At 41.4% G+C, this 194,765-nt stretch carries 201 protein-coding genes, 1 tRNA gene, 1 other RNA gene, 1 pseudogene and 1 riboswitch (2 of these 205 cut by a window edge); of the genes and pseudogenes, 165 read left to right on the top strand and 39 right to left on the bottom strand.

Going from position 1 to position 194,765, the window contains the following annotated elements; translation table 11 throughout:
• The 4 genes from IGI82_RS10095 to IGI82_RS10080 all read left to right on the top strand — a co-directional run.
• Positions 1 to 356, top strand: the 3' end of a protein-coding gene (locus tag IGI82_RS10095; protein WP_005226241.1) for a hypothetical protein. 556 nt of this gene lie to the left of the window's left edge; only the last 356 of its 912 coding nucleotides appear in the window; the start codon falls outside the window, past its left edge; the stop codon is at positions 354 to 356.
• Positions 328 to 1,389 (top strand): hypothetical protein, encoded by a 1,062-nt coding sequence (locus IGI82_RS10090; RefSeq protein WP_060793107.1) that lies wholly within the window; start codon positions 328 to 330, stop codon positions 1,387 to 1,389. The genes IGI82_RS10095 and IGI82_RS10090 overlap by 29 nt, the downstream gene beginning before the upstream one ends.
• Before the next feature lie 71 nt (positions 1,390 to 1,460).
• Entirely contained in the window at positions 1,461 to 2,468 is a 1,008-nt protein-coding gene (locus IGI82_RS10085; RefSeq protein WP_034695642.1) for a zinc-binding alcohol dehydrogenase family protein, read from the top strand.
• A complete protein-coding gene (locus IGI82_RS10080; RefSeq protein ID WP_438842152.1) occupies positions 2,469 to 3,182 on the top strand; it encodes a methyltransferase domain-containing protein in 714 nt (237 codons plus the stop codon).
• Positions 3,183 to 3,314: 132 nt separating this feature from the next.
• Here the strand turns inward: IGI82_RS10080 and IGI82_RS10075 are convergent, their stop codons facing one another.
• The gene (locus IGI82_RS10075) at positions 3,315 to 4,418 is read right to left on the bottom strand and encodes an SLC13 family permease (protein WP_087627567.1); all 1,104 of its coding nucleotides are present in this window, start codon (positions 4,416 to 4,418) and stop codon (positions 3,315 to 3,317) included.
• Between the two features lie 162 nt (positions 4,419 to 4,580).
• Between IGI82_RS10075 and IGI82_RS10070 the strand changes: the two genes are divergently transcribed.
• From IGI82_RS10070 to dat, 20 genes are all read left to right on the top strand, one after another.
• Entirely contained in the window at positions 4,581 to 6,050 is a 1,470-nt protein-coding gene (locus tag IGI82_RS10070) for a helix-turn-helix domain-containing protein (protein ID WP_010748448.1), read from the top strand.
• On the top strand, positions 6,047 to 7,411 hold the full coding sequence (locus IGI82_RS10065; RefSeq protein WP_438842151.1) for an FAD-dependent oxidoreductase: 1,365 nt from the start codon (positions 6,047 to 6,049) through the stop codon (positions 7,409 to 7,411). The genes IGI82_RS10070 and IGI82_RS10065 overlap by 4 nt, the downstream gene beginning before the upstream one ends.
• Before the next feature lie 639 nt (positions 7,412 to 8,050).
• The gene (locus tag IGI82_RS10060; protein WP_074933634.1) at positions 8,051 to 9,001 is read left to right on the top strand and encodes an ABC transporter permease; all 951 of its coding nucleotides are present in this window, start codon (positions 8,051 to 8,053) and stop codon (positions 8,999 to 9,001) included.
• Positions 8,998 to 9,942 (top strand): iron chelate uptake ABC transporter family permease subunit, encoded by a 945-nt coding sequence (locus IGI82_RS10055; RefSeq protein WP_005236195.1) that lies wholly within the window; start codon positions 8,998 to 9,000, stop codon positions 9,940 to 9,942. Before IGI82_RS10060 ends, IGI82_RS10055 begins: the two co-directional genes overlap by 4 nt.
• Positions 9,939 to 10,697, top strand: a complete 759-nt coding sequence (locus tag IGI82_RS10050; protein ID WP_438842150.1) for an iron ABC transporter ATP-binding protein — start codon at positions 9,939 to 9,941, stop codon at positions 10,695 to 10,697. The genes IGI82_RS10055 and IGI82_RS10050 overlap by 4 nt, the downstream gene beginning before the upstream one ends.
• A gap of 24 nt (positions 10,698 to 10,721) precedes the next feature.
• Positions 10,722 to 11,693: a siderophore ABC transporter substrate-binding protein gene (locus IGI82_RS10045; RefSeq protein ID WP_010748446.1), complete on the top strand. Its 972-nt coding sequence runs from the start codon at positions 10,722 to 10,724 to the stop codon at positions 11,691 to 11,693.
• 189 nt (positions 11,694 to 11,882) lie between these two features.
• Positions 11,883 to 12,215, top strand: coding sequence for a PadR family transcriptional regulator (locus IGI82_RS10040; RefSeq protein ID WP_005226229.1), 333 nt, complete (start codon positions 11,883 to 11,885; stop codon positions 12,213 to 12,215).
• Positions 12,212 to 13,171 carry a permease prefix domain 1-containing protein gene (locus tag IGI82_RS10035; RefSeq protein ID WP_005226228.1) on the top strand — a complete coding sequence of 320 codons (960 nt, stop codon included), beginning with the start codon at positions 12,212 to 12,214 and terminating at the stop codon, positions 13,169 to 13,171. The genes IGI82_RS10040 and IGI82_RS10035 overlap by 4 nt, the downstream gene beginning before the upstream one ends.
• A 152-nt stretch (positions 13,172 to 13,323) precedes the next feature.
• Positions 13,324 to 13,527, top strand: a complete 204-nt coding sequence (locus IGI82_RS10030) for a hypothetical protein (RefSeq protein ID WP_010748444.1) — start codon at positions 13,324 to 13,326, stop codon at positions 13,525 to 13,527.
• A gap of 306 nt (positions 13,528 to 13,833) precedes the next feature.
• On the top strand, positions 13,834 to 14,397 hold the full coding sequence (ahpC, locus tag IGI82_RS10025) for an alkyl hydroperoxide reductase subunit C (protein WP_005226227.1): 564 nt from the start codon (positions 13,834 to 13,836) through the stop codon (positions 14,395 to 14,397).
• A 9-nt stretch (positions 14,398 to 14,406) separates the two neighbouring features.
• Complete coding sequence (gene ahpF / locus IGI82_RS10020) at positions 14,407 to 15,936, top strand: alkyl hydroperoxide reductase subunit F (RefSeq protein ID WP_438842149.1); 1,530 nt, start codon at positions 14,407 to 14,409, stop codon at positions 15,934 to 15,936.
• Positions 15,937 to 16,284: 348 nt separating this feature from the next.
• The gene (locus IGI82_RS10015; protein ID WP_438842148.1) at positions 16,285 to 18,180 is read left to right on the top strand and encodes an endonuclease MutS2; all 1,896 of its coding nucleotides are present in this window, start codon (positions 16,285 to 16,287) and stop codon (positions 18,178 to 18,180) included.
• Between the two features lie 287 nt (positions 18,181 to 18,467).
• Positions 18,468 to 18,643, top strand: a riboswitch (M-box (ykoK) riboswitch).
• Positions 18,644 to 18,769: 126 nt separating this feature from the next.
• On the top strand, positions 18,770 to 19,924 hold the full coding sequence (locus IGI82_RS10010; protein WP_034868647.1) for an FtsW/RodA/SpoVE family cell cycle protein: 1,155 nt from the start codon (positions 18,770 to 18,772) through the stop codon (positions 19,922 to 19,924).
• Entirely contained in the window at positions 19,902 to 21,095 is a 1,194-nt protein-coding gene (locus tag IGI82_RS10005) for an FtsW/RodA/SpoVE family cell cycle protein (protein ID WP_015509795.1), read from the top strand. Before IGI82_RS10010 ends, IGI82_RS10005 begins: the two co-directional genes overlap by 23 nt.
• Positions 21,092 to 21,745 (top strand): phosphatase PAP2 family protein, encoded by a 654-nt coding sequence (locus tag IGI82_RS10000; RefSeq protein WP_438842147.1) that lies wholly within the window; start codon positions 21,092 to 21,094, stop codon positions 21,743 to 21,745. Before IGI82_RS10005 ends, IGI82_RS10000 begins: the two co-directional genes overlap by 4 nt.
• A gap of 1 nt (position 21,746) precedes the next feature.
• Positions 21,747 to 22,670, top strand: coding sequence for an LCP family glycopolymer transferase (locus IGI82_RS09995; RefSeq protein WP_010748438.1), 924 nt, complete (start codon positions 21,747 to 21,749; stop codon positions 22,668 to 22,670).
• Between the two features lie 212 nt (positions 22,671 to 22,882).
• The gene (locus IGI82_RS09990) at positions 22,883 to 23,299 is read left to right on the top strand and encodes a GNAT family N-acetyltransferase (RefSeq protein WP_087627558.1); all 417 of its coding nucleotides are present in this window, start codon (positions 22,883 to 22,885) and stop codon (positions 23,297 to 23,299) included.
• A gap of 76 nt (positions 23,300 to 23,375) precedes the next feature.
• Positions 23,376 to 23,804, top strand: a complete 429-nt coding sequence (locus tag IGI82_RS09985) for a hypothetical protein (RefSeq protein WP_438842146.1) — start codon at positions 23,376 to 23,378, stop codon at positions 23,802 to 23,804.
• A 162-nt stretch (positions 23,805 to 23,966) separates the two neighbouring features.
• Positions 23,967 to 25,067 carry an AI-2E family transporter gene (locus tag IGI82_RS09980; protein WP_010748435.1) on the top strand — a complete coding sequence of 367 codons (1,101 nt, stop codon included), beginning with the start codon at positions 23,967 to 23,969 and terminating at the stop codon, positions 25,065 to 25,067.
• 121 nt (positions 25,068 to 25,188) lie between these two features.
• Positions 25,189 to 26,046 (top strand): D-amino-acid transaminase, encoded by an 858-nt coding sequence (gene dat / locus IGI82_RS09975; protein WP_438842145.1) that lies wholly within the window; start codon positions 25,189 to 25,191, stop codon positions 26,044 to 26,046.
• Positions 26,047 to 26,142: 96 nt separating this feature from the next.
• Here dat and IGI82_RS09970 read toward each other — a convergent pair whose 3' ends face one another.
• Both IGI82_RS09970 and IGI82_RS09965 read right to left on the bottom strand, forming a co-directional pair.
• Positions 26,143 to 26,316 (bottom strand): hypothetical protein, encoded by a 174-nt coding sequence (locus tag IGI82_RS09970; protein ID WP_005226215.1) that lies wholly within the window; start codon positions 26,314 to 26,316, stop codon positions 26,143 to 26,145.
• A complete protein-coding gene (locus IGI82_RS09965) occupies positions 26,316 to 26,981 on the bottom strand; it encodes an NAD(P)H-dependent oxidoreductase (protein WP_438842144.1) in 666 nt (221 codons plus the stop codon). The genes IGI82_RS09970 and IGI82_RS09965 overlap by 1 nt, the downstream gene beginning before the upstream one ends.
• A gap of 165 nt (positions 26,982 to 27,146) precedes the next feature.
• On the opposite strand from IGI82_RS09965, the gene IGI82_RS09960 reads away from it, so the two are divergent.
• The 4 genes from IGI82_RS09960 to IGI82_RS09945 all read left to right on the top strand — a co-directional run bounded on the left by IGI82_RS09960 (position 27,147) and on the right by IGI82_RS09945 (position 31,143).
• Positions 27,147 to 27,329, top strand: a complete 183-nt coding sequence (locus IGI82_RS09960; protein ID WP_087627554.1) for a hypothetical protein — start codon at positions 27,147 to 27,149, stop codon at positions 27,327 to 27,329.
• A 171-nt stretch (positions 27,330 to 27,500) separates the two neighbouring features.
• Positions 27,501 to 28,286 (top strand): MurR/RpiR family transcriptional regulator, encoded by a 786-nt coding sequence (locus IGI82_RS09955; RefSeq protein ID WP_087627553.1) that lies wholly within the window; start codon positions 27,501 to 27,503, stop codon positions 28,284 to 28,286.
• A gap of 103 nt (positions 28,287 to 28,389) precedes the next feature.
• Positions 28,390 to 29,952 carry a maltose/glucose-specific PTS transporter subunit IIBC gene (gene malX / locus IGI82_RS09950; protein ID WP_438842143.1) on the top strand — a complete coding sequence of 521 codons (1,563 nt, stop codon included), beginning with the start codon at positions 28,390 to 28,392 and terminating at the stop codon, positions 29,950 to 29,952.
• A gap of 30 nt (positions 29,953 to 29,982) precedes the next feature.
• Positions 29,983 to 31,143, top strand: a complete 1,161-nt coding sequence (locus IGI82_RS09945) for a MalY/PatB family protein (protein WP_167821905.1) — start codon at positions 29,983 to 29,985, stop codon at positions 31,141 to 31,143.
• Between the two features lie 59 nt (positions 31,144 to 31,202).
• On the opposite strand, the gene IGI82_RS09940 is transcribed toward IGI82_RS09945, so the two are convergent.
• Both IGI82_RS09940 and IGI82_RS09935 read right to left on the bottom strand, forming a co-directional pair.
• Positions 31,203 to 31,373, bottom strand: a complete 171-nt coding sequence (locus IGI82_RS09940; protein ID WP_010748430.1) for a hypothetical protein — start codon at positions 31,371 to 31,373, stop codon at positions 31,203 to 31,205.
• Positions 31,374 to 31,558: 185 nt separating this feature from the next.
• Entirely contained in the window at positions 31,559 to 32,959 is a 1,401-nt protein-coding gene (locus IGI82_RS09935; RefSeq protein ID WP_438842142.1) for a C69 family dipeptidase, read from the bottom strand.
• Positions 32,960 to 33,124: 165 nt separating this feature from the next.
• On the opposite strand from IGI82_RS09935, the gene IGI82_RS09930 reads away from it, so the two are divergent.
• The 3 genes from IGI82_RS09930 to IGI82_RS09920 all read left to right on the top strand — a co-directional run bounded on the left by IGI82_RS09930 (position 33,125) and on the right by IGI82_RS09920 (position 34,613).
• Positions 33,125 to 33,544, top strand: a complete 420-nt coding sequence (locus IGI82_RS09930) for a DUF4430 domain-containing protein (protein WP_005226209.1) — start codon at positions 33,125 to 33,127, stop codon at positions 33,542 to 33,544.
• Positions 33,528 to 34,073, top strand: coding sequence for a metal ABC transporter permease (locus tag IGI82_RS09925; RefSeq protein WP_015509784.1), 546 nt, complete (start codon positions 33,528 to 33,530; stop codon positions 34,071 to 34,073). Before IGI82_RS09930 ends, IGI82_RS09925 begins: the two co-directional genes overlap by 17 nt.
• Before the next feature lie 168 nt (positions 34,074 to 34,241).
• A complete protein-coding gene (locus IGI82_RS09920; protein ID WP_375819725.1) occupies positions 34,242 to 34,613 on the top strand; it encodes a hypothetical protein in 372 nt (123 codons plus the stop codon).
• An 89-nt stretch (positions 34,614 to 34,702) separates the two neighbouring features.
• Here the strand turns inward: IGI82_RS09920 and IGI82_RS09915 are convergent, their stop codons facing one another.
• A complete protein-coding gene (locus tag IGI82_RS09915; protein ID WP_005226206.1) occupies positions 34,703 to 34,975 on the bottom strand; it encodes a hypothetical protein in 273 nt (90 codons plus the stop codon).
• A gap of 135 nt (positions 34,976 to 35,110) precedes the next feature.
• On the opposite strand from IGI82_RS09915, the gene IGI82_RS09910 reads away from it, so the two are divergent.
• Positions 35,111 to 35,308: a hypothetical protein gene (locus IGI82_RS09910; protein ID WP_015509783.1), complete on the top strand. Its 198-nt coding sequence runs from the start codon at positions 35,111 to 35,113 to the stop codon at positions 35,306 to 35,308.
• Between the two features lie 36 nt (positions 35,309 to 35,344).
• On the opposite strand, the gene IGI82_RS09905 is transcribed toward IGI82_RS09910, so the two are convergent.
• Genes IGI82_RS09905 through rsxC form a run of 3 tightly spaced genes read right to left on the bottom strand, consistent with a single transcriptional unit; the run spans position 35,345 to position 38,342 of the window.
• Positions 35,345 to 35,917: a hypothetical protein gene (locus tag IGI82_RS09905; RefSeq protein ID WP_015509782.1), complete on the bottom strand. Its 573-nt coding sequence runs from the start codon at positions 35,915 to 35,917 to the stop codon at positions 35,345 to 35,347.
• A 24-nt stretch (positions 35,918 to 35,941) separates the two neighbouring features.
• Positions 35,942 to 37,012, bottom strand: a complete 1,071-nt coding sequence (locus IGI82_RS09900; RefSeq protein WP_015509781.1) for an RnfABCDGE type electron transport complex subunit D — start codon at positions 37,010 to 37,012, stop codon at positions 35,942 to 35,944.
• The gene (gene rsxC, locus IGI82_RS09895) at positions 37,005 to 38,342 is read right to left on the bottom strand and encodes an electron transport complex subunit RsxC (protein ID WP_375819727.1); all 1,338 of its coding nucleotides are present in this window, start codon (positions 38,340 to 38,342) and stop codon (positions 37,005 to 37,007) included. Before rsxC ends, IGI82_RS09900 begins: the two co-directional genes overlap by 8 nt.
• A gap of 185 nt (positions 38,343 to 38,527) precedes the next feature.
• Here rsxC and IGI82_RS09890 point away from each other — a divergent pair, with 185 nt between their 5' ends.
• A complete protein-coding gene (locus tag IGI82_RS09890; RefSeq protein WP_438842141.1) occupies positions 38,528 to 40,462 on the top strand; it encodes a heavy metal translocating P-type ATPase in 1,935 nt (644 codons plus the stop codon).
• A 31-nt stretch (positions 40,463 to 40,493) separates the two neighbouring features.
• Here IGI82_RS09890 and IGI82_RS09885 read toward each other — a convergent pair whose 3' ends face one another.
• On the bottom strand, positions 40,494 to 40,937 hold the full coding sequence (locus tag IGI82_RS09885) for a hypothetical protein (RefSeq protein WP_005226200.1): 444 nt from the start codon (positions 40,935 to 40,937) through the stop codon (positions 40,494 to 40,496).
• A 120-nt stretch (positions 40,938 to 41,057) separates the two neighbouring features.
• Positions 41,058 to 41,585: an HdeD family acid-resistance protein gene (locus IGI82_RS09880; RefSeq protein ID WP_005226199.1), complete on the bottom strand. Its 528-nt coding sequence runs from the start codon at positions 41,583 to 41,585 to the stop codon at positions 41,058 to 41,060.
• A 136-nt stretch (positions 41,586 to 41,721) separates the two neighbouring features.
• Between IGI82_RS09880 and IGI82_RS09875 the strand changes: the two genes are divergently transcribed.
• The gene (locus IGI82_RS09875; protein ID WP_284591750.1) at positions 41,722 to 42,216 is read left to right on the top strand and encodes a hypothetical protein; all 495 of its coding nucleotides are present in this window, start codon (positions 41,722 to 41,724) and stop codon (positions 42,214 to 42,216) included.
• Positions 42,217 to 42,278: 62 nt separating this feature from the next.
• On the opposite strand, the gene IGI82_RS09870 is transcribed toward IGI82_RS09875, so the two are convergent.
• On the bottom strand, positions 42,279 to 42,875 hold the full coding sequence (locus IGI82_RS09870; RefSeq protein ID WP_005226197.1) for a nitroreductase family protein: 597 nt from the start codon (positions 42,873 to 42,875) through the stop codon (positions 42,279 to 42,281).
• 112 nt (positions 42,876 to 42,987) lie between these two features.
• Entirely contained in the window at positions 42,988 to 44,439 is a 1,452-nt protein-coding gene (locus IGI82_RS09865; RefSeq protein WP_438842140.1) for an NAD-dependent succinate-semialdehyde dehydrogenase, read from the bottom strand.
• Between the two features lie 214 nt (positions 44,440 to 44,653).
• Between IGI82_RS09865 and lepB (IGI82_RS09860) the strand changes: the two genes are divergently transcribed.
• The 6 genes from lepB (IGI82_RS09860) to pheT all read left to right on the top strand — a co-directional run bounded on the left by lepB (IGI82_RS09860) (position 44,654) and on the right by pheT (position 56,819).
• A complete protein-coding gene (lepB, locus tag IGI82_RS09860) occupies positions 44,654 to 45,202 on the top strand; it encodes a signal peptidase I (protein WP_438842139.1) in 549 nt (182 codons plus the stop codon).
• 120 nt (positions 45,203 to 45,322) lie between these two features.
• Entirely contained in the window at positions 45,323 to 48,940 is a 3,618-nt protein-coding gene (locus IGI82_RS09855; protein ID WP_438842138.1) for a PD-(D/E)XK nuclease family protein, read from the top strand.
• Positions 48,933 to 52,610, top strand: coding sequence for a helicase-exonuclease AddAB subunit AddA (gene addA, locus IGI82_RS09850; protein WP_438842137.1), 3,678 nt, complete (start codon positions 48,933 to 48,935; stop codon positions 52,608 to 52,610). Before IGI82_RS09855 ends, addA begins: the two co-directional genes overlap by 8 nt.
• Before the next feature lie 67 nt (positions 52,611 to 52,677).
• Positions 52,678 to 52,998: a winged helix-turn-helix transcriptional regulator gene (locus IGI82_RS09845; protein WP_005226192.1), complete on the top strand. Its 321-nt coding sequence runs from the start codon at positions 52,678 to 52,680 to the stop codon at positions 52,996 to 52,998.
• Positions 52,999 to 53,351: 353 nt separating this feature from the next.
• Positions 53,352 to 54,398, top strand: a complete 1,047-nt coding sequence (pheS, locus tag IGI82_RS09840) for a phenylalanine--tRNA ligase subunit alpha (protein ID WP_005226191.1) — start codon at positions 53,352 to 53,354, stop codon at positions 54,396 to 54,398.
• A complete protein-coding gene (pheT, locus tag IGI82_RS09835; protein ID WP_438842136.1) occupies positions 54,399 to 56,819 on the top strand; it encodes a phenylalanine--tRNA ligase subunit beta in 2,421 nt (806 codons plus the stop codon). It begins immediately after the preceding gene.
• A 401-nt stretch (positions 56,820 to 57,220) separates the two neighbouring features.
• On the opposite strand, the gene trpS is transcribed toward pheT, so the two are convergent.
• Positions 57,221 to 58,228 (bottom strand): tryptophan--tRNA ligase, encoded by a 1,008-nt coding sequence (gene trpS / locus IGI82_RS09830; RefSeq protein WP_438842135.1) that lies wholly within the window; start codon positions 58,226 to 58,228, stop codon positions 57,221 to 57,223.
• A gap of 267 nt (positions 58,229 to 58,495) precedes the next feature.
• Here trpS and IGI82_RS09825 point away from each other — a divergent pair, with 267 nt between their 5' ends.
• From IGI82_RS09825 to cbpB, 8 genes are all read left to right on the top strand, one after another.
• Positions 58,496 to 59,233, top strand: coding sequence for an amino acid ABC transporter ATP-binding protein (locus IGI82_RS09825; RefSeq protein WP_008381909.1), 738 nt, complete (start codon positions 58,496 to 58,498; stop codon positions 59,231 to 59,233).
• Positions 59,234 to 59,251: 18 nt separating this feature from the next.
• Positions 59,252 to 60,061: a transporter substrate-binding domain-containing protein gene (locus tag IGI82_RS09820; protein WP_438842134.1), complete on the top strand. Its 810-nt coding sequence runs from the start codon at positions 59,252 to 59,254 to the stop codon at positions 60,059 to 60,061.
• An 11-nt stretch (positions 60,062 to 60,072) separates the two neighbouring features.
• Positions 60,073 to 60,720: an amino acid ABC transporter permease gene (locus tag IGI82_RS09815; protein WP_005226186.1), complete on the top strand. Its 648-nt coding sequence runs from the start codon at positions 60,073 to 60,075 to the stop codon at positions 60,718 to 60,720.
• 17 nt (positions 60,721 to 60,737) lie between these two features.
• A complete protein-coding gene (locus IGI82_RS09810) occupies positions 60,738 to 61,394 on the top strand; it encodes an amino acid ABC transporter permease (RefSeq protein ID WP_005236107.1) in 657 nt (218 codons plus the stop codon).
• A gap of 231 nt (positions 61,395 to 61,625) precedes the next feature.
• Positions 61,626 to 62,441, top strand: a complete 816-nt coding sequence (racE, locus tag IGI82_RS09805) for a glutamate racemase (RefSeq protein ID WP_438842133.1) — start codon at positions 61,626 to 61,628, stop codon at positions 62,439 to 62,441.
• Positions 62,442 to 63,794: a ribonuclease PH gene (gene rph / locus IGI82_RS09800; protein WP_087664159.1), complete on the top strand. Its 1,353-nt coding sequence runs from the start codon at positions 62,442 to 62,444 to the stop codon at positions 63,792 to 63,794.
• Positions 63,791 to 64,303, top strand: a complete 513-nt coding sequence (locus tag IGI82_RS09795; protein WP_005236103.1) for a metallophosphoesterase — start codon at positions 63,791 to 63,793, stop codon at positions 64,301 to 64,303. The genes rph and IGI82_RS09795 overlap by 4 nt, the downstream gene beginning before the upstream one ends.
• 109 nt (positions 64,304 to 64,412) lie before the next feature.
• Entirely contained in the window at positions 64,413 to 64,916 is a 504-nt protein-coding gene (gene cbpB / locus IGI82_RS09790) for a cyclic-di-AMP-binding protein CbpB (protein ID WP_005226181.1), read from the top strand.
• 34 nt (positions 64,917 to 64,950) lie between these two features.
• Here cbpB and IGI82_RS09785 read toward each other — a convergent pair whose 3' ends face one another.
• Entirely contained in the window at positions 64,951 to 65,868 is a 918-nt protein-coding gene (locus IGI82_RS09785) for a mechanosensitive ion channel family protein (protein WP_015509767.1), read from the bottom strand.
• Between the two features lie 147 nt (positions 65,869 to 66,015).
• On the bottom strand, positions 66,016 to 66,771 hold the full coding sequence (gene fabI, locus IGI82_RS09780; protein WP_005226179.1) for an enoyl-ACP reductase FabI: 756 nt from the start codon (positions 66,769 to 66,771) through the stop codon (positions 66,016 to 66,018).
• Positions 66,772 to 66,977: 206 nt separating this feature from the next.
• Here fabI and fabZ point away from each other — a divergent pair, with 206 nt between their 5' ends.
• Positions 66,978 to 67,418, top strand: a complete 441-nt coding sequence (gene fabZ / locus IGI82_RS09775) for a 3-hydroxyacyl-ACP dehydratase FabZ (RefSeq protein WP_005226178.1) — start codon at positions 66,978 to 66,980, stop codon at positions 67,416 to 67,418.
• Between the two features lie 128 nt (positions 67,419 to 67,546).
• On the opposite strand, the gene IGI82_RS09770 is transcribed toward fabZ, so the two are convergent.
• From IGI82_RS09770 to IGI82_RS09755, 4 genes are all read right to left on the bottom strand, one after another.
• Positions 67,547 to 68,785 carry a tyrosine-type recombinase/integrase gene (locus tag IGI82_RS09770; RefSeq protein ID WP_438842132.1) on the bottom strand — a complete coding sequence of 413 codons (1,239 nt, stop codon included), beginning with the start codon at positions 68,783 to 68,785 and terminating at the stop codon, positions 67,547 to 67,549.
• A 399-nt stretch (positions 68,786 to 69,184) separates the two neighbouring features.
• Positions 69,185 to 70,537: an LPXTG cell wall anchor domain-containing protein gene (locus IGI82_RS09765; RefSeq protein WP_438842131.1), complete on the bottom strand. Its 1,353-nt coding sequence runs from the start codon at positions 70,535 to 70,537 to the stop codon at positions 69,185 to 69,187.
• Positions 70,538 to 70,704: 167 nt separating this feature from the next.
• Positions 70,705 to 71,457: an ImmA/IrrE family metallo-endopeptidase gene (locus tag IGI82_RS09760; protein WP_438842130.1), complete on the bottom strand. Its 753-nt coding sequence runs from the start codon at positions 71,455 to 71,457 to the stop codon at positions 70,705 to 70,707.
• Positions 71,458 to 71,469: 12 nt separating this feature from the next.
• On the bottom strand, positions 71,470 to 71,826 hold the full coding sequence (locus IGI82_RS09755) for a helix-turn-helix domain-containing protein (RefSeq protein ID WP_016612134.1): 357 nt from the start codon (positions 71,824 to 71,826) through the stop codon (positions 71,470 to 71,472).
• 273 nt (positions 71,827 to 72,099) lie between these two features.
• Between IGI82_RS09755 and IGI82_RS09750 the strand changes: the two genes are divergently transcribed.
• The 3 genes from IGI82_RS09750 to IGI82_RS09740 are packed head-to-tail and all read left to right on the top strand — an operon-like array spanning position 72,100 to position 72,799.
• Positions 72,100 to 72,303: an XRE family transcriptional regulator gene (locus tag IGI82_RS09750; RefSeq protein ID WP_225869283.1), complete on the top strand. Its 204-nt coding sequence runs from the start codon at positions 72,100 to 72,102 to the stop codon at positions 72,301 to 72,303.
• Positions 72,304 to 72,325: 22 nt separating this feature from the next.
• Positions 72,326 to 72,574: a helix-turn-helix domain-containing protein gene (locus IGI82_RS09745; protein WP_231588508.1), complete on the top strand. Its 249-nt coding sequence runs from the start codon at positions 72,326 to 72,328 to the stop codon at positions 72,572 to 72,574.
• A gap of 18 nt (positions 72,575 to 72,592) precedes the next feature.
• Complete coding sequence (locus IGI82_RS09740) at positions 72,593 to 72,799, top strand: hypothetical protein (RefSeq protein ID WP_231588507.1); 207 nt, start codon at positions 72,593 to 72,595, stop codon at positions 72,797 to 72,799.
• 48 nt (positions 72,800 to 72,847) lie between these two features.
• Here the strand turns inward: IGI82_RS09740 and IGI82_RS09735 are convergent, their stop codons facing one another.
• Positions 72,848 to 73,483 (bottom strand): hypothetical protein, encoded by a 636-nt coding sequence (locus IGI82_RS09735; RefSeq protein WP_438842129.1) that lies wholly within the window; start codon positions 73,481 to 73,483, stop codon positions 72,848 to 72,850.
• Positions 73,484 to 73,587: 104 nt separating this feature from the next.
• Here IGI82_RS09735 and IGI82_RS09730 point away from each other — a divergent pair, with 104 nt between their 5' ends.
• The 16 genes from IGI82_RS09730 (at position 73,588) to IGI82_RS09655 (ending at position 82,203) form a co-directional block, all read left to right on the top strand.
• The gene (locus IGI82_RS09730; RefSeq protein ID WP_438842128.1) at positions 73,588 to 74,322 is read left to right on the top strand and encodes a phage antirepressor KilAC domain-containing protein; all 735 of its coding nucleotides are present in this window, start codon (positions 73,588 to 73,590) and stop codon (positions 74,320 to 74,322) included.
• Positions 74,319 to 74,513, top strand: a complete 195-nt coding sequence (locus IGI82_RS09725) for a hypothetical protein (protein WP_156237271.1) — start codon at positions 74,319 to 74,321, stop codon at positions 74,511 to 74,513. Before IGI82_RS09730 ends, IGI82_RS09725 begins: the two co-directional genes overlap by 4 nt.
• 2 nt (positions 74,514 to 74,515) lie before the next feature.
• Positions 74,516 to 74,668, top strand: a complete 153-nt coding sequence (locus IGI82_RS09720) for a hypothetical protein (protein ID WP_164888630.1) — start codon at positions 74,516 to 74,518, stop codon at positions 74,666 to 74,668.
• A gap of 143 nt (positions 74,669 to 74,811) precedes the next feature.
• On the top strand, positions 74,812 to 75,105 hold the full coding sequence (locus IGI82_RS09715) for a 50S ribosomal protein L29 (RefSeq protein ID WP_128432855.1): 294 nt from the start codon (positions 74,812 to 74,814) through the stop codon (positions 75,103 to 75,105).
• A gap of 12 nt (positions 75,106 to 75,117) precedes the next feature.
• Complete coding sequence (locus IGI82_RS09710) at positions 75,118 to 75,357, top strand: hypothetical protein (protein WP_218193436.1); 240 nt, start codon at positions 75,118 to 75,120, stop codon at positions 75,355 to 75,357.
• A gap of 4 nt (positions 75,358 to 75,361) precedes the next feature.
• The gene (locus IGI82_RS09705; protein ID WP_086372889.1) at positions 75,362 to 76,201 is read left to right on the top strand and encodes an HNH endonuclease signature motif containing protein; all 840 of its coding nucleotides are present in this window, start codon (positions 75,362 to 75,364) and stop codon (positions 76,199 to 76,201) included.
• Between the two features lie 27 nt (positions 76,202 to 76,228).
• Positions 76,229 to 76,561 carry a hypothetical protein gene (locus tag IGI82_RS09700; RefSeq protein WP_438842127.1) on the top strand — a complete coding sequence of 111 codons (333 nt, stop codon included), beginning with the start codon at positions 76,229 to 76,231 and terminating at the stop codon, positions 76,559 to 76,561.
• On the top strand, positions 76,558 to 76,746 hold the full coding sequence (locus IGI82_RS09695) for a hypothetical protein (RefSeq protein ID WP_086372891.1): 189 nt from the start codon (positions 76,558 to 76,560) through the stop codon (positions 76,744 to 76,746). Before IGI82_RS09700 ends, IGI82_RS09695 begins: the two co-directional genes overlap by 4 nt.
• Positions 76,743 to 77,432 carry an ERF family protein gene (locus tag IGI82_RS09690; RefSeq protein ID WP_438842126.1) on the top strand — a complete coding sequence of 230 codons (690 nt, stop codon included), beginning with the start codon at positions 76,743 to 76,745 and terminating at the stop codon, positions 77,430 to 77,432. Before IGI82_RS09695 ends, IGI82_RS09690 begins: the two co-directional genes overlap by 4 nt.
• A gap of 3 nt (positions 77,433 to 77,435) precedes the next feature.
• Positions 77,436 to 78,350, top strand: coding sequence for a DUF1351 domain-containing protein (locus tag IGI82_RS09685; RefSeq protein WP_438842125.1), 915 nt, complete (start codon positions 77,436 to 77,438; stop codon positions 78,348 to 78,350).
• Positions 78,350 to 79,060, top strand: a complete 711-nt coding sequence (locus IGI82_RS09680; protein ID WP_086372894.1) for a putative HNHc nuclease — start codon at positions 78,350 to 78,352, stop codon at positions 79,058 to 79,060. Before IGI82_RS09685 ends, IGI82_RS09680 begins: the two co-directional genes overlap by 1 nt.
• Positions 79,061 to 79,065: 5 nt before the next feature.
• Positions 79,066 to 79,671, top strand: a complete 606-nt coding sequence (locus tag IGI82_RS09675; protein ID WP_438842124.1) for a hypothetical protein — start codon at positions 79,066 to 79,068, stop codon at positions 79,669 to 79,671.
• A gap of 13 nt (positions 79,672 to 79,684) precedes the next feature.
• The gene (locus IGI82_RS09670) at positions 79,685 to 80,512 is read left to right on the top strand and encodes a helix-turn-helix domain-containing protein (protein WP_128432863.1); all 828 of its coding nucleotides are present in this window, start codon (positions 79,685 to 79,687) and stop codon (positions 80,510 to 80,512) included.
• Positions 80,513 to 81,039: 527 nt separating this feature from the next.
• Entirely contained in the window at positions 81,040 to 81,363 is a 324-nt protein-coding gene (locus tag IGI82_RS09665) for a hypothetical protein (RefSeq protein ID WP_086372898.1), read from the top strand.
• Between the two features lie 109 nt (positions 81,364 to 81,472).
• Positions 81,473 to 81,616, top strand: a complete 144-nt coding sequence (locus IGI82_RS09660) for a hypothetical protein (protein WP_164888631.1) — start codon at positions 81,473 to 81,475, stop codon at positions 81,614 to 81,616.
• Positions 81,613 to 82,203 (top strand): phage integrase N-terminal SAM-like domain-containing protein, encoded by a 591-nt coding sequence (locus IGI82_RS09655; protein WP_438842123.1) that lies wholly within the window; start codon positions 81,613 to 81,615, stop codon positions 82,201 to 82,203. The genes IGI82_RS09660 and IGI82_RS09655 overlap by 4 nt, the downstream gene beginning before the upstream one ends.
• A gap of 14 nt (positions 82,204 to 82,217) precedes the next feature.
• Here the strand turns inward: IGI82_RS09655 and IGI82_RS09650 are convergent, their stop codons facing one another.
• The 3 genes from IGI82_RS09650 to IGI82_RS09640 all read right to left on the bottom strand — a co-directional run bounded on the left by IGI82_RS09650 (position 82,218) and on the right by IGI82_RS09640 (position 83,772).
• The gene (locus IGI82_RS09650) at positions 82,218 to 82,631 is read right to left on the bottom strand and encodes a GNAT family N-acetyltransferase (RefSeq protein WP_438842122.1); all 414 of its coding nucleotides are present in this window, start codon (positions 82,629 to 82,631) and stop codon (positions 82,218 to 82,220) included.
• Positions 82,632 to 83,039: 408 nt separating this feature from the next.
• On the bottom strand, positions 83,040 to 83,348 hold the full coding sequence (locus IGI82_RS09645; RefSeq protein ID WP_086372900.1) for a hypothetical protein: 309 nt from the start codon (positions 83,346 to 83,348) through the stop codon (positions 83,040 to 83,042).
• Positions 83,349 to 83,505: 157 nt separating this feature from the next.
• Positions 83,506 to 83,772, bottom strand: a complete 267-nt coding sequence (locus IGI82_RS09640; protein ID WP_128432864.1) for a hypothetical protein — start codon at positions 83,770 to 83,772, stop codon at positions 83,506 to 83,508.
• Positions 83,773 to 83,816: 44 nt separating this feature from the next.
• Here IGI82_RS09640 and IGI82_RS09635 point away from each other — a divergent pair, with 44 nt between their 5' ends.
• The 9 genes from IGI82_RS09635 (at position 83,817) to IGI82_RS09595 (ending at position 93,126) form a co-directional block, all read left to right on the top strand.
• Positions 83,817 to 84,044 carry a hypothetical protein gene (locus IGI82_RS09635; protein ID WP_438842121.1) on the top strand — a complete coding sequence of 76 codons (228 nt, stop codon included), beginning with the start codon at positions 83,817 to 83,819 and terminating at the stop codon, positions 84,042 to 84,044.
• 629 nt (positions 84,045 to 84,673) lie between these two features.
• Positions 84,674 to 85,090, top strand: a complete 417-nt coding sequence (locus IGI82_RS09630; RefSeq protein ID WP_438842120.1) for an ArpU family phage packaging/lysis transcriptional regulator — start codon at positions 84,674 to 84,676, stop codon at positions 85,088 to 85,090.
• A 425-nt stretch (positions 85,091 to 85,515) separates the two neighbouring features.
• Positions 85,516 to 85,588, top strand: a tRNA-Ile gene (locus IGI82_RS09625).
• A gap of 990 nt (positions 85,589 to 86,578) precedes the next feature.
• Positions 86,579 to 87,853, top strand: a complete 1,275-nt coding sequence (locus tag IGI82_RS09620) for a site-specific DNA-methyltransferase (RefSeq protein WP_128432866.1) — start codon at positions 86,579 to 86,581, stop codon at positions 87,851 to 87,853.
• 135 nt (positions 87,854 to 87,988) lie between these two features.
• Entirely contained in the window at positions 87,989 to 88,195 is a 207-nt protein-coding gene (locus tag IGI82_RS09615; RefSeq protein ID WP_128432867.1) for a hypothetical protein, read from the top strand.
• A 46-nt stretch (positions 88,196 to 88,241) separates the two neighbouring features.
• Positions 88,242 to 89,150: a phage terminase small subunit gene (gene terS, locus IGI82_RS09610; protein ID WP_438842119.1), complete on the top strand. Its 909-nt coding sequence runs from the start codon at positions 88,242 to 88,244 to the stop codon at positions 89,148 to 89,150.
• Positions 89,125 to 90,420 carry a PBSX family phage terminase large subunit gene (locus IGI82_RS09605; RefSeq protein WP_438842118.1) on the top strand — a complete coding sequence of 432 codons (1,296 nt, stop codon included), beginning with the start codon at positions 89,125 to 89,127 and terminating at the stop codon, positions 90,418 to 90,420. Before terS ends, IGI82_RS09605 begins: the two co-directional genes overlap by 26 nt.
• A 14-nt stretch (positions 90,421 to 90,434) precedes the next feature.
• Positions 90,435 to 91,973, top strand: a complete 1,539-nt coding sequence (locus tag IGI82_RS09600; protein WP_438842117.1) for a phage portal protein — start codon at positions 90,435 to 90,437, stop codon at positions 91,971 to 91,973.
• A 4-nt stretch (positions 91,974 to 91,977) separates the two neighbouring features.
• Positions 91,978 to 93,126, top strand: a complete 1,149-nt coding sequence (locus IGI82_RS09595; protein ID WP_438842116.1) for a phage minor capsid protein — start codon at positions 91,978 to 91,980, stop codon at positions 93,124 to 93,126.
• Between the two features lie 34 nt (positions 93,127 to 93,160).
• Here the strand turns inward: IGI82_RS09595 and IGI82_RS09590 are convergent, their stop codons facing one another.
• On the bottom strand, positions 93,161 to 93,454 hold the full coding sequence (locus IGI82_RS09590; protein WP_438842115.1) for a hypothetical protein: 294 nt from the start codon (positions 93,452 to 93,454) through the stop codon (positions 93,161 to 93,163).
• A gap of 209 nt (positions 93,455 to 93,663) precedes the next feature.
• Between IGI82_RS09590 and IGI82_RS09585 the strand changes: the two genes are divergently transcribed.
• From IGI82_RS09585 to IGI82_RS09465, 25 genes and pseudogenes are all read left to right on the top strand, one after another.
• Positions 93,664 to 94,242 (top strand): capsid assembly scaffolding protein Gp46 family protein, encoded by a 579-nt coding sequence (locus tag IGI82_RS09585; protein ID WP_438842114.1) that lies wholly within the window; start codon positions 93,664 to 93,666, stop codon positions 94,240 to 94,242.
• A gap of 13 nt (positions 94,243 to 94,255) precedes the next feature.
• Positions 94,256 to 95,140 carry a hypothetical protein gene (locus tag IGI82_RS09580; protein ID WP_016612277.1) on the top strand — a complete coding sequence of 295 codons (885 nt, stop codon included), beginning with the start codon at positions 94,256 to 94,258 and terminating at the stop codon, positions 95,138 to 95,140.
• 35 nt (positions 95,141 to 95,175) lie between these two features.
• Positions 95,176 to 95,280 carry a HeH/LEM domain-containing protein gene (locus IGI82_RS09575; RefSeq protein ID WP_016610906.1) on the top strand — a complete coding sequence of 35 codons (105 nt, stop codon included), beginning with the start codon at positions 95,176 to 95,178 and terminating at the stop codon, positions 95,278 to 95,280.
• A gap of 29 nt (positions 95,281 to 95,309) precedes the next feature.
• Positions 95,310 to 95,768 carry a hypothetical protein gene (locus IGI82_RS09570; protein ID WP_271811781.1) on the top strand — a complete coding sequence of 153 codons (459 nt, stop codon included), beginning with the start codon at positions 95,310 to 95,312 and terminating at the stop codon, positions 95,766 to 95,768.
• Positions 95,765 to 96,100: a putative minor capsid protein gene (locus IGI82_RS09565; RefSeq protein WP_128432877.1), complete on the top strand. Its 336-nt coding sequence runs from the start codon at positions 95,765 to 95,767 to the stop codon at positions 96,098 to 96,100. Before IGI82_RS09570 ends, IGI82_RS09565 begins: the two co-directional genes overlap by 4 nt.
• Complete coding sequence (locus IGI82_RS09560) at positions 96,100 to 96,465, top strand: minor capsid protein (RefSeq protein ID WP_156237203.1); 366 nt, start codon at positions 96,100 to 96,102, stop codon at positions 96,463 to 96,465. The genes IGI82_RS09565 and IGI82_RS09560 overlap by 1 nt, the downstream gene beginning before the upstream one ends.
• The gene (locus IGI82_RS09555) at positions 96,465 to 96,863 is read left to right on the top strand and encodes a phage tail terminator protein (protein ID WP_061054127.1); all 399 of its coding nucleotides are present in this window, start codon (positions 96,465 to 96,467) and stop codon (positions 96,861 to 96,863) included. Before IGI82_RS09560 ends, IGI82_RS09555 begins: the two co-directional genes overlap by 1 nt.
• Complete coding sequence (locus IGI82_RS09550) at positions 96,864 to 97,382, top strand: phage tail tube protein (RefSeq protein WP_438842113.1); 519 nt, start codon at positions 96,864 to 96,866, stop codon at positions 97,380 to 97,382. It abuts the gene before it with no gap.
• Positions 97,383 to 97,436: 54 nt separating this feature from the next.
• The gene (locus IGI82_RS09545; RefSeq protein ID WP_438842112.1) at positions 97,437 to 97,817 is read left to right on the top strand and encodes a hypothetical protein; all 381 of its coding nucleotides are present in this window, start codon (positions 97,437 to 97,439) and stop codon (positions 97,815 to 97,817) included.
• Positions 97,818 to 97,821: 4 nt separating this feature from the next.
• Positions 97,822 to 98,403 carry a Gp15 family bacteriophage protein gene (locus tag IGI82_RS09540; protein ID WP_128432884.1) on the top strand — a complete coding sequence of 194 codons (582 nt, stop codon included), beginning with the start codon at positions 97,822 to 97,824 and terminating at the stop codon, positions 98,401 to 98,403.
• Positions 98,390 to 103,048: a tape measure protein gene (locus tag IGI82_RS09535; RefSeq protein WP_438842111.1), complete on the top strand. Its 4,659-nt coding sequence runs from the start codon at positions 98,390 to 98,392 to the stop codon at positions 103,046 to 103,048. The genes IGI82_RS09540 and IGI82_RS09535 overlap by 14 nt, the downstream gene beginning before the upstream one ends.
• The gene (locus IGI82_RS09530) at positions 103,045 to 103,800 is read left to right on the top strand and encodes a phage tail protein (RefSeq protein ID WP_438842110.1); all 756 of its coding nucleotides are present in this window, start codon (positions 103,045 to 103,047) and stop codon (positions 103,798 to 103,800) included. Before IGI82_RS09535 ends, IGI82_RS09530 begins: the two co-directional genes overlap by 4 nt.
• Complete coding sequence (locus tag IGI82_RS09525) at positions 103,797 to 106,982, top strand: phage tail spike protein (protein WP_438842109.1); 3,186 nt, start codon at positions 103,797 to 103,799, stop codon at positions 106,980 to 106,982. Before IGI82_RS09530 ends, IGI82_RS09525 begins: the two co-directional genes overlap by 4 nt.
• A complete protein-coding gene (locus IGI82_RS09520) occupies positions 106,979 to 107,419 on the top strand; it encodes a DUF1617 family protein (RefSeq protein ID WP_438842108.1) in 441 nt (146 codons plus the stop codon). The genes IGI82_RS09525 and IGI82_RS09520 overlap by 4 nt, the downstream gene beginning before the upstream one ends.
• On the top strand, positions 107,406 to 107,627 hold the full coding sequence (locus tag IGI82_RS09515) for a hypothetical protein (protein ID WP_438842107.1): 222 nt from the start codon (positions 107,406 to 107,408) through the stop codon (positions 107,625 to 107,627). The genes IGI82_RS09520 and IGI82_RS09515 overlap by 14 nt, the downstream gene beginning before the upstream one ends.
• A 13-nt stretch (positions 107,628 to 107,640) precedes the next feature.
• Complete coding sequence (locus IGI82_RS09510; protein ID WP_438842106.1) at positions 107,641 to 109,062, top strand: hypothetical protein; 1,422 nt, start codon at positions 107,641 to 107,643, stop codon at positions 109,060 to 109,062.
• Positions 109,063 to 109,067: 5 nt separating this feature from the next.
• Positions 109,068 to 109,382: a hypothetical protein gene (locus IGI82_RS09505; RefSeq protein WP_438842105.1), complete on the top strand. Its 315-nt coding sequence runs from the start codon at positions 109,068 to 109,070 to the stop codon at positions 109,380 to 109,382.
• Complete coding sequence (locus IGI82_RS09500) at positions 109,375 to 109,512, top strand: XkdX family protein (RefSeq protein ID WP_200126477.1); 138 nt, start codon at positions 109,375 to 109,377, stop codon at positions 109,510 to 109,512. Before IGI82_RS09505 ends, IGI82_RS09500 begins: the two co-directional genes overlap by 8 nt.
• 79 nt (positions 109,513 to 109,591) lie before the next feature.
• Positions 109,592 to 110,038 carry a phage holin family protein gene (locus IGI82_RS09495; RefSeq protein ID WP_325837556.1) on the top strand — a complete coding sequence of 149 codons (447 nt, stop codon included), beginning with the start codon at positions 109,592 to 109,594 and terminating at the stop codon, positions 110,036 to 110,038.
• Between the two features lie 34 nt (positions 110,039 to 110,072).
• On the top strand, positions 110,073 to 110,957 hold the full coding sequence (locus tag IGI82_RS09490) for a peptidoglycan recognition protein family protein (RefSeq protein ID WP_325837557.1): 885 nt from the start codon (positions 110,073 to 110,075) through the stop codon (positions 110,955 to 110,957).
• Between the two features lie 256 nt (positions 110,958 to 111,213).
• A pseudogene (locus IGI82_RS09485) lies at positions 111,214 to 112,005 on the top strand (ParA family protein); the annotation flags it as partial.
• A complete protein-coding gene (locus IGI82_RS09480) occupies positions 111,998 to 112,393 on the top strand; it encodes a hypothetical protein (RefSeq protein ID WP_438842104.1) in 396 nt (131 codons plus the stop codon). The pseudogene IGI82_RS09485 and the gene IGI82_RS09480, both read left to right, overlap by 8 nt.
• A gap of 189 nt (positions 112,394 to 112,582) precedes the next feature.
• The gene (locus IGI82_RS09475; protein WP_438842103.1) at positions 112,583 to 113,158 is read left to right on the top strand and encodes a hypothetical protein; all 576 of its coding nucleotides are present in this window, start codon (positions 112,583 to 112,585) and stop codon (positions 113,156 to 113,158) included.
• A 153-nt stretch (positions 113,159 to 113,311) separates the two neighbouring features.
• Complete coding sequence (locus tag IGI82_RS09470; protein WP_325837561.1) at positions 113,312 to 113,935, top strand: hypothetical protein; 624 nt, start codon at positions 113,312 to 113,314, stop codon at positions 113,933 to 113,935.
• Positions 113,936 to 114,147: 212 nt separating this feature from the next.
• A complete protein-coding gene (locus IGI82_RS09465) occupies positions 114,148 to 114,720 on the top strand; it encodes a hypothetical protein (protein ID WP_438842102.1) in 573 nt (190 codons plus the stop codon).
• 236 nt (positions 114,721 to 114,956) lie between these two features.
• Here IGI82_RS09465 and IGI82_RS09460 read toward each other — a convergent pair whose 3' ends face one another.
• Entirely contained in the window at positions 114,957 to 115,481 is a 525-nt protein-coding gene (locus IGI82_RS09460; protein ID WP_144809223.1) for a DUF308 domain-containing protein, read from the bottom strand.
• A gap of 170 nt (positions 115,482 to 115,651) precedes the next feature.
• Between IGI82_RS09460 and IGI82_RS09455 the strand changes: the two genes are divergently transcribed.
• The gene (locus IGI82_RS09455; RefSeq protein ID WP_156237188.1) at positions 115,652 to 116,089 is read left to right on the top strand and encodes a GNAT family N-acetyltransferase; all 438 of its coding nucleotides are present in this window, start codon (positions 115,652 to 115,654) and stop codon (positions 116,087 to 116,089) included.
• 590 nt (positions 116,090 to 116,679) lie between these two features.
• Positions 116,680 to 116,829 (top strand): hypothetical protein, encoded by a 150-nt coding sequence (locus IGI82_RS09450; RefSeq protein ID WP_176462030.1) that lies wholly within the window; start codon positions 116,680 to 116,682, stop codon positions 116,827 to 116,829.
• A 1,665-nt stretch (positions 116,830 to 118,494) separates the two neighbouring features.
• Here the strand turns inward: IGI82_RS09450 and IGI82_RS09445 are convergent.
• The 3 genes from IGI82_RS09445 to IGI82_RS09435 all read right to left on the bottom strand — a co-directional run bounded on the left by IGI82_RS09445 (position 118,495) and on the right by IGI82_RS09435 (position 120,698).
• Positions 118,495 to 118,683, bottom strand: a complete 189-nt coding sequence (locus IGI82_RS09445; protein ID WP_231588417.1) for a hypothetical protein — start codon at positions 118,681 to 118,683, stop codon at positions 118,495 to 118,497.
• A 618-nt stretch (positions 118,684 to 119,301) separates the two neighbouring features.
• A complete protein-coding gene (locus IGI82_RS09440) occupies positions 119,302 to 119,655 on the bottom strand; it encodes a hypothetical protein (protein ID WP_156236221.1) in 354 nt (117 codons plus the stop codon).
• Positions 119,656 to 119,948: 293 nt separating this feature from the next.
• A complete protein-coding gene (locus IGI82_RS09435) occupies positions 119,949 to 120,698 on the bottom strand; it encodes a peptidylprolyl isomerase (RefSeq protein ID WP_010748413.1) in 750 nt (249 codons plus the stop codon).
• 182 nt (positions 120,699 to 120,880) lie between these two features.
• On the opposite strand from IGI82_RS09435, the gene IGI82_RS09430 reads away from it, so the two are divergent.
• Positions 120,881 to 121,972: a DUF871 domain-containing protein gene (locus tag IGI82_RS09430; protein WP_060791964.1), complete on the top strand. Its 1,092-nt coding sequence runs from the start codon at positions 120,881 to 120,883 to the stop codon at positions 121,970 to 121,972.
• A gap of 178 nt (positions 121,973 to 122,150) precedes the next feature.
• The gene (locus tag IGI82_RS09425) at positions 122,151 to 123,101 is read left to right on the top strand and encodes an alpha/beta hydrolase (protein WP_087627541.1); all 951 of its coding nucleotides are present in this window, start codon (positions 122,151 to 122,153) and stop codon (positions 123,099 to 123,101) included.
• A 50-nt stretch (positions 123,102 to 123,151) separates the two neighbouring features.
• Here the strand turns inward: IGI82_RS09425 and gap are convergent, their stop codons facing one another.
• Positions 123,152 to 124,162 (bottom strand): type I glyceraldehyde-3-phosphate dehydrogenase, encoded by a 1,011-nt coding sequence (gap, locus tag IGI82_RS09420; protein WP_438842101.1) that lies wholly within the window; start codon positions 124,160 to 124,162, stop codon positions 123,152 to 123,154.
• A 248-nt stretch (positions 124,163 to 124,410) separates the two neighbouring features.
• On the opposite strand from gap, the gene obgE reads away from it, so the two are divergent.
• From obgE to IGI82_RS09385, 7 genes are all read left to right on the top strand, one after another.
• Positions 124,411 to 125,724 (top strand): GTPase ObgE, encoded by a 1,314-nt coding sequence (gene obgE / locus IGI82_RS09415; protein ID WP_005226173.1) that lies wholly within the window; start codon positions 124,411 to 124,413, stop codon positions 125,722 to 125,724.
• 180 nt (positions 125,725 to 125,904) lie between these two features.
• Entirely contained in the window at positions 125,905 to 126,480 is a 576-nt protein-coding gene (locus tag IGI82_RS09410; RefSeq protein ID WP_438842100.1) for a DUF1269 domain-containing protein, read from the top strand.
• 72 nt (positions 126,481 to 126,552) lie between these two features.
• Positions 126,553 to 127,509 carry a ribonuclease Z gene (rnz, locus tag IGI82_RS09405; RefSeq protein ID WP_438842099.1) on the top strand — a complete coding sequence of 319 codons (957 nt, stop codon included), beginning with the start codon at positions 126,553 to 126,555 and terminating at the stop codon, positions 127,507 to 127,509.
• Entirely contained in the window at positions 127,493 to 128,281 is a 789-nt protein-coding gene (locus tag IGI82_RS09400; protein ID WP_015509761.1) for an SDR family NAD(P)-dependent oxidoreductase, read from the top strand. Before rnz ends, IGI82_RS09400 begins: the two co-directional genes overlap by 17 nt.
• Positions 128,282 to 128,293: 12 nt before the next feature.
• Complete coding sequence (locus IGI82_RS09395; protein ID WP_005226169.1) at positions 128,294 to 128,731, top strand: lipopolysaccharide assembly protein LapA domain-containing protein; 438 nt, start codon at positions 128,294 to 128,296, stop codon at positions 128,729 to 128,731.
• A 148-nt stretch (positions 128,732 to 128,879) separates the two neighbouring features.
• On the top strand, positions 128,880 to 131,180 hold the full coding sequence (gene recJ, locus IGI82_RS09390) for a single-stranded-DNA-specific exonuclease RecJ (RefSeq protein WP_438842098.1): 2,301 nt from the start codon (positions 128,880 to 128,882) through the stop codon (positions 131,178 to 131,180).
• 11 nt (positions 131,181 to 131,191) lie between these two features.
• Positions 131,192 to 131,704 carry an adenine phosphoribosyltransferase gene (locus IGI82_RS09385; RefSeq protein WP_005226167.1) on the top strand — a complete coding sequence of 171 codons (513 nt, stop codon included), beginning with the start codon at positions 131,192 to 131,194 and terminating at the stop codon, positions 131,702 to 131,704.
• A 76-nt stretch (positions 131,705 to 131,780) separates the two neighbouring features.
• Here the strand turns inward: IGI82_RS09385 and IGI82_RS09380 are convergent, their stop codons facing one another.
• On the bottom strand, positions 131,781 to 131,993 hold the full coding sequence (locus tag IGI82_RS09380) for a hypothetical protein (RefSeq protein ID WP_005236082.1): 213 nt from the start codon (positions 131,991 to 131,993) through the stop codon (positions 131,781 to 131,783).
• A 128-nt stretch (positions 131,994 to 132,121) separates the two neighbouring features.
• Positions 132,122 to 132,742: a transcriptional repressor LexA gene (gene lexA / locus IGI82_RS09375; protein ID WP_005226165.1), complete on the bottom strand. Its 621-nt coding sequence runs from the start codon at positions 132,740 to 132,742 to the stop codon at positions 132,122 to 132,124.
• 136 nt (positions 132,743 to 132,878) lie between these two features.
• Between lexA and IGI82_RS09370 the strand changes: the two genes are divergently transcribed.
• From IGI82_RS09370 to IGI82_RS09290, 17 genes are all read left to right on the top strand, one after another.
• Positions 132,879 to 133,118: a DUF896 family protein gene (locus tag IGI82_RS09370; RefSeq protein ID WP_005226164.1), complete on the top strand. Its 240-nt coding sequence runs from the start codon at positions 132,879 to 132,881 to the stop codon at positions 133,116 to 133,118.
• Between the two features lie 100 nt (positions 133,119 to 133,218).
• Complete coding sequence (tkt, locus tag IGI82_RS09365; RefSeq protein WP_087627539.1) at positions 133,219 to 135,216, top strand: transketolase; 1,998 nt, start codon at positions 133,219 to 133,221, stop codon at positions 135,214 to 135,216.
• A 375-nt stretch (positions 135,217 to 135,591) separates the two neighbouring features.
• Positions 135,592 to 136,470 carry a glucosaminidase domain-containing protein gene (locus IGI82_RS09360; protein WP_016609285.1) on the top strand — a complete coding sequence of 293 codons (879 nt, stop codon included), beginning with the start codon at positions 135,592 to 135,594 and terminating at the stop codon, positions 136,468 to 136,470.
• A 198-nt stretch (positions 136,471 to 136,668) separates the two neighbouring features.
• Complete coding sequence (gene cysK / locus IGI82_RS09355; protein ID WP_005226159.1) at positions 136,669 to 137,598, top strand: cysteine synthase A; 930 nt, start codon at positions 136,669 to 136,671, stop codon at positions 137,596 to 137,598.
• A 168-nt stretch (positions 137,599 to 137,766) separates the two neighbouring features.
• The gene (locus IGI82_RS09350) at positions 137,767 to 138,207 is read left to right on the top strand and encodes a Fur family transcriptional regulator (RefSeq protein WP_005226158.1); all 441 of its coding nucleotides are present in this window, start codon (positions 137,767 to 137,769) and stop codon (positions 138,205 to 138,207) included.
• Complete coding sequence (locus tag IGI82_RS09345; RefSeq protein ID WP_015509753.1) at positions 138,204 to 138,590, top strand: RidA family protein; 387 nt, start codon at positions 138,204 to 138,206, stop codon at positions 138,588 to 138,590. The genes IGI82_RS09350 and IGI82_RS09345 overlap by 4 nt, the downstream gene beginning before the upstream one ends.
• A 111-nt stretch (positions 138,591 to 138,701) precedes the next feature.
• Complete coding sequence (locus IGI82_RS09340) at positions 138,702 to 139,403, top strand: DnaD domain protein (RefSeq protein WP_010748401.1); 702 nt, start codon at positions 138,702 to 138,704, stop codon at positions 139,401 to 139,403.
• A 24-nt stretch (positions 139,404 to 139,427) separates the two neighbouring features.
• Positions 139,428 to 140,084 carry an endonuclease III gene (nth, locus tag IGI82_RS09335; RefSeq protein WP_005226155.1) on the top strand — a complete coding sequence of 219 codons (657 nt, stop codon included), beginning with the start codon at positions 139,428 to 139,430 and terminating at the stop codon, positions 140,082 to 140,084.
• Between the two features lie 600 nt (positions 140,085 to 140,684).
• A complete protein-coding gene (locus tag IGI82_RS09330) occupies positions 140,685 to 141,059 on the top strand; it encodes an LPXTG cell wall anchor domain-containing protein (RefSeq protein WP_005226154.1) in 375 nt (124 codons plus the stop codon).
• Positions 141,060 to 141,073: 14 nt separating this feature from the next.
• Positions 141,074 to 141,877: a WxL domain-containing protein gene (locus tag IGI82_RS09325; protein WP_015509752.1), complete on the top strand. Its 804-nt coding sequence runs from the start codon at positions 141,074 to 141,076 to the stop codon at positions 141,875 to 141,877.
• 41 nt (positions 141,878 to 141,918) lie between these two features.
• The gene (locus IGI82_RS09320) at positions 141,919 to 142,731 is read left to right on the top strand and encodes a WxL domain-containing protein (RefSeq protein ID WP_005226152.1); all 813 of its coding nucleotides are present in this window, start codon (positions 141,919 to 141,921) and stop codon (positions 142,729 to 142,731) included.
• A 13-nt stretch (positions 142,732 to 142,744) separates the two neighbouring features.
• Entirely contained in the window at positions 142,745 to 143,872 is a 1,128-nt protein-coding gene (locus IGI82_RS09315) for a DUF916 and DUF3324 domain-containing protein (protein ID WP_015509751.1), read from the top strand.
• Position 143,873: 1 nt separating this feature from the next.
• Positions 143,874 to 146,927, top strand: coding sequence for a pectate lyase-like adhesive domain-containing protein (locus tag IGI82_RS09310; protein ID WP_438842097.1), 3,054 nt, complete (start codon positions 143,874 to 143,876; stop codon positions 146,925 to 146,927).
• 259 nt (positions 146,928 to 147,186) lie between these two features.
• Positions 147,187 to 149,238 carry a glucosaminidase domain-containing protein gene (locus IGI82_RS09305; RefSeq protein ID WP_438842096.1) on the top strand — a complete coding sequence of 684 codons (2,052 nt, stop codon included), beginning with the start codon at positions 147,187 to 147,189 and terminating at the stop codon, positions 149,236 to 149,238.
• 18 nt (positions 149,239 to 149,256) lie between these two features.
• Positions 149,257 to 149,736, top strand: a complete 480-nt coding sequence (gene lepB / locus IGI82_RS09300) for a signal peptidase I (RefSeq protein ID WP_015509748.1) — start codon at positions 149,257 to 149,259, stop codon at positions 149,734 to 149,736.
• Positions 149,737 to 149,857: 121 nt separating this feature from the next.
• Positions 149,858 to 150,709, top strand: coding sequence for a hypothetical protein (locus IGI82_RS09295; protein WP_438842095.1), 852 nt, complete (start codon positions 149,858 to 149,860; stop codon positions 150,707 to 150,709).
• Between the two features lie 2 nt (positions 150,710 to 150,711).
• Entirely contained in the window at positions 150,712 to 151,908 is a 1,197-nt protein-coding gene (locus IGI82_RS09290) for a hypothetical protein (protein WP_438842094.1), read from the top strand.
• A 77-nt stretch (positions 151,909 to 151,985) separates the two neighbouring features.
• Here the strand turns inward: IGI82_RS09290 and IGI82_RS09285 are convergent, their stop codons facing one another.
• Together IGI82_RS09285 and recU are read right to left on the bottom strand one after the other, a co-directional pair.
• Positions 151,986 to 154,307 carry a PBP1A family penicillin-binding protein gene (locus IGI82_RS09285; protein ID WP_375806509.1) on the bottom strand — a complete coding sequence of 774 codons (2,322 nt, stop codon included), beginning with the start codon at positions 154,305 to 154,307 and terminating at the stop codon, positions 151,986 to 151,988.
• 1 nt (position 154,308) lies between these two features.
• On the bottom strand, positions 154,309 to 154,935 hold the full coding sequence (gene recU, locus IGI82_RS09280; RefSeq protein ID WP_015509744.1) for a Holliday junction resolvase RecU: 627 nt from the start codon (positions 154,933 to 154,935) through the stop codon (positions 154,309 to 154,311).
• 70 nt (positions 154,936 to 155,005) lie between these two features.
• Between recU and IGI82_RS09275 the strand changes: the two genes are divergently transcribed.
• The 8 genes from IGI82_RS09275 to IGI82_RS09240 all read left to right on the top strand — a co-directional run bounded on the left by IGI82_RS09275 (position 155,006) and on the right by IGI82_RS09240 (position 160,664).
• Positions 155,006 to 155,551 (top strand): DUF1273 domain-containing protein, encoded by a 546-nt coding sequence (locus IGI82_RS09275; RefSeq protein ID WP_005226143.1) that lies wholly within the window; start codon positions 155,006 to 155,008, stop codon positions 155,549 to 155,551.
• 71 nt (positions 155,552 to 155,622) lie between these two features.
• Positions 155,623 to 156,033 (top strand): cell division regulator GpsB, encoded by a 411-nt coding sequence (gpsB, locus tag IGI82_RS09270; protein WP_005226142.1) that lies wholly within the window; start codon positions 155,623 to 155,625, stop codon positions 156,031 to 156,033.
• Positions 156,034 to 156,057: 24 nt separating this feature from the next.
• An RNA gene (gene rnpB / locus IGI82_RS09265) (RNase P RNA component class B) lies at positions 156,058 to 156,423 on the top strand.
• Positions 156,424 to 156,489: 66 nt separating this feature from the next.
• Positions 156,490 to 157,653 carry a THUMP domain-containing class I SAM-dependent RNA methyltransferase gene (locus tag IGI82_RS09260; protein ID WP_438842093.1) on the top strand — a complete coding sequence of 388 codons (1,164 nt, stop codon included), beginning with the start codon at positions 156,490 to 156,492 and terminating at the stop codon, positions 157,651 to 157,653.
• On the top strand, positions 157,650 to 159,164 hold the full coding sequence (locus tag IGI82_RS09255) for a carboxypeptidase M32 (protein ID WP_086316111.1): 1,515 nt from the start codon (positions 157,650 to 157,652) through the stop codon (positions 159,162 to 159,164). Before IGI82_RS09260 ends, IGI82_RS09255 begins: the two co-directional genes overlap by 4 nt.
• 146 nt (positions 159,165 to 159,310) lie before the next feature.
• Positions 159,311 to 159,970, top strand: a complete 660-nt coding sequence (locus tag IGI82_RS09250; protein WP_005226139.1) for an HD domain-containing protein — start codon at positions 159,311 to 159,313, stop codon at positions 159,968 to 159,970.
• A gap of 83 nt (positions 159,971 to 160,053) precedes the next feature.
• A complete protein-coding gene (locus IGI82_RS09245) occupies positions 160,054 to 160,434 on the top strand; it encodes a hypothetical protein (RefSeq protein ID WP_438842092.1) in 381 nt (126 codons plus the stop codon).
• Positions 160,431 to 160,664, top strand: a complete 234-nt coding sequence (locus IGI82_RS09240; protein ID WP_010748385.1) for a hypothetical protein — start codon at positions 160,431 to 160,433, stop codon at positions 160,662 to 160,664. The genes IGI82_RS09245 and IGI82_RS09240 overlap by 4 nt, the downstream gene beginning before the upstream one ends.
• A 156-nt stretch (positions 160,665 to 160,820) precedes the next feature.
• Here IGI82_RS09240 and IGI82_RS09235 read toward each other — a convergent pair whose 3' ends face one another.
• On the bottom strand, positions 160,821 to 161,147 hold the full coding sequence (locus IGI82_RS09235) for a hypothetical protein (RefSeq protein ID WP_005226136.1): 327 nt from the start codon (positions 161,145 to 161,147) through the stop codon (positions 160,821 to 160,823).
• 93 nt (positions 161,148 to 161,240) lie between these two features.
• Here IGI82_RS09235 and IGI82_RS09230 point away from each other — a divergent pair, with 93 nt between their 5' ends.
• Together IGI82_RS09230 and IGI82_RS09225 are read left to right on the top strand one after the other, a co-directional pair.
• Positions 161,241 to 162,404, top strand: coding sequence for a VanZ family protein (locus tag IGI82_RS09230; protein WP_438842091.1), 1,164 nt, complete (start codon positions 161,241 to 161,243; stop codon positions 162,402 to 162,404).
• 58 nt (positions 162,405 to 162,462) lie between these two features.
• Positions 162,463 to 163,809 carry a DEAD/DEAH box helicase gene (locus IGI82_RS09225; protein ID WP_005226134.1) on the top strand — a complete coding sequence of 449 codons (1,347 nt, stop codon included), beginning with the start codon at positions 162,463 to 162,465 and terminating at the stop codon, positions 163,807 to 163,809.
• 31 nt (positions 163,810 to 163,840) lie between these two features.
• On the opposite strand, the gene IGI82_RS09220 is transcribed toward IGI82_RS09225, so the two are convergent.
• Entirely contained in the window at positions 163,841 to 164,284 is a 444-nt protein-coding gene (locus tag IGI82_RS09220) for a GNAT family N-acetyltransferase (protein WP_086316112.1), read from the bottom strand.
• Between the two features lie 70 nt (positions 164,285 to 164,354).
• On the opposite strand from IGI82_RS09220, the gene IGI82_RS09215 reads away from it, so the two are divergent.
• The 4 genes from IGI82_RS09215 (at position 164,355) to cls (ending at position 171,314) form a co-directional block, all read left to right on the top strand.
• A complete protein-coding gene (locus IGI82_RS09215) occupies positions 164,355 to 165,407 on the top strand; it encodes a DUF7278 family profilin-like fold-containing protein (RefSeq protein ID WP_086316113.1) in 1,053 nt (350 codons plus the stop codon).
• Positions 165,408 to 165,758: 351 nt separating this feature from the next.
• A complete protein-coding gene (gene alaS / locus IGI82_RS09210) occupies positions 165,759 to 168,401 on the top strand; it encodes an alanine--tRNA ligase (RefSeq protein WP_087627533.1) in 2,643 nt (880 codons plus the stop codon).
• 279 nt (positions 168,402 to 168,680) lie between these two features.
• Positions 168,681 to 169,823, top strand: coding sequence for a cation diffusion facilitator family transporter (locus IGI82_RS09205; protein ID WP_060791946.1), 1,143 nt, complete (start codon positions 168,681 to 168,683; stop codon positions 169,821 to 169,823).
• Between the two features lie 24 nt (positions 169,824 to 169,847).
• Entirely contained in the window at positions 169,848 to 171,314 is a 1,467-nt protein-coding gene (gene cls / locus IGI82_RS09200; protein ID WP_015509734.1) for a cardiolipin synthase, read from the top strand.
• Here cls and IGI82_RS09195 read toward each other — a convergent pair.
• Complete coding sequence (locus tag IGI82_RS09195; RefSeq protein WP_005226128.1) at positions 171,294 to 171,710, bottom strand: ribonuclease HI family protein; 417 nt, start codon at positions 171,708 to 171,710, stop codon at positions 171,294 to 171,296. The two genes, cls and IGI82_RS09195, sit on opposite strands and share 21 nt — an antisense overlap.
• Before the next feature lie 65 nt (positions 171,711 to 171,775).
• On the opposite strand from IGI82_RS09195, the gene IGI82_RS09190 reads away from it, so the two are divergent.
• The 19 genes from IGI82_RS09190 to IGI82_RS09100 all read left to right on the top strand — a co-directional run bounded on the left by IGI82_RS09190 (position 171,776) and on the right by IGI82_RS09100 (position 191,038).
• Positions 171,776 to 172,186, top strand: coding sequence for an EbsA family protein (locus IGI82_RS09190; RefSeq protein WP_015509732.1), 411 nt, complete (start codon positions 171,776 to 171,778; stop codon positions 172,184 to 172,186).
• A 209-nt stretch (positions 172,187 to 172,395) separates the two neighbouring features.
• The gene (locus IGI82_RS09185) at positions 172,396 to 174,066 is read left to right on the top strand and encodes a formate--tetrahydrofolate ligase (RefSeq protein ID WP_015509731.1); all 1,671 of its coding nucleotides are present in this window, start codon (positions 172,396 to 172,398) and stop codon (positions 174,064 to 174,066) included.
• A gap of 228 nt (positions 174,067 to 174,294) precedes the next feature.
• Positions 174,295 to 174,702 (top strand): hypothetical protein, encoded by a 408-nt coding sequence (locus IGI82_RS09180; RefSeq protein WP_015509730.1) that lies wholly within the window; start codon positions 174,295 to 174,297, stop codon positions 174,700 to 174,702.
• Positions 174,695 to 175,402 (top strand): CBS domain-containing protein, encoded by a 708-nt coding sequence (locus tag IGI82_RS09175; protein ID WP_005226123.1) that lies wholly within the window; start codon positions 174,695 to 174,697, stop codon positions 175,400 to 175,402. The genes IGI82_RS09180 and IGI82_RS09175 overlap by 8 nt, the downstream gene beginning before the upstream one ends.
• Positions 175,399 to 175,884, top strand: a complete 486-nt coding sequence (gene lspA / locus IGI82_RS09170) for a signal peptidase II (RefSeq protein ID WP_015509729.1) — start codon at positions 175,399 to 175,401, stop codon at positions 175,882 to 175,884. Before IGI82_RS09175 ends, lspA begins: the two co-directional genes overlap by 4 nt.
• Positions 175,868 to 176,776, top strand: coding sequence for an RluA family pseudouridine synthase (locus tag IGI82_RS09165; protein ID WP_438842090.1), 909 nt, complete (start codon positions 175,868 to 175,870; stop codon positions 176,774 to 176,776). The genes lspA and IGI82_RS09165 overlap by 17 nt, the downstream gene beginning before the upstream one ends.
• 243 nt (positions 176,777 to 177,019) lie before the next feature.
• Complete coding sequence (pyrR, locus tag IGI82_RS09160) at positions 177,020 to 177,556, top strand: bifunctional pyr operon transcriptional regulator/uracil phosphoribosyltransferase PyrR (RefSeq protein WP_005235992.1); 537 nt, start codon at positions 177,020 to 177,022, stop codon at positions 177,554 to 177,556.
• A gap of 19 nt (positions 177,557 to 177,575) precedes the next feature.
• A complete protein-coding gene (locus IGI82_RS09155; protein WP_005235990.1) occupies positions 177,576 to 178,856 on the top strand; it encodes a solute carrier family 23 protein in 1,281 nt (426 codons plus the stop codon).
• A 47-nt stretch (positions 178,857 to 178,903) separates the two neighbouring features.
• Positions 178,904 to 179,830, top strand: a complete 927-nt coding sequence (locus IGI82_RS09150) for an aspartate carbamoyltransferase catalytic subunit (protein WP_005235988.1) — start codon at positions 178,904 to 178,906, stop codon at positions 179,828 to 179,830.
• 36 nt (positions 179,831 to 179,866) lie between these two features.
• Positions 179,867 to 181,150, top strand: a complete 1,284-nt coding sequence (locus IGI82_RS09145; protein WP_438842089.1) for a dihydroorotase — start codon at positions 179,867 to 179,869, stop codon at positions 181,148 to 181,150.
• A 1-nt stretch (position 181,151) separates the two neighbouring features.
• Complete coding sequence (locus IGI82_RS09140; RefSeq protein WP_438842088.1) at positions 181,152 to 182,231, top strand: carbamoyl phosphate synthase small subunit; 1,080 nt, start codon at positions 181,152 to 181,154, stop codon at positions 182,229 to 182,231.
• A 1-nt stretch (position 182,232) separates the two neighbouring features.
• A complete protein-coding gene (carB, locus tag IGI82_RS09135) occupies positions 182,233 to 185,418 on the top strand; it encodes a carbamoyl-phosphate synthase large subunit (protein ID WP_221693087.1) in 3,186 nt (1,061 codons plus the stop codon).
• A 21-nt stretch (positions 185,419 to 185,439) separates the two neighbouring features.
• The gene (locus IGI82_RS09130; protein WP_438842087.1) at positions 185,440 to 186,216 is read left to right on the top strand and encodes a dihydroorotate dehydrogenase electron transfer subunit; all 777 of its coding nucleotides are present in this window, start codon (positions 185,440 to 185,442) and stop codon (positions 186,214 to 186,216) included.
• Complete coding sequence (locus tag IGI82_RS09125) at positions 186,216 to 187,139, top strand: dihydroorotate dehydrogenase (RefSeq protein ID WP_438842086.1); 924 nt, start codon at positions 186,216 to 186,218, stop codon at positions 187,137 to 187,139. The genes IGI82_RS09130 and IGI82_RS09125 overlap by 1 nt, the downstream gene beginning before the upstream one ends.
• Entirely contained in the window at positions 187,139 to 187,858 is a 720-nt protein-coding gene (pyrF, locus tag IGI82_RS09120; RefSeq protein ID WP_087627526.1) for an orotidine-5'-phosphate decarboxylase, read from the top strand. The genes IGI82_RS09125 and pyrF overlap by 1 nt, the downstream gene beginning before the upstream one ends.
• Positions 187,855 to 188,490, top strand: coding sequence for an orotate phosphoribosyltransferase (gene pyrE / locus IGI82_RS09115; RefSeq protein ID WP_438842085.1), 636 nt, complete (start codon positions 187,855 to 187,857; stop codon positions 188,488 to 188,490). The genes pyrF and pyrE overlap by 4 nt, the downstream gene beginning before the upstream one ends.
• 157 nt (positions 188,491 to 188,647) lie before the next feature.
• Positions 188,648 to 189,325 carry a carbonic anhydrase family protein gene (locus tag IGI82_RS09110; RefSeq protein WP_017144366.1) on the top strand — a complete coding sequence of 226 codons (678 nt, stop codon included), beginning with the start codon at positions 188,648 to 188,650 and terminating at the stop codon, positions 189,323 to 189,325.
• Positions 189,326 to 189,632: 307 nt separating this feature from the next.
• The gene (locus IGI82_RS09105; protein WP_438842084.1) at positions 189,633 to 190,535 is read left to right on the top strand and encodes a helix-turn-helix domain-containing protein; all 903 of its coding nucleotides are present in this window, start codon (positions 189,633 to 189,635) and stop codon (positions 190,533 to 190,535) included.
• A gap of 14 nt (positions 190,536 to 190,549) precedes the next feature.
• Complete coding sequence (locus tag IGI82_RS09100) at positions 190,550 to 191,038, top strand: pyridoxamine 5'-phosphate oxidase family protein (RefSeq protein ID WP_060791939.1); 489 nt, start codon at positions 190,550 to 190,552, stop codon at positions 191,036 to 191,038.
• 251 nt (positions 191,039 to 191,289) lie between these two features.
• Here IGI82_RS09100 and efbA read toward each other — a convergent pair whose 3' ends face one another.
• Together efbA and IGI82_RS09090 are read right to left on the bottom strand one after the other, a co-directional pair.
• Positions 191,290 to 192,990 (bottom strand): fibronectin-binding protein EfbA, encoded by a 1,701-nt coding sequence (efbA, locus tag IGI82_RS09095; protein ID WP_438842083.1) that lies wholly within the window; start codon positions 192,988 to 192,990, stop codon positions 191,290 to 191,292.
• Positions 192,991 to 193,098: 108 nt separating this feature from the next.
• The gene (locus IGI82_RS09090) at positions 193,099 to 193,497 is read right to left on the bottom strand and encodes a DUF1622 domain-containing protein (RefSeq protein WP_016609320.1); all 399 of its coding nucleotides are present in this window, start codon (positions 193,495 to 193,497) and stop codon (positions 193,099 to 193,101) included.
• A gap of 126 nt (positions 193,498 to 193,623) precedes the next feature.
• Here IGI82_RS09090 and IGI82_RS09085 point away from each other — a divergent pair, with 126 nt between their 5' ends.
• Together IGI82_RS09085 and trpX are read left to right on the top strand one after the other, a co-directional pair.
• Positions 193,624 to 194,202 carry a hypothetical protein gene (locus IGI82_RS09085; protein WP_010748364.1) on the top strand — a complete coding sequence of 193 codons (579 nt, stop codon included), beginning with the start codon at positions 193,624 to 193,626 and terminating at the stop codon, positions 194,200 to 194,202.
• Between the two features lie 373 nt (positions 194,203 to 194,575).
• Positions 194,576 to 194,765, top strand: partial view of a tryptophan ABC transporter substrate-binding protein gene (gene trpX, locus IGI82_RS09080; RefSeq protein WP_438842082.1) — the beginning only. 863 nt of this gene lie beyond the right edge of the window; 190 of the gene's 1,053 nt are visible here — the first part of the coding sequence; the start codon lies at positions 194,576 to 194,578; its stop codon lies off the right edge, out of view.

Below are 194,765 nucleotides of genomic sequence, written 5' to 3'. Positions count from 1 at the left end.
ATAAGCTTACGGCATCTGTAAATGAATTGAGTGAGTCAAAGGGCTTTTTCAATCGGACAAAAATCGATGAAGAACTAGAGCAGTTGACTTCTGAGCGAAAAGCATTAGAAGCCAAACGTCGGGAATGGGAAAGATATTCAAATAATGACGAAGAGGTTTTTGCTGAAAAAGAGCGTCTGCAACAGCAATACCAAACATTGCGCTTAAAGAAAGCAATCGTGGAAAAAGAATTCCGTCAAATTGATACCTTTTTTGGATCATTTGATGAATTTACGGCAAAAATAATGGCTTTCTTAGCTCACTATACTGGAAAGGAGCTGACTGAAGTTGACGAAAGAAACGCAGACGAATCCTGAGGAATCACAGCTGCTGGAGCAGGAACCGACTCTAGAGGTCCAAACAGAAGGGGCTAATGAAGTCGAGGAAAACGTATCAACAAATGCGACGGACTTAGTGAATGACGGTCCTTTAGTAGAAGATAGTGGAAATGTAGTGGATGATTCTTTTGATTCAGCAAAAGAAGAAACTGACTACGAAGATGATTATTATGCTGTAAAAGCGCAAGATCACCAACGAATCGAATCGCTTATTGAGCAAGCCGAAAACGAACTAGCTGATTTAAAATTGAGAAAATCAATTATGGAAGCTGATTTTTCTGGATTGCTTGCTCATTACCGCCAGTTGATTTTAACAGATCAAGATATTTCGGTGATCGCCAAAAAGACATTGCTTGAATACTATGCCTATGAATTCTTGAAACCATTAAAAACGATTCATTTAACTGCTACTGATAACTATGACACATGGAAGACAAAGCATTTCAATGTCCGTTTTCGTTTAACAGAAACAAAGGAGCTCGAGTTTAGTTTCAAACTTAATCCAGTCAATTCTACGTATCAATCTAATTATTTGCCATTGTTGACTATCAATTCAAACTCCCAGTCGGTGGTTGTCAATGATGAACAGATTTTGCATTTAATCAGTCAATGGCATGCGGAGAATATTTTCTCGGTCAATCAGCTTTCGCTCTTTAATTATGATGTCAACTTGGTATTGGCGCATTTAAAAGAATTAGGCTTTACGGTTTCACCAAGCTTGATCGACAATACCCAAACATTGGCTGTCGATATGGAGACGGACTTTGCTGTTGCAGCAGAAGTTCTCGATCAAATTTTCATTATTACAATGGAGAATCAGCAATATGATTTTATCACAGAAAACAAAGGCGAAATTCTTGTTTTACTTGATAAAAATCAACGATTGACGATCCATTTGTATACAGAGTCCACTTTACTAACGATTGATTCAGATCAATGGAAGCGATCCTTATTAGATTTCTTCACAAGCTATCCATTTTTGGTTCCGCTTGTCGTGGAAGGTGAAGAATAAATGTTCTAAATTCATTAAAAGTGCTAGAATGGTTTTTATAACTATTCAGCACTTTTTTTGGAAGGAGCAGTATGATGAAAAACAAAGCACTAGGTTTTTATGAAGGACGATCTTTAGATGAGTCAAATGTATTTATTGAAAAGGAAATTCCGATACCCAATTGCCAAGCAAATGATTTATTGGTGGAAGTACAGGCAGTTTCGGTCAATCCAATCGATACAAAAAGACGGCAGATGACTGCTTTAAGTGAAGCGTTCCAGATCCAAGGGTATGACGCCGTTGGGATCGTTAAAGAAATCGGCTCAGCAGTTAATGGCTTTGCCGTTGGTGATCGGGTGTTTTATGCTGGAACCACACAACGACCTGGTGCGAATCAAAGGTTCCAAACAGTTGATTCTCGGATCGCAGCAAAGGCACCAGCCGGCTTTTCTGATGGCGATCTTGCAGCTATGCCATTAACGAGTATTACAGCGTGGGAATTGCTTTTTGAAAAATTTGGGTACGTGCCTGAAGAAAACGCGAATGAAGGATCGATTTTATTGGTCAATGCCAGCGGTGGTGTTGGCTCAATTGCGGCGCAACTAGCAAAATGGGCAGGATTGACAGTCTATGGCACTGCGAGTCCTAAGAACGATCAGTGGCTTAAAAACAATCAAGTGGATCAAGTACTTAATCATCGCTTGCCGTTAGCTGAACAAATCACTGAGCCTTTTTCAGCCGTTGCAATTTTTTATGACGCCTCGGCCTATTTGCCACAATTAACGAAAGCAATCTTGCCGTTTGGCAAAGTCGGAATGATCGTGAATACGAAAGAAGCGCTAGATTTAAATCCATATAAAAACCTCGGCATCGATTTTTATTGGGAGTATATGTTCGCAAAAACAGATGCTCAGTTGATGATTGAAACACAAGGGAGCATTTTGCAACGGATCGCCTCGTTACTCGCTGACAAAAAGATCCATACGACTGCGGTCCAAACGTTTGATGGAGGAATTACCATCGAGACCTTAAAGCTCGCTACAAAAGCGGTTGAGCAAGGAACAAAAGGAAAGACAGTGATCACTGGAGGCGTCCGCTAGATGGAAGAAGAGGAAGCGATGCTGTTTTGGGAGGAATTTGCCCAAGAATATGCACAGATTCAAAGAGAATCCCAATTGAAAATTGCCGAAGAGGTAGCAGCTTTTTTGGTGGAGCAGAAAGTGTTCCCGATATCGGCCTTCGTTGACTTTGCTGCGGGGACTGGCCGCTACATTTCAGCATTTTATCCTTATGTAGATGAGTATTACGCAATTGATTTTTCAAAAGAAATGTTAAAAATCATTGAAGAAACGACGGAAGATCCGATGAACAAGCTCCATCTGGTTCAGCAGAGCCAAAAAGACTTTTTATCTGCAGACCAGCACTGGCCCTGTATTTTTATGGCAATGAATCCAGCAGTCAGAGACAAAGAAGCATTGCTTCAGTTTCAAAAAAAGGCCCATCAATTGATTATTCTAAGAATGATCGCAGAAGAAGAAAACGTGTTTCAGCCTTATGAAAAAAATCTTTCAGCGAAGAATGACCTGAACTTAAACACTTGGTACAAGAAGTGGTTTTCAGAAGAAGCGATCGATTGGCAGAGTCGGCAATTCGAGTATATTTTGAAGGAAGAGATCGATCAAGAAATATTTCATCTTTATTTTGAGGAGGAGTATTCATTGGAACAACGGCAACAAATGGTTCAACATGTCTTTGGTGAGGCATTGACTGTCGAAAGCCAAACGAAAATCACCTTTGAGCTTCTCTTAGCCTAAGTAAAATCACACAATGGGTATCGAAAAAACGAGATTCTGACATAAGATCAAGAAACAGGTACAGGAGCTAGGCTTCTTTTGGCTGCTGACTGGAAACATCTTATGCTGGAATCTCGTTTTACAGTGAATTTGCTACAATAGAAGGTATACGATGCTGCCTAATAACAGTAAAAAAATGATGTTGACGATAAAAAACAGCTTTTGAAACGTTCTCGCTTCTTTTGGTCTGGCTTGTTTCAATAATTTGTACCCAATCAAATTCGCCAAAGAAGCAATCAATGTACCCAAACCACCAACATTGACGCCCAAAAGAACGGCTTTTTCTAAATCGGTAAAAGGAGCAATCAAAATTGCTGCTGGAACGTTAGATATTCCTTGGGAGAGTAAAATACTACCTAAAAAAGCGCGATGCGTTTCTTGAAAATACGGTCGAATGTGATCGGTGACCAGAGATAGGTCTTGAATATTCCCGACGATCAAGAAGAAGCAGAGAAAGGTAAGTAGTAATCGATAATCAACTTTTGCAAATAATCGTTTATTACTAAACCAAACCACGGCTGCGACGACAAGCACGGCGATTGAAATAGGGAGAACACTAAAAATACCAAGAATCATAAGAACAAATAATCCTGAATTAAGCAGCGCTGGCTTTTTTTCAAAGGGTTCTTCTTGCAGGGCGATTTCCAATGGAGTCTTTGGGATGAGCTGGATCGAAACAAGGAGTAATAGTAATGAAAGTCCCACAAAGGTGCCAGTAGTCCACATGAATTGTGGCAGCGAAATCTGATAGTAAGAAAATAAAAATAGATTTTGCGGATTTCCAAATGGAAACAGGCTGCTTCCTAAATTGGCTGCTACGATCAAATAGACAGCGCCTAATAAGACACTGGTGTGCTGTTGTTCTTTCCTCGTTAAGAGTAAATAGATGGGCAATAAAGTTAAGATAGCCACGTCATTTGTTAAAAACATCGAACTGAAGAAGCTTAGCAAGACGCTTGCGCGGATCAAGTCACGCAGATTGCGACTTTTTTCCACTAATTTTTGTCCAAATGCTCGTAAAAGACCAGCTTCTTCTAACCCATTGATTACTAACATTAATCCAAACAGTGATAAAATCACTTTAAAGTCAATAAACGACCAACGGAAGGTGCCGAAAAAACACGCAATAAGTGCTAGTAGCAGGGAAATCGAAAATAATCGATCCGTTCGAAAAAATGCTAACATTCGTTTTCCCATAGTTCACCACCTTTCTTCTCAAGAATTTTACCATTCCTATGCTTTAGGAACAATAAATAACGCTTTTTCCATCGAACTCAAAGTCATTCAGGCAATTTTTATAGTTGACAAACGACTCATTAATTGGGAAATTAGTATGTGAAAGGTGAAGGAGGTTCAAGAATGAATGTGATGCAGCTGCTTGAAAAAAATCAGCAGGTACATTTTCAAATTTTGGCTGTTTTTTTTCAGAATGGCTCAGAAGTCTCTTATAAAAAACTTGCAAAAACGTTATCCATTTCCGCGCCCACTTTGCAAAAAGAACTTCAAAATCTTCATCAAAATTTAGCTGCTTTCCATGAAGACGCAGCTTTGATCTATTCAGAAAATGATCAAGTGCAATTGGTATTGCCTCTTGATTTTTCCCTGAAGCAATTTTTTTATGCGTATCTTTCAGAAGCAATCGATTTTCAGATATTGTCGTATTTGTTTTTTCATCGAGATGAGTCAACGACGAAAATGATGTTAGAACTGATGTTGAGTGAAGCTTCATTGTTTCGTCGATTCAAAGCGATCAATCAGTTATTGAAAGAATTCGACATCCAATTAAAAAATAAAAAATTGATTGGGGATGAAAAACAGATTCGCTTTTTCTATTATCAGTTTTTTTCACAAAGTTATCCCAATGAAGAATTGATCGCTCGCTTGAATGCACCAGCCATCAACAATTTGATTCGAGTCATTGAAAAACAGTTGCAGACAACGTTTAGTCAAGCAGAGCGTTGGAAAGTCGGGCTTTGGTTAGGCATTATGGAAGCCCGTTTTGATTATCGCGGCTCGCAACAGCATGAAGCCTCGTATCCATTGTTGAAGTCATTGGAAAATGAAGCGATGTTCCAGCTTTTGCGGAATATATTAGGGCGCTATCTCAGTCGTTTTGCCGTATCCTGGAGCGATTATGAAACGGTATATTTCTATTTATTTTTATTAGCTGAAGGCTTGATTCGCCCTTCACTGGATGACTCCTTGCAAAAATCACTTTTCTTCCAAGAGATCGATGCGTTAAATGGGGAGCTGCTGCAGGCCATTGGTGATAGTGAAAGAAAGACTACAGAAACTTCTACGGAATTACGCGTCTTCTTGACGAGTGTGACGATCCAAGCGTTGTATATTCATGGCGGCATTATTGCCTTTGCTGAATTTCAGCCGCAAAGTGTTGCGAATGAGAGCTTGATCGAAGTGGCACAGCAAGCAATCGAACAGTTGGAGAAAAACGTAAACCAGTCCTTTTCTCTTGAGAAAAAGCAGCATTTGACCAATGAATTGCTTTTGATCCGTCAATGGATTCAAGTAAAACAGGAAAAAGCATTTACGGTAGGGATTTTACTGACTCAATCACGATTACGCAGTGGCTTTTTACGGCGCTTTTTGATCAAAGAATTGGCTGGCTATCCGAATATTCACTTCGATGGGACGAAGGAGAAGGACTATGATCTATTGATCGTTGATCATTCTGAGATCTCGGAAGGCTATCGTTATAAAAAACGATTGATTTTAACAGGTGGTGCAACCCCATTTGAAGAAGAGCGGCTTCATCAAATCGTGGATGAAATACGAAATGAGAACCTTGAAAGCGAGTTGGAAAAGATATGAGAATAGTGATTATTGGAGGCTCTCATGCAGGAATTGCTGCTGCCCGTCATTTAAAAAAAGTTGACCCAAAAGTCGATGTGATAATTATAGAAAAATCAAGCGTTCTTGGTTATGTTGCCAGCAGTTTGAATTTAGTACTGGAAGGTTACATTCAGCGTTTGGAAGATTCCAAAACGGCAACTGCCAGTGAACTTCTTTCAGAAGGAATCAATGTGATGCTAAACAGTGAAGTCACAAAAATCTTTCCGCAAGAACGAACGGTTCATTTTGTCACATCAACGGAATCTTATCAGCAAGAAGATGAAGTGAGTTATGATGGCTTGATTTTGGCGATGGGATCGAGTACTTTCCGTTCGGAGTTTGCCTTAGATGTCGAAGCACATATAACGACCTATAAAACCATTGGTCAATCAAAGCAAGCATTAGAAAAAATCGAGAATGCCCAAACCGTTGCGATCGTCGGCGCTGGTCTGATCGGGTTTGAATTAGCGGAATCTTTAAGCGGACAACAAAAAGCCGTTCATTTGATCGATCGCATGGATACGCTGTTGTTCCGTTATTTTGATCATGAAATTGCCAAAATTTTGATGGAACGCTTTCCTAAAAATTTGCAGATCTATCTTAACAGCAATGTCGCTCATACGATCAAAAATGAGAAAGGCGATTATCAAGGAATTGAGCTGTCAAATGGAACGAAAATTCAAGCTGACGTGGTCGTTTATGCTGTCAATCCACGTCCAAATGTTGCGCTAGTAGAAGATTTTCTGAAATTAAATCTGGATGGCACGGTATCGACAAATGAGTATTTGCAAACGTCTGACCCAGCGATTTATGCAATTGGGGATCTTGTTTCGATCCCATTTAATCATTCGGATAGCTCCTTGTATATTCCTTTAGTAACAAATGCTTACCGCACCGGGATCGTTGCTGCCACCAATTTATTGGCAAATGAACGGGGAACAACGAAAATTCCTTTTCCAAAAATGCAACGGACCGTCGTCAGTAAATTGTTTGGCTATTTCGTCAGCAGTTCAGGTATTAATGAGACCGAGGCACCGTATTACGGCTTTGAAGTAGATTCAGTGACGCAAACATTTCATTCTCGGACATTTTTCGCGACAGATGAGGATTTTGAAGTAACGTTAAAACTGATTTTTGATCAGCAAACGAAAGTGATCATGGGGGGACAAATCATTACGAGTGATCGTGGAAGTTTGGAGATCATCAATACGATCTCAACCTTGATCAATAGCAAGACGACCTTGCACCAATTAGCAACAATGGATTACTTTTTCAATCCAACCATCTCATTTCCACTGCACTTTTTGAATCAATTGGCCCTTGATGGCTTGTTAAAGTAAAATAGTAAGTCTTGATAAACCTGCGATGATCGCAGGTTTATTTTTGTGAATTGACGTTAATCGGGAGAAAATAGCGATTGCGCCCATGAAAGGTATCGCGTATTAAAACCAGGTGGGGTTCTGCTGAACTTTGATGCCGACTGGTATCGCTATCTTTTTGATGAAGAAACCCGTAAAAAATATGACGACGCTCGTTTTATGACTGAACGATTTTTGGTAATTGATTGTTATCGGTAGACGAATGTTCCTTGTATGGACACGTTAGCTCATCAGTACCCTTTATCTGAAAAGTTACCCCCAGCTTGGGATGAGCATGTGTTAACTACACAGGGGTTTCAACAGATTGAAACGATTGAACGTGTAAATGATTTGTTATTGAATGAAACTCAGAAGTTGAATCTAGCCTTCTCAAGTATTTATTTGATTAAAGCGATTAAACAGACTTCATTGATAAAAAAGACGTGCTCGCAGTCTTTTATAAGAGAAAAATATCACATAATCCCTTGCCTTCGCAGATTCGTTTTCACTGAAATTGCGTTGGTAAAGGGATTTTTTTTAAAAACTTCTTGTGATTTTAAGTGAAATACGTTACCCTATTAAAGAGAGTGAGAATCATTCTCAATAAGGAGGGGGCGGGGCATGTTGAAAAAAATCGGATTACTGCTGATCTTGATTCTTCTTGTGGGTTGTTCGTTACTGGTAGGTACCCATGAATTATCATTAAGTGGTTTACAGCAGGGTGATCCGAATCATTGGCTTGTTTTGGTAAAAGTTAGGCTCCCACGGACGATCAGTTTGATCATTGCAGGTGGAATCATTAGTTTATGTGGGAAAATCATGCAGCATATGATGCAAAATAAATTTGTGGCATCAGAGTCGATCGGGTTATCTGATAGTGCTCGTTTAGGAATTTTGCTAGTCATGCTTTTTCTGCCAAATGCTTCTAACTTGATTCGGACAACCGCAGCATTTGTGTTTGCTTATGCAGGTGTTTTGTTCTTTTTATTTTTAAGCCAATTTCTACCAAAGAAAGATCCAATGATGCTCCCTTTGACCGGGGTGATGTTCGGTAATATCATCGGTGCCATTAGCAGCTTCTTGGCCTACCGTTTCCAATTGGTTCAAAATGTCTCTTCTTGGCTACAAGGAAATTTCGCTACCATTATGGCTGGCCAGTATGAACTTTTGTATTTGACGATTCCAGTATTCGGTCTGTTGTATTTCCTAGCTTATGAGATCACGATTGCTGGTTTAGGAGAAAGTGCCGCCAAGAGTCTGGGGATCAATTATCTGTATTTACGCTTTGCTGTGTTCGCTCTGGTGGCGTTTGCCAGTAGTGTCGTTTTATTGACCGTTGGACAAATCCCTTTTCTGGGGATCGTTATCCCAAATATGATCGGCATGGTCTTTGGGGATCATTTGAAGAATAATCTACTGTTGATCAGCTTTGCTGGAAGTGCATTTTTACTTTTATGTGATGTATTGGCACGCATCGTGATTGCTCCGTATGAGATGCCCGTAAGTGTGGTTGCCGGTGTACTAGGTGGTTGCTGCTTCTTGATTTTGCTGCTGGGGAGGAAGTTTCAATGAAGAAAAAACTCTTTCTTTTGTTCTTTCTGATCCTTTGTGCCGCTACTGCCTATCTGACCTATAACACCTATGGTAATTGGTCATTTGCTTTTGCATTGCGGGGCCGTCGGATCTTCGCCTTTGCTCTGGTGGCGATCGCAATTTCCTTTAGTACGATCACCTTACAGACTGTTACGAGCAATCGCTATTTAACACCAGGAATCTTAGGCTTGGATCAACTATATGTCCTGGTTCAGACCCTGTGTTTCTTTTTTATCGGCGGGATCCAGATGCTAAGCCAAGAAACAGCAGCGATGTTTTTATTCTCTGTCAGTCTGACTGCCATTCTAGGAAGTTTATTGATCGGTTTTTTCTATCAAAAAGCCGTCAACGGATTGTTTTTGTTGTTGATGGCTGGAATGGTATGCGGCACGATGTTCAGTAGTCTGAGCACGTTTTTGCAAGTCTTGATGGACCCGAATGAATATGATTTACTGCAAGGACGCTTATTTGCTAGCTTTGGCAATATCAATACGCAACATCTCTTAATTGCTGCTGTGATCATTTTGATCGGTAGTAGCTGCCTGATTCTGTTGATTCCAGAATTGAATCTATTACATTTAGGAAGCGGGCAAGCCAAAAGTCTAGGCGTTCCTGTTCAATGGCTTCATAGAGGTATTTTATTTTTGATTGCGCTTCTGACAGGTACCGCTACGGCACTCGTAGGTCCAGCTGTTTTTCTCGGCTTTGTAGTGGCAACGATCACCTATCAGCTTTTTCCCACCTATCGCCATGGGTGGTTGTTTGCGGGTGGCAGCCTGATTGGTTTTCTCCTGTTAGTAGGAGGGCAGTTCTTAGTGGAACAAGTGTTTCAATGGCAAACGACCATTGGTACGGTGATTCAATTATTAGGTGGCGTCTTCTTTATAAGCAAATTGCTGCTGGAAAGGAAAAAATCATGATCGAAACAAAAAACGTATCCAAAAATTATGTGAAAACACAGGTGTTGACCGAGTGTTCTTTAGCATTACCTGAGCAGAAAATGATTGCCTTTATCGGGCCAAATGGTGCGGGAAAAAGCACCTTACTCTCCTTGGTCAGTCGGATGCTGGACCAGAGAACTGGTGATATTTATTTAGATGGAACTGAGATTCGCCAATGGAAATCCAAAGAGCTAGCCAAAAAAATGGCTTTTTTGCAACAAAGCAATCGCTATGCAGTCAATCTGACTGTAAGAGAACTGGTGGCATTTGGTCGCTATCCGTATAACCGCGGGCGACAATCGGCAGCGGATGATAGGATCATTGATGATTCTTTGGCTAAGCTATCCATTACCGAATACGCCGATCAATCGATTCATGAGCTTTCTGGTGGTCAGCTACAACGAGTTTACTTGGCGATGATCTTGGCTCAAGATACAGATTATCTGCTGTTGGACGAACCGTTAAACAATCTAGATTTGAAGCACGCCAACCAGCTGATGAAGCTATTGACCACCTTGGTGGAAGACTATCAAAAAACCGTTGTGATCGTCTTGCACGACATTAATTTTGCCGCTCGCTACGCCGATCACATCGTTGCCATGAAAGACGGTCAGATTTTTAAAGCGGCCGACACTGAGGCTGTGATCCAGGAGCAAGTGTTGGCATCGTTATATGAGATTCCAATCAAACTGGTACAAGTGGATGGTCGGCAATTTTGCTATACCTTCCAATAAAATGTATTTCTAAGGAGGAAAAAAATGAAAAAAATTGTAGTAAGCTTTATGAGTATTTTCGTATTAGCGGGGTTGACCGCATGCGGATCAAATAATACTGGTACAATCGAATCGACAGGGACACAGCAAAGCCAAACTGCTCAGAGTGAACAGACACCGACAGAGGTTGAAATCACCGATAGCAATGGAACCGTTACTGTTCCTTATGCACCAGAAAAAGTGGTGGTTTTTGACAATAGCGCCTTAGACACGATGGATGCGCTTGGCCTTGGGGATCGAATCGTTGCTGCTGCGACCAGCAATTTACCAGATTATTTATCAGCGTATGCAGATGTTGAATCAGCAGGGGGAATCAAAGAGCCTGATTTAGAAAAAATCAATCAACTGCAGCCAGACCTAATCATTATTTCTGGGCGACAACGTGATTTCCAAGAGGAATTGTCTGCAATCGCGCCAACCGTTTTCTTAAGCGTTGACAATAGTGATACTTGGGCATCGATCGAAGCCAACATTACGACCATTGGTCAAATTTTTGGTAAGGAAGAGGAAGCGCAAGAACAACTAGCATCGTTACAAGGTCAGATCGATACCTTGAAGGAGCAAGCGCAAAATGCTGACGAGAAAGCCTTGGTTGTTATGGTAAATGAAGGCAATCTTTCTGCTTTTGGGCCAGGTTCTCGTTACAGTATCTTGTATGATACGTTTGGTTTCCCTGCAGTAGATGAGGATTTAGAGGCGTCGACACATGGACAAAGTATTTCTTATGAGTACTTGCTTGAAAAAAATCCTGATATCATTTTCGTGATCGACCGGACAAAAGCGATCGGCGGCAATGAAAGTGAAAGTGAATTTGTTGCAAATGAAATCGTCCAAGAAACAAATGCTGGGCAAAACGATCAAGTCATTGAATTGGATGCTGCGGTTTGGTATTTAGCAGGTTCAGGCTTGGAGTCGATCCAACTAATGATGGACGATGTCAAACCAGCCGTTGAATAAATAGGTGAGAAAAGCAATCAAGTAATTAGGACACGCGTATCAGTTTACTGAGAATGCGTGTCCCTTTTTATTTTCCTATTTTCTAAGACCTACGACTGATTTTTGATAACTTTCCCTGCTTTACTTTACCTGTCGTAGTAATTGTTTTATAATTAGTACGACAGATGAAGTAATTTAGGAGGCGATTGCGTGATCTCGAGTGACGGAATTCGCGGCTATAACGACGCAATCATTTTATCCATTCTTTCCAATGAAGATTCTTATGGATATGAAATATCCAAGCGTATTCGCGAAGGAACAGATGCTTTATATGTGATCAAAGAAACGACGTTGTATTCCGCTTTTACTCGGTTAGAAAAACAAGGATTGATCCGCTCATATCCTGGAGAAGTGACGCATGGCAAAAAGCGGACGTATTACCAGATAACTGCAGACGGAAGAGCAAGCCTTACGGAGAAACTATTGGAGTGGCAGCAGACAAAGATCGTCGTTGACCAGTTCTTACAAGGAGGAGACAAATGAAAACCATTCATGACTATCTAGACAGCTTATTTTTATCAGTACCCATCACACCGGAAACCAAAAAGGCGAAAGAAGACCTCTTAGCGATTATGGAAGACCACTACTTAGAATTGATTCACCAAGGGAAAAGCGAGCATGAAGCCATCGGTGCAGTAATCAGTGAGTTTGGTTCCGTAGATGAGCTGTTGCAAGAGTTAAATGTTTCAAAAGAAGAAGCGCCGATTGATGATTGGTCCGATGCCATCACAGAAGACGATGCGTTTGATTATTGGGGAACTGTGCGACACTTTGCTTTCTCGTTATCTATAGGAATCGGTTTTTGTATCGCATCCCTAGCAGCCTTGATGCTCTTTGTTAGTATATATGCTGAGACCTTTGGAATAATGGTGATGTTTCTTTTTATCGCCATCGGGGTCGGTTTTATTATCTCTAGCAGTTTGCACTTTTCCGGTGCTCGTAAACAGTTGGATGATCGTCCAATAAAAAGGGATGCCAAACGAGAAGCCGCTCAGCAACTCGCAAATTATGAAAAAAGTTTTCGTATTGGTCTTGTTTTAGGAATTGGTGCCTGTATTTTATCAATTGCGCCAGTACTTTTAAGTGAATTGTTTTATTATTCTGTTGAATTTGGGATTTCCTTGTTTTTCTTGACGGTTGCAGCAGGTGTGTTCTTTATTATTTATGTAAGTATTATCCGTACAGGCTTTGCGAAGCTGGCAACTGAGACGTATTTTATTCGCGACGAAGACCATCCGGGGGATCGAGCAACACGTCATAAATATGGCGAATCCGCTGGTAGAGTTACCTTTTTTCGAACAGTCTACTGGCCAGTGATTTTGGTCGTTTACATGCTTTGGTCCTTCATGTTTCATGCATGGGCTTACTCTTGGGTCATTTTTGTTATTGGTGGTGTCTTAGAGGACTACTTTATCGGACATACGAAAGCAAAAAAATAAGAGACACTTCAATCGAGAGTGCTTTCTTTACTTTTAAAAAAAGGAAGATTATAATACGCCTTGTAACTGAACCAATCAAAAAAGAACAGCGAGAAATATGGTTCTCTCAATGCTTTTTAAAAGTTCAGAATACAAGAAAAGAGGCAATGAATATGTTAGAAATTCATTATCTGAAAAATGGCAGCAAAGAAATAGCAACAGTCGAATCTCCGGAGCGCTTTCTCGCAAGTCAATACTTGGAAGTTCCACCTTTTCAAGACCATTACCCAGTCGAAGAAGTTTTTTTAGACGGTAAGCGGATTACATTGAGGGATCGAACGATCAGTGGATTGTTCAACTATTTAAATACTAAATAAAAAATTGCCTTTTTCTATGGCTCACTTTACTTGGTGAGGAATCATAGGAAGAGGCAATCTTTTTTATTTAATTGAGAATGAGAGGTGTAATTGAGAATCTAACAAGTAGGGAATTAAAATGGAAACGATTAGTCAAACTTACAACTATACTCTATTTGTATTGGATAGGAAATAAATATGCTCATTTCTGAGGAGGATAACATTTTTTTTGACTATTTCTGAATAAACTATTGCTTTTTATAGTTAGATATACTAATAATTAATAGAGATTATTCTCAAATAATTATTCTAATTGGAGGAAATGATATGTCATTAATTGGAAAAGAGATTGGTTCATTCGAAGCGAAAGCTTACCACAATGGAAAATTTATCGATGTTTCATCAGAAGATTTTAAAGGAAAATGGAACGTTGTTTGTTTTTACCCTGCAGATTTCTCATTTGTTTGTCCGACAGAGCTTGAAGATTTGCAAGATCAATATGCATCATTAAAAGAATTAGGCGCAGAAGTTTATTCTGTATCAACAGATACTCATTACACTCATAAAGCATGGCATGATCATTCTGATGCCATCAATAAAATCGAATATATCATGATTGCAGATCCTTCTCATGTGATCTCAGAGATCTTTGATGTACTAGATGAAGCTTCTGGGTTGTCTCAACGTGGAACATTCATCATCGATCCAGATGGCGTAGTCCAAACAGTTGAGATCAATGCGGACGGTATCGGTCGTGATGCTAGTGGCTTGATCGATAAAATCCGTGCTGCACAATATGTCCGTACTCATCCAGGTGAAGTATGTCCTGCAAAATGGAAAGAAGGCGAAGAAACTTTAACGCCAAGCTTAGACCTTGTAGGCAAGATTTAGGAGGCTCTCATGGCATTAGATAAGGCAATCAAAGACCAACTGACGCAGTATCTCGCGATGCTAGAATCAGAGGTTGTTTTTGCGGCAACTTTAGGTGAGGATGATTCTTCCACAAAAGTACGTGAATTCTTAGAAGAAATCGCAGAAATGTCGCCAAAAATCACTATCCAAGCTGTAGCAAGTGAACGGACACCAAGCTTTTCGATCAATCGTCCCGGTGAAGAAAGCGGCATCGCTTTTGCTGGTTTACCGTTAGGACATGAGTTCACTTCGTTTATTTTAGCGTTGCTTCAAGTAAGCGGTCGTCCGCCGAAAATTGACGAAGCACTTCAAAAGCGCATCAAAGCGATCGATAAGCCATTACATTTTGAAACCTATGTCAGTTTGACTTGCCATAACTGTCCTGATGTTGTTCAAGCGTTAAATATCATGGCAGTGCTAAATCCTTCCATCAGTCACACCATGATCGAAGGTGGGATGTTCAAAGAAGAAATTGACAAGAAAAAAATTATGGCTGTGCCAACCGTCTTTTTAGACGGTGAAGAATTTGCAAGCGGCCGTCAAACGATCGAACAGTTGTTGGAAAAAGCAGCTGGTCCGACGAGTAAAGATGACTTTGCTGAAAAAGAGCTTTTCGATGTGTTAGTTGTCGGTGGCGGACCTGCAGGCGGAAGCGCAGCGATTTATGCAGCGCGTAAAGGCATCAATACTGGGATGGTCGTCGAAACAATGGGTGGACAAGTAATGGAAACCCTGGGGATCGAAAACATGATCGGTACTCCTTATACCGAAGGACCAAAATTAATGCGTCAGGTAGAAGAGCACATCAACGAATACAATGTAGACGTGATGAAAGGGCAGCGTGCGAAAGATATTCGTCGCAATGATGTCATCGAAGTTGAATTAGAAAATGGTGCAGTATTAAAAACCAAAACGGCCATTTTAGCAACTGGCGCTCGCTGGCGTAACATCAATGTTCCAGGAGAAAAAGAATTCAAAAATAAAGGTGTTGCCTATTGCCCACATTGTGACGGCCCGTTATTTGCTGGGAAAGAGGTTGCTGTCATTGGCGGCGGAAACTCTGGGATCGAAGCAGCGATCGATTTAGCTGGCATGGCAAAACACGTCTATGTTCTTGAATTTTTACCGGAACTAAAAGCGGACCTTGTGCTACAAAACCGTTTGAACACGTTAGAAAATGTGACTGTTATTACGAATGCGGCAACGAAGGAAATTGCTGGATCCGATCATGTCGAACAATTGACCTACGTTGATCGTGAAACGAATGGCGAATTCACATTAGCTGTTGAGGGTGTCTTCATCCTGATTGGCTTGATGCCGAATACCGAATGGTTAAAAGATCGCATCGTTTTAAACGAACGCAATGAGATCGTCGTAGACAAACACGGCGCAACCAATATTGAAGGGGTCTTTGCAGCAGGGGATTGTACCGATAGTGTATACAAGCAGATCATCACTTCAATGGGTTCAGGTGCCACTGCGGCATTAGGTGCCTTTGATCACATGATTCGCTCGTAAGCGCCTTGCATCATTTAAAATCAAAAAACGTCTCAGGGGCTTCTAGGAGCTGCTGAGCGTTTTTTCTTTTTGTAAGGGCAGTTTGGGTGCAGTTGACAGAAGGACAGCTTCTATATTACAATGAAAAAAACTCGTTCAAAAAAGAAAGAGGTATATTGATGAGTGTCGTAGGTATCTAATCAGCCAATTAAAACAAATAAGCAAAAACAGACTGTTTATTTGTTGTGCCTGTAGATACCGATAAAAATCGTTATTGATGAATCAGGTGATGGGAAACTATCGCTTTTTTTGTACACTTTTTTGGACGGGGATCTGATCGGAATCCTCAGGCACAAGAAAGGATAACTCATGAAGATACCTCAAGCAACTGAATTTGAACAAATTAAAGAACAAGTAAGTAAAAAAATAATCAGCGATTACGGCAAGGCGCGCTTTGCGAATGAAAAACCAGCAGCGACGATCCACTCTGCCCAAAAACGAGTGACAGAGACCACTGAAGCGATGGCGCTATTAGCCGCTGGTCGTCAAGTGCCTTTTATGGGGCTGCAGCATGTCTTACACCATACGGAGAAAATTGAAAAAGGGTTTGTTTTGGAACCACAGGAGCTTATCGAATATGGAGACTTTTTACGGTCTTTTCGAATCATCCGTCAATTGTTCGAAAAGAATCAATCGATTGCCCCAAGATTACATCAATATGCACAAGGGTTAGAAGACTTTTCTGAAATCGCCGAAATGATTTTCCAAAAGATTCGCAATGGTCAGGTTGATAGTAATGCCAGCCGAGAATTGCGGAAAATTCGCGGTACGATCGAAAAATATGAAGCTGATCTGAAAAAAGTTTTTGCAAAGTTTTTTAAGGAAAGTCGCTATTTACAAGAAAATCGTGTCATCAAAAAGAACGACCGATATACGTTACCTGTGCGTGCTGAATTTCAACAGCAATTTAACGGAACGATCATCGAACGTTCCAATAAACGAGCGACTGTCTTTATTGAACCGGAGGCAGCTGCCCGTTTAAATGATCGATTGATCTTGGCGCAAGCAGAAGAAACAGCCGCTCAATACCAAGTGTTGTCAGAGTTGACAGGAGCGATCGCCGAACAAATGAACGCCGTGTTTGCCTGTCTTGACATTTTAGTTGTGCTGGATATTATTTTTGCTCGGGGAAAATATTGTCGAGAAATCAATGGGCAGGCGATAACTATGACTGAGGAAGAAGTTTTGCTTTTTGATCAAGTCCGTCATCCTTTGCTGGGGAGTGATGCGGTTCCTCTTTCTTTAAAACTTGGCGAAGAAAATCGCTGCATGGTCATCACGGGTCCAAATGCTGGAGGCAAGACCGTCGTCTTAAAAACCGTTGGACTTGTTTGCGCCATGGCTCATTATGGCTTATTTCCAGCACACAATGGCAAAAGCACTGTTCCGTTTTTAAAAAGTCTTTGGATGGATATTGGCGATCAACAAAGTCTGGAAAATTCTTTAAGTACCTTCTCTGGACACATGTCGAACATTGCTCAGATTATGAAGAATGCTACCCGACACAGTATTGTTTTATTGGATGAAATCGGCAGCGGCACTGAGCCCAATGAAGGGGCTGCTTTGGCGATCGCCATCATGGAATCCATCTATCGCTCAGGAGCTTTAATGATCGCAACAACGCATTATGGTGAAATCAAGCAGTTTGCCGTCGATCATCAAGATTTCGAAACAGCGGCAATGGCTTTTGATGCCAAAACCTTGACACCAAAATATCGTTTGCTGACGAATGCAGTCGGTGATAGTAATGCGTTTTGGATTGCCGAAAAGATGGCGATCCCCGCTGAAGTAGTCCAAACAGCAAAGGAATATTTAAAGCATAAAACCTATTCTTTTGAGAAGCAGCTTTTTGAAAAGGGGAAGAAACAACCCCCTCAACAAGAAGCCAAGATAGATCTTATTTTTCAAAAAGGAGACTTGGTCTTTTCAACAGAACATAACCAGCGCGGACTTTTTTATGAGTATTTGGAACAAGGACAAGCGAAAATTTCAATTGAGAAACACTTTTTTGTTGTTGCCGCACGTCGCTTGCAACTCCTCACAAAGCGAGAGGTGCTCTATCCCGCAGGTTATGATCTTGATCAGCTATTCGTTGAGTTTGCGCAGCGCAAGTTTACTCGAGATATTGAACGAGGATCTAAAAAAGCGCAGAAGCAGTTACGAAAAGCAGCGCAAGAACGGCAAACCAATCGACCCGTGGATTGATAGATTAAGAAAACTTTCAATCGATAGACCAAAATCAAGCAAGCAGTCCTTTTTCAGCACCTAGAAAAAGGACTGCTTTTTTTAAATGTTCGTTTTTTTAATAACGTCCTTTATCGATGCCGTCCCTTTGTTTGGATGATTATTTTGGTTGTTTTTTCTTTATAGAGCAGAAAATATTCGAAATATCTAAATTCTTTAAGAAAAGTTAAAGAAAAATAAAAATAACAGAGAATTGGTTGTATCTTTATTCGAGGAAGGGTACCATTCATATTGGATTGAAAAATAACATATAACCTTGTTAGGTGAGGCTCCTATACAAACACAAGCTATTGCGCAGAAACGTCGAAAGACGCCAATGTGTAAAACAGGAATTGTCGGATTAAGGCTTTTCATAAAATAGCTAAGAGAGCAAATGACTTTCTTTACGTTGTATAGTGCTAAAACTCGGACGATGAGATTGCTGCTAAAGTCTGACGTCCTAAGAGAAGTGAGACTTTTTTGCTTTTCTTTCTGATGGATGACGAAGCTCATAGAGCAAAATAACTGGTACCGTCTGAACACCTACTCCAAGGCAAGAGGAGTGGAAGCAATGATAGAAAAAAAGAAGATCGATTGGCTGCTGATCATAGCTTATTTGCTATTGAGCCTTATCGGTCTTTTAATGATTTATAGTGCAAGTTCATACCGTTTATTAACGAGAGATCAACCACCAGCGTCGCTATTTATCCGTCAATTGGTCTTTTTGTTACTTAGCTGGGTTCTTTTATTCATTATTCAGCGGACGCGAAGAGAGATTTTGCTTAGCAAATACTTAGCGATCGGTCTGCTAGCATTTGGGATCTTTACCTTGCTCTTAGCTCGTTTGCCCTTTTTCGGTGTCTCTGTTAATGGGGCACAACGCTGGGTCTCGATCGCAGGGATTCAATTTCAACCATCAGAGATTGTGAATGTAGGGATGGTCTTGTACCTTGCTCATTACTTTCAAACTGCAAAAACCACCTTGCAGGAAATGAAACGTCCGCTTTTCGTTTTGTTTTTGTGCTGTGTGTTGATCCTGTTTCAACCGAAAATAGCCGGTGTGATGATTTTGCTTTTTTTAGCATTTGTCATGATAACTACGGTACAAGTCCCCGTGAAGCTGACGGCTCTTTTATTTGGTGGCTTAGTGATCAGTCTATTCTTGGCTGCCCTGTTGATCATGTTTTTAGGCGACAATGATTTATTGCCTCATATTTTTATGCACGTATATAACCGAATTCGCCTAGTAGGTGATCCATTCTCCGACCCTTACAATCAGGGGTTCCAAATGATCCATTCTTACTATGCTTTATTTAATGGAGGGCTTACTGGTCTCGGTTTAGGAAACAGTATTACGAAAAAAGGCTTTTTACCAGTTGCGGAAACCGATTTTATTTTTTCCGTTTTAGTAGAAGAGCTTGGCTTGCTTTTCGGGATTTTTGTTATTGGCTTATTATTCGTAATCATCTTACGTTTATTTATTCGTTCCGCAGCTATTGAAAACCCTCAGATTGGGTTGATATTGCTAGGAACAAGTACATTACTTTTGTTGCAAACAAGTATCAATATAGCCAGTATTTTAGGGTTGATGCCGATGACGGGGGTACCGTTACCATTTATCAGCTATGGTGGCTCCAGTTACTTTATTCTTTCATTTGCCTTTAGTATGTGCCTGAAATTAGAGCGAGAGGAGGGCAAACGAAATGAAGTTCCTCAAACGACATGATGCAAACTATGCCTTGCTGCTACCCGTTTTTCTACTTTTTTTGCTAAGCATTTGGGTACAACATCAAGCTTCTGTAATGGATGGCAATGATCCTTCTGGAATCGTTTTTCGACAGATCGTTTTTTGTGTTCTATCCGCCATCGCGCTCTTCGTTACGAGTTTGATCCCAACCAATTTGCTCTTACGCTTTTCGGGTCTTTTGTATGTATTGGCGCTAGGTTTGATGGCTTCTCTTCATTGGTTCTACGATCAAACGATGTTTGAGCAGACTTCTACCAAACGCTGGATCAGAATCGGCGACTTTACCATTCAGCCCTCAGAGTTTATGAAAGTGGCCTTTATGCTTTTTATGGTCTATCTCACCTTAGTATATGAAAAACGAAAAGCCGAACGGACCATTAAATCTGATTTGATCTACGTCACTAAGATCTTGCTTTATAGTATACCGACATTTCTATTGATGTTTATGCAACGGGACTTTGGTACGAGTTTAGTGTTTATTGTGATGTTAGGGGCTTTATTTATTATCTCGGGTGTTCATTGGAAAATTTTGACCGTAGTGATCGGTTTGATCGCAGCCCTCGGCGCTATTTTATTGCTGCTCGTGTTTACGGAATGGGGCAATCGTGTCTTGTTTCGACTTCATTTCTCGCAGTATCAATTAGACCGAGTGCGAGCTTGGGCAGATCCCCTAGCGTACCAAGACTCTATCGCGTTCCAACAAGTTCGCAGTATGTGGGCGATTGGCTCAGGAGGCTTATTGGGAGCGCCTGACACCCATACGACAGTGTACGTTCCGGTTCGTGAATCAGATATGATTTTTACAGTTATTGGTGAAACTTATGGCTTTTTAGGAAGTACTTTAGTGATCTTCTTGTATTTTTATCTCATCTATCAAATCATCTTCGCAGCGTTAAAAACGAATAACAAGGCGTCGGTCTATATCGCCATCACGTACGTTTTTGGCTTAGTCTTTCAGATCTTTGAAAATATCGGAGCGGCGATTGGGTTGCTGCCATTAACGGGAATTCCTCTGCCATTCTTAAGCCAAGGAGGAACCTCGTTGATTGCGATCAGTATTGCGATGGGAATTATTTTCGGGTTAGAAAAATTCCCGACTAAAGCGAAGAAACGATCGTACGCATTAAAAGAAAGTAGGGGATTAACATGAGCAAGACAGCAAAACAAGGGGTGATAGGTGGACTGCTTTGTAGCTGTTTCGCATGGTTGTTTTTCCTTGTAGCATTAGAGCCGCAGTGGTTCCAAACGCTTGATACCCTGTTTTCCCACGTGCCTCAATGGCGGACGGCTACAGTAGAAGCGATTTTTGTTCCGCTTGCTAGCACGGCAACGATCGTCCCGATAGCAGCTATTCATTTTCTATTGGCAGCAATTTTGTTTTTTCGGAAGAAACGGATCGAGAGTTTTTGGTTGATGGGAAATATGATCATAATCAGTGGTGTTGGCCAAGTGATCAAGAAATTCGTTGATCGCCCAAGACCGGAGTTTGCTGACAGTATGGAACGGGCGTCCGCCAGTTTTCCAAGTGGCCATACACTATTAGCGACCACGCTAATTATTTCTCTCCTCTTTTTCTTCGCACAAACAGCGCCTGGCAAAAGAGGCAAACGTCCTATTAGTCAAAAACTAGCTATGTTTTTGGGATTGGTTTATTTACTGCTTATTATGATGAGCCGCTTGCTATTTGGGGTTCACTATCCTAGTGACTTGTTAGCGAGTATCTTGTTGGCAAGTGGAATCAGTTTTATCACATCTGCTTTTGTATTTTCGTTCAAAAAAAGTGTGCGTAGGGGGAAGTAAAATGAGTACAGCGAAAAAACTGATAATTGTCTTCTTAGTACTGTTGATGGGCATCGTATCCGCCGGAACCGCCTATGCTATTAGGGTGTATTTTCAAGTAGAGGATGTCGTGGAGTCTATCCATCGACCGATCGAAGGGCGAGAAGAGGCGGAGGTTATCGAAAACGCCGAGCCCTTAAGTCTTCTCTTGTTAGGGATCGCCAATGACTCTCGTCGCAAAACGGATTACCGGGCAAACACGATCATGGTAGCGACGTTGAATCCTGCTACACGCAAAACGACCCTCACAAGTATTCCTCGAGATGCTTATGTGGAGATCGTTGGGCAAGGCTATCAGGATAAGATCAATCATGCCCATTCATTCGGTGGCGCAAAAATGATGATCGAAACTGTCGAACAATACTTGGATATACCGATTCATCATTATTTCTCCTTAAACATGGATGGGATGGCAGATCTTGTCGATGCGATTGGTGGAATCACGGTTGAAAATGAGTTTGCTTTTACGGCAGAAAAAATCGATTATCCAGAGGGAACGCTCGAATTAGATGGCTGGGAGGCACTTCAATATACTCGTATGCGCAAAGATGACCCCGAAGGTGACTATGGACGCCAACGTCGTCAGCGAGAAGTGACAGAGATTTTGGCGAATGAATTAGTTTCTCTATCAAGCGTGATGCGGATTCAGGATCTGTTAACGATTATTGGGGAAAATGGTGAAACAGATTTAACGTTTTCTCAGATGAGTCAACTATTCACCCAATATCAATCGGCACTCGTTACTGTCGAATCTTACCAAATGGCGGGTACTGGGTTCACTGGCGATGGCTTTAGAGGTGAATACGGTATCTCTTATCAAGAAGTGTCGCCTGAAGAACAACAAGCGACGAGTCAGCGTTTAAAAAGCGAATTAATGCTTGATTAAGTAAGCCTTGGGTTTAATTAGTAACAACACCACTTCCTCTTTGTTCCTCTAGTAAATCGTGATTAGAGTTGACAGCTGCTTTTCCTCAGGATACTCTTTAGTCAAGCAAAGCAATTCGGCTTGAAGGGTAGCAAGAGCCTGTTCGGAGAAGGACTGTTAACTCTTTATTTGTTGCTATATCGTTTGGTTAAAAGTTACAAGGGGGGAAAAGAATGACTATCATCTTTAAAGATCAATTACCAGCGGATTCAAATCAGATACTCGCTTTGTATAAATGTGTTGGTTGGGTCGCCTATACGAAAGAGCCAGAGCGACTATTAAAAGGCCTAGCTCAGTCGCAGGTGATCACTGCCTATGTTGAAGAGCAGCTAGTCGGACTTATTCGATGTATAACCGATGGACAAACTATTCTTTATATTCAGGATCTGTTAGTAGCGCCAGCGTTCCAACGTCAAAAAATTGGCCAGCGATTGCTCAAAAAAATGCTGGCGAGATATCCATCGATTCGACAAAAGGTTTTGATCACGGACAACACAGAGAAAACGCGCCGATTTTATGAGTCTTGCGGCTTTTCCTCTGTAGAAACGCAGCAAATTGCAGCATTCATTTATTCACCTAAAAACGAGTAAATAGCCAGAAACCCGATCGCTAGTTGAAAATGGTCAATTTATTAACGGTTTTATGTTTGATGAAGGAGTGGGAGAAATGAAGCTGCGATTTGCGTTATTTGTGTTAAGTTTAGTGATTGGTGTTGGCGCATGTGGAGGAAGCATGCTGGCGTTTATGAGTATTGAGCCATTATGGAAAGGACAGTCATTTGCTGGGTTGGAATCGTCCATGCTCCAAGGAACGCCATTTACAACATTTTTGATTCCCGGGGTGTTTTTGCTAATTGTGTTAGGACTGGGCAATTTATTGGCAGCTATCCGATTGTGGCGCAATCAAGGGTATCATGGCGAATTGCTTTTAGGCATCTGTTTAATTATCTGGATCATTGTTCAAGTGATTTTATTAAGGGGCGGGAATGTTTTGCATCTGATTTTCTTAGTGTTAGGTTTACTCCAGCTCGGTGTGGCAGCTTACTGTATCAAACACTTGCAACTCTCGGTTCCTTTTTCTGCTCATCAAAATTGATTTTGCAGAAGGGTTTTATTGGTAAAATAATTAAATTACTCAAAAGTTTCCTATGAAAAACGTGGATTTTTGAAAAAATATTCGCAAAAGGATCATCCGCTTAAAAAATTATGATAAACTGAAAGAAGTGAACGTATTTTCTAGAATCAGGAGGATCAATTATTGGAGTTTCTTAAAAAATCAAAAATTTTTGCAGGTCTGGTGATCGTCTGCCTTTTAGGGATCGCCGTCTGGATCTATTCAAATATACTGTTTGTTTTTCGACCATTAGAAGCAATCTTTTCTAGTGTCTTTTTACCAGTACTGATATCCATTTTTATTTTTTATATCTTTTTGCCTTTCTTTAATTGGGTAAAAAGAAGGACGAAAAAGAAAAGCATTGCGCTGTATGCGACACTGTTGTTGATCGTTTTTGCAGCCTATTTGATCATTCAGGTGATTGGACCCGCACTAGCCTATGAGATGGGACGCTTTATCAATCAAATACCCGTTATCATCAATTTGGTGATCGATAACATCGATCATTCCTATTTGGAGGAACTTTTCGGTCCTTTCATTGATTCGATCGATATTTCGCAAGCGAGCAATTTCGCTTTGCAGTTTATTACCGGGGCAACGAATAGTCTGACGAGTTTGATCTCCATCGTTTCTCACTCAGCGATCGTTTTGTTTACGATCCCACTGCTCTTAGTCTATATGTTTAAAGACGGTGAGAAAGTGCCAGACTTTTTAGCAAACAAAACACCGAAAAAGTATCAAGGTTTGATGCGTCAATTATGCAGTGATTTCCACCAAGCAGCGTCTGCTTATATTGGCGGGAAATTGCTTGTATGTTCGTACGTTGCCGTTTCCAGTTATTTGATTTTTTCTTTGCTAGGTTTGCAGAATGCGTTGCTTTTAGGCCTGATTTGTGGTGTCTTGGATATCATCCCATACTTCGGACCATTTATCGGAGCGGCACCCGCATTTCTATTTGCTTTAAGTTTAGATATCCGGACTGCCATTTTATTGGTAGTGGGCATCACGATCATTCAATTGGGTGAATCGTATCTAGTTTCACCTCTAGTAATGAATAAAGTGTTGCATATCCATCCGATTATTGCGGTGTTCTTATTATTGATCGCCGGCAACTTGCTGGGATTTGTTGGTATGATCGTTGCACTTCCAGTGTATTCGATCATTATGGCGATGTCTGGCACGCTACTCCGTTTTTTCCAGGAACGCAAACTAGAACGTTCTGTGATCGATAAGGAGTCATTGTAACAATAAAACTTGCTGTTGAAGAAATCTTCATCAGCAAGTTTTTTGTTTTAGATGACACATAGCACGGTACAAAGACTCATGCTATACTGATTGAAACGAAAACGACGATAGGAGTGAGGAAATGAAGGTTTTGTGGAATGATCAGATCGTTGATCGAGAGGTAGTGAGAATTGATATCGAAGACCGTGGCTATCAGTATGGTGATGGGATCTATGAAGTTATCCGAATATATAATGGCCACTGTTTTATGTTAGCGGAGCATATGGCTCGATTGGAAAGCAGTGCACAAAAAATTAAGCTAACGTTACCCTATTCGATTCCCCAATTGACTGAAAACCTAAAGTTACTCATTAAGACTGAAGGAATCACAGAAGGAGAAATCTATCTTCAGATCACCCGAGGAATCGCTTCTCCGAGAAATCACGAGTTTCCACCAGCTGGATCGGTCAAAGGGGTGGTGACGGCAAATGTGATCCCCTTTGAACGACCAGATGAAATGCAGCAAGCAGGGCTTTCGGCAACCGTTCTTCCTGATGAACGCTGGTTGCATTGTGATATCAAATCATTGAGTTTGTTAGGGAATCTTTTGGCGCTGGATCAAGCGATCGAAGCTGGCTTCGATGATGCGATACTGCAACGAGATGGCTTTTTTACAGAAGCATCTGCATCCAATCTCTGGTTTGTCATTGATGGGATCGTCTATACTCATCCGGATGGGCGTTTGGTGTTACCGGGGATCACGAAATTGAAGGTCCTTCAGTTGTGTCGCCAATTAGAAATTCCCTATCGAGAAGAACCCGTCCCGATTGAGGCACTACGCGACACGCAAGAGTGTTTCTTGACCAACTCAGTTTGGGAAATCGTTCCGATCGTTGCCATTGATGGGAAACCCGTTGGCACTGGCGTATTGGGTTCAATCACGAAACAATTGCAAGCAGCGTATATCGCTGCCACAAAGAATAAAAGCGATTCATTGTGATTATGCAATAGAAACCACCTGAAAAAGCTTTGGCAACACCCAGTATTTTTAAGGCTGGGTGGGACCAAAGCTTTTTCTTGCGTTGAAAATTATTCCTTACCATTCACTAGGGTTCCACAACTTCCCGTCAAGTTCTCCTTGTTTCAATTCGATGCGGGTTTCTTGCTGCTGCAACAACTGTCCCAGCTCTTGCAAAAATGCTTTTTCATGGTAATCAGTGGTTTCTTGAATGGATTGTTCTATCAGCGGTGTTAGCCAATCATGCCCCATCAAAGCACCTCCAATTCAGCTAAAGCATCTTCTAATTCGGTCAATGTTTCATGGTTTTCCTGCAACAGGGATAGCAAAGGAGCAAGCTGCGGTTTTTCAGAAACCAAATGTGCCAGTTTCTCAGCAAACCATTGTTGCTTTTGGTCAAACGTAAAGGGAGCGGGCATCGATAATAATTGCTGATAGGCAATGACAAAGGCACGCTTTTCTTTTTCCGTTTTATACATCAGTTGGTCAAGGACAACGATGGGTAACACGGTCATTTGGTGTTTTTTTGCCATCAGTACGAGTGGATGCAAAATTTCGTTAAAGGTCGTATTTTCTCGACCGCCTAACTGAAATTCTTTGGCAGCAACACCAGTAGAAACGGCAAAACTGATTTCTTTTCCCACCAAAGCAGGCGCGCAATTTTCCCAAACCGTATCGATCCAAGCTTTCATTTTTGCTGGAACACTGTACCAATATAAGGGGAATTGTAAAACCAAACGGTCACAGTTTTGCAGCAGCGCCTGTTCATCGGCAAGGGAAAAGTCAGAAAAATCATCAAGAAAGTGTATGATGACATTAGGAAGTTTGGCACTTTCACTGAAAAAACGTTGGGAAAGAGAGTTGTGGAAATCTGGGTGGCTAGCCACCACTAAGGTTTTTATCATGAGATTGATCATCCTTTCCTACTACATGTACCATATTTTACCAGAAAGGGAAACTAGTCTGCTTTGCTTTTCGTAGTGTTGGTCCTCTTTTAGTTTGATTTAAGGTACCTCGTCTATATTCATTGATAAGGAAGTGTCAGTAACGACTTACACGTGAAGGAAATGGGGGAATAGAGGATGGAATCAAATGATCCCTTGATCAAAGGTCTAGCAAATGTAGTAATGTTCGCCGCCAATACAATGGAATATGTCGAAAATAAACTTGCCAGTTGCCGACAACGAATATCTGGAAAGCAACCCTCAAAAGAAAGTGACTATGGCAATGGGCAAGAGTTTACAGAATTGACTGCGCAAAAATGATAGATAGAGAGAAAATAGAAGAAGTGGCTCACCTTTTACCTGGTGAGTCACTTTTTTGCTGTCAAGTTCTTCATCATCAGTTGGTACTTTTCTTGATGGAAGGTATAATGAGTAAATGAAGCATAGTGGAGAGGAGAAGAATAAAGAAACAGTAGAGAGGAGAAGCAGGTGATGAACCATTTATACAAACGAATCCAATACAAAATCCCTGAGCTAAACCGAGTAGAACGAACCGTCCTTAACTATTGTTTGAGAGCGCCTGAGAAAGTTTCGGAAATGACGGCCGATGAGTTAGCTTCTCAAACCTATACTAGTCAAGCAACGATCAGTCGAATGGCGAAAAAGCTTGGCTTTACGGGTTTTCAAGAATTCAAATTTTCATTGAAAAGTTATCAAAGCCTTGAAAGAAACGAGTCTGCTACCCAAGCCTCTCTTGGCTTATCCCCACTGATCAAGCAAATGATTGACCAGCTGACGACATCCTTATCAATGATTGAAGAAGCTGACTTTCAGCGTGCCGTGGAAATGCTGCAGCAAGCACAACGAATCGAATTTTTCGCTTTAGGGCAAAGTGCGCCGGTCGCATTATCTGCAAGTCGAAAATTGCGCTTTTTAGGCAAAACAGTGGGTGCATCAACGGATTGGGATGAATTGACAACCATCGCGAACCAACTATCAAAAAATGATTTAGCTCTTTTTATTAGTCATAGTGGAGAAACGATCGGGATGCTAAATTATGCTACTCGTTTGAAACAAAGAGGCGTGCCGATTTTAGCCTGTATTGGTCAACCAAAAAGCACGTTAGAAAAGCTTGCCACCTTCTCTTTTCCTGTTGAAATGACAGCGATTTATCATCATGAAGTCGATTTGAGCCCGCGGATCTCCTTAGCGGCGTTACTGGATATTTTAATTATTCAATACGCCAATCAAATCGAAGCAGGACTTGATCCTGAATGACCATTCCATTTTGTGAATGGTCATTCTTCTTTGGGGAACTGTATTGTAAGCCTTATTGATATCGTTTACATTTTAAGAGATAAAAGTGTTAGGAGGAAATGATATGAAAAAAGGAAAGAAAGCAAGCTGGATGGAAATTTTTCAAGGACTTGGGAAAACATTTATGTTGCCAGTCGCTTTACTCGCATTCATGGGTTTATTTTTAGGGATTGGTAGTTCATTTTCATCTTCTTCAACGATCGACGTTTTCCCATTTTTAGGTGCCCCTTGGCTCCAAGTGGTTTTTCGTTTCATGTCAACGATCGGTGGGTTTGCCTTTAGTTACTTACCCGTCATGTTTGCGATGGCGATTCCTTTAGGTCTAGCAAGAAAAGAGAAGGGAGTTGCGGCATTCTCAGGCTTTGTGGGCTATGTCGTGATGCATTTATCCATCAATTTTTATTTACAAGAAACGAATCAATTAGCTGCTGCAGATCAACTACGAGAAGCAGGGCAAGAGATCGTTTTTGGCATTCAAACATTATCAATGGGTGTTCTAGGAGGTATTATCGCAGGATTGATCGTTTATAAATTGCATATGCGCTTCTACCATTTTCAATTGCCAGACAGTTTTGCATTCTTTTCAGGAGCACGTTTTGTTCCAATCATCACCTCGCTTACTTTAGCTATGGTCGGGGTGATCATTCCGATGATTTGGCCGTTGTTTGCTATGATCATCACAGGAATCGGACATTTGATCCAACAAGCTGGTCCTTTCGGTCCGTTCTTATTTGGTTCAGGTGAGCGCTTGTTACTGCCATTTGGATTACACCATATTTTGGTTTCCATGATTCGCTTTACCGAAGCCGGGGGAAGTCAGCTGATCGATGGTCAGCAAGTCTTTGGGGCGTTGAATATTTTTTATGCGGAATTACAAAACGGCTTGAGCATCTCACCAAGTGCAACTGCGTTCTTGTCTCAAGGGAAGATGCCAACCTTCATGTTTGGCTTACCGGCAGCAGCATTAGCTATGTACCACACGGCAAAACCTGAGAATCGTTCAAAAATAAAAGGTTTATTGATTTCAGGCGTCATTGCAACTTTTGTGACAGGAATTACTGAACCAATCGAATTTTTATTCTTATTCATCAGCCCTTTATTATGGATTTTTCATGTCATCATGACAGGTGCTGGATTTATGGTAATGAGTCTATTAGGTGTCACGATTGGAAATACCGATGGGGGCGTGCTTGATTTTCTTATCTTTGGCGTGATGCAAGGCGCATATACAAAATGGTGGCTCGTTCTGATTGTAGGAGCTTGCTGGTTTGCCCTTTATTACTTTGTCTTTAAAACAGTAATCCTTCGCAAGAACTTGAAGACACCTGGTAGAGAAGAGAACAGTGATCAAACGAATGAGTTGGAAGAGGAAATGACCTATTCTGGAAAGAGTGGCTACGATGCCCATGGTATTTTGGCAGCATTAGGGGGAGCAAGCAATATTGATTCTTTAGACAATTGCATTACACGGCTACGCCTCGTTCTAAACGATGGTACATTGGTTGATGATGAACGGCTGAAAAAACTAGGTGCGCTTGGGGTCGTTCACTTAGATGATACTAACGTGCAAGTAATCATTGGAACGAAAGTAACAACAGTCAGAAATCAACTTGATGCGATTCTTTAGCAAAATTGTCAAGTAGTAGGAGTGAAGAAAATGTTTTTTGATGAACCAATCAATCGTAAAGGAACCCAGTGTACTCAATGGGATTATGTTGAAGACCGTTTTGGTGAAAAAAACTTGTTGCCATTTACGATTTCCGATACGGATTTCAAGGTGCCAGCTGCAGTTGAAGCGGCACTTATCAAGCGGATGCAGCACCCGGTTTTTGGGTATACACGTTGGAATCATAATGAATTCAAGCAAGCGGTCTGCAAATGGTATTCTGAACGTTTTAACAGCATGATCAAAAGCGATTGGCTGGTCTACAGTCCTTCCGTTATGTATAGCGTTAAACAGCTCGTCACCCTACTCAGTGAACCAGGAGATGGGATCATTATTCAGACGCCAGCGTATGATGCGTTTTATAAAATGATCAAAGAGAACAAAAGAAAAATCGTACCTAATGCACTCATCTATGATGCTAAGTCGTATCGCATTGATTTCGAAGAGCTAACAAGATTGATGGCACAGCCTGAAAATAAAGTTCTTCTCCTCTGTAGTCCTCATAACCCAACTGGGAGAGTCTGGCAAAAGGATGAGTTGCAACGAATCATCGAATTGGCGAAAACCCATGATGTATTTATCATCTCTGATGAGATCCATATGGATATTGTAAGGAAAGGACAAAGGCATCAACCGATCATTGATTTGTTGCAAGAAAATGTAGCCCTTGTTACTTCGGGAAGTAAAACATTTAATTTCCCAGGGTTGATTTATTCTTATGGAATCATTCCTGATCCCAAGTTGCGTGAGCGCTTCTTAACTCAGTTAAAAGAAGCCGATGGGTTGAGCTCCACCAGTATTTTTGGCATGACCGCAACGATTGCTGCCTACGATAATGAAAGTAAGTGGGTGGATCAGCTCAATGACTATCTTGATGGTAACATTGCTTATGTGATCGCTTATTTACAGGAACATCACCCAGAACTCGTGGTCACGAAAAGCGAAGCCACGTATCTTATGTGGATTGATTGTACAGCACTGGGTTTAACGATGGCGGAATTGCAGCAACGAATGATTCGAAAGGGGAAAGTCGCGATTATGTCAGGAGAGATCTATGGGAAAGAGGGGAGAAATTTTTTGCGCCTAAACATTGGCTGTTCGCGAGAAAAACTCATTGATGGCTTGAAGCGATTCACATTGAGTTTGACATAAAAAAGAACCCACTGAGCAATCAGAAAGATCCTGTATTCTTTCTGATCGCCAGTGGTTTTTTAGTCTTTCGTCGTGCGGGGAGTCATTGCAGTAGTAACGGGGATTGGTTCAACGACATGGAAATAACCTTCTTTGTCTTGAATGATCAGCATATCTTGCTGACTCTTGCTCTTGATGATCTCACCTTTAACAATTTCGTTGGTGACAGTCCGATAAATGCTTGTAGTCATGTTCATTCCTCCCAACGGTTTTTACCAATTGATCTTCAATAGGGGGACTAGTACAAATCAATTGCTTGATTTGTACCAGCAAGGAAAAAGAAAACGAATTGGTATCTTTAGTATAGGAGAGCAATGTTTAGATTGCTGCAATTCCATGTAAAGTTTTTGTTAATCCTTTTATTTTCAGCGATTGACTAATCGGCTAAAGAAAAACGCAAGGCCATTTTATTACTGCCAGACTCCACCATTTTTCCTAGTAACGTTGTTGCATTTTTTAAATACAGTTCGGCCATCTCAGCGTTGGCTTCTTCAAGCAGACGAGTAGGCTGCTTGTCAACGGAAGCTTTACGATCAGTTTCTTGTTGGATGCGGCGACAAGCCGCCATCGTTTCCATTTCAAAACGGTTGGCAAGATCACTATAGCGATCGTAGTCGCTGTCTCCAATCAACGCCAAGGTGCGTCCTAACCAATAGCTATTTGATGGATCGTAGGTCTTTGTCGTATCACAATAGCTAAGTGGGGTCTTAGTGATAGCTGCATAAAAGGGCACAACGCCATTGAAGGTATTGGGGCCAAAGGCAAGCCAATGAATGCCAGCGATTGCTGCGGGCACGTGGTTGCGGATCTGTAAAATATGGACTTGCTGGTTGCGATTGAGAGCAATCGATCGGAATTGTGTTTTTTGTGTCTCGCTCCCTGTACCGTAAGGGTCAAATGGCGTATTTTGGAAGTGGGAGCTCAATGCCCATTTTACATCTTCCACGGATAGCTTTTGTTTTGGGTAGCATACAAACGGGAGCTCTTGATCGATCGGTTCAGCGGCTGTTCCGCTAAAGTGTTTTTGAATGTACCATGCCCGCGGGTTATTGTAACGGGTATCTTTTTCTGAGGAGCTGCCAAAAATATGGCGTAGATTAATGCCTTCAAAATCAGGATTTAATTGATAGTCTTCAATCAACTGTTCGAGATCCTGCGAACACAACGTCATTTCTGAGGCGAAATCGAAGTGATCAATGTTTAAGCGATTTGGTGCCACGACATAGGCATCATCTGGTATGCGAACAGCTGCCCAGTGATGTCCACCGATGGTTTCCATATACCAGATTTCCTCGGCATCAGAAAAAGCGATCCCGTTGGCTTCATAGGTCCCATAGGTTTCTAAGAGTTCCCCTAAGCGTAAAACACCTTCTTTAGCGGAATGGATGTAAGGCAGTACGATGCTGACGAAATCAGCTTCCCCGATACCATCTTCCACATATGGATCAATAGCCAAAACGCGTGAATTGGTTGTGATCGTTTCTGTTGCAGTCATGGCGATATTTTCTTCATTGATTCCTGAAGCTGCCCAAACTCCTTGCGATTCATCTGCTTCAGGGGTTGAAGTATAGCGTAATGATTTTGCTGGCAAACTGATTCGACAGTCGCTTAAAACGGCGTAAAATTCATTTCCTTGCTGTTCTGGAGTGATGACGACGAATTTTTGCGGTTCCGAACCGCTTCCAGAATCTTCATTGCGGGCAATCATGGTCGAGCCGTCGATCGATGCTTTTTTTCCTACTAGTAAAGTGGTACAGGACGCTTTTTTTCTATCCATCTTTCCAACACTCCTTCATTTCTTCTTACGAATGATTGAAGCTAGTATACCCATAGTCTCATGGTTTTACAATGCTTTCTATAGAGAGGAACAAAAAAATTTCGCCTTTTTTATTAATTTTTAGTAGAATAAGGTGTTGTAAAAAAAATCAAAGGAGCCATTATTATGAAGAAAACAGTTGTTTTTAGTTATATTTTTTTACTAAGTCTGGTTTTTGCCGGCTGTGCCAAACCATCGATGGATGCGGGAAACTCCTCCAGTGAATCTTCGTCAGTCCAACAAAACGCCGAAGAGCGCACTGCCCAAATCAGCTTCAATAATAAAAGTGAAGAGCAAGACCAGGAGATCGAAACCAAAACGGTCACTTTTAAAGAAGGGGTTTCTTTGATGACTATCATGAAAGAGAACTTTGACTTGGAAGAAAATCAAGGGATGATCACCAGCATTGACGGTTTAGCGCAAGATGAAAAAGCTGGCTATTATTGGACATATACGATCAATGATGAAATGATTACAACTGGGGCAGATGATACCTTTTTAGGAAACAACGATAAAGTGGTTTTCACCTATGAAAAATTCGAATAAACCACTTGCATTTGCTGGAAAAGAAATTGCTTATTTAGGGCTGCTTGTGGCAGCGGCCGTCGTCGGCAGGTCACTTTTTCAACCCTTACCCAATGTTCAACCAATGACGGTGATCTTTTTATTAGTAACCATCCATTTAGGTCTTAGTCGTGGATTGATCGTTTGTCTGCTCTCGATGCTGATTACCAATTTTTACATGGGAATGGGAATATGGACGATTGCTCAATTAGTTAGCTATGCAATCATTATTTTGGGGATGTATCTGTTGTCAAAAAGCAAGCTGTTTATGAAACGGTTGCTTTTACAAGTCAGCTACAGTGTATTTGCAGGGTTTGCTTATGGCTTTGTGATATCTTGGATCAGTGTCAAACTTTATGGGTTTCCTAGCTTTTGGGCTTATTATTTTCAAGGATTGAGCTTTGATGCCCTGCACGCAATAGGCAATGGCATTTTTTATCTGTTACTAGCACCGATTTTTCTGCGGCTTTTCCAACACTACTATCCAAAGAACAACAGCGAAGGGCACTAAGCGCTTCGTTTTTTTTGTTGAGTTAGCTAGTGTCAGGCAAAACGTCCATGACTAGAGGAAAAGTCTTTGACGATCAAGCGAGGTGAAAGGGGCTATGTGAGGAAACAAGCAGGCATATTGTTGTGCAAAAGCGGTTTCTGCAGGTATCCTTAAGGTATCTAAGGAAGGATGTGGCTTTTGATGAAATGGATCGTGAAAAAAGATGATTTAGAAAGCTACCGTGCGAAGTTCCATGGAAAACTGGCTGGTTATGCCGAGGAAGCCAAAATGATTGCCCTGCCAATACCAAAGTATTTTATCGTGGTGGTTGACGAAGAAAAAATCCACTTGATTCAGTTAGATCTGCAATTTCATGAAAAAGGGATGCAGACAATTATGATCCATGAGATCACAAAATTACAACTAGGCGGTGTGGTAAATAAAAAAGTCCAGATTCAGACACCTTCAACCACTGTCAAACTAATGATCAAACCGTTGGCGATCGGTATCAAAGAGGAGCAAAAAGCCTTGATCGATCGGTTTACCAGAATGTCGCGATAAACATCGGAGGAACACGCGGGAAAAATCAGCTGGATTTTTTCAAAAAAAAAGCAAGGGCAGTTGCCTGCACTTGCTTTTCGTGAGTCCTGTTATTCTGGTGTACCGACGATTTTAATAAACTCATCGATATTCTTGATTTTCATATGCTTGATCACTAACTGTTCCCGCTTGTTCCATTTTCCTTCGACTTCTAATTGGTATTTATTTAAAGGAAGGCGTAAGACATAACTGGCTAAGTAGCGATCCTTAATAATGCAATTCACGATTTTGTGGTCTTCTAAAAGTTGGATACCTGTTAGCATCATTGGCGTTTCTTGAAAAACACGGCTATTGACTAACAATCCAGTGTGGGTTTCGTTCATGGGATCTTCCTTTCTGATAAACCTGGGATAAATCATCTTTCTGTCTGTTATGTTACCTGATTTGCATCAGAAAGGCAATTCCTATAATAAATCCTCGTTATTATGTGTCACGCAAAAAGAAAGGAGGCAAAAGGAGTGGTTGGGTATAACCGTTTCTCAAAAGAGTTTCAAAAGGCTTCGAAAGAACTCCGTGAAGGGAAGAAGTCCAAAAATGCCAATAAAGGGCTGCGAACACGACAAAAAATCGCTGCTGAAAAAGAACAAAAAGCACAAAATGCTTTTTCGACTGGTTTTTTGATCGGTTCCTTCAGAGAAATATTCCGCAAGAAATAAGCAAGTTCCGCTGCCAAAGCGGGACTTGCTTTTTGTTTAGAATAAATAATTGAAGAAGACACCGTTGAGAAAGGAAAAGCTCAGATAAAATAGAAAAAGTGTCACGATGTCCAGAGGTAAGCCTTTCAGAATTGGCGGAATTGCGGCAATTTGATTTCGTGTATGAACCCCTGACAAAGCACAGGAAAAGAGAAAATACATGCCTACAGCAACAAATAAATTGGTTAAATAATCGGTATAGGGAAATTGGGTCACAGTGGCGATCGTCAGCAAGATGACACTGACTAGGGTCGTCTTTTTTAGATCATTCGTCAAGAAACGTTTTTTTGCTGGAACGATCAGTAAGCATAAACTGGCAGTAATCAAGGCGATGATGGCAGCACTTACCAAATTGGTGACCACTTGATTGCCATAGACAAAGCGATTTTGAAGCAAAAGATAAAAACTTAAACCGCTCAACAAGTATGCGACTGCAATGATCCCTGACAGGAAAACCACCCGTGTCGTCACGTTCGGTTTTTTTTCTTTGACGGTCGGCGCCAAATTTTGACAGGCGTAATTTGTGAGTAGAATGACTAGGAAGACCACTAGTCGATTGGCGATCATCATATGAGAACGCTCCTTTCTTGCGTTTTAGCTCATGATTTTAAGGTTGAACGGGGTCTTTTTTCCTTCCCCTAAAATGCGAAGGCGTAAGAAGCGATCGATGAGTGGAGTAAAACAATTCATGATCAAGATGGCATAGCTCATGCCTTCGTTTGTGAAACCAAAGAAACGGAAGAGGACAACGAGAAGCCCCACGCCTAAGGCAAAAAGATTTTCTCCTGCTTTTGTTCCTGGAGTCGAAGAATAATCAGTCGCCATATAGATCGCACCCAACATGGCACCACCGCTGATGATATGCCCAATCACCGTTTGCCAACTGCCAGTAAAAAGTCCTTCTGGACCAAGGATAAAAGCAAAGAGCCCGATCGTTGCAAAAATAATCAGTGGGATACGAGGGGAGATGATTTTCTTGTAAACGAGAAAAATTCCACCCAGCAGTAAAAGCAAGGCACTGGTTTCACCGATTCGTCCCCCAGTAAATCCTAAAAAAGCATCCAACAGATCAGAACCGCTTAAGGTGTCCCCGGCCTTCATGACAGCTAACGGCGTAGCACCGGAAACGACATCGTTCGCCGTAGCTTGCGAAACCACATCAGGAGCAATGCTGCCAAAGGGTGGATCTGGCCAACTGATCAAAAACATCTGGTTATAAAACAAGCCAATCAACAAGGCGCGACCGCCAAGGGCTGGATTTAAAAAGTTATAGCCGATACCGCCAAAAAATTCTTTGACGATGATCACGGCAAACGCCACCCCGATCACTGGGAAATACCAAGGTGCGGTCGGTGGAAGATTCATCGTTAAAAGCAATGCCGTCACAACGATACTTAGATCGAAACGAAATGGCCGTTTGATGAGGTAGGACCAAATTCCGTCGGCGGCAAACGCCGTGGCTAGCGCAATGAAAAACAACCCATATACCTTGAGCCCGAAAAGGTAGCCCGAGAATAAAACTGCTGGTAGTAAGGCTAGTACTACACAGCCCATGATTTTGACTGTTTCGTCATTGCTGCGAATATGTGGGCTTGGTGGTGTTTCTTGGTTTTTTCGTTGCTGAAAGAGGCGCTCGCTATCGGAATCCTTGTAGTAATCAGGCACTTTCCTTCGCCTCCTTCTGCAGCTGTGCAACCTTGCCTTTTGCGGCAGTGATGTTGGCAGCTAAGGAACGTTTGGCTGGACAGACAAAGGTGCAAGCACCACAATTGATACACGCTTCTGCCAGCAATTCTTCACATTTTTGATAATCGCCTGCTCGATAGAATTGATCGATCTCCATCGGCATCAGGCGCATCGGACAAGCTTCGACACATTTATTGCAGCGAATGCAGGGGTTTTCGGCATATAGCCAATCGGTTTCTTCATTAAAAACAACGATCCCGTTGCTGCCTTTGGTGACCGGAACCTTTAATGTTTTGACGGATTTCCCCATCATGGGGCCGCCAAGAATCAGCTTGCTGGGCGCACCTTGAAAGCCGCCAGCAAAATCGATCAACTCTCCTGCGAGTGTTCCTAAAGGATTTTTGACGATGCGTGGATGTTGAACATCACCAGTCACGGTTGTATAGCGTTCAATCAGCGGTTTGTCATAACAGACCGCTTCAGCGATGGCAAAGCTGGTGGCAACATTGATCAATACGATCCCAATATCGGCAGTCAAGCCGCCTAAAGGTACCTCCTGATCGGTCAATAACTCTACTAACTGCTTTTCACCACCGGTTGGATAAACAGTTGGGACAGTAACGACTTCTATCGTGTCATCCTCTGCACTTGCGGCTTGCATCGCTGAAATGGCTAGCGGTTTATCATCCTCGATGCCAATGATGATTTTTGGATCAGCTAACAATTTTTGGGCAATTTTTGCCCCTTGGATGATTTTTTTGGCTTCTTTTTGCATTAAGAAGGCATCACTGCGCAAAAAGGGCTCACATTCAGATCCGTTTAAGATCAAGGTATGGATTTTTTTATTTTCATCAATACTGAATTTGACATGGGTGGGAAACGTTGCACCGCCTTTGCCGGCGATACCGCCTTGACGGATTTTTTTGAGGATCGTTTCGTTAGCAGCAGATTGCCAGATGAATGGGGTAGACAAAAAATCATTATCGAAGGCATAATCGTTTTCAATGATGATGGTTTTTCCTTCTTCATTGTTTTGATTTGGCCAATCGACAATATCGACGATTTTGCCCGAAACAGATGCATGGACTTTCGCAGATACAAAGGCATCTGCTTCAGCGATCACTTGCCCTTGCTTGACGTACTCACCAACGGAAACCGTCGGTTCGACAGGGGCACCAATATGTTGTGCCAAAGGGATAAAGACCATCGTGGGTGAAAAGGTAAGGATTTCATCTTGTTCGATCATTAATTTTTCTTTTAACATTTGTAACGGGGGACTTAGTGAAATTCCACCAGTAAATGTTCTCATAGCCAACACTCCTTTTTTCTCCTAACTTTATTCTAGCATGCCATCCGCATTCTCAAAACCATAAACGCTTACATTTCACAAGAAAAACTTATTTCGGTTGACATATGATTGTTTGTTCATATATAATCAGGGTATAAACATGATTGATCGTTCATATGTTCGATGGAATAGAGGAGGTTTTGATGATGGCTGAACATACTTGTCAACACGAGCACACAAAAACGAAGGGACATACGCATACCCATGATCATGGGACGTTTCCTCGTAAAGTTTACTTCGCGGGGGTAATCTTCTTTATAGTGGCGCTGTTTATTTCGAATCAATGGGTAAAAGACGGGGTTTATTTTGCTGCAGTTTTATTAGCGGGCTACCACATTTCGTGGGAAGGGATCGAGGATACCGTAAAAAGCACAAGAATCAATCGGCGCTTTACGCCAAATGTACATCTATTGATGTTATTAGCAGCGATAGGGTCAATGATCATAGGCAATTTTAATGAGGCAGCCTTACTGATTTTGATTTTTGCTGGTGCTCACTTTTTAGAAGAATACGCGGAAGGGCAAAGCCGACGAGAAATCACCAATCTTCTCAAATTGAATCCAACGGAAGCACGTTTGATGGGCCCAGATGGGAAAGCCAAAAAAATTGCTGCTTCAGAGATAAAAAAAGGGGATATTTTACAAGTTTTGCCTGGTGATCAGTTAGCAACAGATGGGGTGATTCTTTCTGGCACGAGTGCCATCAACGAAGCTTCCATCAATGGCGAGAGTATACCGCGAGAAAAAACAGCGGGAGACGAAGTTTATGGCAGTACCATCAATGGCAATGGAACATTTTTGATGGAAGTCACAAAAGACAGCTCGGAAACGGTCTTTGCCAAAATTCTTTCAGTCGTTGAAGCGGCACAGTCGAATCAGTCACCAACAGAAACACGAATCAAAAAAATCGAACCAATCTATGTAACCATTGTTTTCATTGCAGTCCCTTTGTTCATCTTAACAGCACCGTTTCTACTTGGTTGGGATTGGTATACCAGTTTTTATCGCGGGATCGTGATGATGATTGCAGCGTCTCCTTGTGCGTTAGCGGCAAGTGCGGTACCTGCTAGTTTATCTGCGATTTCAAATCTAGCGAAAAAAGGGATTCTTTTTAAAGGCAGCAACTACTTAACGAATTTTGCTCAGATCAAAGCGGTGGCATTTGACAAAACGGGCACGTTGACCGTCGGAAAACCAACGGTCACGGATGTCATTTTCGCTGAAGCCATCGATCAAGAAGAGGCCGCTTCCATCATCGTTTCGCTGGAAAAACAAGCCAATCATCCATTGGCAGATGCGATCGTTACTTATTTTGAGAAGAACAATAAAGAGCAGCAAAACGAACAGCTGACGGTTACGAATGAGATTGGTTCCGGTTTAGTAGCCGTCTCAGGAACAAAAACCTATCGATTAGGAAAAAGAACCGAAAACTCCCAGTTAACAGGTTCGTTGGAGCAACAGTACCGTCACCTGGAGGCGCAAGGAAAAACGATGGTCGTTTTTTCCATTAATGAAGAGGTTGTCGCAATCATCGCTTTGATGGATGAGCCGAACGAACAGGCAGCTTCTGTGATTCGTTATTTAAAAAATGAAGGGATCCATACCGTTATGATCACTGGAGATAGTGCGTCTGCTGGGGAAGCCATCGGAAAGCGGCTAAATGTTGATCAAGTGGCGGCTAATGTGTTGCCTGAGAACAAAGCGGAAGCGGTTCGAGCACTCCAAGAAGCCTACGGACAAACCGCCATGGTGGGGGATGGCATCAATGATGCGCCCGCACTTGTTCAGGCAGACATCGGTTTTGCGATGGGGGAAGGGTCAGATGTTGCTATCGAAGTGGGGGACGCCGTGATCATGAAAAATGATCTTTCACGCTTCGCGTATGCCTATCGCTTAGCGAAGAAAATGGATCGAATCATTTGGCAAAATATTTTCTTCTCCATGTTTATCGTCGCATTACTAGTCGGGATGAATCTATTTGGAAAAATGAATATTGGACTGGGGGTATTTGCCCATGAAGGAAGTACGTTGATTGTATTGTTTAACGGGTTGCGCCTTTTGCGCAAACTGCCAGATGCATAAAAAAAGCGGCTATCGAAGGATAGCTGCTTTTTTAATGACTGAATTGTGTCGAAGTTGGAAAATCAAAGGCATCGATTTTTTGCAATCGATTTTCGATCCTTCTTAAAATCCCTTCAGAGGAATCCAACGGTTTGATTGCATGATAAGCAGTCAGTAACAGGTCTTTTTCTTTAGCGGGACGGTTTTCGATGCGGTAGATATTTGCTAGTCGTTCCACGTATTCATAATGACTATAGTCTGTTTTGTTGATCAAGAAATGCAAGAGATCTTTTGCTTTTGCGTAGTCTTCTTGAAGATAAAAACTGATTGCTTCACGATACAATTTGATATCAAGTTCTTCGATCTGGTCAGGGGTTGCTTTAAGCGCACGCCACTCATTGATCGAGATTTTTCGTACGACTTTGCCAGTTGCATCGGTCAAAAAAATTACCGGTACATCGTTTGGATGTTTTGCTTCTTGCTTGATTTTCTTCATGTCGCACCTCCCGCGTGTCAATGGACTGACTGTTTGATATCTCCTATTTTAAAAGGAATAGCGGGAAAAGTCTACATGTAGATGTTAGATTCGTAGGAAATTTTAAAACATTCTCATTTATTAGGCTCTTTTTCGTTGAAAATGGTTGACCGCATCGGAGGCACCCATGAAAATCAAGATCCCGCCAAAAATTTGGAAGAATAACAACCAAGTGGCGAAAGGATTCAATACTAGGATGATCCCTGCAGCAATGATCAATAGACTGATGATCAAGCTAGTGATATAAGGTAAACCAATGCGTTTTTGGTTAAAGCTTGCCATCAATCGGGTGCAACCGCTGATGGTGATCATGATTCCTAAGAAAAATGGCACGATGGCAAGTAATCCTTTGGCAAAAACTAAAATCGCAGCTGCCGCAATCAACAGTAAGATACCAGAGACGGATTGCACATTGCGATAGCCCTTTTGTTTTTCTTTGTAGCTCGTATACAAGCTAATGATCCCTAAACATGCAATATACCCGGCAACAAGATAAACGATCGTGTTGAAGACAGATCGTGGTGCAATCAAGATGATGAAGCCAAAGACGATATATACGACGGCACGAAGTAAATCATAGCGTTGTAATTTATCAAAAAATGCATTCATGATAATTCCTCCTTTTTTCCTATTGTACCGAATTCTTGTTAAAATAGATATCAAAAAACCTACGAAATAGGCTAAGCCTTTTGTATCAGATGGTTTTTTGGTAGAATAAGGAAAAGAAAACAGAACGGAGAGTATTATGAGTGGGTTAACGCTAGTGATGTGTGCCTTTACGATCGTTTTATACCTTTATTTATTCGTGGTAAGGAAAGACATTCAATTTCTTGCTGTGGAGCGCAAACTAAGCAAGGTCGCCATTACGATTTTTTCAGTAATGATTATCCTATCTATGGTGATGATGGAAGAGGCACTTGATAATCGGGTGCGAGGGATCGTTTCGGGTTTGGTCTTTTTGAGCTTTGTTTTAGATAGCCGCGGCTTAGCACTTGATCGAATCATTGTCCATCCAATGAGTATCAAAGGGGTACTATACCAAGAGATCGATCGAGTCGTTTTATTTCAAGAAAAGGAAGGGCAGCCCATCAAGATGAACTATTTTCGAAGAGGGATTAGAGGCCCATTAATGAAATTCAAGCAGCCATTAGCAGAATTGGTTGTTTTCTTGTCAGAACACTTGAATGAAGGGACACCGATCGATATTTTAGTCGATCATGATCAAGGAACAAAGGACTAAAAGACCCTCGATTACTGCCAGTTTAAGGCGTAATCAAGGGTTTTTTTTAGGTCGAAAATTGATTAATGGAACACGCGGAAGCGCTCATCGTCACTTAGAAATTCTTTTTCGTTCGGTTCGCTTTCTTTTGAGCCAAAGACTAGTTGCGCCCGCAGTTGCCAATTTCCAGGAATTGACCATTCAGCTGCAACAGCGTCATCGATGACAGGGTTGTAATGCTGTAAGTTGGCACCTAATCCAGCTTCTTCTAAAGCGGTCCAAGCGTTCGCTTGAGCGATCCCATTCGATTGTTCTGCCCAAACGGGAAAGTTCTCTGCATATAGAGCAAATTGCTCTTGCAAATTTTTCACGGTATCCGTGTGAATAAAGAATAGAACGGTTCCGTAACCCGCTTTAAAACCAGCAAGTTTTTGTTTTGTCGCTTCAAACGCTTCGGGTGGTGTCAATGGTTCTAACGCAGCCTCTGTTAATGTCCACAATTTTTCGTGGGCTTCGCCAAATAAAATCACGGCTCTTGGTGATTGTGCGTTAAACGCAGTTGGACTATTTTTCACTGCTTCTTTCACAATGTCTTCGATTTCAGTGTCGGAAAGAGCCACATTTTTACCTAGCCCATAGATTGAGCGGCGCTGTTTGATTGTATCAAGAAATTTTGTCATCGTATTCCCACCTTTTCTATTGTCATAGAGTGAAGTATACATTCTTACTTAATGTTAGTAAAAGAAAATGCTTGGGACGTCAAAAAGTCAGGCAAACGCACCTGACTTTTTCTTATTGGGCATCGATAGCAATGAATTTAACGGTCACGTATTCTTCAGGGCCATATTTGCCGTTTTCACGACCAAAACCGGAATGCTTGACGCCGCCGAAGGGAGCCGCCGGATTTGAGATCGCAATGTCATTGACCCCAACCATCCCATATTGGAGGTTTTGGGCTACACTCGAGATCGTTTGCAAATTCGTTGAAAAGAAGTAGGAAGCTAGTCCAAATTCCGTATCATTTGCCGCAGCGATGACTGCTTGTCGATCCGTAAATGAGATCAATGGAATCACAGGTCCAAAGGTTTCTTCATAGTAGATAGCCATCTCAGAAGTAATCCCATCGATGACCGTTGGTGCGAAGAAGTTGCCTTTTTCGTATTCACCTTTAGTAAGCTTTTTACCACCGAGTAAAACTTTAGCTCCTTTATTTACCGCATCTTCCAACTGCTCGATGACTTTTTCAACGCCTGCTTGGTTGATCAAAGGACCAACAGTAGGGTTTTCCAGACCATTGCCGACCGTTACGGTTTCCATTTTCGCTAGTAATGTTTTGGTAAAGGCGTCTTTGACGGACTCTTCGACAAAAATTCGATTGGGGGATGTACAGACCTGACCGTTGTTGCGGAATTTTGCTGCAATTAATTTTTCAGCAGCTAAATCTAAATCAGCATCAGCAAAAACAAGAAACGGGGCATGACCACCTAATTCCAATGAAACTTTTTTCAGAGTTGGTGCTGCTTGTTCATATAATTTCATCCCAACTTTCGTGGAGCCGGTAAAGGTGATTTTCTTGACTTGTTCATTTTCGGTCAATTCTTTCCCAATCTCAGAAGAATCACCTAAGACGATATTGACGACCCCGTCTGGAAGTCCTGCTTGTTGAAAAAGCTCGCCTAAAGCTAATGCGGATAGTGGGGTTTCTTTTGATGGTTTCATAACAAGGGTACAGCCAACGGCCATAGCAGGTGCAATTTTTCTTGCAATCATATTAGAAGGAAAGTTCCAAGGTGTGATCGCGCCAACAACCCCGATCGCTTCTTTGCGTACCAGCCAATGATTGTGTTCAGGGGCTGGAATCACTTCGCCATAGACCCGTTGCGCTTCAGCTGCATTCCAACGGAAATTGTCAACGTTGGATTGGATTTCTGCCTCCGCTTCTTTTAATGGTTTTCCTTGTTCCATACTCATGATTTTTGCTAAACGATCGCTTTCTTCCTCCATCAAATCAGCAATGACGTTCATCAAATCGGCACGTTCTCGAGGGGAGCGTTTTGACCATTCGGGAAAAGCAATCGCTGCGGCATCGATTGCTTGCTTGGTTTCCTCGATCCCTCCTTGACTGACTTTTACGAGTTCTTCATTAGTGGCAGGATTGGTAACCGAAACCGACTCTTTTGTTCCTTCAAGCCATTTTCCGTTAATCAATAACTTTGTTGGTACTTGTGGTAACTGTTGGTTCATCTTGGCACTTCCTTTCAATAATGGGTTCTTATTTAACCCTAGCACGGATCAGAAAGGATGACAATTCATATGCAAGTCTCTTGATTCTCCAAATTTTTGTAAAGAACCAAAGGGGAAATGTCCTGCTCCTATCATTTTATGGTAGAATAGAAAAATAAGAATGTTTGTTCGATTCTTGGAAAATATAGTAAAATATTCAAGGAGTGAGGGACGCGTGCAACAAGTAAAAGAGCTTTTAAAAACAGTAGGATTTGTCGTGATCTTCACTTTATTCCTCTTGTTATTAAGACAGTATGTCTTTACTCCTGTGATCGTAAAAGGAGATTCGATGGACCCCACATTACATGATGGTGAGCGGGTGATTGCTTTGAAAAATACCGAGATCGAACGTTTCGATATCATAACGTTTGAAGCACCGGATGAAGCAGGCAAAAACTATATCAAACGCGTGATCGGTTTACCTGGCGATCAGGTTTCCTATCAAAACGATACCCTTTATATCAATGGACAAGCATATGATGAATCCTACTTGGATGAATTCAAAGCAGCTGTCACAGATGGCTTTCCATTGACCAGTGATTTTGATATGAGGTTATTTGGTGTTGAAGTCATTCCTGAAGGTCAAATTTTAGTGTTAGGGGATAACCGCCGAATTTCCAAAGATAGTCGTCAATTAGGTCTGATCGATGAAGCAACGATTTTGGGTGATGTAAAATTTGTATTCTGGCCAATTGCCGATTTTGGTATGCTAGGCAAAGAGTGAAATTCTGCGACCGTTTTTTTGTTTTTAAGGAGATTCTTTTAAAACAAAGACGCATTTGAAGAAGCGTATCGCTGATTTTTAGTGTTTTTTTTAAAGACGATGGAGAGAAGGAGTCCTTTCATGAGTTTACGATTTATCCTTGGCGATGGCCGTTGTCGTCATGATCAAGCAGTGATAGAAAATGCAAAAAGTTGGTTAGAAAAAGACCATCAAGAAGTATTTTTTCTGGTACCTAACTACAACAAATTTGAACGAGAGCGCGAGATCCTTCAATTACTGAAAGAGGATCGCGTAGAAGATTTTGCTTCTATTCGCGCGCAAGTGTATAGTTTTCACCGTTTGGCTTGGTTTTATCTGCAGCAAACCGGCTTGCTTTCTCAAAATGCCATCACTGAAAATGGTGCCTCCATGATCATGCGTAAGCTGCTTTTGGAACTAGAAGAAGAACTCGTCTTATACCGTGGTGAGATCAACAAAGCGGGTTTTATTCAGCAATTGTTGGCGTTCTATCAAGAAATGCATACAAGTCGATTGGGGATCGAAGATTTATTGGCAGGTGGTGCTGCACCAAGCGCAACCCAAGACGAGGAGAAAAAATACAGTGAATTAGCGAAAATATTTCAACGATTTGAACAAGAACTTCTGGAGCGTGCATTACAAGTCGAACAACCGATCACCTTGTTGACACGCTTTCTTGAAGGTTCCTTGCTGGATGATTCTCCAGTGGAGCAAGCAATGCCTAACGTGGTGTCAATGAACAAAGCACCAGATCTTTCCCATGCCTTATTTATTATCAGTGGGTTTTCCGCTTTTTCAACACAGGAACAGCAGCTGATTCAAGTGTTGATGAAAAAAAGTCATGTCATTATTGATCTTTTTCTGGATCGTGGGTATCCACAAGAGCTGCCTTCACCGTTAAATTTGTTTTATGAAGCAGGGCGAACCTATTATCAATTGATCAGTTTTGCCCGAGAAAATCAATTGCCGATTTATTTGGATCAGAAACTTTCGGTCAACCAAGAGGTAGACAAGGAAGCGAAGGGATCGATGCAACAGGCGTATAATGAAATTGAAACATTTTGGCGGCAGACTCAGTCACAAGTCAACTATCAGCAACAGTCCTCTGTGAAGGACTTTCTGGCAATTTGGAAAGTTGGGAATCCAGAAGAAGAGATCCGTCAGATTGCAGCGTCGATCCGTGGGATGATGAGCGATAAGAAACGGTACCCAACATTACGATACCGAGAGATCCAATTATTGATCGCCGAACCAGAAATCTATCATCAATATATCCCTAAAATTTTTACTGAGTTTGAGATTCCTTTTTATATCGATGAAGAGCAGATGATGGCGCAACATCCATTGGTTGAGTTTTTGAATGCTTTTTTTGCTTGTCAATCCTATGGCTTTCGCTTAAATGATATTTTACGGTTGCTTAGAACGGAACTTTACTTACCGGCAGCCTATCGCTCCGAAGCAGATTGGCTCGTTGGGCGTGACCAGTTTCGTAAGTTGGTGGATATTACCGAGAACAAAGCGTTGGCTCATGATTTCCAAGGAGCGAGTTGGACGAGAAACGAAGATTGGGAACTGATCGAGTATTTACAATCGGAAGAAGAGCAGACGGATAAAGTGGATTTGACAGCGTATACCAACCAGTTGCGCAGGGCCTTTAAACAAGATGTTGCTGATACTCTAGACTGGCTGACGGCTGCTAGAACGAACCGCGATGCGGTCGAACTGCTGTATCGCTTTTTACTGAATGCCGGTGTTGAAGAACAACTGCGGCATTGGCGAGATCAAGCGATCCAGCAAGGGAAGTTGGATCAAGCCCGTAATCATGAACAAGCATGGCAAGCCTTGATGGATTTGCTGGATGAATATGCTGCGATCTATGGGGAAGAGTCCTTTGATTTTGCGCTCTTTGAGGATGTCTTATTGACTGGCTTAGAAAATGTCACATTCGGGAAGATCCCAACAGCGATCGACCAAGTCAACATCAATCGCCTTGATCTGGCACGTCCAAAGCAAGCAAAGATCACATTTGCACCGGGATTGAATGAAACGGCGTTGCCAAGAAAAATAGAGAACAAAACGTTGTTGACGAATGAAGAACGTCAGCATTTCAATCAGTTGTTCAATGGTGAAAAATACCTTAGAGATACAGTGGTGGAAGGCAGTGTCAAGGAGCCATTTGCCTTTTATTCTGTCTTGCTTTCAGCAACGGAACACTTATCACTGTCCTATGCCGTTAATTTTGATACCCAGCAAAACATCAAAATGTCGCCTTATTTAGATCGCGTGGTCAAACGTTTGGATGTCCCACTGCAAGAGCGAGGGATTTTGACGCTAGTCAGCGATCCAAGAAACTATATCGGCAGTTACCGTGGCCTGATCTATCAAATCAATAACCTCAGTCAGCAAGCGCAAAAAAACAAAGAGAATTTGCCTAGGGTCTGGGAGCAGCTGAAACAAGCACTGCTGCGTTCGGAATGGACAGATTTAGCTGTCCAAGTATTTGAAAGCCAAACTCATCAAAATATTCCGATTCCTTTGTCTCAAGCACAAGCTGCGGCACTATATGGACCGTCGATCTACAGTTCCATTTCTCAGATGGAGACGTTCTATCAGTGTGAATACAAGTATTTCGTCAGCTACGGATTACGGTTGAAAGAACGGGAAGTTTACGGCTTAAATCCAGCAATGACCGGTGAGTTTTTCCATGATGCGTTGGACCGCTTTGTCAAAGTCCTGATTGCTGAAAATATTTCCTTGACCCAGTTAACTGCTGACCAACGCGTGCAATTTGTGGAAGTCGTTTTGCAGGAAATTTTTGGCGAAAGCCGTTATCGCTTACTGACGAGCTCTGCTCGGATGAATTTTATTCGGTATCAATTAGGCAAGACGATTCAGCGAGTAGCGTGGGCATTAGCGAAACAAGGACAAAAAATGCATTTTAGTCCTGAAAAGACGGAGGTGCTATTCGGTCAGATCGCTGGCTCAAATGGAATCAATGGGATCGAATTGCCATTAAGTTCTGGCGGGAAACTGCATGTGCGGGGGAAGATCGATCGTGTCGATACGGCGAAAACGGAAGAAGAACAATGGCTTTCTGTTATTGACTATAAATCTAGCAGCCGAGATTTTGACCTTTCTGAAGCATACTACGGACTTGCGATGCAGTTGATCACCTATCTCGATGTCGCATTGACGGATGCTGTCCAACTGGTTGGTTCGCCAAATGTGCGACCAGCGGGGGCTTATTATCTGCATGTGCATAATCCGCTTTTGGATGGACAAGAAGCCAGTGAAGAAGAACGTTTAAAACGTTTCAAGTATGACGGGTTGTTTATTGACGAACCGGCTGTTTTCCCGTTGCTAGATGAGGATGTTGAAGCCAGCAAAAATTCACCGATATTTCCTGTTCGAAAAGACAAAAACGGCAATTATCAAAAAACAACGCAGGCGAAAAACAAGTTTTATACAGAAGAAGAGCTTGGACTATTAAGAAAACACAATCGTAAAAACATGCAGCAAAGCGGTGAGAAGCTGTTGAGCGGTGAAATCGCCTTAAACCCGTCTTATAAAATAAAAGACAAAAAACGGGCGTGTGAATTTTGTCCGTTTCGCAGCATCTGTGACTTTGATGTATTGTTGAAAGAAAATGAGTACCACCGTTTAGAAAACTTATCTAAAGATGAGATTATCCATCGCTTAAGGGAGGAAGAAGATGAGTAAGATCCCTTTAAAACCGCAAAATGAAACCTTTACGGATACCCAATGGCAAGCCATTTTTGATAAAGGGGATAATATCCTTGTTTCCGCTTCAGCGGGTTCAGGCAAAACCACCGTTTTGGTTCGGCGAGTGATCGAAAAGCTAAAAGCAGGAACGACGATCGATTCTTTACTGATCGTAACCTTTACCGAAGCAGCTGCTCGAGAAATGAAAGAACGGATTCAAGTGGCATTGCAACAGGCCATCAATCAAGAAAGTGACGAGCAAAAGCGCCAGCACTTCGTTCGTCAGCTGCAGCTGTTGCCGACAGCTAACATTTCTACCTTGCATGCGTTTTGTTTAACTGTGATTCGGCGTTTTTATTATTTGATCGATTTAGATCCCAATTTCCGCATGATGACCGATGAAACCGAAATTTTATTGATGAAAGAAGAAATCTGGACACAGCTGAGAGATCAACAATATGAAGCCAATGATGAAGCCTTCTTTCGTTTGACGGAAAATTTTTCAAGTGATCGTTCTGATGAAGGCGTCGGGGATCTGATCCTGTCTCTTTATGACTTTGCCCGAGCCAATCCAGATCCAGTCAACTGGCTAGCTCATCTAAGTGATCACTATATCGGCAAAGAAACCTTTGCTGAAAATATCCTTTATCAATCGCAAATCAAACCGACTTTGCAAGAAAATTTGAAGACAGCGGCGCATTTGCTGCAGGCGGCGCAAGACTATGCCCGTTCTGATGAAGCGATGGAAAAAGCGGCACAGTTGATCGATACCGAATTGGGCATGGTGGAAACCTTAAAGGCTCTGCTGGATGCAGACGATGTCGATGGCTTCTATGAGCAGATCCAAACATTGCGTTTTGGTCGTTACCCAGCTTTTCGCAAACCAGAACAAAAGGAATTGTCCCAAGAAATCAAGCCCTTACGCGATGATGCGAAAAAATTGGTCGAGCAATTGAAAGCCACCTTCCCGTATCCACCAGCTGAAATGATGGAGCTGCTTCATCGATCAGCACCTGTCGTTGAAAAAATGGCAGCGATGACCGAAGCATTTATGAAAGCATTTCAAGAAAGAAAGCTTTCAAAAGGCCGTTTAGACTTTAATGATTTGGAACATTTCACCTTGCAGATTTTACAAGGAGATGGCAGTGGAAGTGAGGCGTCGACCTATTATCGTGATCGCTTTGAAGAAGTTTTAGTCGATGAATACCAAGACGTCAATCGGCTGCAAGAGGCAATTTTATATTGGGTCAGACAAGTCGATCATAACCCTGGCAATATGTTTATGGTGGGGGATGTGAAGCAGTCGATCTATTCGTTTCGATTAGCAGATCCGACGCTATTTATCGAAAAATACTTGGCATTTGAAACAGAGAATGGTGGGCGAAGAATCGTCTTAGCAGAAAATTTCCGTTCTCGTTCCGATGTATTGGATTTTACGAATCTAGTTTTTCAACAACTGATGGATGAAAGGGTTGGACAAATCCCTTACGATGAGGCGGCAGCCTTGATTACCGGTTTTCCTGATTTTCCAGAAAGCGAGGCCTTTGCCACAGAGCTCTTGTTATATGAAAAAGAGCATGAATCCGAAGAACAATTGATCGATGACAAAACAGAAGGTGAAATGCAGATCACTGCCTTGAAGATTCGAGAGTTGATTGAATCAAACTTCATGATCTATGACAAAAAAGCCAAAACAAATCGACCAATCACTTACAATGACATCGTCTTATTGACCCCCACACGTAAAAACAATCTTGTCATTTTAGATGTCTTTAAGCAGTTTGGGATTCCGATGGCGGTCAATGATGCTCAAAACTATTTTCAGGCAACGGAGATCCAAACCGTCGTTTCTTTGCTGCAGATCATTGATAACCCGTACCAAGATATCCCACTTGTGGCCGTTTTGCGTTCGCCAATCGTCGGCCTAACAGAAGATCAATTGGCTGAGATCCGTTTAGCGAATCGTTCCAGCGACTACTACGATGCAGTATTGGATTACCATGGGCAACAAGAAGCGTCACCCTTGTGGCAAACGGTGGATGGATTTTTAACAAAACTGGAACAATGGCGAGAGGAAGCACGACGATTACCAATCCCAACCTTGCTTTGGCAAATCTATGAAGATACTGCCTATTTGGATTATGTCGTGGGACTTCCTGCAGGTCAGCAGCGCTATGCCAATTTAGCGGCATTGGTCCACAGAGCGGAGAAATACGAAAAGAGCAGTTTCCGTGGGTTGTACCAATTCATTCGCTTCATCGAAAAGATGCAAGAAAAAAACAAGGACTTGGCAGAGCCATTAGCTACACCAGTAGAAGATGCAGTTCGTGTGATGACCGTCCATGCAAGTAAAGGTTTGGAATTTCCTTTAGTCTTCTTATTGGATACAACAAAATTCTTTAATTACCAAGATTTTCAAAAACGCTATATCTTTGAAGAACAGCTGGGGGCTGGGATCCAATATGTGGAACCCGCAGAAAACCTTAAATTTGAAACACTACCGTTTCAAGCCATCAAGCAAGTTCGTTTGAAAAAAGCCTTGTCAGAAGAGATGCGAAAATTATATGTAGCATTGACACGAGCAGAGCAGAAGCTTTTCTTAGTAGGCTCCTATAAAAATCAAGCGGATGCCTTCAAGACATGGCAATCTGGCTTGACACAATCCGAGATGGTTCTTGATCCAGCGTTGCGCTTAGTGGCACGGGGGAGCTTGATGGATTGGGTCGGACGGACCCTGATGCGCCATCCAGATATGGAAGCAGTATTCTCCGAAGCGTCAGAGCGCAAGCGAACGATCGATCATCCTGCTCATTTTCGTCTGTCATGGTGGAATCAAGAAACGATCACGCAAGAAGTCCAAGAGACGCTTGCGCCAGTCGAGGAGCCTAAACGATTGATTGCGCCAGATAGCAATATCGATGATCTTTTGAAACGCCTAGCCTATCGCTATCCTTATCAAAAAGCGACCCAAACGACTAGTTATCAATCTGTTTCAGAATTGAAAAGACTCTATAACGATCCTGATGATCAACAGACCACTTTGTTGGAATGGCGGTCGGTTTCCGAGAAGACGAATCCTCAGCAATATCGCTACGTACAAGATGAATTGGCGAAACCCAAATTTCTGCAAGAAACGAAGCCTCTCGCCAGCAGTATCGGAACCGCAACACATACGGTTTTGCAAATGATCCCCTTAGGAATGAAGCCAACACAAGATACTTTGGCGCTCCTGATTGCTGAACTCGTGAAAAAGCAATTTTTTTCTGAAGAAATCGCCAAAAAAATTGACCGATCGAGTATTTTATGGTTTTATCAAACTGAACTAGGTGAACTGCTGAACCAATTCTCTGATGTGGTGAAGCGGGAGCAGCCGTTTTCGATGCTAAAAGAGGCCGATACGATCTTTGAAGGGTTTGACGAACCAGATGCGCCGCTTTTGATCCATGGTATTATTGACGGCTATATTGAATTGGCGGATGAAATCATTTTGTATGACTTTAAAACGGATGATGTGTTCGGCAGTCAGGCTCAGATTGAACAGAAAATGCGCGAACGATATTATGGTCAATTAAAACTCTATTGCCAAGCATTGGAGAAAGCATTGAACAAACCAGTGAAACAGACCTATTTAGTGCTGTTAAAACCTAAGATGATCGTGGCATTCTAGCTGATCGATCCTAGTTTCTTACATTTCGTAAGTCATATGCTATAATAGGTAAAAGAGGTGATGGAGAATGATAAAAGTAGAATCGGATTATGCCCTTTGTCCTAAATTTGAAAAAGCTTTTTCTATTTTAGGCAAAAAGTGGAACGGCTTGATCATTGATGTCCTTCTTGAAGACGGCAAACAAAGATTTGTTGAGTTAGCAAACAAGATTCCTCAAGTGAGTGATCGGGTGTTAGTCGAACGCTTGAAAGAATTAGAGCGGGAAGAAATTGTCTGCAAAGAAAACAATCTTTACTGCTTGACGCCAAGAGGTATTGCTCTTGAAAAGAGTATGATGAGTGTGAAGCGTTGGGCAGAAACCTGGGTACGTGAGGAAGAATGCAGTTGATTTCTCAACGGAAATTAGGTAAACTAAGCTTAAATGAATAGTAAAAAAAGCGTTGATAGAAACTAGTAATTTGGCTGGATCAGAAAAAGGGAGACTTGTCACAGACTGAAAGCAAGTCCTGTATTCGAAAAATGAATTTCACTTCTGGAGCTTGCTGAGAACAATCAGTCGGCAGTGTTGCTGTCGTTAGCCGAAGTGAGTGCGCGGAACTTTCCGCGAATGAGGATGGTAACACGAGACGTCGTTCCTTTTTTAAGGGATGACGTCTTTTTTTGTCTTTTTTATCAAAAGATCGTCACTTTTTCCAGTCAAATCGTTTTTTACACTATTCACTGTATAGAAGGAGGAAACACATGTCTTTACAAGAAAAATTAGAAGCATTGAAGGAAACGACATTGCTTAAAATCAAAGAAAGTCCAACCATGAATGACTTGAATCAGATTCGAGTGGAAGTGCTTGGAAAAAAAGGTCCCATTACTGAAGTTCTACGGGGGATGAAAGATCTTTCTGCGGAAGAACGGCCGAAGGTGGGGAGCTATGCCAACGAGATTCGTGATATCTTGACAGAAGCGATCGAAGAAGCAAAATCGTCTATCGAAGCAGCAAACTTGGAAAAAGCCCTTGCTGAAGAATCCATCGACGTGACTTTGCCTGGTAAAAAGATGGACCGAGGAACACGCCATGTGCTAACGCAAATCATGGAAGAAATCGAAGATATCTTTGTTGGTATGGGCTACCAAGTAGTTGAAGGCTACGAAGTGGAAAAAGATCATTACAACTTCGAACGGATGAATCTGCCAAAAGATCATCCAGCCAGAGACATGCAGGATACTTTTTATATTTCAGAGGAAGTGCTGATTCGGACCCATACGTCACCAGTGCAAGCGCGAACAATGGAGACTCATGATTTTTCTAAAGGGCCGCTGCGGATGATCTCACCAGGGAAAGTTTTCCGTCGTGACACAGATGATGCGACCCATAGCCACCAATTCCATCAAATTGAAGGATTGGTGATCGATAAAAATATTACGATGGGTGACTTAAAAGGAACCTTAGAAGTCATGATGCAAAAAATGTTTGGTGAAGATCGCCAAATTCGCTTGCGACCAAGCTATTTCCCTTTCACAGAACCATCGGTCGAAGTTGATGTCAGCTGCTTCAAGTGCGGTGGTGCGGGTTGTAACGTTTGTAAACAAACTGGCTGGATCGAGATCCTCGGTGCTGGAATGGTGCATCCTAACGTCTTAGAAATGTCAGGGATCGATCCAACCCAATATTCAGGATTTGCTTTTGGTTTAGGTCCTGATCGAGTGGCAATGCTGCGCTACGGCGTAAACGACATTCGCCAATTCTATCAAAATGATGTGCGTTTCATTCGCCAGTTCAAGGGGGAACAATAAATGTTAGTATCGTACAAATGGTTAAATGAATACCTTGATCTGTCTGAGATCACACCAAAAGAGCTGGCGGATAAAATGTCAGTGACTGGGATCGAAGTCGAAGGTATTGACGTGCCTGAAGAGGGTTTAAAAAAAATCGTTGTCGGAGAAGTGACCGACTGCCGACCACATCCAGATTCTGATCATCTATCGATTTGCCAAGTAAATATTGGTGAGGAAGAAGACACGCAAATCGTTTGTGGGGCACCAAATGTCAAAAGCGGCATCAAAGTCATCGTGGCATTACCAGGCTCTCGAATCGCGGGCAATGTAAAAATCAAAAAGGGCAAGATGCGGGGAGAAGTTTCGAACGGCATGATTTGTTCATTGCAAGAACTAGGGTATGCTGATAGTGTAATCCCCAAGGAATACGCAGAAGGAATCTATTATTTACCAGCAGAAGCAGAAGTAGGAACACCGGTTTTTCCTTATCTCGATATGGATGATCATATTATCGAATTATCGATCACTCCGAACCGTGCGGATGCGTTGAGCATGCGGGGGGTTGCTTATGAAGTCGGTGCGATCTATCGGCAAACACCGAAGTTTCCTGAAATTGCGCTTAATGAAAGTGAAGTAGCTGCTGCCGATAAAATTCAGGTGAAGGTCACGGAAGCAACCGATGCACCCGCCTACCAAATTCGAATCATTGATGGTGTAACGATCGCCCCAAGTCCACAATGGCTGCAAAATCGCTTGATGAATGAAGGCATTCGTCCAATCAACAATGTCGTGGACGTGACAAATTATATCTTGCTATTATTTGGCCAACCATTGCATGCTTTTGATTATCAAAAGCTAGACAGCAAGGAGATACTGGTACGTCGCGGCAAAGAAAATGAAAGCCTGGTTACCTTAGATGGAGAAACACGTCAGCTTTCATCAGAAGACATCGTTATCACCAACGGAACGACACCCGTTGCGCTCGCAGGCGTCATGGGAGGGCTTGATTCTGAAATCACGGAAACAACGACCACAGTCGCTTTAGAAGCGGCGCTGTTCGATCCATTAGCGATTCGTTTAACCTCAAAGAAATTCAATTTAAGAAGTGAGTCCTCTGCTCGTTTTGAAAAAGGGATCAACCAAGCAACGGTTGCAAAAGCTTGTGATGCAGCAGCAGCACTGATTGCAGAACTTGCTGGCGGAACGGTCTTAAAAGGGGCAGTAATAGGTTCCCAAGTAGCAGTAGAACCTGTGGAGGTTACAATCACTTTAGCTCGAATCAATAGCTATTTAGGCACAGAAATCACTGATGAAGAAGTGCAAGAAATCTTTGATGCATTGGGCTTTGGTCATCGTCAAGAAGCAGACAGATATATTGTTTCTGTCCCACCTCGTCGTTGGGATATTACGATCGAAGCAGATATCATTGAAGAAGTGGCGCGTATTTACGGTTATGATCGTTTGCCATCGACTTTACCGCAAGGAGAAACGGTTGCCGGTCATCTAACCAAAGCGCAACGTCTGACTAGAGAAGTTCGGACGCTATTGGAAGGCAACGGGGTCAGTGAAGCCATTAGCTATGCTTTGACCACTGAAGAGAAGGCACAACAATTTACGGATAAATCGAGCCAAGTGACTCGATTGGATTGGCCAATGACCGAAGAGCGTGCCGTCTTGCGCTTGAATCTGATTTCAGGCTTGTTAGACGACGTTGCGTACAATTTGGCACGTAAAAACAATCGTGTTGCTTTGTATGAAATTGGTCGCGTCTTCTATCAAACAGGCGACAGTAAGCACGAGCTGCCAACAGAAGTCAATCACTTAGGGCTAGCTTTGACAGGAAATATCCATGAGAAAGACTGGCAAACCCAAGCTCAAAAAGTTGATTTCTTCCATTTGAAAGGCATTTTAGAAAATCTATTTGATTCGTTGGCATTAACCGACCGTATTCGTTATCAAAAAACGGCAGCTATCAAAGAGATGCATCCTGGCCGTACGGCAATGATCCTGCTAGATGACCAAGAAATCGGCTTCTTGGGACAAGTCCACCCATCGATCGCCAAAGATTATGAAGTGAGTGAAACCTATGTTGCTGAATTGAACTTAGATCAACTGTTAGCAGCAAAAACAGAACAATTGGTCTATCAACCAGTTTCTAAGTTCCCATCAGTAACGCGGGATATGGCACTCTTGCTTGATGAAACGATCGATAACCAGTCCGTGATGGAGATCATTCGCGAAAGTGCAGGTCGCTTCTTAAGTGCGATTCGTTTATTCGATGTTTATCAAGGGAAAAACATCGAAGCAGGCAAAAAATCATTAGGGTACAGCCTTACCTTTAGCAATCCAGAAGCTACCCTGACGGATGAAGAGATCAATCAAGCAATAACGAAAATTACTCGTAACTTAGAAGAAAACGTTCAAGCAGAAATCCGCTAATCAAATAAGTAGAAAAACGTTCTCCACCATACAAAGAAGTTGGGTGGGGAACGTTTTCTACTATTATAATAGATGCTCAGATGACACAAGAATGTGAGGAGTTGAGTGAAAGCTGTAAAAGATTTCTCTATAGAAGGCAATCCAGCTTTTTTGGTACAACTTTTTTTAAACACTGGCAAGGTTGAAAAAAGGATTTTCTAATCCGCATTTTATGAGGTTATTTTTTAGGACAGCTCTCTTGGTTTTTGTGCAAGAAACAGCATCAAATCAAATTACACAAAGTGTCAGTCTGGGGAGGAAGGGTTCTCGTGAAATCTGACACAGAGTTGACACATAGGTTTTGTATGAAAGAATTCATTCCGATTTGTAAACAAAAAAACAAGCCGTAAAGGCTTGTTTTTTTAGGCGAAGTAATTGATGCCCATTGCATTTTTGACTTCAGCTAACGTTTGGGCGGCAACTTGTTCTGCTTTTTCACTACCAATTTTTAATAAGTTCATCACTTCACCGGGATCTTTTGCAAAAGCTTCACGGCGTTCACGAATCGGTGCAAATTCGGCTTCTAGAACATCGATCAAATAGCGTTTGATTTTGACATCGCCTAATCCACCACGGGTGTAATGTTCTTTTAATTCAGCAATTTTTTCTTTTTCAGTGCCAAATACATCAAGATACGTAAAGACCATATTGCCTTCAACTTGTCCAGGATCGTTGACATGAATGTGATTTGGGTCCGTATACATGCTCATCACTTTCTTTTGTAATACATCGGCTGGATCAGCTAAGTAAATACCATTGTTCAGTGATTTGCTCATTTTCCCGTTCCCATCGATCCCCGCTAAACGTCCCATGCCTTTTGGCGGTAAAACCGCTTTTGGTTCGACTAATACTTCACTATACGTAGAATTAAAACTATGCACGATTTCTTGCGTTTGTTCCAGCATTGGTTTTTGATCTTCTCCAACGGGGACTAAATTTGCTTTAAAAGCGGTGATATCCGCTGCTTGAGAGACAGGATAGATGAAGAACCCTGAAGGGACGCCTTCGCCAAATTTTTTTTGTTCAATTTCGGCTTTAACGGTTGGATTTCGTCGTACTCGAGCAACACTGACTAAATTGAGATAATACATCGTCAATTCAGAGAGCTGAGGGATTTGCGATTGAATAAACATCGTTGTTTTTTCTGGATCCAATCCAACGGCTAAATAATCCAAAGCAACTTCTAGAATATTCGCTGAGACCTTCTCAGGTGTTTTCGCGTTATCTGTTAGTGCCTGCATGTCAGCGACCATAATATAAAGCTGATTTTCAGGGTCAGCTTGCATTTCGACCCGTTTTTTTAAAGACCCCACATAATGGCCAAGATGCAATTTGCCAGTTGGGCGGTCGCCAGTTAAAATCGTATTCACTTTTTTTCCACCTTTTCCTTTGTTATATGGTTTATCTTACCTTTTTTTAGCAAAAGAAACAACCGGTTCTCCTTGTGATCTGATGGGGTGAGAAAAATTTTCATGGACAAAAACCTCACATCAAAGTAAAATAGCACTTGTCTTTTCAGAAATAAGGGGGGAACATTGGAAAAGCACCTTTACAAATGAAAAAAGATTGAGCTATAATATGAATCAAATCTTTCCAATTACTCATTTAATTTTAAAAAAAGCTAGGAGTGTGAATCAATGGCAATGATCGAATTTAAGAACGTAGAGAAATATTACGGAAAGTTCCATGCATTAAAAAACATCAACCTTGAATTTGAAAAAGGTGAGGTCGTTGTTGTTATCGGACCTTCAGGATCTGGTAAAAGTACAATGCTCCGTACGATTAATGGTCTAGAAACCATTTCAGGTGGTCAATTATTGGTCAATGGCAAGAACTTGTTTGACAAAGATGTCAAAATGACAGAAATTAGAAAAAACATCGGCATGGTGTTTCAACATTTCAATTTGTATCCAAATAAAACCGTGTTAGAAAACATTACGTTGGCACCGATCAAAGTATTAAAACAAAATGAGCAAGAAGCCATCAATTTGGCGGAAAAGCTTCTTGATCGGGTAGGGATGTTAGATAAAAAAGATTCCTATCCTTCCATGTTATCTGGCGGACAACAGCAGCGGGTCGCAATTGCCAGAGGGCTTGCGATGAAACCAGAGATGCTGCTTTTTGATGAGCCAACGTCTGCATTGGATCCAGAAATGATTGGTGATGTCTTGGATGTCATGAAAAAAATTGCCAGTGAAGGCATGTCCATGATCGTTGTTACCCATGAAATGAGCTTTGCCCGTGAAGTAGCAGATCGAATCGTCTTTATGGCGGAAGGACAGGTCTTAGAAGACCGACGCGATGTCGATGGATTCTTTGATGCACCAAGAGACGAACGTGCAAAACAATTCTTGAGCAAAGTCACAAATCATTAAGCCATAGGAGGAGCCCTTATGAGAAAGAAAATCTTTTCCTTTCTAGTCTTAGCCTTTGCCCTTGTGACTTTCTCAGGTTGTAAAGGACAAAGTGCCGCAGAGATCGATATTTTAGAAAACAGCAAAGAGACGAATCAGATCGTTTGGGGTGTAAAAAACGATACCCGTCTTTTTGGATTAATGGATATCGCGACCAGAGAAGTACGAGGATTCGATATTGATATCGCTCGTGCAATCACTGAGAAAATTTTAGGTCGTGATGGCAATGCCATCTTTGTTGAAGTTACCTCAAAAACTCGGATTCCTCTTTTGAAAAACGGCAACATCGATGCAATCATCGCCACGATGACTATCACGGAAGAACGTAAAAAACAGGTCGATTTTTCCGAGGTCTACTTTGATGCAGGCCAATCTTTATTAGTGGCAAAAGATAGTCCAATCCAAGGGATAGAAGATTTGACCGCAGATACCACTGTATTGGTCGTGAAAGGCTCTACTTCAGCTGTGAACATCCGTGAAGCAGCACCAGAAGCGCAAATTTTAGAACTTGAGAATTATGCGGAAGCCTTTACCGCTTTACAATCTGGTCAAGGGGATGCTATGACCACGGATAATGCGATCTTATTAGGGATGGCGAGTGAAAATCCCAATTACCATTTAGTTGGCGAAACTTTTACAGAAGAACCTTATGGGATTGCCATCAATAAAGGACAAAAGCCGTTTCTTGATGCAGTGAATCAAGCCTTGCGGGAAATGCGTGAAGATGGAACCTATGATGAGATTTACAACAAGTGGTTCCCTGAAGACGAATCAGGAAAAGTAGAGTAGGAGGAAACTGAATGGTTGAATTATTTCAAACGTATACCGGTCAGTTTATTGAAGGCTTTAAATACACAGTCATGGCGAGTTTGATCGCACTGTTTTTTAGTCTTTTGATCGGAACCTTAATGGCAATTTTTCAGTTGTCAGACAATCGCCTCATCAAAGGGATTGCCAAAGCGTATGTTGAGTTTTTTAGAAATATTCCCTTATTGATCATCGTGATGTTCTTTTATGTCGTTGTGCCAATGTATTGGGTTTCTTTTGACGGCTTTCAAGCGGGAACGATTGGCTTAACGATCTATACATCGGCATTTATCGCTGAGACGATCCGATCAGGGATTCAAACGGTTCCTAAAGGCCAGATGGAAGCTTCCTTGTCTTCTGGTTTTACGTACAGCCAAGCGATGCGCTACATTATTTTGCCTCAAGCATTTAAGATCGTCGTACCGCCGTTAGGCAATCAATTTATCAATCTTGTCAAAAATTCATCAATTTTGGCGATGGTCGCAGGATTAGATATTATGTATCAAGGGGATTTGATCGCAAGTGAGACCTTCAATACATTCGATACGTATATCATTGTTGGTCTTTTCTATTTGATCATTACCCTACCATTGTCTTATTTGATGGTTTACTTGGAACGGCGTTGGGCTGTCCGCTCATAGAAAGGAGCTAACGAACTATGGATTTTTTTGAAGCTTTTTCAGCGATTAACATTCGCTTCTTGATCGATGGCTTGCGGGTAACAGTTGAAGTGTCGATCCTATCGATTTTATTTAGCTTTATTATCGGAGGGATCGCCGGCATTTTGCGCTTCAGCTCGATCCCGGTCTTTTCGAAAGTATTAGGTGTCGTGATCGATGTTATTCGTAACTTGCCTTTGCTCTTGATCATCTTTTTCACTTACTTTGCATTGCCGCAGATCGGTATCCGCTTTAATATTTTTTGGTCAGCGGTTGTGGCGTTGACGATTTTTGAATCAGCGATGCTCTCTGAAATTTTTCGTGCTGGTTTGAATGCTGTGCCAAAAGGGCAGATGGAAGCTGGTTTGTCAACAGGGCTAAGCTATGTCGAAGTATTGCGGAGTATCGTCGTGCCACAGGCATTTAAAGCGATGTTGCCAGCGATCGTCAGTCAGTTGATCTCTTTGATCAAAGATACGTCATTAGCCGTGATTATTTCTTTACCAGAGCTGACTCATCATGCTCGAATCATTTATGGTCAAAATACAAACTATGTTTTGCCTATGTTTTTGGCAATGACTGTTTTATACTTTTTGGTTTGTTATGCCTTGTCATTGCTTTCTGGCTTTTTGGAAAAACGTCAGTACGATTACTAAAAAGAATAATCGACAAAATCATCCCCACGATCGGTCTTTTACCCATGCAAGTGCAACTTGTGGGTTGTGAGCCAATCGTTGGGGCTTTTTTTCTTTTTGACCGTTTCGTGTTTTTTGGGAAAGCTTTTTTAGCAAACGAAAGGAATACTTGAAAAATAGACAAAAAAAGTCCAAAATGAATAAGAGAGAAAAACGCACCAAACTCTTTTTTTCATGTAAAGGATGGAAACTATGACAAACAACAGACCAATTGGTTTTATCGATTCTGGTGTTGGTGGGTTGACGGTCGTCAAAGAAGCAATCAAGCAATTACCCAACGAATCGATTCTTTATCTGGGAGATACAGCCAGATGCCCGTATGGTCCGAGACCTGCTGAGCAAGTCATCGCGTATACGTGGCAAATGACCCGTTTTTTATTAGAAAAAAACATTAAAATGTTGGTGATCGCTTGTAATACAGCGACAGCGGTCGCCCTTGAAGAAATCAAAGAACAACTAACGATCCCAGTGATCGGCGTGATCCTGCCCGGTAGTCGAGCAGCAGTCAAAGCAAGCAAAAACCAGCGAATCGGTGTCATCGGAACAAATGGAACGATCAAAAGCGACTCTTACAAGCGCGCGCTTCATGGCAAAGCGCCCCATGCGTCAGTCGTCAGTTTGGCTTGCCCAAAGTTTGTGCCGATCGTAGAAAGCAAACAATACCATAGCTCGGTCGCCAAGAAAATCGTGGCAGAAACGTTGCGTCCATTGAAAAACAAGCGGTTAGATACAGTGATTCTGGGCTGTACTCATTATCCTTTATTGCGCCCTTTGATCCAAAATGAATTAGGCGCCCATATCCAGCTGATTGATTCAGGGGCAGAAACGGTGGGGGAAGTCAGTACCTTGTTGGACTATTTTTCCATTGCAGCAACGAGTCAGGACGATCCGCATCCGCAACATGCATTTTTTACTACTGGTTCACCGAAAATATTTGATGAGATTGCCAATGATTGGCTTGATTTAGACACGATCTCATCGATTCACACTGATTTAGGAGGCTTTTAAATGCGACATGATGGCAGAAAAGAAACAATGTTAAGACCAGTCAACATTCAAACCAACGTCTACAAACACCCCGAAGGATCGGTTGTGATCTCTTTTGGTGACACAACCGTGATTTGTTCGGCAACGATTGAAGATCGGGTCCCTCCGTTTTTACGAGATACGGGAAAAGGCTGGGTCACAGCCGAATACAGTATGCTCCCACGAGCGACCAACACTCGGAATCGTCGAGAAAGTGCCAAAGGCAAGCTTTCTGGTCGTACGATGGAGATCCAACGGCTGATCGCTCGTTCCTTACGAGCCGTAGTCGATTTAGAAAAATTAGGGGAACGTAGTATCGTCGTCGATTGTGATGTCGTCCAAGCGGATGGCGGTACCAGAACAGCCAGTATTACCGGCGCTTTTGTCGCGTTGCGTTTAGCTATCGATACCTTGTTGCGTGACAAAGCATTGACGGAAGATCCAATCAAGGAGCATTTGGCAGCAATTAGTGTCGGGATCTTACCAGATGGTACCTGTGTGACTGATCTCGATTATCAAGAAGATTCTTCAGCTGCTGTTGACATGAATTTGGTGATGACGGAATCTGGTCGATTTGTCGAATTGCAAGGAACTGGGGAAGAAGCGACCTTTGATGGTCAGCAGTTGAATGAGATGCTGATCTACGGGAAAACGGCTATCGAAGAATTGATCGCCTATCAAAAAGAGGCACTGTTTTTACCAGATGAACCCCCTTATGAGATTCCCGAAAAAACGATTGTCATTGCTACAGGCAATCCAGGAAAAGCCAAGGAGTTTAAAGCCGTATTTGGCGCAGCAGGTTACGATGTCCGCACCTTAAAAGACTATCCTTCCTTGCCGGATGTTGAAGAAACCGGCACCACCTTTGAAGAAAATGCCCGCCTTAAAGCGGAAACCATCGCCAGAATTTTGGGAAGACCGGTGTTAGCTGATGACTCAGGACTGAAAGTCGATGCATTAGGGGGGCGACCAGGGGTGTACTCTGCTCGATTTGCTGGTGAGCAAAAAAGTGACGCTGCCAATAATGCAAAATTACTTTACGAATTGACGGATGTCGAAGATGACAAGCGCAGTGCTCAATTTCACTGTACGTTAGTTTTCGCAGCGCCAGGAAAAGATAGTTTGGTGGTTGAAGCTCAATGGCCGGGAAGAATCGGCCGTATCCCCCGTGGAGAAAATGGGTTCGGTTACGATCCATTGTTTATTCCTGATGGTTCAGAGCAAAGCGCAGCCCAAATGAGTCAAGAAGAAAAGAACCGAGTGAGCCACCGTGGTCTAGCAATCAAAAAGCTGCAGGAACAGTGGCAGGAGTGGTTAGAAGGAGAAAATGCATGAAATATTTAGTTGTCAGTGACAATCATTCAGATCGTGAGATTCTTGTTGATCTTAAAAATGAATTCGAAAATCAAGTCGATTTATTCCTGCACTGTGGGGACTCCGAACTACCTGACACAGACCCTTTGTGGGATACTTTTCAAGTCGTTTGCGGCAATTGCGATTATGGCGGTGGTTTTCCCAATGAGCGTATCATCAAAACGCCGCTGGACACCATCTATATGACTCATGGCCACTTAGCAGATGTCCGTTTTGGTGTAACGAAATTAGGGCTGCAAGCGCAACAAGCAGATGCCTCGATCGCTTTGTTTGGTCATACGCATCAAATTGCTTGTGAGAAAGTCGGGAATCGACTTTTCTTGAATCCCGGCAGTATTTCCCAACCGCGAGGGCAAATTCAAATCAAAAGTTTTGCGATTATTGAAAGTACGCCAGAACAATGGGCAATCCAATACTATGATCGTTCCTTTCATAAAGTCCCAGAGCTAGCTTTCGTTTTCACACGTTAAGTAAGCGGAATCAAAAAGTAAAAATTTCATTATAATTTTGCAGGTTTCTACTTTCTATTCTCATTTTCAAGTAAAATAGAAGAGTAGCTGTGAAATGGAGGCAATTAGATTGATAGGACAGACCGTAGAAAAAATATTACTCGAGAATCAAGAAAATTTCTTGGTGCCGGCAGAGAATGTGGCATCGGTATTTTATAACCACCCTTTGAGTCACGCATTGCTTGTTTTATCAAAAGTGGGCTATTCAAAGATCCCAGTACTAGATAGTGAGGACCATTTAGTCGGCTTAATCAGCCTCTCAAACATCGTAGAACGAATGATGGATCTCACTGGCTTCAGTATGGAAAATATTGAAGGGCTGACTGTGGCAGATGTCATGGAAGTCAATGTGAATTGCATCAAAGAAAACGATGAGTTGGAAAGTATGCTGCATCTGTTAGTGGATCAAGCATTCTTGCCGATCGTTGATGATGACAATGTCTTTGTTGGGATTATCACCCGCAAAGAGATTTTAAAATCCGTCAATCATTTGGCGCATGAAATCGAAAGACGCTATTTGCTGATTTCGAAAGAAGATGCCCCAAAGATGACAGATGAACTGCATGTGGTATAGAAAAAAGGTTATCCCAGTTTCGGGATAACCTTTTTTAAATACCGACGATCGGCGCATTGGGGATCGTATAGCCTTTGGCAGTTAAAGCATCGATCGATGCGGCCAAAAATTCCTCTTTGATTTTCCATTGCGTACCGTTGGTCACATACATGGTCGTACGAATTGCAAAGTTGTTGTTCCCTAGATCCACCAGACCGAAGACCGTAGGGGCCGTTTGAATCTCTTCTTCGTGCTGCTGAGCAATCTGTTCATTGACTTCTTCAATGATGGCACGTATTTCATCTAAGCCTTCAGATGGTAAGATACGTACGTCTACCACGACTTGCATATTGGCTCTGGATGTATTACTGATGGTCGTGATGTTACGATTTGGGATATAATGAACGGTTCCGTCAACGGATTTTAATTGAACAGTCCGAATACCGACGGCCGTCACCGTACCTTCAAGCGTCAGATTGGTCAAGCGGACGTAATCACCAACGTTGATTTGTTGTTCGGTAATAATAAAGAAGCCAGTAATCAAGTCATTCATAAAGCCTTGGGCACCGAGACCGAGGGCGACACCGACGACTCCGGCACCGGCTAGTAGCGAGCCTACAGGTACGCCGATGGTTGAAAGGAGTGCATAGACAAAAAAGAAGCCTAATGTGTAATGAACCGTATTGCGGATCAGGGTATGGATCGTGTTGATTCGACTCACATTGAAGGTGGCTTTTTTTTCATAGGACCGATAGATCCGGTCAATGATCATGTTGCTTATTTTTAATAAAATTCCAAATAAGATACACAAAAAAAGCAGCATTAGTGCTTTTTGGATCAGTAGGCCAATGATCGATTCCCAGTCGATCGATGCCCACCATTTTTGTAATGCATTGAGCTGAGCAGCTGCTGGTTCGGTAATGCTGGAACCACTTGAATCGGTCGTGCTAGCTGCAAGTAGCAGTTGTTTCATAAAATCCCTCCAAGTCTTACTGCATCTATTTTAACGAAGATAAAATAGAAATGCAAAGGAGGTTTTCTGAAATACCTGTTTTTTTCAGAAAAAGCCTGCTTAGCCAACGGGTAGGCAAATAGCAGACTTTTCTATGACAATTATTGTTTAAGATAAATGAACGCCTTTATCAACGAAAATCACTTCGCCGATAATCCCGCTTGATAATGGACTGATCAAGAAGGCACAAGTATTGCCCACTTCTTCAATCGTCACACCAATATGATCAGGTGTTCGATCTTCTGACAATTGGATCAGTTTTTGATAGTCTTTTACACCAGTTACTGCCAGCGTCTTGATGGCACCAGCTGAAATCGCATTGACGCGGATTTTTTGCGGTGAAAGTTCGGCAGCTAAATAGCGAACGCTTGATTCTAAAGCGGCTTTTGCAATCCCCATCATATTGTAGTTCGGTACTGCCCGTTCGGCACCTAAGTAGGAAAGGGTAACGATTCCAGCATTTTCAGCTAAGATTGGTTTGGCATATTTGGTGACGGCAATCAATGAATAACTGCTGATGTCTTGCGCCAAAGCATAACCGTCACGAGAAATATTCAAAATATCGCCAGATAGATCTTCTTTATTGGCATAAGCAACGGCATGGACAACACCGTGGATCTCACCTGCATATTCTTTGATCGTTTCAAAGGCGGAAGCAATGCTTTCGTCATTGGCGACGTCACATTCCACTACAAATTCATCAGATTCCAATAAGCGCTCTAAAGGCTTTTTCATGCGGTCGTTTTGATACGTGTAGATCACTTCGGCTCCTTGTGCTTTTAATGCTTGTGCACAGCCCCAAGCGATACTGCGTTTGTTAGCAACGCCCATGACGACAACTTTTTTACCAGTTAAAAAACTCATAATTCCACTCCTTAATAAATTCAACAATAATAAAATACGTATAATGACAAATAGTAAATCAAACTATCTTGATTTCTAATTATTAAGCATAATTGTTTGATTGTCAAACTATTTTTTTCTTAATAAATATTTAGTTGCGAATTTCGCTGAACTATGATACTTTGATAATCAAACTATAATAAATTCTTAAGCAAGGAAGGGAAACCATGAAAAAACTATTGACTGAAACAGAAGTCATGGATTTGATTCCAAATCGCTACCCAATTATATATATTGATTACGTCGATGAAATCGAGTCTGGCAAAAAGATTATCGCAACGAAAAATGTCACCATCAACGAAGACTTTTTCCAAGGACATTTCCCAGGAAATCCAGTAATGCCAGGTGCCTTGATTTTAGAAACATTGGCACAAGCAGGATCGATCCTGATCTTGAAATCCGAGGAATTCCAAGGTAGAACGGCGTATATCGGCGGCATCAACAAAGCCAAATTCCGTCAAAAAGTTGTTCCGGGAGATACCATGAAACTTGTTTTCGAGATCACTAAAATCAAAGGCTCTGTAGGAACTGCTGATGCGGTCGCTACAGTGGACGGCAAAAAAGCTGCGGAATGCGAATTCACCTTTATCGTTGGCGACCAAAAGTAAAAAGCGATTTAATTTGTTTGTTCATCGATAGCCAAGAATGCTATTTTATAAGCATTCTTGGCTATTTGGTGATTGCGACAACGATAAATGTACAAGTGGATGGTGATTGTTATGGTGATTGGTAGAGGTTAGTTTACTAAAGTGTTTTGTTTAGATATTAGATATGTTTCGAGCTTATCTACAGCTCGCTCTTTTACTTCTGGGGTTATATGAGCGTATATGCGGGTAGTTTTGGCGTCTGTGTGTCCTAGAAGCTCTCCTATATCATCAAGGCTAACACCAGCTTCTCTGAGCCTCACAGCATAGGTATGTCGACCGTCGTGTACTTTTATTTTAGGGAGATCTTGTGATTCAATTATTCTGTTCATAGCTGGATTTATCGCTTGCCCACGGAATGGCGTACCGATTTCATTGTTATAAGCGGTTTTGAGAAATATAAACTGGTTTTCACCGGTATACGGCAAGTGACCAAAGATTCCTATTACATAATTTCGATAGGAGAGGAGAGCTTGCTTCATTCTATTAGTCATAGGAAGATCACGTATACTTGAAATAGTTTTGGGATCATCCACGACGTAGGTCCATTTCTTTTTGCTTTCGGCTGCAAAAACTCGGGTACGTCGTATATGCATAATGTTTTTGTTAAAGTCGATATCTTTCCATTCCAAGCCTAACGTTTCGCCTTTTCTTAATCCTTGATCGAATATAGTTAGAAAAATGGGATACCAAGCAGGGTCTTTCTGATTCCGTGCTTCTTCCAAAAATACTTCTGTTTCCTGGTAGGTGAAATAATGTAGGGTATCATCTTGTCTCTTTTTGGGAAAAGAAATTCCTCTTGCAGGATTTCTTCTCAAAATTCCCAATGCTACAGCTGTGTTGAAAGCACTTGAAACTAAGTCATGAACTTTTTTAGCAGAACCTAGAGCTAAACCCTTTTTCTGTTTTCCTATGTTTTTATCAGACAAAAGAGAATTAATAAATTTTTGATGCTCCCTTGTACTGTAATCGCATAGCATGTAATTCCCGATATGCGGAATGATATAAATGTCGATAGTTTGTTTATAATTGATCTGAGCACCTAACTTTAGATCAGGTTTATATACTTCTAACCATTCATTTAGATAATCTTTGATCTTTACTCTTTGGGGATTAACGTGGAGGTGGTCTTCGTTAGCAAATTCTCCCTCTGTTGCCTTCTTCCATTTTTTAGCCTCTGCATAAGTAGAAAATCCTTTTTTATGTTTTTTGGATTGTTTTCCTGTGCCCTTATTGGTTCCGTTGAATGCATATGCTTCGTACTTTAGTTTCCCATTTTTGAGATAGTAGGGATAAATTCCATCACCTGTTGAATTTTTCTTCTTCTCCATTAAATCATTCCTTCCTTATTTATTATCTGGGACGATATAAGTAACATTTTGAGGGGATGACCAAATTTTGTACCCATAAGTTTTAATTAGCTCTTGATAAACTAACTCGGAATTGAGTATGCCCTCAAGTAATGTCCCAGTTATTTTCTTTTTGAATATTTTATCAGATACAGAGTAATAGAAGGGGGTATTTGCATCTGCTTTATCAATTTGTTGGACAAATAAATACCTGTTATTGATCAGGAAATCTTTAATTGTGCCTTAAGGCGAAATCTTAATAAGGGTTCTCAACAGTTGATTCTTTTTGTAATCTGTTATGTCTTGTATGTTCATAAGCAGTATCCCCTTCTTCGAATGTATGTTCGGTGTTGTTTGAAAAGAAAAGCCCGAAGGCTAATCTTATCTTTTAAGTTTCTTTTTCTTGGACAAGATATATGCGCCAGTAACAAAAATACCTAGACCGATTACAGAAATAGTTGCCGAATGTTGGGAACCTGTAGCAGGCAACTTAGATTGTTTTGAACTATTTCTAGTCTGCCTGTTTTTGTCTCTCTTGTTCGATCCATTATTTGATCCGTCACCTGATTTGTTATTATCATCTTTCTTAGGATCATCATTTGGATTACCATCAGAGTCATCATCATTTTTGCTGTCATCAGGTTTATTTGTATCATCTGGATTTGTTTCGGTTTGACCGGTGACTAATATCTCTGCATCAACTTGTATGAATCGTCCGTTTTCTTCTCCAAAATCATAACTTACTTCAACAGTATACTTTCCAGGTAGACTTCGATTGATTGAAGAAACTAATCCATTTTCGCTATCAGGAGTTAATCCTTTAGAAATTGCATCTTTTTCAGTATAGACTGCAATGTCATCAACTCTGCTTGTTTTTAACAGTTCGTCTAGATCAAAATGATAATTTTTATTATCCTTAGGAACGTAAACCATATTGGATTTGATGCTGAACTTTAAATCTTTTTTATCCCCATCAAACTCAACAAGTTCGTGTAATTCCTTCATGGAAATTGTTGAGTTAGGTTTTACAGAGAAATTGTTCCTTTGGTTATTAAATTTTAGATTTGGTAGTTTTTCAGGTTCAACTACTATAGGAGGCCCAGGTTCTGGTTCAGGATCAATTATCATAGGAGGTTCCGGTTCAACTGGTGGCTCAGGTTCAGGATCAATCACAGGTGGCTCAGGTTCCGGTTCTGTAGGTGGATCAATCGGAGGTTCAGGAGTCCAACGACTTTCAACTTGGATGTAAGATTCAGCGGAACCGTGTTGATTGGATGCAATTACTCGGTAATATGTTCCTCCACCATGAGTTAAGTTAATCTGATTAATAAAAGGTGTACTTCCTTCTGCAGCTACATATCCTAGTCGAATAGCGTATTCCTCATCGAAACTAACTAGGTTGTCAAAGTTTGTTTTTTCAAGAACTCTATTTAAATCGTGATAATAAAAAGTTTCTTCACCTTGAATAATGTAAACGATAGTAGATTCTATTGTAATATCTAGCTCATTTTTATCACCAGCGTAGTCTACATAATCAAGAATATCACTTTTTGTTAAAATACCATCATTTTCTTGCCATACTCGAATCCAGCTCTCACTGAATTCAGGAATTGGCTGGTAAACCTCTTCGCTTCCTACCTGATCATCAAGAAACAGTACTTCAGATGCACTGACAAAAGCTGGTGGGGGAAGCATAAGCATTGCTGAGAAAAATAGCGCTGTAATCTTTTTCATTTTGTTAAAATCCTCCTATTTACAAGTCTTTCATTAAACGTACTAAAATTGTGAAATATCTTCAAAAAACTTCCTTTTTTCCCCCCTTTCTGCTAAAATCTTATTTGTAAGGTTAAAAAAATTTCCTCCATGAAGTGTGCAGCTTCTGTGGGGGATTTTTGCGTTTGTCAATAGTAGTTTTTACTCACAGCCATTAGTGACTGCAGGTGTGTTATGCCGTTATTACCATATACTTCATCTTTATACGGCATTAAATAGTTAAAGAATGCTACTTTCGGATTTAAACCAACGTCATAAACTAGAAAATTATTTATTCTGTTATGTAAGGCTTTACGACTAATACAGTGTTTAACTAAAATTCGATCAAATGACAAACCTTCATCTAGGTACTCAACTAATTTTTCATTGTTTAAATAAAGAATCGATGCAATTACGTTTGCCTCATCTTCAAAGGGGAGTATCTCATCTGGATAAAAACCGTCTACATCCACAGAGGCAAAGATCTGCATATAGTCTCTATCTGAGCAATGAAAGTATATATGAACTAGTTCATGTAAAAGAGTAAAAATCATCCTTTGTTTGCTATTATACTTGCGAAGAAATAATTTAAATTGTGAGCCCGAAGCACTAGAGACAGTAAAGCCTGATACTCTCTTACTAAAGGCTTGGGATACTACAATTACTTCAGGATGGATGAAATCGTGTTTAGGATTAGTAGTGCAGGGCTTATTATCAAAATAAACCACTTCAATATCAAACTTGTTACTAAAATAATCTATGATTTTCAAATAAGTAATTTCAGAAATGGGCATTTGTGCCCAATCCGAAATACTATTAAGTAAATCATATGCCTTTGCAGAATATAGGTGGTAATCCGGTTGCTCAATTTCTCTATATTCGTAAGTTTCCTGATTGTACATAGGCAGCAGTCCTTACTTCTTTTTTTTATCTCGTTCAAATAGATCTCTTGCGACTGACATCAGCTTATCTAATGATTCATTAAATTCCTTTTTTTCCTCTGAATCCATATCTGCAGTATTTTTACGGAACATCACAATCAATTCATCCTCTTCAGGAGCTAATTCGACTTTGTGTGATGTATCACCACCGAGTAAGTAATCAGTTGTAACTCCAAGATAGTCAGCGACTCTTTTTAATTTGTCAGCAGAAGGCACACTTGTTTTCCAGCCGTAAAGTGAATTTATGCTTAAGTTTGTTCGCTCTGCCAATGTTTGTAAAGTAATTCCTCTTCTTTTACATAGTTCTTTTATTCTGTCAAATAACTCCATATAAAAGCACACTCCCAATATACTTCGAGTTATTTTTACGAAATATAACCAAAATAAATTGACAAATTAAGTATATTCCGTTATAGTTATCTCGTAAGCAAGAATATTTACAAAATAAGTTACCAAACAACGCACATTATAAACCGCTCCCCAGCAAGTATTAATGTATTGTAAGGTTTATTTCGTATACCCTATTTTTACAAAATTTGACTAATTTGTCAATAAGATTTGTAAATAATCTTGCCAAAAACTATAAGTGAGGTGAAGCAAGTGATGAAAACTAACGGAAGAGTAGGGGATGAAGTAATGACATTGAAAAAAGATGTTGATGTTTTTCTTGCATTAAAAAGTAAGCCACGCTCGTGGCTAGCAAACAAGCTAGAAATTAACGAAGGATATCTTTCTCGTATCTTAAATGGTCGAGACGAGCCAAAGCATCAAATTGAAAGAATCAAAAAATTCATCGAAAAAAATTAATAATTCGGGAGGAGGAGAGAATTTGGGTGTACAAGTGTCCAAGGCAAAACCTATCCATATGCTGAAAGCTCAGCCAGAGCCGAAAAGAAACAAAAATAAAATTGACTGGAAAAAAGCTAAATTTGTTGCTGAATACTTTGGTGTTAGCTTGTCAACTGTTTCTAGATGGACAAATCGTCTAGATGATCCTTTGCCGAGTAGACGTTTATCTGGTGTGCTGCAATATGATTTTGAAAAGATCCAGGAATGGGAAGAAAGAAATTCTAATTGATCAGATTAGGAGGATATGATGTCCTACACACCTAAACAAGAAATATTAATTCGTGAATTGGCCACAGAAAAAATTCAAGATCTTCAACACCTGCTTCATGATAAAAAGGGATCTTTAAGCAATCGACAACGTGAAGCTAGTAACCGAGATTTAAGGGGATTCCAGGAATTACTTTACCAAAATAGAATCACTCGCCAGACAAAAATAGGGAACACCTTCTGGTAAGAAAAAAATCCAAGCTATATGAATAACGAGGAGTAGAAAAGTATATTTTCACTTATTCTTGATGAAATTCAAAAGGCAACCCAAAAGTAAGACCAAACCAATCATGTTAGTTGTATCAATTCCAATAGTTGAGCTGATAATTTCGCCTATTATGGCTCCTATGATAGCAGAAGCAATTTGTTCTAACCCCCACATTTTATCTTCGTAGAAAGCAGGTGAACTATGTTTTTCGTCAGATGGTTTTTCGGGTATATCCTGTGCCTTGGATTCATTTATTTCTTTAATAATGTCCGTATGTTCACGCAAGATTTTCCGATGTTGCTCCAAAATTTCAAAAAATTGGGACTCAAATTCATTTGTTGGTGGCGACGTTTCTTTAAAAAGTAAACTTTGTATCACATTTTCTGGATTGGTCTTCAGCTCATTATTAATTCCTTGACTAGCCACACCTATGCGAAAGTCTTTTTCGCTAAGTAATTCTATGTCTTTAAGGGCCGCGACAATCATGCTAGCACTTGACTTATAGCTAATTTCATCATAAGGAAAAGTTGCTTCTTGAACATGTTTTACTAGATGAGCAACTACTTGGGTTGGAGATAATATTTGTGCATTGCTTTTCTGTTTGAAAATCTCAGCTGAAGATTTTTCGCCAGATTCAAGAATATTTCTATCATATTTATTCACGAAATTTCTCCTTTGGTATATTTCAGCATTGGAGAGCTGATAATTAAATTGTAGCAAAATTAAGACATTTTTATAAGAAAAATAAGAAGAAAGGAATTAGAAGCATGGACCAATCACAAATTTTTAACTTTGAACAAAATGAAGTTCGAACATTTCTGGAAAATGACATTCCGTATTTTGTAGCCAATGATGTTGCCAAAACTTTGGGATACAGGAATCCAAGCGACGCAACTAACAAACATTGCAAAAAAGCCATAAAAACATGGGGTAGCGATTCGCTAGGTCGTCGCCAATCTTTCAAGATTATTCCGGAGTCAGATGTTTATCGTCTCATTATCAAATCAAACTTACCGAGTGCTGAAATATTCGAAGCCTGGGTTATGGAAGAAGTCTTGCCGCAAATCAGAAAGACAGGGAGCTATACAAACGTTCCTCGCACGTTTTCTGAAGCATTGAGGCTGGCGGCAGATACAGAAGAAGAGCGTGCAAGGATGGAACAACAGATCAAAATAGACGCGCCTTATACTATGTTTGGAAAAACTGTCTCAAACTCAGATGGAGCCATCTCGATAGGTGAATTTTGTAAGATTGTTTATGAGAAGCACGGAATCAATATTGGGAGAAATAAAATGTTTGCTTGGCTCCGTAAAAATGGGTATTTGATCTCGTTTGGCCGAGAAAAAAATAATCCAAAACAAAAATATATTGAACAGGGGCTATTTATTTGTAATCCAGTAATTGTCGCAAGAACACAAGGGAACATACAGGAAGCGACCACATTAATCACGGGAAAGGGCCAGGTATATTTTTTAGAAAAATTACAGGAGGATTCAGAATGAGAAAATCAACGAAAGACACAATCGGTGTTTGGCTGTTATTGCTAATTGTTGTCACTGTCAGCGCTATCCACGCAGCTCTTGGAGTTGCATTGATAACGGCTTGGGCTACTATCGATCTTGCTTGGTATGCAGGAATTGCTGAAGGGAAAAAGCGCTCTGCGAATGTAATTAAATTCAAGGAGGGTGAATAAAGGTGTCGGAGACAGAAGTGCGTAATTTCGATTGGATTGGCGCAAATAAGTGGTGGCAAGAAAACAAACCGTTGATCCGCTCGCGTCAACATATTGAACGGATGAAAGAATCAATGGTAATGAATCAGAAGGAGGAACAAGTACGTGCGATTTGATGAAAAACTTTACACTTACTCCTGCAAACCTTGTAGCAGAACGGTGCGTCTGAATGCAACTGAGCTAGAAAGATGCAAGCCTTGGAAGGGACCATATTGCTCGAAATGTGGCCAAAAACTGAAACAAACGAAGGGAGATAGCCATGGCGACAACTAGAAAAAGATTAACAGAATTTGGTTTTGAGGAAGTCAAAAAGACACAAAACTATCGACTTTTGCAACTTGTTATCAGCGAAACTGGCGATCGTTTCCGGACAGTGCTTCATTGGTATTCCGATACACCAAAAAAGGTGTACATCAATATGTACAAAACATCAGGTACGATAACTATTACTGAGGATGACGTGCTGGGAAATCACAATAAACTGTACAGTGGTGTTTTGAAAAACTGGAACAGATTTAAAGAAATATTTCCAGAAATCAAAAGTGCAATTTAAGGAGGAGATAATATGCCGAACAATACGCTAAACGATTTGAACAATTTTCTTTTTGGTCAACTGGAAAGATTGGATAACCCAGAAATGACACAAGAAGAATTAGAAGCAGAAATCAAGCGATCAGAGGCTATGACAGACGTTGCTGAACAAGTGATCAAAAATGCCAATACGGTTCTTGCAGCAGAAAAAATGTACTCAGGAAAAGACGGTTGGGTCGATCCAAAACGAAGACCAAAAATGATTGAAGGATGATTTTATGCCTAAAAAAATATACACCAAAGAAATGATCGATTATCTAAAAGAAATCACGCCGGGCCGATTCACTGAGGAAGTCACTGAGATGTTCAATCAAAAATTTAATATGCAACTGACTGAAAATAAAATAAAGAGCCTTCGAAGTAATTATAAGATCCGAAGTGGGATTCCCGCATCACTTAGAGGTGTGAAGGCGAATCAAGGGAAAAGGATTTTTTCTGATGAGCAAGAGCGATTTATCAGAAAAAATGTACAAGGAAAAAGCAATAAAGATCTAGCCGAGTTAATCAATCATACGTTTGGGCTCCAAATAACGATTGCCCAAATCAAAGGATGGAAGGCAAATCATAAGTTAAGTAGTGGATTAACAGGCTATTTTGAAAGAGGACATGTGCCTATAAATAAGGGAACCAAAGGAATGTTCAATGTTGGAGGTAATAAGACATCATTCAAGAAAGGGCAGCCTGCCCGAAATCATAAGCCAGTAGGCACCGAACGTATCGATCGTGATGGCTATGTGATAGTAAAAGTGCAAGACGATGGCCCATGGCATAAACGCTGGCGCCCCAAACATAAATTGGAATGGGAAAAAGTGCATGGGAAAATCCCTCCGGGCTTTGTACTGATTTTTCTTGATGGCAACAAGCAAAACATTACCATGGAGAATTTGAAGTTAGTCACACAAGCTCAAAACTTACAGTTGAACCGAAAACAGTGGCGCTCTGAAATTTCAGAAGCGACGTTGGCAGGTGTAAATCTAACACAGATCCAAGCCAAAGTAACAAAACACAAAAAAGGGCCTACACCAGTTCCCGCTAGTGTAAGCCAAAACAAAAAATAAAGAATTACTCAAGGAGATTATAGCATTATGAATGAAAAAATGAAAGATTTAGCGAGACAGCTACAAGATGAATGTCGTAAGGAAGGGGTGTCCTTACTTTGCACGATGCAAAAAAAAGGAAAAGCTAACGTCATTGCTCTTGGAAATATTATGGACATAGGATTGTGTTTAGCGATGGAAGATCGGAATCTGGACAAACAACTCCCAGTTCCTGCAGCACTTTTACGGAAAACCGCATTAGAAGCTTTGAAAAGTACAACGGTTCAACAAGATGAGGTCAACGGTCATACCTTTGTACTAAATGATCTGGCGGATCTTCCGGATGTTTTGAACCGGATTATGCGAGGTGAATTTGAATGAGCGCCTTCGATTCTTTAGGAGCAAGACAGTTTCCGAAAGATGAACCGACACCAATTGCATTCGATTGGAAAGGTGATCCTCTTTTCGCAGGGGAAATGGTTTACTCGATTGATGATCAATTTGTTCATGAAGACGATTTATTGCGCTATACCCAAGAAAAATTAGGAAAGCCGGTGCCATTATGACCACAGAAGAATTAACAATTCAACAGAAATTGATCCATATCCAATCAGAGTTAAAAGTGCCAAAGAATAACTTTAGTGAATATGGCGGATTTAACTTCCGCAATGCAGAGGATATTTTGAAAGCTGTCAAAAAGCATAATTTAGAACATGGACTTTTATTGACCTTAACAGACGTTCCTCTATTCATCGAAGGTCGTTTTTATATCCGTGCTACCGCAACGCTCACTGATGGGGAAGAATCCATCAGTATTGATGCATACGCACGAGAAGCAGAATCGAAATCCAAAATGGACGACAGTCAACTTACCGGCTCTGCTTCTTCCTATGCACGTAAATACGCCTTGCAAGGTCTTTACCTAGTGGATGATGGTATTGATCCAGATTCTATGAACCAGGACGAGGAAGAGCCTGAGAAGACCGAACAGGAAGTGTTCTTTAAGTATTTCAAGCACTATGCTAATGGCGTTGCGGAATTGACGAATAAGCCGTATGAGGAAATTGAGGCAAATGTCTTGGGCGTTAATACTTTCGCACGTATAGAGGATGTGACACCGGACATGTATGCACAGGTGATTGGAACCGTCAAGGCGATGGGCAAGAGAGCTGAATTACAGCTAAAAGAGAGAGTGGCAGAGGAAACGAAGGCATCTAAGCCAGAAACAAAGAAATTTACCTGGGGGAAATAGCAGATGAATGAATTAATTAAACCTGACACGATAATTCATATCGATTACACACCGAGCACCATTTCAATCCAAAACGAAGCAGAACTAGCAAAACTAGTCGAAAATACGGTGAAGCATTATAAGAGCTTGACGTTTACTGAAGGAGATATTCAGGGGGCAAAAGATGCTCGAACGTCTCTCAACAACATCATCAAGCTTTTAGATGCAAAGCGTAAAGAAGTGAAAAAAGGCTACTCTGAACCTCTCGACGCTTTTGAAGACAAAATTAAAGAGTTTGTTAGTCAGATCGATCAAGCCAAAGAAGGAATCGCTCAAAGCCTTGAAAAATTTGAAACGCAGGAGCGAGAAGGTCGACAGGAGAAAGTACAGGCAAAAGTCAATGAATTATGCAGTGTCGTGGGAGTCGATCCTGACCAAATCGAAATTCTTGATCAGTGGACGAACAAAGGTGCTTTCACTTTGGCCAAAGGTGAATTGAAAGCAGCAATCGTTAAAGAAATCACTGAGAAGATCAACGAGATTGTTTCTGAGAAGCAGACGTTGGCTGCGAATAAACAAGTAATCGAAAATTACGCGGAAGCAATGGGATTGGATCCTGTTTCTTGGGTACGATGGATCGACCAAGGACATGAATTGCAGGAAGTGATTGATCAAATAAAGCAAGTAGTAGCAGAAAAACAACGACGCCTCGCGGCGGCCGCAAAGGTTATTCAGGAAGTGGAACAAAATGAGCCTGTTCGCTCAATGAGACACGATGAAGAAACTGGTGAGATTCTTGAGAATTCAGTTGAAAAAAATGAAATAGTTAAAGATGGAAAAACTGTGACATTAAAACTTAGAGGAACCGATGATCAATTCTTTTTGTTAAATAAAAGCATTGTTGAGTTTGGGATTGAAGTCGTTAAAGTGAGTGAATAATGCTTGGAAAGGTTGTTTATCACGAAAATAAGCGCTTAATGCTTGAGTTTGAAGAAGAAATCAATCCGGAATTTTTGAAATTACTTGCTCGAGAAAAAGAGAACTTAGTGGAAGTCAAATTGATCGATAATGAGCCGAAGTCTGCCAAGCAGAATGCTTTGGCTCATGCGTTGATCAAGGATATTGCAAAGCATCAGGAATTGCCATTGCACAAGGCGAAGCAGATGATGAAAGATTTGTACAAAGAAGGGCATAAGATCGAATTTAGCCACGCTGAAGCGTCAATGACTGAAATGAACCGATGGATCGAATTCTTGATTGAACACGTACTAAGCGAAGGGATTCCGCTTCCCAAACGTTATGACTATCTGCTCGAGTACGAAAAATTCTTTTACTTTTGCTGCAAGTACCGCAGGTGTTGTGTATGTGGGAAGCCACATGCTCAAATTCATCATGTAAAAGCGGTAGGGAAGAGAAAACGAAACAAGGTCGATCATCGGCTATTTCCTTTTGCAAGTCTATGTTGGGTACACCACAACATTGCTCACGCAATCGGAGAGCTACAACTGTTAAATGATTTCTTGGTTACACCAGTATTTCTAGATAAAGAAGCATTGATCAAAATCGGCATAATGTCTAATGCACAGATACTTAGATTTGATCAAGAATATCACGATGAAGAATTATTCCAAAAAGCGATTGGAGGATAAAAATCATGCAAGATAATAAATTACATCAACATTTGAAAAAAATCGTTTGCCAGCATGCATCACGACCAGCATTGCAGTGTGTTCAGTATCATGAAGATGGGAGCCTAAGAGCAACAGACGGACATGTTATGCTACGAATCAACAATTTTCATGACATCAATCAAACGCTTATTCAAAATGTACGAACATTGGAGTTTAAAGACCTAAAATACCCAGATACAGACAACAATTTCGTTAAAGATAACAAACAAAATAAACTGAAAATAAGCTTGAGTGTCTTTAAACGAGTCCTTCTTGCTCTGAAAGAAGGCAGTTTTTCAAATATTGTCACCTTACACTTGGATTCTGAGAAAGTAGAGATCACGAATAATCATAGCAACTCAGAAGTGCCAATCTCGATCACTGTTGGCTGCAAGTATGAGGGAGAATCAATGGAACTCAGCTTTTCTGCTGAAAACCTGTTGAAGATGGTCAACTTTATGCTCGATGCCAAACAGCGATACGCAGTGGATGATGTTGAACTTTTCATTGGATCACCAATCAGACCCGTAATTGCGGAACTTGAAGAAGGCAAGTATCAATTTATAGTAACACCTGTAAGAACACGATAAGGGGGCGAATGTCTTGACTGGACACAGAAGTTACTTTGCCATCATACCTGCAAATGTTCGATACGATAAAAAACTGACTGCCAATGCAAAGCTGCTTTATGGCGAGATAACAGCTTTAGCAAATGAAAAAGGATATTGTTGGGCGGGCGACCGATACTTTGCGGAATTATACGGTGTCAGCAAGACAACTATCCAAAGTTGGATTAAAGCATTGACTGATAATGGCTACATTACAAAAGAGTTGATTTACCGAGAGGGTACTAAAGAAATCTTGAATAGGTATATAAGAATAGTTGCATACCCTACCCAAGAAAATTTAGGTACCCCTACCCAAGAAAACTTAAGAGATAATAATACATCTTTTAATAATACATTTAATAAGACAAATAAAGAAGAAGTTGAAACTTCTTCCAGAAAGTATTCTGACGAACACTTTCGTCTCGCTTCTAAGTTACAAAATAATTTGATTGATGATTTTCCAAAAGAAATGAAAAAAGCGGATCTTGACAAGTGGGCAGATGTTATTCGACTCATGGAAGAAAAGGATCAACACACGATTGAACAAATTGATTATGTATTGAGTTGGCTACCGTCAAACAGCTTTTGGTTTGGTAATATTCGGAGTGCGAAAAAACTCCGAGATAAGTTTGAAACGCTGAAATTTGAAATCAAAACAGAAAAGTCTAAGAAACAGGGAAATAAGAATTTTGTTCGAGAAGAAAAACTGCCTGATAGATTTGTAAATCCTGAAACAGAGCCGACGTTGGATCCAAAGCGTCAAGCAGAGATCGAAGCAAAGCTTAAGGCATACCAGGATCAAAAGAAAGGAGCTGCTACCTGAACAAAGAGCAACGCAGAAAAAGAATGATTGAGCGAAAAAGACTAGTGTATCTAGCAGAGCATCCGGATTTTGATACCAACTCAGAAATTCGAGCCGCATGGGAGTATTTTAAGGATGAAACAACTTCCCCTTACACCAGAATCAATGGACTGATCGAGGTGGTCCATGAAGGCGAAGTCATCTTCACCGGAAACAGAGCTGAGGTGCGTACCAAGTTCGCAATCAGTCACTCTAACCTAAGTAGAAAATTGCGGGAGAATCGACCTGACCGAAAAAAGCGGTATTACCGGATAAAGGATTAATTCAAAAGGTGTCCCACCCTAACATAGGAGGTGTCCCACCTAGTGCCTACAAAGAAAAAACGCCCTAGATATGCGCTGGATGATGACACAATAGAGAAGCTTGAGTGGTTATGCAAGCAGCATCAGAAGCGGACGGGAAAAAAGAAAGTGTATCCAAAGGATACGTTGACGGAACTCATAAACAACGATTTTCAGATCAGAAAACGGTTTGGATAGGAGGAGCGTATGTTAAACAAACAGCAAAAATCATTTTATCGACGTAGAATGATTTTTATCATCGGGGATCGATCTGTTGAGGATATCCCAAAAAACGAATTGCAACAAGTCCAACGGATCGGCAAATTAATAGGGTCGCCGATCATGGATCACTCAAGGCCACTAGAGCCAATCGATTTTTACACATTCACCTACGAAGATTATATGAATTTGATTGATGCGGGCTATAGTGTGAAAGCAATTGTCAATGCCTTAGGTATCAGTAAATACCGCTGGATGAACTGGCGATTAGAGAATACACCTGCAGAGGAGGAAGCAGAATGTCTCAAGTAGTGGACGATATGTTTGATGGATTTATTTGTCAAAGGTGCGGTAGTTTCGTCGATGGAGAAGCACCGGGATATCCAAGAGACTGCGAGGACTGTGAAAGCGAGGCAGATGAATGACTCTATTTTTATTCTTCTTAGGAATCATAGTACTGGCAAGCATCAATAATCTTGCGAAGGAAAGAGAACATCGAGATAAAGCAGTTCACGCCATCGTGGTTCTGGTCACGTTAGTGATCATGTGGAGTTTAATTCGATGAGTACCAAAGAATCACTAATTAAATGGGTCGTAGCAGATATGGAAAAAGACATTGACGGTGAGAAGCTAAGAAAGCTACAAATCATCCTTAGGATGCGATTGGAGCATTTTGAACTAACTAAGCCATCAAGAGAACTCGTTTTGTATGACGAGACCTCGGACGTTGTCGCATATCGTCAATTTGTGGTCTCAAAGAAGATTCAGGGGATTTCTGACGGAACTTTGAATCTTTACATGCAAACAATCAATCTCTTCATGAGGACGCTAAGAAAGCCGTTTAAGGATATCGCTACAAATGACATCAGATTATTTATTGCCAATCGAGAAATTAAGGATAAAGTGTCCAAAGGAACATTGGCCAGAGAGCGTGGATGCATCGTTCGATTTTTCCGATGGTTGTATGTTGAAGAATACATCCCTCGTGATCCAGGAATACGAGTTGAGAAGATAAAATTGCCGAAACGGCGCAAGCAAGAATTCAGCGAACTTGAAGTTGAAAAGCTGAGAAGTGCTGCGTCCAATACAAAAGAGACAGAAACTATAAACCTGCACGTATTCAAAAAAGATCAACGAAATGTTGATCTTTAGATGTACTCGTAAGTTTAAATATATTTTTTATAGAAAAATCTAGTTTGAGTTTCTAAAGGAGAATTATCAATATGGCCGACTAATTCATAACCATTTTTTTCGTAAAATTTAGGTGCATTAAAGCTCATTGTCTCTAAGAAAATATAGGATATCCCCTGTTGTTTGGCAATGGACTCTACATGATTTAACAATTTGGTTCCAATTCCTTTTCCTTGTGTATTATCAGAAACATAGAAAAGTTCAATTTGCAGATAATCCCAATGAATAAAACCAACGATTCTCCCTAAAACAATACCTTCTGATTCGTATACAAAGCTAAGATGTTGATAATTTTGTTCTAATTCAGGAATGATTTTCTTTGTATATGATTCTAATTCGGATAATGTTACTTCTTTGTTTTCTGCATATTGCATTTGTTTAATTGACATAAATACACTTCCTTTTCAATTTAATGCCCGAGAAGTACTAATTATAGCGCCTAAATATAAATTGTCAATTTTCAAAAGAAAAAAATGAAGGTATTCGGAAATTTGAGTAATTCCACTATTCACCAAAATTGTGGAAATAAAAAAAACTACCCTAAAAGAGTAGCAACAGAATCATAAATTATTTTTTTTGGAATCGAAAATTCCGTGCTTAACTGCTAACCTGATGATTCCATAAAGCATAAATCCTATAAAAATATACCAAATAAAAGCTAAAAAAGTTCCCAAAACAATACCTCCTTTTAGGTATTGTAACATATTTATATTTTACCAAGTCAGTTATCCGACGAAATAAAAAACTGATTGATAATGATATCAACCAGTAAGGGCTATAAACGATCGAGGATAGCGTTACTTATCATCGTTTTCTTTAAAGTAGTCATCAATGTACTCTTTAATTTTTTCAAAATCTTTAGTCAGAAAGAATTTAGAAGGAACTTTTATGATAGGAAGGTTGTTTTCATTATCAAAAGGAACGAATGGCTCAGGAAGGACCAAGTAGTCAACATTATCTTTGTCCCTAAGATAATTTACTGAAACATCGTAAAACTGAGAGAAATAATCTTTAAGGCTTGTATCTTTTTTAAAAAGAAGTCCCGGAGATAATGGCGTATACGTCATTACATTATTGAGCACTAAGACAAAACAAATTTTTTTCATAGATAAACCACCTTTCAGTTAGATTATATACTAATTAATAGAATTAATGTAAATGAATTGAAAATGTCGGTATTTGATTTTTTGATAATAAAAAATCTTTAGATCGAAAAAAAACAAATAAGTCAGCTATCGTCAGCGATAACGGAAAAAAGACCCGCTAGGAGTCTTTTTCTGGAATAATCTCAAGTCCATGTTCAGCAAGGCGCTCATGCGAGTCCATGGCCATTCTCATAAGAAAATCAATTTCAAGACAGCGGATAAATTCATCTTTGTACTCACGAATGATCTTTGATAGGGCGTTCACGTAATCATTTGGATCGTCAGTCAGTTCAATTTCGGTTGGCGGGAAGTCATACTTCAAATCATCAAAAATATAGTCGGTAGTATTTTTCATAACAGCACGTGCATCAACAGTAATTTTCATACGATCGCCTCCTATGGCGATTATATCATGGACGGAGGGATATAATGACCAGAAAAATTAAGATCGAAATAATTAAGGACGTCTATTGGGAAGATTGGGGAACCATGCGAAAAGTTTTTAAAAAAGGTTGGATTGGTTGGGTTAATGGCTATTACGAAAATGGAAAATTGGTGAGCGTATCTGGCGAAAGTCCAATTTACGTCGGCGTATCAGATGAAATTTGGGACGATTGCTATAAAGTTTTGGAAAAGGAGCAAGCCAATGAAAACTAGCCAAGGAATCATCATAGTGCTGCTGACAATCGCAGGCTTGAGTTGGCTATCCTATACAATAATCAACTAGATCGAAATATTTGATTTATATTAATAGGTTGGTTAGTAAATGCATTGCAAAAAAACTCAACAAATCCACATTCTCTACAAATTGCCATATCAAGAACTATAGGTTTCCCTTGCTCAAAATGATGAAAACTTTCATCGGCGAGGATACACAAAAATTTTACTTTCTTTGGTGGATTTACAAAAGCTATTTTGAAACTATTACAATTTAAACATTGCATTTCAATAACCTCAATATTTATTTTATGTACGATCCTAGCGAGGTGTGATAGAAGTAGCAACGCCTAAGTGGGGTTTGTTTGCCTCGCTAGGAGAAGGCTAGTAATTACCGAATAAATGTTATCGTCTAAATACCCATGTCTTTGAAAGGAGATTCGATACTAGCCTTCAAAAACAGGCTACTATATTTAAATAACAAATTTCAAACAGATTAAGAAAGCTTAATCTATAACGGATGATTTCTTAAGAAATCTGGGGAATAAAAAGTCGGATTCCTCCGACTTCTCCTTGAACCTATTGATACATGACTTAAATGAATTATAACAAATCGGGGGATACGCGCTATGACCTTAGTTCCAGAAATCAATAAGAAAGAGACGAAGAAGAATGCACGAGCTGTCTTATCTCAATACCGACGATTAAACCGAATTTCAGAACGTGCGCCCATCGATCTGAAATCACCAATTATTACTGATATGCCCAGAAGCGGGGCGCAAAATGGATCACAAGATGCTTTTCTGGAGTGGATAGACGCTGAAATTGAAAGAGACGCAATTGTCGCTGCACTGGCCAAGCTTGGATTAGTTAGCAGGCAAATACTTTACTATTCATTTTGCGATCTCGAGAAGCGGTCAAATTACGAAATCGGCAGCCTAATTGGCGGGTATAGCGACAAGAATGTTGAAAAGCTAAAAGCAATCGCTCTGGTCGAGTTTGCGGATGCTTACAAAAAAGGAAAATTATTAACTCTGAAAAAATAGGGTTTTTGTAGGGAAAGTGTAGGGTTTTTTGACAAAAATCCATGATAATATGGTAATGTCGAAAGATTAAGAGATGTGGTTGATGGGCTACTCACAAACTAACTCATAAACCGAAAGGGGGCTAATCCCCTTGTCGCTTTATTCTTCTTTGACAGAAAGACGGTAAAACTAAAACGAATGGAGTTGAGAACGCTCCTTATCTTCATTCGCCGTCTTTTTTATGTCACTGTGGCGGAAGTAGGAGACGCAACGGTCAATGGTGAATAACCTCGTGAGAACCTAATCAGTTCTTGTGTGTGGTGCAATCCCACTCCAGTGACATAACGCATTAGAAACAATAGGTTGATTCCGCATACTAGTTAAGTCGGACGTAATATGATCGGACTGATAATCCGTCCCACCCTAATTGTATTCTTTATAAGTCGTGACGGGTAGCTCAGTGGCTAGAGCGTTTGGTGGATAGCCAAGAGGTCGCCGGTTCGAATCCGGTCTCGTCAATTAATTAGCCGATTAGCGGAAACTAATCCGGCAAGCGACCTAGCATCGTGTAAATACAACAATCATTGCTAGGGATGGTTGTAATACAAAATGAAGTCACTCAGTCGAGTGGCTTTTTATTTTAAAGGACAAAAAAGCTACCGGTGTCAGATCCGGCAGCTTCAGGCAGATAACGACTTTATTAGATAGTTAGCTGTTATGTTTTGGATAAAGTGGATCTGCCTATTTAAATAATAACATCTAATTATAAAATATACAAAAAATGCCACCATGCTTGGAGGGATGGTGGCATTATGTAAATATCAAATAAATGAAATTTACATATATATAATATATCATAATGACGAAAAAAACGCCACTGAGCTGTTGATACTCAGTGGCGGAACAGGGTTGAAGTCTTATAGATACATATTAAAGGAGTCCCTGTTACAGCATATTATAACAAAGAAAAAATTAAATTTCCACTGGAATTCAAATAACTAGTGTGTAGGTAACCAGTTTCATGCTTTTCACATTCGTAATAAAAGACTCTTCTGCTTAAGGTAGCATAATAGACAAGAAATATATTTCCTTTCATTAGGAACGTACTTTACAACAAATCTTGCATAAGAAAAACTTGGCAGAGGGCCTTTTTAAACTAATATAGAGAAGCGCTGCATTTTATTCCGTATGAAAACCAATGTCAGTAACTTTATCATTTTTTTTGATACGTGGGCAATCTCTATCGTGAATTACGAATCGATTATTCGAGACCTTTAATTTTTTCTTTTTTATTACATAATATGGCATGCCAGTTCACCTCTCTTTTTATTTCCTATTATACAGTAAATAAGATGTAATTTTTAATAAAATAAGAAGATTTTAAGTTTGATAGGAATTAGAAAAATACCATCTAATGAAATCCAAATTATGCTAACGGAAATCGCTTAGGTAGATTGTCTCATCAATAGTTTGAAGACATTTGAAGACAACTATGGATAGGAGGAAGCTATGAAAATTACTAAAATGAAGTTAGATGAATTAAAAAATGCAGACTACAACCCTCGTATAGCTCTCGAGCCAGGAATGGAAGAGTATGAGAAATTGAAACAATCCATCTTAGAATTTGGATTTGTGGATCCTCCAATCTTTAATGTACAAACAGGGAATCTCGTAGGAGGGCATCAGCGTGTTGCTGTGGCTCGAGATTTGGACCTGTTTGAGGAGATAGAGGTTTCCGTTGTAGATTTACATCTCGAGAAGGAAAAAGCTCTCAATTTGGCTCTCAATAAGATTTCTGGTAAATGGGATGAAGAGAAGTTAGCTTTTCTCTTAAAAGAACTCGGAGAAGAAGATATCTCTTTAAGTGGTTTTGATCTTGAAGAAGTCGAAGATTTAATTACTGATTTTGACTATCAAGAAGACATTGATAAACCAATTGTTGAAGATGATTTTGACGTGAACCAATACATTGAAAATCATCCAGAACCTAAAACTAAACGTGGCCAACTTTGGCAACTAGGCAAGCATTTCTTGCTTTGCGGTGATTCGACTAATCAAACTGATGTTGATCGCCTATTGCAAGGGAATAAAGCAGACTTAGTTGTAACGGATCCGCCATACAACGTTGCTGTGAAGTCTAGCAACGAAGAACTGACGAATTCCGGTCGAGGTGAAATTCTCAATGATGATATGGATCATGATGACTTCGTTGGATTTTTAGAGCAAATTTTTCTGAACTATTCGCAACTCATGCATGATCAAGCGGCAATTTATGTTTTTCATGGCTCATCGTATCAACGGGAGTTCGAAAATGCAATGAACGCTGCAGAAATTGACGTTAGAGCTCAGTGTATCTGGGTTAAGAACAATGCGACTTTTGGGTGGAGTCAATACCGTTGGCAACACGAGCCGGTGTTTTATGCGCACAAGCGGAAACAAGCACCTGAATGGTACGGCGATAGAAAACAAACTACTGTTTGGAAAGATGACTTGATCCAAGATATTCCGGACGTGAGTATTTGGCAGATCGCTAAGGACGATGCCATGAAGTATTATCATCCAACACAGAAGCCGCTATCTCTCATTGCAATTCCAGTGAGGAATAGCTCAAAACGCGGCGACATTGTAGTCGATCTATTCGGAGGATCTGGTAGCACATTAATGACCTGTGAACAGTTGCAGCGGTCTTGCTACACAATGGAACTTGACCCGATCTTTTGTGATGTGATTATCGATCGATGGGAGAAAGCGACCGGTAAAACTGTAGTATTGTTAGAAGAATAAAAAAGAGGCCGGTGCGCTAACACCGACCCTTCAACGAGAACTATAAGCCCCCGAAGATACAGAGAATGCCCACGCGTGGTCTTTCGATACCCTCTGTATCTTCTAGCATTATATCTAATGCGGAGGGCTTAAACAATGGGAACACAAGATCGTGAAATGGAATATCTGATCCAAAAGGCTTTAGAAGAGCAAGAGTCAGTCGATGAGTACAAGAAAATTATTCGTGTCGCCTTAGGAAAATGGCTTAATAACTTGAAATCGGGAGAAATAAAACTGAACTCAATCAATGATTTGAAAGTTCTGATTGAAGCAGATTTAATGCTAAAACAAATTGAAAAATAAGAAAACGAAACTCAATTAAGATTGATCGTGAGGTGGTGTAAGTTGAATGCCTAGGAAGAGAGATCCTAAACGAGATGAAGCTTTTGATATTTATAGAAAAGCCAACGGTGACATACAGAATCGAGAAATAGCGAAGCAATTAAACATCTCTGAAAAAACAGTTGGGTCGTGGAAGTCAAAAGATAAATGGACCCAAAAATTGAATGGAGTACTCCAATCAGATGAACGGAGTACTCCGAAAAGCAAAAGGAGTACTCCAAATAAAAAAGGTGCTCCTAAAGCCAACCAAAACGCAAAAGGCAATAAAGGGAACGCTCATGCCTCTCCGCCTCAAGGGAATAAGAACGCTTTGAAGACTGGCGAGTTCGAAACAATTTTCGAGGAATTTTTATCAGATGATGAGAAGGACATATACTCAAGCTTGAGTGATGATCCTTTTTTTATTCTTTCAGAGGAGATCAAACTTCTGAAAATTCGCCAACGTCGGATGATGCAGCGTATTAAGGATGCTGAGGACGGTCTAAATCAGGAAGAAATTGAAAGGCTGCAGCAGTTGCGCAAGGTTAAGGAACCGACTGTTGTGGACGGTAAGGTCGTTACTATCAAGCGCGAAGTTCTAAAGGATGTTCAAGTGTCAAGAAAACAGTTCCGCAAGATAGATAATATCTTGGCCATTGAGGACGCCTTGACACGCATTAGCAATCAGGTGACGAAAGCGATCAAGCAACTTAATGAATTGTCCCTATCAGATGGTCGGGTCGCATTGTTGGAAGAACAAAAACGGAAAATAACTTTCGAAGCTGATATCCTTGAAAACAAAGCTGCTAAACTTGTGCTTAAACAAGGTGAACAGAGTAAAGTACAAGGCCTTATTGATATTGGCCAAGCGCTTATTGGTCCAATAGAAGAAGATGAGGAGAGTGGACGAGATGAGTCAGTTGAAGTTATCGACTAAGCAACAAGAAAATATTTTTCAACCACTCAAAGGGATTCGGATGGAATTGAACGAGGGAACGATTCGTTCAGGCAAGACGATGTCAGACGCACAAAAGATGGCGTTGATCTATGCAGGGCATCCAGATACCAATCATCTTGTACTCGCATATAACCAAGAACAAGCATATCGAATGTTTATGGATTGTGAAGGGTTTGGTCTTGAACATATCTTTGCCAGCTGTGCGGAGATTCGACACGATGAGCATGGCGACCACTTATGGATCAATCTTCCCACAGGGGAAAAGCGAATCTACTATAAAGGCGGCGGAAAAGTGAATGCTGTGGGTGCCATCACTGGGATGTCATTTGGGACTGTCACATTCTTGGAGTTTAACCTTCTGAATAAGGCGGTTATCGAAGAAGCTTTTCGTCGGACCAAGGCTTCAAGCTTTCGTTACCATCTTGCAGAACAAAACCCACCGGCACCAAATCATCCGAATCTTGAAACACTGAAGCAGTTCATTGAAACTGGTTCTTACAAGTTTCGGCATTGGCGGCCACAAGATAATCCTATTTTAACGAAACGATCATTAAAAGAATGGGAAGCAGAGTGTAAGGTCTCTGATTATCTTTACAAACGTGACTGGCTAGGTGATCGTGTGATGCCCGAGGGTGTGATCTATTCAATGTTTAATGAAGATACCCATATGACAAATGAAATCATAGGCAAGCCTGTAGAAGTGTTCTTCAGTGCCGATGGTGGTCAAAGCGATGCGACAACTTGTTCATTAAACCTTGTTACGTGGAAAGATGGAAAGTATTATCTCTATCGAATGGCCAACTTTTATCATAGTGGAGCCGATACTGGTGTCACAAAAGCGATGAGCGAGTATGCCAAAGAGATAAAGTTGTTTAAAGAGTGGTGTTATCAAGAATGGTCATGGCTGCCAAAGCACTCGAAATTTTTTGTCGATCCAGCCTGTAAGTCATTGAGTGAGGAATTACGTGTCTTGGGTATTGTTACAACAAAAGCAGACAACAACTCAAAAGACAAAGTAACCAGCAATGGAACCAAAATTGAAATAGGTATCGAACGTATGCAAAGCGCCTTATCAAAAGGACGCTTTTTTCTTTACGATCATGAAGGTAAATATGGGCATTATTATTTTATTAAGGAGTTAGGGATGTATGTTCGTAATGATAATGGCTACCCGGTTGATAAAAACAACCATGCTCTGGATGAATGTCGGTACGCAATTAATTACTTTACGAAACGCTATGTTCTCTAATAGGAGGTGGTCCAGTGTCATTTTGGCAAACAATAAAAAGAGTCTTTGGAAAGGGGGCGGTTGCGATAGGGGCGAAAAAAGAGCTACAAAGTATTTTGGATCATCCAAAGATTCAAATGAGTCATGAAGAGTATGATCGTATTCAAAGCAGCTTACTTTATTACCAAGGGTACACGCATTGTAATTCTGATCAGAGAGCAAAGGCGAATATCAATATGGCCCGCAAGGTTGCTTCTGAGTACGCGAAGGTAATGTTCAATGAACAGGCAGAAATCACGATCGGGAAAGAGGATAAATCTAAAAAGTATGATGAAGCCAGTGCTTGGATAGAATCTGTGTTTCAACATAATGACTTCAAACGCAATCTTAGCAAGTACCTTGAGCCAGCAATGGCGCTAGGGGGCTTAGTTGTACGCCCTTATTTCAATGACCAATCAGGACAAATTGAGTTTTCATGGGCGCTACCTGATGCATTTTACCCATTGGAGAGTAGCACCAATAAAATCAGTCAGTGTGCGATTGCGTTTAAAACCATCAAAACGGAAGGCTCCAAAACATTCTTTTACACGCTACTTGAGTTTCACCAGTGGATCGATGGAGAGTATTGGGTACTCAATGAGCTTTATGAAAGTGAAAAATATAATGTTCTAGGAATACAGGTATCGTTGGACACTTTGGAACAATATGCAGAGTTGGATCCATCGAGGCATGGGGAAGAAATTGAACGTCCGATCTTCTCTTATTTCAAGACAGCTGGTTTTAATAATATCCATCCATACTCACCACTTGGTGTTGGTGTTTACGACAACTGCAAGCGGACACTCGATCGACTAAACAAAGCTCTAGATGCATTTGATCATGAAATTGATGTTGGGAAACGCCGAGTGGCTGTTCCTGAATCGATGCTGGATGGCGTACCTAACAAAGAAACAGGCACAATTGAATTGACCTTTGATCCAAACGATGATTTTTATGTGGTTGTCCCAGGAGCTAAACCAGATGATTTTAAGATTACTGATTTAACCCATGAAATTCGAACAGAGCAGTATATCGGAGCAATTAATCATCGCTTACGACTTCTAGAAATGGAAGTGGGGCTTTCGACTGGTACGTTCGTTTTCGATGGTGCTGGTGTACGTACGACGAACAAGACTGCAACCGAGGTAATCAGTGAGAATTCGCAGACATATCAGTCAAGAAACCTACAAACCACCGAATTGGAGGAATTCATTCGGGATGTTGTGCTGGCGTTGTGTGAGCTTGGCCGGGCCACAGAAGTTGATGGGAAACCATTGTTTAGTGGAGAATCTCCAAATCGTGAGGACATTGGCGTTAACTTTGATGATGGCATCTTCTTAGATAAAAAGTCAGAATCTGATTATTATCGTGAATTGAAAAATGATGGGCTGATTCCCGGATGGTTAACTTTAGCTAAAATAATGAAGTTGCCTGAAAGTAAGGCAAAAGATTTTTACCGACAAGCACAATTGGATGTGGTCGATGAAACTACTGGGAAAATACGGGATTCTGGATACGAAGACTTTGAGGAGTGATTGAATGACAATTACATCAAAGCAGTTGGAAATCGAAGCTTCATACGTCCAAGATGCTTATATGGCGATGGAAGATGAAATCATGAAGATGCTTGTCCGTCAGTTGAACAAGCCAACTAGAACACCGCTCACAGAAGATAACGCATTCCGGTGGAAGATTGAAAAGATGCAGCAATTAAATTTGTTGAGTCAACAATCGCTGCAGCAGCTGGTAAACGAAACAAATCAGTATTCTTATGATCAACTACGTAAGATCGTCGTGGACATGGGTTTTGAAGTCGTTTCTGATATGGACAAGAATTTGTCTAAGCAAACAGGAAAAGAACCGCCTCCAAGGACTGAAATCGATAATGTGATGGAGTCATATTTCAACCAACAGTGGCGTGATCTCGACAACCATGTCAATCAAACGCTGATTGACACCAATTATCCTAACAATCCGCTGGCTAAGATGTATCAGCAAGTTCTCAATGATACAGTAGCCAAAATCATCGGTGGTGCTAAAACGCCACAGAAGGCGCTTAGAGAATCGATCTATGCGATGGTGGAAAAAGGTGTGATGACAACCTTTGTTGACAAGGCAGGGCGTGAATGGAGCCTTGAGCGCTATGTTCGGATGGTTTTAAAAGCAACCACTCACCGTGTCTATCAGGATCTGCGAATTAAGCGAGGCTTAGAGCATGGCATTGTTACTGCGCTAATGAGTAGCCATATGGCTGCACGACCACACTGTGCGCATATCCAAGGGGGATGGGTGCTAATTGTTCGTACAGAAGATGCACCGGAAGAATTACGACACATTCCATCCATCTATGATCATGGATACGGTGAGCCTGATGGCACACAAGGGATAAACTGTAGACATCGATTGTATATCCAATTCTATGATCCGAATATTGACGTCCATATGAAACAATATGAACCCAAACAAGCGATTGAAAATGCGGACTTGGTTGCCAAACAGCGACGCATGGAAGTCGCTATTCGTCGTGCGAAAAGGCAAATGAATGCAGCGGTCTCACTTGATGAAAAAGAAGATATTCAGCACTTCAAGCAGTTGATTAGAAAACGTCAAGGTGCATTGAGAGTACTAATCGACGAGCATAATCAATTGTTGCGTCGAGATTATTCAAGAGAACAAGTCTATACGTAAACTCCCACAACAGAAAAGTGGTTGTGGGAGTTTATCATTTATATGTATTTTTGGAAAGTATTAATTGTATTGCTTCTTCCGAATCATCTAATCCATGCCAAGTTACAAAACCTTTTGACAAAGTAAAAATGTATATTTTATCAGTCTTAGTTATCTTGCTTACAAGCTGACTTTTTAGATCATTTACTCTAAGGGATGTAGCAATGATGAAGCTAGTTTTTGTTATGGCGAAATAATCGTCTCCGAAAGAATCTAAATAATTATATAGACTCTCATAATTATGTTTATCGTCCAATACTAAAGAAATTTTATAGACATAAGTAACCATAAACTCACCGTCCTTTTTTTACTATACCTAATGATATACGAAAATAAATAAAAATTAAATGAAAAATATAACATGTATTAAATTAATCATAGCAATGATTATTTATTTTGCCTTCTTACTGCTTACAGGCGTTAAAGAGAAAGCTGTCTCGGGTGATGGACGTAACCATCAAATTTATCGGGTTGTGGCGTAACCACTAGGAGGTCACTATGAAAGAATTTTTTAAGCCAATGGAGATGAACTTGCAGTTTTTTGCTGATCCAGAGTCTGATTCTGCTCGTGATGAGCAAGATCAATCTGTTGAAGATCAAACTCAAACTGAGGAAGAAGCAGAAACTAAGGAAAAAGAAACTTCCCCTAAGAAGTATTCTCGTGATGATGTTGGCAAAATGGTTGCTGCAGAAACCAAGAAAGCCGTTGAGAAAGCGAAGCAGGAATGGGAAAAAAGTATTCCTAATGATGCTGAGGAAAAAGAACCCTCAGACCAGTATCAGAGTGAAAAATCAGCCAAAGAAAAACTTGCTCAAAAAGAGGCAGAGCTAGCTCAAAAAGAAATTCGTCTAGAATATCGCGAGAAAGCGCAAGAAGAAGGACTGCCCGTGAAGATCATTGATTTGATTGATTGCAGCGACGCTGAAAAAGCAGAGGCATCATTTAAATTGGCGAAAGAGATTTTAAGAGAAACAACCTCAAAGAAAAAGAAAAAGCAGTTTGTCAGTGGTGGGAATCCTCAATCGGGAAACCCAGATCAGTTAGACCCGTTTTTAGCGGGATTAAAAGGAAAATAGGAGGAATTTTTAAATGACAGTTACAGTTCAGAACTATGCAGAGAAATGGCAGAAAGAGTTAGATCAAACCTTGCAACAAGAATCATTAACAGCGGAGCTTGAAACACCTGAGGTGAATTGGTTAGATGCGAAGACGTTCCGTGTCCCTCATATCAAGACATCAGGATACCAGAACCATAATCGTGAGAAAAAAGGGTTCAATTCTGGGAAAATTACCGTTGAGGATGTCCCTTATACGTTGGACTTTGACCGAGATATTGAATTCTATGTAGATAAAGCGGATGTTGATGAAACGAATCAGGCTGCTTCAGCTGGAAATATTACTCGTGTCTTCTCAAAGGAAAATGCTACGCCAGAGATGGATGCTTATCGTTTTTCTAAATTGGCTGCATATGCCGAAGAAGATGGACTTTCGCAAGACGAAAAAATCACAAAAGAAAATGTTGTTGAAACTTTAAAAGCATCCATTTTGAAAAGCCGCCGTTATGGTACTCAAAATTTGATTCTTTATGTATCTTCTCAGGTGATGGACTGCTTAGAGCAATCGCCTGACTTCACAAGAACTATTAGCGTAGATTCTGCAGGCACTCAAATCGAAACTCGTGTCACCAGCTTAGATGGTGTTCGTATTAAAGAAGTTTGGGCAGAAGAACGATTCTATGAATCTTTTGATTTTACTGAAGGGTTTGTTCCCAAGGCAGATTCTAGAAAATTAAATTATCTGTTAGTTGCGAAACCTGCGGTGATTGCAAAAGCGAAATTCGCTAGTGTTTATTTGTTCGCACCAGGTCAAGTAGGGCAAGGGGATGGTTGGTTGTACCAAAACCGAATATACCATGACTTGTTCAAGATGAAGCATCAAGAAAGTGCTGTTATTGCATCTACCTTAGCAAAGTAGATGCCCCGGAAGAACCGGGGCGATCTGGTAATGACATGAAAGTCGATGAACTTAAAGCCGAGTTGGATCGCCTCGGCATCGAGTATCCAACTTCTGCCAAGAAACCAGAACTAATTGAGCTGTTAAAAGAGAGTGAATAACCAGTCTCTTTTTTCATGGAGGTGAAACCATGGAACGAATAAGACGTAAGCCGTTGAATGAAATCTTTGATGATCCGGAAAGTAACGAGCAATGTGGCTACCTATCTTTTAGAGAGTACAAGCGACTCGTGGATCGTGATACGGAACTGACTGAAAAAGACTTCCGGAAGCTTCTGAGAAAAGCCAGTGCCTTATTGGACATCCAAACCAGACGCTTCTATCAGCGCAACGATCTTGAATCAGATATTCCATTGCGTCGCAACGCTTTTAAGTTGGCTGTTGCTTATCAAATTGAGTACATGCATGAAGCAGAGGCCACTACAACGTTTGGGATGCAGGAGCCGGACAGTTGGTCTATTGGCCGCATGAGCGTTTCTAAAAGTAAGGGTGGTTCATCCTCAACGACGCACGAAGCACCGCTGCTATCAGGGGATGCTATGCTGCAGTTGTCAGGAACCGGTCTACTATATCGTGGGGTGAGTCGATGAGAATGCCGCCAAAACGATTCTTCCCTCATACAATGATCTATCGAAAGAAAATTGGTGTAACCCCAAGAGGTGAGCCCATTCTTGAGGATGAGCTTGTGATTAAGCATGTCCGCTTTGATGACACGGTTAAGTTTGAGCCACGCGACATCGATGGGAAAGTACAAACGCCCAATGCATTAATCTTAATGGTGAAGAAATACACTGGACCATTACCAGAGTTTTCAGTTGCAGATCAAATTGAGATTTTTGGCAAACAGTACACGATCGCAAAAGTTGTACCGCTGAATGCTGATTCACCTGATCCTTTCGGTTATGAAATTGAGGTGGCCTGATGAGTGGGATCAAAATTGAAATTGATCTAGGTGGTGTCCGGTCAAAGCTCAGTGAAGATAACTTGGGACTAGGTCAGTTGAACATGGCCAACCGGATGCTACAAACCATGAATGAAACTTTAGTGCCATGGGACACGATGCATTTGCGTGACACTGGCCATGTATCTGGTCGGGGAAGTCAGCTGATATTTGATGCGCCATATGCCGGTCCGCAGTATTATGGCGGCCGGAAGCATCCGGTAACTGGTGTATGGATACCATTTGTCAATAAGCAGCCCGGAACTGGTCCATTTTGGGATGAAGCAGCGAAACCGCTATTCATGAGTGATTGGTTACAGGCATTTAAGATTGGAGCGAAACTATAATGGATTTTATTGATCGGCTACAGGAAGTAGCTAGTAAAATCGATGTGCCGGTGATTATCCAAGCCATCGATCAGGAGGAGTCAATCCGGTTGGCACCACTACCGGGAGGCCGAACAGTCAAATCGTACATGAATGGGGACAAGGTCAAGGAATTGCCGTTTGAATTCCGGTTCAAGACAAAAGATTTTTCTGGCGATCGTGTCATCTATCAGCTTTCTGAGATTTTAGAAAATGTGAAATCTATCCCATCTGAAGATGGTTCTTATCAATTCATGGCGTTGACAATTTCTAATGAACCTTTTTTGCTTGGGCAAGATGATCAGAAGTTCTTCTATTATCGATTAGTCGTCCAAGCAAAACTATATTTTAAAAATAAACCACAGGAGAGTGAAGACTAAATGAAAAATGTAAACAGTGAGCGTGGCCATTTTATTGCGCCATTTACGAGTATCAACACAGCACCTACGGAATCAGCGTGGGTAGAATTGGCTGACGGAATTGAAGACATTTCGGACGCAAGTACGGAGGCTACAGAAGAAAAGTCTTACTACAATGGCGTGACAACAAACTTGGTTAACCGTGTATCTGGTGCATACAATGTCAGCGGAGATTACGATTCTGAAGATCCAGCACAGAAAATTGTCGCAGATATGAAATACAAAACGGGTGTTGGACGCAAAGTTTGGCATCGAGTGGTAAGTGCGGACAAGACGAAACAATGGACTGGTCATGCGACAGTGACAGACATCGTGGCAGGATCTGGTGCAGCAGATACAACCGAGGACTTCTCTTGTACGATCACCTATGACGCAACACCAACTGAAGGTGTCCCGGGTTCTGGGGGGAATAATGTAGATGCGGCGTTGAATTCAGCGCCAGTTAATGCCAAGGCAAATAAGAAAGAAGAAACCAAGTAAGAGGAGCGTCTAGCGCTTCTCTTTTTTACATAAAAATGAATGGAGGAAACAAACATGGTAAAAATCCAAGTAAAAACAACCCAACTGCCAATTGAAATTGGCGAACATACATTTTACATCGACACATCGGAAAAAGGTGCAGAGGCATTTTGGAAATTAGTTGCAGGCTACGCATCGAAGTCTGCAAAGATCACTGAAAAAGTAGAAAAAGAGACGATCACACCTGAAAGAGCGGATAAGCAAGCGCAAAAAGAACTCGAGAAAGTGATCGATCAGCTTTTGGGCGATGGTGCATTCGAAAAGTTATATGAGCTTTCCCCAGACTATACCTTCATTTCTGAGTACTATATGGAGATTTGTTCAGCGGTAGGAGAAGAGCTTGGTGGTCGAAAGAAGCAGTATTTTGAAAAAATGCAGCACTATTTAGAAGGTTAGATCGATGAAACTGCAGTATCGATTAGAAGACACGGTGGAAATCGAAGGTGTTAGTTATCCGATCGATCTTTCTTTCGATACGGTACTTCGCCTTTTCGATTTATTAAAAGACCCGGGGCTATCGGAGCCAGAAAAAATCCTTTTAGGCATCAATCTGTTGCTGGGTGTTTCATTTTTATATGACATCGAAACACAAAATACGATTTTTTTGTCGATCTTGGAGGCGTTTGATATTTGGGAAAAGCCAAAACCACGATACGACAAGAAAGGCAACAAATTAAAACCAAAAATGAAAGAGATTGCGGATCAGCATTTCTCTTTTGATTACGATGCGCCAAATATCTACGCAGCCTTTTACCAAGCATACGGAATCGATCTGTTTGATCAGCGAGGAAAAATGAGGTGGGAGAAATTTATTGCTTTATTCGGGGGACTGCCGGATGAAACAAGATTCCGCCAAATCGTATCCATTCGGACGAAAAAAATGCCAACAGGAAAAGGGAACAAAGAAGCAAAGGATGAGCTTCGGAAATTGAAGAAACTCTATGCACTACCGAAAGAAGGTGAAGAAGATGAGCAGAAGTGATGGCAAGGTAACGATTGACATAATCGTCAATGGGAAACAAGTCACGAAAGAAATCGACACAGTCGAACAAGGCTTTTCCCGATTGGGTAAAAATGCCGATGATGTGATGAAAAAAGTCGGTTCTGATATGGGAACAAACACTGAATCAGGTGCCAAGTCCGCTAATAAAGCGGTGGATTCGGTAGAAAAGACTGTTTCAGATTTAGGCAAGACGACTGAATCATCCACTGCAAAAGCAGGAAAGTCGATCGGTGATAACTTTGATTCTGGGGCTAAGGGAGCGAACCAAGCAACTGATAGTGTCGTGAAAGGAATTGTTGCGCTAACAGCAACCACAAGCACAGAACTGGCAAAATCAGGGCGTGTGATGGGTGAATCCTTTGAATCAGGAGCTAAGAGCGCAAACCAATCAAACGATAGTATTGCAAAATCAGTCGCAAGCCTCGTTTCTTCTGTCGAGTCTTCAACACCAGGCATGGGTAGAAGTATCAGCGAATCGTTTCTTGTTGGTGCCAAACAGGCGACAGCTTCAACTGATGCCATTACAAAATCAGCTGCTCAAATGGTTTCTCACGTAGAAATTTCATCTACTAAAGCTGGGAAAAGCATTGCAACTAGTTTAGAATCTGGCTCCAAAGATGGCGCGAAAACAGTCAGTGCCGCTGTTGATGCAATGAAGAAAGATCTTGTTTCTTTAGCAGATGAGGCGGAAAAGTCTGGTTCGAAAATGAGTGCTTCATTTGAACAACCGACACCTAAAGCCAATATCCTGACTGGTAGCGTCGGGAAATTAAGTGCTGCAATGTTGATCACTAAAGGAGCCACAGCAGCACTATCTATGGCCAAAGGATCATTAGATGGCGCATTCGGTCGTATTGATACATTGAACAATTTCGAGAACACGATGACCCGTTTAACAGGTAGCTCAGAAGAAGCAGCTGCAGGGATGGAAGGTGTTCGGGATGTAGTGGTTGGTACAAACTACATGCTGGATAGTGCCGCTCAGACTGTACAGCGCCTAGTAATGCAAAATGGCTCACTGGAACAATCGACAAAGAGTTATCAAATTTGGGGTGACGCTGTTGCCATGTATGGTGACGGTGCTGCGGAGACAATGGATAACGTAATGGATGCAATGATCCAAATGAGAGCCACCGGTACCGTAAATATGGCACAAATGGATCGAATGGTCCGGCGTGGTGTTGATCCTTGGAAAATCTATGAAGATGCGACTGGCATGAGTATGCAAAGCATTCGTGATGCATTACGTGATGGTTCGATTGAGGCAAACGATTTCTTCGATACCGTTGAGCAAGCAATGCGCGATGGTGGAAATGAACTCACCTCGGTTTCTGGTATGGCACAACAAGCCGGAGATACGTGGGCCGGGTCATTTGCAAATATGGCCACCGCTACAAGCCGGGGAACTGCGAACATTATCGCATCAATGGATGATGCTTTTGCGGAGACGCGTTTCGGATCCATGAAAGAAAATGTTCAGGGATTCGGAAAAACGTTCGAAGGTGTGTTAAATGGGATCGCTGGTGTGATCCCGCCTGTTGTTTCGGCTGTTGACACAATGGCCGGTGGGGTGATTGCTGTGAAAGATGCTTCTGCGGATGCAGCGCCTTATATCATTGGGCTTGGGACAGCGTTTGGCGGTTTGCTGATCATTCAAAAAGTTGCAGTTGGAACGACAACCTATATACAAATGTTGAAATATCTGACAGGTGCTACTTCTGCAGCTACTATGGCTACTAAAGTTGATACTGTCGCAACTAAGCTATCAACCGGTGCAAATACAGCGAATGCCGCCTCTCTCAAAGGTGCGATTGCGGCTCAGAAGACCTACACGTTGGCGACAAATGCTGCTACTGTAGCTACTAAAGCTTTCGGAGTAGTTAAATCTCTAGTGCTAAATCCAGCGCTGGGTTTAACCGTACTTGCATTGGGACTAGCCGGAGCTGCTGCAGCCAAAATGGGCATAGATTTCTTTGCAGCTCGTAAAAAAGCAAAAGAATTAGCTGGTGATTTAGATGATCTGGGTAGTGAATTAGAAAGCCTTGAAAAAAATTCTGAATCAAACGCGACAGCTTTTGAGACGCAAGGAAAAGTTATTGAATCCAATATGGAGCGAAACAAAGATCTCGCAGCTGAGTTGCAACGTTTATCTGAAATCGAGAACAAGTCGGCGGCCGATAAGAAGCTGATGGCCGACTATGTTGATGAACTAAACAATTCTGTGTCCGGATTGAATATGTCTTATGACGAAGAAACAGGATTACTGAGTGCCACAACAGAAGAAATCAACAAACGCATTGAAGCTTCAAAAGGTATGGAAGAAGTTAGTCGACTCGTCGATCGTCAAAATCAGCTAGCACAAGAAGCTGCAGAATACGAAACTGCATTGAAAGAAGCGACAGACGCACGAGCGAAAATTGCCTATGACGCTGCAGTTGAGGGTGTGGATGGCAAAAAAGTATACGGTGAAGCGCTTGAGGACTTGGCCAATAAAGAAGATGCTGCACATGAGCAGTTAGAAGCCATTAAAGCAGAACAAGCCAAGCTTTACGAAGAAGAAATGGCAATGAGAGAAGAAGTTGCCGCAACAAACAACGAAGCTAATGCTATGATGATCGATTCATACAACCATTTATCAGAAGCCCAAAAAGAAGCGCTCAATTCTATGAACGACATGTATAAAAAGCTTGTTGAGCAATCCACGAATGCATTTGAGACCATGGAACAAAAAGAGTCCATAAGTTTAGATAAAATGGCGGAGAACCTCAAGAAGAATGCAGAAGCCATGGAAAAATGGTCAACGAATGTCGCACTTCTTGCAGAAGCAGGTGTTGACGATGGTATCATCATGCAACTTGAAAAGATGGGACCTGCTGGGGCTGAACAGGCTGCGCGGTTGGTTAAAGAAACCGGTGCTGGTTTGGATGAACTACCTGAAGAAGGAAGAAAACAGATTGAGAAGCTAAACGAGGCAATGGGGACCTCAATGAGCGAAGCGATGGATAGTACAGCTCGTATTGCTGGTGAAGAGGCAGAAGTTGTTGCTGAAAAAATCGGTCTGATTCCTGAAAAAACCGAAGCTTCTCTCAGAAAAGGTTTTGAAGGTCAAGATTTTGCTCAGTGGGGAAAATACCCAGTTGATGAGGTTACAAAAGGTCTAGAAGAAGGCCAAGAACAAGTTGCGGAGGCAGCAGAGAGTTTAGCGGAAGTGCCTGGCGATGTTATTGAAGAAACGATCGCCGAAAAAGACTATTCGCAGGTGACCAATCCACTTGTCAAAGAGTTCGGAGACGGACTTTTGGGTGGAATTGAACCCGTAGGTGATGCCGCAAAAGAATTAGCGGAAACGCCCGATAAACTATTTGGCGAAGTGATTGATCAAGACGTCTTCGCAGTTCACGGTGAAACACCGGGTAAAGGTTTTGTGGAAGGGATTGATCGTAGTAAGGAAGCAGTTCAAGCAAGTACTGCCGAATTGTCTGGTGTCCCAACAGAAGTCTTTGAAAAGGAAATGGATCCTGATCGGTTCGAGCCATTTGGTGAAAACTTAGGTCAAGGGTTAGAAATCGGTATTGATAAATCGGCACAAGGTGTCGCAAACGCCACAAGGGATCTTGCTGAACAATCAAACAAGGAGTTCCGCAAGGCTAACGATATCAACTCACCATCCGGTGTATACCGAGAGTATGGCGAAAATATCACAGCTGGACTGGCCCAAGGGATTGAGCAAAATAGCAGCGCACCTGAACGAGCGATCGTACAGCTGGCCAAGAAGCTGATGTCTTTACTGGATAAAGAACTCAATGCCAATCAGATGGGCAAAAAAATCGGGAAGCCGATGGTGGAAGGAATCGCTCAAGGGATTGATCAGAATTCTTCCAAAGTGTTGAGTTCAATTGCCAAGATGACAGACGAGATGGTCAAGAAGTCTAAGAAGGCTGCCGAAGATGTCGTCAAGGAATTTGAGAAAATGGATCGTGATGTGGACCGCACCTTGCAAAATCTGCCAAGGATTGCCACTGCAGCTATGCGTGAGTCAAATCAAGCTTATCGTGAGGGAATGCGAGATGCGAACGACACAATCCGTGATGGTGCGCAGCGTATGCCTGACCAGATGAACCATTTACCTGATCAGTTTTATCGCATCGGACAAAATTCCATGATTGGGTTAAACAATGGATTGGTGGCTGGTCAAGCACAGGTGTTGAATACTGCCGCAACGATCGCCAATCAGGTAGCCCAAACGATGCAGAGAGCCTTGGATATCAACTCACCATCAAAAGTGATGATGATGGATGTGGGACGTTGGATCCCTGCTGGTATCGGTGAAGGGATTGAACGATTCAAGCATTTTGCGTTAGATGCCATTGAGGATTTAGGTGCGCAACTTGTCTTACCAAATATCCAAGCTGAATCGGTAGCCATTGCCCGTAATGCAGGCTTTGGATTGTCGTTGCCAGCGGTTAAGAGTGAATCGAGAACCACCAACCAAACGATCCATAACACACCGCATATCGATATTCATTTTGACGAAATCACCATTCGTAACAATCAAGATGTAGCAGAACTAACACAAGATATTGCCCAACAAACTGCAGACGAGGTAAGGAGGTCATTAGAATGACGAATGAACCGTATTTTGAATTTAATGGCCAGAGATCAACCGCTAAGAACCTCTATCTCCTAAATGAGATGGAGTTGACGATTCCTGAATCAGACTTGCGTTTTGACGAGGTCGATGGCCGACAAGGTGCGATCATTTACGACAATGAACGAGAAAAAGATATCATCAAAACATTTCCAATGGAACTTAGAAAAGAAGCAGACAAGTCGCTTTTCCAGCAAGTCAGAGAAATTACTCACTGGCTGAAGGAACCAAAGCGATACAGTCGGCTTCTTTTTTCTGAGGATCCGGAATACTTCTACGAAGGTATCTTTCATTCTCAAGTTCGTATTCTCGATCGCTGGCGTGATCACTTTGACGTGGCATTGCCGTTTCGGTGTAAGCCAGTGATGTATCGACTAGATGGCCAAACGGCAGCTGCTCACATATCTGGGCGCACATTAGAGAACCCGGAACCAATCAATTCGTTGCCATTGATCCAATTTAGATATAGCGGTACAGCAGATGCGACCCTGACCATTAATGGTCGCCAGTTTCGAATCCTGAGAGCGGCCGGTGCTGGCATGATTACGATCAACAGCGAGCTAGGAACGGCTTATCGGGATGGCATAGCCAATATCTCAAGTGCGATCTTGATGCAAAGTGATGGCTACCATGTGCCGGAGCTACGACCAGGAACTAATACCATTTCATTCACAACTCAAATCACACAAATGACGATTACGCCAAGATGGAGGGTGACTGCAATATGAGTGTGCCGATTTTATACGACAAAGCAAACAATGATTACAGCACGCTTGGCTTAGGTCTTTTAAAAGAATCAAGCAATGTTTTTGCGACGCGAAAACGGAATAATTTTCCTTTTTTAGAGTTTACCTATCCGGTTTTCGGCGTTCTCTTCTCTCAGCTTGAGAAAGGGAAAAAAGTTGTGGTCGATGTAGGACCGGGCACGAGATCGAAGCGTCAACGATTTGAAATTGTCCGGATCACTAAACCACAAAATGGAATTGTGTCGATCTACTGCGAACACATTGCTTTAATCACTGAAAAAACAGCACTAAACAAAGGACAGAAGCACACCGCTATTTCAGCCCAAGAGGCGTTGAATCAGTGGCGTGCTCTTTTAGTTCCACCTCGTGATTTTACTGTTTTTACCGATCTGACGACCGTCACTGCGATGGACTTTTCCGAAGTTGGCCATTTCGAAAGTGCCGCCGAAGCCTTGGGCGGTAAGGAAGGTTCAATACTTCAAAATTACAACGGTGAATACATTTTCGATAACAACGAAATACGCTTGATGCGAGAAGGTGGTAAGGAGACAGGCGTTGTTATTGCTTATGGTAAGAACTTAGTGGATCTCGTGCAAGAAGAATCAATCGAGAGCACCTACACATCGATTCGCCCTTATGCTCGAGCGAATGAAGAAGGCGCCAATGAGTTGGTTCTTCCGGAAGTTATCCTTGATGGTCCACACGTTAATAATTTTCCGGAAAGACGAGTGCAGACAGTTGATTTAAGTAGCCGCAACCCTCAGACGGTCGCAGAACTTCGTCAGTTTGGCCAATATTACATTTCTAGCAATCAGGTCGGATTACCTCGTGTGAATCTAAAAGTGAAGTTTGCGGATCTGTACAGTGCAACCGGACAAGAACAATATCGACTGCTCGAACAATTGGAGCTATACGACACCGTCACCGTGGCTTTTAACAAGCTAGGTGTCAACGTCAATGCGAAGATCAATCAGACCGTTTGGAATGTTTTGTTAGATAAGTACGAATCGATTGAAATTGGCGATTCAAGAGCTACGCTAGGATCCAACCAGAAAGAACAGGATCGTGATCGAGACGAACAAGTCAATCGACCACCGATTATTGGACCCGGAAACATAGCAAACGTTCGACCTGGCACGATTACAAATTTAGTCGCCTATGGTGGTTTTAGCCAAGTACTACTGCATTGGGATATGCAGGGGCTGACCGTTCGTGAGTATGAGATCTATGGATCCCAAGAAAAGGGATTTGTTCCGGGGCCTAGTAATTTGTTAGGAAAGACAAATGTCAATGCCTATACCCATGGCACAGAAACCAAGCTGCAATGGTATTACCGTGTTCGAGCAGTTAACCATCATGATGTTGCTGGTCCATTCTCAGATGAGGTATATGGTCAAACAGCCAATACAAAAGAACTGGATGAACTAGAAGCGATCTTGGAGGATCTAAATGATCGGATTCTCCCAGAACTGGATGAACGGCTTACAGAGAATGATCAGATCCTATATGAGTTAAAGGAGAACATTTTGCCGGATCTTGAGGGACGATTGAAAGATCTTGAAGTCGAAATGGATATACTCACCACTGTAAAGTTACCGGGACTTGAGCAGAAATTGATCGATAACGAGCTTGCGTTGAATGAATTGAACAATGTTTCGTTACCTTTATTGGATGAGCGTTTGAAATCAGCTGAACAAAATTTCCTTGACGCACAAAAACGAATCGATGATGCAATGGCAGATATTCGAGAGGTTGAGGATCTGCTTTCTGATTGGCAATGGGAGGACACAGTTGAGATTGATGGTGGTAAGATCCGAGCCAATACGATCCAAGCTTTATCGATCGTTGCTGGAAGTATCACTACCACGCAAATTCGTGCAGGAAGTATTGTGGGTAATGATTTGGCCATTAATACAATTACAGCTAGAGAAATCAATGCCCAAACAATTACTGCGAACGAACTGGCTAGTGACTCAATTATGACTCGTCATATTCGGACCAACGCAGTTACGGCCAATGAGATTGCGGCCCGAACAATTGTCGCTGACAATATTGCTGCAGGAACGATCACAGGAACACAAATTGCGGCGGATACGATTCGAGGAAGTCATATCTTTGCTGGAACAATTACAGCAACAGAGATTTCTTCCGGAGCGATCACTGCAGTGAAAATTGCTTCTAATGCAGTGACAACAGTGAAGTTAGATGCTGAAGCTGTCACAGCTGCAAAGATTTCAGCAAACACGATCACAGCAGCGCAGATTGCCGCGAACACAATAACTGCAAACGAAATCAGAGCCCAAACGATCGTTGGAGACAGTATTGCTTCTAACGCCATTATCGCTCGCCATATTACTGCTAACTCAATCGTAGCAGGTAAGATTGCATCGGGAGCAGTGACCACTGCAAAGCTTGCGGCAGGCGCAGTCACAGCCACAACGATTGCAGCACGTGCTGTTTCGGCGGATAAGTTAGCTACTAATGCTATTCAAGTAGGGTTCAACTCAATGGGAAATAGCCTTAGGCTGACACCTACATCGTTGGCATTTTGGCAAAGCACGACTGTAAGATTCATGGAAATGACTGGCACACGCCTTGAGTTTTTTACTGGGCAAAGCACAGCTATTGGCGGCTTTGAACGTAGTAGCATTAGCGGACGAACCTGTGTTGCATATTTTGCTAGAAATACTTATAGCTTGGTATTAGGGCGAATAGTCAACTCCGCAGGAACGAGCGAACAAAGAATACCTGTGATGGAAATTCAAGGAAATAACGCTGCAATCCAGATGCACGCCAACATCAACATGAATAGATGGAGCATTACCAATCAATCCGATATCCGCTTGAAAGAAAATATCCAAGAAACTTCTATTTCAGGCATAAAAGAAACAAAGCGAATTCGCATGGTTGATTTTGATTGGAAACAAGACTATCATCCAATTGACAAAGACACTCCGCCACCAACTACTCGTCAGTTTGGAATGATTGCCCAAGAGGTACCTTTCTTACAAGCAAACATTGATGGGGATAATCATTATTTGTCGATTGATATGAATAAACAAGTCAATCTTAATACGAAAACCAATCAAGAGTTGATCGCGATCGTTGAAAGCCAAGAACAGCGTATTCAAAAATTAGAACGAGAAATGGAGAAAATCGCATGAAGATTACACTAAAGAATTATGAATTAGGTACTGCGTTAGCTTTTGTTGCAAAAATGGACTTAAAGGCAGCAAGTGCTAGTCGACACCGATCGAAATTCAAAAAGGAGCTGCTAAAAGCAGTTGAGGGGCTGCAAGAGTCAGAAATGGAACTGTATGATCAGTATGGTGAAAAAGATGTAGATGGAAAGCTGGTCATCAACGAATCCCAAACAGGATATGAAGTGAAAGATTCTGAAAAGAATCAGTTTGCACAAGAACTACATGCCTTGTTAGACGAAGAAATCGTGATCGAAAGTGGCCTATATGCCAAGAATTTTTCTTTGTTTGGGAAGGTACTTGCTGATTACAATGGTGTGATTTCAGGGAAAGAAGCCGACATCTACGATCGCTTGATGGACGAATTTGAAAAGGAGGAAAAACAAGATGTTAAAGACTAACAAAAGCACTATTGTAAATGGACAGGTCATGATTGACGAAACGATGGTTGTTTATCTATCGGCTTCGATCGATGAAGATAAAGGGGTGTCAACGTCACCAAGCATCAGTATCCAAGAGCCCGAATTATACCAAAAAAACAAAAAGACTTGCCGTGAAGGGATTCAAGAATTTTTGAAAGAACTGTGGGCGTTAGAAGACAAAGATTGAAGGAGGACGGACGATGGAAAATCTCTACGTAACCAGTGAGATCACGTTAAACAAAACGGCGGAAAAACGTTCTTCTCCTATACCGACCAACACAGAGTTTTTCAGTTATGATCAACGCGTCGCAAAAAAGATCATCAACTTTCAGTTTAAAGGGGAGCCTTTGGATCTTTCAGAAGCCAATGTCATTTTGGGCTTTGATTTCGTGACTGCAGGTCAGTCAGTCATTTTTGAAAGTGCTGATGGCTCAATCAAAATCGAGGATCCCGCAGCCGGAAAAGTAAATGTGATGTTGCCAAATGACATATACGCGTACTCCGGAGCAGTGATCATTTATGTCTTTGTTGAGTTTTCTAATGGCCAATCGTTAGACTATCCGGCATTTAGTACGGAATTCCAAGAATCTTGGCTTGATCAAGATCTTGAAGAAATGGCGCAGTTTTATGTGAAGCGGTTCGAGGATCTACGGAACTTGGTTCTGGAACAAGCCTCAGGAATTGATCACGATTTGACCGAGTTTGAACATCGAATTGGACAAATTGAATCGGACCTTGCGGCCTTTGACATCGATGCCCTAGCGAAGGAAATTGAAGAAGAGATTCGTACAACCGTAGAAGGAAGGCTTAGTGACATCGAGCAACGACTTGATGATGCGGATTTTGTCACAGAAGAAATTGTTGATCAAACACTAGAGAAGTTTATGTTTGGTGCACCGCTAGTTCGAGAACCATTGCTTGATTTAACTGGGAAAATTCGAGGAAGCTTTGTCGAAAATGTTCATAGAGCAGGTGGGGTCCTCTCGACATCTTTGCCAAGCAGTGCTGCTGGAGGGACAGAGATTACACAAGCTCAATACAATCGAATAGCCACGAATGACGGGCTAGATACTAGTATTAGTGCGTCAGCTTCAAATGGACGAATGCATGTTGTTTTTACATGGGACGTACTTGGCGATATGAAGCGACGGTTTCCGGAATTATTCACATTTTTTTCTCCACAAACAGTGCAAGAAGAATTGGCTATAATTCAACCTTTTGTAGAGAATATTCAGTTTACTGCCTATGCGCATATCAATTCCACCACCTCATATCCGATCATTGGGTATCGGAGAATGCCTGAAAACACCGGATTCAATTGGCAAGAAATGGCAAGCCACGAGAGCACTTTCCATGATAAACTCACTTTTCCACTTGAGTTAATAACCGGTACTACAGTACTGGGTCATATTGGAAAAGCATCCGTTGTATTACGAGGTCCTGAACGACAAGCAACTAATCAAAATGCGATTCGGATTGCATATGCCAAAGTAGACTATACGGTGGCGTTTAGTTTGGATAAGTTATTTATCCCTAAAACGATCAATCAGATCGCTAACCCAACCATCGATATGTTCAATCAGTTAGCCCAACGAGTAAATGACTTAGAAAAGAGAGGATGATAAAAATGGACGGACACAAAGCAATCTATGACACAAGGGATTTACAGGATCTAAGGCCGTTATTTACACCAAAGGATCGCCCTGTATTTCATCCCTATACGGAAGTCGCACCACCAATTGATCCGCACTTGGTGGTTATTGGTTTTGATTTTAATCGCCAACTTTGGAATGTGGTGAGTGCTGCAACACCAGAAGAAGTTGAAGAGCTACAAGAAACGACGGATTCCTTGGGGCGATCGGTTGTACAGCTGACGTTACAAAATCTACAACTGACACAACAAGTAAGAGAATTGACTCAAGGAGGGCAAGAAAATGCTTAATTTTGAGACGATTCAAGATTGGTACAATCGTGGATGGATGACAGAAGATGATGTCAATCAGTTTCTGGCACTTGGTGCAATCACAGAGGAACAGGCAAAGACAATTTTAGAGGGAGGAGGGAAGTCTTAGGGCTTCTCTTTTTCAATTTCGGAAAGTGAAGGTAATCGGTATGTTTTATTTTGTTAGTCTTTTTATAGGAGGAGATTTTATGGTTCATTTATTTGGAGGAAGTCTGGATGTCATTGATGTCTATTTGACTTTTGTCGTTATTGATTTGGTCGTAGGTTATTTTAAAGCTCTCAAGTCACATAGTTGGATGTCTGCGGTGAATTTAGAGGGATTGTTTACGAAATTCATTACGTTTGCGACAATTTTTGCAGCTGCTTCTCTTGATAAAGTGGCGCCAATCATTGGGATTAGTTTACCAATCAACATTGCGCTTGTATGGACGATCTTACTTATTTTCTACGAGATTAGCAGTATTCTAGAAAATGCTTATGAATCAGGGGTCAAGGTTGGTTTCTTGCAAAAGTGGCTTGCGGTTTTCAAGGAAAATGTACACAAAGAGTCAACGCCGCCAAACTATGGTGATGGCCAAAGCGAAACAGAAAAAACAATCTATCAGCACAAAGATCAGGATCAGTCGAAGGGCTGATCTTTTTCTATACAAAATTTAGGAGGAAAACACTATGACAAAAATTGTAGATTTACGAGGCGATTCAAGAATTTTAGGTCCGTCTAACCCAAATCGATCCGTGGCAGGAATCACCAAGATTGCTCGGCATCATAGCGCAACAGCGACCGGTGATGTGTGGGCATTCCAAAATCACTGGCGAGGAACACTTGGCTGGGGGACTGGTGGTTACCACGAAATTATCTTGCGTGATGGATCAGTACAATTGATCTATCGGGATAATGTAACGACCAATGGGGTGGGAAATCATAACAGCAAGACTTACCACATTTGTGTAGTTGGCAATGGCTCCTTTACTGCAGCACAAGAAAAAGCTTTTGATGAGCGTGCACGTGCAGCCATGCAACGGTTTAATCTGAAAGCATCCGATGTGTTAGGGCATAATGAGTTTTCAGGTCATGCATCAAATAGTTGTCCCGGAACCAATATGGCGGCGGTTCGCAGTCGACTAGGGGCATCTGGTGGATCCACAGTAACAACACCTACACCACAGCCAACTCCTAGCCCTTCACCAACACCGACACCAGCTCAACCAGCGCAGCTTGTGGTCGATGGATCACTTGGACCATTGACGGCGAAACGTTGGCAAGAAGTAACTAAAATGCAGATTCAAGACGGGCGTATCAGCCACCAATGGCGGCAAACTCAGAATCAAAATATTCATGCGGCTATTTTTGACACAACGCTGAAAGGATCCAACCTCATCCGAGACACGCAACGACGTCTTGGTATTAAACAAGATGGCTTATGTGGTCCGCAAACAATTACTGCGATGCAGCGTGCCAAGGGCACTACTGCAGATGGATTTATTAGTGCGCCGCAAAGCCAGCTAGTGATGGCAATTCAGCGTGATCTAAATGCTAAACGTTCCCCATTTTAAACAAAGAAGTATTAAGGTAATACTGAGTTTTAATAATAAATATTTGAATTTTAATGGTCCTTAAAAAAGGACCTATACATAGAGGAATATATAATTTTAAAATTTGACCTTTTGGTAGATTTTTTTTTTATAAAAACGATTGCTTTTGAAGAGTAAATATGTGGTAAAATTATAAGAAAACAGGAAAGAGGTTCATAAGTTTATGAAAGCAGACGTAGTTTCCTTTATTAACATGAAAGGCTGAGTAGGAAAAACTACTTTAACAATAAACGTAGCTTATACTCTAGCAAAACATTTTGGAAAGAATGTATTACTAATTGACATGGATCCTCAGTTCAATGCAACGCAATCATTAATGACTAAATTTAAATCCCTAGATGATTATGAACAACTAAGAAACGAAGGACGAACAATTAATTATGTCTTACAACCGCCAACTGGCGGCATTGTATCAGAAATTAAATATTCAATTAGCGATATAATTGTGCACTTGTTTCCAAAGGAAGTAAATGACAATGGTAATTTAGATTTAATTGCAGGAGATCTTGGAATAACTACTTTTGAATCTAGCAGAAGAGGATCTGAAAAAATATTAAAAGAGTATATAAAAGACATAAGTGAGAACTACGAGATGAAATATGATTACATCTTGATTGATACACCAGCTACCTATTCTATTTACTCGCAATCCTCTTTAATTTCAAGTGATTTTTATCTCGTTCCAATTTCTCCCGACACTTTTTCAGCATTAGGTTTTTCATTGCTTCATAAAGCAATGAAAGATGATTTAGCATTAAGAGACGATCAACCAGAAATTTTGGGTATTATTTTTACTTTGACAAAAGATAAAGTGAGAAGGAATAAAATTCGAGAAGAATTTGAAGATGAACCTTCATTTTCCGCAAGCTTGAAAGAATATGAATGGATTAGAACTGGAAACATGGCTTCTTTCATGCTTGATATGTCAAGCACAGAAAGAAATGTTATCGAAATTGTCGATGAATTTATAAAAAAAATTGATGAAAAGAGAGTTGGAGACAATGAGTAACTATCCTGTATATCTAAAAAAAGAATACTCTAAGTCAAACCAAAATGAAGCATTATTTATGATTTGTGGAGTTTTAGCAAGGATAATTTTTACAAAAGATTACTATGAAAAAAATATCGACTTGAAAAATTTTACAAATAAAATATTGAAAAAAGGTTATAAAGATTATTTGTTTAGCAATAGGAATGCTTTATATGCTCGCGTACTTAGAGATATATACAAAGAAAATGAGGAGAAACAGTTAGAAACTATTAATCAAATATTAGAATTTATCAAAGAAGTTCCAAGTGAAAAAAAGGATGATAATAGCAAAAAAATTAAGGAAACAACGAAAAATCAAAAAAGTAATATTAAATCTTGGAGCGACATAATCAACCCGAAAGGTTAGGAGAATAAATTTGTCTGAACTAGATACACATCTTGAAAGTGATTACGCTGAATATATTAATTATACTGCACATAGAACCAGCATAATAGATTCTGGTTTTGAAAGTGATATAAAAGATTTGTATAGATTACTATATATTTTTTCGAGCAATATATATATATATATAGGGATATAGATAAAAAATCATTCATGTGGAATTATATTTCAGAGACAAAAAATGATTTAATAATAAGCTTTGATTTGCTAAATATTAATTATATGACTGCAAGTAAAAGAATTTTAAGATCGGCAATAGAATCTTTTTTTAGATTTTCTTTGTGCTTTGCAAGATTTGATGAATATTCTCAGAATAAGAAGGCAGGAATATTCCAAGCGACTGAAGTCTTGAAACAATTAAAATCAATGTCAGACACCCATAAGGTGGGGAAAATGACTTTTTATGTTAGTGAATATTTTCAGAGCACTAAAATTGAGAGCCAAATTAACAAGTTGTATGATAAATATAGTTCGCTGTCAAGTATAGTACATGTTAATTCCAAAACTGATTTTTCACCGCAGAGATTTTTGAGTCAAAATGCATCTATCATAGAAGATGATGTTAGGGAGAATGTAAGAACATATAAAGAAATTATGTTGCTGATATTGCTTTGTTTATATTACTTTGAGACAAAATTGTCAGAGTCAACTTTTTCTAAAATAACTATCTTAACAATTGAATCAATTGGTGGAGAAGAAGCAAAACTCTTTTTTGATCAGTGCGAATAAGTGAAAAAAGATCTGGCAAGTTTGCTATGATCTTTTTTGTTTATTAAATATATTTATTAATTAATAGATAAAAAAATCTGTTATCTTAATGGAGTGTTTTAGATAAAAATATATAATCATTGTGTTAATAAAGTAATTATAGGAGGGAAAATGATGGGAGAGATTATAGATTATAGTTCTGCAATAGCAGCAATAGTGGCTTTGTTTATCACGGTAAGGCAGATGAGATTAAGTAACAAGCAAGCACTATTTGAGAAAAGGACAAAAATTTTTATGGATTCTATGGGCTTTATAGAGTTGTACAAGAAGAATGAAGATTCTATAAATAAATATATAAAAGAGAAAGAACCTTTATGGACAATAGATTTTTTGATGAGTAATCTGACAAATAATAGTTATCTTAATAGTTTAATGTTAGGGTTTTCTGATCCTCTAGGGAAATATCATAGAGAATTTTTGATTAAATTAGAAGAAATAAAAAAACTTTCGCTAGAAATTGAGCTTGCTTTTAATGGAATCAATTCTATAGAACTTAGCAAATTCATAATTGATTACCAAGAGCTATTATTTAGTTTATATCAATATAAAATTCGCTTTGAAAAGATTAAAGATTTGGCTGACACACATAAAAAATCATTTGAAGATGCATCAGATATGCTAAAAGAAGAGGATGAAAGAAAAAACGTAATAAAAAAGTTCATCAACCTGAGAACTCATTTTGATTTTCTTATAAAAGAAAACACAATGGACTTGATAAAGAGAGAAATAAAATTATAAAAGCCAGATCCTAACAAATTAGGTCAAGTACCAATTATTATCAGATAAATTTTAAGGTGATTCTACTTGAGTTAGATTAACCTAAAACTATGTATGCATGCCCGTTTTTTTGAATTCCTTTGACTACCCTTTAGTTGCGTTTTGTTACGAATGTTTGCGCTATTTTGGATCATTGCGCAAACGAAAAACCTTAATGTTGCGAGATTTTGCGATTGATTGCAAGTAATATTGTTATTTTTGTTGAAAAAGATAACGTAGTACCTTATTTTAAAATACCCAATGAATTGAAAATAAATAGAAATGAGGCTATTGCTGAAAAAAAAGATGAAAACCGTATCACTAAAGATATCCTGTCTTGCGATGCGGTATTAAATCAAGACGCTATTTCTCATGATTCTTTAGCTGAAATCGAAAAAAAATGGCCGATTATATTTGCTTTTTTTCAGAACGTAGAAGGAGATGTAATAATGAGTGGAAGTGGAATAACAAAACAAGTAGTGAGTGATAACCAAGGTAATGTGAATCAGAGCATCGGCGATAATGCTAAAAATGTGATTACGCAGAATATAGATGATCATAGCAATTTATTCTCTGAAGCAAAAAAAGAAATATCTTTATCAGATTTGAAAGATGATGAAAAGAAAGATGCAATTGTTATGATCGAAACTGCGGAGGATTCCTATAAATCTGGCTCAAAAGATCGAGCTAAGACTTTTCTAAAGATGTTGCCTGATATTATAAAAACAATACCATCAGTAGTAACTTTATTACAGCTTTTTGTATAGTAATAAACCCTCTTACTCAGAACCGAGTAGGAGGATTTATTTTTCCAAATCAGCCATTGTCACAGATTTACGAGCATGATAGAATAAGTTAACAAATAAAATATCTTTTTTCATTTTTCTTTTGTCCACTTCACCCCATGGAGTGGGCTTTTTGTATAACTAAAAAAACAGCGTACGATTATGCGCTGTTTTAATATAAAAATATACCGCCTGCATTGATGAAATGAGCTTATTTATTATTTTGCCTGTGATCTAAACATAAAGTATCCAATTACTTCGAGTATACCCATAACAATTAATGTATAGCCAAATACTTGTAGAAGAATCAATAAGCTTGCGAATGGATTAAATAGCAATAATGCACCACCTATAACAAGAATTACACTATAGATAATCCAAGCCACAGATTTGGTATTAAGACCTAGTACTAATTGAAAGGCCCCATTAGAAATAATGGATAGACCTAATAAGATTGGGAGAACAGATGCGATGGTATTCGCAAACAGAAGTACGACAAGGGCTAACACAAGTAAGAATATCCCACTAAATAGTCCTAATCCCCAGTGACCAGAGTCTTTTCTCGATTTAAAATCTTCGAGAATATTAATTAGTCCGATCAACGTTAAGTACCCAGCAAGCACATACCCAATAAAATTGAAGAAACCAGTTGGATTAATTGCAATAATTATTCCAAAAATTACATAAATAATAGCTCGAAGAATTGCGTGACTCTTAAAATTTTTTTTTAATATTACTAACATAATAGACACCTCTTTTTGTTTTCTCAATTTTACATTTTCTTAAGATAAAAAGCGAGTATTTAGATAATATAGTAAAAATCAAATTAGCATATCTTATGTATTAATTTAAAAAATATGATAGCCTTGTAGCATATAAAATGTATAGAAATAAAATTTGCAGGAGGTTCATCATGGATTATCATGTTTTAAAGAAAAACGATTCCCGTTGGTTAGTTGCAGCCACGGAAATTTATAATGCTGACTGGAAAGCCGCAAAGTATTTAGCAAGCAAAATGATAGGTGACGAATTCGATGACTGGGAAGGTATCGTTGTAGCTGAAGACACAGATCGGATTGTCGGTTTTTGTTCATTTGTTAATAAGGATATAGTTGATTTAGTATATAGTCCGTATATCGCAATAGTATATGTTGATCCGAATTTCAGGGGCAATGGTATAAGTAGAGAGTTAGTTAAGATCGCAGAAAACCAACTGCTCAAAGTGGGATTTCAAAGTATCTATATTGTTACACAACATGTAGGTCTTTATGAAAAATGGGGCTATTCTCAAATCGACGAAGCAGAGGATAAGTTTGGAAGAATTATGAGAGTATTGGAAAAGAATTTCTAGTATGATAATTAAATTGAGATACGCATTGGCGTTTATGAGGTATATTTTTCTAAGCTCAGTAAGCTTTTTGTTTGCAAAAAGCTTTAGATGAAAGTAACATAATAGTACCCGTATCAGTAAAAAAATGTTTCATTTTTACTTCTTTATGAAAACTTCCTGACCTTAATTGGACAGGGAGTTTTTTGTTCTTAAGATGGAAAACCATCTGATTTTGTTATCTAAAGTCACCATTAAAAATTCGCTGGATTTAACTTTATTTAATTTACTTAGTGCTAATGAGCTCTTTAATATTTTTCAATAAATGATTATAAATGAGCAATTGCTGGTAGAGTCCAAGTGAAGATTGGTAGGTACTCAAAAGCAATCAATAAAATATGATGTAGAAATTATTATGATACATAGAGTGGATTGCATTCGTATTTATATATGTATTGTCTAGTCAATAATAAATAAAGGATAGATAAATTAAGGTTGACTTTTCTCTCCAATGATTTTAGGGGAATACTTATAAAATAAATAAAATTATTTCTAAATTCAATAAAAAATCTTATTTTTATAATATTATTTGATATATATGGAGGTGGAATTAAATGAGTATTTTAAAATCAGCTGTGAAATACAAAGCAGCTAAAAAAGCGACAGATAAAGTACTAGGAGATGGATTACTATCTAGCGTGGTAGCTGCAAAAACAGTCAAAAAAAGTAATGAGCTTAGTAGGCTAAGGAAAGAGAAGAAATAACAGAATTGAGAAAATAGAGAAGCCTTGTCATTAATTGCTAGATAGGGCTTTTTAATTTTTTTCGAACAGTTATTTTATTTTTTAAGATTATCCTCAAATACTTTCTTATAGATCAATGATCAGTTACTTTGGGGGATAATTGTAATAAGCATCTGAAAATAAATAGCACGCTATTGCGAGCTTGTATATAAGTCATATTCGTTTTACTTGCGTTTACAAAGTTTATACTATAGTTTAGGAGATGCGTGCAATACTCTACGAAGAGTATTAGACAGTAATGCTTGGGGAAGTGAGTCTAATACTCTTCGATTTTTATATTTTATCATGATTACAATTTAATAGAAATTATTGATTAGAAAATCGTCATAAATAGATTTATTTTAATAATATAGAGTCACTATTTGGACTCATATCAATCAATTTAATTTTTCCTGATTCTCATTTGAGACTTGCTTTATGTTTAATAAGGACGGTCATTTTCTGTTGCAATAAGTATTTTAATCGAATATCATATTAATCGTGCATATGCACTAATATAGAGTACTAGGCTTAAATTGGGGAATTTAGAGACAAGGCCTAGTACTCTTATTATTATTCTATATAAATTAAACTATAGAATATCTTTGTGAGAGCAACTTAATTGTAATATTATAATAATTAACCTAACATTTAAGTATGGTCTCTCTGTAACACTTAGAGCAATGGCAAAAGCGGCTTGGGGAAGTCTTCTTTTGGCCATTGCTCGTTTTTGATTGTAGCACTAAAAAATTCAAATAGATATAAATAAAGCTTGGATAATTTTGCCTGAAAAAGTAAATTGCTTGAATTACTTTGAGAAAGATTTTAGAATAGTATTCATAGCGGTAATCTAGGCAAACATCTTTAGTTTTTTGTGCGGATCCAATTTTTTTCTGAGTGGCTCTTTTTGAGCAAAAAGTTTGAACAACTTGTAAATAACTCATATACTTAATTTACCTTATAAAAAACTTTTTCATCTAATTGTGCCACTCCTCCCCGGGAGTGGTTGTTTTTTTGCAAAAAAATAGCACAGCATATTCTCATACGCCGTGCAGGTGGAACTATGTTCCGTCATCAATGTAATTATACACTAAACTATGGATTGGGCAAACAAACCTGCTTACCTAGCAATTACGATTGAGAAATATTAATAGGTTTGGACCTAGCAAAATTTCATCTTAATCACATTAGATCAGAAACGGCATTTTGTTAATCTCAAAAATATCAATCGTATTTTAATAAGAGAAGTTTAAGGTAAACAATAATGTTTGCGATTCCATTCTCTTTAACGTACCATTAATACGTAATATATATAAGAAAAGAAGAGTACTAGGCGGGGGAAGCTTGGGGAAGTGTGCCTAGTACTCTTCTTTTCAATCTTACCATTGATCAGCACTAAACAACACGATTGCTCAGAATATCGTCCTCGGTTTCTTTTTGGATACAAATTATTGACAAGTATCAGTACCCAATATAAAATTAAATTATCCTATAAAATATCTTTTTCAAAGTTCTGTTTGCCCACTTCTCCCCAAGAAGCGGGCATTTTATTTGCACAAACAGAATCCGGGGTGTAGTATTAACTTACTCGGATCAGTTAAAACTGTGTTTCATTTTTTAACCTTCTTTACAAAAAAAGCCCTGTCCTTAATTGGATAGGGCTTTTTTGCGTTCTTCGATCAATTGTTCTAATTCTTTCAATTCCTCAAGAGAGGCATTTTTGATATATCCCTTGGCACCAGAGCGATTGCGGACGTGTTTCATTTGTTCTTTATTCTTTTCTTGCCACTTTCTCGATGCCTTTAGTTGAGCATCAGACGTTTTCTTTTCAGTCACCGTATGCACTCCTTCCTAAAAATGTTGAATAAGCTTCATTACAAGTTGAATAAGTTTTATTACGCTAGAGATGGCGATTAAAACCATAAGTATCAATAAGGCAAAATTTAAAATTTTCCTTCTTTTTAAATTCTTGGACATTCGATTCATTCCTTTCATTATGATATAATCAAAGGGAAGGGAGGGCTTTCGCCCTATCCCTAGTTGTCGAGAAGTTTGATTAGCAGTTCGAGTAACTTTTCAATTATGGCTAGTATCGCTAGTACTAAGCCAATTTTGATTGTTAGTTGCTCTTGCTTTTCAAGCTTTTCTTTTTCCCTTCGTTGTTTCCTCAATAATTTCAACTCCTTTCTATACTAGTATTATATATCGGATACATAATAATGTCAATGTCTTTATTCAAAATAATGAAAAAAGTAGCCATATTTTGGCTACTTTAAATTGAATTATAAGGTGTGATATAGTAAAGAAAATCGTGTTTTTTTAGAACAAGACTGACATAAAATTCAACACAAGCAATTCCGAAAATACACTCTTGTGATTCAGATACATGATGGGGAAATTCCTCAAAAAACGTTTCCAGACCAATGTACTTTTGTTCGTACATAGTAATGATATTCATACGTCAAACCACTTTAATTCAGAGTAATAGTCAACATTTCGTATTTCATCATAATGGACAAGAGTGTCGTCTAAATAAATTCCTAGATCATCGTAACCTTTCAGCGTACCTGTAACATCAGGCATGAATTTGTCATCGACAGTATAGTTGAGCTGTATAGCTAGCTTCTTACTTTTTGTGATTGCTGCTTGTAAGAATTCATTTATTTCTTCTTCTGCCATTTCCGGCTTAGCAGGGCAGGTGTACTTCAACTCTTTATCTATTCTTGCGATGTAAGCTGTATGTTCTGACAAGAAAAATCCAATCCATTTGAGTTTTTTTCTATCTTCATAAGGCTTTAGAACGCTCATACAATTATCCCTCCTTAATTGGATTGTACGAACGTTTGTTCTTGTGGTAAAGCGAACGTGGAATTAAATTTTTGGTGATTGTTTTGGTGATTGCTAAATGAAAAACAAGAATAGAGAGAAACCTCTGAAAACCTATTTAGTTGTAAATCATGTTGTAAATGTCTGATTTAACGGGAATTTGAAACACTAAGTAAATAGGGAAAGATAGAAAAATAATTTTAAATAGTTGGCGACCAAAAATAAAAGAAAACCGCTGAAATTCCCGAATATCGGAGACTTCAGCGGTTTTTTATTTATTCTTTGGCTTCTTGTAAGACCTTGATCGTTTCGATCTTCACTGGCTCAACTGGTTGAGAATTCTCACCATTGCCAGAGTCTTGGGTTTCTGCTTGCGCAATTTTATCTACGACATCCATGCCTTCGATCACTTGACCAAATACAGTATAGCTGCCGTCCAATCGTGGTGTTCCACCATTTTTGTAGGCTTCGATGATTTTTTCAGGATAGTGTTGGATCGCTAGACCGTCGGATACATCTTGATCATTTTGAACGATGTAGAACTGACTGCCTTGGCTGTTTGGCGCACTTGATTTTGCCATTGCTAATGCGCCTCGCAAGTGATAAAGCTGGTTGGAGTATTCTTCGCCGAATCCTTCGCCCCAAATGCTTTCTCCGCCAGTGCCATCACCATTAGGGTCGCCCCCTTGGATCATAAACTCTTCTACGACACGATGGAAAGTCAAGCCGTCATAATACCCATCTTTGGCATGGGTCAAAAAGTTTTCGACTGCTTTGGGCGCGATCTCTGGGAAAAGTTTGATTTTGATCGAGCCTTCTTCCGTCACCATTTCAACTAAAGCTTCATTCTCTTGCACATCCGTTGATAATTGCGGCAATTCCAGGGCATTCAAGTCAACGGATTCTGAGGTTGACGTGCTTTCTGCTGAATTGCTTGATGAGGGATCGGTGGTACTTGAACCTGTACAAGCAGCTAATAATAAAAGGCTAGCAGCTGCTGTCAGTGTGAATAGAATTTTTTTCATTCTTTCATTCCTTCCAGTTTTCTTAATGATAATCATAACAAAAAAGAGACATAGAAGAAAGCGCAGATTTTGTGGAATGAGAAAGAAACAGACGGAAAGGTGTAGACCACTTTTTAGATGTTTGCTATAATGAAAGAGGATTCATTATAATAAACGGATAGAATTTACAGGAGGTTTTTTTGATGGGAAAATTAGGGATATCGATTTATCCAGAGCGCTCAACGTTTGAAAAGGACAAAGCGTATCTAGACTTGGCACACAAATACGGCTTTAAACGGGTATTTACCAGTTTGCTGCAAATCAACGATGACAAAGAAAAAGTCTTGGCAGACTTTAAGCAAGTCGTAGATTATGCCAATCAGTTAGGAATGGAAGTCATGGTAGATATCAATCCTGGTTTATTCGAACAGTTAGGTATTTCTTATGATGATTTATCCTTCTTTGATGAGATGGGGGCTTACGGTGTTCGGTTAGATATTGGTTTCACTGGTTCAGAAGAAGCCAAAATGACCCGTAATCCTTACGGGATCAAAATCGAAATCAATATGAGCAGCGGCACGAGCTACGTGGATAACATCATGAGTTATTCACCGAATACTGAAAATTTACTCGGTTCGCATAACTTCTATCCTCATCGCTATTCAGGGTTAGGCTATGACCATTTTGTTTTTTGTTCGGAAAAATTCCGCAAATACAATTTAAATACGATGGCTTTCGTGAATTCTCACGAAGCTGATTTCGGTCCATGGCCAACACAAGATGGTTTATGCTCTTTGGAAGACCATCGTGATCTGCCACTAGCTACACAAGTCAAACATTTAGTGTTGACTGGTTTGATCGATGATATCTCTATTGGAAATGCCTATGCTTCAGAAGCAGAATTGGCAGCAATGGCTGAAGCGTTTCATGCTGATTATCCGACATTAAGAGTCGATGTCGTTGACGGAATCACTGAAGATGAACGAATTTGTCTCTTCGATAATCTGCACAGCTATCGAGGAGATCGTTCAGAGTACATCTTGCGTTCAACGATGACGCGGATCTATTATAAAGACAAGGAATTTCCACCTCATGATACCCGTGATATGGTAAGAGGGGATGTCTTGATCGATAATGCTGGCTATGGACAATACAAAGGTGAGACGCAAATCGCCTTGAAAGCAATGAAAAATGATGGTCGCGTCAATGTCGTTGGTAAGATCGCTGATGAGGAACTATTCTTATTAGAATTTTTGAAACCTTGGTCAAGTTTTAAATTGGTCGAAAATAACTAATTATCACGAGAAATCAACCATTGCCAACAAAGCGTGTTGGCAATGGTTTTCTTTTTGGGCGCTTGCAATTGACAAACACGAGCAAAAAACGGTAATTTATGTAGTGGGTTCTTTCCATGAAGAACGATGAAACCATAATAATATTATGTAAACTATATAACAAGAGGACATGACAAGTGTGAAATTGCGCTGGAAGATTGCCATCGGAGTGGCTGTATTAGCAATTGCAGGATTAGGGTATGCAGGAAACTATTTTTACGATTATGCGGTTGTTCCTTCAGAAAAAGATTTTTTGGAAGGAGATACCCCTGGTACGGATGAAAATCAGACAGGAAATGAATCGCAAAATTGGTTTACAGATCCAGCAAATCGTGAGATATGGCAGCTGACTTCTGAAGATGATTTAAAATTATCCGCCATTTATCTACCGGCGGAGGAGAAGAATCGAGGAAAAACGGCGATCATCGCGCATGGCTACATGGGGAATGCAGAAACGATGGCGGACTATGCTAAGATGTATCATGATTTAGGCTATAATGTCTTGGTTCCAGACGCTCGAGGGCATGGTCAAAGCGAAGGAGATTATATTGGTTTTGGGTGGCACGAACGTAAGGATTATCTGCAATGGATCGATGAAGTACTCGCAAAAAATGGTCCTGAAGAAACGATCACTTTGTATGGCATCAGTATGGGGGCTGCCACGGTAATGATGACCAGTGGGGAAGACTTGCCGAAAAATGTCACTTCTATCATTGAAGATTGTGGGTATACCAACGTCAATGAAGAATTGGGTTATCAACTCGATCAATTGTTTGGTCTACCTGCCTTTCCATTGATGAATGTCACTAGCCTTGTCACAAAAATCCGAGCGGGGTATTTCTTTGGTGAAGCAGATGCAGTCAAACAACTGCAAAAGAATACGCGTCCAATTTTTTTTATCCATGGCGATGCGGATACGTTTGTTCCTTATTCGATGCTGGAAATTTTGTATAACGCGACCGATGCACCAAAAGAAAAGTGGGTTGTTTCAGGTGCCGAGCATGCGAAAAGCTACAAAACAGATCCAGCGCTTTACAAAGAAAAAATTGCAGCTTTTTTGGACAAATACGATCACCCAGCAAGTGAATAAAAAAGTGCCGGTTCAAAAAAAGAACCGGCACTTTTTGCTTGACCCTTGGCTTATAAACGAGCAAATTCTTCTAGCAAACGAATCATTTGGCAAGTAAAGCCATATTCATTATCATACCAAGCGACGGTTTTCACCAGTTGTAAATCGCCAGCCGTGGTTACTTCTGTTTGTGTCGGATCAAAGATAGAACCTTGAGTGGTACCAATCACATCTCCAGAGACGATCTCACGGTCATCGTAACCGAATGACGGATTATCGACGGTGTGTTTTCTGATCGCTTCATTGACTTCATCGGCGATTACTTTGGTTTTCAAAATTGAGACTAATTCTGTTAAAGAACCATCGACGACAGGAACCCGTTGGGCGTGTCCTTGTAATTTGCCATTTAATTCTGGGATAACTAGACCGATCGCTTTAGCAGCACCTGTCGAGTGAGGGATCGTGTTGTCTGCAGCGGACCGAGCGGCTCTTAAGTTTCCGCCTTTTACCGGACCATCCAATAGCATTTGTGTAGAAGTATAGGCATGTACCGTCGTCATCGTACCAACTTCGATCCCGAATTCCTCATTTAAGAAGTAGGCCATCGGAGCTAAGCAGTTGGTCGTACAAGAACCTGCGGATATGATAGTATCCTCTGGTGTTAACGTGTTGGAGTTGACATTGTAAACGATCGTTTTCATATTACCAGCTGGTGCGGAGATTACGACTCGTTTGACACCCGCATCAAGATGGGCTTGTGCTTTTTCTGCAGAAGTGTAAAAACCCGTGCATTCTAAAACGATATCGACGCCATTTTCTTTTGCCCAAGGGATTTTGCTTGCGTCTGGTTCAGCGTACACACGGGTCTCTTTGCCATCGACAACGATAGCATTATCCGTTGCAGTAACAGTTCCAGGGTACGTGCCGTGGGTCGAGTCAAATTGCAATAAGTGTGCTAACATGACTGGACTCGTTAAATCATTGATTGCCACAACTTCAATATCGGCAGAAACTTCTTTGATCCTACGAAAAGCCAAACGTCCAATTCGTCCAAAACCATTGATTCCAACTTTTACTGTCATTTCTTGTTTCCTCCTTTGATTGTGTCTGGTACACTTAAAAGTTTGCTACGATTTCAAGTGACTGTCAAAGAATAACCCTTAAGAATTCGCGATTTCTTACGGAAACCCATGAGAAAAGATAGACAAAAGGCGTTTGGGTCGTTACAATAAAATAGACTTTCTTATTAGAGAAATAGTAACCACTTAAGGTGAGATAACTGATAATCAAAAAGTATAGAAGGTAGTAAAAAAAGAATGGAGGACAAATAATGTCCATGTTTTTAGATCAAGTGACAATCGATGTCAAAGCAGGAAAAGGCGGCGACGGAATGGTTGCTTTTCGCCGAGAGAAATATGTCCCAGACGGCGGACCCGCAGGTGGTGACGGTGGACGTGGTGGTGATGTCATTTTAGTCGTTGACGAGGGTCTGCGTACATTAATGGATTTCCGTTTTAATCGTCATTTTAAAGCGCAACCCGGGGAAAACGGCATGAGTAAAGGAATGCACGGTCGTGGCTCAGATGATACCTACATCAAAGTACCACAGGGAACGACCGTTCGTGACGCTGAAACAGGTGCCTTATTAGGTGATTTGATTGAGCAAGGCCAAACATTGGTGATTGCTAAAGGTGGCCGTGGCGGCCGTGGCAACATTCGGTTTGCCTCTCCGAAAAACCCAGCCCCAGAATTAGCTGAGAATGGAGAACCTGGTCAAGAAAGAAAAATCGAGCTCGAATTAAAAGTTTTAGCAGATGTTGGTCTAGTTGGTTTCCCTTCAGTTGGGAAGTCTACATTACTCTCTGTGATTTCCTCTGCTCGACCAAAAATTGGTGCGTATCATTTTACCACGCTGGTACCAAATTTAGGTATGGTAACAACTACTGATGGCCGTAGTTTTGCGGTCGCTGATCTGCCTGGTCTGATCGAAGGAGCCTCACAAGGGGTTGGTTTAGGGACTCAGTTTTTACGCCATATCGAACGGACCCGCGTCATTTTACATGTGATCGATATGAGTGGCATGGAAGGACGCGATCCATACGAGGACTATTTGTCCATCAACAATGAATTGTCGACCCATAACTTGCGCTTACTAGAGCGACCACAAATCATCGTTGCCAATAAGATGGATATGCCGGATGCTGAAGAAAACCTAGCCCTTTTCAAAGAGCAGCTGGCAAAAGAAAAAACGGATGAGTTCGCGGATGAACCAATGATTTTCCCAATCTCTGGTGTCACTCGTAAGGGAATCGATGCCTTGTTGAATGCGACAGCGGATCTATTGGAAGTCACCCCTGAGTTTCTTTTATACGATGAAGAAATGGAAGAAGATGTTGTTCATTATGGCTTCCAATCGGATGAACCAGAGTTCTCAATTGATCGCGATCCTGATGCAACTTGGATCTTGAGCGGTGAAAAAATCGAAAAACTATTCCAGATGACGAATTTTGATCATGATGAGACCGTGATGCGTTTTGCTCGTCAGCTGCGTGGTTTAGGTGTCGATGAAGCATTACGGGCGCGCGGTGCCAAAGACGGCGATATCGTTCGGATCGGCAACTTCGAGTTCGAGTTTGTCGAATAATCGTTTAAAAGAACATCATTTGCCTAAAAAATACCTTTTTAGCTGCAGTGGATTTGACTACCAATCATTGATTTTCACTAAGAAATCAATGATTGGTAGTCTTTTTGGTTTCTTTTTTCATTTAAATGATTTACTGTTAAAATAAAGAAGAGAACAAATAAACCAAAGGGAGCGATTTTTATGTCAAAACGTGTCATTGTAATGAATTTTGATGCCAGTGCCAAAGCGTACCAAGCCTTTTCGGAAGTGAAACGGATGCATATGGAACGGAAGATCAAAGGGGAACAAATGGCGGTTCTTACCCACACCAATGAAGGCGTGCATCAATTTAAAGTCGAGGACTTTCTCGATTTTACTGGGAACAATAAGACATCAACGGGTGGATTGATCGGGATGCTCGTTGGTGTGCTAGGCGGACCTTTAGGAATCATGCTGGGCTGGTTTGGTGGCAGTATGATCGGTGCTACTCGTGATGCAAAAGAGATCCAAAATGCGCAAATGCTTTTTGAACATGTCGGAAACCAAATTGGTGTTGGTGATACGGGGTTATTATTGATCGCAGATGAAGAAGACAATCGTCCTTTGAATCAATTGATCATGAATGAATTAGGCGGTGACATCACGCGCTTTGACTACAATGAAGTGGAAGCAGAGATTGAAACGGCTAAGAAAGTCGAAGAATCCACCAAAGCACGCGTTCAAGAAGACTGGAAAAACTCTCATAACGACGCAGAAGATCGCCAATCTGAGAAATAAAATCCACAAGCTTCAATTGCAACTTGATTTCTTTTCCGCTAAAATTGGAAAGAGATGAAAGGAAAGAAGCTTATGGAATTAGAATTTTTAGGAACAGGCGCGGGTGTGCCTGCGAAACATCGAAACGTGACCAGCATTGCGTTACGACTTTTAGATGAACGGAATGCCGTTTGGCTTTTTGATTGTGGCGAAGGGACGCAAATGCAGATTTTGCATTCTACGATTCGTCCACGAAAGATTGAAAAAATCTTTATCACTCATCTTCATGGTGACCATATCTATGGGTTGCCAGGATTGATCAGCAGCCGCTCCTTTCAAGGAGGCGACACGCCTCTAGAGATTTATGGACCCAAGGGGATCAAAGCATACGTTCAAACCGTTTTGCGGATTTCTCAGACCAAAGTCAGCTACCCCTTACATTTTTTCGAGATTGAAGAAGAAGGGATTCTTTTTAAAGATCAGCAATTTGAAGTATCGTGTCTGCGCCTTGATCATGGCATTGACAGTTTTGGTTATCGGATTGTTGAAGCAAGCCATCAAGGGGAATTGCAAGTGCGGGCTTTACTGGAACTTGGCTTGAAACCTGGGCCGCTCTTCGGTCGTTTGAAAAAAGGTGAAGTAGTTACCCTTGACGATGGACGTCAAATCAATGGGGCTGATTTCTTGGGCCAAGCGAAAAAAGGTCGGATCGTGGCGATATTAGGTGATACGCGTAAATGTCAAAACGCCGTACTGCTAGCAGAAGATGCGGATGTATTGGTGCATGAAAGTACCTTTAACAAAGAAGAAGCCAAGTTGGCTCGCGCTTATTTTCACTCGACGACGCGGCAAGCTGCCGAAGTGGCACAAGAAGCTCAAGCTAAGCGTTTGCTGTTGACCCATATCAGTGCGCGTTACGTTGGCAAAGATATTACAAATTTAGTAAATGAAGCAAAAGAAGTATTTCCGAATACGTTGATCGTCAAAGATTTTGATATTGTCGAGATCCCTTTTGCCGGAGAGGAAGAAACAGATGAATTTAGAGAATAAAGTTGTCGTTGTAACAGGTGGCTCTGCTGGACTTGGAGAACAAATCTGTTATGAAGCCGCAAAACGTGGTGCGATCGTCGTGACTTGTGCCCGAAGAACGAATCTGATTGGAAAAGTCAAAGAACAATGTATGGAATTAAGCGGCAAAGAAGCGTATGCGTTTCAATTGGATGTAGCAAATCCTGAAAGTGTGGAGCGCTTACTAGAAAAAATCAATGAAAAAGTTGGTAAGATCGATGTCTTCGTCAATAATGCTGGCTACGGGATCTTTCAAGAATTTACAGAGATGGACCCGGCGGTCATCCGAAATATGTTCGAAGTCAATGTGCTTGGCATGATGGTTTTGACACAGCAAGTAGCGATCCAAATGGCTGAACAAAAGCATGGTCATATCATAAATGTTGCTTCGATCGCAGGTAAGATCGCTACGCCAAAAACGGCCGTCTACTCTGCAACAAAATTTGCTGTGCTCGGTTTTTCTAACGCATTACGTTTAGAACTAAAACCATTAGGGATCAACGTAACAACGGTCAATCCTGGACCGATCGAAACGGCATTCTTTGACCAAGCAGACCCAAGCGGTAGTTACTTATCGTCGGTGGGCAGCCTAGTGCTCGAACCGAACAAATTAGCGCAAACGATCGTCAAAGCGATGATCCATCCAAAACGAGAAATCAATCGCCCACATATTTTAGGCGCTGCTGCGAAACTATATACCCTGTTTCCTTCAATCGGCGATTATATGGCGGGAACGATGTTCAACAAAAAATAGGAGTTGAAGCCCATGAAAAATCAATGGCGTGTTATCGTTGGTATTTTACTGATTTTAGTGATCGTTTTATTTGCCGTTGCAAACAATATGACTGTCCCGATCAACTTTGGCTTCACAACGATTCAATCGCCACTGATCTTAGTCATTATTGGTTCTGCTTTGTTAGGCGCATTGATTTTGCTGCTGGTTTCCACAAGCGCAATGTTCCGCCAAAAAAAAGAACTAAAGCAATTGAGAAAAGAGCTTTCAGATTATCGTTCGAATAACGAGAAGGTTCTCCAAGAACAACGAGAAGCTTTGGAACGGGAATACACGAACAAGCAGGCGGAGTTAGCGGCAAGACAGCAGCAGCTCGATGATCAAGAAGCCCAGCTTTCCTCACGTGCTGCGGGCGCATCCACGCCACCAACGATCGATGAGGAAATGAAGTCTTTTGAATCGCAAGCCTAAAAGAACGACGTTTCACAAAAAAAGAGTTTGCTAGTGCAAGATTTGCTGCAAGCTCTTTTTTTTTGTGTTGTAAAACGAGTGCTGTTTCTCTCGTTGTTTTTCTTTTTTGCATAAACTTTGCTATAATATCCTAGTTAGGAGTGATTTGGTGAAACGTGCAAATTTTCACTGGGTGCGTCCGCAAGAAAGCGAAACGACCCCAGTATTTAAAGAGCTGATCCAAGAAAGAAAGATCCCTGAGCGGATCGGCGCGTTGCTATGGCAGCGAAATATTCGAACAGCAGAGGCGCTCGATGCTTTTTTATCAACGGACCTGCAATATCTTCATGATCCGTTTTTATTTCATGATATGGCTAAAGCCGTGGAACGAATCCATGAAGCGATTCTAAATGGCGAACGAATCTTGATTTATGGTGATTACGATGCGGATGGGATTACGAGCACTACCGTGTTAAAGGAAACGTTGGAATTGCTAGGGGCGGAAGCTGAGTATTATTTGCCTAATCGTTTTACAGATGGATATGGGCCCAATCTAACTGTCTATCAAGATAAAATTGCAGCAGGGGCGCAATTGATCATCACCGTCGACAATGGGGTGTCTGGTCATGAGGCGATTGCTTATGCTCAAGGACAAGGAGTTGACGTGATCGTCACAGATCACCATGAACTACCTGCAGAACTACCGGAGGCGTTTGCTATTGTCCATCCCCGTCACCCTCAAGGAAATTATCCTTTTGGTGATTTGGCTGGAGTCGGCGTTGCATTTAAAGTGGCTTGCGCTTTGTTAGAAGAAGTGCCAGTGGAATTGCTTGATCTTGTTGCGATTGGGACGATCGCTGATATGGTTTCTTTAACCGATGAGAATCGGCTATTAGTCAGCAACGGGTTGAAAATGATTCAGCAATCGGATCGCATCGGACTGAATGAGTTGCTGTCAGTCAGCGGTTTAAAAAAACAAACAGTCAACGAAAAAGATATTGGCTTCGCCGTTGGACCACGATTAAATGCGATCGGTCGTTTGGAGGACCCCAATCCGGCTGTTCGCTTGTTGACTACCTTCGATGAAGAAGAGGCAGTCAGCTTAGCCCAAACCTTAGATACGATCAATCAGCAGCGAAAAACCTTTGTTGAAGAAATCATGAAAGAAGCACAAGAAAAAATCGATTCTGCGAATCATGTTCATTTGGTGGTGGGAGATCATTGGCACGAAGGCGTTTTAGGGATCGTGGCAGGACGAATCATGCAAAGTACAGGACAACCAGTAATCGTTTTGACCAAAAAAGAAAATGGCTTAGCCAAAGGGTCGGGAAGAAGCATTGCTGCGTTGAATCTGTTTGAAATGCTGTCGACGATGAAAGATATGTTTACTAGCTTTGGCGGCCATCATGCAGCAGTTGGATTAAGTATCCCCATCGATCATTTAGATATGCTGCAAGCCCAAATGAATCGTTATGTTGAAGAAAATGGCATTGACCTCAGTCAGGGCATCCCATTAGCGATCGATGAGGAGCTACCGTTAACAGAAGTTTCGATCAGTTTTATTGAATCATTAAAAGTCTTAGCGCCTTTTGGAACGGACAACCCCTTACCGAAATTTTTATTTTCTAATCTGATGACTCAAAATGCTCGCCAGATTGGTTCAGAAAATCAGCATTTGAAGTTAGTGATGAGCGATGAGTCTAACACGCAGCTGGATGTCATTGGGTTTGGTTTTGGAAAAGATTTAGTAGCGTTTGAAAACGACCGCTTATCGATCGTTGGTCAGCTTTCCATCAATGAATGGAATGGCAACAAAAAACCGCAGCTCATGTTGGATGATTTTGCAGTGGAAGGGATTCAGCTATTTGATTATCGTTCGAAAAGAAGCCGTCAAGGTGTCTCTCTGGGCAGTCAAACACTAGGCGTTCTTTTCAAGCAGAAACTTCCTCGGGAATTGCAAGGCTTTTGTGGGCAAACCACCATATTTGACTCAGTTACAGCCTTGGAAGATACTTTTCGTGCTGGTCAGTTCCAAGAGATTGCATTTTTAGATTGTCCTGCTGACCTTGCAGTGATCAAAGAGATCGTTCAAGCACTCCAGGCGTCAAGAGTTGCTTTTGTTTTCTACTCGACAGAAGATGCTTATTTAGATGGGGTAGGGACAAGAGAGCAATACAGTCGTCTCTTTCAACTGATCAAACAGCAGCCTCGTTTGGACATTCGTTACAAACTAAAGATGGTCGCTGACTATCTAAAAATTCCACAAAAATTACTTATTTTCATGATTCAGGTGTTTTCTGAGCTGGAATTTGTTACAATACAAGATGGTGTTTTGAATAAAACTGCTGATCCTGTTTCCCGTCCATTGACGGAGAGTCATTTGTATCAGCAACGACAAAAACTGATCAAAACAGAAGAATTTTTATTAATGAGTGATTTATCAACCCTTCGTCAGTGGTTGACAGTCTAGGAGGAAAGAAAATGGATTTAAAAGAGTATATTGCTAGTATTCCTGATTATCCCCAAGAGGGAATTATTTTTCGGGACATCTCGCCATTGATGGCAGATGGAGAAGCGTATCGGTATGCGACACAACAAATCGTTGAGTATGCACAAGAAAAAGGCATCGATATGGTGGTAGGACCTGAAGCCCGCGGCTTTATCGTTGGTTGTCCAGTTGCCTATCAATTAGGTGTCGGCTTTGCCCCAGTACGTAAAAAAGGCAAATTGCCACGGGAAACGATTGAAGCAGAATATGAAAAAGAGTACGGTGTGGATGTCTTGACGCTGCACGCCGATGCCATCAAACCAGGTCAACGTGTCTTGATCTGTGATGATCTACTAGCAACTGGCGGAACGATCAAAGCAACGATCGAACTCGTAGAAAAACTAGGTGGCATCGTTGTTGGCTGTGCCTTCTTGATCGAACTGATGGATCTACATGGAAGAGACAAGATCCAAGGTGTCGAAATCAAGACGTTAATGGAATACTAAAAAAGCAGAAACAAAAAAGGACTCGCTGGAGTCCTTTTTTGTTTCTGCTGCCTTATGGGCGTATGTAGGGGAAGGATCATGGTTCATAACGATAAAAATCATGATCGTGATAATAATGGCGGTTACGTTTGCGCTCTGCTTGGCGGAATTTCTTTTCATCCCAAAGCATGAACCAAAGCATCATTAGAGGGCAAAAAATCAGAACAGCACTTAAAACGCCAAAATAGCCAATAACAATTCCCATCAATAATACCCACAACATAAAACCAAATCGACGAACTGCTTTCATCTCATTCACTCCTTAAATAATACGAACTTATGTTTGTATACTTATTATACGAATGTTTGTTCGCTTTGTAAAGAGGAAAGAAAAAAATCTTCGTAAAAACGAAGATTTTCTAGTCAGCTCGTTGAGCATCAAAGCAGATGGCGATACAATCCAACAACCAATCCTAAAATCGTTACGTCAGGCAAAATGATTGGTTCTAAATAATCATTTTCTGGTTGTAAACGAATGTAATTCTTTTCTTTATAGAATCGTTTGCACGTAGCTTCGTCTTCATCTGTCATAGCAATCACGATGTCGCCATTTTGAGCACTTTGTTGTTTACGAACGATTACTTGATCACCGTCGAGAATGCCAGCATTGATCATACTTTCTCCTCGGATCGTCAACATGAATAAACTTCCTGTGCTATTCGCTAAATCTGGCGGAATCGGAAAGAAATCGGATGCATCTTCCACGGCTAAAATCGGTTCTCCAGCAGTTACGACACCAAGCATCGGAATGGATGCTGGTTGAACATCGATTTTTTCAAGACCGGAAGCAGTTAATTCAATGGCTCTGGGTTTTGTAGGATCTCGTAAGATCAGCCCTTTTTTTTCAAGTCGGGACAAATGGCCATGAACAGTTGAGGTAGAAGATAACTGAACGGCTTCGCCAATTTCGCGAACAGTCGGCGGATAGCCTTTTTCAGTGACACGTGTATGAATGAACTTAAGAATTTCGATTTGTCGATTTTCTGTTCGTTTTGCCAAAACTGACACCTTCTTTCATTTGATAACCTTAGTGTACCATAGCTATATCGATTATTCAAACAAATGTTCGCTTTTTGTGCTATTGTTTTTGCTCGCTAGTTTGTAGTAAAATCAAGAGGGAAAAGGAGGAACAACTATGCTATCTCAAGAAAAATTAGCTCGAATCAATGAACTTGCCAACAAGAAAAAAACAGAAGGATTGACTGAGGCTGAGACCCACGAACAAAAAGTTCTGCGTGAAGAGTATTTAACCGCCTTTCGTGGAGGGATGCGACACCATATCGAAGGAATGAAAATCGTTGACCCTGAAGGTGCTGATGTGACACCAGAGAAGTTAAAAGAGATTCAAAAGAAAAAAGGTCTCCACGGCAGATAATTGTGAATTCCTTTTCATTGCTATTGAAATAAGCTTCTGAATCACGTATAATGAAAGATGTAATAAAGGTAAAAAAAACCTAAATTAGGAGGAACTACCATTGTTTGATAAAATCGATCAATTAGGAGTGAACACCCTTCGTACATTAAGTATCGAAGCCGTACAAAAAGCCAATTCAGGACATCCAGGATTACCGATGGGGGCAGCACCCATGGCCTATGCCTTGTGGACGAAACACTTGAAAGTCAATCCAACGACTTCTCGCAACTGGGTGGATCGTGACCGTTTTGTTTTGTCTGCTGGACACGGTTCGGCGTTATTGTACAGCTTGTTGCACGTGTCTGGCTACGATGTGACCATTGAGGATCTAAAAAACTTCCGTCAATGGGATAGCCGCACGCCAGGGCATCCAGAAGTCGATCACACAGACGGCGTGGAAGCAACCACTGGACCTTTAGGACAAGGGATCGCCATGGCAGTCGGTATGGCAATGGCCGAAGCCCACTTGGCTGCAACCTACAATCGCGACAAGTATCAAGTCATTGATCACTATACCTACGCTTTATGTGGCGATGGCGACTTGATGGAAGGTGTTTCGCAAGAAGCTGCATCCATGGCTGGTCACATGAAATTAGACAAACTGATCGTCTTGTACGATTCAAATGACATCTCCCTAGATGGCCCAACTTCAAAAGCCTTTACAGAAAATGTCGGTGCGCGTTTTGAAGCGTATGGCTGGCAACACATTCTCGTTGAAGACGGCAATGATTTAGAAGCGATCTCGAAAGCGATCGACGAAGCAAAAGCTGAAAGCGACAAACCAACCTTGATCGAAATCAAGACTGTGATCGGATACGGTGCGCCAAATCAAGGCACCTCTGCCGTTCATGGTGCGCCGATCGGTGCCGAAGGCATTTCTGCAGCCAAAGCGATTTATGGTTGGGAATACCCAGAATTTACCGTACCTGAAGAAGTTGCCGCGCGCTTCAAAGAAACCATGATCGATGAAGGGCAAAAAGCTGAAGCAGCTTGGAACGAAACCTTCCGTGCCTATGAAGCAGCCTACCCAGAACTTGCTGCGCAATTCAAACAAGCCTTTGCGGGTGAATTGCCAGCAGATTGGGATGCAGCATTACCAAGCTACGAAGTTGGCAGCTCACAAGCTAGTCGAGTATCTAGCAAAGAGATGATCCAAGCCTTATCCAAAGCCGTCCCTAGTCTCTGGGGTGGATCGGCTGACCTTTCTGGATCCAACAACACGATGGTGGCAGCAGAAAAAGACTTTGAACCTGGCCAATACGAAGGCCGCAACATTTGGTTTGGCGTCCGAGAATTTGCGATGGCGGCAGCGATGAACGGCATCCAATTGCATGGCGGTACGCGAATCTATGGCGGAACCTTCTTCGTCTTCGTTGATTACTTACGTCCAGCGGTGCGCTTGTCTGCGATCCAGCATGCACCTGTGATCTATGTCTTGACGCATGACTCCGTGGCGGTGGGAGAAGATGGACCGACGCATGAGCCAATCGAGCAATTAGCCAGCGTCCGTTGCATGCCAAATGTCCAAGTGATTCGTCCAGCAGACGGCAATGAAACCCGTGCTGCCTGGAAATTGGCCATGACAACAACGGATAAACCAACGGTCTTAGTCTTAAGCCGACAAAATCTACCAGTGATTGAAGGCACGCAAACCGGTGCGGATGAAAATGTCGCAAAAGGTGGTTACGTGATTTCAAAACAAGCTGGTGAAACACCAGCGGGGATTTTGATCGCCACAGGTTCTGAAGTGAATCTTGCGGTTCAAGCACAAGCTAAATTGGCAGAAGAAGGCATCGATGTATCGGTGGTCTCCTTACCAAGCTTTGATCTGTTTGAAGCACAAAGCTCAGAATACAAAGAAAGCGTCTTGCCAAAAGCAGTGAGGAAACGGGTAGCGATCGAAGCAGCTTCCCCATTTGGTTGGGAACGTTACACCGGTTGCCATGGAAAAGTGATCGCGATCGATCATTTCGGTGCATCCGCACCTGGTGACAAAGTCTTAGCGGAATTCGGCTTCAGTGTTGAGAATGTCGTGAATACTTTCAAATCAATCGATTAATTGATCGACAATCAATCAAAAATAGCACGTTCGAGAATCTTTTCGATTTTCGAGCGTGTTTTTTTGTCTGGATCCTTGCCACTTTAAAAGTGTTAGAGTGACTTATTTAAAGTAATAGTGGCTAAGATTTCCAAAAAATGGTTGTACCGCAAGGCACAAGCATTTGTGAATAGTAAGAGGGAGTCGATAAAATAGCAATCTAATAGTTTTTTAAAAAACTTCTCAGTGGTTAGCAAACCAAGTGGGATACCTGTATAGTTTTTTTAAAGTCTTTTGCTGTGTGTAAAGTGAACATTGTTTGCACTGTTAGATGTTTTTCCGTATAATAGCTGTATTGATTTATTTGAAAAAACGTACAGTTACTGGAGGAAAAAAATGGGAAGTTATCAAACAAGAAGTGAAAGACATCATCAACCAAAGAAGACGATAAAAAGACCTACTAAAAAGGCGGTGGTCTCTTTGATGGGGGCAGGAATGATGTTAGCGCCAATGACGGTCACTTTCGTTCCTCAACAGGTACAAGCTGCTGAGAATCAATACGCGACGCAGGACATCTCAGGTTTTATTGAGCAAATTGGCTGGTCAGCACAAGATGTTGCTGCCAACAATGATCTCTATGCTTCTGTGATGATTGCTCAAGCGATTTTGGAAAGCGGCTATGGTTCTTCCGCGTTATCCAATGCACCCTATTACAATTTGTTTGGGGTCAAAGGCAGTTACAACGGACAAAGTGTCTATATGCCTACACAAGAGTATTTGAATGGTCAGTGGGTAGAGATGAATGAACCGTTTCGTCAATATAACTCTTACTGGGAATCGTTTCAGGATCATGCGAATGTCTTGCGCAGCACGAGTTTCGCGACAGGAACTGCTCATTACAGTGGTGTTTGGAAAAGCCAAACAACCTCATTTTATGATGCAACGAATTACTTGACGGGGCGATATGCTACCGATCCAGGGTATGCACAAAAACTGAACTGGTTAATTGAAACGTATCAGCTCACACGCTTTGATACTGGGACAACGCAAAGTACCGCATGGACAAGTACAACGAGCACGACTAGCACCAGTACTACGCAAACTACAACGACGACTCAGGTAAACAGCGGATCTACAGCGCAGAGCTATCACGTTGCTTCAGGCGATACACTTTGGGATATCGCTAATAAATTTGGCACAACGGTCGACGCTCTAATGGCAACAAATGGGTTATCTAGTGAGGTCATTGTTGTTGGCCAAGAATTAATCGTTTAATTATCTGATACCGCCTTAAGAATGATTGCTCTAAATGGCATCATTCTTAAGGTTTTTTTGTAATGGAAAAACAAAATCAAGAAAGTGAATACAAACAAATATAAAAAAATAAGAAAAAAATTGAAATTGCTTACTTTTTATTCGCAACTCGGGGTTATTTTAGGTAGAATGGAAGAATAAGAACGGGAGGGATTTTCAATGACAAAAATCTATCAATCGGTCAATGAGTTAGTTGGGCATACGCCAATCGTCAAATTAAATCACATCGTAGAAGAAGGTTCTGCGGATGTGTATCTGAAATTAGAGTTCTTCAATCCTGGGGGAAGTGTCAAGGACAGAATTGCTTTAGCCATGATTGAAAAAGCAGAAAAAAATGGCTTGTTAAAAGCTGGTGATACCATCATCGAACCAACATCTGGGAATACTGGGATCGGCTTAGCCATGATCGGTACGGCAAAAGGCTATCGTGTCGTGCTGGTTATGCCAGAAACCATGAGTATTGAAAGACGTAAAATTGTTCAAGCTTATGGCGCAGAGTTGATTTTGACCCCTGGGTCTGAAGGAATCACTGGTTCTATCAATAAAGCAAAAGAATTAGCAGAACAAGACGGCTATTATATGCCATTACAATTTGAAAACCCAGCCAATCCAGAAGTCCATGAAAAAACGACAGGGAAAGAAATTGAGGATGCGTTTGAATCTAAAGGGTTAGACGCTTTTGTTGCTGGGATCGGCACAGGTGGCACGATCACTGGTGCGGGGAAGGAATTGAAGCGCGTCTATCCTAATTTGAAGATCGTGGGCGTTGAGCCTGCAGAATCAGCTATTTTAGGAGGTGGCAAACCTGGTCCCCATAAGATCCAAGGGATCGGCACGGGATTTGTTCCTAAAGTACTAGACACTGAGATTTATGATCAGGTGATTGCCATCGCTAGTGAGGATGCCATGGAAACTGCGCGTCAAGTTGGGATGAAAGAAGGAATCTTAGTAGGAATTTCTTCTGGTGCAGCGATCAAAGCGGCATTAGAGGTTGCTAAGGACTTAGGAAAAGGCAAAAAAGTCTTAGCGATCGTACCAGATAATGGTGAACGCTATTTGTCTACGGCACTGTATCAGTTTGAAGACTAGCAAAGAGGGGGAAAGCAGGCATTCGTTTGTCTGCTTTTCTTTCTCGAAAAACTGAGGGAAGACGGGCTGGGCAAATGCGTTATTCCTTTAAAAAAACAAGGAAAGCTGTTTGAATTTTTAGGTTTTACATAGTATGATAGGTAAGATAAGAGAAATGGAGGAACTCCTGTGAGTACGATCTACGATGAAGCGATCAAACGATTAAAACATGAAAATATTCGTATTACACCGCAGCGAGTAGCGATATTAGAATTTTTAGCCAGTCACGATGCCCATCCGACCGCTGAAGAGATTTATCGGGCGATCGAAGTTCATTTTCCTGGTATAAGTGTCGCAACGGTATACAATAACTTACGTTTGTTCACAGAAATTGGCTTTGTAAAAGAAATGAATTATGGAGATGCCTCCAGTCGTTTTGATTTTACAACGGAGCCTCATTATCATGCTATCTGCCAAAAGTGTGGAAAGATCGCTGATTTTTACTATCCAGGATTGGAAGATGTCGAAATGGCGGCTTCGAAATTAACTGGGTATCAAATAAATAACCATCGACTAGAAGTTTATGGTCTATGTCCTGAATGCCAAGTGAAAGAGGAGGAAACAAAATGAAGATAATTTCTACAGATCAAGCACCACAAGCAATCGGTCCTTATGTTCAAGCAAAAATCGCAAACGGCTTTTTGTTTGCTTCTGGTCAAGTGCCATTAGATCCTGTTTCGGGGGAAGTTGTCGGTACGACGATTGAAGTACAGACTCAGCAAGTATTGAAAAATATCAACGCGATTCTTGAAGCGGCGGAACTTACGCCAGATGACATCGTTAAGACGACATGTTTTTTAAAAAATATGAATGATTTCGTTCCTTTCAATAATACGTATAGCACATTGTTCAATGAAGCGTTACCTGCACGTTCTGCTGTCGAAGTTGCTCGCTTACCAAAAGATGTTTTGGTTGAAGTTGAGATCATCGCAGCAGTCAAAGAAAAAGCGTAACCAACAAAGAATCGTGGGACGTCCGCATTTGCGTCGTCCCCTTTTTATTGATTCGATCCTGATAGGAAGAATCTTAATGTTTCAAGTGAGCCAAGGAGAAGAGGATGTAGTATGGTTTCGTTAAAGGAATATTTGGCAAAAGGGCAAACGACGATTTCAAATTTGCTTTTAGAGAATTACCATCATCTTGGTTTGACGAATGATGAATTTTTGTTATGGCTGCAACTGTATCGCAGCCATGAGCAAGGCAATGATTTTCCAGATTTACGTGAGATCGCCTCGGTGATGGGCAGCGACCAAAAAGAGATCTATCATTGGTTGAATCAATTGCTGAAAAAAGATGTGCTGCGAATGGGTTCTAAAAAAGACGACGCAGGAAAAATGGTTGATTATTATGATTTCACTGGCATTTATGAACGGCTCGAGTTTCTTTTGCAGCAGCAATCCAAAAAAGAAGTCGCTGAAACAAATGAAGAGAAGATACGCGAGTTGTATCGCTTATTTGAAGGAGAATTTGGTCGCCCCTTATCGGCGATCGAATACCAACGGATCGGGCAGTGGTTGGATGAGGACCACTATGATCCCGAGCTGGTCCAGTTTGCTTTGCGAGAAGCGGTCTTGAATCAAGCGTATAGTTTAAACTATATCGATCGTATTTTGCTTTCGTGGGAACGCAAGAATATTACCTCAAAAGCGCAAGTAGAAGAAGAGCAAAAAAGAAGAAAAAAACAGTTTCTTCAAAATGAAACCACGCCACAAGAAGATGGCCCAATGCCCAAAATCCCTATGCATAATTGGTTAGAAGGAGAGTAAGATACAAGGAGTTTAATTCGTCCAATGATCAGTAAAGAAAAAACAATGACTGCGATAGAAATAATGTATGAGATGTTTCCTGAAGCACATGGAGAACTAGTGTCAAAAAATGCCTTTGAATTGCTGATTGCTGTCATTCTAAGCGCACAGGCAACGGACGTGTCAGTTAATAAAGTGACACCGGCACTTTTTGAAGCATATCCAACGCCGCAGGCTCTCAGCGAGGCGCCGTTAGAAGACATTATTGAAAAAATCAAATCGATTGGCCTCTATCGAAACAAAGCGAAAAATATCAAAGCTTGTGCCTCTGAATTGTTGCTGCGTTTTGGAGGCGAAGTGCCTCAAACCAGAGAAGACTTAATTTCTTTGCCAGGTGTCGGCAGAAAAACAGCGAACGTCGTTCTTGGCGATGCATTTGGCATTCCAGCAATCGCTGTCGATACGCATGTCGAACGGGTATCAAAAAGGCTGCGCATCTGTAAACTAGACGCCAACGTATTAGAAGTCGAACAAACATTGATGAAAAAGATTCCAGATACGTTGTGGGTCAAAACGCATCACACGTTAATTTTCTTTGGTCGTTATCATTGCACAGCACGGGCACCTAAGTGTGAGGTTTGTCCATTGTTGACAATGTGCCAAGAAGGAAAACTTCGGATGAAGGGGAAGAAAACCATTTAATGGTGAACATAAACCAAAAGTAACTAGGATCAAGACGCTAAGCGAAATCGCTTAGCGTTTTTTTTTTTTGCACAAATTGATAAAAAAAACAGGTAATTAACGTAATACCCTTTATTAAAGCCCTTTCAAGTAACTGGAAAAACATAAGCTTACTGAATTTTTTTGATTACACCACTCAAAATTAGGTGTTTTTTCACAAAGAGATCGTGTGAGGGATGATGCTCGATGCGAAATGAACCTTCCGATACGCCTTTTTTTTGAAACTATTTGTAAGCTTAGTATGATGGGCTTCTTTCGCACAGTTTTTACCCTTTCTTTTTATAAAACTGCTTATTTTTAGTCAATAAAACGTAAAATTAATAAGAAAATTCACCTATTGGTGAAAAATAGTATTTCAAATCTGTGAAAATCATCAGTATAGTGAACTTTGTCAAAGGTTATAAGTCTTTCTCTGCTATTTTACGAATGACAGAAAAAGCGTTGCACAGTTCAAATGATTCTGTAACGATCTCAAAATCATTTTTTGTTAACGGGTCTTAGACAAACGCAGTTTTGAAAAGATCACTTATAAGATGTGGCAAGTATAGAGGAGGAGGGAGAATGAAAGGAGAAAAGGTATGGAAATTAGTTCGTATGGTTCTGTTTTGCACTCTTTTTTATGGGATAACTATTTCTACGGCAGCGGTGAATGCTCAGGAAGTGCAGTCGGTTGAAACAGAAAGCTCTGTGCTTTTTACCGGTGTTTATGAGCCTATTGGGCAACCCGAACCAGCACCGCCAGCAGGCCCTACAGAGAATATCTCGCCACCAAACGAGGTAGCAAAACCAGGTGGTATTTTACCAAAGACCAACGAGACAAGAACTTACGGCGTAATCTTACTTGGATTACTGCTCGTACTGGTTGTATTGTATGTGCAATATACCAAACATCGATCAAGATTTATGATGGTTAAAAAGAAAAGACAAATAATTTGAAAGCAGGGATGAATTTGAAATTCGTACGATTTGCATCGGCAGCTGTTTTAGCTGCAACTTTATTTACTATTAGCGCGCAAGCCTTCGCTACTGAAAGTGTAACAAACCATGATACAGAAGGGAAAGTTCTCTTTGTACCAAACGATAGCGAAGCGACAGTGGTTCAACCACCAAATCCTGGTCCTAATGGTCCAGATGTAGAGATCAATCCAGTCGGCCCGGAAGGACAAACGGGACCATTGACGATTGCTTACGCACCTACGCTTAATTTCGGTGAGCAAGTGATTTCTAATACCGATCAAGAATATAAGCTAGTGGCTGAATTACACAAGCTAAAAGACGCGGAAGATAGTGAAGAAAGAGTTCCATATGTTTCATTTGCTCAAGTCCAAGATACGCGTGGGACAAATGCTGGTTGGGACTTAAAAGTTTCCTTAAGTGCTTTTGAATCAGGAACACAGAATAATGAACTGACTGGAGCAAGAATTCGTTTTAATTCGCCAAAATTGGAATATAACGGAAGCAACCAAGAAAATGAACCACAAATTCATGCGGATGGATTGATTTTAGATGCTACAAATAGTGAGCGTTCGGTTCTGACCGCTGCTCAAACAAAAGGTGCTGGCGTATCGTCAGTCGTTTGGGGCGATCAGGAAGAAATCAATCGACAAGTGGAAGCAGGCGCAGAGGTTGTTGAAAATGCTGGAATCGAGTTACTTGTTCCTGGATCAACAGCAAAAGACGCTGCTCTTTATGAAGCAACCCTTACTTGGACATTGGCTGCAACAGCTGGACCGGACGGAGAAACGGTTCAATAACTTAGTTTTGTACTGAATAAAAAAGAAAGAAGGAACTAGAAATGAAAAAGATTCGTTTAGCTACGGTCGCTGTATTATCCACCACTTTACTAGCAGGAGGCGTTCAAGCCTTTGCCCAATCTTCATTAGAAACGACTACCGATAACGTTGTAGGATTTACCTCAGACGGAAGCGATCTAACAGTGGTACAACCGCCAGTCGTGCACCCAGAAGTAGAAACGATCGAACCAACACCGCCAGGACAAACGGGTCCATTTACCATTGCTTATGCACCACAAACATTTGATTTTGGTCAGAATGCTATTTCTACCAGTGATCGTTGGTATTCGATCGTTGCTGATGAGCGTAATTTGGCTGATCAATCAGGTACGACACCGTATGTATCGTTTGCCCAAGTACAAGATACCCGAGGAACGCATGCTGGTTGGACATTAAATGTTAGTCTAACTGATTTTACTTCTGAATCAGGGGATGTCTTGACTGGGGCAAAAATCAAGTTGGCAAACCCTGAGATCGTGTTCAACAAAGGTGAGGGTGATCGAGACTTACAGCCAAGTGCCGTTATCAATAATGAAGAACAAAATGCGTTGATCCTAGATGTCAACGATCAAGACATTCCTGTCATGCGTGCTTCGGTCGGTCAAGGCGCGGGCGCTTCATCGATTTACTGGGGAGATCAAGAAAAATTGACGGAACAAAATCTTAATAAACAAGAAGGCGAAATTATCAGAAATGATGATATTCAACTATTTGTACCAGGCTCTACCACGCAGCTAGCAACTAACTATACTGCGGAAATGACATGGACGCTAACTGCTTCTGTTGATAGTAGTGGCGAAACAGTAAATCCGTAAGAAGGATCATAGCTTGCAACAAGAAACAACTGGCAGGAATAGTAAATTATTCCTGCCTTTTTTGGAAGGAGAACCACTTTTGACTGAACAACGTATGAGAATGAAATGGATAAAAACGGTTACCTGTGCGGTCATCCTACTATCATTCTTTTTTTCACCAAGATTGAGCTATGCTCAGACAGAATCAGAATTAAACTTCTATGTGACGCCTATCTTACCTGAAAGTCAGCTGGAAGGAGGGGCGTTGGGGTATTTCGATTTAAATCTTGGGGCAGGAGAACGTGATGAATTGGCTTTAGAGATCGAAAATGGTTCTGATCAAGCGATCGAAATAGAAATTTCTGCCCATACGGCATTTACGAATGTGAATGGTGTTGTGGAATATGGCCGGGATGCAGAATCCCCTGATCCGACTTTACCTGCATCAATTGATGAACTGGTAGAGGTGCCTGAAACCGTATCGTTCGATCCATTAGAAAAACGAATCATTTCTTTACCGATTACGATGCCAGAAGAGGAATTTAAAGGGGTTTTGGCAGGTGGCATTCGAATCAAAGAGGTTATTTCGGAAGAGGAGCAAACACAATCTGCTGAACAAGGATTAGGCATTCGGAATGCATTTTCCTATGTCATTGGTGTGGTAGTAAGCAACAATCGGTCCGCAACGGATCCGGGATTGGAACTGCTTGATGTTTTTGCCGATCAAGTAAACTACCGAAACGTATTTAGTGCTGTTATCCAAAATTATACTTCAACATTTGTCAATCAATTGGAAGTAACAGCTGAAATTCGATCTGTTGGCAGTGAGACGATTTTATATGAAACAAGTCAATCAGCGATGCAAATGGCTCCTAATTCACATATGCATTTCCCAATTCCCTTGAATGGTGATCGTTTTCGTAATGGGGAGTATGTATTGAATCTTACTGCGCGGTCAGGAGAGGAAGAGTGGTCTTGGGAACAGACATTTAGCGTAGAGGCAGAAGATGCTCGCCGCTTAAATGAACTCGATGTCACTGTAGATACGTCACTCAATTGGTGGATGATCGCCACGGCTGGTCTAATCAGCTTGTTTCTATTGCTTGCGATCATCCTAATTGTTCGTCAGAAAAAAAATGCAAAGGAAGGTGGGAAAAGTTGAAATGAAGAATACCTCACACAAGGTAATAATTGCGATCATTATTGGATTACTAAGTGTGCAAACTTTTTTTCCAAGTCTGAGCAGTTTACTATTGCCAGAAATCCACGCCATCGATCACACGATTGAACCATTGGACGAAACGCAGAACATGTCCTTGCTTGATAAAGCAACACAACCGATCCAAACAAAAGAATTTGACATCCATACCCCTTTTTTTCAGTTTCCAGTTAGTGTGATTGAAGGTGTCGTGGATCAACCGATCGATGTTTTCGTCGTATCAAGCCAATCGTTAGATGAGATTACGCTGGTTGTAGCGAAAGAAGCAGCGATCGTGGAAGAAGAATTTGCTGCAGAAGTGAAGAGTAAAAAGCTGTCTGAAGAAGAACAGGAATGGACGCTTGCCTTTGATGAAGAGCTAATGGAGTTCGAGATTCCTATCGTCTTTAATAAAATAGGCGATTATCAACTGGTTATAGGTGAAGCGGAACTAACGATCGAAGTACAGGCAGAAGATGACGAGGAAGAGGACTCGGATGATGATGCAGATAATGAAACGATCGAGACAGAAGTCTCACCATCAGAGACGCCGCAGGAAGGGGAACGAACCACGCAACCTTCCAATGACGCGAACCTAAACGAGAATCAGCAAGACACAGAAGCTGATCAAGCAGAAGCGATTGCCCAATTGACAGAACCGGTCACACCGTTAAACGAAATCAGTCACCGGGATGTTTCCAACTGGCAAGAATTTATGGCGGCAATCGTGAATAAAGATGTAAATTATATCAATATCGTAAACGACTTTGAATCTTCGGATAATCCTACTCAAGGAGTTTCTGGAGTGGCTGTGGGAAGTGCAACTTCCAACCCAACAAATGGATTAGCCTATATTTGGACCAATGCTTCTGGAATTTCAAGAACGCTTGTGATCGAAGGCAATGGGTATCAAATCGACTTTAGAGCTGTTGCTGTCGGATTTTATGATAGTACCGTCAATAGTGCAACGCCGTGGGACATCACGTACCAAAATATCGATATCGTTCATGGCAACTATTATGGCTTCATGAATTTTACGAATATGAGCATTCCACAACAGAATCTATCCAGAATGCGCTACCATAATTTGACCAATGCGGGAAATCAATTGATTCACTCGCACGCAACACCTGTCGTTATGTCTGGCGAGGTAACATCGCATCAATCACCGACGTATACGTCCCGATCAGGACGAGTACAAACGATCAACGCAACGAATCAGGTAAATATGGAAATAACCCAATTAGAAGTTCTCGATAACGCAGTAGTTGACATGTCAACGATTAATGCGGGAAATATTTATTTGTACTATGCAACGGGTCGAATGATTATTGGCGATGATGTGAAAATGACCTTGCGAACAGCTGGCACAGGAGGAGAAGCCTATGGGGCAAATATTTACATTCAAAATGGTCGGATCGATATCGGTAATCGATCAGAGCTTCATTTGAATGCTCGAGCCAACTCCCCCGCAATCAGTATGTATGCTAGCGGCGCCCACTTTGAAATGTCTGAGGATAGCAAAGTGGTAATCAAAGCTGACGGACGTACCACAAGCCTCAATGGATGGGGCTATAACATTATCTACATGGGTGCTGGAAGCACGATGCTTATTGGAAATAAAAGCAGTGTCGAAATTGATGCAGTGAATCAAGGGACCACCACATCCGGAGTGATCCATGTAGCCGGTGCCGCCACATTTATTGTTGCTAAAGAAGGAATCTTGGATATTAAGTCAGACGGAACCAATCCCTCTCATTCCTTAATGACATTTTTGAGCTCGGCCTCAACCTTCACTTTTGCGGATGCACAACGCATCAATTTAGAGAAAACAAGGGCGGTTACCGGAAATGCAGCAAATAGCAGCCTTATTTCGATCTCCGGCAGCGGTGGGCTATTAGATGTGGATATTCAAGCAGCGAAACAATGGCGGCACGGAAACTTGACGGAGGAACCAGACTTCAGTTGGAGTCCAATCTTCAACTTAAAAGTGAATTTTGCCTCTACCTTGTCATCGATTTCGAATGTTTCTTCCATCTCTCAAGAGATCGTTGATCATTTTCGCGCGAATTTTACCACAAGAGCACAACGCATCCTATTTGAATATATTCCAGATGTCGAGGTTCATTTAGAACCATTAACGGAAGACCCGGCACTGGAAGGCTCAAGAATCATTAGGGGAAAAGCCACACCTTATAGTGTGATTCGTTTTGACGGAGATCCAGCGATTCCCGCACCGCAACTGCAATCACCCTCTTTTGATGATAACAGCTTGTTTCATCTTCAAGCAGATGCCAATGGTGATTTCAGCTTGACCTTAGCCGAGGGGGATCGGTTTACAAAACATAATACGGTGACGGCTTACGCTTTCTTAAATGGAAAATTTGATACAGCTGAAACAGTTGTTCAAGAGATTGCCACAATGAATCCACGAGATCCGATCGCGCCAGATATTGAAGTGAATCCAGAAAATAAACCGGATATACCAGAACATTTAGGGTTTATCAGTATCGATTTCATCTCCCAGTATAGCTTTGGAGATGTATCAATAAGTGCAGATACCAAACAGTACAAGGCATTGCCGCAACGTCTTAGCAGTGCAGATGGCTCAGTAACTGAGGAACGGCCAAATTACGTGCAGATTTCTGACCGGCGCGCTCAATTTACCGGCTGGGAACTAAACGCGACATTATCCGCTGCAGGATTTCGTAATGAGCGAGGAGAAGAACTTCGGGGTGCACGAATTATTTTAGAAAATGCAGTTATGCTGACGAATGCTGCCAATTCAGCAATTCCTCCCACTTATAGCGAATCAATGATCCTTGATCCTGGGGTACCCGCTTTGATCGCTGAAGCAGATGCAAATGAAGGAAGCGGTACCTGGATTCAGCGCTACGGGGATATGGGGACGATGGGGGATAGTGTCAAACTTGAAGTACCCATTGGATCAAATCCGCGTAACATGACCTACCAAGCAACAATTGAATGGGAGTTAAGTTTTGTCCCATCTACCGAATGATCAATGCTCAATCTTATCAAATGGAAGCTGTTGACGCCTATGACAGCTTCCATTCTTGATAGGAAGATAGTGAGTAAATCGCTTGAAAAGCAGTGGGTTTTACCGTTTTTTTGCGGTAGATCACGCTTGCTTCATAATAACCGCGAAGATATAGAGTTCACCTAAACTCGTGCAAAAACTATTCAAGCAGCTTTGAATCAGTTCGTCAGGTTTTGTTCAAAACCAATGATGCCAGCTGAAACAAGAGAAAGGAAACTGTATGAAGAGTAAAAAAAAGAAGTCATATCTGACATTATTCAGTGCTGGGATTTTAGCAAGCCAACTTTTTGTTTCTCCCGTATTGCTGGCGAAAGAAAGCCCTCAGCCTGATAACTATTCAGAAAATACAAATGTCGAACAGCAACTTGATGACCAAGATTCATCGGCAGCAGAAGACCAAGAAAGTCAAGAAGACGTCAGCAAAGAGCAAACGGAGGACTCGACCGAGTTATCCTCCGAATCAAATGAACCGCTTATGGATTCAGAAACAGCAGATCCCGTTGTAGAATCTCTTGATTCGTCTGAAGAATCAGACTCAACACAAACGACCGAGTCAGCGGAAACGACCGAACTAGAGGAATTAGAGTCCACGGAACCTTCCGAGGAAGAGGAAAAAATAGATGCTGAAACGGACGATCTAGAAGTAGAAACAGAGAACAAGCCAAAAGAGACCGACTTGATTGATGAGTCATTGGCACCAAAAGAAAATGAAATTTCAACTGAGAGCAACGAAAATACTGAAAATGCAAAAAAAGAGGAGCCGAAAACACCTCCGATTATTGCACCTGAGCAAGTAATAAACCCTGTCGTTCAATCACCAGATGCTACTTCTCACTTGAAAAATTCTTTTTATGATGGACGTACCATTGATTTACCAGAGAGTTTTCGGGCAGCGAAGATCGCAGATTCGAATCTGTTAGATTTCACCTTGCCGATATTAGCTAATTATGATGCCCAATGGCAAGCGGCATTGGTCTACGAGATCATCGGGCAAATTGGTGAACTAGAAGAACCATCGACAATGGACGAATGGATCAATGAACGGATCAAAGCGGTTATAGAAGGAAAAGCTAGCTGGATAGAAAAAGAACAGCAGGTTGAACAATTACAACCGGGGGATCTTTTATATGACGCAAATCAGTTAATCGGTATCTACCTCGCAGATGGTTACCAAGCAAGTTTAGTGACAAATCAAGAAGAGCCAACGAAAACTGCCATCGAAGTTCAGCGGGTTTCAATCGAAGAGCCGCTATCGATCAGACGGCTATCAAATCCTGAATTGGCTACATATGGCGAAAAGCTAGTTACTGAATATCCAGCCCCTTACGAATTTACAGTGAATCAAAAGACCCAGACGTTTATCGAAACATTGGCACAAGAAGCCCAAAGCTTAGGGCAAGAATACGATGTCTTTGCTTCTGTATTAATCGCGCAAGCGATCCTTGAAAGCGGCAGTGGCGACAGCGGGCTTTCAAGCAGTCCCCATTATAACCTTTTTGGGATCAAAGGCAGTTATCAAGGAAACAGCGTGACTTTACCAACAATGGAAGATAAAGGCAACGGAGAACTATTCCAAATTCAAGCCGCCTTTCGTTCCTATTCAAGTTATCGAGATTCGATGGCAGATTATGTCAAATTGATTCGCGGAGGAATCACTGGAAATCCAACCTTTTATCAAGACGTGTGGCGCTCTGAATCAAAAAACTATCTTCGGGCAGCAGATGCTTTGACGGGTACTTATGCGACCGATGTTAATTATAGTAAAAAAATCAATTCACTGATTGCGGTCTATGGATTGACGCAATATGACCAAGTGATCGCAACAGAAACAGGCTTGTTTATCCAAGGAAAAGAACAAATTCCAGAAGAGTATCGCTCCCTCATGACATTTCCAGAATACAACGGTCGTGACTACAATCTTTCTGGTTCGTATCCTGTTGGACAATGTACTTGGTATGTGTTCAATCGGGTGAGTCAATTAGGCGGTCAAGTAGATGACTACATGGGAAATGGTGGTCAATGGGGCAATACCGGACGACGTTTAGGTTACAACGTCAGTCAAACGCCTAAAGCAGGCAGTATGATCTCTTTTGCACCTGGAACAGCTGGATCTGATCCTCGTTATGGTCATGTCGCTTTTGTTGAAGCCGTTGGTCCAAATGGTATTTTGGTTTCAGAAGGAAATGTCTATGGTGGAACCACAATCTCTTATCGCGTGATCAGCAATGAATTGGCGCACTCATCAAGTGTTTCATATATTATGCCAAAATAAGGATGGAGGGCTGGCAATATGAGTAAAAGGCATAGACAAATAGGTCTTCCTATCAGCGGTATCTTTTTGATGGTCCTTTTGCTTATTGCGTTTCTTCAGCCGTATCGACTGGCGTTAGTCAGAGGAACGTCCATGCTGCCGACGATCGAGGATCGACAAGTTGTGCTGATTCATAAAAAGCGCCAGCCAAATCGCTATCAGCTGATCGCTTTCGAACAGGAAGGAAAATTTTTGATCAAGAGAGTGATTGGTGTACCGGGGGATTCCTTCGTTCGTACACAGGAGCGGTTGTTGATTGGGGCGGAGGATACTGACTTTGATTTTTCATTTATGATCACTGTGAAGGATGAAGCCGTTGAGGCGTTGCCGATTCGGGGGTACCTCAAAGAAGATGAGTACTTTGTCGTTGGCGATGCACTGCTCACTTCAAGTGATAGTAGAGAATTTGGAATCATTTCAAGTAAAACCTTTTATGGTGTGGTGACCACGTTCTTCTGACACATCAGCTTTTTGAAAGGAAGTTTGCGATGATTCATTTCTTGCAACATATCAACGAGACTAAGTTTGTATCAAAATGGATGAATAAAACGAATTTTAGTTTTGATGGAAGGAAGAGACTGTGATTTTTATCTATATTGGGATGATACTGCTTGCCATTGGAGCAGGTAGTATCATCGGTTGGCGATTGTATCGAGAATATTTATTAAGAAAAGTTGAAAAGCAGCTGTCGTCAGATGCTTTATCCAAAAGGAAACTGCGTTTATTTAAGCACAACCTGCGCAGTGGGCACCTGCTAATTTTATTGGGCTGCAGTAGTGCCATAATCGTAAGTGTCTTGCTACTAACAGTTTTTCAGCTGACAGGCGGCATTCATTTGCAAAAGCTGCAAGAAGAAACCAGTCAATTGAAAGAGGAAGTCTTCGCGCTAAGAACTGAACAAACGGAATGGATGCGTATGCCGATTTTTGCATATCCTGAGAACGGCTTTTCTTTTGAAGCGATTGATTGGGAGCATTTACTCGTCTCCAATGATCGTGAAGCACAGTTTGCAGCTGAATATGAGTTGGCCTATCAGTTATCACCATATCTAGGTCGCACTGTAGCGATGATTTTTGTTGATCAGCCTTTGCAAGAAATCTCGATTGTTCTATCTAGCAAATTACCATCAATTGATGACTTAAACGGATGGGAAGAGAATTTTTCTCGTCTACTCCATGATATGCAGAACGTTCCCCTGATCACCCAAGGAACCTTCTCTGTCCAATTTTCCAAGGATTCTGATCAGTCCTTTGAGCAGACGATCATTCGTGACGAGAATGGGGTCTGGACCCTTTTAGAACGCAGATTCCCAAACACTGATGCTCAAGAAGTAGCCAACAACGAGAGGAGCGAGAGCATATCGTCTACTCCTCAAACGGATCAAAGTGAAACGATCAATACAAATGAACAAAAAGGCAGTGTGAAAAATTAATGATGAAAAAGAAAAACAAAGGTTGGTTTTCTGCCCAAAAGCTAATGGATGAAGTGAATCAATTATCCATAGAAGAGCTGAATGAATTTGAGGAGACAAATCAAGAAGAGGGAATCGTTGAGGATCAAGGGTCCGCAAAGGCTACGCCTGAAAAAAAAGAGGATAAGACCAATCGACCAGCGGACAATGAACCCCCTAAAACCCAGAAAGAAGCAGTAAAACCTGTCGCACAAACTTTCGCAAAACCGATTTCTCACCAAAGAGTGGCTGGAGATCAGCAGAAAGAGCAAAGTGTCAAAAAGATAGCAGTGCAGCAAAAGTCCTCTGGCAACCGTGATAGCTACGCCAAGGATAGTCAACTCGTTGAAGATAAAGGAGAACGTATGGAGAAAGAATTGAGTACAAACCAAACTAATAAGCAAGAATCAAAAGAACAAGAAAAGGATCATATGATTGAAAATTTATCTTTTGAAATCAAAGAATTGATTTTAGAAAATGAGCAATTACAGGAAGAAAAAAATCAGTTGAAAAAACAGCAGAAGATAGTGGCTCAACAAGAAGCAGAGGCAAAAGAATTAAAAGCTTCGCTAGTAGAAGCGAATAAGAAAGTCAAAGACCTAGAAGAGCAGTTTGCAAAAGTAGATACAGAAAAACTTGAAGCAAAAATCCAGCAATTAGAGGCCAAGTTAGCTGTTCAGCAAGAAAAAGAGCAACAAGAGCAACAAACTTATGAAAAGGAACGCGCTGAATGGACCTTGAAGCGGCAAGAAATCCAGCAGCTGCAAGAGGTAATTGCTGATTTGAAACAGCAATTGGCAGAAAAAGAAGAGCTTGCTGCAAATGTATCAGCTAGCGAATCAAATGAAGAAGTCGCAGAGCTTCAGGCGACAATCGAAGCATTAAGGGAAGAAAATGCAGCCCTACAAATCGAAAACGAGCAGTTCCAAACAGAAATCAGCGAGGTCTTAGTCTTTGCTAGAAGAAAAGCGAATCGCACGATTCAAGAAGCGAAAATCGAATCTGAACGAATGATCCGTACAACAGAAATGCGGATCGATGGGATTCATGATCGTGCCAAAGAGATTCTTTTTGAAGTGAACGAGACGAAAGAAAATGTGATTCATTTATTTGACGATCTGCATAATCAAGTTTATCAGCTTTCCGATAAAAAATTGCTGTTTGAAGAGCTTGAAAAGTAAGCTTCTACATTTATATGGCAGGAATTAAAAAAAACAGTAGATCAGATTTTGATCTACTGTTTTTTTGCGATTCTCCATTATTCGACACTATCATCGTTTGGTTCCGGCGGGTCTGGCGGTGAGGAAGGATTTTCTTCACTGCTGGAAGGTGTTGTTGAACCGGGATCCTGACTAGAAGCAGGAGGCGTAACGACCGATGATGAATCATCCTCATCAGGTGTTGTCACTGGTGGTGTTACTTCGCTTGATGATTCTGTTGTACTTGATGGTGTTGATTCGCTACTTTCTGTAGAAGGTGTCGTTGGTTCAACGTAGGAACTGCTGCTGGACGAACTTGGTGCTGAATAGCTTGGTTGGGTGTACGTCCCCTCAAGATAAAGCTCTCTTCCGATCCGTGTCAATCCGTCAGGCATTGTCCAGTCCGTGTTTTCTACAGAAGCAGAAACATAGCGCATCAATTCACGATAGACATCTGAAGCCACATGGGTACTACTATCAGTGATCGGTGTCATTTTGTCGTTGTAGCCTGTCCAAACCGCCAATGAGTAGGAGGGAGTATAGCCGGCAAAGGTAATATCAGGGTAGGCACCATTCGATGTATCCAGTTGTGCTAACTGGTCATCGGTGTAGTTGGACGTTCCCGTTTTCCCTGCTTGGTACAAACCATCGATTTGCGCGTTGGTTCCAGTTCCGACAGAAATAACATCTTTCAAGATATCGGTCACCATGTAAGCTGTCGTATCATCCATTGCTTCTTGACCAGAAACTTTAAAGGATTCTTCGTCTTCTGTACCATCTTGCATGACGATTTTATTGACGTACTGTGGTTCATAATAGGTGCCACCATTTGAAAACGCAGCATAAGCAGCGGCCATTTTCAGACTGGAGATCCCATACTTTGTGCCATCCAATTTATCCGTATTGCTGGAAATCGCATTGGATTGGGTGATCGTATCATATTCGATTCCTAAACCACTGAGAAAGTCTGCGATATTGTCCGCGCCGACTTCATCAAACAGCTTCACTGCCGGCACATTTCTAGACTCTGCTAGAGCGGTCCGCAAGGTGATATTGCCCATATATTGGCGATCCCAGTTGTAAACAGGAATATTCGTCCCTTTATACGTGTAAGGTTCATCTAAAATCATTCTACCCGTGGAATCTTGTAGAAATTGAAAGGCAGGGCCATAGTCTGTGATTGGTTTGACGGTCGAACCAAAGTCTCGTGCGACATTGACAGCCAGGTTATTTGCTAGAACATCATCAACATTACGGGCACCGATCTGAGCGGTCACCTTGCCTGTGTTAACATCAACTAAGGTAGCGGCAACTTGCATCTTGTCATCTGGGTAATCAACGTAGTCGTCACTGTTGACGATGTCATATAATCGTTTTTGTGCATCGATATCGACATTAGTATAAATATCTAAGCCGTCAGTATACACATCTTTCCCAGTTTTTTCTTTGACTTCAGCGATCACTTCGTTAAAGTAGTTGTCAAAGTATTTCCACTCTTGGTTTTCACGGGGATTGTCTTGCAAGCCTTCTTGAATATCCTCGGCAACGGCCGCATCATATTCCGCTTGCGTGATTTTTTCATTTTCCAGCATCGCACCTAAAACAACATCTCGCCGACTTTTCGCATTATCAGGATGCGCAAATGGGTCAAAAGCTGAAGGGGCATTTGGTAAACCGGCAATCAAAGCGGTTTGCGCAAGGTCTAGTTCAGCTAACGGCTTGCCGTAAAACTTCATTGCGGCCGTTTGCATCCCATATACACCATTGGACATATATACTTTATTGATGTAGTAAGTGAGGATCTCTTGTTTTGATTTCATTTGTTCAAGACGAACCGCCATCCATGCTTCTTGTGCTTTTCGACGTAATGTTTGGTCTTCAGCGCTGGTAGAAAAGAAGGACAGCTTGATCAATTGCTGTGTCAACGTACTTCCGCCTTGCATACCGCCGGTTGTGGCATTGGATAATGCGGAACCGACGATCCGAATCGGATCGACTCCGATATGCTGGTAGAAGCGGCGATCTTCGACTGAGACGATCGCGTCTTCCAGCAGTTGAGGAATCTCACTTGCAGTAATTTTTTCTCTGGTTTCACTACCGAATTCAGTGATCAATTCGCCATTTGACGCATAGAAACGAGAAGAAACCGTTGAATCCAAACGTGTTTCATCAAGTGCAGGCGCATCTTTGGCATACCACCAGAATAGCCCCATCCCGGATAGAATCCCGATACAGCCTAAGAAAAACAGCCCCATAAATACTTTTAAAAGAATACTCCCAATGCTTCGTTTGCCTTTTGCCTTAGGAGGCTTTGGTGCTTTTTTAGCTGTACCTTTTTTAGAATCATGCCGAGAGGTCCTCGATTGTGATCCATTTGCCATACTAATCATTCTCCTTCATCGTTAAAAATTGATCAACTGCTTTTAAATAGGGAATACGCGGCGCAATTGAAGGGATGATTTCAATCCCATTCGTTTCAATATAGGCCAGTGTCATTGATTTTTTTCCCGTTTCTTTTTGCAGGTGCCATTGAGAAACTAAGCACTTGCTATCGAGAAAAAAGCAGCGTTGTAGACTAGAAAACCATAAAAGAACAAAACATAAACCCGCTTGTTCCAAACAGTCTTCCATATGCTTGATTTGGTGTGGATGAAAATTTTTAAAGGGAAATGACGTTTTGTTTTGAGTCTCTTTCGCTTCAAAGTCGATATATTGCCCTTGATAAACCCCATTGTAATCAGTGGTGGATGCCTCACGGAAATAGGCTTCTTTGATTACGGCGGCGCTTCTTCTTGGATAATCTACTTTCACGATTTGAATTGGTGTCGGTTTCTTATGAATGACAGCAAGTTTCCGATTCAAATAATAAAGGTTGCTTTCATTGATCGCTTCTTCAAAACGCATCCCACGATTGGCATACGTTTTTGGCTTTATTAGTTTCTCTTGCATTTTTTGTTTTTTGCCGTCATCATAGGTAGTAGATTGTCCATTCGGGTAACGAATAACCATGTTGTTCACACTCCTAGGCAACATTATACCAAAAAGTCGTTTGGAAAGAAAAGAGATGACCAGAGAAACAATGAAAACCTTATACTTTACTGGCTATCGTAATTATGAATTAGGTGTCTTTCAAGCAAAAGATCCCAAGATTGCAGTTATTAAGAAAGTAATAATGTCGACTTTGACCAATTATGTCGAAGAAGGGTTAGAATGGCTCTTGATCAGTGGGAATCTTGGAGCGGAGCTGTGGTGTGCCGAAGCCGTTGAACAATTAAAACAGACATACCCAGAACTGAAACTAGGAATTATTTTTCCATTTGAAGGGTTTGGTGAAAATTGGAACGAAACAAATCAGCAGGCACTGCAAACAGCGAAGTCATTTGCCGATTATGTCAATGCCACCAGCCATAAGCCTTACCAAGACCCCAGTCAATTAAGAAATCACACGGCATTTTTACTGGAGCATACCGAAGGCGCACTTGTGTTATATGATGACGAATTTCCAGGAAAACCTAATTATTTCTTAAGAGATGCCAAAGCTTATAGTGAGCAAAATCCCTACTTTATTCATCAAATAACAATGGATGACCTACAAAACGCAACATTTGATAGTAATTTACTTTGATTTTCGTATATTTTTTGATAGAATGGTCTAGAAAGTGAAAACCATTTGGAATAAACAATGAGGTGTAAATAATGGCAAATTTAATTTATAGTCCAAAAGATATTCTGCAACAAGAATTCAAAACAAAAATGCGCGGGTATGATCCAGTTGAAGTGGACGAGTTTTTAGATAATATCATTAAAGACTACGAAAGCTACAATAAAGAGATCTTAGCCCTGCAAGAAGAAAATGACCGTCTGACAGCGAAAATCGATCAATTGTCGAAAAACCAAGCGATCGCATCTCGTGTTCAACAAGAAGCGCCGAAAAGCCAAACCGTTACAAACTTTGATATTTTGAAACGTTTGTCTAATCTTGAAAAAGAAGTGTTTGGCAAAAAGCTTGATCGTGAATCAGAACCTGTCACTCGTTCTTCTTCCTACAACAGCAACTATACAAATGCTGATTTTGAAGATGACAACGAAAAAACCCGTCAATTCTAATCTAATGTAGAAAAGATAGTTGTGGTTTTCGGGTAATTGCGGCATAACTCGATTATGCTGAGGAAAGTCCATGCTCGCACAAGCTGAGATGCTTGTAGTGTTCGTGCCTAGCGAAACCATAAGCTAGGGTACTTGAGAAAGTAACGGCAGGAAAAATGGCTAAGGTGCAAGCTATGCCAAAGTATCCTTGAAAGTGCCACAGTGACGAAGCAAGGCGGGAAACCGTCTTGGTGGAACGCGGTAAACCCCTCGAGCGAGCAACCCAAACAATGGTAGGGGCACTTTTTGCACGGAAATGAACGGAGCAAGAAGGCAAGTAATTGCAGATAGATAATTACCCAGTGTTTTCTTCTCCCTGAGGAAAATACGGACAAAACATGGCTTATAGAAAATCACAACCTATCAGGGAATCCTTCCAGCAACGGAAGGTTTTTTTATACCAAGAAGGAGAGCGTTATGACTGAAAAAACATTTAATTGTATTGCCACCGCTGCGAGCGGTTTAGAAGCACTAGTGGGCAAAGAATTACGGGATTTAGGGATCGAGTGTGAGGTTGAAAACGGCCGAGCGCGTTTTAAAGGGACGATGGAGACCATTGCTACCGCGAACTTGTGGCTCCGTACCGCGGACCGTATCAAAATCGTCGTCGGGGAATTTGACGTATTGACTTTCGATCAGCTGTTTGAAGAAGTTAAAGCGTTACCGTGGGAAGACTTTTTACCTTTAGACGCTGAATTTCCAGTAGCTGGAAAATCAATCAAATCAAAATTGTATAGTGTACCTGATTGTCAAGCGATTACCAAAAAAGCAATCGTCAATCGTTTAAGAGAAGTATACCATCGTCCAGCAAGTGTGCCGCTGACTGAAACGGGCGCTTTTTTCCAATTAGAAGTCGCTTTATTGAAAGACCATGCGATGATCACATTGGATACGACTGGCCCTAGTTTGTTTAAACGTGGCTATCGTTTAGAAAAAGGAGGCGCGCCGCTGAAAGAAAACATGGCTGCGGCTTTAGTGATGGTGACAAATTGGTACAAAGACAAGCCGTTTGTCGATCCCGTTTGTGGATCAGGCACGTTGTGCATTGAAGCAGCGTTGATCGGTCACAATATCGCCCCTGGCTTTAATCGGGAATTTGTTTGCGAAACGTGGGATTGGTTCCCAGCAGAAGTATTTGAAAAAGTACGGAAAGAAGCAGATGAAGCAGCAGATTATGATGTCGAATTAGATATTACCGGTTCGGATATCAATGGTCGAATGATTGAGATCGCCCGCAGAAATGCGGAAGAAATCGGTCTAGGAGACTCGATCACCTTCAAACAACAAGCCGTTAAAGACTTTAAAACAGAAAAAGAGTATGGTGTCGTTGTGGCTAACCCTCCTTATGGTGAACGCTTAGGAGAAGAAGCGTCCGTTCAGCGACTGTATCAGGAAATGGGCCAAGTGTTTCGGCCGCTAAAAACCTGGAGCAAGTACTTTTTGACCAGTGACTTGACTTTTGAGACCCATTACGGCGAAAAAGCGACAAAAAAACGCAAATTATACAACGGTGCGATTCGTACCGATCTCTTCCAATACTGGGGACAACGTCCGCCACGCAAAAAGGAGTCTGCTGAATGAAAGAACAAGAATTTCTGAAAGAATTAAAAGAAATCGATCTATTACAACAAGCAATGGGGATCTTAGGCTGGGATAATCAAACAGGGATGCCAGAAAAAGCCAGTGATTACCGTGCGGAAGTTGACAGCTATTTATATGGTCTATACTTTGACAAAAAAGTGGGGGAACCAATCCAAGAAGCGATCAGCTATTTCGGGAAACACCCAGATGAATTATCAGAAGTAGGGAAAGCTGCGTATCAATTAGTCAAAGAAGAATATGAATTGCAAAAAAATGTACCCAATGAGTTGGCGATGGCGGCTTCCGCAGCTACGTCAAAAGCACATACTGCTTGGCTCAAAGCCCGTAAAGAAAAAGATTTTTCTTTATTTAAAGACGCTCTTTCTGAAAACATTCGCTTGACGAAAGAATTGATTCCTTATTGGAAGAAAAATGAGCTGACGAACTATGACGTCTTGTTAAACCAATACGAGCCGAATATGACGGTTGAGATCTTGGATAACGTATTCTCACAAGTGAGAGACGGTATCATGGATATTCGTCGTCAATTGGCTGAAAAAGGAACAGCGCCAGACACTTCGATCCTTTCACGTGAGATGACCGAAGCGCAACAACGTAAATTTATCTCAAAAGTGATCGCCGACTTAGGCTATGACTTTTCTCGCGGCCGTTTGGATAATACGGTCCACCCATTCGCTACGGGGATCAACCACAATGATGTACGGTTGACCACACGCTGGAGCGAAACTGACTTTTCGATGGGACTGTTCGGTGTGATTCATGAAGCTGGTCACGGGATGTACGAGCAAAACATCGATGAGAAATACGAAGGCACGCCTGTTCATGAAGGGGCGTCCATGGGAATCCACGAATCCCAATCGCTGTTTAATGAAATCATTATCGGCAGCAACCGCAATTTCTGGGCAAAGCAATACCCATTTTTCCAAGAATGTGCGGAAGGCACGTTTGATGATGTGTCTTTTGACACTTTCTATGACTCCTTAAAGCACTCAAAAGCTAGCTTGATCCGTATTGAAGCTGATAGTCTGACATATGTCATTCATATTATTATTCGTTACGAGATCGAAAAAATGATCTTTAACGAAACCGTATCGATCGATGAACTGCCAAAAATCTGGAATGACAAATACGAGGAATATTTAGGGATTCGTCCAGAAAATGACTTGGAAGGGATCTTACAAGACGTTCATTGGTCAGGTTCAAGCTTCGGGTATTTCCCATCCTATGCTCTAGGATATATGTATGCAGCGCAATTACTCCACGCCATGGAAAAAGAAATTAATGTCGATGAAGTGTTGGCTTCGGATGATTATTCACCGATTCGTAAATGGCTGACTGAAAATATTCATCAATATGGCGCATCCAAGAAACCAAATGAATTGATTTTAGATGCAACGGATGAATTATTGAATCCTCAATATCTATTAGACTATTTACGCAAGATCTATTTTAGTGTCTATAAAATCAGCGAGACGCAAGATTTCGCTTAAAAGTAACGAGTGGAAAGAAGCTTCGCAAGACGTTGCCGCCCCAATTATTTCATGGGGTGCTCGTCTTGTTGAACTTCTTTTCCTTTTGTATCAATCACCATCGAAAAAAGAAGGCTCGCTGCTTTCATATCGAAAGAAGGAAAAAAATGAAGGAAGAATACAATGTTGCCGATCTTAGCAAAGTAATTGCTTATGCCGAAAGTATTCTGGGGAATGATTACACAGGACATGGGTTTGATCATGTCAAACGAGTGGCTGGGTTAAGTCAAGCCATCATTGATGCCGACGAATTGGCAGTTGATTGCTTTGTCGTACAGGCGGCAGCCTATCTCCATGATACGGTGGATGACAAAGTTGTGGCGGATGTCACAGCGGCGTCTAACGAAGTGCGAGCTTGTTTGACCACAGCGGGAGCCAGTGAAGCACAAACGAAAGAAATTTTTTCTATTATCGAGAATCTGTCTTTTTCAAAAGAACTTTTGCAAGGCGCGCAAGTTGTCTCAGTAGAAGGCCGCGTCGTTCGTGATGCAGATCGTCTCGATGCTTTAGGTGCGATCGGTATTTTACGGACGAGTTATTTTGGTGGCAGTCATCAACACCCGATCCATGTCAGTGACTTAGCCCCAAAGACGTTTCAAAATCATGAAGATTACCGAAAAGGGACGACGGTGATCAATCATTTTTATGAGAAACTATTTTTGCTTCCTGAAAAGATGACCACGGCGTATGGCAAAAAAGAAGCCCAACGACGTGTGGCTTTCATGAAGGATTTTTTAGAAGAATTCTATGCAGAATGGGATGTCTAACTTTGTTTAGAGTTTTTTAAACTAAAATTCGATTATTTCCTTTTTCCTCCTTTGTTCTTTATAATAGTAAGTACAAAGGAGGGATGGAAATGTACTACCAACAGGCATTACAACCGAATGAATTATTGCCAGCGATTTCCAATTCAGGAGAGTGCTTTTTTGTCATTCGGGCTGAGCTACCCATCCGGCAATATCAAATCGCAGTCTATCTTTACGACGATCAATTCTTTTTGTTGCAAGATGATCGCTTGTTTGATCAAATCGACCAAATCTCTAGTGAAACATTAGGGGATGAAGAAGAGATTTTACCATTTATCGAAGAAGCGCTGGAAGAAAACCATTATTTATTAGTGGAAAAAGCGTTTATTCGTTTAGATCTATGTACTTTACAAAAGATGACCGATCTTACTAGTTTCGATATCTTGTTTTATGAATTTTTTGACTCATGGGGGGAAGAAGGATGAAACGGACTGAATACGTAACGCTACAAGACCAAACATTGATCGACCTATTCCAGCAGTTAGGAGAGGATGTTTCGAATCTCGAGCTGATCGATGAAGAAAAGAATATCGATGTGGTGGTTGTGTCGAATAGTGATTGGCAATATTTATTGGAGCAAGTCAATGATGATGTGAAAGAGTCTTTTGCTGATACCTCAGAGACAGACCTGGATGAAGAACTAGCCGACGAATAAACCTTTTTTTAGTTGATAAACTGTTTTACTACGAAAGTGGCGGATGGATCTTTAGAAGGGGTCTAGCAATCAAGGCAGCTTACCAAAAAAATACGAAGCGATCTCATTTCCCGTCAAGAGGAGCAGGATCAATTCGTATTTCTAGGTAGGTTGCTTTTATTTTGTCCGCAGACGAACGTTTTTGACTTTTAAATAGCCGCGAATCAAGTTGACAATCAGTAAAAGAATGCCCACAATCAATGGAATCGCTAATAAGTAAGGCGAGTAAAGGTGGGTTGCTTGCACGTGTTCAAGAGATGTTTTTTCCACTTCATTGATGGCTTGTTGAATGACTTGTAAACTAAATCCTGTCAGAAAACCAGCAATGATGAAAAGGACGAAGCCTAAATAGGGAATATCGGAAGACCGGCGAAAAAGAGCAAAAGCTGCATATAAAACCAAAAGGAATGCCGGTACGCCAAAGGCAAAATAGGGATTTAACATGGTTTTTTAACCTCCTTTTCTTTTATGATACTCCAAAATTTACGTTTTGGGAAATAGCGTGTAAGATAAAAAGAAAACGTGAAGGAGTTCTTTATGTCCGCTTATATTACCCCAATAAAGGTTGCCTTGCTGGTTTTTCCTTTCCTAGCATTGGCGATATCAATGATTATTTTTGTTATCCAATATCGAAAATACGGTCGTTTTATCTTGTCACGCGCACTGGTTCTGTATTCATTTGTCTTCTATTTATTGTGCGCCTATTTCTTAGTTATCCTACCATTGCCCTCGATCGAAGAGGTAGCGCAGATGACTGGTCCTAAGATGGAATTGCAGTTAGGGGCATCGTGGCAACATTTTGTCCAACAGACCGTCTTAAACATTCACGATCCGCAAACCTATCTTCCCGCTATGAAGCAGGGGGTCTTCCTTGAGCCACTCTTTAATTTATTGTTGACCTTACCATTTGGGGTCTATTTGCGTTATTACTTCAAATGTTCCTTTTTAAAAACACTCGTTATTACGTTTTGCCTGACGTTGTTTTTTGAATTAACGCAGTTGACGGGACTGTATTTTATTTATCCTCGTCCGTATCGCTTATTCGATGTCAATGATCTCTTTGTCAATACAGTTGGAGGGCTTGTGGGCTGGACGATCGCCCCACTTTTTACGTTCTTATTGCCATCAAGGGAAGAGATGGATGCCGATTCTTACGCCAAAGGCACTCGGGTGACTGTGACACGAAGGGTGTTTGCTTGGTTGATCGACTGGGGAATACTGAATGTGGTCAGTTTTATTGTGGTGATCGCTGTTCGTTTGCTCACTCAACAGACGGTACGGGACTTTAGTGGGGACTATTGGTACTTTGCTCTTGAAGTGTTGCTGTACTTTGTGTTGTTGGCTTACCTTGCCAAAGGACAAACGATTGGAAAAAAACTCGTACGAATCAAAATCATGCAAGAAGGCCGTGAGCGTGTCAGCTTGGGGGCTTTATTGAAACGCTATGGTTTGTTTTATCTGATTTATGCCAGCATCAGTCGGGTCAATATCTTTTTCGCACCGTTTCTTGAGTCCAACAATCTGCTGCTTTTAGTCGTTAGTTTGTTGATGGTAGTTATTTTTGGGTTGATCCAGTTTGGTTTTTACTTGAATCTCTTGTGGGCAGCAATAAAAAAAGAAAGCCGCTTTTTCTATGAACGCCGCAGTGCAACGTATACTATCAGTACGATCGATCCTCAATCGATTACAAAAGAAAGTTAGGAAAACAAGGCAACATATGCTATAATCCAAAGGATGCTAAAAGAAAGAAGGTGTTTGAATGTCTTTTGAGTCATTTAAATTTCAACCATTTATTTATGAAGCACTTGCTGATAAAAAGTTCTCTAAACCAACAGAAGTGCAAGAAAAACTGATACCTGTTATCCAAAAAGGACGCAGTGTTGTAGGGCAATCACAGACCGGAAGTGGTAAGACCCACACATTTTTACTGCCGTTGATGGATAAAATCGATGCCGAAAAAGATGAAGTGCAAGTAGTGATCACTGCACCGAGTCGTGAATTAGCCACGCAAATCTATCACGCCGCAAAACAAATCGGCGGATTTCATGATCCTGAAATTCGAGTGTCAAATTTCGTCGGAGGAACGGATAAGCAACGTCAATTAAGCCGTCTGCAAAATCAACAGCCCCATGTCGTGATTGGGACACCTGGTCGTATCTTGGATATGATCAACGAACAAGCGTTAGGGGTTCACACTGCCAATGTATTTGTCGTGGATGAAGCAGACATGACCTTGGATATGGGCTTTTTGGAAGAAGTCGATCAAATTGCGGGGCGTTTGCCTGAGAAACTACAAATGCTGGTTTTCTCCGCAACGATTCCAGAGAAATTGCGCCCATTCTTGAAAAAATACATGGCCAATCCATTGATCGAAGAAATCAAATCGAAAGCAGTCATCTCTGATACGATCGAGAATTGGTTGATTTCTACCAAAGGGAAAAATACCAATAAATTGATCTATCAATTATTGACTACAGGCCATCCCTATCTTGCCATCGTTTTTGCCAACACGAAGAGCCGTGTGGATGAAATTACGGATTACTTAAAGGAACAAGGCTTAAAAGTAGCGAAGATCCACGGCGACATCAGTCCTCGTGAAAGAAAACGGATCATGCGCCAAGTGCAAAATTTGGACTACCAATATGTTGTCGCAACAGATTTAGCTGCGCGAGGAATTGATATTGAAGGGGTTTCTCATGTCATCAATGCTGAGATTCCAGCTGATTTGGATTTCTTTATCCACCGTGTTGGTCGGACCGGTCGAAACCAAATGGATGGGACCGCGATCACTTTATATGATCCAAGCGATGAAGGGGCAATCCAAGCCATCGAAGATCTAGGGGTTGTTTTCCAACCGAAGGAAATCAAAAATGGCGAGATCGTTGCGACTTACGATCGGAATCGTCGGCAAAAGCGGGAAAAATCTCGTGACGAATTAGACCCAACCTTGATTGGCTTAGTCAAGAAAAAGAAGAAAAAAATCAAGCCTGGCTACAAGAAAAAAATTCAATGGGCTGTTGATAAGAAGAACAAAGAAAAACGGAAGATCGAACGTCGTCAAACGACTCGAACCGCCCGCAAAAACAAGAAAAATTCGAATAGCTAATGCATACCAAAACAGCAGTCAAGGAAGAGAACTACTCTTCCTTGGCTGCTGTTTTTAATTGTTTGGTCATTTCTACACACAATACGCCATCTTCAGCATAGGGTTCAGATGTTTTTTGATACCCACAGGATTCATAAAACGCACAAGCGTCGATCTCTGCGGATAACACTGATTGGAGGGCACCCTCTTGGGCACCACGCATTTCGAGATAATGCAATAATTTGGTGCCGTATCCTTGGTGCCGATAGGCCTTAGCTACGCAAAAGCGATCAGGTTGCAGAGTGTTCGGTGAAGAGAATTGATAGCGAATGGTCGCGATCGGGATGCGTCCATCTAACCAAAGATAGTATGGGCAAGTTTGGTCTTTTTCATCAAATTCCCAATCTATAGGAATGTGCTGTTCTTCCACAAAAACGGCTTGCCGCAGGGCGAAAACCGCTTGTAGCATCCACGGACTGCGTCCAAAATAAAGCATCAGTCGTTTTCCTCCTTTTTCGTGGTATACTCGTTATATAGTAATTGTAGCAGATGAGAGGAGAAATGACGTGGATTTTTTTGAGGCGTTACAATGGTCAAATTGGAAGACACTGTCCTTTGAAATCAAAGAACAGCTGATCCAGCAAATTTTAATGTATTTTGTCAGTCCTTTAAAGGAGATCACCGATGTCCATTTTAGTCAGTTGACGTATGCAGGATTGAAATGTGCTACCTTTGAATTAACGATCGATGGCGAAGACTTTGTCTTTATACCAGGGAACTCTGAGGCGATCTTAGGTTGGGATCTCGGTGTGCAAGGATTACCAGCTACTTGCTGGAGTAAAAATTGGCAGTCACCACCCAACGAGATCATTCGCCAGCTGGAAACAATCTATGAGTTAGAAACCAGCCAGGATTGGGGGATTTTTGTCAATGAGTCTACGAGCCCTTTGCGCAAAGCTGTGATTGATCCTATGCTAGTCCAAAAAAGTTCTCTGCCTGCTGGCGCAAGGTATATCGGGCAGTTAAATACAATCACTGGGGAGTTTCACGGGTTAGTCGATCAATTCAGTGCTTTCGAAAAAGAGCTAAAGGCACAATTCACAGCACCAGCGTCCTTTGAGGAAAGCTTGCGTTGGGAATTACCCGCTTTTTATCACGAAGAGAATCGCTATTTTGCTGCACTCGAGCCGTTATCGGAAACCTATCAGTTATTTACCCACGAATCCGTCAGTCAAACAGAATTGAAACAGCAGTTAGACAAACAAGGCTTTCAGCTGCTATCAGAGGATCAATGGGAATACGTTTGCGGTGCTGCGACTCGGCGACTTTTTCGCTGGGGCAATGAAAAGTCCTGCGACGATGGTGTCTCTTTGTCAACCGCTGAATTGCTTGAACCGAATTTATTTGGCTGCACCTATGGGCTTGCGGATGCTTGGGAGCTGACAGATGGCTTGTCTTTAAAAATGGAGAACTGGCAGATTTGTGGGCATCCTTTATTCGATGCCTTGCCATATGCCAGTTATTACCGTTCACGGAAAATGCTGCAGCCAGATCAAAAGCTTTCTCCCCAGAGCTATCGTTACCGCAAAGCGATTCTGATCAACAAAGAACGGATTTGAGGATTGACTTTTTCGAAACATTTCCTTATACTTTGAATGACGAAGGATATGGTCGGTTTGATGATTCATTACAGAAAGTTTTTCACTGCTGAGAGAAAAACATGAATTCGGACGGATTGCTCCCTTTGGTGCTCAACTGCAGCAGAAATGTTGCCGTCCACTCCGCGTTAACGAGTCTAAGAGGTAATGAGTCACATCATTGCAAGCAAGGTGGTACCGCGTATCGACGTCCTTGCTCTGCAATGGTGTTTTTTTATCGTCAAAATGACTCTACAGGAATAAGAGCGCCTTACCAGCAATTTTGTCAGCCCCTGTATCTTAAGCGAACACAGAAGAAAGTAGGAGAATAACGTGAAACAATTATCCAGTGCAGAAGTACGCCAAATGTTTTTGGACTTCTTTCAATCAAAAGGACATTCCATCGAGCCGAGTGCGTCCCTTGTTCCAGTCAACGATCCAACCTTATTATGGATCAATTCAGGGGTGGCAACGCTAAAAAAATATTTTGATGGCAGTGTTGTTCCTGAAAACCCAAGAATTACCAATGCGCAAAAATCGATTCGGACTAACGACATTGAAAACGTTGGGAAAACAGCAAGACATCATACGATGTTTGAAATGCTAGGCAACTTTTCAATCGGCGATTACTTCAAAAATGAGGCGATCCATTGGGCATGGGAGTTTTTGACCTCACCAGAATGGATGGCTTTTGATCCAGACAAATTATATGTCACGGTTTATCCAAAAGACACAGAAGCAAAACGGATTTGGGCAGAAGAAGTCGGCTTACCACCAGAGCATATCGTTGAGATTGAAGACAACTTTTGGGACATCGGTGCAGGACCTTGTGGACCGGATTCAGAGATTTTCTATGACCGTGGTCCTGAGTTTAATGACGTAGCGGAAGATGATCCCGAAAACTACCCTGGTGGCGAAAATGAACGCTATTTGGAAATCTGGAATCTGGTCTTTTCAGAATTCAATCATCAACCAGATGGCTCCTATGAACCACTACCACATAAAAACATTGATACGGGGATGGGGCTGGAACGAATGGTTTCCATCGTTCAAAATGCACCAACCAATTTTGAAACAGACTTGTTTCTGCCGATCATTAATGCAGTGGCAGATTTAAGCGGTCGTGTGAACTACGGCGACAGCAAAACGACAGATATCTCCTTTAAAGTGATTGCAGACCATATCCGCGCGCTTTCTTTTGCGATCGGCGATGGGGCACTTCCTTCAAATGAAGGCCGTGGCTATGTTTTACGTCGTTTATTACGTCGTGCAGTCATGCATGGGAAAAAATTAGGGATCGATACTGCCTTCTTATACAAATTAGTACCGATCGTTGGCGAGATCATGGAAAGCTACTATCCTGAAGTACTAGAACAGCAAGAATTTATTGAGAAAGTGATCCGCAACGAGGAAGAACGTTTCCATGAAACGATCAATGAAGGGTTAGATATTTTAAATCAAGTGATCGCCCAAGTAAAAGCAGACGGTCAAGATACGTTAGCTGGTCAAGATATTTTCAAATTGTATGACACTTACGGCTTCCCAGTTGAATTGACAGAAGAAGTGGCGGAAGACGAAGGGTTGAAAGTGGACCACCAAGGGTTTGAACAAGAAATGGATGCACAACGTGCCCGCGCTCGTGCGGCTCGACAAACGGAGCTTTCAATGGGCGTACAATCCGCTTTATTGACAGATATCAAAGTAGACAGCCGTTTCGTTGGCTATGATTCACTTGAAGCAAACAGCAAATTATTAGTGATCATCCAAGACGAAGCGTTACATGATTCTGTTTCGACAGGTGAAGCAAAACTGATTTTTGCCGAAACACCATTTTACGCAGAAATGGGTGGACAAGTTGCGGATACAGGCACGATCGTAGCAGAAGATGGTACGATTGTAGCGGAAGTGACGGATGTCAAAAAAGCACCGAACGGTCAGTTCTTGCATACTGCTACAATCAAAGCGCCACTAAAAGAAGGCGTGAACTATTTCTTACAAGTGGATCAGCATCGTCGCAATAAGATCATTAAAAATCATACGGCGACTCACTTATTGCATAAAGCCTTAAAAGAAGTATTAGGTAGCCATGCGAACCAAGCAGGTTCATTAGTTGCTCCAGGACATTTGCGCTTTGACTTTAGTCATTTTGGGCAAGTGACCAGCGAAGAGCTGAGCCAAATGGAACAAATCGTCAACCAGAAAATTTGGGAAGCTCTTCCTGTTGTGACGATCGAAACGGATATCGATACCGCAAAAGGCATGGGAGCGATGGCACTCTTTGGTGAAAAATATGGGCATGACGTTCGCGTCGTCAATGTTGCCGATTGGTCGATCGAATTATGTGGGGGAACCCATGTAGCAAATACGGAGGATATCGGTATTTTCAAAATCGTTTCTGAATCAGGGATCGGTGCTGGTGTTCGTCGGATCGAAGCAGTGACTAGTCAAGAAGCTTATACGTTATTGCATGAAGAAGAAGCGCAATTAAAAGCAATTGCAGGGATCGTTAAATCCGCCCAATTAAAAGAAGTCGTTGCCAAAACAGAACAACTGCAAGCGCAGCTGCGTGAATTGCAAAAAGAAAACGAAGCTCTTGCCAGCAAGTTAGCAAACCAGCAAGCAGGGGATGTTTTCAAGGATGTCAAAGAAGTAAATGGTCTGCGTCTGATCACAGCAAAAGTGACTGTAAAGGACATGAACCAATTACGTCAACTAGCTGACCAATGGAAACAAAAAGACCATTCTGATATTTTAGTGTTAGCTACCGCGAATGATGGCAAAGTGAATCTTTTAGCTGCCATGAACAAAGCAGCCAACGAAAAAGGATTGAAAGCAGGCGATTTGATCAAAGAGATCGCACCTAAAGTTGGCGGCGGCGGTGGCGGCCGTCCTGATATGGCACAAGCCGGCGGGAAGAATCCAGAAGGAATCGCAGCAGCACTTGAGACAGCAGCAGCGTGGTTAGCGGCCAAGTAAGCACACTAGCTGGTTGAATCTGTACCCGCGAGTTCCTTTCCTTCTAAGAAGATAGGTGAAAGAGGAGCGTAGGTCTTTAACACATTCCTTTTTTGAACGAAGATGACGGAGGGGGAGACCCTTCCGTTATCTTTTTCCTTTTTTCCTACGTGTTATCTGAAAATGCGTTTGATAATTGAAGGGAATTCGCTTTTTTTTCGAAAAAACGATACGAATAGTTGTTTAATTGAATTCCTTCGGGGTAAAATAAGAAAGATGGTTTTTTGAGAGGGTGATGATTTGCTAAACTTTTTTTTAAATCGCAGCAAAAAAAATGGTGTCTACGAACGTACAGCCATCGGGAAGTTAGCAGGTAGCCTCGGGTTGCTTTCCAACCTACTATTATTTGCTGGGAAATTTATCATTGGTTTATCTGCCCAGTCTGTTTCGATTATGGCAGATGCCATCAACAGTCTTTCAGATACCGCTTCGTCTATTTTAACATTGATCGGTTTTCGGATCTCTGCGAAACCAGCCGACAGTGAACATCCATATGGTCATGAGCGATTTGAAGCCATCAGTGGGTTTGTAGTATCTTTGATCATCACGTTTGTTGGCGGCCAATTTCTCATCAGCTCTGTGCAACGCATCATGGAACCGACGAGTATCCGTCTTTCCCCACTATTGTTTATCGTTTTGGTCTTATCGATTTTGATCAAAATCTGGCAGGGAGCGATGTACCGCAAACTGGCGAACCTGATCGGCTCTCAAACACTTAAAGCCAGCGGACAAGACAGTCTCAACGATGTGTATACAACGGGGGCAGTTTTGTTTTCAGCGACGATCGAGTGGCTGACTGGCCTACGTATCGATGGCTTTGTCGGCTGTCTGATTGCCTTGTATATTTTGATTAGCGGAATCAAAATGATTCGTTCCTTTATCAACGAATTATTAGGGGCACGCCCAACCCAAGAAGAAGTAGCTGCCATGGAGCAACGCTTGGATCACTATCCGACGATTCTCGGTTACCATGATTTACTGGTTCATAATTATGGACCGAAAAATCGCTTTGCCAGTGTGCATATCGAAGTGGATGAAACGTGGTCTTTACGAGAAGCGCATGAGGTGATTGATGCGATTGAACAAGATTTTCGCCAATCTTTAAAGGTCGACCTGGTCTGTCATCTTGATCCAGTACCAATTCAAGATCAGCAGTATCGGCATTTAAAAAAAGAAGTGTCAAAGATCATTCGCTTCGTTGACCCACAGTTACGGATGCATGATTTTCAGGTCAAAGGAGATCTGTTGGCTTTTGATTTAGTGATTCCCGCAAAATCGGCGTATAGTGATCAAGAAATCGAAGAAATGCTGAAACAAAAAATCAAAGAAACACTAGGGGACTATGAATTGAAGCTTGCTTTCGATCACAGTTACCTATTATAGGGTTACAGGATATAGGAGGAAACTATGATAAAAATGGATATGAGCATGATTTCCACGGTATTATTGGCACTTTTGTTTATTAATACGATCGCTGCCTTTATTACTGTTTTTCGGAAACCACGCTCGATTGCAAGTGTCTTTGCTTGGATGATGACGTTGGTATTCATCCCCGGCATCGGGTTCTTGTTGTACTTGTTTTGTGGTCGGGGGATCGACGGAGAAATTATTTATAAATTTAGTGAGCACCACCAAAGTAGGATCAATGAGTTGAATCAAATCATCAAAGTGCACAATTATTCTTTTCCTGAACATCCTTACTCAGATGACAATCATCTATTAGAGCGCTATTTTAAGAACCTTGATGAATCGCCCTTGACGAAAGGAAACAAAGTAGAATTTTATACAGATGGAAAAGAAAAATTTGCAGCATTGTTTGAGGACATGAAGCAAGCAGAAGATAATCTGCATGTGGAATATTATTCGTTTTTTAATGATGAGATCGGTGGACAATTCTTGTCAATCTTGATCGATAAAGCCCGTGAAGGTGTTGAAGTGCGTTTGGTCTATGATCCATGGGGGTCACCGAAGGCCAATCGGAAATTCTTTCAACCGTTGATTGATGCCGGTGGAAAAGTCGTGCCTTTCATCACTTCGAAGAACCTGATCCGCAACACACGATTGAACTACCATCTACATCGAAAAATCGTTGTGATCGACGGTCAAATCGGATGGACTGGCGGCTTTAATGTCGGCGATCAATATTTAGGGAAAAAGGCCAAATTTGGCTATTGGCGAGACACCCATGCGAGAATCGTAGGTACTGCCAGTTTTACACTACAAGAGATTTTTATTCGTGACTGGAACGCATCTGTAAAAAGAGAAGAGGATCAGCTGGAATACGAGGATCGCTACTTTATTCTACCGCCGAAAGAGCGCTCTGGAAATGTCGATTTGCAGATCGTCGCTGATGGGCCTGAAAGTGAGACCCAAATTCTCAAAGGCGGTTTTGTAAAAATGATCTTAGCTGCCAAAGAATCGATTTGGATCCAAACGCCTTATTTGATTCCTGATGACAGTATGATGAACGCATTGGAAATTGCCATCCACTCAGGTGTAGACGTCCGAATCATGATTCCATGTATGCCTGACCACCCATTCATTTATCGGGCAACACAGCATTATGCCAATTACTTGCATCGCCGTGGTGCAAAAATCTACATCTATAACAATGGTTTCCTCCATGCGAAGACGGTCATGATGGATGATACCATTAGTTCCTTTGGGACGACGAATCAAGACATTCGGAGTTATGCCTTGAATTTTGAAGTCAATGCCTTCGCCTACGATCACGATGTCACGCAAACGTTGAAAGGCTTCTTTGAAGAAGATATGGCACAATCAACATTACTGACGGATGAAATTTTGGCGAAGCAATCTTACTGGTTGCGCTTCAAACAAAACTTCTCTCGGTTATTGTCTCCGATCCTTTAATTTCATCGCTTTTGCTAATCCTTGGCGTGCCAAATGGTCGGCACCTTTGTTTTGACTCTCAGGGACCCATTGGATGATTGCTAAAGCGAACTGTTTCAACAAGTATTGAATTTCTGTTAAATAATCAGAAAAAGCAGGGTTTTTGGTATAATTCTTGTCGATGGTCTGCGCAACGACTTTGCTGTCGGTATAGAGCATAATTGTCTGTTCCTGTAAACCTTTGTCAATCAGCAGCTGCAACGCGTTGACCATCACAGCGAACTCTGCTTGGTGGTTGGTTGAATCAGGTAGCGGAAACGCAATTTGTTCATGCAGATCAGTACCGACAATGACGATTCCACCGCCACTAGGGCCGGGGTTGCCTTTCGTGGAAGCATCAAGATAAACTTTTAACATTGTCTCACCCTTTTTTGATATGATAAAGATAGTATACTAGAAATTTTATGTTGTGAGGAACTTTTATGAAGCGTAAATTGTATTGGCAACCGGAAGCTGCTACAGCGATCATTTATTGGTCGTTTACTATGATGATATTATTTATCAGTTTGATTCTTTCGTTAGAAAATACCAGACCTTATTGGAAAAGCAACCTCGTTTTAGCCGTCTTTTTCTTTTTTGTATGGTTAGGGATTCACCGAAGCATGCTCATCAGGAATGATTTGCTCCTGATTCGCTATGCGCGCTTATGGAAGAAAAGCCTTATTTCTTTACCTGAGATAGAAAAATGGCAAATTATAAACCGTTTAATAAGCATTACCGATCATCAAAAAACGTATACCTTCACGTTGCGTAAAAAAGATGTGGCATGGTTAGAAACTTTTTTTCAAGAAAAAATCCCTGAAAAAAGGGTGCAGATCGAAACCAACGAGTAATTCATAGGAATCTAGAAAGCAACGATCACTCCTTTTGGCGTTACAGCCTTAGGAGGGACGTTGTTTTTTGTTTACATAAAGGATTCGTGAAACTTCTTGTAAAAGTGTGAAAAATCACTCTTTCTTTCTGAATAAAATCAAGTATAATAAGAGCATAGCAAACAAAATACATTTTAAAGTGCTAAATAGTTCGTGAATTGAGGTTAAAAATGAAATCAGATATCGAAATTGCACAAGAATCAATGCCTAAACCGATTATTGAAATTGCTGAACCACTTGGTTTAACAGGCGATGACCTGGAACTTTATGGCAAGTATAAAGCAAAAATCGAATGGTCGGCAATCACCGAAAAAGCAAACAATCCGCTGGGTAAACTCATTTTAGTCACAGCGATCAGTCCGACACCCGCTGGAGAAGGCAAGTCAACCGTGACCATTGGACTTGCAGATGCGTTAAATCAAATCGGCAAGCAAACCGTCATCGCCTTACGTGAGCCATCTTTAGGACCAGTAATGGGCATAAAAGGCGGCGCCACCGGCGGCGGCAAAGCACAAGTGTTGCCGATGGAGGACATCAACTTACACTTCACTGGCGATATGCATGCGATCACAGCAGCAAACAATGCCTTGTCTGCATTGATCGATAACCATATCCAGCAAGGCAATGAGTTGGGGATCGACGGACGTCGGGTCACATGGAAACGGGTTGTCGATTTGAATGATCGAGCGTTACGACAAGTGATCGTCGGTCTAGGGGGACCGTTACAAGGCGTTCCCCGAGAAGACGGTTTTGACATCACCGTTGCTAGTGAAATCATGGCGATTTTGTGCTTGGCAACAAGCATTGATAATTTAAAAGAGCGATTAGGAAAGATTTTAATTGGTTATTCTTTTGAGAAACAGCCGATTTACGTAAAAGATCTGGCGGTCCAAGGTGCTTTAGCCTTACTTTTAAAAGATGCCCTCAAACCGAATCTTGTTCAAACGATTGAAGGAACCCCTGCGCTGATCCATGGCGGACCTTTTGCGAATATTGCCCATGGGTGTAATAGTGTCATCGCAACCGAGACGGCTTTGCACTTAGGCGAATACACGGTGACCGAAGCTGGGTTTGGTGCTGACTTAGGGGCAGAGAAATTTCTTGATATCAAAACACCGAACTTATCAAAGGCACCAGATGCGATCGTAGTAGTAGCGACGATCAGAGCACTGAAGATGCATGGTGGGGTCGCTGTGGCTGATTTAGGGACAGAAAACTTAAAAGCATTAGAGTTAGGCTTCAGTAATTTAAAGCGACATGTTGAAAACATGCGTAAATACGGGATTCCAGTTGTCGTTGCGCTTAATGAGTTCTCACAAGACACCGAAGCGGAGCGAACATTAGTCGAAACCATGTGCCAGCAAATCGACGTCACCATCGCACGGACAGCCGTTTGGGCAGACGGTGGTGCAGGTGGAACGGATCTAGCAAAAGCAGTGGTTCAAGTAATCGAGGAAAAACCTGCCAACTATCAACGCTTGTATACCGACGATTTGCCTTTAGCGGATAAAGCTTCTTTGATCGTGCGGGAAATCTATGGCGGGGCAGAGGTTGAGTTTGCGCCGAAAGCCAAGGCACAGTTGCAAAGCTTCAAAGAACAAGGCTGGGATCAGCTGCCGATCTGTATGGCAAAAACCCAGTATTCCTTCAGTGATGATCCAAAGCGATTGGGCGCACCAGATGACTTTACAGTAACGATTCGCGAATTCGTGCCAAAATTAGGGGCTGGCTTTATCGTAGCCTTGACAGGTGCCGTGATGACGATGCCAGGATTACCGAAGAAACCTGCCGCCATCAATATGGACGTGACTTCTGATGGCCAAGCGATCGGTCTTTTCTAAAAGAGCTATCACAAACAAAGAAGGCATTCGCGGCATTTGAAACGGAAAAACGGAAAGAGATGATTTGAAAGGACGGGTGCAAGCGGCATTCGTCTTTTTCTCGTTCATTAGACGTGATGGAAGATAAAAGTAGGGATTCTTGTTATAATAATCAAGGAAGCAAGCAAAAGTCTATTTTCTTTCTTTTGATAATCAAGTATACTTAACCAATTGAGGTGATCTTTGTCAATGGAGCTACAACTAACTAGGAGGACTGGTTTTTATGGAATGGGCAGTCCCTTGGAGGTCATGCAAGGAAAAAAAAGAATCGCTGCCATCAATCATCAGCAAACGATTTTTTTGGGGCTAGCTGAGCAGACGCCGATTCGTGTGCGCATGTTTTTTTTAGAAAGTCAGCCTTTTCAGTTACCAAAAGGCCAATCAGCGCTCAAGCTGGAGGTCGTGATGAATCCTGCGCTTAAAAGAATATATATCGGCTTTTATTTAAGCCTTTTTCTCATGATGGGGGTATTGGGCTTATTATCCATCTCCCTTTACTCGTTGCTTTTTGTCGGTGTGTATTTAGTGGCATATTTTGTCTTTGTTTTGATTTATTTAAAAAAAGCGTATCTTATCAAGGAGGTTCCTCATGGCTAGTGGTGCAGATCAATTTTTGAGCAGTTTTAATCGAATTGAAAAGCGGCTTCGTGACGAATTGGATAATCCGCGGAATATGGGTTTTTCTGAAATGGTTCGTCGCTTGTCAAAAAGCAAAAATATCAATGTCAGAAGAGCAGAAGATGATCTATTACAAATGGCTCAGCTGCGCAATGCCATCGTACATGAAAAAATCGGAGAAAACTTTGTCATTGCGGAACCGAATGAATGGGTTGTCAATCGCATCCAAGAAATTGAACGCTCCTTACTGGCACCTGAAAAAGTCATGCCGCGTTTTGCGAAACGAGTGACTGGTTTTGAAAAGCACCTGCCATTACCAGAGTTATTGAAAATCGTTGCCCAAAAGCGCTATTCACAATTTCCGATCTATGATAATGGTCGATTTTTGGGCTTGATCACCTTGCGGATGCTGGGATACTGGTTAGCGAAAGAAAGCCTCCATGGTGAAATCAAGTTGGCAGGCAGAACGGCAGATGAATTATTAGCAGGAGATGGGAAACGATCGAATTATTGTTTCGTGTCGGCTGAAACGACCATCGTAGAAGTGGAAGAATTGTTTCAAAAAAATGCCCTGCTTGAGGCGGTTTTGATCACCAAGGATAAAAATCCGAATGGAAATCTCTTGGGCATCATCCGTCCGCGAGATATTTTTAAAGAAGAAAGAGTGGAAAATTTATGATCGCGTTGTTTTTTTTGTTAAGTGCTGTTGTCATTGGCTTGGATCAATGGCTGAAAATTTGGATCGTTGCCAATTATCAACTGGGTGAAACACATTCTCTGATCGACAATGTGTTGTCCCTGACCTATCTTCAGAATACGGGCGCAGCTTGGAGTATTCTAGAAGGAAAAATCACCTTTTTTGCGATCATCACGGTTATCGCGGTTGCTGTCGTTGTCTACCTATTGTTTCGTTACCAAAAAAGCAGTTTGTGGTTTCGCTTCGGACTGGCATTTGTGCTAGGTGGCGCTATCGGAAACTTCATCGATCGCTTGCAGCATGGCTTTGTGGTGGATATGTTCCAGCTTGATTTTATCAATTTCCCAATATTCAATATCGCTGATATGTCATTAGTGTTTGGGGTAATCTTGATTTTTATTTATGCACTGGTAGATGATGTAGCAAAAGGGAAACAAGGAGAATCAAATGGAAAAGCAAATTGAAGTAATCATTAAAGAAGAAAAAGGGCGGGTCGACAAAGTGTTGGCTGAACGCTTGCCTGACCATAGCCGTTCACAAGTCCAACAATGGCTGAAAGAAGATGCCGTTACTTTAGAAGGTGAGACGGTTCGGGCTAATTATAAAGTAAAAGCAGGCGATCACTTGGTCATCCAAGTGCCAGAGCCGGAAGTAGTAGATTTAGAGCCAGAAAATATTCTTTTGACGATCGTCTATCAAGATGCTGATGTGGCAGTCATCAACAAGCCGCAAGGGATGGTGGTTCATCCATCCGCTGGGCATCCAAATGGCACCTTGGTCAATGCGTTATTGTACCATATGGATGATTTATCCACGATCAATGATGTTGTTCGGCCAGGAATCGTTCATCGAATCGACAAAGATACGTCGGGTCTGTTAATGATTGCCAAAAATGATCAGGCGCATGAGTCGTTAGCGAAACAATTGAAAGACAAAACCTCGTTACGCAAGTATGTGGCATTGGTCCATGGCAATATCAGCCACGAAAAAGGCACGATCAATGCACCGATCGGCCGCTCGAAAGTCAATCGGAAAATGCAAGCCGTGATCGAGAATGGCAAACCCGCAGTGACTCATTTCACCGTGTTGGAACGCTTTGATCAATTTACCTTGGTGGAATTGCAATTGGAAACTGGAAGAACCCACCAAATTAGAGTGCATATGCAATATATCGGGTTCCCGTTAGCCGGTGACCCAATCTACGGACCAAAGCGTACCTTAAAAGGCAACGGCCAGTTTTTACACGCCAAGCTTTTAGGTTTCGCACATCCCGCTACGGGTGAGTCAATGGTCTTTGAAGCCCCATTACCAGAACTATTTGAGGACACCCTAAAAAAATTACGAAAAAATGATTGATTTTTTTGTGTTGGAACTGTATAGTAATTGTAACAACTAAATAGCTCCTTTAAATGTAGTCCCGTGAGGCTAAGAAGGAATGAGTAAGCAGACGACTCCCGCGTTGGAGATTCGAACCCTTACTAGATGATAACGTGTACCCAAAATCCACAGAATGGGATTTTAGGCAACGATCGGAAAACATGACTCCTACCTCAAGCAGGTAGGAGTTTTTTTATGTTCAAAATTAGGAGGGAATAACATATGGCAGCGAAAGAAGTAGTAGATGCAGTAACAATGAAACGAGCGTTAACGCGGATCACCTATGAAATTATTGAAAGAAATCGCGGCATTGATAACTTGGTGCTGGTAGGGATCAAGACAAGAGGCATCTATATCGCTCAACGAATAGCAGAACGTTTAAAACAACTAGAAGGCGTAGAAGTACCTGTCGGTGAATTGGACATCACCTTGTACCGAGATGACAAAAAGGCAGAAGATGATCCAGAGATCCATTCATCAGACATCCCGACTGCCATTGATGGCAAAGAAGTTATCTTAATCGATGATGTCTTGTTTACAGGACGGACGATTCGGGCAGCTTTGGATGCCATCATGGATATTGGTCGACCAAAACGAATCTCACTCGCCGTTCTAGTTGACCGCGGTCATCGTGAACTGCCGATTCGGGCAGATTTCGTTGGGAAAAATATTCCAACTGCTTTAAGTGAAGAAATTATCGTGGAGATGGAAGAATCAGATGGTTCTGACCGGATCATGATCAATAAAGAAAACGACTAGGAAGAAGAGTGACAGCAACATGCAGAAGCAAGAATTTCGTAATCCAGACGCAGTTTTAGACATCAAAGATCGGCCCAAAGCACTGCCTTGGTTAGGTCTAAGCTTACAACATCTTTTCACGATGTTTGGGGCAACAGTATTAGTTCCGATCCTCGTTGGGATCAACCCCAGCATCGCTTTAGTTAGTTCAGGTATTGGAACATTGGTTTACTTGGTCACAACGAAAGGGAAGATTCCTGCGTATCTAGGCAGCAGCTTTGCGTTTATCGCAGCGATGCAGATGCTGATGAAATCTGATGGCTACCCAGCTATCGCACAAGGCGCCATCACGACTGGGTTGGTTTACGTGATCGTTTCGATGATCATTAAACGTGCCGGTGCAGCTTGGTTGGATAAAATTTTACCACCGATCATTGTCGGTCCTGTGATTATGGTGATTGGATTAGGGTTAGCCGCTAACGCCGCCCAGAATGCAATGTACAATGACTCAGTCTACGATTTCAAGTACATTCTGGTAGCTTTGGCTACCTTAGGATTAACGATTTTCTTCAATATGTTTCTGCGAGGGTTTTTAGGATTGATCCCGATCCTTCTGGGGATCGTGGGCGGATACTTGATCGCCTTAGCAGCGGGAATCGTCGATGTACAGCCCATCATTGACGCCAACTGGTTTGGCATGCCAAGCTTCGAGATTCCCTTCATTAACTATGAACCTAAACTGTATCTGAATGCAATCACTACGATGGCGCCGATCGCTTTTGTTACCATGACCGAACACATCGGTCATCTGATGGTCTTGAACAAATTAACGAAGCGGAACTTTTTTGAAGAGCCAGGCTTGAACCGAACACTATTGGGAGATGGGTTTGCTCAAATTGCAGCCGGTCTCGTTGGGGGCCCCCCAGTGACAAGTTACGGAGAAAACATTGGGGTTTTAGCAATTACACGGGTCCACAGTGTGTTCGTCATCGGTGGTGCAGCAGTTCTAGCCATCGTACTAGGCTTCGTTGGAAAACTAAGCGCATTGATCTTAAGTATTCCTGGTCCAGTCATCTCAGGGATCAGCTTCCTGCTCTTTGGCGTCATCGCTGCCAGCGGGTTGAAAATTTTGATCGACAACAAAATCGATTTTGATCGTAAGAAGAATTTGATCATTGCGTCAGTGATCCTTGTGGTAGGAATCGGCGGTCTTGTATTCACGGTCGGTACCTTCACATTATCCGCAATGGCGTTAGCAACTGTCCTAGGAATCTTCTTGAATCTTATTTTACCTGACAGCTCTCGCAGCGAAGAAAAATAACTTGTGCCAACTCATCGTTTAAACAGAATCAAAGGAGGAATTCATTCATGATTATTCAATCCGAAAGAATCAGCTTAAAGCATCTTTTGACGGTCGAAGCATTGACGGACCGTGAAGTGATGGGACTCATCCGCAGAGGACAAGAATTCAAAAGAGGGGCGAAATGGATGCCCCAAAAAGAACAATATTTCGCAACAAATCTCTTTTTTGAGAACAGTACCAGAACCCACAAAAGCTTCGATGTTGCTGAGAAAAAACTAGGGATCGAAGTCATCGAATTTGAAGCCTCCACCAGTTCTGTTCAAAAAGGCGAGACCTTGTATGACACGGTCTTGACGATGTCGGCTTTAGGTGTAGACGTTGCGGTCATTCGCCACGGTGATGAAAATTACTACGACGCTTTGATCCAAAGCAAAACGATCCAGTGCAGTATCATCAATGGCGGGGACGGCAGCGGCCAACACCCAACGCAATGCTTGCTAGATCTGATGACGATCTATGAAGAGTTTGGGCATTTTGACGACTTGAAAGTCGCAATCGTAGGTGACATCACCCACTCACGGGTCGCAAAATCAAACATGCAAATGTTGAAGCGTCTCGGAGCGAAAGTCTTCTTCTCAGGTCCAAAGGAATGGTATGACGAAGAATTTGAAGTATACGGTCATTGGCTACCATTAGACGAATTGGTTGCAGAAGTCGATGTTATGATGATGCTTCGTGTCCAGCACGAGCGCCATGATGGAACGGAAAGCTTTTCCAAAGAAGAATACTTAAAAAATCACGGGTTGACCGTCGAACGGGCCGCAAGAATGAAAGAGCATGCGATCATAATGCACCCAGCGCCGGTCAATCGCGATGTGGAATTGGCTGATGCGCTAGTTGAAAGCTTACGCTCACGAATCATCACACAGATGTCCAATGGCGTCTTTGTTCGAATGGCGATTCTTGAAGCGGTGTTGAACGGTAAGGCCTAACAGGCAAAAAGGAAAGAATTAGAGGAGGAAGTTTACATGAAAACACTCATTAAAAACGGTAAAATCATCAAAAAAGACAATCACTGTGTTCCTGCAGCAATTTGGATCGAAGAAGGAATCATTCGCGGGATCGGTACAGCATTTCCCGAAACAGATTTTGACGAAGTCATCGATGCCAAAGAGCAATTGATCACGCCAGGTTTAGTGGATGTTCATGTACACTTCAGAGAACCAGGCTTTGAATACAAAGAAACAATTGAAACGGGCAGCATCGCAGCAGCTCGCGGTGGGTTCACGACAGTTTGCGCAATGCCAAACCTTGACCCAGTTCCCGATACACCGGAAAAATTAACAGCTGTTTACGAAAAAATCAACGCAGATGCGTCAATCAATGTCTTACAATACGCCCCGATCACAGAAAACTTACGCAGTGAAACGTTGACGGATGCAGCTGGAATGAAAGCTGCTGGCGCTTTCGCCTTGACGAACGATGGCGTGGGTGTTCAGACTGCTGGCACAATGTATCTGGCAATGAAGCAAGCAGCCGAAAATGACTTGGCCTTGGTTGCCCATACAGAAGATGACTCCTTACTCTTTGACGGCGTGATGCATGCTGGTAAAAAAGCAGAAGAACTTGGACTACCGGGGATCTTGAGTGTAACGGAAGCTTCTCAAATCGCTCGTGATGTACTTTTGGCGGAAGCAACGGGTGCTCATTACCATGTCTGCCATGTCTCGACCAAAGAAAGTGTTCGAGTGATCCGAGAGGCCAAAAAAGCTGGTATCCATGTGACAGCTGAAGTTTCTCCTCATCATTTGCTTCTAATCGATGAAGATATTCCTGCCGATGAAGGCTTTTGGAAAATGAACCCACCGTTACGTGGGCAAGAAGACCGTGAAGCGTTGATCGAAGGTCTGCTGGATGGCACGATCGATTGTATCGCGACGGATCATGCCCCACATGGCTATGAAGAAAAAATGCAAAGCTTTTTAAAAGCACCATTTGGCATCGTCGGATCAGAATATGCCTTCCAATTGTTGTACACTCATTTTGTCAAAACAGGACGCTTTACCTTGCAGCAACTAGTGGATTGGATGACCGTGAAACCAGCATCAATCTTTGGTCTAAGCGCCGGAACGATGATGGTCGGAGACAAAGCCGATCTCGCAATTTTTGACTTAGAATCAGCTTATAACGTGGATCCTAAGCAATTTCTATCAAAAGGAGTCAATACGCCTTTCGGTGGATGGACGTTATATGGGGATACAAGTTATACATTTGTAAATGGAAAATTAGTATGGCAAAAAGGTGGGCAATAATATGAAACGTTGGCTTATTTTAGAAGATGGAACATACTTTGAAGGCGAAGGCTTTGGTGCCAGTATCAATGTTTTTGGTGAGATTGTTTTTACCACCAGCATGACGGGCTATCAAGAAGCCATTACGGATCAAAGCTTTAACGGACAAATCATTACGTTTACGTATCCGATGGTTGGAAATTACGGCGTCAACCGAGACGACTACGAATCAATTTCACCGACTTGTAAAGGGGTCGTTGTGAAAGAACACGCGCGTCTAGCGTGCAATTGGCGGAAACAGCTGACGTTAGATGAATTTTTAAAACGCAAAAATATTCCAGGGATCGCAGGAATCGATACACGCGCGCTGACAAGAAAGATCCGTCAACATGGGACCATGAAAGCGAGTATCGTTGATGCAGGAGATGTCTTTGACCATGCCTTTGATCAATTAAAAGCGGCGGTTTTACCAACCAATCAAGTGGCACAAGTTTCTACCTCAAAACCTTATCCAAGTCCTGGAACGGGTCGCAATATCGTGGTCATCGACTTCGGCTTGAAGCACAGTATTTTACGGGAGTTGTCACGCCGCAACTGCAATTTAACGATTTTGCCATACAATACGACAGCGCAAGAAATTTTAGACCTCGCACCAGATGGTGTAATGCTGACAAATGGACCGGGTGATCCTAAAAGCTTGCCAGAAGCAATTAAAATGATACAAGGGATTCAAGGCAAGGTACCGATCTTCGGGATTTGTTTAGGCCATCAGCTCTTCTCATTAGCGAATTGGGCAGATACCTATAAAATGAAGTTCGGTCACCGCGGATTGAACCATCCGGTAAGAGAGATCGCCACTGGTCGGATCGATTTTACCTCACAAAACCATGGCTTTGCTGTGGATGAAGCATCCATCGATCCTGAAAAACTAATGGTGACACACGTCGAAGTGAACGATGGCACGATCGAAGGGGTTCGTCATCGCCGCTACCCAGCATTCAGTGTCCAATACCACCCAGATGCGGCACCGGGCCCGCATGATGCGGTCCACTTATTTGACGAATTTTTAGAGATGATCGATGCATGGAAGGAGCAGAACTAATATGCCAAAACGTACAGATATCAAGAAAATCATGGTAATCGGTTCTGGACCGATTATTATAGGACAAGCGGCAGAGTTTGATTATGCCGGTACACAAGCTTGTTTAGCTTTACGAGAAGAAGGCTACGAAGTGGTGTTAGTCAATTCGAATCCCGCAACGATCATGACGGACAAAGAAATTGCTGACAAAGTCTACATTGAACCAATCACATTTGAGTTTGTCTCACGGATTTTACGTAAAGAACAGCCTGATGCAATTTTACCGACATTAGGCGGACAAACGGGCTTGAATATGGCGATGGAATTAGCCAACTCAGGTATTTTGGATGAATTAGGAATTGAGTTGCTAGGAACCAAATTAGCAGCAATCGACCAGGCAGAAGACAGAGATTTATTCAAACAATTAATGGAAGAATTGGATCAACCGATCCCAGAATCAGAAATCGTGTCAACGGTGGAAGCAGCAGTTGAATTTGCGAAAAAAATCGGCTTTCCAATCATTGTTCGTCCAGCATTTACGCTAGGGGGAACGGGCGGCGGCATGTGTAACAATGAAGAAGAACTTCGCCAAATCGCTGAAAACGGCTTGAAGCTCTCGCCAGTGACCCAATGCTTGATTGAACGGAGTATTGCTGGATATAAAGAGATTGAATATGAAGTGATGCGAGATTCTGCTGACAACGCGATCGTCGTTTGTAATATGGAAAACTTCGATCCAGTTGGTATCCACACCGGCGATTCCATCGTCTTTGCGCCGAGCCAAACTTTGTCAGACCATGAATACCAAATGTTACGGGATGCCTCATTAAAAATCATCCGCGCGTTAAAAATCGAAGGTGGCTGTAACGTTCAATTGGCGCTTGATCCTCATAGCTTCAACTACTATGTCATTGAAGTAAATCCACGGGTCTCACGTTCCTCTGCGTTAGCAAGTAAAGCTACAGGGTACCCGATTGCCAAACTGGCAGCGAAAATTGCCGTCGGTTTAACATTGGATGAAATGAAAAATCCAGTCACAGAAACGACGTATGCAGAATTTGAACCCGCCCTTGACTATGTCGTCGCAAAAATTCCTCGCTGGCCGTTTGACAAGTTTGAAACTGGGGAACGTCGATTAGGAACACAAATGAAAGCGACTGGTGAAGTGATGGCGATCGGTCGTAATATTGAAGAGTCATTATTAAAAGCCGTTCGTTCATTGGAGATCGGCACACACCATATCGAAATGAAAGAATTAGAAGCTCTTTCTGACAATGATCTGATGGAAAAAGTCATCAAGGCGCAAGATGATCGCCTATTCTACGTCATGGAAGCCATCCGAAGAGGGTACACCATCGAAGATTTGAACGAAATGACGAAAATCGACTTGTTCTTCTTGGATAAGATGCTTCACATCTTTGAGATCGAACAAGCATTAGCAAACGAACCACATTCCCTTGATGTGTTGAAAAAAGCCAAGCAAAACGGCTTTACGGATAAAAAGATTGCTGAGCTGTGGGAAACCACGGAAGCTGAGATCCGCACGCTGCGTCATGAGCAAAAGATTTTGCCCGTCTACAAAATGGTAGATACATGTGCCGCAGAATTTGAATCAGCAACACCTTATTTCTACAGTACCTATGAGTTTGAGAATGAAAGCAAGCGCAGTGAAAAAGAATCTGTTCTTGTCCTAGGTTCTGGACCGATCCGAATCGGACAAGGGGTGGAGTTCGACTATGCAACAGTGCACTCGGTGAAAGCGATCCAAGCTGCTGGCTATGAAGCGATCATCATGAATAGTAATCCTGAAACGGTTTCGACTGACTTTTCTATCTCCGACAAGCTGTACTTTGAACCATTGACCTTAGAGGATGTCTTACACGTCATCGATTTGGAACAACCCATTGGGGTCATCGTCCAATTTGGCGGGCAAACGGCGATCAACTTAGCAGAGCCTTTAGTAAAAGCTGGGGTCAAAATCTTAGGCACCAGCATTGAAGATCTTGATCGTGCCGAAAATCGTGATCTCTTTGAGCAAGCATTACAAGCGCTAGATATTCCGCAACCACCAGGGGATACAGCGACGAACGAACAAGAAGCGATCGCCATCGCTCAAGAAATCGGCTATCCTGTTTTAGTCCGCCCAAGTTATGTCTTAGGGGGACGTGCGATGGAAATCGTGGAAAACCAAGCCGATTTAGAAGATTATATGCGTCATGCAGTGAAAGCATCACCAGAACATCCTGTTTTGGTCGATCGTTACTTGGTCGGTAAAGAATGTGAAGTCGATGCTATCTGTGACGGCAAAACTGTTTTGATACCTGGAATCATGGAACATATCGAGCGTGCAGGGGTCCATTCAGGAGATTCAATGGCGGTCTATCCACCGCAAAATCTTTCGGATGAACTAATTGTTACGATCGAAGAATATACCAAACGCTTGGCATTAGGTTTAAATTGTATCGGTATGATGAATATCCAATTTGTCATCCATGAGAACAAAGTGTATGTCATTGAAGTAAATCCTCGTGCTAGCCGAACCGTACCATTTTTAAGCAAGGTAACAGAGATCCCAATGGCACAAATTGCCACGAAGGCGATTCTCGGGGAAGAGATCACAGCGTTAGGTTATCAAGACGGACTTGCCCCAACACCAAATGAAGTACACATCAAAGCACCTGTCTTCTCCTTTACAAAACTTTTAAAAGTCGATACTTACTTAGGCCCTGAAATGAAATCAACGGGTGAAGTAATGGGATCAGACAAAGATTTGGCAAAAGCACTTTATAAAGCTTTTGAGGCATCAGGCCTGCATATTCCTGAATTTGGAAAAGCACTTTTCACCGTTGCAGACGAAAGCAAAGAAGAGGCAGCAGCACTGGCAGCGCGTTTCGTAGAGGTCGGCTTCACCTTATTGGCTACCAATGGAACCGCCGATTACTTTGAAGAAAAAGGACTACAAGTGACTCGGGTTGCCAAGATTTCCGAACAGCAAGCAGAAGAAACGGTTGTTGATTTGATCCGTAAAGGAACGACCCAAGTAGTAGTCAATACCATGGACAAAGATCGCCAAAATGCAACGGAAGACGGATTTATCATCCGCCGAGAAGCGGTGGAACATGGTGTACCGACCTTTACTTCTCTTGATACAGCGGATGCGATTCTAAAAGTGATGGAATCCCGCAGTTTTTCAACGAAAGCAATTTAACGCAGATAAAGGAGTTTTTTGATGAAGCAAGAAATCATGACCATCAGCAAACAGCGTCAACTGGCACCGCGGATTTTTGAAATGACATTGACGGGTGAATTAGTCAATGAGATGAGGACCCCAGGGCAATTTCTACACCTGCGGGTTCCTCAAAATGCCTTTCTTCTTCGCCGACCGATCAGTATCAATCATATCGATGCTGAGAAAAAAGAATGCCAAATCATTTATCGGGTCGAAGGAGATGGCACAAGAATTTTTTCAGAAATGACTGTTGGTGATCCAATCGATGTGATGGGGCCGTTAGGAAATGGGTTTCGCTATCATCATTTAAACCAAGGGGACACTGCATTTATCGTAGGGGGCGGTATCGGTGTACCGCCGCTCTATGAATTATCGAAACGCCTGACGCAACAAGGCGTCCACGTCATTCACTTTTTGGGCTTTGCCAGCAAAGACGTCATGTATTATGAAGAGGAATTTCGCGCACTGGGAGATACGAGGATCGCTACCGATGATGGCAGCGCGGGTTTACAAGGAAATGTTGGCAACCTGTTATTAGCTGCAGAGCAAACACCTGCGGCGGTCTTTGCTTGCGGAAATAACGGTCTTTTAAAAACCACCGCCCAGCTTTTCGAAGACCTTCCAGATGTTCAATTATCCATGGAGGCGCGAATGGCTTGCGGGATGGGTGCCTGTTATGCCTGTGTTTGCCATACGAAAGATGATGAACAAGGCACAAAAAGTGTCAAAGTTTGTGACGAAGGGCCTGTATTTCAGGCGAGAAAGGTGGTCATTTAATGTCGATCAATGTCGAGCTACCAGGATTGAGTCTAAAAAATCCGATCATGCCTGCCAGCGGCTGTTTTGGGTTTGGTGCAGAATATGATAAATATTATGACATCAGTCAATTAGGTGCGGTGATGATCAAAGCGACCACACCTGAACCACGTTTTGGCAATCCGACCCCAAGGGTAGCAGAAACGCCTAGCGGTATGTTAAATGCCATCGGGTTGCAAAATCCTGGGTTAGAAGCGGTCATGAATCAAATTTTACCCGACTTAGCTCAAAAACACCCCGATTTGCCAATCATCGCGAATGTTGCCGGTTCGACCGTCGAAGATTATGTTCTTGTGTGTCAGGAAATCAGTCAGGTAGAAAATGTCAAAGCGATCGAATTGAATATCTCTTGCCCGAACGTCAAGCATGGCGGCATCACGTTCGGAACCGATCCTGTGGTTGCTGGTGCATTGACTGAAGCGGTCAAAAAAGTCTCGCAAGTGCCGATCTATGTCAAACTTTCGCCGAATGTGACGGATATCGTCCCGATTGCGCAAGCGATCGAAGCAGGCGGCGCCGACGGGTTTACGATGATCAATACACTTTTAGGCATGCGGATCGATCTAAAAACACGGAAACCAATTTTAGCTAACCAAACGGGGGGCTTGTCTGGTCCGTCAATCAAACCAGTGGCGATTCGCCTGATCAAACAAGTGGCGCAAGTTTCTCAATTACCAATTATTGGCATGGGGGGCGTGATGTCAGTGGATGATGTCCTTGAAATGTATCTGGCAGGTGCTAGTGCTGTTGCAGTCGGAACCGCAAACTTTACTGATCCTTACATTTGCCCAAAGTTGATTGAAGAATTGCCTATACGAATGGCAGAATTAGGAATCCCTTCTTTGGAACAGCTGATAAAAGAAGTGAGAGAGGAGCACATGTGATGAGTGAACGGCCAATTATTGCCTTAGATTTTCCTAACAAACAGGCTATTGAAACTTTTTTAGCGCAATTTCCTATGGAGGAAAAGTTGTTTGTGAAAGTGGGAATGGAGATTTTCTACCAAGAAGGACCAGCGATCGTTACTTGGTTAAAAGACTGTGGTCATGATATTTTTTTAGATTTAAAACTACATGATATTCCCAATACAGTAGGACGAGCAATGGAACGCTTAGCTTCTTTAGGTGTGGCTTTGACGAATGTTCATGCAGCCGGTGGGATCGAAATGATGACTGCTGCTAAAAAAGGCCTGCAGCAAGGAACCCCCGCAGGGCACAAAGTTCCTGATTTGATTGCAGTTACCCAATTGACCTCCACTAGTGAGGCACAAATGCATCATGATCAGCAGATCATGACGTCACTGCAAGAAAGTGTCATGCATTACGCCACTTGTGCCCAAAAAGCTGGGTTAGACGGTGTTGTTTGCTCCGCTCACGAAGCAAAGCAGATCAAACAAAGGACAACGGATGCCTTCATACGCTTGACGCCTGGTATCCGACCAGCTGGCAGTGAAGTTGGTGATCAAAAACGGATCATGACACCTGCACAAGCTCGTAAAGCAGGGGCTACCATGATCGTTGTGGGACGTCCAATCACCCAATCTAAGGTACCGTATGAAAGTTATCTGCAAATAAAACAAGAATGGAAGGAAGCTAGCCAATGAAAGAACAATCCAATCAAATCGCCAAAGATCTTTTAGACATCGAGGCGATTTTCTTACGACCGAATGAACCATTTACTTGGGCAAGCGGCATCAAAAGCCCTATTTACTGCGACAATCGAATTACTATGAGTTATCCACATGTACGTCGCGCCATTGCGAAAGGCTTAGCTGCAGTCATCAAAACGACTTACCCAGAAGCAGAAGTGATTGCAGGGACCGCAACAGCTGGGATTCCCCATGCTGCATGGGTCGCTGAATTGTTAGATTTGCCAATGGTTTATATTCGCAGCAAAGCAAAAGAACACGGTAAAGGCAATCAAATTGAAGGGCGTATTCAACCAAATCAAAAAATGGTCGTCATTGAAGATTTATTGTCAACAGGTGGCAGTGTCTTAGAAGCTTGTGAAGCAGCCAAAAGAGAAGGAGCCGATGTATTAGGCGTCGCTGCGATCTTTACTTACGAGCTGCCTCAAGTCCAAGGAAATTTTGATCAAGCAGGTTTATCCTATGTGACTTTGACAAACTATACAGCGTTGATCGAGTCGGCTTTAGAAACGGGTGCTATTCAAGAATCTGATGTTGCCCTGTTACAAGAGTGGCGTAAAGATCCTGCTGCTTGGTTGAGTGAATAAGGAATTGAAATAAGAAACGGATATGTGAGGGAATGACCAAGCATATTCGTTTTATTTTTACCTATTTTCTGATAGCATTGGGAGAAAGTTTTTTGATAGGAAGGGCTATACCTTGCTGTCAACTTGAATTAGGAGGCTGTTTTTTTTGAAAAGAAATATGGACGTTCCCTGGAGTTATTCCGGAGACAATGGACCTGAACATTGGCACACTTTGTGCGACTGGTATGCACAAGGTGCCGAATTTCCTTACCAATCCCCAATCGCTTTAGTCCACGATGAGACCGAAGAACCCATCGATCAGGACTTGGCTTTTCACTATAAACGAGAGCGGTTCACGGAAAAAGAATTCAAAAATACGATTCACTTCGTTCCTTATAACAAAGAAAGCTATGTCACATTTAAAGGGATCAACTACTATTTGACGGATATTCATTTTCACATGCCATCTGAACACATTATCGATGACGAGCAGCAAGAGTTAGAGTTTCACCTCGTTCATATGAATGATGACGGAGAAAACTTGGTGGTGGGTATCTTATTCAAACTGACGGATAAACTCAACTGGATCTGCAATCAGCAAGACGACAGCATCTGGGACTTTGAGAACCACACCCAATGGTTTGATCCGAGCATGTTCTTGCCAGAACGTACCCACCATTTTCATTATGTTGGTTCCTTGACGACCCCACCAACGAAAGGGCCAATCAACTGGTTTGTCTTTGACTGGATTGGGGAGATGAGCCGTCGCTTCATTTTAGAATTCCGCGAAGAAGTATTAGAAAATAATAATCGCCCATTACAAGACCGCAAAGATCGGCCTATTTATTTCTATTGATTTATAAAAATGGTTCCTTTTACGTATTTTTTTCGGACTTCTCTTCTGATTATCCTATAAAACCCGACGTAGTGGGAACCTTCAAGCAATACAATAGTTTAAAACGAACGGAAAAAAAGACGAGAATCCTCGTCTTTTTTTTATTTTCATAGGCATCGAGCACAAAGACTATGCTAAACTAATCAATAAGCAGGTTTTAAGTATTCGTTTTATTGTGAAATAAAACACAATTGAATCAATTGAAAAAGAGCAGACACGGTAAAGCTTTTTTAGCGAATTATTTTATAGTAAAAGAAAGGAAATTCATATGCATGCATGGGAGGCAATCCAAAAATCAATCGATTATATTGAAGACAATCTTACCGAGCCGTTAGAGATCGAAACGTTGGCGCAAGTTGCATCATTGTCCGTTTTTTATTATCAGCGCTTATTCACTCGTTTGGTTAAAATTTCTGTTAGGGAATATATAAAACTGCGTCGTTTGGCAAGAGGTGCGCTTTTATTGAAAAACCAAAAGAAGCGAGTCATTGATGTCGCTTTTGAAGTCGGCTTTAGCAGTCATGCCGTTTTTTCAAGAACGTTTAAAACGGTCTATAGAATTTCACCCTCGCTTTATCAGAAAAAGCCCATTGGCTTACAAAACTTTGATAAGCCAGATCTTTCATTAGGCTATATTGTGACGGAAGAGGGTATCCCATTGATCAGTGAAGGGGTTGTTTTAGAAATCCAGAAAAAAAGCAATCCGCATCCACTGGTCTTCTATGGGATCGTCGGTTACTACCCATTCAACTATGGGAAAATGCTAGGGCAACGAACAGGGATCGACCCGATTGAAGAAATTTGGCATAAATTTCTTCAAAAGATTGCCAATCAACCGGGAAAAGCCAACTACCAGATCGGTGTTTCGTTTCCAGGAGATGCGCCAGAAGGCTATTCGAGTTACTTTGTTGGCCAAGTAGGTGATGACTCACAGGGATCGACCTTCAGTGAATGGACGCTACCGGCTCGGGATTACGTTGTTTGCAGTTTTGATACGATTTCAGAGCAACTGATCATCAATATGGGGAAGGCGATGCGCTATACCCGTTTCTGGTTAAAGAAGAAGGGGTGGATTGCTGAGGATTTTTTCCCTGAGCTTTATCAAGGAAGAGAAAATCATGTCGTTCATGTTGAATTATGGATTCCTTTTAAAAAAAGAAGTGAGATGTAAGGAGGAACAGTACAATGACTCAGTTTGAAGAAGGAGTAAAACTACTTGAAGAAAAATTCGGACATTTTAAAGACAATGTGATCGCCCTTGCCACGACTGCTTGTAACGAGAATGACAAGGGAGAAACACAGCCAGTCGTCCGAGAAGTAGATGCTTTTTATGAAGACGGCGTTTTTTACGTGTCAACTCATGAGCAATCAAACAAAATGAAGCAAATCAGTAAGAATTCAGCAGTTGCGATTGCTGTCAGTGGTGAATGGTTTACTGCGATCGGTCAAGGAGAGAATTTAGGGTGGGTGCTAGACCCTAAAAATGCAGAATTAAGAAGCAAAATTCGCAAAGCCTTTGTCTGGTACGACGAAGTTAACAATGAGGATGATAAAGGCTGTTGTTTTCTAGCGATCCGTTTGACCAAAGGAACGTTGAATATCAATCACTGGGAAAAGCTGTATCATTTTGATTTTGAGAAGAAAGTCACTATGGAGGATGGCGGGATTTATTAGCCAGCAGAGCCTATTAGCCGCAAGTGATGTTCAATTGCCATTCTAGCGGATCTAGCAGATATGTTGATGGCTGAATTCTGAGAAGGCTTGCCTTTTGTGATACAAGCTAAGCAAAATTGTTGCTGAAAGAGCAGTAGATAGAACGAAAAAGCATAAAAACCGATCACAAGCGCGTGCCTCTTCGCAGCGCTTGTGATCGGTTTTTTGATTGATTGCTTTATGATTTTTGATCCGAATAAACTTAGAAACAGCTAGGACTGTTTTAATCTCAAAATTCCCTCATCAGGTGTCACAAAAAGTGTTTTTTGATTCTCATAAATGACGAATCCAGGCTTGGCACCATTCGGTTTCCGAATATGTTTGACTTGCACGTAGTCCACTGGTACTTGGGCAGATTGACGATATTTTGAGAAATATGCGGCAAGCTCTGCAGCTTCCATTAAGGTTGTCTCACTAGGATCATCCGAACGAATGATGACATGAGAGCCAGGAATATTTTTGGTATGCAGCCAGATATCACTCTTACGAGCTGTTTTTAAGGTCAGTTGGTCATTTTGTAAATTGTTTTTTCCGACGAAAATTTCAGTTCCGTCTGAAGAAAGAAATCGTTCTGGTTGCGAAGGAGCAGCTTTTTTACGCTGTTTCGCCCGATTTTTGACATAGCCTTGTGCGATCAGTTCTTCCCGAATAACCGCCAGATCCATGGGAGAGGCTATTTCTAATTGGGCTAACACGGATTCGAGATACGCGATTTCTTCTTTCGTTTCGGCAATCTGTTGATGGATCAGTTTCACTGCATTTTTTAATTTCTGGTAACGTTGAAAATATTTCTGAGCATTTTGATTGGGAGAAAGAGCAGGATCGAGTTTGATCGTCAAAAGTCGATTCTCATCATAGTAATTTTCCAAATCAACTGATGTAGCACCACGGGGGACTTGATTCATAAAGGTCGTCAAAAGCTCACCTTTTTGACGGAATTCTTCGGCGTTTTCTGAATCGATCAACGTTTGTTGGCGTTTCTTTAACTTCAATTGATTCCGTTTCAGTTCATTCTCAATCTTCTTTAGTAATTCGCCACCTTGTTGTTTGACCCGATCTCTTTCCGCCTTGTCGTGATAAAACGCATCTAAAAGCTCGCTCAGACTCTGATAATGGGTGACAGTGGTGGTCGCATCGATCAATGATGGATAGGGAATTGGTGTAAAATATTCCTTTTTCTCTGACTGGAGATAACTTGGTGCTAGCTCCTGGGTAAGCTCTGTAAAGAAAGCTTCCCACTGACGCAGTTTTTCATTGGGATTGGCATTGATTCGAGCGATCAATTCTTCTGCTGTATCGCGGCCTAAGCCTTGGAATCGTTGTTGAAGTTCTTTTGCCGTCAATGGATCAAGAGTAGATAATTCTTCAAAAATCTTGGTGCGAGAGGCTGTGAAAGGATTAAGCGTCGATTGCTTTGGTGGTGCAACATAGACAGCACCTGGCAATAAGGTACGATACGTATTTTGTGAATGACCAATGTGTTTGATCGTATCGACGATTTTTCCGCTCGTCTTATTCATTAATAAAATCGTACTGTGACGGCCCATTAGTTCGACGATCAAGACGAGGGCTTGCAAATCACCTAATTCATCTCGTCGCGTGAAATGAAAATGGATCACACGGTCATTGTCGATTTGTTCGATTGATTCTAAGATCGCCCCTTCTAAATATTTCCGTAGCATCATCAAGAAATTCGGTGGGGTTTCTGGATTGCTATAGGCGATCGTTGTGCATTGTACACGAGCATAGGTGGGGTGTGCGGATAGCAAAAGTTTGTGATTTTTCCCTTGGGAACGGATCACAAATACGACCTCATTTTCATAAGGTTGATGAATTTTGTTTACACGTCCACTGGTTAATTGATTTTGTAATTCTTTGACCATTAAATGGGTAAAGACACCATCAAAAGACATATTGTTTCCCTCTTTTCTTTTAAGGATAGTTTGACTGAGGGATTGATCCTTCCAATGTCAAATATTCCTATCTATTATACCGAAGAATCCAAAGAAAAGCCATGGCAGCTAGCTTTCCTTTTTCTTGGTAGGTTGGTGATCGGTGGTTTGCAGTGCACGCTCGATTTCCTTATTCAAGAAATAAGAGATGACTGTCCGAATAATAACGACGGCAGCTAGACGTACGATGTCTTCGAAAGTAGGGTGGATGATCGTCTCAATAATATCTGCTGCAATCAAGATCTCCAGACCTAATAAGACATAGCTCCCTAAATAATTGCGGATAAAATTATTCTCTCTGGCTGCCACCAATCGATCCTTTTCTGTTAATTCGTAGCGCACAAAGTCAATGCCTGCGATCAATACACCCCAAACGATGACAAAAATGGAGAGAAAGTTCAAACAGACAACGATGAAATCGAAGATTGGATTGGCTCCAGTCATCAATGAATCAGCTAGATTATGCATAATGACTCCTTTACCGTTTTCTTTTATCTTACCGAATTATCGAAGAAATGTGAAGTTTCTTGACGTTCTAGGAGGGAATTGATAGTATGAATTAATAGTAGGATTTTTAAAAAAGGTGGGCAAATTATGGAACAAGTTAGGAACTTTGTTCATTACACGAAAGAAAAAATAGTTGAAAGCTGGCAAGCTTTTTTAGATGATCTTTATCGCGATCAGAAAAAAACGATTTTCACGCTGATCGGGGGAATTCTTTTCGCACTGGTCTTCGCAGGTTTGATCGTCTTTTCTCAAAATCGTATCAATGCTTCTTTAGTGGATCGGATCGCTTTTGACAAGCTGCCGTCAGAAAAAGTACAGCCATTGCCTTATCTGACTGCAGACAAGACGATTCGTGAAACACGAGCGATCTCGGTGATGTTTAGTAAGCCCAACGGACCTCAACTCGATCAAGTATTTGATCTGATCCAAGCGCAAGAAGATGAGCTGAATCGGACATTTTTTTATTATCCAATCGTCTATGATGCGGCTTTTTTCTCCAATGAATACAGCGTTGATCCTGATAAAGTGACGTTTGTTTTTTATGAAGAAGGGGTTGAGAAAAATCGCTTTACCTTTGATTCATTTGAGCAGCCAACGACGGAATTCATCCCAGAATTGAATCGTTTACCGATGTGGACGATTCGTTCTTCTGCCAATGATCGATAAAAAAATCTGACAATTTGACAGAAAATTGTTGACGTTTTTTTATCAATAAGCTAAACTGAATTCAATCAAGAAAGAAAACAAGTTGAGAAGGAGGAACAATCATGAAACTATTTATTCCATTGCAAGTGAAATCATGGCAAAACTGGCGTAGATAGTTGTATTGATGGGACCTCATTCCATAGATACAACTTTTTAGAGAACCTTCTAAAGTGCTGTATCTATGCTGGTAGTTGAATTTATCGCCGCATAGGACAAGCTTCTATGCGGCTTTTGCTTACTTGCAATTGCCGTCACATAGGCAGTTGCTTTTTTTGTTCTCAAAAACCATAAAATGAAAAACACGAAAAACGTAAGCAGAAAAGGAGAATGAAAAATGAAAAACAAGGGATTAATTGCATCGGTTGCCGTTATTTTATTATTTTTAGGAGCGACATTTGTCTATCAGTTAGGAATGAGAAGTGGGACCAATCAAGCTAGTGAGACTTCGGAACCAGTAGAAAAAGCTGAAAAAACAGTCGGGATCCTACAATTTGTCAGTCATGAAGCACTGGATGCGATCACCG

It is taken from the genome of Enterococcus sp. AZ067 (assembly GCF_051715005.1).
In the GTDB taxonomy this organism is placed as follows: domain Bacteria; phylum Bacillota; class Bacilli; order Lactobacillales; family Enterococcaceae; genus Enterococcus_D; species Enterococcus_D casseliflavus.
This window is presented reverse-complemented; position numbering and strand designations above follow the sequence as displayed.

Coding starts and splice junctions, on each gene's coding strand:
- IGI82_RS10085 (WP_034695642.1), top strand. CDS start 1,461: ATGATGAAAAACAAAGCACTAGGTTTTTATGAAGGACGATCTTTAGAT.
- IGI82_RS10080 (WP_438842152.1), top strand. CDS start 2,469: ATGGAAGAAGAGGAAGCGATGCTGTTTTGGGAGGAATTTGCCCAAGAA.
- IGI82_RS10075 (WP_087627567.1), bottom strand. CDS start 4,418: ATGGGAAAACGAATGTTAGCATTTTTTCGAACGGATCGATTATTTTCG.
- IGI82_RS10070 (WP_010748448.1), top strand. CDS start 4,581: ATGAATGTGATGCAGCTGCTTGAAAAAAATCAGCAGGTACATTTTCAA.
- IGI82_RS10065 (WP_438842151.1), top strand. CDS start 6,047: ATGAGAATAGTGATTATTGGAGGCTCTCATGCAGGAATTGCTGCTGCC.
- IGI82_RS10060 (WP_074933634.1), top strand. CDS start 8,051: ATGTTGAAAAAAATCGGATTACTGCTGATCTTGATTCTTCTTGTGGGT.
- IGI82_RS10055 (WP_005236195.1), top strand. CDS start 8,998: ATGAAGAAAAAACTCTTTCTTTTGTTCTTTCTGATCCTTTGTGCCGCT.
- IGI82_RS10050 (WP_438842150.1), top strand. CDS start 9,939: ATGATCGAAACAAAAAACGTATCCAAAAATTATGTGAAAACACAGGTG.
- IGI82_RS10045 (WP_010748446.1), top strand. CDS start 10,722: ATGAAAAAAATTGTAGTAAGCTTTATGAGTATTTTCGTATTAGCGGGG.
- IGI82_RS10035 (WP_005226228.1), top strand. CDS start 12,212: ATGAAAACCATTCATGACTATCTAGACAGCTTATTTTTATCAGTACCC.
- IGI82_RS10030 (WP_010748444.1), top strand. CDS start 13,324: ATGTTAGAAATTCATTATCTGAAAAATGGCAGCAAAGAAATAGCAACA.
- ahpC (WP_005226227.1), top strand. CDS start 13,834: ATGTCATTAATTGGAAAAGAGATTGGTTCATTCGAAGCGAAAGCTTAC.
- ahpF (WP_438842149.1), top strand. CDS start 14,407: ATGGCATTAGATAAGGCAATCAAAGACCAACTGACGCAGTATCTCGCG.
- IGI82_RS10015 (WP_438842148.1), top strand. CDS start 16,285: ATGAAGATACCTCAAGCAACTGAATTTGAACAAATTAAAGAACAAGTA.
- IGI82_RS10010 (WP_034868647.1), top strand. CDS start 18,770: ATGATAGAAAAAAAGAAGATCGATTGGCTGCTGATCATAGCTTATTTG.
- IGI82_RS10005 (WP_015509795.1), top strand. CDS start 19,902: ATGAAGTTCCTCAAACGACATGATGCAAACTATGCCTTGCTGCTACCC.
- IGI82_RS10000 (WP_438842147.1), top strand. CDS start 21,092: ATGAGCAAGACAGCAAAACAAGGGGTGATAGGTGGACTGCTTTGTAGC.
- IGI82_RS09995 (WP_010748438.1), top strand. CDS start 21,747: ATGAGTACAGCGAAAAAACTGATAATTGTCTTCTTAGTACTGTTGATG.
- IGI82_RS09990 (WP_087627558.1), top strand. CDS start 22,883: ATGACTATCATCTTTAAAGATCAATTACCAGCGGATTCAAATCAGATA.
- IGI82_RS09985 (WP_438842146.1), top strand. CDS start 23,376: ATGAAGCTGCGATTTGCGTTATTTGTGTTAAGTTTAGTGATTGGTGTT.
- dat (WP_438842145.1), top strand. CDS start 25,189: ATGAAGGTTTTGTGGAATGATCAGATCGTTGATCGAGAGGTAGTGAGA.
- IGI82_RS09970 (WP_005226215.1), bottom strand. CDS start 26,316: ATGGGGCATGATTGGCTAACACCGCTGATAGAACAATCCATTCAAGAA.
- IGI82_RS09965 (WP_438842144.1), bottom strand. CDS start 26,981: ATGATCAATCTCATGATAAAAACCTTAGTGGTGGCTAGCCACCCAGAT.
- IGI82_RS09960 (WP_087627554.1), top strand. CDS start 27,147: ATGGAATCAAATGATCCCTTGATCAAAGGTCTAGCAAATGTAGTAATG.
- IGI82_RS09955 (WP_087627553.1), top strand. CDS start 27,501: ATGAACCATTTATACAAACGAATCCAATACAAAATCCCTGAGCTAAAC.
- malX (WP_438842143.1), top strand. CDS start 28,390: ATGAAAAAAGGAAAGAAAGCAAGCTGGATGGAAATTTTTCAAGGACTT.
- IGI82_RS09945 (WP_167821905.1), top strand. CDS start 29,983: ATGTTTTTTGATGAACCAATCAATCGTAAAGGAACCCAGTGTACTCAA.
- IGI82_RS09940 (WP_010748430.1), bottom strand. CDS start 31,373: ATGACTACAAGCATTTATCGGACTGTCACCAACGAAATTGTTAAAGGT.
- IGI82_RS09935 (WP_438842142.1), bottom strand. CDS start 32,959: ATGGATAGAAAAAAAGCGTCCTGTACCACTTTACTAGTAGGAAAAAAA.
- IGI82_RS09930 (WP_005226209.1), top strand. CDS start 33,125: ATGAAGAAAACAGTTGTTTTTAGTTATATTTTTTTACTAAGTCTGGTT.
- IGI82_RS09925 (WP_015509784.1), top strand. CDS start 33,528: ATGAAAAATTCGAATAAACCACTTGCATTTGCTGGAAAAGAAATTGCT.
- IGI82_RS09920 (WP_375819725.1), top strand. CDS start 34,242: ATGTGGCTTTTGATGAAATGGATCGTGAAAAAAGATGATTTAGAAAGC.
- IGI82_RS09915 (WP_005226206.1), bottom strand. CDS start 34,975: ATGAACGAAACCCACACTGGATTGTTAGTCAATAGCCGTGTTTTTCAA.
- IGI82_RS09905 (WP_015509782.1), bottom strand. CDS start 35,917: ATGATGATCGCCAATCGACTAGTGGTCTTCCTAGTCATTCTACTCACA.
- rsxC (WP_375819727.1), bottom strand. CDS start 38,342: ATGAGAACATTTACTGGTGGAATTTCACTAAGTCCCCCGTTACAAATG.
- IGI82_RS09890 (WP_438842141.1), top strand. CDS start 38,528: ATGGCTGAACATACTTGTCAACACGAGCACACAAAAACGAAGGGACAT.
- IGI82_RS09885 (WP_005226200.1), bottom strand. CDS start 40,937: ATGAAGAAAATCAAGCAAGAAGCAAAACATCCAAACGATGTACCGGTA.
- IGI82_RS09880 (WP_005226199.1), bottom strand. CDS start 41,585: ATGAATGCATTTTTTGATAAATTACAACGCTATGATTTACTTCGTGCC.
- IGI82_RS09875 (WP_284591750.1), top strand. CDS start 41,722: ATGAGTGGGTTAACGCTAGTGATGTGTGCCTTTACGATCGTTTTATAC.
- IGI82_RS09870 (WP_005226197.1), bottom strand. CDS start 42,875: ATGACAAAATTTCTTGATACAATCAAACAGCGCCGCTCAATCTATGGG.
- IGI82_RS09865 (WP_438842140.1), bottom strand. CDS start 44,439: ATGAACCAACAGTTACCACAAGTACCAACAAAGTTATTGATTAACGGA.
- IGI82_RS09855 (WP_438842138.1), top strand. CDS start 45,323: ATGAGTTTACGATTTATCCTTGGCGATGGCCGTTGTCGTCATGATCAA.
- addA (WP_438842137.1), top strand. CDS start 48,933: ATGAGTAAGATCCCTTTAAAACCGCAAAATGAAACCTTTACGGATACC.
- IGI82_RS09845 (WP_005226192.1), top strand. CDS start 52,678: ATGATAAAAGTAGAATCGGATTATGCCCTTTGTCCTAAATTTGAAAAA.
- pheS (WP_005226191.1), top strand. CDS start 53,352: ATGTCTTTACAAGAAAAATTAGAAGCATTGAAGGAAACGACATTGCTT.
- pheT (WP_438842136.1), top strand. CDS start 54,399: ATGTTAGTATCGTACAAATGGTTAAATGAATACCTTGATCTGTCTGAG.
- IGI82_RS09825 (WP_008381909.1), top strand. CDS start 58,496: ATGGCAATGATCGAATTTAAGAACGTAGAGAAATATTACGGAAAGTTC.
- IGI82_RS09820 (WP_438842134.1), top strand. CDS start 59,252: ATGAGAAAGAAAATCTTTTCCTTTCTAGTCTTAGCCTTTGCCCTTGTG.
- IGI82_RS09815 (WP_005226186.1), top strand. CDS start 60,073: ATGGTTGAATTATTTCAAACGTATACCGGTCAGTTTATTGAAGGCTTT.
- IGI82_RS09810 (WP_005236107.1), top strand. CDS start 60,738: ATGGATTTTTTTGAAGCTTTTTCAGCGATTAACATTCGCTTCTTGATC.
- racE (WP_438842133.1), top strand. CDS start 61,626: ATGACAAACAACAGACCAATTGGTTTTATCGATTCTGGTGTTGGTGGG.
- rph (WP_087664159.1), top strand. CDS start 62,442: ATGCGACATGATGGCAGAAAAGAAACAATGTTAAGACCAGTCAACATT.
- IGI82_RS09795 (WP_005236103.1), top strand. CDS start 63,791: ATGAAATATTTAGTTGTCAGTGACAATCATTCAGATCGTGAGATTCTT.
- IGI82_RS09785 (WP_015509767.1), bottom strand. CDS start 65,868: ATGAAACAACTGCTACTTGCAGCTAGCACGACCGATTCAAGTGGTTCC.
- fabI (WP_005226179.1), bottom strand. CDS start 66,771: ATGAGTTTTTTAACTGGTAAAAAAGTTGTCGTCATGGGCGTTGCTAAC.
- fabZ (WP_005226178.1), top strand. CDS start 66,978: ATGAAAAAACTATTGACTGAAACAGAAGTCATGGATTTGATTCCAAAT.
- IGI82_RS09770 (WP_438842132.1), bottom strand. CDS start 68,785: ATGGAGAAGAAGAAAAATTCAACAGGTGATGGAATTTATCCCTACTAT.
- IGI82_RS09765 (WP_438842131.1), bottom strand. CDS start 70,537: ATGAAAAAGATTACAGCGCTATTTTTCTCAGCAATGCTTATGCTTCCC.
- IGI82_RS09760 (WP_438842130.1), bottom strand. CDS start 71,457: ATGTACAATCAGGAAACTTACGAATATAGAGAAATTGAGCAACCGGAT.
- IGI82_RS09755 (WP_016612134.1), bottom strand. CDS start 71,826: ATGGAGTTATTTGACAGAATAAAAGAACTATGTAAAAGAAGAGGAATT.
- IGI82_RS09750 (WP_225869283.1), top strand. CDS start 72,100: ATGAAAACTAACGGAAGAGTAGGGGATGAAGTAATGACATTGAAAAAA.
- IGI82_RS09740 (WP_231588507.1), top strand. CDS start 72,593: ATGTCCTACACACCTAAACAAGAAATATTAATTCGTGAATTGGCCACA.
- IGI82_RS09730 (WP_438842128.1), top strand. CDS start 73,588: ATGGACCAATCACAAATTTTTAACTTTGAACAAAATGAAGTTCGAACA.
- IGI82_RS09725 (WP_156237271.1), top strand. CDS start 74,319: ATGAGAAAATCAACGAAAGACACAATCGGTGTTTGGCTGTTATTGCTA.
- IGI82_RS09715 (WP_128432855.1), top strand. CDS start 74,812: ATGGCGACAACTAGAAAAAGATTAACAGAATTTGGTTTTGAGGAAGTC.
- IGI82_RS09710 (WP_218193436.1), top strand. CDS start 75,118: ATGCCGAACAATACGCTAAACGATTTGAACAATTTTCTTTTTGGTCAA.
- IGI82_RS09705 (WP_086372889.1), top strand. CDS start 75,362: ATGCCTAAAAAAATATACACCAAAGAAATGATCGATTATCTAAAAGAA.
- IGI82_RS09700 (WP_438842127.1), top strand. CDS start 76,229: ATGAATGAAAAAATGAAAGATTTAGCGAGACAGCTACAAGATGAATGT.
- IGI82_RS09695 (WP_086372891.1), top strand. CDS start 76,558: ATGAGCGCCTTCGATTCTTTAGGAGCAAGACAGTTTCCGAAAGATGAA.
- IGI82_RS09690 (WP_438842126.1), top strand. CDS start 76,743: ATGACCACAGAAGAATTAACAATTCAACAGAAATTGATCCATATCCAA.
- IGI82_RS09685 (WP_438842125.1), top strand. CDS start 77,436: ATGAATGAATTAATTAAACCTGACACGATAATTCATATCGATTACACA.
- IGI82_RS09680 (WP_086372894.1), top strand. CDS start 78,350: ATGCTTGGAAAGGTTGTTTATCACGAAAATAAGCGCTTAATGCTTGAG.
- IGI82_RS09675 (WP_438842124.1), top strand. CDS start 79,066: ATGCAAGATAATAAATTACATCAACATTTGAAAAAAATCGTTTGCCAG.
- IGI82_RS09665 (WP_086372898.1), top strand. CDS start 81,040: ATGTTAAACAAACAGCAAAAATCATTTTATCGACGTAGAATGATTTTT.
- IGI82_RS09660 (WP_164888631.1), top strand. CDS start 81,473: ATGACTCTATTTTTATTCTTCTTAGGAATCATAGTACTGGCAAGCATC.
- IGI82_RS09655 (WP_438842123.1), top strand. CDS start 81,613: ATGAGTACCAAAGAATCACTAATTAAATGGGTCGTAGCAGATATGGAA.
- IGI82_RS09650 (WP_438842122.1), bottom strand. CDS start 82,631: ATGTCAATTAAACAAATGCAATATGCAGAAAACAAAGAAGTAACATTA.
- IGI82_RS09645 (WP_086372900.1), bottom strand. CDS start 83,348: ATGAAAAAAATTTGTTTTGTCTTAGTGCTCAATAATGTAATGACGTAT.
- IGI82_RS09640 (WP_128432864.1), bottom strand. CDS start 83,772: ATGAAAATTACTGTTGATGCACGTGCTGTTATGAAAAATACTACCGAC.
- IGI82_RS09635 (WP_438842121.1), top strand. CDS start 83,817: ATGACCAGAAAAATTAAGATCGAAATAATTAAGGACGTCTATTGGGAA.
- IGI82_RS09630 (WP_438842120.1), top strand. CDS start 84,674: ATGACCTTAGTTCCAGAAATCAATAAGAAAGAGACGAAGAAGAATGCA.
- IGI82_RS09620 (WP_128432866.1), top strand. CDS start 86,579: ATGAAAATTACTAAAATGAAGTTAGATGAATTAAAAAATGCAGACTAC.
- IGI82_RS09615 (WP_128432867.1), top strand. CDS start 87,989: ATGGGAACACAAGATCGTGAAATGGAATATCTGATCCAAAAGGCTTTA.
- terS (WP_438842119.1), top strand. CDS start 88,242: ATGCCTAGGAAGAGAGATCCTAAACGAGATGAAGCTTTTGATATTTAT.
- IGI82_RS09605 (WP_438842118.1), top strand. CDS start 89,125: ATGAGTCAGTTGAAGTTATCGACTAAGCAACAAGAAAATATTTTTCAA.
- IGI82_RS09595 (WP_438842116.1), top strand. CDS start 91,978: ATGACAATTACATCAAAGCAGTTGGAAATCGAAGCTTCATACGTCCAA.
- IGI82_RS09590 (WP_438842115.1), bottom strand. CDS start 93,454: ATGGTTACTTATGTCTATAAAATTTCTTTAGTATTGGACGATAAACAT.
- IGI82_RS09585 (WP_438842114.1), top strand. CDS start 93,664: ATGAAAGAATTTTTTAAGCCAATGGAGATGAACTTGCAGTTTTTTGCT.
- IGI82_RS09580 (WP_016612277.1), top strand. CDS start 94,256: ATGACAGTTACAGTTCAGAACTATGCAGAGAAATGGCAGAAAGAGTTA.
- IGI82_RS09575 (WP_016610906.1), top strand. CDS start 95,176: ATGAAAGTCGATGAACTTAAAGCCGAGTTGGATCGCCTCGGCATCGAG.
- IGI82_RS09570 (WP_271811781.1), top strand. CDS start 95,310: ATGGAACGAATAAGACGTAAGCCGTTGAATGAAATCTTTGATGATCCG.
- IGI82_RS09565 (WP_128432877.1), top strand. CDS start 95,765: ATGAGAATGCCGCCAAAACGATTCTTCCCTCATACAATGATCTATCGA.
- IGI82_RS09560 (WP_156237203.1), top strand. CDS start 96,100: ATGAGTGGGATCAAAATTGAAATTGATCTAGGTGGTGTCCGGTCAAAG.
- IGI82_RS09555 (WP_061054127.1), top strand. CDS start 96,465: ATGGATTTTATTGATCGGCTACAGGAAGTAGCTAGTAAAATCGATGTG.
- IGI82_RS09550 (WP_438842113.1), top strand. CDS start 96,864: ATGAAAAATGTAAACAGTGAGCGTGGCCATTTTATTGCGCCATTTACG.
- IGI82_RS09545 (WP_438842112.1), top strand. CDS start 97,437: ATGGTAAAAATCCAAGTAAAAACAACCCAACTGCCAATTGAAATTGGC.
- IGI82_RS09540 (WP_128432884.1), top strand. CDS start 97,822: ATGAAACTGCAGTATCGATTAGAAGACACGGTGGAAATCGAAGGTGTT.
- IGI82_RS09535 (WP_438842111.1), top strand. CDS start 98,390: ATGAGCAGAAGTGATGGCAAGGTAACGATTGACATAATCGTCAATGGG.
- IGI82_RS09530 (WP_438842110.1), top strand. CDS start 103,045: ATGACGAATGAACCGTATTTTGAATTTAATGGCCAGAGATCAACCGCT.
- IGI82_RS09525 (WP_438842109.1), top strand. CDS start 103,797: ATGAGTGTGCCGATTTTATACGACAAAGCAAACAATGATTACAGCACG.
- IGI82_RS09520 (WP_438842108.1), top strand. CDS start 106,979: ATGAAGATTACACTAAAGAATTATGAATTAGGTACTGCGTTAGCTTTT.
- IGI82_RS09515 (WP_438842107.1), top strand. CDS start 107,406: ATGTTAAAGACTAACAAAAGCACTATTGTAAATGGACAGGTCATGATT.
- IGI82_RS09510 (WP_438842106.1), top strand. CDS start 107,641: ATGGAAAATCTCTACGTAACCAGTGAGATCACGTTAAACAAAACGGCG.
- IGI82_RS09505 (WP_438842105.1), top strand. CDS start 109,068: ATGGACGGACACAAAGCAATCTATGACACAAGGGATTTACAGGATCTA.
- IGI82_RS09500 (WP_200126477.1), top strand. CDS start 109,375: ATGCTTAATTTTGAGACGATTCAAGATTGGTACAATCGTGGATGGATG.
- IGI82_RS09495 (WP_325837556.1), top strand. CDS start 109,592: ATGGTTCATTTATTTGGAGGAAGTCTGGATGTCATTGATGTCTATTTG.
- IGI82_RS09490 (WP_325837557.1), top strand. CDS start 110,073: ATGACAAAAATTGTAGATTTACGAGGCGATTCAAGAATTTTAGGTCCG.
- IGI82_RS09480 (WP_438842104.1), top strand. CDS start 111,998: ATGAGTAACTATCCTGTATATCTAAAAAAAGAATACTCTAAGTCAAAC.
- IGI82_RS09475 (WP_438842103.1), top strand. CDS start 112,583: ATGTGGAATTATATTTCAGAGACAAAAAATGATTTAATAATAAGCTTT.
- IGI82_RS09470 (WP_325837561.1), top strand. CDS start 113,312: ATGGGAGAGATTATAGATTATAGTTCTGCAATAGCAGCAATAGTGGCT.
- IGI82_RS09460 (WP_144809223.1), bottom strand. CDS start 115,481: ATGTTAGTAATATTAAAAAAAAATTTTAAGAGTCACGCAATTCTTCGA.
- IGI82_RS09455 (WP_156237188.1), top strand. CDS start 115,652: ATGGATTATCATGTTTTAAAGAAAAACGATTCCCGTTGGTTAGTTGCA.
- IGI82_RS09450 (WP_176462030.1), top strand. CDS start 116,680: ATGAGTATTTTAAAATCAGCTGTGAAATACAAAGCAGCTAAAAAAGCG.
- IGI82_RS09440 (WP_156236221.1), bottom strand. CDS start 119,655: ATGAGCGTTCTAAAGCCTTATGAAGATAGAAAAAAACTCAAATGGATT.
- IGI82_RS09435 (WP_010748413.1), bottom strand. CDS start 120,698: ATGAAAAAAATTCTATTCACACTGACAGCAGCTGCTAGCCTTTTATTA.
- IGI82_RS09430 (WP_060791964.1), top strand. CDS start 120,881: ATGGGAAAATTAGGGATATCGATTTATCCAGAGCGCTCAACGTTTGAA.
- gap (WP_438842101.1), bottom strand. CDS start 124,162: ATGACAGTAAAAGTTGGAATCAATGGTTTTGGACGAATTGGACGTTTG.
- obgE (WP_005226173.1), top strand. CDS start 124,411: ATGTCCATGTTTTTAGATCAAGTGACAATCGATGTCAAAGCAGGAAAA.
- IGI82_RS09410 (WP_438842100.1), top strand. CDS start 125,905: ATGTCAAAACGTGTCATTGTAATGAATTTTGATGCCAGTGCCAAAGCG.
- rnz (WP_438842099.1), top strand. CDS start 126,553: ATGGAATTAGAATTTTTAGGAACAGGCGCGGGTGTGCCTGCGAAACAT.
- IGI82_RS09400 (WP_015509761.1), top strand. CDS start 127,493: ATGAATTTAGAGAATAAAGTTGTCGTTGTAACAGGTGGCTCTGCTGGA.
- IGI82_RS09395 (WP_005226169.1), top strand. CDS start 128,294: ATGAAAAATCAATGGCGTGTTATCGTTGGTATTTTACTGATTTTAGTG.
- IGI82_RS09385 (WP_005226167.1), top strand. CDS start 131,192: ATGGATTTAAAAGAGTATATTGCTAGTATTCCTGATTATCCCCAAGAG.
- IGI82_RS09380 (WP_005236082.1), bottom strand. CDS start 131,993: ATGAAAGCAGTTCGTCGATTTGGTTTTATGTTGTGGGTATTATTGATG.
- IGI82_RS09370 (WP_005226164.1), top strand. CDS start 132,879: ATGCTATCTCAAGAAAAATTAGCTCGAATCAATGAACTTGCCAACAAG.
- IGI82_RS09360 (WP_016609285.1), top strand. CDS start 135,592: ATGGGAAGTTATCAAACAAGAAGTGAAAGACATCATCAACCAAAGAAG.
- cysK (WP_005226159.1), top strand. CDS start 136,669: ATGACAAAAATCTATCAATCGGTCAATGAGTTAGTTGGGCATACGCCA.
- IGI82_RS09345 (WP_015509753.1), top strand. CDS start 138,204: ATGAAGATAATTTCTACAGATCAAGCACCACAAGCAATCGGTCCTTAT.
- IGI82_RS09340 (WP_010748401.1), top strand. CDS start 138,702: ATGGTTTCGTTAAAGGAATATTTGGCAAAAGGGCAAACGACGATTTCA.
- nth (WP_005226155.1), top strand. CDS start 139,428: ATGATCAGTAAAGAAAAAACAATGACTGCGATAGAAATAATGTATGAG.
- IGI82_RS09330 (WP_005226154.1), top strand. CDS start 140,685: ATGAAAGGAGAAAAGGTATGGAAATTAGTTCGTATGGTTCTGTTTTGC.
- IGI82_RS09320 (WP_005226152.1), top strand. CDS start 141,919: ATGAAAAAGATTCGTTTAGCTACGGTCGCTGTATTATCCACCACTTTA.
- IGI82_RS09310 (WP_438842097.1), top strand. CDS start 143,874: ATGAAGAATACCTCACACAAGGTAATAATTGCGATCATTATTGGATTA.
- IGI82_RS09305 (WP_438842096.1), top strand. CDS start 147,187: ATGAAGAGTAAAAAAAAGAAGTCATATCTGACATTATTCAGTGCTGGG.
- lepB (WP_015509748.1), top strand. CDS start 149,257: ATGAGTAAAAGGCATAGACAAATAGGTCTTCCTATCAGCGGTATCTTT.
- IGI82_RS09290 (WP_438842094.1), top strand. CDS start 150,712: ATGAAAAAGAAAAACAAAGGTTGGTTTTCTGCCCAAAAGCTAATGGAT.
- IGI82_RS09285 (WP_375806509.1), bottom strand. CDS start 154,307: ATGGCAAATGGATCACAATCGAGGACCTCTCGGCATGATTCTAAAAAA.
- recU (WP_015509744.1), bottom strand. CDS start 154,935: ATGGTTATTCGTTACCCGAATGGACAATCTACTACCTATGATGACGGC.
- IGI82_RS09275 (WP_005226143.1), top strand. CDS start 155,006: ATGAAAACCTTATACTTTACTGGCTATCGTAATTATGAATTAGGTGTC.
- gpsB (WP_005226142.1), top strand. CDS start 155,623: ATGGCAAATTTAATTTATAGTCCAAAAGATATTCTGCAACAAGAATTC.
- IGI82_RS09260 (WP_438842093.1), top strand. CDS start 156,490: ATGACTGAAAAAACATTTAATTGTATTGCCACCGCTGCGAGCGGTTTA.
- IGI82_RS09255 (WP_086316111.1), top strand. CDS start 157,650: ATGAAAGAACAAGAATTTCTGAAAGAATTAAAAGAAATCGATCTATTA.
- IGI82_RS09250 (WP_005226139.1), top strand. CDS start 159,311: ATGAAGGAAGAATACAATGTTGCCGATCTTAGCAAAGTAATTGCTTAT.
- IGI82_RS09245 (WP_438842092.1), top strand. CDS start 160,054: ATGGAAATGTACTACCAACAGGCATTACAACCGAATGAATTATTGCCA.
- IGI82_RS09240 (WP_010748385.1), top strand. CDS start 160,431: ATGAAACGGACTGAATACGTAACGCTACAAGACCAAACATTGATCGAC.
- IGI82_RS09235 (WP_005226136.1), bottom strand. CDS start 161,147: ATGTTAAATCCCTATTTTGCCTTTGGCGTACCGGCATTCCTTTTGGTT.
- IGI82_RS09230 (WP_438842091.1), top strand. CDS start 161,241: ATGTCCGCTTATATTACCCCAATAAAGGTTGCCTTGCTGGTTTTTCCT.
- IGI82_RS09225 (WP_005226134.1), top strand. CDS start 162,463: ATGTCTTTTGAGTCATTTAAATTTCAACCATTTATTTATGAAGCACTT.
- IGI82_RS09220 (WP_086316112.1), bottom strand. CDS start 164,284: ATGCTTTATTTTGGACGCAGTCCGTGGATGCTACAAGCGGTTTTCGCC.
- cls (WP_015509734.1), top strand. CDS start 169,848: ATGATAAAAATGGATATGAGCATGATTTCCACGGTATTATTGGCACTT.
- IGI82_RS09195 (WP_005226128.1), bottom strand. CDS start 171,710: ATGTTAAAAGTTTATCTTGATGCTTCCACGAAAGGCAACCCCGGCCCT.
- IGI82_RS09190 (WP_015509732.1), top strand. CDS start 171,776: ATGAAGCGTAAATTGTATTGGCAACCGGAAGCTGCTACAGCGATCATT.
- IGI82_RS09185 (WP_015509731.1), top strand. CDS start 172,396: ATGAAATCAGATATCGAAATTGCACAAGAATCAATGCCTAAACCGATT.
- IGI82_RS09180 (WP_015509730.1), top strand. CDS start 174,295: ATGGAGCTACAACTAACTAGGAGGACTGGTTTTTATGGAATGGGCAGT.
- IGI82_RS09175 (WP_005226123.1), top strand. CDS start 174,695: ATGGCTAGTGGTGCAGATCAATTTTTGAGCAGTTTTAATCGAATTGAA.
- lspA (WP_015509729.1), top strand. CDS start 175,399: ATGATCGCGTTGTTTTTTTTGTTAAGTGCTGTTGTCATTGGCTTGGAT.
- IGI82_RS09165 (WP_438842090.1), top strand. CDS start 175,868: ATGGAAAAGCAAATTGAAGTAATCATTAAAGAAGAAAAAGGGCGGGTC.
- pyrR (WP_005235992.1), top strand. CDS start 177,020: ATGGCAGCGAAAGAAGTAGTAGATGCAGTAACAATGAAACGAGCGTTA.
- IGI82_RS09155 (WP_005235990.1), top strand. CDS start 177,576: ATGCAGAAGCAAGAATTTCGTAATCCAGACGCAGTTTTAGACATCAAA.
- IGI82_RS09150 (WP_005235988.1), top strand. CDS start 178,904: ATGATTATTCAATCCGAAAGAATCAGCTTAAAGCATCTTTTGACGGTC.
- IGI82_RS09145 (WP_438842089.1), top strand. CDS start 179,867: ATGAAAACACTCATTAAAAACGGTAAAATCATCAAAAAAGACAATCAC.
- IGI82_RS09140 (WP_438842088.1), top strand. CDS start 181,152: ATGAAACGTTGGCTTATTTTAGAAGATGGAACATACTTTGAAGGCGAA.
- carB (WP_221693087.1), top strand. CDS start 182,233: ATGCCAAAACGTACAGATATCAAGAAAATCATGGTAATCGGTTCTGGA.
- IGI82_RS09130 (WP_438842087.1), top strand. CDS start 185,440: ATGAAGCAAGAAATCATGACCATCAGCAAACAGCGTCAACTGGCACCG.
- IGI82_RS09125 (WP_438842086.1), top strand. CDS start 186,216: ATGTCGATCAATGTCGAGCTACCAGGATTGAGTCTAAAAAATCCGATC.
- pyrF (WP_087627526.1), top strand. CDS start 187,139: ATGAGTGAACGGCCAATTATTGCCTTAGATTTTCCTAACAAACAGGCT.
- pyrE (WP_438842085.1), top strand. CDS start 187,855: ATGAAAGAACAATCCAATCAAATCGCCAAAGATCTTTTAGACATCGAG.
- IGI82_RS09110 (WP_017144366.1), top strand. CDS start 188,648: ATGGACGTTCCCTGGAGTTATTCCGGAGACAATGGACCTGAACATTGG.
- IGI82_RS09105 (WP_438842084.1), top strand. CDS start 189,633: ATGCATGCATGGGAGGCAATCCAAAAATCAATCGATTATATTGAAGAC.
- IGI82_RS09100 (WP_060791939.1), top strand. CDS start 190,550: ATGACTCAGTTTGAAGAAGGAGTAAAACTACTTGAAGAAAAATTCGGA.
- efbA (WP_438842083.1), bottom strand. CDS start 192,990: ATGTCTTTTGATGGTGTCTTTACCCATTTAATGGTCAAAGAATTACAA.
- IGI82_RS09090 (WP_016609320.1), bottom strand. CDS start 193,497: ATGCATAATCTAGCTGATTCATTGATGACTGGAGCCAATCCAATCTTC.
- IGI82_RS09085 (WP_010748364.1), top strand. CDS start 193,624: ATGGAACAAGTTAGGAACTTTGTTCATTACACGAAAGAAAAAATAGTT.